At 69.3% G+C, this 230686-nt stretch carries 206 protein-coding genes and 4 pseudogenes (1 of these 210 cut by a window edge); 114 read left to right on the top strand and 96 right to left on the bottom strand.

What is annotated here, in order from left to right; all coding sequences use genetic code 11:
• Positions 1–9120, top strand: partial view of a non-ribosomal peptide synthase/polyketide synthase gene (locus ABEU20_RS05240; protein WP_420163343.1) — the final stretch only. It extends 15324 nt beyond the left edge of the window; the window shows 9120 of its 24444 coding nt (coding positions 15325–24444); its start codon lies off the left edge, out of view; it ends in the stop codon at positions 9118–9120.
• Here the strand turns inward: ABEU20_RS05240 and ABEU20_RS05235 are convergent.
• Positions 9089–9748, bottom strand: coding sequence for a TetR/AcrR family transcriptional regulator (locus ABEU20_RS05235; RefSeq protein WP_420163342.1), 660 nt, complete (start codon positions 9746–9748; stop codon positions 9089–9091). The two genes, ABEU20_RS05240 and ABEU20_RS05235, sit on opposite strands and share 32 nt — an antisense overlap.
• 101 nt (positions 9749–9849) lie before the next feature.
• Between ABEU20_RS05235 and ABEU20_RS05230 the strand changes: the two genes are divergently transcribed.
• Genes ABEU20_RS05230 through ABEU20_RS05210 form a run of 5 tightly spaced genes read left to right on the top strand, consistent with a single transcriptional unit; the run spans position 9850 to position 15494 of the window.
• Positions 9850–11040, top strand: a complete 1191-nt coding sequence (locus tag ABEU20_RS05230; RefSeq protein WP_420163341.1) for a lipid-transfer protein — start codon at positions 9850–9852, stop codon at positions 11038–11040.
• A 33-nt stretch (positions 11041–11073) separates the two neighbouring features.
• Positions 11074–11505, top strand: coding sequence for a type II toxin-antitoxin system Rv0910 family toxin (locus ABEU20_RS05225; RefSeq protein ID WP_420163340.1), 432 nt, complete (start codon positions 11074–11076; stop codon positions 11503–11505).
• Positions 11506–11509: 4 nt separating this feature from the next.
• A complete protein-coding gene (locus ABEU20_RS05220) occupies positions 11510–12373 on the top strand; it encodes a MaoC/PaaZ C-terminal domain-containing protein (protein WP_420163339.1) in 864 nt (287 codons plus the stop codon).
• Positions 12374–12409: 36 nt separating this feature from the next.
• Entirely contained in the window at positions 12410–13279 is an 870-nt protein-coding gene (locus ABEU20_RS05215) for an SDR family oxidoreductase (protein WP_420163338.1), read from the top strand.
• 13 nt (positions 13280–13292) lie between these two features.
• Positions 13293–15494 carry an acyl-CoA dehydrogenase gene (locus ABEU20_RS05210; RefSeq protein WP_420163337.1) on the top strand — a complete coding sequence of 734 codons (2202 nt, stop codon included), beginning with the start codon at positions 13293–13295 and terminating at the stop codon, positions 15492–15494.
• Between the two features lie 44 nt (positions 15495–15538).
• Here the strand turns inward: ABEU20_RS05210 and ABEU20_RS05205 are convergent, their stop codons facing one another.
• Entirely contained in the window at positions 15539–17143 is a 1605-nt protein-coding gene (locus tag ABEU20_RS05205; protein WP_420163336.1) for an AMP-binding protein, read from the bottom strand.
• A gap of 148 nt (positions 17144–17291) precedes the next feature.
• Here ABEU20_RS05205 and ABEU20_RS05200 point away from each other — a divergent pair, with 148 nt between their 5' ends.
• Positions 17292–18143: a helix-turn-helix transcriptional regulator gene (locus ABEU20_RS05200; RefSeq protein WP_420163335.1), complete on the top strand. Its 852-nt coding sequence runs from the start codon at positions 17292–17294 to the stop codon at positions 18141–18143.
• A 3-nt stretch (positions 18144–18146) separates the two neighbouring features.
• Here the strand turns inward: ABEU20_RS05200 and ABEU20_RS05195 are convergent, their stop codons facing one another.
• Positions 18147–19421 (bottom strand): MFS transporter, encoded by a 1275-nt coding sequence (locus tag ABEU20_RS05195; RefSeq protein ID WP_420163334.1) that lies wholly within the window; start codon positions 19419–19421, stop codon positions 18147–18149.
• 72 nt (positions 19422–19493) lie between these two features.
• Here ABEU20_RS05195 and ABEU20_RS05190 point away from each other — a divergent pair, with 72 nt between their 5' ends.
• The 4 genes from ABEU20_RS05190 (at position 19494) to ABEU20_RS05175 (ending at position 22901) form a co-directional block, all read left to right on the top strand.
• A complete protein-coding gene (locus tag ABEU20_RS05190) occupies positions 19494–20201 on the top strand; it encodes a FadR/GntR family transcriptional regulator (protein ID WP_420163333.1) in 708 nt (235 codons plus the stop codon).
• A gap of 43 nt (positions 20202–20244) precedes the next feature.
• Complete coding sequence (locus tag ABEU20_RS05185; RefSeq protein WP_420163332.1) at positions 20245–20772, top strand: gamma carbonic anhydrase family protein; 528 nt, start codon at positions 20245–20247, stop codon at positions 20770–20772.
• A 244-nt stretch (positions 20773–21016) separates the two neighbouring features.
• Positions 21017–22177, top strand: a complete 1161-nt coding sequence (locus ABEU20_RS05180; protein WP_420163331.1) for a magnesium and cobalt transport protein CorA — start codon at positions 21017–21019, stop codon at positions 22175–22177.
• A 196-nt stretch (positions 22178–22373) separates the two neighbouring features.
• Complete coding sequence (locus tag ABEU20_RS05175; RefSeq protein ID WP_420163330.1) at positions 22374–22901, top strand: OsmC family protein; 528 nt, start codon at positions 22374–22376, stop codon at positions 22899–22901.
• Between the two features lie 63 nt (positions 22902–22964).
• On the opposite strand, the pseudogene pdxR reads toward ABEU20_RS05175, so the two are convergent.
• A pseudogene (gene pdxR, locus ABEU20_RS05170) lies at positions 22965–24382 on the bottom strand (MocR-like pyridoxine biosynthesis transcription factor PdxR).
• Between the two features lie 47 nt (positions 24383–24429).
• Between pdxR and ABEU20_RS05165 the strand changes: the two are divergent.
• The 9 genes from ABEU20_RS05165 (at position 24430) to ABEU20_RS05125 (ending at position 33156) form a co-directional block, all read left to right on the top strand.
• Complete coding sequence (locus ABEU20_RS05165; protein ID WP_420163329.1) at positions 24430–24903, top strand: carboxymuconolactone decarboxylase family protein; 474 nt, start codon at positions 24430–24432, stop codon at positions 24901–24903.
• A gap of 47 nt (positions 24904–24950) precedes the next feature.
• Positions 24951–26024 (top strand): ATP-dependent DNA ligase, encoded by a 1074-nt coding sequence (locus ABEU20_RS05160; protein WP_420163328.1) that lies wholly within the window; start codon positions 24951–24953, stop codon positions 26022–26024.
• Positions 26025–26027: 3 nt separating this feature from the next.
• The gene (gene ligD, locus ABEU20_RS05155; RefSeq protein WP_420163327.1) at positions 26028–27074 is read left to right on the top strand and encodes a non-homologous end-joining DNA ligase; all 1047 of its coding nucleotides are present in this window, start codon (positions 26028–26030) and stop codon (positions 27072–27074) included.
• A 241-nt stretch (positions 27075–27315) separates the two neighbouring features.
• The gene (locus tag ABEU20_RS05150) at positions 27316–28464 is read left to right on the top strand and encodes a serine hydrolase domain-containing protein (RefSeq protein WP_420163902.1); all 1149 of its coding nucleotides are present in this window, start codon (positions 27316–27318) and stop codon (positions 28462–28464) included.
• Between the two features lie 13 nt (positions 28465–28477).
• Positions 28478–28684 carry a dodecin gene (locus ABEU20_RS05145; protein ID WP_420163326.1) on the top strand — a complete coding sequence of 69 codons (207 nt, stop codon included), beginning with the start codon at positions 28478–28480 and terminating at the stop codon, positions 28682–28684.
• A 115-nt stretch (positions 28685–28799) separates the two neighbouring features.
• The gene (locus ABEU20_RS05140) at positions 28800–30485 is read left to right on the top strand and encodes an FAD-dependent oxidoreductase (protein ID WP_420163325.1); all 1686 of its coding nucleotides are present in this window, start codon (positions 28800–28802) and stop codon (positions 30483–30485) included.
• Positions 30486–30606: 121 nt separating this feature from the next.
• Positions 30607–31602: a L,D-transpeptidase gene (locus tag ABEU20_RS05135; protein ID WP_420163324.1), complete on the top strand. Its 996-nt coding sequence runs from the start codon at positions 30607–30609 to the stop codon at positions 31600–31602.
• Positions 31603–31673: 71 nt separating this feature from the next.
• Positions 31674–32000 carry a YnfA family protein gene (locus ABEU20_RS05130; protein ID WP_005517340.1) on the top strand — a complete coding sequence of 109 codons (327 nt, stop codon included), beginning with the start codon at positions 31674–31676 and terminating at the stop codon, positions 31998–32000.
• Between the two features lie 97 nt (positions 32001–32097).
• Positions 32098–33156, top strand: coding sequence for a type IV toxin-antitoxin system AbiEi family antitoxin domain-containing protein (locus ABEU20_RS05125; RefSeq protein ID WP_420163323.1), 1059 nt, complete (start codon positions 32098–32100; stop codon positions 33154–33156).
• A gap of 36 nt (positions 33157–33192) precedes the next feature.
• Here ABEU20_RS05125 and ABEU20_RS05120 read toward each other — a convergent pair whose 3' ends face one another.
• The 10 genes from ABEU20_RS05120 to ABEU20_RS05075 all read right to left on the bottom strand — a co-directional run bounded on the left by ABEU20_RS05120 (position 33193) and on the right by ABEU20_RS05075 (position 46217).
• Positions 33193–35151 carry a M13 family metallopeptidase gene (locus ABEU20_RS05120; RefSeq protein ID WP_420163322.1) on the bottom strand — a complete coding sequence of 653 codons (1959 nt, stop codon included), beginning with the start codon at positions 35149–35151 and terminating at the stop codon, positions 33193–33195.
• A gap of 72 nt (positions 35152–35223) precedes the next feature.
• The gene (locus tag ABEU20_RS05115; protein ID WP_420163321.1) at positions 35224–36072 is read right to left on the bottom strand and encodes a DUF559 domain-containing protein; all 849 of its coding nucleotides are present in this window, start codon (positions 36070–36072) and stop codon (positions 35224–35226) included.
• Positions 36073–36195: 123 nt separating this feature from the next.
• Complete coding sequence (locus ABEU20_RS05110) at positions 36196–37203, bottom strand: peptidase associated/transthyretin-like domain-containing protein (protein WP_420163320.1); 1008 nt, start codon at positions 37201–37203, stop codon at positions 36196–36198.
• 124 nt (positions 37204–37327) lie between these two features.
• A complete protein-coding gene (locus tag ABEU20_RS05105; RefSeq protein WP_420163319.1) occupies positions 37328–38185 on the bottom strand; it encodes a dioxygenase family protein in 858 nt (285 codons plus the stop codon).
• A gap of 10 nt (positions 38186–38195) precedes the next feature.
• The gene (locus ABEU20_RS05100) at positions 38196–39119 is read right to left on the bottom strand and encodes a PaaI family thioesterase (RefSeq protein WP_420163318.1); all 924 of its coding nucleotides are present in this window, start codon (positions 39117–39119) and stop codon (positions 38196–38198) included.
• Positions 39120–39158: 39 nt separating this feature from the next.
• The gene (locus ABEU20_RS05095) at positions 39159–40070 is read right to left on the bottom strand and encodes a PaaI family thioesterase (protein WP_420163317.1); all 912 of its coding nucleotides are present in this window, start codon (positions 40068–40070) and stop codon (positions 39159–39161) included.
• A 44-nt stretch (positions 40071–40114) separates the two neighbouring features.
• A complete protein-coding gene (locus ABEU20_RS05090; protein WP_420163316.1) occupies positions 40115–40879 on the bottom strand; it encodes a pirin family protein in 765 nt (254 codons plus the stop codon).
• A 203-nt stretch (positions 40880–41082) separates the two neighbouring features.
• The gene (locus ABEU20_RS05085) at positions 41083–42048 is read right to left on the bottom strand and encodes a pirin family protein (protein ID WP_420163315.1); all 966 of its coding nucleotides are present in this window, start codon (positions 42046–42048) and stop codon (positions 41083–41085) included.
• A 95-nt stretch (positions 42049–42143) separates the two neighbouring features.
• Positions 42144–44705, bottom strand: a complete 2562-nt coding sequence (locus ABEU20_RS05080) for a LuxR C-terminal-related transcriptional regulator (protein WP_420163314.1) — start codon at positions 44703–44705, stop codon at positions 42144–42146.
• Between the two features lie 159 nt (positions 44706–44864).
• Positions 44865–46217 (bottom strand): MFS transporter, encoded by a 1353-nt coding sequence (locus tag ABEU20_RS05075; RefSeq protein WP_420163313.1) that lies wholly within the window; start codon positions 46215–46217, stop codon positions 44865–44867.
• Positions 46218–46493: 276 nt separating this feature from the next.
• On the opposite strand from ABEU20_RS05075, the gene ABEU20_RS05070 reads away from it, so the two are divergent.
• From ABEU20_RS05070 to ABEU20_RS05045, 6 genes are all read left to right on the top strand, one after another.
• Positions 46494–47054 (top strand): HD domain-containing protein, encoded by a 561-nt coding sequence (locus ABEU20_RS05070; protein WP_420163312.1) that lies wholly within the window; start codon positions 46494–46496, stop codon positions 47052–47054.
• Positions 47054–47788, top strand: coding sequence for a TetR/AcrR family transcriptional regulator (locus tag ABEU20_RS05065; protein WP_420163311.1), 735 nt, complete (start codon positions 47054–47056; stop codon positions 47786–47788). The genes ABEU20_RS05070 and ABEU20_RS05065 overlap by 1 nt, the downstream gene beginning before the upstream one ends.
• A gap of 45 nt (positions 47789–47833) precedes the next feature.
• Complete coding sequence (locus ABEU20_RS05060; RefSeq protein ID WP_420163310.1) at positions 47834–48832, top strand: LLM class flavin-dependent oxidoreductase; 999 nt, start codon at positions 47834–47836, stop codon at positions 48830–48832.
• A gap of 62 nt (positions 48833–48894) precedes the next feature.
• Positions 48895–49482, top strand: coding sequence for an HD domain-containing protein (locus ABEU20_RS05055; protein ID WP_420163309.1), 588 nt, complete (start codon positions 48895–48897; stop codon positions 49480–49482).
• Between the two features lie 236 nt (positions 49483–49718).
• Entirely contained in the window at positions 49719–50462 is a 744-nt protein-coding gene (locus tag ABEU20_RS05050) for a class II aldolase/adducin family protein (protein ID WP_420163901.1), read from the top strand.
• An 86-nt stretch (positions 50463–50548) separates the two neighbouring features.
• Complete coding sequence (locus ABEU20_RS05045; protein ID WP_420163308.1) at positions 50549–51799, top strand: amidohydrolase family protein; 1251 nt, start codon at positions 50549–50551, stop codon at positions 51797–51799.
• Positions 51800–51809: 10 nt separating this feature from the next.
• On the opposite strand, the gene ABEU20_RS05040 is transcribed toward ABEU20_RS05045, so the two are convergent.
• Positions 51810–52628 (bottom strand): FadR/GntR family transcriptional regulator, encoded by an 819-nt coding sequence (locus ABEU20_RS05040; protein ID WP_420163307.1) that lies wholly within the window; start codon positions 52626–52628, stop codon positions 51810–51812.
• A gap of 114 nt (positions 52629–52742) precedes the next feature.
• On the opposite strand from ABEU20_RS05040, the gene ABEU20_RS05035 reads away from it, so the two are divergent.
• Together ABEU20_RS05035 and ABEU20_RS05030 are read left to right on the top strand one after the other, a co-directional pair.
• Complete coding sequence (locus tag ABEU20_RS05035; RefSeq protein WP_420163306.1) at positions 52743–54398, top strand: class I adenylate-forming enzyme family protein; 1656 nt, start codon at positions 52743–52745, stop codon at positions 54396–54398.
• Positions 54395–54895 carry a hypothetical protein gene (locus ABEU20_RS05030; RefSeq protein WP_420163305.1) on the top strand — a complete coding sequence of 167 codons (501 nt, stop codon included), beginning with the start codon at positions 54395–54397 and terminating at the stop codon, positions 54893–54895. The genes ABEU20_RS05035 and ABEU20_RS05030 overlap by 4 nt, the downstream gene beginning before the upstream one ends.
• Here ABEU20_RS05030 and ABEU20_RS05025 read toward each other — a convergent pair.
• Positions 54850–55734: an alpha/beta fold hydrolase gene (locus ABEU20_RS05025; protein WP_420163304.1), complete on the bottom strand. Its 885-nt coding sequence runs from the start codon at positions 55732–55734 to the stop codon at positions 54850–54852. The two genes, ABEU20_RS05030 and ABEU20_RS05025, sit on opposite strands and share 46 nt — an antisense overlap.
• A gap of 234 nt (positions 55735–55968) precedes the next feature.
• Entirely contained in the window at positions 55969–56214 is a 246-nt protein-coding gene (locus tag ABEU20_RS05020; RefSeq protein WP_420163303.1) for a hypothetical protein, read from the bottom strand.
• A gap of 143 nt (positions 56215–56357) precedes the next feature.
• Here ABEU20_RS05020 and ABEU20_RS05015 point away from each other — a divergent pair, with 143 nt between their 5' ends.
• On the top strand, positions 56358–56762 hold the full coding sequence (locus ABEU20_RS05015; RefSeq protein ID WP_420163302.1) for a VOC family protein: 405 nt from the start codon (positions 56358–56360) through the stop codon (positions 56760–56762).
• Between the two features lie 21 nt (positions 56763–56783).
• Here the strand turns inward: ABEU20_RS05015 and ABEU20_RS05010 are convergent, their stop codons facing one another.
• Positions 56784–57773, bottom strand: coding sequence for a sigma-70 family RNA polymerase sigma factor (locus ABEU20_RS05010; protein ID WP_420163301.1), 990 nt, complete (start codon positions 57771–57773; stop codon positions 56784–56786).
• A 143-nt stretch (positions 57774–57916) separates the two neighbouring features.
• Here ABEU20_RS05010 and shbA point away from each other — a divergent pair, with 143 nt between their 5' ends.
• The gene (gene shbA, locus ABEU20_RS05005; protein ID WP_420163300.1) at positions 57917–58534 is read left to right on the top strand and encodes an RNA polymerase sigma factor ShbA; all 618 of its coding nucleotides are present in this window, start codon (positions 57917–57919) and stop codon (positions 58532–58534) included.
• A gap of 4 nt (positions 58535–58538) precedes the next feature.
• On the opposite strand, the gene ABEU20_RS05000 is transcribed toward shbA, so the two are convergent.
• A complete protein-coding gene (locus tag ABEU20_RS05000; RefSeq protein ID WP_420163299.1) occupies positions 58539–59159 on the bottom strand; it encodes an FHA domain-containing protein in 621 nt (206 codons plus the stop codon).
• Positions 59160–59273: 114 nt separating this feature from the next.
• Between ABEU20_RS05000 and ABEU20_RS04995 the strand changes: the two genes are divergently transcribed.
• The 4 genes from ABEU20_RS04995 to ABEU20_RS04980 all read left to right on the top strand — a co-directional run bounded on the left by ABEU20_RS04995 (position 59274) and on the right by ABEU20_RS04980 (position 62845).
• The gene (locus ABEU20_RS04995) at positions 59274–60110 is read left to right on the top strand and encodes an alpha/beta hydrolase (protein ID WP_420163298.1); all 837 of its coding nucleotides are present in this window, start codon (positions 59274–59276) and stop codon (positions 60108–60110) included.
• 14 nt (positions 60111–60124) lie between these two features.
• A complete protein-coding gene (locus tag ABEU20_RS04990; protein WP_420163297.1) occupies positions 60125–61102 on the top strand; it encodes an alpha/beta fold hydrolase in 978 nt (325 codons plus the stop codon).
• A gap of 120 nt (positions 61103–61222) precedes the next feature.
• Positions 61223–61567 (top strand): YciI family protein, encoded by a 345-nt coding sequence (locus tag ABEU20_RS04985; protein WP_420163296.1) that lies wholly within the window; start codon positions 61223–61225, stop codon positions 61565–61567.
• Positions 61568–61573: 6 nt separating this feature from the next.
• Positions 61574–62845 carry an RNA polymerase sigma factor gene (locus tag ABEU20_RS04980; protein WP_420163295.1) on the top strand — a complete coding sequence of 424 codons (1272 nt, stop codon included), beginning with the start codon at positions 61574–61576 and terminating at the stop codon, positions 62843–62845.
• Here ABEU20_RS04980 and ABEU20_RS04975 read toward each other — a convergent pair.
• Positions 62836–63744 (bottom strand): LysR family transcriptional regulator, encoded by a 909-nt coding sequence (locus ABEU20_RS04975; protein WP_420163294.1) that lies wholly within the window; start codon positions 63742–63744, stop codon positions 62836–62838. The genes ABEU20_RS04980 and ABEU20_RS04975 overlap by 10 nt on opposite strands.
• 70 nt (positions 63745–63814) lie before the next feature.
• On the opposite strand from ABEU20_RS04975, the gene dapA reads away from it, so the two are divergent.
• Positions 63815–64711 carry a 4-hydroxy-tetrahydrodipicolinate synthase gene (gene dapA, locus ABEU20_RS04970; protein ID WP_420163293.1) on the top strand — a complete coding sequence of 299 codons (897 nt, stop codon included), beginning with the start codon at positions 63815–63817 and terminating at the stop codon, positions 64709–64711.
• 11 nt (positions 64712–64722) lie between these two features.
• Here the strand turns inward: dapA and ABEU20_RS04965 are convergent, their stop codons facing one another.
• Positions 64723–66024, bottom strand: a complete 1302-nt coding sequence (locus ABEU20_RS04965; protein WP_420163292.1) for an HNH endonuclease signature motif containing protein — start codon at positions 66022–66024, stop codon at positions 64723–64725.
• Between the two features lie 116 nt (positions 66025–66140).
• Between ABEU20_RS04965 and ABEU20_RS04960 the strand changes: the two genes are divergently transcribed.
• Positions 66141–66578: a 6,7-dimethyl-8-ribityllumazine synthase gene (locus ABEU20_RS04960; RefSeq protein WP_420163291.1), complete on the top strand. Its 438-nt coding sequence runs from the start codon at positions 66141–66143 to the stop codon at positions 66576–66578.
• A 74-nt stretch (positions 66579–66652) separates the two neighbouring features.
• On the opposite strand, the gene ABEU20_RS04955 is transcribed toward ABEU20_RS04960, so the two are convergent.
• A complete protein-coding gene (locus tag ABEU20_RS04955; protein WP_420163290.1) occupies positions 66653–67090 on the bottom strand; it encodes a hypothetical protein in 438 nt (145 codons plus the stop codon).
• Between the two features lie 48 nt (positions 67091–67138).
• On the opposite strand from ABEU20_RS04955, the gene ABEU20_RS04950 reads away from it, so the two are divergent.
• From ABEU20_RS04950 to ABEU20_RS04940, 3 genes are all read left to right on the top strand, one after another.
• Positions 67139–67408 carry a hypothetical protein gene (locus ABEU20_RS04950; RefSeq protein WP_420163289.1) on the top strand — a complete coding sequence of 90 codons (270 nt, stop codon included), beginning with the start codon at positions 67139–67141 and terminating at the stop codon, positions 67406–67408.
• Between the two features lie 231 nt (positions 67409–67639).
• Positions 67640–68851, top strand: coding sequence for a PucR family transcriptional regulator (locus tag ABEU20_RS04945; protein ID WP_420163288.1), 1212 nt, complete (start codon positions 67640–67642; stop codon positions 68849–68851).
• Between the two features lie 107 nt (positions 68852–68958).
• A complete protein-coding gene (locus ABEU20_RS04940) occupies positions 68959–69954 on the top strand; it encodes an MBL fold metallo-hydrolase (RefSeq protein ID WP_420163287.1) in 996 nt (331 codons plus the stop codon).
• A gap of 61 nt (positions 69955–70015) precedes the next feature.
• Here ABEU20_RS04940 and ABEU20_RS04935 read toward each other — a convergent pair whose 3' ends face one another.
• Both ABEU20_RS04935 and ABEU20_RS04930 read right to left on the bottom strand, forming a co-directional pair.
• The gene (locus ABEU20_RS04935) at positions 70016–70408 is read right to left on the bottom strand and encodes a DUF5313 family protein (protein WP_420163286.1); all 393 of its coding nucleotides are present in this window, start codon (positions 70406–70408) and stop codon (positions 70016–70018) included.
• Between the two features lie 38 nt (positions 70409–70446).
• On the bottom strand, positions 70447–70932 hold the full coding sequence (locus ABEU20_RS04930) for a MarR family winged helix-turn-helix transcriptional regulator (protein ID WP_420163285.1): 486 nt from the start codon (positions 70930–70932) through the stop codon (positions 70447–70449).
• Between the two features lie 154 nt (positions 70933–71086).
• Here ABEU20_RS04930 and ABEU20_RS04925 point away from each other — a divergent pair, with 154 nt between their 5' ends.
• Positions 71087–72331 (top strand): acyl-CoA dehydrogenase family protein, encoded by a 1245-nt coding sequence (locus tag ABEU20_RS04925; RefSeq protein ID WP_420163284.1) that lies wholly within the window; start codon positions 71087–71089, stop codon positions 72329–72331.
• 46 nt (positions 72332–72377) lie between these two features.
• On the opposite strand, the gene ABEU20_RS04920 is transcribed toward ABEU20_RS04925, so the two are convergent.
• On the bottom strand, positions 72378–73583 hold the full coding sequence (locus ABEU20_RS04920; RefSeq protein WP_420163283.1) for a M20 metallopeptidase family protein: 1206 nt from the start codon (positions 73581–73583) through the stop codon (positions 72378–72380).
• Positions 73584–73679: 96 nt separating this feature from the next.
• On the opposite strand from ABEU20_RS04920, the gene ABEU20_RS04915 reads away from it, so the two are divergent.
• Entirely contained in the window at positions 73680–74726 is a 1047-nt protein-coding gene (locus ABEU20_RS04915; RefSeq protein ID WP_420163282.1) for an Lrp/AsnC family transcriptional regulator, read from the top strand.
• On the opposite strand, the gene ABEU20_RS04910 is transcribed toward ABEU20_RS04915, so the two are convergent.
• Positions 74727–75488 (bottom strand): IclR family transcriptional regulator, encoded by a 762-nt coding sequence (locus tag ABEU20_RS04910; protein WP_420163281.1) that lies wholly within the window; start codon positions 75486–75488, stop codon positions 74727–74729.
• A gap of 69 nt (positions 75489–75557) precedes the next feature.
• Between ABEU20_RS04910 and ABEU20_RS04905 the strand changes: the two genes are divergently transcribed.
• The 3 genes from ABEU20_RS04905 to dmpG are packed head-to-tail and all read left to right on the top strand — an operon-like array spanning position 75558 to position 78351.
• Positions 75558–76382, top strand: coding sequence for a 2-keto-4-pentenoate hydratase (locus ABEU20_RS04905; protein WP_420163280.1), 825 nt, complete (start codon positions 75558–75560; stop codon positions 76380–76382).
• The gene (locus ABEU20_RS04900) at positions 76379–77323 is read left to right on the top strand and encodes an acetaldehyde dehydrogenase (acetylating) (RefSeq protein WP_420163279.1); all 945 of its coding nucleotides are present in this window, start codon (positions 76379–76381) and stop codon (positions 77321–77323) included. Before ABEU20_RS04905 ends, ABEU20_RS04900 begins: the two co-directional genes overlap by 4 nt.
• Entirely contained in the window at positions 77320–78351 is a 1032-nt protein-coding gene (dmpG, locus tag ABEU20_RS04895) for a 4-hydroxy-2-oxovalerate aldolase (RefSeq protein ID WP_420163278.1), read from the top strand. Before ABEU20_RS04900 ends, dmpG begins: the two co-directional genes overlap by 4 nt.
• Positions 78352–78426: 75 nt before the next feature.
• Here dmpG and ABEU20_RS04890 read toward each other — a convergent pair whose 3' ends face one another.
• Positions 78427–79095, bottom strand: coding sequence for a TetR/AcrR family transcriptional regulator (locus ABEU20_RS04890; protein WP_420163277.1), 669 nt, complete (start codon positions 79093–79095; stop codon positions 78427–78429).
• 202 nt (positions 79096–79297) lie between these two features.
• Between ABEU20_RS04890 and ABEU20_RS04885 the strand changes: the two genes are divergently transcribed.
• The 3 genes from ABEU20_RS04885 to ABEU20_RS04875 are packed head-to-tail and all read left to right on the top strand — an operon-like array spanning position 79298 to position 82646.
• Positions 79298–80866, top strand: a complete 1569-nt coding sequence (locus ABEU20_RS04885; RefSeq protein ID WP_420163276.1) for a bifunctional 3-(3-hydroxy-phenyl)propionate/3-hydroxycinnamic acid hydroxylase — start codon at positions 79298–79300, stop codon at positions 80864–80866.
• Positions 80866–81765, top strand: coding sequence for a VOC family protein (locus ABEU20_RS04880; RefSeq protein WP_420163275.1), 900 nt, complete (start codon positions 80866–80868; stop codon positions 81763–81765). Before ABEU20_RS04885 ends, ABEU20_RS04880 begins: the two co-directional genes overlap by 1 nt.
• 41 nt (positions 81766–81806) lie before the next feature.
• Positions 81807–82646 (top strand): alpha/beta fold hydrolase, encoded by an 840-nt coding sequence (locus ABEU20_RS04875; RefSeq protein ID WP_420163274.1) that lies wholly within the window; start codon positions 81807–81809, stop codon positions 82644–82646.
• Positions 82647–82734: 88 nt separating this feature from the next.
• Here ABEU20_RS04875 and ABEU20_RS04870 read toward each other — a convergent pair whose 3' ends face one another.
• A complete protein-coding gene (locus ABEU20_RS04870; RefSeq protein WP_420163273.1) occupies positions 82735–84135 on the bottom strand; it encodes an FAD-binding oxidoreductase in 1401 nt (466 codons plus the stop codon).
• 173 nt (positions 84136–84308) lie between these two features.
• Between ABEU20_RS04870 and ABEU20_RS04865 the strand changes: the two genes are divergently transcribed.
• Entirely contained in the window at positions 84309–85727 is a 1419-nt protein-coding gene (locus tag ABEU20_RS04865; protein ID WP_420163272.1) for an FAD-dependent oxidoreductase, read from the top strand.
• Here the strand turns inward: ABEU20_RS04865 and ABEU20_RS04860 are convergent.
• Complete coding sequence (locus ABEU20_RS04860; RefSeq protein WP_420163271.1) at positions 85688–86899, bottom strand: FAD-dependent monooxygenase; 1212 nt, start codon at positions 86897–86899, stop codon at positions 85688–85690. The genes ABEU20_RS04865 and ABEU20_RS04860 overlap by 40 nt on opposite strands.
• A gap of 89 nt (positions 86900–86988) precedes the next feature.
• On the opposite strand from ABEU20_RS04860, the gene ABEU20_RS04855 reads away from it, so the two are divergent.
• Together ABEU20_RS04855 and ABEU20_RS04850 are read left to right on the top strand one after the other, a co-directional pair.
• The gene (locus ABEU20_RS04855) at positions 86989–87822 is read left to right on the top strand and encodes an IclR family transcriptional regulator (protein ID WP_420163270.1); all 834 of its coding nucleotides are present in this window, start codon (positions 86989–86991) and stop codon (positions 87820–87822) included.
• 136 nt (positions 87823–87958) lie between these two features.
• Complete coding sequence (locus ABEU20_RS04850) at positions 87959–88960, top strand: AraC family transcriptional regulator (protein ID WP_420163269.1); 1002 nt, start codon at positions 87959–87961, stop codon at positions 88958–88960.
• A gap of 98 nt (positions 88961–89058) precedes the next feature.
• Here ABEU20_RS04850 and ABEU20_RS04845 read toward each other — a convergent pair whose 3' ends face one another.
• From ABEU20_RS04845 to ABEU20_RS04835, 3 genes are read right to left on the bottom strand one after another with little or no spacing between them, the layout of a single operon-like run.
• A complete protein-coding gene (locus tag ABEU20_RS04845; RefSeq protein ID WP_420163268.1) occupies positions 89059–90519 on the bottom strand; it encodes an aldehyde dehydrogenase family protein in 1461 nt (486 codons plus the stop codon).
• Entirely contained in the window at positions 90516–91112 is a 597-nt protein-coding gene (locus ABEU20_RS04840) for an NADPH-dependent FMN reductase (protein WP_420163267.1), read from the bottom strand. Before ABEU20_RS04840 ends, ABEU20_RS04845 begins: the two co-directional genes overlap by 4 nt.
• Positions 91113–91130: 18 nt before the next feature.
• Complete coding sequence (locus ABEU20_RS04835) at positions 91131–92264, bottom strand: LLM class flavin-dependent oxidoreductase (RefSeq protein WP_420163266.1); 1134 nt, start codon at positions 92262–92264, stop codon at positions 91131–91133.
• A gap of 239 nt (positions 92265–92503) precedes the next feature.
• On the opposite strand from ABEU20_RS04835, the gene ABEU20_RS04830 reads away from it, so the two are divergent.
• The 3 genes from ABEU20_RS04830 to ABEU20_RS04820 are packed head-to-tail and all read left to right on the top strand — an operon-like array spanning position 92504 to position 95126.
• Positions 92504–93574, top strand: a complete 1071-nt coding sequence (locus tag ABEU20_RS04830; protein WP_420163265.1) for a cupin domain-containing protein — start codon at positions 92504–92506, stop codon at positions 93572–93574.
• Between the two features lie 4 nt (positions 93575–93578).
• A complete protein-coding gene (locus ABEU20_RS04825; RefSeq protein WP_420163264.1) occupies positions 93579–94400 on the top strand; it encodes a fumarylacetoacetate hydrolase family protein in 822 nt (273 codons plus the stop codon).
• Positions 94401–94409: 9 nt separating this feature from the next.
• The gene (locus tag ABEU20_RS04820; RefSeq protein WP_420163263.1) at positions 94410–95126 is read left to right on the top strand and encodes a maleylpyruvate isomerase family mycothiol-dependent enzyme; all 717 of its coding nucleotides are present in this window, start codon (positions 94410–94412) and stop codon (positions 95124–95126) included.
• A 72-nt stretch (positions 95127–95198) separates the two neighbouring features.
• On the opposite strand, the gene ABEU20_RS04815 is transcribed toward ABEU20_RS04820, so the two are convergent.
• A complete protein-coding gene (locus tag ABEU20_RS04815; RefSeq protein WP_420163262.1) occupies positions 95199–96119 on the bottom strand; it encodes a patatin-like phospholipase family protein in 921 nt (306 codons plus the stop codon).
• Positions 96120–96360: 241 nt separating this feature from the next.
• Here ABEU20_RS04815 and ABEU20_RS04810 point away from each other — a divergent pair.
• Positions 96361–97693, top strand: a pseudogene (locus ABEU20_RS04810) (DUF222 domain-containing protein).
• Positions 97694–97813: 120 nt separating this feature from the next.
• On the opposite strand, the gene hutG reads toward ABEU20_RS04810, so the two are convergent.
• The 11 genes from hutG to hutU all read right to left on the bottom strand — a co-directional run bounded on the left by hutG (position 97814) and on the right by hutU (position 111810).
• A complete protein-coding gene (gene hutG / locus ABEU20_RS04805) occupies positions 97814–98785 on the bottom strand; it encodes a formimidoylglutamase (RefSeq protein ID WP_420163261.1) in 972 nt (323 codons plus the stop codon).
• A 21-nt stretch (positions 98786–98806) separates the two neighbouring features.
• Positions 98807–100000 carry an imidazolonepropionase gene (gene hutI, locus ABEU20_RS04800; RefSeq protein WP_420163260.1) on the bottom strand — a complete coding sequence of 398 codons (1194 nt, stop codon included), beginning with the start codon at positions 99998–100000 and terminating at the stop codon, positions 98807–98809.
• A 54-nt stretch (positions 100001–100054) separates the two neighbouring features.
• The gene (locus ABEU20_RS04795; protein ID WP_420163259.1) at positions 100055–101497 is read right to left on the bottom strand and encodes a purine-cytosine permease family protein; all 1443 of its coding nucleotides are present in this window, start codon (positions 101495–101497) and stop codon (positions 100055–100057) included.
• Between the two features lie 180 nt (positions 101498–101677).
• Positions 101678–103042 carry an FAD-binding oxidoreductase gene (locus ABEU20_RS04790; protein WP_420163258.1) on the bottom strand — a complete coding sequence of 455 codons (1365 nt, stop codon included), beginning with the start codon at positions 103040–103042 and terminating at the stop codon, positions 101678–101680.
• A gap of 15 nt (positions 103043–103057) precedes the next feature.
• Positions 103058–104143: a histidinol-phosphate transaminase gene (locus ABEU20_RS04785; protein ID WP_420163257.1), complete on the bottom strand. Its 1086-nt coding sequence runs from the start codon at positions 104141–104143 to the stop codon at positions 103058–103060.
• Positions 104140–105699 carry a histidine ammonia-lyase gene (hutH, locus tag ABEU20_RS04780; protein ID WP_420163256.1) on the bottom strand — a complete coding sequence of 520 codons (1560 nt, stop codon included), beginning with the start codon at positions 105697–105699 and terminating at the stop codon, positions 104140–104142. Before hutH ends, ABEU20_RS04785 begins: the two co-directional genes overlap by 4 nt.
• Positions 105700–105877: 178 nt before the next feature.
• Entirely contained in the window at positions 105878–106666 is a 789-nt protein-coding gene (locus ABEU20_RS04775; RefSeq protein ID WP_420163255.1) for an IclR family transcriptional regulator, read from the bottom strand.
• Positions 106667–106824: 158 nt separating this feature from the next.
• On the bottom strand, positions 106825–107490 hold the full coding sequence (locus ABEU20_RS04770; RefSeq protein WP_420163254.1) for an IclR family transcriptional regulator: 666 nt from the start codon (positions 107488–107490) through the stop codon (positions 106825–106827).
• Between the two features lie 52 nt (positions 107491–107542).
• Entirely contained in the window at positions 107543–108697 is a 1155-nt protein-coding gene (locus tag ABEU20_RS04765; protein ID WP_420163253.1) for a CaiB/BaiF CoA transferase family protein, read from the bottom strand.
• A gap of 14 nt (positions 108698–108711) precedes the next feature.
• A complete protein-coding gene (locus ABEU20_RS04760) occupies positions 108712–109842 on the bottom strand; it encodes an acyl-CoA dehydrogenase family protein (RefSeq protein WP_420163900.1) in 1131 nt (376 codons plus the stop codon).
• 354 nt (positions 109843–110196) lie between these two features.
• Positions 110197–111810 carry a urocanate hydratase gene (hutU, locus tag ABEU20_RS04755; RefSeq protein ID WP_420163899.1) on the bottom strand — a complete coding sequence of 538 codons (1614 nt, stop codon included), beginning with the start codon at positions 111808–111810 and terminating at the stop codon, positions 110197–110199.
• A 323-nt stretch (positions 111811–112133) separates the two neighbouring features.
• Here hutU and ABEU20_RS04750 point away from each other — a divergent pair, with 323 nt between their 5' ends.
• The 3 genes from ABEU20_RS04750 to hutC all read left to right on the top strand — a co-directional run bounded on the left by ABEU20_RS04750 (position 112134) and on the right by hutC (position 117318).
• Positions 112134–115541, top strand: coding sequence for an NAD-glutamate dehydrogenase domain-containing protein (locus ABEU20_RS04750; protein WP_420163252.1), 3408 nt, complete (start codon positions 112134–112136; stop codon positions 115539–115541).
• 52 nt (positions 115542–115593) lie between these two features.
• On the top strand, positions 115594–116466 hold the full coding sequence (locus tag ABEU20_RS04745) for an HpcH/HpaI aldolase/citrate lyase family protein (RefSeq protein ID WP_420163251.1): 873 nt from the start codon (positions 115594–115596) through the stop codon (positions 116464–116466).
• Positions 116467–116562: 96 nt separating this feature from the next.
• Positions 116563–117318 carry a histidine utilization repressor gene (gene hutC / locus ABEU20_RS04740; RefSeq protein ID WP_420163250.1) on the top strand — a complete coding sequence of 252 codons (756 nt, stop codon included), beginning with the start codon at positions 116563–116565 and terminating at the stop codon, positions 117316–117318.
• On the opposite strand, the gene ABEU20_RS04735 is transcribed toward hutC, so the two are convergent.
• Positions 117308–118108, bottom strand: a complete 801-nt coding sequence (locus ABEU20_RS04735) for an alpha/beta fold hydrolase (protein WP_420163249.1) — start codon at positions 118106–118108, stop codon at positions 117308–117310. The genes hutC and ABEU20_RS04735 overlap by 11 nt on opposite strands.
• Before the next feature lie 58 nt (positions 118109–118166).
• Here ABEU20_RS04735 and ABEU20_RS04730 point away from each other — a divergent pair, with 58 nt between their 5' ends.
• From ABEU20_RS04730 to ABEU20_RS04640, 19 genes are all read left to right on the top strand, one after another.
• Complete coding sequence (locus tag ABEU20_RS04730) at positions 118167–118520, top strand: ArsR/SmtB family transcription factor (RefSeq protein WP_420163248.1); 354 nt, start codon at positions 118167–118169, stop codon at positions 118518–118520.
• A 104-nt stretch (positions 118521–118624) separates the two neighbouring features.
• Positions 118625–118954 carry a hydrogenase maturation nickel metallochaperone HypA/HybF gene (locus ABEU20_RS04725; RefSeq protein ID WP_420163247.1) on the top strand — a complete coding sequence of 110 codons (330 nt, stop codon included), beginning with the start codon at positions 118625–118627 and terminating at the stop codon, positions 118952–118954.
• A gap of 3 nt (positions 118955–118957) precedes the next feature.
• The gene (gene hypB / locus ABEU20_RS04720) at positions 118958–119791 is read left to right on the top strand and encodes a hydrogenase nickel incorporation protein HypB (RefSeq protein ID WP_420163246.1); all 834 of its coding nucleotides are present in this window, start codon (positions 118958–118960) and stop codon (positions 119789–119791) included.
• A 117-nt stretch (positions 119792–119908) separates the two neighbouring features.
• Complete coding sequence (locus tag ABEU20_RS04715) at positions 119909–120994, top strand: NADH-quinone oxidoreductase subunit B family protein (protein WP_420163245.1); 1086 nt, start codon at positions 119909–119911, stop codon at positions 120992–120994.
• A 40-nt stretch (positions 120995–121034) separates the two neighbouring features.
• Positions 121035–122828: a nickel-dependent hydrogenase large subunit gene (locus tag ABEU20_RS04710; RefSeq protein WP_420163244.1), complete on the top strand. Its 1794-nt coding sequence runs from the start codon at positions 121035–121037 to the stop codon at positions 122826–122828.
• A gap of 7 nt (positions 122829–122835) precedes the next feature.
• Positions 122836–123765 (top strand): NifU family protein, encoded by a 930-nt coding sequence (locus ABEU20_RS04705; RefSeq protein WP_420163243.1) that lies wholly within the window; start codon positions 122836–122838, stop codon positions 123763–123765.
• Positions 123762–124433 carry a DUF5947 family protein gene (locus tag ABEU20_RS04700; RefSeq protein ID WP_420163242.1) on the top strand — a complete coding sequence of 224 codons (672 nt, stop codon included), beginning with the start codon at positions 123762–123764 and terminating at the stop codon, positions 124431–124433. The genes ABEU20_RS04705 and ABEU20_RS04700 overlap by 4 nt, the downstream gene beginning before the upstream one ends.
• Positions 124430–125071, top strand: coding sequence for a DUF6084 family protein (locus ABEU20_RS04695; protein ID WP_420163241.1), 642 nt, complete (start codon positions 124430–124432; stop codon positions 125069–125071). Before ABEU20_RS04700 ends, ABEU20_RS04695 begins: the two co-directional genes overlap by 4 nt.
• Positions 125068–126492: a hypothetical protein gene (locus tag ABEU20_RS04690; protein WP_420163240.1), complete on the top strand. Its 1425-nt coding sequence runs from the start codon at positions 125068–125070 to the stop codon at positions 126490–126492. Before ABEU20_RS04695 ends, ABEU20_RS04690 begins: the two co-directional genes overlap by 4 nt.
• The gene (locus tag ABEU20_RS04685) at positions 126489–126608 is read left to right on the top strand and encodes a DUF6893 family small protein (protein WP_420163239.1); all 120 of its coding nucleotides are present in this window, start codon (positions 126489–126491) and stop codon (positions 126606–126608) included. The genes ABEU20_RS04690 and ABEU20_RS04685 overlap by 4 nt, the downstream gene beginning before the upstream one ends.
• Before the next feature lie 4 nt (positions 126609–126612).
• Positions 126613–127110 (top strand): hydrogenase maturation protease, encoded by a 498-nt coding sequence (locus tag ABEU20_RS04680; RefSeq protein WP_420163238.1) that lies wholly within the window; start codon positions 126613–126615, stop codon positions 127108–127110.
• A gap of 3 nt (positions 127111–127113) precedes the next feature.
• Positions 127114–127380, top strand: coding sequence for a HypC/HybG/HupF family hydrogenase formation chaperone (locus ABEU20_RS04675; RefSeq protein ID WP_420163237.1), 267 nt, complete (start codon positions 127114–127116; stop codon positions 127378–127380).
• Positions 127377–129755, top strand: a complete 2379-nt coding sequence (gene hypF, locus ABEU20_RS04670; protein ID WP_420163236.1) for a carbamoyltransferase HypF — start codon at positions 127377–127379, stop codon at positions 129753–129755. The genes ABEU20_RS04675 and hypF overlap by 4 nt, the downstream gene beginning before the upstream one ends.
• Positions 129752–130495, top strand: coding sequence for a hydrogenase assembly protein HupF (locus ABEU20_RS04665; RefSeq protein ID WP_420163235.1), 744 nt, complete (start codon positions 129752–129754; stop codon positions 130493–130495). The genes hypF and ABEU20_RS04665 overlap by 4 nt, the downstream gene beginning before the upstream one ends.
• The gene (locus ABEU20_RS04660) at positions 130492–131193 is read left to right on the top strand and encodes a D-sedoheptulose-7-phosphate isomerase (protein ID WP_420163234.1); all 702 of its coding nucleotides are present in this window, start codon (positions 130492–130494) and stop codon (positions 131191–131193) included. Before ABEU20_RS04665 ends, ABEU20_RS04660 begins: the two co-directional genes overlap by 4 nt.
• 3 nt (positions 131194–131196) lie before the next feature.
• Positions 131197–132294, top strand: coding sequence for a hydrogenase expression/formation protein HypE (hypE, locus tag ABEU20_RS04655; protein WP_420163233.1), 1098 nt, complete (start codon positions 131197–131199; stop codon positions 132292–132294).
• Positions 132295–132312: 18 nt separating this feature from the next.
• On the top strand, positions 132313–132585 hold the full coding sequence (locus ABEU20_RS04650) for a HypC/HybG/HupF family hydrogenase formation chaperone (RefSeq protein ID WP_420163232.1): 273 nt from the start codon (positions 132313–132315) through the stop codon (positions 132583–132585).
• Positions 132586–132613: 28 nt separating this feature from the next.
• Positions 132614–133744 (top strand): hydrogenase formation protein HypD, encoded by a 1131-nt coding sequence (hypD, locus tag ABEU20_RS04645; RefSeq protein WP_420163231.1) that lies wholly within the window; start codon positions 132614–132616, stop codon positions 133742–133744.
• The gene (locus ABEU20_RS04640; RefSeq protein ID WP_420163230.1) at positions 133741–134523 is read left to right on the top strand and encodes a DUF6390 family protein; all 783 of its coding nucleotides are present in this window, start codon (positions 133741–133743) and stop codon (positions 134521–134523) included. The genes hypD and ABEU20_RS04640 overlap by 4 nt, the downstream gene beginning before the upstream one ends.
• 43 nt (positions 134524–134566) lie before the next feature.
• Here ABEU20_RS04640 and ABEU20_RS04635 read toward each other — a convergent pair whose 3' ends face one another.
• The 6 genes from ABEU20_RS04635 to ABEU20_RS04610 form a co-directional block, all read right to left on the bottom strand.
• Positions 134567–135319 (bottom strand): energy-coupling factor ABC transporter ATP-binding protein, encoded by a 753-nt coding sequence (locus tag ABEU20_RS04635; protein WP_420163229.1) that lies wholly within the window; start codon positions 135317–135319, stop codon positions 134567–134569.
• Between the two features lies 1 nt (position 135320).
• A complete protein-coding gene (gene cbiQ / locus ABEU20_RS04630) occupies positions 135321–136079 on the bottom strand; it encodes a cobalt ECF transporter T component CbiQ (RefSeq protein WP_420163228.1) in 759 nt (252 codons plus the stop codon).
• Between the two features lies 1 nt (position 136080).
• A complete protein-coding gene (locus tag ABEU20_RS04625; protein ID WP_420163227.1) occupies positions 136081–136431 on the bottom strand; it encodes a PDGLE domain-containing protein in 351 nt (116 codons plus the stop codon).
• Positions 136428–137114 (bottom strand): energy-coupling factor ABC transporter permease, encoded by a 687-nt coding sequence (locus ABEU20_RS04620; RefSeq protein ID WP_420163898.1) that lies wholly within the window; start codon positions 137112–137114, stop codon positions 136428–136430. Before ABEU20_RS04620 ends, ABEU20_RS04625 begins: the two co-directional genes overlap by 4 nt.
• A 135-nt stretch (positions 137115–137249) precedes the next feature.
• Complete coding sequence (locus ABEU20_RS04615) at positions 137250–137522, bottom strand: ABC transporter permease (protein ID WP_420163226.1); 273 nt, start codon at positions 137520–137522, stop codon at positions 137250–137252.
• Positions 137523–137746: 224 nt separating this feature from the next.
• Positions 137747–139339 (bottom strand): ABC-F family ATP-binding cassette domain-containing protein, encoded by a 1593-nt coding sequence (locus ABEU20_RS04610; protein WP_420163225.1) that lies wholly within the window; start codon positions 139337–139339, stop codon positions 137747–137749.
• Positions 139340–139611: 272 nt separating this feature from the next.
• On the opposite strand from ABEU20_RS04610, the gene ABEU20_RS04605 reads away from it, so the two are divergent.
• Positions 139612–140103 (top strand): beta-class carbonic anhydrase, encoded by a 492-nt coding sequence (locus ABEU20_RS04605; protein WP_420163224.1) that lies wholly within the window; start codon positions 139612–139614, stop codon positions 140101–140103.
• 7 nt (positions 140104–140110) lie between these two features.
• Here ABEU20_RS04605 and ABEU20_RS04600 read toward each other — a convergent pair whose 3' ends face one another.
• Positions 140111–140686, bottom strand: coding sequence for a hypothetical protein (locus tag ABEU20_RS04600; RefSeq protein WP_420163223.1), 576 nt, complete (start codon positions 140684–140686; stop codon positions 140111–140113).
• Positions 140687–140801: 115 nt separating this feature from the next.
• Between ABEU20_RS04600 and ABEU20_RS04595 the strand changes: the two genes are divergently transcribed.
• The 3 genes from ABEU20_RS04595 to ABEU20_RS04585 all read left to right on the top strand — a co-directional run bounded on the left by ABEU20_RS04595 (position 140802) and on the right by ABEU20_RS04585 (position 145010).
• Complete coding sequence (locus ABEU20_RS04595; protein WP_420163222.1) at positions 140802–142538, top strand: penicillin-binding transpeptidase domain-containing protein; 1737 nt, start codon at positions 140802–140804, stop codon at positions 142536–142538.
• Between the two features lie 133 nt (positions 142539–142671).
• Positions 142672–144354 carry an NTF2-like N-terminal transpeptidase domain-containing protein gene (locus ABEU20_RS04590; RefSeq protein WP_420163221.1) on the top strand — a complete coding sequence of 561 codons (1683 nt, stop codon included), beginning with the start codon at positions 142672–142674 and terminating at the stop codon, positions 144352–144354.
• A 44-nt stretch (positions 144355–144398) separates the two neighbouring features.
• The gene (locus ABEU20_RS04585; RefSeq protein WP_420163220.1) at positions 144399–145010 is read left to right on the top strand and encodes a TetR/AcrR family transcriptional regulator; all 612 of its coding nucleotides are present in this window, start codon (positions 144399–144401) and stop codon (positions 145008–145010) included.
• 17 nt (positions 145011–145027) lie between these two features.
• Here the strand turns inward: ABEU20_RS04585 and ABEU20_RS04580 are convergent, their stop codons facing one another.
• A complete protein-coding gene (locus ABEU20_RS04580) occupies positions 145028–146086 on the bottom strand; it encodes a M48 family metallopeptidase (protein ID WP_420163219.1) in 1059 nt (352 codons plus the stop codon).
• Between the two features lie 151 nt (positions 146087–146237).
• Here ABEU20_RS04580 and ABEU20_RS04575 point away from each other — a divergent pair, with 151 nt between their 5' ends.
• From ABEU20_RS04575 to ABEU20_RS04560, 4 genes are read left to right on the top strand one after another with little or no spacing between them, the layout of a single operon-like run.
• Positions 146238–147452, top strand: a complete 1215-nt coding sequence (locus ABEU20_RS04575) for an acyl-CoA dehydrogenase family protein (protein WP_420163218.1) — start codon at positions 146238–146240, stop codon at positions 147450–147452.
• Complete coding sequence (locus ABEU20_RS04570) at positions 147449–148477, top strand: phosphotransferase family protein (RefSeq protein ID WP_420163217.1); 1029 nt, start codon at positions 147449–147451, stop codon at positions 148475–148477. The genes ABEU20_RS04575 and ABEU20_RS04570 overlap by 4 nt, the downstream gene beginning before the upstream one ends.
• Positions 148474–149214: an SDR family NAD(P)-dependent oxidoreductase gene (locus ABEU20_RS04565; protein ID WP_420163216.1), complete on the top strand. Its 741-nt coding sequence runs from the start codon at positions 148474–148476 to the stop codon at positions 149212–149214. The genes ABEU20_RS04570 and ABEU20_RS04565 overlap by 4 nt, the downstream gene beginning before the upstream one ends.
• 2 nt (positions 149215–149216) lie before the next feature.
• Positions 149217–149816 (top strand): histidine phosphatase family protein, encoded by a 600-nt coding sequence (locus tag ABEU20_RS04560; RefSeq protein WP_420163215.1) that lies wholly within the window; start codon positions 149217–149219, stop codon positions 149814–149816.
• A gap of 85 nt (positions 149817–149901) precedes the next feature.
• On the opposite strand, the gene ABEU20_RS04555 is transcribed toward ABEU20_RS04560, so the two are convergent.
• Genes ABEU20_RS04555 through ABEU20_RS04545 form a run of 3 tightly spaced genes read right to left on the bottom strand, consistent with a single transcriptional unit; the run spans position 149902 to position 152288 of the window.
• On the bottom strand, positions 149902–151374 hold the full coding sequence (locus ABEU20_RS04555) for a peptide MFS transporter (protein WP_420163214.1): 1473 nt from the start codon (positions 151372–151374) through the stop codon (positions 149902–149904).
• Between the two features lie 42 nt (positions 151375–151416).
• Complete coding sequence (locus ABEU20_RS04550; RefSeq protein WP_420163213.1) at positions 151417–151800, bottom strand: DUF3054 domain-containing protein; 384 nt, start codon at positions 151798–151800, stop codon at positions 151417–151419.
• Between the two features lie 56 nt (positions 151801–151856).
• A complete protein-coding gene (locus ABEU20_RS04545) occupies positions 151857–152288 on the bottom strand; it encodes a DoxX family protein (protein WP_420163212.1) in 432 nt (143 codons plus the stop codon).
• Between the two features lie 305 nt (positions 152289–152593).
• Here ABEU20_RS04545 and ABEU20_RS04540 point away from each other — a divergent pair, with 305 nt between their 5' ends.
• The 4 genes from ABEU20_RS04540 to rox all read left to right on the top strand — a co-directional run bounded on the left by ABEU20_RS04540 (position 152594) and on the right by rox (position 157919).
• Positions 152594–153067 (top strand): hypothetical protein, encoded by a 474-nt coding sequence (locus ABEU20_RS04540; protein WP_420163211.1) that lies wholly within the window; start codon positions 152594–152596, stop codon positions 153065–153067.
• 52 nt (positions 153068–153119) lie between these two features.
• Entirely contained in the window at positions 153120–154094 is a 975-nt protein-coding gene (ligD, locus tag ABEU20_RS04535) for a non-homologous end-joining DNA ligase (protein ID WP_420163210.1), read from the top strand.
• Positions 154095–154187: 93 nt separating this feature from the next.
• A complete protein-coding gene (locus ABEU20_RS04530; protein WP_420163209.1) occupies positions 154188–156353 on the top strand; it encodes a phosphocholine-specific phospholipase C in 2166 nt (721 codons plus the stop codon).
• Between the two features lie 138 nt (positions 156354–156491).
• Positions 156492–157919 carry a rifampin monooxygenase gene (rox, locus tag ABEU20_RS04525; RefSeq protein ID WP_420163208.1) on the top strand — a complete coding sequence of 476 codons (1428 nt, stop codon included), beginning with the start codon at positions 156492–156494 and terminating at the stop codon, positions 157917–157919.
• A gap of 95 nt (positions 157920–158014) precedes the next feature.
• Here the strand turns inward: rox and ABEU20_RS04520 are convergent, their stop codons facing one another.
• Complete coding sequence (locus tag ABEU20_RS04520; RefSeq protein ID WP_013417260.1) at positions 158015–158566, bottom strand: YceI family protein; 552 nt, start codon at positions 158564–158566, stop codon at positions 158015–158017.
• A gap of 290 nt (positions 158567–158856) precedes the next feature.
• Here ABEU20_RS04520 and ABEU20_RS04515 point away from each other — a divergent pair, with 290 nt between their 5' ends.
• Positions 158857–159474: a hypothetical protein gene (locus ABEU20_RS04515; RefSeq protein ID WP_420163207.1), complete on the top strand. Its 618-nt coding sequence runs from the start codon at positions 158857–158859 to the stop codon at positions 159472–159474.
• A 58-nt stretch (positions 159475–159532) separates the two neighbouring features.
• Here ABEU20_RS04515 and ABEU20_RS04510 read toward each other — a convergent pair whose 3' ends face one another.
• Positions 159533–161233 carry a 2-isopropylmalate synthase gene (locus ABEU20_RS04510; protein ID WP_420163206.1) on the bottom strand — a complete coding sequence of 567 codons (1701 nt, stop codon included), beginning with the start codon at positions 161231–161233 and terminating at the stop codon, positions 159533–159535.
• A 166-nt stretch (positions 161234–161399) separates the two neighbouring features.
• On the opposite strand from ABEU20_RS04510, the gene ABEU20_RS04505 reads away from it, so the two are divergent.
• Positions 161400–162086 carry a FadR/GntR family transcriptional regulator gene (locus ABEU20_RS04505; protein WP_420163205.1) on the top strand — a complete coding sequence of 229 codons (687 nt, stop codon included), beginning with the start codon at positions 161400–161402 and terminating at the stop codon, positions 162084–162086.
• A 10-nt stretch (positions 162087–162096) separates the two neighbouring features.
• On the opposite strand, the gene ABEU20_RS04500 is transcribed toward ABEU20_RS04505, so the two are convergent.
• Together ABEU20_RS04500 and ABEU20_RS04495 are read right to left on the bottom strand one after the other, a co-directional pair.
• Complete coding sequence (locus tag ABEU20_RS04500; RefSeq protein ID WP_420163204.1) at positions 162097–163245, bottom strand: lysylphosphatidylglycerol synthase transmembrane domain-containing protein; 1149 nt, start codon at positions 163243–163245, stop codon at positions 162097–162099.
• Positions 163246–163273: 28 nt separating this feature from the next.
• Positions 163274–164731: an adenylate/guanylate cyclase domain-containing protein gene (locus tag ABEU20_RS04495; protein ID WP_420163203.1), complete on the bottom strand. Its 1458-nt coding sequence runs from the start codon at positions 164729–164731 to the stop codon at positions 163274–163276.
• Positions 164732–164897: 166 nt separating this feature from the next.
• Here ABEU20_RS04495 and ABEU20_RS04490 point away from each other — a divergent pair, with 166 nt between their 5' ends.
• A complete protein-coding gene (locus ABEU20_RS04490) occupies positions 164898–166103 on the top strand; it encodes an AI-2E family transporter (RefSeq protein ID WP_420163202.1) in 1206 nt (401 codons plus the stop codon).
• Positions 166104–166118: 15 nt separating this feature from the next.
• The gene (locus ABEU20_RS04485) at positions 166119–166796 is read left to right on the top strand and encodes a DUF1707 SHOCT-like domain-containing protein (protein WP_420163201.1); all 678 of its coding nucleotides are present in this window, start codon (positions 166119–166121) and stop codon (positions 166794–166796) included.
• On the opposite strand, the gene ABEU20_RS04480 is transcribed toward ABEU20_RS04485, so the two are convergent.
• Genes ABEU20_RS04480 through trmB form a run of 3 tightly spaced genes read right to left on the bottom strand, consistent with a single transcriptional unit; the run spans position 166797 to position 170970 of the window.
• The gene (locus tag ABEU20_RS04480; protein WP_420163200.1) at positions 166797–169478 is read right to left on the bottom strand and encodes an MMPL family transporter; all 2682 of its coding nucleotides are present in this window, start codon (positions 169476–169478) and stop codon (positions 166797–166799) included.
• An 11-nt stretch (positions 169479–169489) separates the two neighbouring features.
• Positions 169490–170182 (bottom strand): NYN domain-containing protein, encoded by a 693-nt coding sequence (locus ABEU20_RS04475; RefSeq protein WP_420163199.1) that lies wholly within the window; start codon positions 170180–170182, stop codon positions 169490–169492.
• Positions 170179–170970 (bottom strand): tRNA (guanosine(46)-N7)-methyltransferase TrmB, encoded by a 792-nt coding sequence (trmB, locus tag ABEU20_RS04470; protein ID WP_420163897.1) that lies wholly within the window; start codon positions 170968–170970, stop codon positions 170179–170181. Before trmB ends, ABEU20_RS04475 begins: the two co-directional genes overlap by 4 nt.
• 206 nt (positions 170971–171176) lie before the next feature.
• Between trmB and ABEU20_RS04465 the strand changes: the two genes are divergently transcribed.
• From ABEU20_RS04465 to ABEU20_RS04430, 8 genes are all read left to right on the top strand, one after another.
• A complete protein-coding gene (locus ABEU20_RS04465; RefSeq protein WP_420163198.1) occupies positions 171177–171935 on the top strand; it encodes a hypothetical protein in 759 nt (252 codons plus the stop codon).
• Positions 171932–173341, top strand: coding sequence for a hypothetical protein (locus ABEU20_RS04460; RefSeq protein ID WP_420163197.1), 1410 nt, complete (start codon positions 171932–171934; stop codon positions 173339–173341). The genes ABEU20_RS04465 and ABEU20_RS04460 overlap by 4 nt, the downstream gene beginning before the upstream one ends.
• Positions 173342–173376: 35 nt before the next feature.
• Positions 173377–173682: a DUF6802 family protein gene (locus ABEU20_RS04455; protein WP_420163196.1), complete on the top strand. Its 306-nt coding sequence runs from the start codon at positions 173377–173379 to the stop codon at positions 173680–173682.
• Between the two features lie 291 nt (positions 173683–173973).
• On the top strand, positions 173974–175803 hold the full coding sequence (locus ABEU20_RS04450; RefSeq protein ID WP_420163195.1) for a phosphoenolpyruvate carboxykinase (GTP): 1830 nt from the start codon (positions 173974–173976) through the stop codon (positions 175801–175803).
• A gap of 237 nt (positions 175804–176040) precedes the next feature.
• Positions 176041–176973 carry a cysteine synthase A gene (gene cysK, locus ABEU20_RS04445; protein WP_420163194.1) on the top strand — a complete coding sequence of 311 codons (933 nt, stop codon included), beginning with the start codon at positions 176041–176043 and terminating at the stop codon, positions 176971–176973.
• A gap of 5 nt (positions 176974–176978) precedes the next feature.
• A complete protein-coding gene (gene epsC, locus ABEU20_RS04440; RefSeq protein WP_420163193.1) occupies positions 176979–177557 on the top strand; it encodes a serine O-acetyltransferase EpsC in 579 nt (192 codons plus the stop codon).
• A gap of 155 nt (positions 177558–177712) precedes the next feature.
• A complete protein-coding gene (locus ABEU20_RS04435) occupies positions 177713–178567 on the top strand; it encodes an SDR family oxidoreductase (RefSeq protein ID WP_420163192.1) in 855 nt (284 codons plus the stop codon).
• Positions 178568–178754: 187 nt separating this feature from the next.
• Positions 178755–179366 carry a hypothetical protein gene (locus ABEU20_RS04430; protein WP_420163191.1) on the top strand — a complete coding sequence of 204 codons (612 nt, stop codon included), beginning with the start codon at positions 178755–178757 and terminating at the stop codon, positions 179364–179366.
• A 60-nt stretch (positions 179367–179426) separates the two neighbouring features.
• On the opposite strand, the gene ABEU20_RS04425 is transcribed toward ABEU20_RS04430, so the two are convergent.
• From ABEU20_RS04425 to ABEU20_RS04405, 5 genes are all read right to left on the bottom strand, one after another.
• Positions 179427–181358, bottom strand: a complete 1932-nt coding sequence (locus ABEU20_RS04425) for an APC family permease (protein WP_420163896.1) — start codon at positions 181356–181358, stop codon at positions 179427–179429.
• A 130-nt stretch (positions 181359–181488) separates the two neighbouring features.
• On the bottom strand, positions 181489–182439 hold the full coding sequence (locus ABEU20_RS04420) for a cation diffusion facilitator family transporter (protein WP_420163190.1): 951 nt from the start codon (positions 182437–182439) through the stop codon (positions 181489–181491).
• A gap of 100 nt (positions 182440–182539) precedes the next feature.
• Positions 182540–183988: an aldehyde dehydrogenase gene (locus ABEU20_RS04415; protein ID WP_420163189.1), complete on the bottom strand. Its 1449-nt coding sequence runs from the start codon at positions 183986–183988 to the stop codon at positions 182540–182542.
• 86 nt (positions 183989–184074) lie between these two features.
• On the bottom strand, positions 184075–184962 hold the full coding sequence (locus tag ABEU20_RS04410) for an ROK family protein (RefSeq protein ID WP_420163188.1): 888 nt from the start codon (positions 184960–184962) through the stop codon (positions 184075–184077).
• A gap of 109 nt (positions 184963–185071) precedes the next feature.
• The gene (locus ABEU20_RS04405; RefSeq protein ID WP_420163895.1) at positions 185072–185827 is read right to left on the bottom strand and encodes a class I SAM-dependent methyltransferase; all 756 of its coding nucleotides are present in this window, start codon (positions 185825–185827) and stop codon (positions 185072–185074) included.
• 156 nt (positions 185828–185983) lie between these two features.
• Between ABEU20_RS04405 and ABEU20_RS04400 the strand changes: the two genes are divergently transcribed.
• On the top strand, positions 185984–187213 hold the full coding sequence (locus tag ABEU20_RS04400; protein ID WP_420163187.1) for a glycosyltransferase family 4 protein: 1230 nt from the start codon (positions 185984–185986) through the stop codon (positions 187211–187213).
• Here ABEU20_RS04400 and ABEU20_RS04395 read toward each other — a convergent pair.
• Positions 187130–188870 (bottom strand): annotated as a pseudogene (locus ABEU20_RS04395) (hypothetical protein). The gene ABEU20_RS04400 and the pseudogene ABEU20_RS04395 overlap by 84 nt on opposite strands.
• 32 nt (positions 188871–188902) lie before the next feature.
• Between ABEU20_RS04395 and ABEU20_RS04390 the strand changes: the two are divergent.
• A complete protein-coding gene (locus ABEU20_RS04390) occupies positions 188903–190111 on the top strand; it encodes a polysaccharide biosynthesis protein (protein WP_420163186.1) in 1209 nt (402 codons plus the stop codon).
• A gap of 245 nt (positions 190112–190356) precedes the next feature.
• Here ABEU20_RS04390 and ABEU20_RS04385 read toward each other — a convergent pair whose 3' ends face one another.
• A complete protein-coding gene (locus tag ABEU20_RS04385) occupies positions 190357–191493 on the bottom strand; it encodes a DUF3068 domain-containing protein (protein ID WP_420163185.1) in 1137 nt (378 codons plus the stop codon).
• Between the two features lie 205 nt (positions 191494–191698).
• Between ABEU20_RS04385 and ABEU20_RS04380 the strand changes: the two are divergent.
• Positions 191699–192700: pseudogene (locus tag ABEU20_RS04380) on the top strand (acyltransferase family protein); the annotation flags it as partial.
• A gap of 68 nt (positions 192701–192768) precedes the next feature.
• Here the strand turns inward: ABEU20_RS04380 and ABEU20_RS04375 are convergent.
• The 4 genes from ABEU20_RS04375 to ABEU20_RS04360 are packed head-to-tail and all read right to left on the bottom strand — an operon-like array spanning position 192769 to position 198999.
• On the bottom strand, positions 192769–197115 hold the full coding sequence (locus ABEU20_RS04375; RefSeq protein ID WP_420163894.1) for an alpha-(1->3)-arabinofuranosyltransferase domain-containing protein: 4347 nt from the start codon (positions 197113–197115) through the stop codon (positions 192769–192771).
• Positions 197116–197125: 10 nt separating this feature from the next.
• Positions 197126–197299, bottom strand: coding sequence for a DUF2613 domain-containing protein (locus ABEU20_RS04370; RefSeq protein WP_313410292.1), 174 nt, complete (start codon positions 197297–197299; stop codon positions 197126–197128).
• Positions 197300–197336: 37 nt separating this feature from the next.
• Positions 197337–198476 (bottom strand): isochorismate synthase, encoded by a 1140-nt coding sequence (locus ABEU20_RS04365; RefSeq protein WP_420163184.1) that lies wholly within the window; start codon positions 198474–198476, stop codon positions 197337–197339.
• 55 nt (positions 198477–198531) lie between these two features.
• On the bottom strand, positions 198532–198999 hold the full coding sequence (locus ABEU20_RS04360) for a universal stress protein (RefSeq protein WP_420163183.1): 468 nt from the start codon (positions 198997–198999) through the stop codon (positions 198532–198534).
• A gap of 130 nt (positions 199000–199129) precedes the next feature.
• Here ABEU20_RS04360 and ABEU20_RS04355 point away from each other — a divergent pair, with 130 nt between their 5' ends.
• Together ABEU20_RS04355 and ABEU20_RS04350 are read left to right on the top strand one after the other, a co-directional pair.
• A complete protein-coding gene (locus tag ABEU20_RS04355; RefSeq protein ID WP_420163182.1) occupies positions 199130–200314 on the top strand; it encodes a glycoside hydrolase family 3 N-terminal domain-containing protein in 1185 nt (394 codons plus the stop codon).
• A gap of 84 nt (positions 200315–200398) precedes the next feature.
• Positions 200399–201001, top strand: a complete 603-nt coding sequence (locus ABEU20_RS04350) for a TetR/AcrR family transcriptional regulator (protein ID WP_420163181.1) — start codon at positions 200399–200401, stop codon at positions 200999–201001.
• A 61-nt stretch (positions 201002–201062) separates the two neighbouring features.
• Here ABEU20_RS04350 and ABEU20_RS04345 read toward each other — a convergent pair whose 3' ends face one another.
• The 3 genes from ABEU20_RS04345 to ABEU20_RS04335 all read right to left on the bottom strand — a co-directional run bounded on the left by ABEU20_RS04345 (position 201063) and on the right by ABEU20_RS04335 (position 201770).
• Positions 201063–201218, bottom strand: a complete 156-nt coding sequence (locus ABEU20_RS04345) for a DUF6131 family protein (protein WP_420163180.1) — start codon at positions 201216–201218, stop codon at positions 201063–201065.
• Positions 201219–201279: 61 nt separating this feature from the next.
• Positions 201280–201579 carry a WhiB family transcriptional regulator gene (locus ABEU20_RS04340; protein WP_420163179.1) on the bottom strand — a complete coding sequence of 100 codons (300 nt, stop codon included), beginning with the start codon at positions 201577–201579 and terminating at the stop codon, positions 201280–201282.
• Positions 201580–201629: 50 nt separating this feature from the next.
• Positions 201630–201770 carry a hypothetical protein gene (locus ABEU20_RS04335; protein ID WP_420163178.1) on the bottom strand — a complete coding sequence of 47 codons (141 nt, stop codon included), beginning with the start codon at positions 201768–201770 and terminating at the stop codon, positions 201630–201632.
• Positions 201771–202199: 429 nt separating this feature from the next.
• Here ABEU20_RS04335 and ABEU20_RS04330 point away from each other — a divergent pair, with 429 nt between their 5' ends.
• A complete protein-coding gene (locus ABEU20_RS04330) occupies positions 202200–202574 on the top strand; it encodes a hypothetical protein (RefSeq protein WP_420163177.1) in 375 nt (124 codons plus the stop codon).
• A 207-nt stretch (positions 202575–202781) separates the two neighbouring features.
• Positions 202782–203087 carry a MerR family transcriptional regulator gene (locus ABEU20_RS04325; protein WP_420163176.1) on the top strand — a complete coding sequence of 102 codons (306 nt, stop codon included), beginning with the start codon at positions 202782–202784 and terminating at the stop codon, positions 203085–203087.
• A 56-nt stretch (positions 203088–203143) separates the two neighbouring features.
• Here the strand turns inward: ABEU20_RS04325 and ABEU20_RS04320 are convergent, their stop codons facing one another.
• Complete coding sequence (locus ABEU20_RS04320; RefSeq protein WP_420163175.1) at positions 203144–204016, bottom strand: MaoC/PaaZ C-terminal domain-containing protein; 873 nt, start codon at positions 204014–204016, stop codon at positions 203144–203146.
• Positions 204016–205362: a 3-oxoacyl-ACP reductase gene (locus ABEU20_RS04315; protein WP_420163174.1), complete on the bottom strand. Its 1347-nt coding sequence runs from the start codon at positions 205360–205362 to the stop codon at positions 204016–204018. The genes ABEU20_RS04320 and ABEU20_RS04315 overlap by 1 nt, the downstream gene beginning before the upstream one ends.
• A gap of 160 nt (positions 205363–205522) precedes the next feature.
• On the opposite strand from ABEU20_RS04315, the gene ABEU20_RS04310 reads away from it, so the two are divergent.
• A complete protein-coding gene (locus ABEU20_RS04310; RefSeq protein ID WP_420163173.1) occupies positions 205523–206860 on the top strand; it encodes an acetyl-CoA C-acetyltransferase in 1338 nt (445 codons plus the stop codon).
• A gap of 285 nt (positions 206861–207145) precedes the next feature.
• Positions 207146–209182 (top strand): VanW family protein, encoded by a 2037-nt coding sequence (locus ABEU20_RS04305; protein WP_420163172.1) that lies wholly within the window; start codon positions 207146–207148, stop codon positions 209180–209182.
• Between the two features lie 97 nt (positions 209183–209279).
• Here ABEU20_RS04305 and ABEU20_RS04300 read toward each other — a convergent pair whose 3' ends face one another.
• The 7 genes from ABEU20_RS04300 to ABEU20_RS04270 form a co-directional block, all read right to left on the bottom strand.
• Entirely contained in the window at positions 209280–211172 is a 1893-nt protein-coding gene (locus tag ABEU20_RS04300) for a YhgE/Pip family protein (protein WP_420163171.1), read from the bottom strand.
• A 2-nt stretch (positions 211173–211174) separates the two neighbouring features.
• Entirely contained in the window at positions 211175–211879 is a 705-nt protein-coding gene (locus ABEU20_RS04295; RefSeq protein WP_420163893.1) for a hypothetical protein, read from the bottom strand.
• 127 nt (positions 211880–212006) lie between these two features.
• Positions 212007–213215: an oxygenase MpaB family protein gene (locus ABEU20_RS04290; RefSeq protein ID WP_420163170.1), complete on the bottom strand. Its 1209-nt coding sequence runs from the start codon at positions 213213–213215 to the stop codon at positions 212007–212009.
• A 107-nt stretch (positions 213216–213322) separates the two neighbouring features.
• A complete protein-coding gene (locus ABEU20_RS04285) occupies positions 213323–215158 on the bottom strand; it encodes an acyl-CoA dehydrogenase (RefSeq protein ID WP_420163169.1) in 1836 nt (611 codons plus the stop codon).
• A 100-nt stretch (positions 215159–215258) separates the two neighbouring features.
• Positions 215259–215870 (bottom strand): class I SAM-dependent methyltransferase, encoded by a 612-nt coding sequence (locus ABEU20_RS04280; RefSeq protein WP_420163168.1) that lies wholly within the window; start codon positions 215868–215870, stop codon positions 215259–215261.
• A gap of 155 nt (positions 215871–216025) precedes the next feature.
• Positions 216026–216460 (bottom strand): nuclear transport factor 2 family protein, encoded by a 435-nt coding sequence (locus ABEU20_RS04275; RefSeq protein ID WP_420163167.1) that lies wholly within the window; start codon positions 216458–216460, stop codon positions 216026–216028.
• 76 nt (positions 216461–216536) lie between these two features.
• Positions 216537–217619, bottom strand: a complete 1083-nt coding sequence (locus tag ABEU20_RS04270) for a DUF4185 domain-containing protein (protein WP_420163892.1) — start codon at positions 217617–217619, stop codon at positions 216537–216539.
• A gap of 429 nt (positions 217620–218048) precedes the next feature.
• On the opposite strand from ABEU20_RS04270, the gene ABEU20_RS04265 reads away from it, so the two are divergent.
• Positions 218049–219065, top strand: coding sequence for a beta-ketoacyl-ACP synthase III (locus ABEU20_RS04265; RefSeq protein WP_420163166.1), 1017 nt, complete (start codon positions 218049–218051; stop codon positions 219063–219065).
• 64 nt (positions 219066–219129) lie between these two features.
• On the opposite strand, the gene ABEU20_RS04260 is transcribed toward ABEU20_RS04265, so the two are convergent.
• A complete protein-coding gene (locus ABEU20_RS04260) occupies positions 219130–220074 on the bottom strand; it encodes an aldo/keto reductase (RefSeq protein WP_420163165.1) in 945 nt (314 codons plus the stop codon).
• A 163-nt stretch (positions 220075–220237) separates the two neighbouring features.
• On the opposite strand from ABEU20_RS04260, the gene ABEU20_RS04255 reads away from it, so the two are divergent.
• Positions 220238–221221: a GmrSD restriction endonuclease domain-containing protein gene (locus ABEU20_RS04255; RefSeq protein ID WP_420163164.1), complete on the top strand. Its 984-nt coding sequence runs from the start codon at positions 220238–220240 to the stop codon at positions 221219–221221.
• An 8-nt stretch (positions 221222–221229) separates the two neighbouring features.
• Here the strand turns inward: ABEU20_RS04255 and ABEU20_RS04250 are convergent, their stop codons facing one another.
• The 9 genes from ABEU20_RS04250 to ABEU20_RS04210 all read right to left on the bottom strand — a co-directional run bounded on the left by ABEU20_RS04250 (position 221230) and on the right by ABEU20_RS04210 (position 228145).
• Positions 221230–222636 carry a WS/DGAT/MGAT family O-acyltransferase gene (locus ABEU20_RS04250; RefSeq protein WP_420163163.1) on the bottom strand — a complete coding sequence of 469 codons (1407 nt, stop codon included), beginning with the start codon at positions 222634–222636 and terminating at the stop codon, positions 221230–221232.
• Between the two features lie 227 nt (positions 222637–222863).
• Positions 222864–223037, bottom strand: a complete 174-nt coding sequence (locus tag ABEU20_RS04245) for a hypothetical protein (protein WP_420163162.1) — start codon at positions 223035–223037, stop codon at positions 222864–222866.
• Positions 223038–223094: 57 nt separating this feature from the next.
• The gene (locus ABEU20_RS04240) at positions 223095–223397 is read right to left on the bottom strand and encodes a hypothetical protein (protein WP_420163161.1); all 303 of its coding nucleotides are present in this window, start codon (positions 223395–223397) and stop codon (positions 223095–223097) included.
• Between the two features lie 193 nt (positions 223398–223590).
• The gene (locus tag ABEU20_RS04235; RefSeq protein WP_420163160.1) at positions 223591–224406 is read right to left on the bottom strand and encodes an ABC transporter permease; all 816 of its coding nucleotides are present in this window, start codon (positions 224404–224406) and stop codon (positions 223591–223593) included.
• Positions 224403–225575, bottom strand: coding sequence for an ABC transporter substrate-binding protein (locus tag ABEU20_RS04230; RefSeq protein WP_420163159.1), 1173 nt, complete (start codon positions 225573–225575; stop codon positions 224403–224405). Before ABEU20_RS04230 ends, ABEU20_RS04235 begins: the two co-directional genes overlap by 4 nt.
• Positions 225572–226318, bottom strand: coding sequence for an ABC transporter ATP-binding protein (locus ABEU20_RS04225; RefSeq protein WP_420163158.1), 747 nt, complete (start codon positions 226316–226318; stop codon positions 225572–225574). The genes ABEU20_RS04230 and ABEU20_RS04225 overlap by 4 nt, the downstream gene beginning before the upstream one ends.
• Positions 226294–227343 carry an acyl-CoA dehydrogenase gene (locus tag ABEU20_RS04220; protein ID WP_420163157.1) on the bottom strand — a complete coding sequence of 350 codons (1050 nt, stop codon included), beginning with the start codon at positions 227341–227343 and terminating at the stop codon, positions 226294–226296. Before ABEU20_RS04220 ends, ABEU20_RS04225 begins: the two co-directional genes overlap by 25 nt.
• Positions 227344–227349: 6 nt before the next feature.
• Positions 227350–227889: a DUF4242 domain-containing protein gene (locus ABEU20_RS04215; protein ID WP_420163156.1), complete on the bottom strand. Its 540-nt coding sequence runs from the start codon at positions 227887–227889 to the stop codon at positions 227350–227352.
• A gap of 151 nt (positions 227890–228040) precedes the next feature.
• Positions 228041–228145 (bottom strand): putative leader peptide, encoded by a 105-nt coding sequence (locus ABEU20_RS04210; RefSeq protein WP_336385630.1) that lies wholly within the window; start codon positions 228143–228145, stop codon positions 228041–228043.
• Between the two features lie 60 nt (positions 228146–228205).
• Between ABEU20_RS04210 and ABEU20_RS04205 the strand changes: the two genes are divergently transcribed.
• The 3 genes from ABEU20_RS04205 to ABEU20_RS04195 all read left to right on the top strand — a co-directional run.
• Positions 228206–228805: a TetR/AcrR family transcriptional regulator gene (locus tag ABEU20_RS04205; protein WP_420163155.1), complete on the top strand. Its 600-nt coding sequence runs from the start codon at positions 228206–228208 to the stop codon at positions 228803–228805.
• Positions 228806–228927: 122 nt separating this feature from the next.
• Positions 228928–230229 (top strand): S1 family peptidase, encoded by a 1302-nt coding sequence (locus tag ABEU20_RS04200; protein ID WP_420163154.1) that lies wholly within the window; start codon positions 228928–228930, stop codon positions 230227–230229.
• 161 nt (positions 230230–230390) lie between these two features.
• Positions 230391–230686, top strand: a 296-nt coding sequence (locus ABEU20_RS04195) for a putative immunity protein (RefSeq protein ID WP_420163153.1), incomplete at its 3' end; no start/stop codon positions are given.

Raw genomic sequence — 230686 nt, 5'->3', positions numbered from 1 at the left:
CGGGTGGAGCCGGGAGAGGTGGAGGCCGCACTGGTCGCGGTGCCCGGTGTCGCGTCGGCGGTGGTTCTGGCCCGCGCCGAGTCGGCGGGCGCCGACCGGTTGCTCGGATACGTCGTGCCGGAGCCGGGGGAGTCGGTCACCGCCGAGACGGTGACCGAAACGGCGGCACAGCGGTTGCCGGCGTACATGGTGCCCTCCGCGGTGACGGTGCTGGGCGAGTTCCCGCTGACCCCGAACGGCAAGATCGACCGTGCGGCGCTACCGGATCCGCGCCCGGTCGGCGGCGAGGGCCGTCCGCCCGCCACCGACGTCGAGCGCGTCCTCACCGACCTGTTCGCGGACGTCCTCGGTGCCGAGTCGGTGGGAGTCGACGACTCCTTCTTCGGGCTCGGCGGCGACTCGATCATGTCCATCCAGTTGGTGTCCCGCGCCAAGACCGCCGGAGTGGCGATCACCCCGCGCGACGTGTTCGAGTGCCGCACCGTCGCCCGACTCGCCGACGTCGCCGCGCAGGTCGACCGGCCCCGCGTCGAACCACTGCCCGAACTACCCGGGGGCGGTGTCGGAGACGTCGCCACCACACCCGTCGTGCACTGGCTGGCGGAGCGCTCCGGCGACTTCCAGCGGTACGCACAGACGTTGCTGCTGGACGTGCCGATCGATCTCGACTCCGACGCGCTGGCAGCGGGGGTGGACGCGGTACTCGACCGCCACGACATGTTGCGTGCACAGTTGCGGCGCGACGCCCGATCGCGCACGGGCCGGCGCGTGACGGTGCGTCCTCCGGGGGCGGTCGACGGACGCTCGGTGGTCCGGGGGGTTCCCGTCCCGACGGTGCGGGGACCCGCGTTCAGCCGGGCGGCGCGGGCTGCGCTGGACGAGGCCGCCGACCGGCTGGACCCGTTCTCCGGAAACATGATCCAGATCGTGCGGCTGACCGCCCCCGACGGCGGCCGGTTGCTGGTCGTCGCACACCACCTCGCGATCGACGGGGTGTCGTGGCGGATCCTGATCCCGGATCTGGCGGCCGCGTACACCCGGGCCCGTGCGGGTGAGGACCCGGCGCTCGCTCCGATCGGCACGTCGATGCGGACGTGGGCGGACGGACTCGTGTCGGCCGCGCAGCACCGCGGTGGCGAACTCGCGCTGTGGCGGTCGATGACCGAACCCGTGGGGCCGAGTCTCGCGGCCCGGGAACTGGATCCGAGTGTCGACGTCGGCGCCACCATCGAACGAATCGAGACCGAACTGTCGGCGCAGGTCACCGCCGGGCTCACGACGACCGTGCCACGGGTCTTCCACGGCTCCGTCGACGACGGTCTGCTGAGCGCGCTGGCCCTCGCGGTGGCGCAGTGGCGACGTGAACGCGGCGTCGACGCCGACGCGGTCGCGGTCACCCTCGAGGGACACGGCCGGGAGGGCCACGTGGTGCCCGGCGCCGACCTGTCCCGCACGGTCGGATGGTTCACAACGCTCCATCCCGTGCGGTTCGACCTGTCGGGCATCGACATCGAGGCGGCGACGACGGGCGGCCCGGCCGCCGACACGGTCGTCAAGGCCGTCAAGGAGCGGATGCGATCGATTCCCGACCACGGCATCGGATTCGGCCTGCTCCGGTATCTGAACGACGCCACGCGGCCGGAACTGTCCGCCCGTCCGGTACCCGAGATCAGCTTCAACTACCTCGGCAGGTTCGACACCGGCGCGGGCGGTGCCTGGCTGCCGGTCGACGACCCCGAGCTGCGCGGGGTGTCTGCTCCGACGCTGTCGGCGGCCGCGGTCGTCGACGTCAACGCCGCCGCGGTCGCGGGACCGGACGGTCCCCGGATCACCGCGACGTGGGACTTCCCGCGCGGCATTCTCGGCCGCAGCGAGGTGGAGCGACTGGCACAGTGGTGGGAGCGCGCGGCCGAGGCGATCGCGCTGCGCGCATCCGAGCCGGGTGCGGGCGGCTTCACACCGGCCGATCTGGATCTGGTCGCGTTGGACCAGGAGACGATCGAGGTCCTGGAGGGCCGGTATCCCGGACTGTCCGATGTGTGGCCGCTGTCCCCGATGCAGCGGGGCATGATGTTCCATTCGGAACTCTCGGCCGAGGCCGCCGACGCCTACCTCGTGCAGTTGGTCCTGAAACTCGACGGCGCCGTGGAGGTTCCGCGGCTACAGCGGGCCGCGGGTGCGCTGCTCGGACGGCACGCGAATCTGCGAACGGCCTTCGTCCGGGGTCCGGGCGGTGACGCGGTACAGGTGGTGCAGGATTCGGTGGACGTGCCGTGGCGGGAGGTCGACCTCCGCGGGTACACCGAGCCGGACGCCGGCGCGCGAATGGGCGAGCTGCTCATCGCCGACCGCGCGACGACCTTCGACCTCTCCCGCGCGCCACTCTTGCGAATTACTCTGGTGCACATGCCCGGCGGCGCCGAGCGCATCGTCGTCACCAATCATCACATCCTGTTCGACGGCTGGTCCACACCACTGCTGCTCGAGGATCTGTTCACGCTCTACGCGACGGACGGCGACCCGTCCGGGCTGTCCCCCGCGGGTTCGTACCGCCGCTACCTCTACTGGCTCGCGACTCGGGACGAGTCGGCGACGCTGCGGGCGTGGACCGACGCGGTCGCCGGCGCCGCCGAGCCCACGCTGCTCGCCGACAGATCGGCGGCCACCGACCGGTACATCGAATCCCACGACCTTCCGTTCCGGCTCGATGCCGAGACGACCGATCGGCTGCGCGTTCGTGCCCAGGAGCGGGGGATCACACTGAGCACCGTCGTGCAGACCGCGTGGGGGATCGTGCTCGGTCTGCTGACCGGTCGAGACGACGTCGTCTTCGGTGCGACCGTGTCCGGCCGGCCGCCCGATCTCGCCGGCGTCGAGTCGGCCGTCGGCCTGTTCATCAACACCGTTCCCGTGCGCATCCTGTTGGACCCGTACGAGAGTCTGGGAGACCTGCTCGAGCGGGTTCAGACGGAGCAGACGTCCATGCTCGACCACCACTACGCCGGACTCGAGAGCATCCAGCGTGCCGCCGGGCCGGGCGCGGTCTTCGACACACTGACGGTCTTCGAGTCGTATCCGCTGCCCGACGACGGGGGCGTGGGCGCGGAGCTCGGGGGTCTCCGGATCGTCGGCATCGAGGCCCACGACTCGGCGCACTACCCGCTCAGTGTCGTCGCGGCCGTGCGGGACGGGCTCAACGTGACGATGAAGTTCCGCCCCGACGTACTCCCGGAGGCCACGGTCACCTCCATCGCCCAGCGTCTGCTGCGGGTACTACGTTCGCTCGCCGACGAGCCGGACCGCCGCCTGGCCGCACTCGACTTCCTGTCGGCTTCGGAGCATCGCGAACTCGTCCCGATGCGCACGGGCCGCGGATCCGCGCCGCGCACCCTCGCCTCGATACTCGACGCCGCCGCGGCCCGGGACGCGGAGGCGCTCGCGCTCGTCGGCGACGGTCGGGAGGTGACGTACGGGGAACTCGACCGGCGGTCCAACCGGCTGGCCCGCCACCTGGTCGATCTCGGGATCGGGCCGGAATCGATGGTGGTGCTCGGTATTCCGCGGTCGTTCGAGTCGGTGCTCGCGGTATGGGCGGTGACGCGGTCCGGTGCGGCGTTCGTGCCGATCGATCCGGACTACCCCCCGGAGCGGGTCGCGACCATGCTCGCCGATTCCGGTGCGACGATCGGTGTCACGACTCGGGAACACCGTCCCCGGATGCCGGACACGCTGCAGTGGCTGGTGCTCGACGATCCGGGTTTCGTGCGCGCGTACGAGACGTGGCCGTCCGGCGCCGTCACCGACGCCGACCGCGCCGCACCCCTGCGGCTCGACGGCGTCGCCTACCTGATCTACACGTCCGGCTCGACGGGGCGACCGAAGGCCGTCAGCGTCACCCACCGGGGCCTCGGCAACTACGCCGACGTCCAGCGGGATCGCTGCGGCCTGACCCCGGACGCGCGGACCCTGCACTTCTCGTCGCCCAGTTTCGATGTGTCGGTGGTCGAATACCTGCTGTGCTTCGCGGTGGGCGCGACGATGGTGATCGTTCCCCGAACCGTCTACGGGGGCTCGGAACTGACGGCGGTGCTGCGGAAGCGGCGGGTGACGCACGCGTTCATCACGCCGGCGGCGCTCGCGTCGGTCGACCCGTCCGGGCTCGACGACCTCGAGTGCGTTCTGGTCGGCGGCGAGGCCTGGTCCCCGGAACTGGTGGAGGACTGGCTGCCGCAGTGCCGAATCCTGAACGCGTACGGGCCCACCGAGACCACCATGGTCGTCAACCTCGAGGAGTCCGCAGCGGATCGGCCGTCCGAGCATTCGCTCGGCCCACCCATTCCCGGGGTCGCCGAGACCGTGCTCGATTCCGGTCTGCGCCCGGTGCCCGTCGGGATCGCCGGCGACGTCTACATCGCCGGGCCCGGGCTGGCCCGCGGCTACCACCGCCGGCCCGGGCTGACCGCGGCCCGGTTCGTCGCCGACCCGTTCGGGGCCCCGGGCGACCGGATGTACCGGACCGGGGACGTCGGCGCGTGGACCGCGGACGGCAAGCTGGAGTATCGCGGGCGCAGCGACTTCCAGGTCAAGGTCCGCGGCTTCCGGATCGAGCTGGGTGAGATCGACGCCGTCCTCACCGGACACCCGGACGTGCGGTTCGCGGCCACCCTGGGCCGACCCGGGCCGGCCGGCGACACCATGCTGGTGAGTTACGTCGTCCCGCGCGACGACTGCCACCTGCACGTCGACGATCTGAGGCGCCGCCTCGCTCGGCGTGTGCCGGAGTACATGGTGCCGACCGCGATCGTCGTGCTCGACGACATCCCTCTCACCCCGGTGGGCAAACTCGACCGGCGGGCCCTGCCGGAACCGGAGTTCGGACTCGCCGCAACGATGTTCCGAGCGCCCACCGATCCGGTGGAGGAAGCGATCACGGCCACCTTCGCGGAGGTGCTCGGCCTGGAACGGGTGGGGACCGGCGACAACTTCTTCGACCTCGGCGGCAACTCGCTGTCCGCGACCCGCGCCGTGGCGCGACTGGACGCCGCACTGGGCATCGACCTGGGTGTGCGGTCGCTGTTCGAGGCACCCACGGCGGCCGCGCTCGCCGAGCGGATCGAACACGCCGATACCGGGCCGTCGGGCCGCCCCGTGCTCGAGGCGGTACCGCGCCCCCCGGAGATCCCGTTGTCGGCGGCGCAGCAGCGAATGTGGTTCATCAACCAGTTCGACCCGTCGTCGCCCGCCTACAACGTGCCGATGGCGGTGCGCCTGACCGGTGCGCTCGACGCGGCGGCGCTGAGGGCGGCGATCGGCGACGTCCTGTCCAGGCACGAGTCGTTGCGCACGCGCTTTCCGGTGGGCGCCGCCGGCCCGGTCCAGGACGTCCGGCCGGCCACCGAGGTCACGATCGACCTCGACCCGGTGCCGGTGTCGGGCGACGACGAGTTGTCAGTTCGCACCCGCGCGATCATCGCGACGGGATTCGATGTGACGGAAAGGGTTCCGGTCGACGGGGGTCTGTTCGAGCTCGGCCCGGAGCTGCACGTCCTGGTCCTCGTGGCGCACCACATCGTGATCGACGGACTGTCGTTGGGGCCGTTGTCGCGGGATCTGATGCGCGCCTACGTCGCGCGCACCGTCGGTCGCCGTCCGGACTGGGATCCGCTGCCCGTGCAGTACGCCGACTACACGCTGTGGCAGCGGGCGCTCCTGGGCGACGAGGACGATCCGGGGTCCGTGCAGTCCCGGCAGCTCGGCTACTGGGCCGAGACGCTGTCGGGCGCGCCCGACCTGCTGCGGCTGCCGGCCGATCGTCCCCGCCCGATCCAGCAGTCCTTCCGTGGTGACCGGGTGGAGTTCACCCTCGAACCGGCATTGCACCGGCGCCTCCTGACGTTCGCCCGCGACCACGCCACCAGTCTGTTCATGACGATCCATGCGGCCCTGGCGGTGCTGCTCGCCCGGTTGGGGGACACCGACGACATCGTGGTGGGCACGCCCGTCGCCGGGCGCGGCGAGCGAGCCCTCGACGATCTCGTCGGAATGTTCGTCGGAACCCTCGCGTTGCGCACGAGGATCGATGTACGGCAATCGTTCTCGGATCTGCTCGGGTCGGTGCGGGAGATCGATCTCGGCGCGTTCGCGCACGCCGACGTGCCGTTCGAACGTGTCGTGGAGGAACTCGACCCGGCCCGATCCACCGCGTATTCGCCGTTGTTCCAGGTCGCATTGGAATTCCAGAACGACGAGAGCGCCCAGCTCGAGCTGTCCGGACTGCGACTCGAGGGTGTGTCGATCGGCGCCGGAATGGTCAAGGAGGATCTCGAGTTCGTGCTCGGTGAGCGGTTCGACGGTGGCGGGGCACCCGCGGGAGTCGCCGGTGCGATCGCGTTCGCGACCGACCTGTTCGACCGGGGCACCGTGCAGGGCTTCGCCGACCGCTTCGTCCGCATCCTCGAGGCCGCCTCGGGCGATCCGGAGCGGCCCGTCGGCGATCTCGGAATCCTGCATCCGCACGAACTCGACGGATTGGCGCCCGCGCGAGGCGCACCGGATGCGCCGACGCTTCTCCTCACCGATCTGCTGGCGTCCGCGGCGCGGGCCCCCGGTGCCGCCGCAGTGGTGTGTGAGGGCAGCGAACTGACGTATCGGCAACTCGACGACGGTGCGAATCGACTGGCCCGTCGCCTGATCGCGATGGGTGCCGGACCGGAGACATATGTCGCGCTCGGTCTGTCCCGCTCGATGTCGTCGGTGCTCGCGGTGTGGGCGGTGGCGAGGACCGGTGCGGCCTTCGTGCCGGTGGATCCGGACTACCCCGCCGAGCGCATCGCGCGGATGCTCACCGATTGCGGTGCCGCGGTGGGTGTCACGGTGCGATCGTGTCGGGATCGCGTGCCGAGTTCGTTCGATTGGTTGGTGCTCGACGATCCGGAGGTCGCGGAGGCTGTCGCAGCCGAGTCCGCCACACCGATCTCCGACTCCGACCGGATTCGCCCGCTGCGGGCCGATCACCCCGCCTACCTGATCTATACGTCGGGTTCGACGGGCACGCCGAAGGGTGTCGTGCTGACCCATCAGGGGCTGGCGAATCTCGCGGCCGAGGAGCGGGACCGGCTCGGCGTGACGCCGACCGCGCGGACCCTGCACTTCGCGTCACCGAGCTTCGACGCGTCGGTGTTCGAGACGGTGATGGCCCTGAGTGCGGGGGCGACGATGGTCGTCGTCCCACCGGATGTGTACGGCGGTGGCGAGTTCGCCGATCTGCTCGCGACCGCCAGGGTCACCCACGGGTTCGTCACGCCGACCACGCTGGCCTCGCTGGATCCGGTCGGGCTCGAGAACCTGCGAACACTCGTGGTGGCGGGGGAGCCGTGTCCGCCGGAGCTGGTGACCCGCTGGGCGCCGGGCCGCACCATGCTCAACGCGTACGGGCCCACCGAGACGACGATCATGGCGAACATCAGCGCTCCGATGAGCCCACACCGGCCGGTGACGCTGGGCGGCCCCATCCGGGGCGTTCGCGAGGTCGTCCTCGACTCCCGCCTGCACCCGGTGCCCCGCGGGGTGATCGGGGAGTTGTACGTCGCCGGGCCGGCGCTCGCCCGCGGATACCACCGGCGGCCCGGACCGACGGCGACGCGCTTCGTCGCCGACCCGTTCGGTGCCGTCGGGGACCGGCTCTACCGCACGGGCGATCTGGTGCGCTGGCGGACCGACGACACGCTCGAGTACGTGGGCCGCAGCGACTTCCAGGTCAAGGTCCGCGGCTTCCGGATCGAACCCGGCGAGATCGACACCGTCCTCGCGGCGCAGCCCGGCGTGGGCTTCGCGGTCACGCTGGCCCAGCGGGGACCGGCCGGCAACACGCTGCTGTGCTCGTACGTGTGTCCCACCGTCGATGCGCACGTCGACCCGGACGCGCTGCGCCGCGCCGCGGCACGACACCTGCCGGCGCACATGGTGCCCTCGGCCGTCACGCTGCTCGACCACATCCCGCTCACGCCGACAGGGAAACTCGACCGCGACGCCCTGCCGCCACCGGCGTTCCTGTCTACGGCGACGGTGTACCGGGACCCGGACGGCCCGGTCGAGACCGCCGTCGTCGACGCCTTCGCCGCGGTCCTGGGAGTCGAACGGATCGGCATGGACGACAGCTTCTTCGATCTCGGTGGTACGTCGCTGCTCGCGACGAAGCTCGTCGGAGATCTGGGAGAGCGGCTGGGCGAACGGGTCTCGCTGCAGGCGCTGTTCCTCAATCCCACCCCCGCGAGCCTCGCCCGGCGACTCGGGAACTCGGCGCCGGACGACGTCGGTGCCGCACTGGCGCCGGTGATCGCACTCCGGGCGGCCGGGGACGGCCGACCGCTGTTCTGCGTGCATCCGGGGATCGGATTGTCCTGGGGCTATGCGGGTCTGGTCGGATTTCTGCCGTCGGAGCGGCCGGTCTTCGGTCTGCAGCTCCCGGTCATCGCGGGTGGTCCTCAGTACGCGTCCGTGGAGGCGCTGGCAGCGAGCTACGTCGACGAGATCGAGACGATCGCCCCCGACGGACCGTGTGACCTGCTCGGCTGGTCGCTCGGTGGTGTGCTGGCGCACGCGATGGCCGTCGAGTTGCAGCGGCGCGGACGACCCGCGGGCGCGCTGGTGGTGATGGACAGCTACCCCGACGACGGCTCCGACCCACTGCTGGGGCGCCTCGACCTCGCGGACCTGCTCCGTGGGCTCGGTCTCGAGGTGGACGTGTCGGATCCGCTCACCTACGACGAGGCTGCCCGCATGATCGACGCGCACTTCGGCACCTCCGGCGGCATCACCGCGGCCCACCTCGAGCGGATCGACGACGGCTATGCGAACTCGCGGCTACTCGTCCACCGCCACGTCCCGCAGGTGTACGACGGCGACCTTCTGGTGTTCCCGGCGGCCGACGACGGGGATCGGCGTTCTGCGCAGGAATGGCGGCCACTGATCACCGGGGACATCGACGAGCATCCGGTGGACTGCGGGCACAACGACATGGTCGAGGGCGAGTCGCTCGCGGTGATCGGGCCGGCGCTGGCCCGCTATCTCGACGATCGGCGGGGTCGACCTAGAGTTCGGCGACGGTCGTCGACGGCATGATCTCGACGCCCAGTGCGCGAAGGTTGGCGTCGAGCACGCTCCATATGGACGTCTCGAGGAAGCGCGCAAGTTCGTCGCTCGAGACCGCGCCGTCCTGCTGGCTCAGCCACCGGTTGACGGTGGCGTCCACCAGGCCGACGAGAGCGAATGCCAGCGGCTCCGCGAGATTCGACGTCACCTCGCGCCGGTCGAGGATGCCGGCGAGGAGTTCGCCCAACTGCACGCCGATCGCGGTCTTGGTTCCGGTGACGGCCCGCGAGCCGACGGACTTGCGGCTCGGTGCGCCCTTGCCGAGGAACGCGTGCAGGCGCGGGTGCGCGACGATCCAACGCAGGTACGTGTCGACCGCGAGTTCGATCGCTTCGCGCACCGTCCCGTGCGGCGTCAGGACCGGTCCCAGCTCGGTCATCATCACGTCGATGATCCGCAGGCGGATCTGCTCGTCGAGGTCACCGCGGTCGGCGAAGATCCGGTAGACGACCGACCGTGGAACCTGGGCGCGTTCGGCGATCTGCTGGACGCCGATGTCGGTACCGCCGTCCTCGACCGCTTCCAGCGCGGCCTCGAGGATCCGGTCACGCCGCTGCATCTTGTGGTCGTCCCACCGTGTCGCGCGCCCGTCCGTCATTCGGCGAAGAGTACCCGGACAGGCATTGACTGGACAGTGTGTCTCACATACTTTTGGTCGGACAGCGTGTCACACACAACTGATCCGGATCGGGAGTCGGCATGAGCAACAGGGTGTTCGTCGTCGGGGTGGGGATGACGAAGTTCGAGAAGCCGGGGGCGCGCGAGTGGGATTACCCCGACATGGCGCGAGAGGCCGGGACGAAGGCGCTCGAGGACGCGGGCATCGACTACCGCGAGGTGCAGCAGGCGTACGTCGGGTATGTGTACGGCGAGTCGACGTCCGGTCAGCGTGCGGTGTACGAACTCGGACTCACCGGCATTCCGATCGTCAACGTCAACAACAACTGCTCCACCGGATCCACCGCGCTCTACCTTGCGACACAGGCGGTCCGGAGCGGTCAGGCCGACTGCGCGCTCGCGCTCGGTTTCGAGAAGATGCAGACCGGTTCGCTGGGCACGACGTACGACGATCGTGAACAGCCGATGATGCGGCACCTGCTCGCGCTCGCCGAACTTCAGGAGTTCGCGATGCCGCCCGCGCCCTACATGTTCGGGGCCGCCGGTAAGGAGCACATGGAGCGCTACGGCACCACGGCCGAGCAGTTCGCGAAGATCGGCGTCAAGAACCACCGGCACTCGACGAAGAACCCGTACGCGCAGTTCCAGGACGAGTACACGCTCGAGGACATCCTCGCCTCCAAGCCGATCTACGGCCCGCTCACCAAGCTGCAGTGTTCGCCGACGTCGGACGGATCCGGCGCGGTGGTGGTGGCCGGCGAGGCGTTCGTCGACAAGCACGGCCTGGCCGGGCGGGCCGTCGAGATCGTGGGTCAGGCGATGGTCACCGACCTGCCGAGCACGTTCGAGGACCGGAGTGCGATCAGCCTGGTCGGCGCCGACATGACCCGGGCGGCCGCCCGGCTCGTCTACGAGCAGGCCGGTATCGGCCCCGCGGACATCGACGTCATCGAACTGCACGACTGCTTCTCCACGAACGAATTGCTCACGTACGAGGCGCTCGGGCTGTGCGCCGAGGGGGAGGGCGGCAAGCTCGTCGACGCCGACGACACCACGTACGGCGGTCGCTGGGTGGTCAATCCGTCCGGTGGCCTCATCTCCAAGGGTCATCCACTCGGTGCCACCGGGCTCGCGCAGTGCAGCGAACTCACGTGGCAGCTGCGTGGCACGGCGGACGAGCGGCAGGTCGCCGACGCCACGGTGGCACTCCAGCACAACATCGGGCTCGGTGGAGCGGTCGTCGTCACCGCATACCGCCCCGCCGAACGCTGAATCCTTCCGTCCCACAACATTCCAGGAGTAGTCATGGCTTCCGTTTCCGTCTCTGCAGCTCTGCCCGCCGCCCCCGACAAGGCGTGGGACGCCCTGTCGGACCTGTCCCGCTGGGAGGAGTGGCTCACCATCCATCAGGGCTGGAAGAGTGAACTGCCCACCGACGTCCGACTCGGTGCCACCTTCACCGAGGTCGTCTCCGTGATGGGTATGGCCAACAAGATCGAGTGGACCGTCACCGAGGTCGAGGTGCCGAAGTTGGTGAAGATTGCCGGCACCGGAATGGCCGGTGTCACCGTCGAGTTCACCATGCAGGTCGAGCCCGACGGTTCCGGTTCCAAGGTGACCGTCGACGCGAGCTTCAAGGGCACCATGATCGTCGGACCGATCGGCAAGGCCGTCGCCAAGAACGCCGCCGCCGATCTCGAGGCGTCGCTCGCCAAGTTCGCCGAGCTGGTCGGATAGCGGCATGACCACGCCCACCGTCGAATTCGACACCTCGGGGATCGGGGTGTGGACCGATCCAGAGCGCTTCGAGGTCACCGCAGACCGCATCGCCGAGTACGCGGCCGCCACCAACGACCCGATCGAGCGGCACCTGCGCGGCGAGATCGCGCCGCCGGTGTTCGCCGTCGTCCCGGCGTTCACGTCGATGGCGCCCGCGGCGCTGTCCGTGGCCCCGGTCGAGCTGCTCATGAAATTGGTGCACGGCGAGCAGGACTTCCACTTCCACCGGGCGATCCGGCCGGGCGACAGCCTGGTGGTCCGTGCGAAGCCGGTCGGTTTCACCGGACGCGAGAACGGCTCCACGGTCGTCGTCTACGTCGAAACTCGCACGGAATCGGGCGAACTCGTCAACGAACAGTGGATGACCGCCTTCTTCCGGAAGGTCGATGCCGGCCCCGGACTCGGCGACGAGGCACCCGGCCACCGTCTGGACGAGACGCTGCGCGGACAGACGCTGGCGGCCCGAGCCCGCCAGCACATCGACGACGACCAGACCTTCCGGTACTCGCCGGCGTCGGGCGACCCCATGCCGATCCACCTGGACGACGAGATCGCGCGCATGTCCGGACTGCCCGGCATCATCAATCACGGCCTGTGCACGATGGCGTTCACGTCGTGGGCCGCGCTCACGGAGTTCGCCGACGGCGACGTGGAGCGGCTGAAGCGTCTCGCCGTGCGCTTCGCGAAACCAGTCCTGCCCGGGCAGGACATCGAGACCCGATTCTGGAGAGCGGGTTCGGAATCCGGCGCCACCGCGTACGCGTACGAGACCGGTGTCGGCGACGAACTGGTGATCAAGGACGGCCTGGCCGTCGTCTCCGACTGACCTGCCTACCGACTTCGCGACAAAGGGGAACGCATCATGGGAACACTGGACGGACGCGTCGCCATCATCACGGGCGCGGGGCGGGGAATCGGGCGTGAACACGCCCTGCTGTTCGCGCGGGAGGGTGCCGCGGTCGTCGTCAACGATCTCGGGGGCGCCAACGACGGAACGGGATCCGACGCGGGTCCGGCGCAGCAGGTGGTCGACGAGATCGTCGCCGCGGGCGGTAAGGCGGTCGCGAACACCGACAACGTCGCCGACTGGGCCGGCGCCGAGGCGCTCGTCACGCAGGCGGTGCGCGAGTTCGGCCGCCTCGACATCCTCGTGAACAACGCGGGCATCCTGCGCGACAGCTTCATCGCAGGCATGGAGGAGAGTCAGTGGGACGCCGTCATCGCGGTGCATCTCAAGGGACACGCGGCGACGCTGCACCACGCCGCTGCGTACTGGAAGGCGCAGTCCAAGGCCGGTGAGCCGGTGCAGGCCTCGGTGATCAACACCGCATCCGCGTCGGGCACGTTCATGCCCAACGCGGGCCAGGGCAACTACGGTGCCGCCAAGGCCGGCATCGCCGCGCTGACGCTGGTGGCGGCGGACGAACTCGAACGGTACGGCGTGCGCGTCAACGCCATCGCACCGATCGCCCGCACCCGTCTCACGCTCGCGACCCCGGGCATGGGCGCACTGTTCGCGGCGGAGGTCCCGGAGGGCGAGTTCGACGCCTTCGCGCCGGCCAACATCTCACCGCTGGTCGCCCGTCTGGCCGCGGCGGACAGCAAGCTCACCGGCAAGGTGTACGCCGTGCAGGGTGGGGCGATCTCCGAACTGATCAACTGGCACGGCGGGGAGACCATCGAGAGCGACGGCCCGTGGACCGTCGACGACCTCGCCGAACGACTGGGCTGAGAGGCGCGAGCGCATGGCACGCAACGCATACGACCTCGGGATCGGCCTCGGCGACGAGCATGTGGCACTGGCCGATTCGGTCCGCAGTTTCGCGGAACGGACGATCACCGCCGAGCACGTCCGGGACGCGGTGGAATCGCGGACCGAGGACCGGTTCCCACCGTTCTGGTCGGCACTCGCCGGACAGGATCTGCTGGGCCTCGCGGTGCCGGAGGACCGGGGCGGCCACGGCGCCGGCCTGCTCACGCTCGCGGTGGCACTCGAGGCGCTCGGCCGCTCGGCCGCGCCCGGGCCGTTCGTGCCCACCGCGGCCGCCGCGGCGGTGCTCGGGGCCGCCGATTCCAAGATCGGAATCGAGGTACTTCCGGGTCTGCTGGACGGAACACGGACGGCGACAGTAGCTCTCGGCCGACCCCTCACGGCAACCGCGGAGGATGGGGGCTACGCGTTGTCCGGGGCCCTCGACGCCGTCGTCTCGGCCGAGCACGCGGACGTGCTGTTGGTCCCGGCCGTCGTCGGTGACGTCGTGCGCTGGATCGTCGTGGACGGCGGCGATCTCACGGTCACACCACAGGACAGCATCGACGTGCTCCGCGGATCGGCGCGGGTCGAGGCCTCCGGGGTGGCGGTCGGGTCCGACCGCGTTCTCGACGGGTTGGGTGAGCGGCGGGTGCGGTCGATCGTGTCGGTGGTGTTCGGCGCCGAGGCCGTGGGTGTGCTGTCGTGGTGTGTGTCGACGGCAGCCGAGTACGCCAAGACCCGCGTCCAGTTCGGGCGTCCGATCGGGCAGTTCCAGGGCGTCAAGCACAAGTGCGCCCACATGGGGATTGCGCTGGAGAAGTCGCGCGCCGCGATCTGGGATGCGGCGTCGGCACTCGACGCAGACGATGCGACAGCCGATTTCGCGGCCGAGGTGGCCGCGGCGATCGTGCCCGACGCGGCCGTGCAGGTAGCGCAGGACTGCATCCAGGTGCACGGTGGCATCGGGTTCACGTGGGAGCACGACGCGCACCTGTACTACCGCCGGGCCCTGGCGATCCGCGGTCTCCTCGGCACCCGCGAGGAGAGGGTGGAGCGGGTCGCCGAACAGGCTCTCGCCGGAGTGGTCCGACAGTCGGAGCTGGAACTGCCGCCGGAGGCCGACGACGTGCGCGCACGCGTGCGCGCCGACCTCGCCCCGATCGCGGAGATCGACGACGAGGACGATCAGCTCGTCGCGCTGGGCGACGGCGGCTGGGTGCAGCCGCATCTGCCGAAGCCGTACGGCCGCGGCGCGGGCCCGCTCGAGCAGATCGTGATCGCGCAGGAGGTGAAGGCCGCGGGCATCGCGCTGCCACAGCTGTTGATGGGTGGTTGGGCGGTGCAGGCGGTCGTGGCGCACGGCACGGAGAGACAGAAGCAGGACCTGGCCGTGCCCACCCTGCGCGGGGACCTCGTGTGGTGTCAGCTCTTCTCCGAACCGGGTGCCGGATCCGATCTCGCGTCGCTGACCACGCGGGCCGAGAAGGTGGACGGCGGTTGGAAGATCAACGGCCAGAAGATCTGGACCACCGTCGCGCAGTTCGCGGACTGGGCGATGCTCATCGCCCGCACCGACCCGGCGCGACCCAAGCACGAGGGCATCACCTACTTCGTCCTCGACATGTCGACACCGGGCGTCACGGTGCGGCCGCTGCGGGAGATGACCGGCTCGGCACTGTTCAACGAGGTGTTCCTCGACGACGTGTTCGTCCCGGACGAGAACGTGGTCGGCGACGTGAACGACGGTTGGCACGTCGCCCGCACCACACTCGCGGGCGAGCGGGTGGCGCTGAGCCAGAAGATGGAGGCGTACGCGAGCGACAAGGATCTGCTCGAGTTCGTGCGCGGACGCGAACTCGGCCCGGTCGGGCGGCACCGGTTCGGCGAGCTGATCGCCGAGAGTCAGGCGATCGATCTGATCGGCGCGCGCGTGGTGCTCGAGCAGCTGTCGGGCGCCGACGTGAGTACGACGTCGTCGGTCGGCAAGCTGCTGGGAATGGGACTGGGGCAGTCGATCTCGGAGTTCGTGGTGGCCGAGCTCGGTCCGGCTGGTGTGGTCGCGGTGCCCGGACAGCCCAGTGACAAGGCGATGGAACAGCTCATCGCCGGCCGCGCCACGACGATCTACGGCGGCACCACCGAGGTGCAGCTCAACGTGATCGGCGAACGCATGCTCGGGCTGCCGCGGGACTGAACGTGTGGTGGCCCGCGGATCCGATCTGCAGGCCACCACGCGCGTCAGCTGTGTGCGTTGCGCAGCTCGAACTTGAGCACCTTGCCGGTCGGGGTACGCGGCAGGTCGAGGGGGAACACGATCTCCTCGGGCACCTTGAATCGTGCGATTCTGCCGCGGGTGTGCTCGATGATGTCGCCGGCGGTCGCGGCGGCGCCCTTCTTCAGGATGACGAACGCCTTGGGGCGCTCGCCCCACTTCTCGTGCGGCACACCGACGACCGCGACGTCCAGCACCGCCGGATGCGCCATGATCGCCTGCTCCACCTCGACGGTCGAGATGTTCTCGCCGCCGGAGATGACGATGTCCTTGGCGCGGTCCTTGAGCTGGATGTAGCCGTCGGGGTGCATGACCCCCAGATCGCCGGTGTGGAACCACCCGCCCGCGAAGGCCTCCGCGGTGGCGTCGGGATCACGGTAGTAGCCGAGCATCACGTTGTTGCCGCGCAGGACGATCTCGCCCATCGTCGCGCCGTCGGCCGGTACGTCGACCATGTTCTCGTCGACGACGCGCGCGTTCTCGGCCTGCACCATGCCGACTCCCTGCCTCGAGATGAGTGCGGCCCGCTCCTCCGGTGTGCGGTCGTTCCACGTCTCCTGGTACTCGCAGATGGTGTACGGCCCGTACACCTCGGTGAGCCCGTACACGTGCACGACCGTGATACCCAGTGCCTCGAGCTGTGCGATGACGGTCGGCGACGGCGGAGCGCCCGCGGTGGTGATGCGCAGCGACGGCACCGGGTGGGCACGGTCGGTACCGGCGATCGTGGTGCACACCGCCGGTGCACCGCACAGGTTCGTGATGCCGAGTTCGTCGATGGCATCCCAGACTGCGTCGGCACGGACCGCCCGCAGACAGACGTGAGTGCCGGCCGCAGCGGTGACCGCCCACGGCGTGCACCAGCCGTTGCAGTGGAACATCGGCAGTGTCCACAGGTATTGCGTCTTGCCGTCGAAGCCGTTGTGGAACGTCTCACCCAGGGAGTTGAGGTAGGCGCCGTGGTGGGAGTACATGACGCCCTTGGGCTTTCCTGTGGTGCCGGACGTGTAGTTGATCGCGATCACCTGCTGCTCGTCGTCGACGCCCCAGTGCAGCGGCGCGTCGGTCAGGCCGTCGCGGCTGGTCAGGAACTCGTCGTACCGCGCCGTCGCCACCCCGGCGGGGACGTCGGGGTATGGGACCGTCGAGTCCGGTATCTCGACGATCTCCACGACGCTGCCGACGTTCTCCCTCACGGTGCGTACCGAGCCCACCAGCTCGGAGTCCACGAAGAGGATCTTCACGCCCGCGTGGTCGAGGATGTACTCGAGCTCCGGGCCCGCCAACCGTGAGTTGAGCGCCACCAGGACCCCGCCGGCCAGCGGCACCGCGAAGTGCGCCATCAGCATCTCCGGTGTGTTGGGGCACAGGTACGCGATCCGGTCGCCGGGTTCGATCCGGGAACGCAGCACCCGGGCGAGCCGCGCCACCTCGTGCGCGAACTCGCGGTATGTGTAGCGACGGTCCCCGTGAACGATCGCCGTCTTGTCGGGGAACACCGATGCCGAGCGGTCCAGGAAGCGCAGCGGACTGAGGGGGGTGTGGTTCGCCGAAGCGGACAGGTCGGGCACGAGTACCTCCGTGGTGATTGCACGTGACGGGCGTTACAAACCGCCGGGGCGACGCTATGAGCGACAGTCAGCCGGCCGCTACCCTCCGAAGTGGGTATCCGGGCGAGGGTCCCCCCGCCGACCGACCGAGAGCGTGCCGAACGAACAGATGACCGACACCCTGCGACCGAGCGACGAGGACGCGATCCGAGCCGAACTCCGGTATCTGCGCACCAGCACCACGCTGCCGGTGCTGTTCGGGGGGACGGTCGACGGGCGCAGCCTGCGGCTGTCGGGATTCGTCGGGACCCGCGGGGCGATGCTCCGGGACCTGACGATCGACACCGAATGCGGACTGGGCGGCCGGGTCATGGCCGAGCAGCGCCCCGGCGCCGTCCAGGACTACGCGCACTCGCGGCACATCACCCACGACTACGACCACGAGGTGGCGAGCGAGGGCATCGAATCGCTGCTCGCCGCCCCCGTCGTGGTGCGCGGGCGGACCCGGGCCGCGGTGTACGGCGGGCTGCGCGCGAACCTGCCGATCGGAGATGTCGTCGCCGAGGCCGTCATGCGGTCCGCGCACAAGCTCGCGCACGAGATCGAGGTCAGGGACGAGGTCGACCGCCGGATCGTGATGATCGAGAACTCGCGCAGCGAACCCGAGGGACACCGGGATCCACGGGTGTCGGAGGGCATCACCGAGAGCTACCTGGCATTGCGTTCCATCGCCGATCGCCTCGACGACGCCGCCCTGACCGCCGAGGTGGAGGCCGTCGAGCGGAAGCTGCGCGGGCTCACCACCGGGTCGTCCGAGCCGGCGAGGGTCACGTTGTCGGCCCGCGAGTTCGAGGTGCTCGTGCACGTCGCGCTCGGCTGCCGCAACGCGGAGATCGCCGAACGGCTGGGTCTGCGTCCCGACACGATCAAGAGCTACATGCGCAACATCATGACCAAACTCGACGTCCGCAGCCGGCACGAGGCGGTCGTCGAGGCGCGGCGCCAGGGGCTCATTCCCTGAGGCTCACCCCTCGCGCGCTCCGCCGTCGGGCTTCTCCGCGCCGTCGCGGCGGCGGATCATGTTCAGTGCCAGTGCGATCAGGCACACGAGCGCCGTCGCCACCGCGAACTCCATGATCGCTGCCGACGTCCCCTGGTAGGTCATGAGCAGCCCGGCGGCGACAGCAGGGACGCCGGTTCCGAGATAGGTGAGCGTGAAGAAGGCGGCGAGCACGGACCCGCCCGCATGGGGGGCGTGGGTGGCGATCGCCGTGCCGACTCGCTGCATTCCGCCCGCGAAGGCGAGGCCGTGCCCCACGCCGACGGCGATCGCGACGACGAACAGCAGCGGCAGATTGCGGACGCGGTCGACCACGACCACGCCGGCCATGCCGGCGACCATCAGGGCGAGTCCGATGCGCTGCGCGACAATCGGATCCAGACCGCGCATGCTCAGCTGGGCAACGACCGAGCACGACATCACGATGGCGGCCGCGCCGGCGCCCACCAGGAGGTTCGAGACGCCGAGCATCTCCGACATCCACGACGGCACCACCGACTGGAACAGGCCCACGGCCGCCCACGCGACGGCCGAGGGGAACGTCGCGAGCAGGAACACGGTCCGGACGGCGCGGGGAACGCGGGGCAGTTCGATCAGCCGACCGCCGACGCTGCTGCCGCCCGCGCGCGGCGGGAGCAGGGCGAGCGCGACGACTCCCGGGAGCAGCGCCACCGTGAAGAGCACGTACGGCAGCACCGTCGGGTACGGGAGGTACTCGGCGACCGTCCCCGCGAACATGGGCCCGAGTGCTGCGCCCAGGGCGGTGCTCGCGGTGGCCGCCCGCGACGCGCGGACCGGGTTGCGGCCGGGGACGTGCTCGAGCAGCGCGGCCGTTCCCGCGGCGGAGCAGGCCCCCACCGCGATGCCCTGCAGGATACGGCCGGCGAACAACCAGGCGGTCGAGCCGGCCGACGCGAGGACGATCGCGCCGACGGCTCCGGCCAGGAGCGCGACCACCAGGACCGGGCGCCTTCCGATCCGGTCCGACAGCGGGCCGAACAGGAACAGCGTCGGCACCAGGGCGGCCGCGTACACCGCGAAGATCGCGGTCTGCGTCACGGGGCTGAACCCGAATTCCGCCCGGTAGACGCCGTAGAGCGCGGTCGGCATGTTCGTGCCCACCAGCAGGATGGCGAGCACGTACCCGATCCCGTGGAAATGGCGCGCCGGCCAGCGCGGGCGGGGCACAAGAGCGGTGGGGCTCTGCGGGGCGGTCTGCAATCGTACGGAGGTCGACACGAATACATCCTACGTAGGACGTCCCATGTATTCTGGGTGAGGGCGGTGGGCGACTCGTGTGAGGATGAACCGGTGACGGTTGTGCAGAGGGAATCGGCTTACCAGCAGGCGCTGGACTGGATGCGCGTCCGGATCGCGGAGGGTGACTGGCCGATCGGCGAACGGATCCCGACCGAGCCCGAGCTGACCGAGCTCCTCGGCGTCGGGCGCAACACCGTCCGCGAGGCGATCAAGTGCCTCACTTCCACCGGGATCCTGGAGATTCGTCGCGGGGACGGCACGTACGTGTGTGCGCGCACCGACATCGGCGGACTCCTCACCCGACAGGTCGCGGTCTCGGAGATGCTCCACGTCTACGAGGTCCGGCGCGCACTCGAACTCGAGGCGGTGCGGCTGGCCTGTATCCGACGTACCGACGACGACGTCCGACGTCTGCGCGAGGCTCTCGACCTGCGGAACGAGACCGGCCGCAGCGGGGACGGCGCCGCGTTCGCGGACGCCGATCTGGCCTTCCACGTCGCGGTCGTCGCGGCAGCCCACAACCCGGTCCTCGACGAACTGTTCGCCGGGATCTCGGAGCCGCTGCGCGCCACCTACGACTTCACCGAGGGTGTCCACGAACCCGAGCTCGGGGCCGGACATCACCGGAACGTCGTGGACGGAATCGTGCAGGGCGACGAGTCGCTGGCGATGAACGGCACGTGTGGTCACCTCGACCTGTTCGTCGCCGGCGTGCACGAGCGCCGGGCCGATGCCGAGGGTGCCGGGCGCACCGGGTAGAAACGTCGAGACGTGCATTTCGTGTTCGAAAGGTGTTCTCCGCGTGGCTGTCTATCGTCTCGGTGACCTGGTTCCCGACATCCACCCCACCGCATTCGTGCACCCCGAGGCCGTCGTCGTGGGCGCGGTGACGATCGGTGCGGAGGCCTCGATCTGGCCGTCCGCGGTGCTGCGCGCCGACTACGGGACGATCAGCGTGGGCGCGCGCACCTCCGTCCAGGACGGCACAGTCCTGCACACCTCGGCGGCGTGGCCGACCGTGATCGGTGCCGGGTGCGTCGTCGGGCACAACGCCCATCTCGAGGGGGCGGTCGTCGAGGACGGGTGCCTGATCGGGTCGATGTCGACGAGCCTGCAGCGAGTGGTGGTGGGCACAGGCAGCCTCGTCGGTGCGGCGGCCCTGCTCACCGAGGGGACCGTCGTCCCGCCCCGTTCGCGGGTGCTGGGAGCGCCGGCAACCGTTGCGCCGCATCCGAATCCGGACGCATTCGCGGAGGGGATTCGGCGTGGCGTGGCGACGTACGTCGCGAATGCGGCGCGCTACCTGTCCGAGATGGAACGCATCGGCTGAGCGCTGCGGTTGTCGCCGTCGTGAGCGGCGGAGTAGGGTGTCGTCGTTCGTGCCGAACCCTGCCCGCGTGCGGTCGCGGGATTTCGAGGAAAGAGGAGGTGGGGCTAGCGATGAGTAGCCAACCTCCGAGTACCAGCTGAAATTCAGACAATCCACGCCATCCGATCGGGGTGGCGTTCGACTGGTGTCCGCTGCTGCCGTGACCGACGGTGCCGCCGCGGACCTTCCCGAAAGCCGTGTTCGCATGCGTGAAAAGCGTCCGATCCGTTCCATCCTTCCTCGTCGTGCCGCGGGCACGGCCGACGATGTGGTCTCGCCGGAACACTCGATGGCTCCCCGTCATCCCGGGCAGTCCGCGCCCACCCCGCCGCAGGCCGGTGTGGTCGAGTCCAGCGTCGTCAACAGTGCGGTGTACCGCGACGGTCGACGCATCGCGTCGCCGGCGACCCTGGCCGAGGCGCTCGCGAGCCTGCCGGATGCGTCGTCGATGGCCTGGATCGGCCTCTACCGCCCGTCCGAGACTCAATTGCACGCTGCAGCAAAGCAATTCGACCTGCACGAGCTCGCGGTCGAGGATGCGATCGTCGCGCACCAGCGTCCCAAGCTCGAGCGATACGGCGAGACGCTCTTCGTCGTGCTCCGCGCGGCCCGCTACCTGGACGAGTCGGAGACGGTCGACTTCGGTGAGCTGCACATCTTCTGCGGCCCCACCTTCGTGCTGACGGTCCGGCACAGCGAATCACCGGACCTGTCGAATGTGCGGGATCGCATGGAGAGCGACCCCGAACTGCTCAAGCTGGGTCCGGAGGCAGTGCTCTACGCGATCCTCGACGCAGTGGTCGACGGTTACGCGCCCGTCGTCGCCGGATTGCAGAACGACATCGACGAGATCGAGACGGAGGTGTTCAGCGGCGATCCGATGGTGTCGCGGCGCATCTACGAACTCTCGCGCGAGGTGGTCGAGTTCCAGCGCGCGACGAAGCCTCTGCTGGCGATGCTCCGGGCACTGTCGGCCGGCTTCGACAAGTACAACACCGACGAGGAACTGCAGCGCTATCTGCGCGATGTCACCGACCACGCGACGATGGTGGTCGAACGGGTGGACGGCTTCCGGGAACTGCTCGGCAGCATCCTCACGCTCAACGCGACGCTGGTCTCACAGAAGCAGAACGAGGAGATGCGCAACCTGACGCAGGCCAGCTACGCGCAGAACGAGGAGATCAAGAAGGTCTCGTCCTGGGCGGCGATCCTGTTCGCCCCCACCCTCATCGGCACCGTCTACGGCATGAACTTCGAGAACATGCCCGAACTGAACTGGGCGGGCGGCTACCCGTTCGCGCTGATGCTCATGTTCCTGACCTGCGCCAGCCTGTACACCATCTTCAAGAGGCGGGGCTGGCTGTAGCGCGTTCGGCGCGTTACAGTCGCGGCTGTGACCGGACCACGTGCGATCGACCTCGGGATGCTGCTGACGCGGCGTCGCCACGTCGATTTCGCGCTCGTGTGCACGTGCGGTTGTCGTCGGTTCTGATCCGCCCCGACGACTACCTCGCCGGGCGGCCTCGGCTGCCCGAAACCCGCACTCTCACGACAGGTTTCCCATGACCACAGCTTCCGTTTCGCATCTGTCCGCCATCGTCTCCGCGACCGGCGACGCCGTCGCGGACGACGCCGCCAAGGCGCACGTCGTCTTCCGGGCGAAGGCCCAGGCGCACGACGCCGTCGCCAGCACCGTCTCGCTGGGCAAGTACACGGTGGAGGTCGACGAGCCGCCGGCCCTCGGCGGCGACAACGCAGCGCCCAACCCGGTCGAGTACTACCTGGCCTCGCTGCTGTCGTGCCACGTCGTCACCTACCGGTTCTGGGCCGAGCGCCTCGGGATCCGGGTCGACGACATCAAGGCCCGCGCCGAGGGCGACCTCGACGTCCGCGGCTTCTTCGGGTTCGACGACGCCGTCCGCCCGGGATTCGGTGAGGTCCGCGTCGTCGTGACCGTCACCGGGCCGGAATCGCGCGAGCGCTACCTGGAACTGCACGCGGCAGCCGAGGCGCACTGCCCGGTGCTGGATCTGACGCGCAACCCGACGCCGGTCGTCTCGGTGCTCGAGACTCCCGAGTCGAAGAGCTGACCGATCGTCGGCGCTGTTCGTCGAAACGGTGAACAGCGCCGACGTCCGGCGTCCGGCGTCCGGTCACGGGCGCGGCGGCAGGATCTCGCACAGCGCGGCGAGTGCGGGGGTGAGCGCGTGGTCCGACGGCGCCGCGTAGCCGACGACCAGCCCGTCGAAGGCGGGTGCGGCGTCCGGGTGGCGGTAGCTCGCCAGTCCGTCGAGCGCAATCCCTTGCGCTGCAGCGGCGTCCACGGTCGATTCCTCGGTGCCGGGTGGTAGTCGCAGCACGGCGTGCAGTCCCGCGGCGATGCCCGTGGGTTCGATGTGCGGCGCATGCTCGGCGAGCGCGGCGGTCAGGCGGTTGCGGCGAGCCCGATAGCGCTGACGCATCTGCCGGACGTGCCGGTCGTAGGCCCCGGAGGTGATCAGATCGGCGAAGGTGAGTTGGTCGACCACGCCGGTCCACCGTTCGCGCCGGCCCTTGATTTCCAGGACGGCGTCGACCATCGGCTCCGGCAGCACCATCCAGCCCAGGCGTAGGGCGGGCGAGAGGCTCTTGCTGGCCGACCCGACGTAGACGACGTGTTCGGGGTCGAGTGCCTGGACCGCGCCGACCGGTTCCCGGTCGTACCGGAACTCACCGTCGTAGTCGTCCTCGATCAGCGTGCCGCCGCGTCGACGGGCCCATTCCACCGCGGCATGGCGGCGCCCCGGATCCAGGGGACCGCCGACCGGAAACTGGTGCGCCGGCGTCAGAGTGCCGAGCGGACCTCGTCGTGGTCGTCCAGTTCCGATGTCCGGGAGCCGTGGCCGTCCAGCCCCAGGGGCACGGTTCGGACACCCGTGGACGCCAGCAGAGCGCGGTGGAACGCCAGACCGTACGCCTCGACCGCCAGTGGACCGCGCAGCACACCACCACCGAACAGCAGGCGCAACGCATCGGAGAATCCGGCGCAGATCACGATGCGCTCGGGTTCGGCACGCACGCCCCGGACGCGGGCGAGGTAGCTCGCGAGCGCGATCCGCAACTCGAGCCGGCCCTGGGGATCGCCGGGCCCGAAGGCGCTGTCGGGCGCGACCGTGAGTGCGCGGCGAGTCGAGGTCGTCCACGCCTTCCTCGGGAACGCGGAGGCGTCGGGCTGTCCCTGCAGGAGATTGTGCGTCGGCACTGCGGTCGCGGTGATCCGTGGCCTCGACGGGCGCCGCCGCACGAGGGGTGCAGAGCGTTCGGCCACGCGGGTGCCCGAACCTTGCCGCGCGGTGAGCCAGCCCTCCGCGACCAGTTCGGAGTAGGTGGCAGCGACGGTGTTCCGTGCGATGCCGAGGTCCACCGCGAGCGACCGATAGGGCGGAAGGCCGGTCCCGGGGGCGAGTCGCCCGTCCTGGATCGCTGCGCGCAGTGCCTCCGCGAGGGCTGCTCGGCGGGAACCGGAACCGGCCAACTCCAGGTGCAGATCGGAGCCGAGACGTTCGGCGAAATTGGCCCATGATTCTGACATCGGAATGCACCTCTCGGGTGGTCTATTCGACCCCTACCGTAGTGATCATGACTACGACCGCCACCGCACGACTCACCTTCGCCGCCGCCGCACCCAAGGCCTTCCGGGCCCTCCTCGGTCTCGACGCCGCGGCCCGCGAGGGTGTCGACCCGGGCCTGATCGAGCTGATCCAGATCCGCTCCTCGCAGCTCAACGGCTGCGCCTACTGCCTGCACATGCACATGCACGTGAGCGATGCGCGCGCGGCGGGCGAGGACGAGATGCGGCTGCACATGGTTGCGGTGTGGCGCGAGGCGCGACACTTCTTCTCCGCGCGCGAACAGGCCGCGCTCGCGCTGACCGAGGCCGTGACGCTGATCGCGGGCGGCGTGCCGGATGCGGTGTATGCCGAGGCCGCGGCCCACTTCGACGAGACGGAGATGGCGCACGTCCTCGCGGTCGTCTTCACGATCAACACCTGGAATCGGCTCGCGATCAGCACCGGCAAGGTCGCCGGCACCGACGAGCGCAGCCGACACTGACGGCCAAGCGCACCGCGAAGACGGCGAACGGGTGCCACTATGTACCCGTGGATCTCCCGATCGCGCCACCCCTGCAACCGATGCTGGCCAAGGCCGCATCCGGAGTGCCCGAGCAACCCGCCGGTGAACCCGTCTGGTCGTACGAACCGAAGTGGGACGGATTCCGTGCCATCGTGTTCCGCGACGGTGACGACGTCGTGTTCGGCTCGCGCGGCGGCAAGGACCTCGCACGCTACTTCCCAGAGATGGTCGACGCGGCGCGTGCGGAGTTGCCGCCGCGATGCGTCGTCGACGGTGAACTGGTGGTGCCCCGCGAGATCGGCGGGCGCACGCGGCTGGACTGGGGTTCGCTGTCCGAACGCATCCACCCCGCCGACAGCCGGGTGAAGCTGCTCGCCGCCGAGACCCCGGCCCAGTTCATCGGGTTCGATCTGCTGGCGCTCGGCGACGACGACTACACGAAACGTGCCTTCGCGGAGCGGCGGACGGCGCTGCTCGGAGCGATCGGTGGCGGGCCGAGCTGTCACGTCACCGCCGCGACGCTGGACGCTGCCACCGCCGAGCGCTGGTTCGAGACGTTCGAGGGCGCCGGACTGGACGGCGTCGTCGCCAAACGCCTCGACGGCCACTACCTGCCGAACAAACGGGAGATGGTGAAGGTCAAGCACTCCCGAACGGCGGACGTCGTGGCGATCGGCTACCGGCCGCACAAGAGTCAGCCCGGCATCGGATCGATCCTGCTGGGCCTGTACGACGGCGGCGAACTGCACATGGTCGGCGGCGCGTCGGCGTTCACCGCGAAGCGGCGCGTCGAACTGCTCGCCGAACTCGAGCCGCTGCGGGTGGGCGACGACGTCGTCGCCGAGGGGGAGGCGACGCGCTGGCGGTCGAGCGCCGACCGCAGTTGGGTGCCGCTGCGCCCCGAACGGGTCCTCGAGGTCGCGTACGACCAGATGGAGGGCGGTCTGGGGGAGCGGGGCAGCCAGGCCGGGGTGCGGTTCCGGCACGCGGCCAGGTTCCTGCGGTGGCGTCCGGATCGGGACCCGCAGTCGTGCACGTTCGAGCAACTCGAGGTCCCGCTGCGCTACGACCTCGCCGACGTACTCACAGGGGAGAGCTGAATCATGGCGGCCACCAAGCGTTCTCCGGCGGAGGAACTCGACGTCGACGGCGTGGCCGTCCGGCTGTCGAACCCCGACAAGATCTACTACCCCCGGCTCGGTCCCGAGGGCGGCACCAAACGCCACCTCGTCGAGTACTACCTGCGGGTCGCGACCGGCGGTGAGCTGCTGCGGGCACTGCACGACCGCCCCACCCACCTGCAGCGGTACCCGGACGGTGTCGAGGGCGAGGAGATCTACCAGAAGCGGGTGCCGGCCAAGCGGCCCGAGCACGTCGCGTCGTGCGAGGTCACGTTCCCGTCCAAGCGCACCGCGGACGTGCTGCGGGTGCGCAGCGCCGCCGACATCGTGTGGGCCGCCAACCTCGGCACCGTCACGTTCCACCCGTGGGCGGTGCGCTGCCCCGACGTGGAGCACCCCGACGAGTTGCGGATCGACTTCGACCCACAGCCCGGCACCGACTTCGACGACGCCCGCCGCGTCGCGCTGGACGTCATGCAACCGCTGCTCGACGAACTCGGCCTGATCGGGTTCCCGAAGACCTCGGGCGGCCGCGGCCTGCACGTCTACATCCGGATCGAGCCGCGCTGGGACTTCGTCGAGGTGCGCCGAGCCGGAATCGCCCTGTGCCGGGAGATCGAGCGACGCAGCGGCGACCGGGCGACCACCAACTGGTGGAAGGAGGAGCGTGGCAAGCGCATCTTCCTCGACTTCAACCAGAACGCGCGCGACAAGACGATCGCGTCGGCGTACTCCGCGCGCAACACGCCGATCGCGACCGTCTCGACGCCGGTGACCTGGGAGGAACTCGCGTCCGTCGAGCCCGACGACTTCACCATCGCCACCGTTCCCGCGTTGCTGGCCGGCCGTGGCGACCCGATGGCGACGCTCGACGACGTCGCGCACTCACTGGCCGGGCTGCTCGAGATGGCCGAGCGCGATGCGGCCGCGGGACTGGGGGATCTGCCGTATCCGCCGAATCATCCGAAAATGCCCGGAGAGCCCAAGCGAGTGCAGCCGAGCCGCGATCGGGACCGCAAGGAGGATTGAAGTCGGTCGCTTGACCAGGTAGTTCCGCGTCCCGGTCATCGCGTATGTCTGTTTCGCTCCGCCGGAAACCCTTCCACGCTTAGGCTGCGCCAATCACAATGGTGTGAGGAGTGGATCGGAGGTCGCGATGGCGATCCATGTGGAGCACGGAAACCCGCCGCGTGCTGCGGCAACTGCCCCCACGCGGGCCCCGCTCGGGTTGCCGGCCGGGGTCCCTGCCGCGGCACAGGGGCGGACCGAGATGCTGGTGCATCCGCGGTTCCTGCCGCTCGCGGACCGGTTCTTCTCGATGTACCGCCAGCCGCACAACGGCGGCGGAGCGCTGGTCGCCTACGTCCACGGCGAGAAGGTCCTCGACGTCTGGGCCGGGTACGCGGACCGCGACCGCCGGTGGGGCAGCGACACGGTGTCGCTGTCGTTCTCCACGGGCAAGGGCGTGGCGAGCACTGTGACGCACCGACTGGCCGAGCGCGGCATCGTCGACTACGACACCCCCGTCGCCACCTACTGGCCCGAGTTCGGTGCCGCCGGCAAGCAGGCGATCACGATCCGGGACGTCCTGACCCATCGCGCCGGCCTGCACAAGGTTCGCGGCCTGGTGCCCGGCCGGACCGGCCTACTCGACTACGAGACCGTCATCGAGGCCCTCGCCGCCGCGACCCCCGACCCTCGTCGGCTCCGCGGTCCCGGCTATCACGCGGTCACCTACGGGTGGCTGGTCGCCGAGACACTCGCGCGGGCCACCGGTAAGCCCTTCACCGAACTCGTCCGTGAGGAGATCGCGGAGCCCCTCGGAATGCCCGAGTTCTGGTACCAGGTGCCGCAGGCGCAGCGTGGGCGCATCGCCAAGCTGTTCCCGCACATCAATCCCGGCGGGCTCGACTGGCGGATGACGTCGGCGATCCTGTCGTTCGCGGGCCCGCTGCGTGGACTCGCGGAGGCCGCGATGCCCGACGGCTTCGACGAACTCGTCCGCAACCCGGCGGTGCACGATGCCGTGATGCCCGGGTGGAACGGCGTGTTCAGCGCCCGCTCCCTGGGCCGGATGTACGCCGCGATCGCGAACGGCGGCGTCATCGACGGCGCCCGGTTCCTGCAGCCCGAGACCCTCGACCGGATGGGTACCGTGCAGACCCGCGATCGTGACTACGTGCTGGGCGTCAAACTCGGGTGGCGCCTCGGCTACCACCCGCCGCTGCTGGCCAGTCGCGTTCAGCCCACCCGCGGCCTCGGGCACTACGGGGTGGGCGGCTCGGGTGCCTACGCCGATCCGGAGACGGGTCTGGCGTTGGCGTTCGTCACCAACCGGCTCGGCAACGCGGTCACCGCGCTCGGTGACCTGCGGTTGGCCAAGCTCGGCGCCGAAGCGCAGGCGATCGTGCGTTCGTGAGGGAGGTTCTCGGATGAGTGATCATGTCTATCGGGTGATCGAGATCGTCGGCTCGTCGAGCGAGGGAGTCGACGCCGCGATCGCCAACGCCGTCAGCCGGGCGAATGCGACCATGCGGAACCTGGAGTGGTTCGAGGTGATCGAGACCCGAGGCCACATCGAGGACGGGTCCGTCGCCCACACCCAGGTGACGTTGAAGGTGGGCTTCCGACTCGAATGACCGCGGGACGTACCGAACACGTTCCGACGCAACGGAACCTCGACCGAAACTGAAACACGTTATAGTCTGAGCGAGAATGTCGGTCTCGGTGGGTACGCACAGGTAGGGAAGAACTGTGGCTTATGTGATTACGCAGGCATGCTGCAACGATGCATCATGCGTGGACGTCTGTCCCGTCAATTGTATCCATCCGACGCCGGACGAGCCCGAGTTCGCCACTACGGAGATGCTCTACATCGATCCGCAGACGTGCATCGACTGCGGCGCGTGCGTCGACGAATGCCCCGTCGACGCCATCTTCGGGGAGAACGAACTCAGCGAGGCTCACTCGGTGTACCCGGAGATCAACGCGGCGTACTTCGAGAAGCACCCGATCGGCCCGGACTGGCCCGAGCTGGCCTCGCCGCGGAAACTGAGCCCCGATCTGGGCACGCTGCGCGTCGCGATCGTCGGATCCGGCCCGTCGGCCTGCTACTCCGCGATCGAGCTCACCTCGCGCCCGCGCGTCGAGGTGGACATGTTCGACCGGCTGCCCACGCCGTACGGACTCGTGCGTGCCGGCGTCGCCCCCGACCACCCGGGCACCAAGGGCGTCGCGGACGTCTTCCGCTCGGCTCTCGGCAAGCGCTCCGTGCAGTGCCACTTCAACGTCGAGGTGGGGCAGCACGTGAGTCACGAGGAGCTGCTCGAGCATCACCACGCGGTCATTTACGCGGTGGGTGCGGCGAGCGACCGTCGACTCGGCGTCCCCGGCGAGGACCTGCCCGGATCGCACGCCGCCACCGAGTTCGTCGCCTGGTACAACGGCCACCCCGACTACGCGAAGCACGAGTTCGACCTCTCGGGTGAGCGCGCCGTCATCGTCGGCAACGGCAACGTCGCGCTCGACGTCGCCCGCGTCCTCGTCGCCGACCCCGACGAACTGGCCAAGACCGACATGGCCGAGCACGCCGTCGAGGCGCTGCGGCACAGCAACATCCGCGAGGTCGTCATCGTCGGCCGGCGCGGACCCGCGCAGGCCGCGTACACCAACCCGGAGCTGATCGCGCTCGGGCAGATGGCGGACGTCGACATCGTCGTCGACCCCGACGAGGTGATCCTGGATGCGGCCAGCCGCGCCTGGGTGGACGGACCCGATTCCGAGCCGTCCGAGAGGCTCAAGGTGCGTCAGGCCGAGGAGTTCGCGAAGCGGACCACCACCGACGGGCGCAAGCGGATCGTGCTGCGCTTCCTCGCCTCACCCGAGGAACTCACCGGCGACGGCCGCGTCGAATCGATCCGCCTGGTCCGCAACGAACTCGTCGCCGACGATGCGGGCAAGCTCGCCGCTCGCCCCACGGACCGTGTCGAGACGCTCGAGACCGGCTTGGTGCTGCGGTCGATCGGCTACAAGGGCCTGCCGATCACCGACCTGCCGTTCGACGAGCGGCGTGGCGTCGTCCCCAACGAGAACGGCCGCGTCATCGACCCGGAGACCGGCAAGCCCGTCCCCGGCGTGTACGTCGCGGGCTGGATCAAGCGCGGGCCGACCGGCGTCATCGGCACCAACAAGCACTGCTCGGCGGCCACCGTCGACCTGCTGCTGTCCGACTTCTCCGACGGACTGCTGCCCCAGCCGAGCAGCGAGCGCGAGCACCTCGGCCGGCTCATCGGGGAGCGGCAGCCCGACGTCGTCGACTTCCAGGGTTGGCAGCGCATCGACAAGCAGGAACGCGCACTCGGCGCCGAGAGCGGCCGGTCCCGCACCAAGATCGTCGACATTGCCGCGATGCTCGAGATCGCTCGCGGCGAGGCCGGCTGAGGCCCGCACCGCGGCGGGTCGGTTGTGGCACGCGCGTCCGGTATGGCTGAATAGGGCGTACCGGACGCCCGTCCTGGCGGCGCGCCCGTGGCACGGTGTCGTCGAGCGAGGGGGTACGCACATGACCGGGCGAATCGTAGGACGTAATTCGAGGCGGCAGCGGTGGTGCGCCCGTGCGGCGGCCGCGCTCGTCGGTGCCACCGCAGCCGGTGCCGCGCTCGTCGCTCCCGCACAGGCCGCGCCCCTGTTCCCCGGTAGCGCGGAGATTCCCGGCGTCGAGCTTCCCGCATTCGAGCTGCCGCAGATCCCCACACCGCCGCTGGTGCTGCCGCCGGGGTTCGAGCTGCCCCGCGAGGTCCAGGCGCTGCTGCCGGCCGGTCTGGTCGTGACGGCACCGCCGCCTATCGGGCCCGCGAACTTCTCGGCACCGTCGCTCAACCCGGCACCCGGCGAGGTGGTGGGCATCGCGCAGCCGATCGTCATTCGCTTCAACGAGGCGATCGGTGACCGCGCGGTGGCCGAGCGGGCCATCCGCGTCACCACCGACCCGCCCGTCGAGGGCCACTTCTACTGGATCGACGACAAGCAGGTCCGGTGGAAGCCGAACCAGTTCTGGCCGGCCAACATCCAGGTCACCGTCGTCGCCGGCGACTCACGCTCCACGTTCTCGATCGGGGACGCACTGGTCACCGTCGCCGACGACAACACCAAGCAGATCACCGTCACCCGCAACGGTGCGGTCGTCAAGACGATGCCCACCTCGCTCGGTAAGCCCGGCTACGAGACCCCGAACGGCACCTACATCGTCGGCGAGAAGTTCCGCGACATGTACATGGACTCGTCCACGTACGGTGTGCCGATCGACGCCCCCGAGGGGTACCGCACGTACGTGGAGTACGCGACGCGAATTTCCTACAGCGGCATCTTCGTTCACGCCGCGCCGTGGTCGGTGCAGCAACAGGGGTACAGCAACGTCAGCCACGGCTGCCTCAACGTCAGCACCGAGGACGGCCGGTGGTTCTTCGAGAACGCCAAGAAGGGCGACCCGGTGATCGTGCAGAACACCGCCGGCGGCGTCCTCAGCGGCGCCGACGGGCTGGGGGACTGGAACCGCTAGGCGCTTCGCGCCTGTGCGCCTTTTTGGTAGCTGGCGCTACCGGAAAGGCGCACGGCTGAGATATTGATGCCATGACGGTGACGCGCTCGATCCTGCTTTTCGTCCTGGCTGCGCTGTTCGAGATCGGCGGTGCCTGGCTGGTGTGGCAGGGCGTGCGCGAGCAGCGGGGCTGGCTGTGGGTCGGCGCCGGGATGATCGCGCTCGGCATCTACGGTCTGGTTGCGACCCTTCAACCCGACGCCAACTTCGGACGCATCCTGGCCGCGTACGGAGGTGTCTTCGTAGCGGGTTCACTGCTGTGGGCCGTGGTGATGGACGGCTTCCGCCCGGACCGCTACGACATCATCGGCGCACTGATCTGCCTGTGCGGCGTCGGCGTGATCATGTACGCGCGGTAGGCGGCTTCGCCGCCCGTGCGCCTTTTCGGTAGCCCGGACTGCCAGAAAGGCGCACAGGGGGCTGTGGATAACTACGTGATCCCGACCAGGTTTTGTCATGGTCGGCACGAACGATTCCGGAATGACCGAAAGCGAGCAATCCGACCTTCGACGACTTGTTGACGACCAGTGCGGAATGGTCACTCAGGGCCAGATCGCGCCTCTCGGCTATGGGCGTGGACGCGTCCGGCACCTCCTGGACACCGGGCGGTGGCGGCGTGTTCTACACGGCGTCTACGCCGTGACCAACGGGCCGTTGACTCGTGAGATGACTCTGGCTGCTGCATTGCTGTACGGCGGCGATCACGCGATGCTCAGCCATCGGACGGCTGCCGAGGAGTGGGGAATGTTCCGGGTCGACGAGAGCGCACCGGTGCACGTAACGGTGCCGTACGGAAAGTCTTCCCGACCGCAGACGGCAACTGCGATGCTGCCGGCGCGAGCGTCCATGCACCCCGTCCCGCGGCCCGGATCGCTTCTACACCCCGGCGTTGTGGTGCACCGTTCTCGCGCGCATCGGTACATCGCCGTGGAGGCGGCGAGCCCGAGGACGTCGAAGGCCGACACCGCCCTGGACGTCGCGGTCGCCGAGCCGACCGCGCGCCTCGCCTACGTCTCGCTGATCACGACAGTCACGAATGCGCGGATTCGACTGACCGACATCCGACGACGGATGGTCGAGCGGCGACCGCGTCGATACCGCCGTGCGCTCGAGGACGCTGTAGGTCTTCTCGGCGACGGCGTGCAGTCCGTGTTGGAGTACCACTACGCGGTCGACGTCGAACAGGCTCACAATTTGCCTGCCGCTCGCCGGCAGAGTCCCGTGATCGTGGACGGCCGGACGCTCTTCGAGGACGTCGACTATTCCGAGCACGGGGTGCCGTTGATCGTGCGCCTCGACGGCCGCTGGGCGCACTCGATGCGGGAGATCCAGTTCCGGGACCGCAGACGCGACAATGCCGCCGAACTCGCCGACCGCCCGCGACTGGTGTACGGGATGGAAGAGGTCGGCGGCACGCCCTGCGTCGTAGCCGGTGAGGTGGAGGCGGTACTCGTTCGGGAGGGTTGGAGGCGCGACAGCGCTTCGCGCTGTCGCGCCTGTGCGCCTTTTCGGTAGGAGCAGCTACCAGAAAGGCGCACGGGTGCGGAGCGCCTACCAGATCTTGACGCGCTTTTCGGGCTCCAGGTACAGCGCATCGCCCGGCTCCACCCCGAACGCATCGTGGAAGCTGTCGAGGTTGCGGATGACGCCGTTGCAGCGGAACTCCGGCGGCGAGTGCGGGTCGACGGCCAGTCGCCGCAGCGCCTCCTCGTTGCGGGCCTTCGTACGCCACACCTGGGCCCAGCCGAAGAACACGCGCTGCAGGCCGCTCAGTTCGTCGAGCACGGGAGCCTCGGTGCCCTCGGTCGCGATGCGGTACGCCTCGAGCGCGATCGACAGGCCGCCGAGGTCGCCGATGTTCTCGCCGATCGTGAACTCGCCGTTGACGTGGTGGCCCGGCAGGTCCTTCGGCTCGAAGTCGTTGTACTGCTCGATGAGCGCCTTGGTCCGCTTGCCGAACTCGGTGCGGTCGTCGTCGGTCCACCAGTCGATCATGTTGCCGTCGCCGTCGTACTTGGCGCCCTGATCGTCGAAGCCGTGGCCGATCTCGTGACCGATCACCGCGCCGATGCCGCCGTAGTTGGCGGCGTCGTCGGCCTCGGGGTCGAAGAACGGAGGCTGCAGAATCGCCGCGGGGAAGACGATTTCGTTCATGCCCGGGTTGTAGTAGGCATTGACGGTCTGCGGCGTCATGAACCACTCGTCGCGGTCCACCGGCCCACCCAGCTTGGCGATGTCGCGGTCGTGCTCGGCGGCGTAGCCGCTGCGGTAGTTGCCCACCAGGTCGGCCGGGTCGATCTCGACGGCCGAGTAGTCCCGCCACTTGTCCGGGTAGCCGATCTTCGGGGTGAACTTCTCGAGCTTCGCGAGCGCGGCCCGACGAGTCTCCGGGGACATCCACTCGAGATCGGAGATGTTGCGGCGGTACGCCTCCTGCAGGTTCTCGACCAGTACCTGCATGCGGGCCTTGGACTCCGGCGGGAAGTGCCGCTCGACGTACAGCTTGCCGACGGCCTCGCCGAGCAGGTCCTGCACCAGCGAGACGCCGCGCTTCCAGCGCTCGCGGTTCTCCTGGGTGCCGCTGAGGGTGGTGCCGAAGAACGCGAAGTCCTCCGCGACGATCGCCTCCGTGAGGAACGCGGCCCGCGAGTGCAGGACGCGCCACGTGGCCCACGCCTTCCAGTCCTCGATCGGGCGCGATGTCCACAACTCGGTGAACGATGCGACGAACCCGGGCTGACGCACCACGATCTCGGCCAGCTGCTCCGGCGTCGCCTGCAGACCGGAAATCCAGGCATCCCAGTCGAATCCGCCGTACTGCGCATGCAGCTCGTCGAGCGTCACCAGGTTGTAGCCGAGCTCCGCGTCGCGGCGCTTGACGACGTCCCAGTGGCCGGCCGCGATCTCCGTCTCGAGGTCGAACACGCGCTGCGCGTCGTACTCGATGCCGGCCAGCTCGAACATCTTCCGGATGTGCGCGACGTACGCCTCACGGATCGGGGCGTAGTTGTCCTCGCGGTAGTAGGACTCGTCGGGCAGGCCGATGCCGGACTGCGTGAAATGCACCAGATAGCGCGCCGAATTCTTGGCGTCGGTGTCGACGTACTGCCCGATCGCCCCGCCCACACCGGTCCGCTGCAGGCGTCCGACGATCCCGGCGAGTTCGCTCAGGTTCGCGGCGTTCGCGACCGCCGCGAGTTCGTCCGCGATCGGGGACAGCCCAGCGGCCTCGACGGCGTCGGCGTCCATGAAGCTCGAGTAGAGGTCGCCGATCTTCTGGGCGTCGGTACCGTGCGCCGCGCCGGACTCGGACGCCTCCTGGATGAGCGTTTTCACGTCCTCCTCGGCCCGGTCGTAGAGGGTGCGGAACGCGCCGTCCACCGCACGATCGGCCGGGATCTCGTACTCGTCCAGCCACTTGCCGTTGACGTGCACGAACAGGTCGTCCTGCGGGCGCGTGCCCGCGTCGATGTGGGTCAGGTCGATGCCGGAATGCTGCGCGGTCGTCATCGCTCCATCTTTACACCGCGTCGATGGTGTCGGCCGATCCTGAAGGATTCCTCGCCAGGCGACGGAAATCCTTCAGGATCGGCGCGGGAGTGCCCGGCAGATCTGTGAGAGCACGGCCTCGGGATCGTTGCGTAGGTGGTGCCACGTGAATCGCAGGACGTGCCAGCCGGCGTTGACCAGGATGTTCTGCCGTTCGGTGTCGCGGTTGAACCGTTCGACGTCGCGGTGCCACGCCCAGCCGTCCACCTCGATCGCCACGCGTTCGGGTACGAACGCCACGTCGATCTCGAAGCCGCAACTCATGACGTGCGGGCGCCATCCCGTGAGCCCGTGACGTCGCAACAGGCGGTGCAACATTCGCTCCGCCTCCGACGCCCCGCCCTCACCGGCGGCGCGGAGCAGCATGCCTGCGGCGGCGCTGCCGCGGCGCCCGAGGTGTCGCTGGTGGACGGCCTCGAGTGCCGGGAGCGACGTGTGGCGTTGCAGCGCACGGTCCATCAGCACCGAGCCGTCGCGCAGTTCCACGGCGGCCTCGAGCACTGACAGGGGCACTCCTGTCACCCGCAGTTGCCGACTGGCGGAGGTATCGACCCAGTCCAGGTCGCGGCGCCGGATCCGGACTCCGTCGCGCTCGCGTACCGACCGCGAGGTGGGGATGGTGATCCACTGCTGTTGCGGCGGGCGGTCGAGCAGGCCGTGCCACCACGCGGCGCTCGGACCGCACGCCACCGCGCCCGGGCCGGCGGCGTACACCGCGGCGCGCAGCGACACCGCGGCGGTCACGGCGCGATCGGCTCGCAAGTACACGCCGGTGGTGAGCCGCCGCCACTCGCCGCACTTGACTCGTCGGCTCACTGCCGCGGCGGTCATGCCGGACTCGACCGCCTGCTCGAGAGTGATGACGCCGTCCTGCCGAGCCATGGCGGCATGAATGCTGTGCAGCGTCATACCTGGTTGGACGGAAGCTGCGGCGCACCGGTTCCAGCCGGCGATCCTGAAGGATTCCTCTCGCCAGGCGACGGAAATCCTTCAGGATCAGCCCGGTCAGGCGTCGATGCCGAGGTTGATCGCCGCGAGCATGCGATCCGACTGCCGGGACGTCGCCATGAGGCCGGCCGCGTCGTAGATGCCGTCGGTGTCGTTGCGGGTGTCGCGGCCGGTGTGGTCGGTGTACGGCGAGACGGTGGAGAACACCTCGTCGTTCAGCGTGTCGTCGAAGTACAGCTGAGTGGTGAGCACGGTCTTCTTGTCGATGTGGACCTTGAGATGGATGTGCACGGTGCGGCCGGTGTACCAGCCGGGGAAGATCGTCGTGAACCGCGCGATGCCGTTCGCATCGGTGGTCTGCGCGCCACGTAGGTAGGTGCCGTCGTCGGAGGTGGTGGCCTCCTGGTCACCGACGCTGTACGAGCCGTCCGACGTCTCGCCCGAGCCGCCCATGCCACCCGGCGCGCCGGGGCCACCCATCCCGCCCTGCGGCGGACCGCCCTGGCCACCCGGACCACCTTCCGGCATTCCTTCCGGAGGCGCGCCGCCGGGCGGCGGTCCGCCCATGCCGCCGCCGGGCCCGCCCATGCCGCCACCCTGGTTCGCGGCGACGGAGCCCGACTCGAAGCCGGAGTACACGCCACCGGCATCGCAGTGCCAGATCTCGACGACCGCGTTCGCGACGGCACCCGCGCTGCCGTCGGCGCTGCAGTTCACGAGGTCCTGCACCCGCATCGCGAGGTTCAGTTCGAGTCCGGGGCGGTCCTCGCGGATGTCGCTGCGGATGGAGTCGACGTCGAACCAGTACGGGCCCTGCGTCTCCTCGACGGCCATGACGCACCGCGGCGCCTGATCGAGCAGTGCGAGCAACTGCTCGTCGACGGTCCCGTTCGCGGCCGCCGACGTCGCAGTGGCCGAGGCCGCCGACGTCGTGGTCGCGGTCGAGGCGCCACCGCCGCCGCCACTACACGCCGCGAGCAGTCCGCTGAGGCTGACGGTTCCGCCCAGCGCCAGCGCCCGCCGTCGGCTGATCCGCAGCCGGCTCAGTTCCACGTCCTTGTTCACGCGACATCCTTCCTCGCAGCGAGTGATTCGATGGGTCCATCGTCGGCGCGGGGGCTGGCGTGAGGCTGGACGTCCGCTGTGAGTTGTCTGTGAACGCGATGCGTCGGACGTCGAACCCGATGCGTCAGACGTCGAGACCGAGATTGATCGCGGCCAGGATTCGGTCGGGTTCGCGGACGGTCGCCATGAGCCCGGTGTCGTGGAAGATGACGTCCGTGCCGTTGCGGGTGTCGCGTCCGGGGTGCGCGTCATACGGCGCGACACCGGCGAAGACGCCGTCGCTCAGTGCGTCGTCGACGTACAACTGCGTGGTCAGCACCGTCCGGCGGTCGATGTGCACCTTCAGATGGATGTGCACGGTGCGGCCGGTGTACCAGCCGGGGAAGATCGTGGTGAACTGCGCGATGCCGTTGGCGTCGGTGACCTGCGCGCCCCGGAGGTAGGTGCCGTCGTCGGTGGTCGGGATCTGACCGTCGTCGAGGCTGTACGAGCCGTCGGACATCGTGATGATCGACGACGGGCTGCCGATGGACGGGGTTCCGCTGTTCGCGGCGACCGAGTCGGCCTCGTAGCCGGAGTACACGCCGCCCGCGTCGCAGTGCCAGACCTCGACGACCGCGTTCGCGACTCCGGGTGCGCCGGCGCCGGGGGCGCAGTTGCGTGCGTCCTGCACGCGCAACGCGAGATCCATCTGCAGGCCGGGGCGGTCCTCGCGGAGGTCGCGTCGGATGGAGTCGACGTCGAACCAGTAGGGGCCCTGCGTCTCCTCGACGGCCATCGTGCAGCGCGGGGCGTCGTCGAGCAGCGCGAGGAGGCGCGGCTCGATGTCGCTGGCGACCGCGGTCGTGGGCGCCGCCGGGGCGACGTCGGTGTTCGCACCGCCGCACGCCGCCAGGACGCCGCTCAGCGTGAGAGTGCCGCCCAGTGCCAGCGCGCGGCGTCGGCTGATCCGCAGCCGGCTCGATTCCACGTCCCGGTGCATGCGGCGCCCGTCAGAGCAGCTGCGCGCTCGCGGCGGCCCGGATCAGGACCTGCCCGGAGCTGTCGAGCAGACGGGACTCGATGAGCGCGAGCCGGCGTCCGGCCCGCACGACCTCGGCCTCCGCGCGGATGTCGGGGCCGTCGGTGGCGGGGGAACGGACGAAGTCGATCCGCAGGTCGAGGATCCGGTACCGCTGATCGGTGGCGGTGAGGGTCTGCGCGACGAGGCCGTTCACGAGGTCGGCCGCCGTGATCAGGATGCCGCCCTGGATCGAGCCCAGGTAGTTGCTCATCCAGTCCTGCGGCGCGAACGTCGCTGCCAGCGAACCGCGTTCGACGTCCGTCAGGCGCAGGTCGAGCAGCCCGGCGAGGGGGCCCCGCGCGATCCGCTCCGACGCGATGCCGTCGACGATGTCGAGTCCGCCGCGGCCGGCCAGCTCGTCGGGCGCCGCGCACGGCTCGGCAGCGGGCACGGGGAGTCGCTGTCCGCTGAGTACCGCCGCGGCGTTCACTCGGGGCCGCGTGACGAAGACGCCGCGCGACTGCAGGACCGCGACCGTGGTGCCGTCGCCGTCGTGCATTGCGCCGGCTGCGAGTCCGATGCCGCTCTCGAGGTCGAGGTCGACGACGTCGCCGGTCGAGACGACCGTGCCGTGCGTCGGCAGCGGCGCGGCCAGCGTCGCGGAGATCTGCGACAGCACCATGCCGGCGTCCGCAGGGACCGAGTTGCCCAGCGCACCGCCCGGGCACGCGTCGGCGAGCACGCCGACCGAGCCGAGGATCGTCTGTCCGCGATGGTCGTGGAAGCGGGCTCCGACCTGCTGCGCGAGCACGAGGTGTCCGGGCCGGACCTCCCGCGCCTCGACACCCATGAACAGGTTGAGGCGGTCGACCCGTTCGGGTGCGGTGCTCGGATCGGCGGCAGTCTGGGTCATTGCACTTGTGTACCACCCGCGTCCGCAGCCGCCGAACCGCTATCCCAGTTGCACGCTCGCCCGGGTGGACACGAGCAGTCCGCCGTCCGCGCCCCTCAGGCGCGTTTCGATCAGCGCGAGCCGACGACCGGCCCGGACGACGTCGGCCTGCACCCGGATCGGCGGACCGTCGACGGCGGGGGAGCGGACGAGGTCGAGGCGCGCGTCGAGGGTCCGGAACGAGCGGCCGGGTTCGGTGAGGGTCTGCGCCGCGAGTCCGGCGGCGAGGTCGGCGACCGTCAGCAGGACCCCGCCCTGGACCGTGCCGATCTCGTTGCTCATCCACGAGCCGGGGGACATGCGTGCGGTGACGGTGCCGCGCGCCACCGACTCCACCGTCAGGTCGACGAGCCCGGCGAGCGGTCCACGGCGGACGCTCCCGTCGGCGATGCCCTCGACGATCGCCAGCCCCGGCAGCCCTGCGAGGTCGCGCGGCGACGTCGCGGTTTCGGGTTCGGGCACCACGAGGTCGGCGGCCGGGCCGTAGTGCACGTCCACCTGCGACGGCCGGGAGACGATGAAGCTCCGGGCCCGCAGAACCGCCGCGACCCGGCCGCCCGGATCGCGGATCTCACCGCTGGTGACGCCGGTGCCGGCATCGAGATCGAGGTGCGTCGCCGATGCGGTCGCGGTCACCTCACCGGTGCGCGGCAGCGGCGCCGCGGCCGTCACGACGAGTTGCGAGACGACGGTGCGGCTGCCGGTCGGCACGGCCGCATAGAACGCCCCGGCCACCGCGTCGTCGGCGACGACGCCCACCGATCCGAGCGTCGTCAGCCCGCGGTGATCGTGGAACCGCGGGCCGACGGACTGCTCGAAGCACGCGCCTGCGGCGTTCATCGCGAGGGTGCGCACACCCATCACGATGTTGAGCGGGTCGATGCCGCGTGGTGCGACCGATACCGAAGTCATGCCTCCTGGCTAGCAGGCGCGGCCGACCCGGTGCGGGGCGATTCTCATCCGCCGAGACGCGCGTGCATCTCCCAGACGAGGATCTCGGCACCGGTCTCACTGGTGATCTGCTGACCGCCCGACGCGCTGAGCCGGACCGCGTCGCCCTCGTACAGCGTCCCGACGCCCTCCATCTCCGCGGTGCCCTGCGCGACGAACACGTGCACGAAGGGCGCCTCCGGGATGCGGACCGCCTTGCCCGGCTGCAGCCGGGCGGCGTGCAGCGACGCGTACTTGTTCTTGATCCGGATGGCCGCGTTGTCGCGGTGCTGCGGCATGCCGGACGCGACCGGCACCAGCCCACCGGCGAGGAGTTCGGCGTCGATCTCGAGCTGTTCGTAGCCGGGGGTGATGCCCGGCTCGTCCGGCACGACCCACATCTGGACGAAGTGCACGGGTTCCTCGTGCTCGTCACCCTGCACCCGCCACGAGTCGTTCTTCTCGGAGTGCAGGATGCCGGTGCCCGCACTCATCCGCTGCGCGAGACCCGGATAGATGACCCCGGAGTGTCCGATCGAGTCCTGGTGCACCAGCGACCCCCGCAGCACCCACGTGACGATCTCCATGTCCTTGTGGGGGTGGGTGTCGAAGCCCTGGCCCGGCTGGACGATGTCGTCGTTGTTCACGAGCAGCAGCCCGTGGTGGGTGTTGTCGGGGTCGTAGTGGTGACCGAACGAGAAGGAGTGCTTGGAGTCCAGCCACGGGATCCGAGTCTTGAGGCGGTCACCCGCGCGGTGGACGTCGACGTGGGGGGTGGTGAGAGCTGGCATGCGGTCCTCCTCGCTGACAGACGCGGTCAGGTGCTCCACGGCGTTCGCGCTGTCGAGTCACCAGGGTACGAAGTGGGACAGGTCGGCGCCGAATCAGTGGTGTCGGTTCGGTCTCGGACTGTTCACGGACGAGTGTCGGGCCGGACGTCGACCACATTCGATCGGTCGTTCGACCGACGTGATCGACTGTCCGGCAACGGCATTCAGTTCAGGGTTTCGTGGGCTGCCGGGATGGATCCCAGGCGGCCCGCCTGGTAATCCTCGAACGCCTGGATGACCTCGGCCTTGGTGTTCATGACGAACGGGCCTGCCATCGCGACGGGTTCGCGGATCGGCTGCCCGCCGAGCACGAACACCTCGAGCGACTCGGTGCGCGAGTCCTGCACGTCGGCGGCCGCGATCGTGATCGTGTCACCCCGGCCGAGCACGGCGGTCTGACCCGACGAGATCGGTCGCCGGTCGGCACCGACGAAGCCGTCGCCGGCGAGCACGTACACGAGCGCGTTGAAGTCGCGGTTCCACGGCAGGGTCACGCTCGCACCCGGTGCGACGGTCGTGTGCGACAGCGCGATCGGGGTGTAGGTGGACCCGGGGCCCTGGTGCCCGGCGACCTCGCCGGCGATGACGCGGATCAGCGCGCCGCCGTCGGCGCTCGACGCGAGGGCGACCTTGCTGCCGGTGATGTCCTGGTAGCGGGGCGCGGCCATCTTGTTGTTCTTGGGCAGGTTGACCCACAGCTGGACGCCGTGGAACAGGCCGCCGCTCATCACCAGGTGCTCGGGCGGGGCCTCGATGTGGAGGATGCCGCCACCGGCCGTCATCCACTGGGTGTCGCCGCCGCCGATGGTGCCGCCGCCGCCGTTGGAGTCCTGGTGCTCCATGATCCCGTCGATCATGTAGGTGACGGTCTCGAAGCCGCGGTGCGGGTGCCACGGCGTGCCCTTGGGCTCACCGGGCGCGTAGTTCACCTCGCCCATCTGGTCCATGTGGATGAAGGGGTCGAGCTGTGCGAGGTCGATGCCCGCGAAGGCGCGGCGGACGGGGAAGCCCTCGCCCTCGTAGCCGACGGGCGCGGTGACGATGCCCCGGACGGGGCGGTCCACAGCGGTCGGATCCACGGCTTCGATGCGCGGCAGCGCGAGGATGTTGTCGACGGTCACGGCGGGCATTCGGTTCTCCTCCGAGCAGTTAGTTGATTGTTCAACTAGTTCACCGTAGCTCAACGCCCTCGGACTCGATCTATTCCCGCCGGTGTTCGGGCGCGTCAGCCGTCGGTGTCGTGCCGGCTCGCCAGCAGTCCCAGCCGGGTCGCGGTGAGCAGCGCGTCGGCCCGCGAATGGACGCCCAGCTTTCGGTAGAGGCTGCGGAGCTGCGTCTTGACGGTGTTCTGCGAGACGTACAGCTGCGCGGCGATCTCCGCGACCGACGGCGTCGACGCCAGCGCCTCGAGGACGGCCGACTCGCGATCGCTGATCCCGACCATCCGGATCCGCTCGGGAAACACCTCACCACCCGGAGGGGGTGTCGACGCCGACCACGCCTCGGGCAGTGCCACACCCAGGCCGACGAGACGTTCGACGGCGTTCGCGGACAGCGACGCGAAGGGGCGGACCATCCCGGTCTGCTCGAACAGCGCGACCGCGCGCTTGAGCAGCGTCACGGCCGGCTCCGCGTTGCCCATGTCCAGGTGCGCGACGGACTGGAGCAGCGCCGACTCCATCCGGATCCGCGGATACGAACAGTTCGCGATCACCGGCCGCGCGCACCCCGCGAGCGTGGACGCGGGATAACCGCTGGACAGGTCCATCCGGGCTCGGGAGATCGCCGTCCAGGGGCCGCGTCCACGAGCCTGCTCGAGCGCGGTCCACGTGTCGTTGCCGCGGCCGAGTGCCGAGAACAGGTCCGCCTCCGTCGCGGCGAGCAGCGGTGCTGCGAGCGAACCCGACGTGAACCACCTGTCGTACACCGCGGTCGCGCGATGCAACCGGTCCAGGCCCTGTTCGGCGTTCCCCGTCACGAGGGCCGACTGGCAGTGGGCGTACAGCGCGAACGCCCAGAGTTCCTCGTCGTCGGGCAGATCGCCGAGCTCGACGAGGGCCTTGGCGGCGAGCGCCACGTCCATCCGATCCAGGGCGACCAGCGCCGTCGCCACCAGACCGCCGACCCGGACCATCGACGACATCCCCGACCCGGTGTCGTCGTAGCGCCGCTCGCGGTCCAGCCAGGAGTCGGCGTGCGTCAGTTCGCCCGTGAGGGCGTAGCCGAGGGCGAGGTTGCCGGCCGCGTTCCGGGCGATGAAGTCGGTTCCGGCCGGGCGGTCGCCGTGGTACGCGCGGCGCAGCTCGGTCGACGCCCGCGTGAGGTCACTCCGTAGCTGCTGGGTGAGGCCCCACTGCAGACGCAGCAGCGGCAGGAACTCGGTGACCTGGCCGTGCTGCACCTCGATCGCGCGGTCCGCCAGCGCGGACAGCTGCGCGGTCATCTCGGCGGCCCGTTCGAAGTCGCCCGCGACCCGGAGGATCAGTGACTGCACGGTGCCGACCGCGAGTGTCTCGGTGACGACAGACGTGTCCGTCTCCGAGACGTCGATGTCGTACGACGGGACCGTGGGTGCCGCGAAGCCCGCCGAATCGGCGCCGAACCTCAGGAACAGTTCGCGTCCGGCCTTGATCGTCAGATCGTCGGCGGCCGCCTCGGCGGGCAGCGCGAGCAGCGACTCGCGCACCAGCCGGAAGTGGCGTGAGACGAGTTCGACCCAGTTGGATTTGAGTATCGACACCGTCAGCGCCCAGTCCTGGCCCTCGACGGCGTGTGCGAGCGCCGGATCGAGTTCGCCGTGCTCGAGAAACCAGCGCGCCAGGGTGCCCGATGCGCGCAGCGGCCCCTGCGGTGCCTCGAGCCTCAGATCGCGCATGAGGGAATCCCGGATCGGCTGCGGGAATCGCCATTCGCCGTCTCGGGGCCAGGTGGAGCGGACCAGCAGGCCGGCAGCCTCGAGCGCCCGAACCCGCTGCGGCGCCTCGTCGCCGCCGGCGAGCACGGTGGCCACCTCGTCGGTGACGGTGCGCGCCGCGGAGATCGTCAACATGAACTGGCGCAGGTCGGCCAGGTCGGGGTCGCCGAGGAGTGTGCGTTCGACGTACCGGTCGATGGACCGCTCGAGCGCGCGGCGGGCCAGATCGCGGCTCTCCTCGTAGTCGGTGCCGAACGGGCGTGCCACCGAGACGGCGGCCTGTACGAGAGGCGGGAAGCCGCCCGTCACCGTCTGCACCGCCTCCAGAAGGTGCGGCGCCAGGTCGATTCCGCGGGCCTGCAACACGGCCTGCGATTCCGCCGGGGTGAACAGCAGATCGGTGGGAGTGATCGTCAACCCGTCGACGTCGAGCATCACGGCGTCGTCGAACACGACCGTGGACCGGGTCGTGACCACGACGCGCAGGCGTTCGTCGCCCTCGAGTAGTGCGAGGACGCGGGATTCGGTGTCCGGGTCGCGGAGGCGGTCGACGTCGTCGAGCAGGACCACGATCGGGTCGTCGGAATCGTTCGCCGACGCCTCCGCAACTTTGCGGGACACGGTGTCCCAGTAATCATTCGGCGTGACGTCCGACGAGGGCGAGGCCTGCTCGATCACCGTTCCGGTGGCCTGGGGGCGCGCCCGGATCCACGTTCGCAGCAGCGTGGTCTTTCCCGCGGCGCGCGGCCCGCGGACGACCGTCAGGTCCATCGGTCCGGACAACAACTCGAACAGGCGCGGGCGGTTCAGTAGGAATCGTTCCGCCCGCGGAATTCGTCCGCCGGCCACGATCGCCGATCGATCAGCTGCCACAGCAACACACTCCCCATGTCCACCGACCCCCGTCGGTGCGATTGGTTCGCCCCCGCTGCGAAACCTTGCCCGTGCACCTGGTCACGAATCGGACCAGGTGCACGGACAGCACATGTTGTCACAGGCGCGCGGGGTCCGGGAGGGGAATGCGTTCCGGGGTCAGACGGCGGTCGATTCCGGGGTCGTGGAAGCGCTCGGAACACGGGTGGCTGTGAGGGGCATCCCCTTGGTCTCCCGGGTGAAGAACGCGGCGACCGCGACGCACAGTGCCAGCGCCACGACGTACCACGTGAAGAGATCCGCCGAGCCCCGCGAGGTCAGCCAGGTGTTCAGGTAGGGCGCGGTGCCGCCGAAGACCGCCGCCGCAAGCGAGACCGCGATGCCGGTGCCCGTCGCACGCGACTTGGTGGCGAACAGTTCGGCGAACCACGCGACCTGGGTGCTCGCCGCGAACGACTGCAGGACCAGAGCCAGCGACATCGCGACCACGAGGCTGATCGCGGAGTCGTCGAGCAGTCCGGACAGGGGGAAGGCCAGCAGCGCGACGCCGATGCCCCATACCATGTTGTTCACCCGGCGTCCCACGCGATCGGCGAGCATCGCGGCGAGCGGCAGCGCAGCGATGAACACGAGGTTCGCGACCACACCGGACCACATCGCGAGGCGGTCGTCCACGCCGTGGAAGCTGATCGCGTACGCCGGCGCGTTCACCGACCAGGTGTAGGAGAACACCGAGGTGCCGCCGACCAGGATGACGACCCGCAGGATCGACCCGCGCTGCGCCCAGACGTCGCGCAGCGCCGCCTTGACCGGGGATTCCGGTGCGGGAGACGCCTCCGCCGCGTCCTCGAACGCCTCGGACTCGGCGAGCCCGCGCCGCAGGTAGAGGGCGAAGAAGCCGAGGAGACCGCCGATCAGGAACGGGATGCGCCAGCCCCAGTCGGACATCGTGGACGAGTCGACGGCAGTGCGCATGACGGCCCCGAGGAGGGTGGCGAGCACCGTGCCGCCGACCGTCGACATGATCACGGTGCTGCCCCACAGTGCGCGGTTGTCCGGGCGCGCGACCTCGGCGATGTAGGTGTACGAGCCGCCCTGTTCGCCACCGTGGGCGAGGCCCTGGATGCAGCGCACCACCAGCAGCCACAGTGACGCGAAGGCGCCGACCTGTCCGTAGGTGGGGGCGACGGCGATGAGCACGCTGGATGCGGCGACGAGCGACATCGTCAGCACCATCACGAACTTTCGGCCGCGGCGGTCGGCGACGAGCCCGAAGAACAGGCCGCCGAGCGGTCGCATCACGAAGCCGACGGCGAAGACCGCCATCGTGGACAGGAGGTTCGACACCTCGTTGTCGGAGTGGAAGAACTGGTTCGAGAAGTACACCGCGAAGATCGCGAAGACGGTCCAGTCGAACCATTCGAGCGCGTTGCCCATGTTGACCGCGAGGATCATCCGGGCCTTGCCCCGGACGGTCGCGTTCGCCCGGGGTGTGGGGGTGGAGGGGGTCATGAGGTTCTCCTTCGGAGACTGCCCGTGAGGGTGGGGAGTTTGCTCTCGAAACGGTGGAGATGGCGGGCGCTGTTCGGCCACAGCAGATTCCGTGTGAGATCGATCCGGAATAGCGAAGTCATGGTGAGGCAGGACGCGGCGAATGTCAATCAACCGATTGGGACTCCATCAACTGATTGATCGGGTATCGTCCCGCTACGTAGTGTTACCCAGGCCACACCCCCTCACGACGGGAGACGAGACGTGCACGAGCCGCGAACTGTCGGATTCACGAGGATGGACGACGCCACCGTCGCCGAGATGGAGTTGATCCGCGACGAAGCTGCCGTGCACCGACGTGACCACTGGCTCGGAACCGTTGTGCGGCTGCTGGAGTCGATGAAGGGCTACACGTTCGGCTACCGTGTCGACCGATACGAGCACTCGCTCCAGTCGGCCACGCGTGCACACCGGGAGGGTGCCAGGGTGGATCTCGTCGTCGCGGCGCTGCTCCACGACATCGGCGACGACCTGTGCCCCGACAACCACAGCGAGGTGGCCGCCGCGATCCTGCGGCCGGTGCTCGACGACGAGGCGGTGTGGGTCGTCAAGCACCACGGCGTCTTCCAGACGTACCACTACGGCGAGAAGCTCGGTCTGCCGTCGGACAGTCGGGACAGGTACCGGGATTCGCCGTACTTCGAGACCTGCGCGCACTTCTGCGCCGCATGGGACCAGGAGTCGTTCGACCCGGACTACGACTCGGAGTCGCTCGAGTTCTTCATGCCGATGCTCGAGGAGGTCTTCTCCCGGCCGCCCAAGGTGTGGGGCGATCCCGACCTGGCCGGGGAGGCGTGATGAGCCGGCCGCGGGCGACGCCCAGCCGGCGCCCGGAGATCGTCGCGTGCGCCGCCCGGATGTTCTCCTCGCGCGGCGTCGCCGCGACGACGGTGCGCGACATCGCCGACGAGGTGGGGCTGCACTCGGGCAGCCTGTACCACTACTTCAGCTCCAAGGACGAGCTGGTCGCGGAGATCCTCATCGCCTTCCTCGACGACCTGACGTGCAGCTATGCGAGCGAGATCCGCTGGTCCGTGGCAGCGCCCGAGCAGTTGCGCGATCTGATCCACGTCTCGCTGCGGGTCGCGGTGCGCCATCCGCACGCGTCGGAGATCTACGACAAGGAGTTCGCGTCCCTGCCGTCCCTGCCCGGGTACCGGGACATCGATGCCCGCGTCTGCGAGGCGCAGGACACGTGGTCCCGCATTCTCGCGAACGGCATCGCCGAGAGCAGCTTTCGACGGGACTTCGAGTCCGCCCAGCTGCAGCGGCTGCTGCGGGAGATCGTGTGGACCGCGACACGCTGGCACCGGGACTCGCTCGACGCCGACCACGTCATGCTGTCGACGACGTTGGTGGACCTGTTCGTCGACGGCATCACGGCCCGGGCGCCCGGGTCGTCGACGCCGGCGACGGTCGTACACGCCGCTCCGGTGCGGGAGCGCGCCGCGGGGGACGAGCTGGGGCAGTTGCGGCGTGAAGTGCAGGCCCTGCGGGGTGTGGTGGACGAACTGCGCCTGTCGTCGGCGTGAGGTCGGCGCAGGCCACGTCACTCGATCGAAAGGTTTTCGGCCCCTGTGAAGCTCGGAATGTTCCTGGACATGCGCAACCCTGCGCGGTGGCGACGGCCGTGGGCCGACTTCTATGGGCAGACGCTGGATCGCGTGGCGTGGGCCGAGCAATCGGGTGCGGACTCGGTGTGGATGACCGAGCACCACTTCTTCGACGACGGCTACCTCCCGCAGCCGCTGACGCTCGCGGCCGCGATCGCCGCACGGACCGAACGGATCCGGATCGGCACCGCGATTCTGCTCGCCCCGCACCGCCATCCCGTCCACATCGCGGAGGAGGCAGCGGTGGTGGACCTGGTCTCGAACGGGCGCCTGGAGTTGGGCCTGGGCGCGGGCTGGGCGAAGGACGAGTTCGCGGCGTTCGGATCCGACTACGACAAGCGCTACGCCGTGACCGACTCGGTGTTCGAGACCGTGCGAAACCTGTTGCGCGACGGCGGTGTGACACCTGGGCCCGTCCAGAGTCCGCTTCCGATGTGGCTCGGTTACCAGGGCCCGCGCGGTGCGGCGCGCGCCGGACGCCTCGGCGCGGGCCTGCTCACGCTCGACCCCGCGTTGCTGGCGCCGTACCGCGACGGCCTGGTCGAGGGTGGTCACGGCACGGATGCGGCCCGCACGGGCGGGGTCCTGGACATCATCGTCGCGGACGATCCGGCTGCGACGACGCGGCGCCTGATCCCGCATCTCGCGCATCAGCAGGCGACCTATCGGCAGCAACGCGGTAGCGGCCGCAGCGCCGCCGATCTGGAGGCCGAGTTGGCGGTGGAGTTCGACAGGAGCGGAACCGTGCCGGGCCTCAGCGTCGCGACACCCGCCGACGCTGCCACGGAGATCCGGCGCCGTACCGACGGGATGCCCGTCGAGCACGTGTATCTGTGGGCGAGTCTCGGTGCGATGCCCGACGACATCGTCGATCGACACCTGGAGCTGACGTTCAGCCAGGTGAAGAGCGATCTTGCCCAGTGGGACGCGAACTTGCCCGAACGATCGAATCTTTCTATATAAAGATAGTAGGACTAGCGGCGACATGTGCACGGCGGCCGCGACGAGTGGAAGGGACTCATGTCATGACGATCGATGCGTCGGGTGACCGGCAGGTGAGCTTCACGCGAATGGACGAATCGACTCCCGAGGACATAGCCCTCATCGTGGCGGAGTCGAAGGTCTTCCTGAACGATCGCCTGCCCGACACGATGATCGAGATGCTCGAGGCGTTGCGCGGCCCCACTCTGGGCTATCAGGTGGACCGCTACGAGCACTCGCTGCAGACTGCGACGCGTGCGCTGCGTGAAGGTGCGCGAACGGATCTCGTGGTCGCGGCCCTGATGCACGACGTCGGTGATGCCATCGCGCCCGCGAATCATTCGGAGTTGGCTGCCGCGATCGTCGCGCCCTACCTGGACGCCGAGGCGACGTGGGTCGTCAAGCACCACGGGGTGTTCCAGGGCTACCACTACTGGGATCGGCTCGGGCTGGATCCGGATACGCGGGAGCGGTACCGGGACAGTCCGTACTTCGATACGTGCGCGCATTTCTGTGCCGAGTGGGATCAGGTGTCGTTCGACCCCGACTACGACACCCTGCCTCTCGACACCTTCGTTCCACTGCTGCGTGAGGTGTTCACGCGGCCCGCGAGCGGATTCGGCTCCGACTAGACGCCGGTCGAAAATCGCTCTGCCCCAAGCGCTCACCCCCATTTCCGGGGTGAGCGCTTCGTCGTTCCGGACAGGATTCGGTCGATTCGCGAACTCGAGTGAGACAGGGCTTACATTGCTAACTTTTGTAAGTTAGAGTTTCGACAGTTCCTGATGTGGCTCACTTCCAGACGTAAGGAGGCGCCGTGACCGCACTCGACGAGTCGGCGAAAACTACGGGGCAGGAGAAGGACTCGATGGACGGCTGGCAGCCGCGCGCGACGCCCCCGATCGGGGTCGATCTCACGAACGAGCAGAAGCTCGCATGCGCCTTCCGGACGCTGGCACACGACGGCTTCAGCGAGAACATGGCCGGCCACATCACGTGGGCCGACCGGGACGACGACAGCCTCCTCATCAACCCGTGGGGTCTGTGGTGGGACGAGGTCTCGGCGTCGGACATCTGCCGAGTCGATGCGAACGGTGTCGTGATCGAGGGCAAATGGGATGTCACCCCCGCCTACCACATCCACACCGAGTTGCACCGCCGCCGGCCCGACGCCCGGGTCGTCATCCACAACCATCCCTACTACGTGACCCTGCTGGCCGCTGTCGGTGTCCTGCCGATGATCGCGCACCAGACCGGCAGCCTGTACGACGACGACCTGTCCCTGGTCAGCGAGTACAGCGGTGAGGTCGACGATGCGGACCTGGGCAGGGATCTCGCCGACCTGATCGGTGACCGCAACAACGTGATCCTTGCCGGCCACGGCATCATCACCACGGCCGACACCATCGAACTCGCGGTCTACCGCGCGGCCTCGATCGATCGTTTCTGCCGCCTCGCGTACGACATCCTGCTGCTCGGCAAGGATCCCCTGCCGATCGAGAAGAGCATCCGCGTCGCGATGCAGAAGGCGCTCGTCGAGCGTGCTGCCGGCGTCTACTGGGCCGGCGCGGTCCGCAAACTGATCCGAACCGATCCCGACGTGCTCGACTGACGACGGTCGAGCCCGCTGAAACCTCCCGGCTGCAGCTGCCGCGCAGCCGGATTCATCGAACCCGAAGATTTCGAGGAGTGTGCACGATGGCCAGTCTCGACGACCTGATCCACAACACCGACTTCACGACCAACGTCAAGGGCAAGGTCACGTTCCTGCCCGAGCCGGAGAAGGCGCACCGGCCCTTCCCGTTCATCTCGGTCGACGACCACATCGTCGAACCGAAGGACACCTTCGAGGGCCGCCTGCCCGCCAAGTTCGCCGACCGAGCGCCCCGGGTCATCCACCGCGACGGCGCCGACATCTGGGTCTACGACGGCAAGGAGATCCCGAACGTCGGCTTCAACGCCGTCGTCGGACGTCCGGTCGACGAATGGGGATTCGATCCGCAGCGCTTCGAGGACATGCGCCGCGGGTCGTGGGACATCCATCACCGCGTCAAGGACATGAATCTCTCGGGTGTATATGCGTCCCTGAACTTTCCGTCCTTCCTCCCGGGATTCGCGGGCCAGCGCCTGCAGCTGAGCACGAGCGACCGGGAACTCGCGCTGGCGGCGACGCGCGCGTACAACGACTGGCACCTCGAGGAGTGGGCGGGCCCGTACCCGGACCGCATCATCCCCTGCCAGATTCCGTACTTCCTCGACCCGGAGATCGGCGCACAGGAGATCTACCGCAACGCCGAGCGCGGCTTCAAGGCGGTCACCTTCTCCGAGGGGCCGCACGCGTTGGGGCTGCCGTCGGTGCACTCGGGCCACTGGGATCCGATCATGCGGGCGTGTGAGGAGACCGAGACGGTCATCAACCTGCACATCGGATCGTCCAGCACGTCGCCGAGCACGTCCGAGGACGCGCCGCCGGACGTCGCCGGCACGCTGTTCTTCGGCTACGCGATGTTCGCGACCGTCGACTGGCTGTTCTCGAAGATCCCGGTCCGCTTCCCGAGCATCAAGATCGTGATGTCCGAAGGTGGAATCGGTTGGGTTCCGGCACTTCTGGACCGACTCGACCACATGACGACGTACTCGTCGATGTACGGCACGTGGGACGGCATCGACATCTCGCCGGCCGACGTGCTCAAGCGGAACTTCTGGTTCTGTGCGGTCGAGGACCCCTCCACGATGGTGCTGCGCGACCGCATCGGTATCGACCACATCCTGCTCGAGGAGGACTACCCGCACAGCGACAGCCTGTGGCCCCGCACGATGGAGGTCGTGAACGAGTCCATGAAGGGGCTGTCGGCCGACGAGCTGCGCAAGATCACGTGGGAGAACGCGTCGAAGCTGTACCGGCACCCGGTGCCGCAGAGCGTGATCGACGATCCCAACAGCTTCTGACCCAGCGGCGTCAGCCGAAGAAGAGGCGGTCCCGTGCCACGGCCGGGTCCAGCGGGACGTGGGGTCGGTCCGGGTCGTGCGGATAGGTCTGGACGTCCCGCAGGTGCCGGGCGGCGATCACCCGCGCCGACGCGGCGTCACCGTCCTCGATGCACTGCAGGATCTGGCCGTGGACGGCGAGCGCCTGCGCGCGTTCCGTCGGCGGGATCGTGGCCGGATCGGCGCGTTCGTTCGCCCAGCCCGTCACGTGGCTCGACCACAGGGATTCGAGAGCGCCGGCGAGCACGATCAGCGACCGGTTGCCGCACAACTGGACGACGGCCTCGTGGAAGCGCCGCGACAGCGTCGTCGCGGCCACGAGATCGTCGACGTTGGCGAGCGACTCCTCGTGCAGGGCGCGCAGGACCGGCACCACCTCGGTGGCGCGGTCCTCGCGTTCGGCGCACAGTGCGGCGCACATGGGCTCGACCTCGTGGAGGGCGCGGCCCACGTCGTCGATGTCCGTGCCCGACATCGCCAGGACCATGGAGAGGCTGTAGGCGACGTTGCCGGGGGTGGGGCGGTGGACCACCGCTCCACCCCGGTTGCCGCGGCGGACCTTCACCAGTCCCTCGGCCTCGAGGATCCGCAGAGCCTCGCGCAGGGACTGGACGTTGACCGGGTACTGCTCGCGCAGCTCGGCCTCCTTCGGCAGCACGTCGCCCTCGGCGAGATCGCCGCGGAGGATGCGCTCGCGGATCTGGTCGGCGACCATCTCGGCCAGCCTGCGCCAGCGGAGACTGCTCGGATCGACAGCGCGGGGCTTGCTGTCCGGTCCCTGCTGGGGCACCGCGTCACTTCCTTCCGGTCGCCGACGGATCCTGCACGGAGCCGTCACCTGAGTTCTGAATGTTAGCGAAGTCAGTACCCGCGGGGCCTCGTCGTCCCGGACAAGGAGATCGAGATGAGCCTCATCGACCCCGACACCGTCGGACGCTACGTGAAGTCCGGCTGGTGGGGAACCGTGCCGTTGCACCGGCTGGTGCGAGAGCAGGCGGCCCGTACGCCGGAGAGGGACGCCTACATCACACCGGCCGGTCGAACAAGCTGGGCAACTTACGATTCCGTTGCCGACGAGCTGGCCGGCACGATGGTCGCGCTCGGCCTCGGAGTCGGTGATCGGGTCGCGGTTCAACTGCCCGACACGTTCCTCGTGCACGCCGCACTGGTCGCCACGTCGCGCGCCGGTGTGGTGGCGGTCGGCATCGGTGCCCGCGCCGGTGACCGCGAGATCGCACACCTGGTCCGCAAGACCGGTGCCAGGGCGTTGATCACCCTCGACGCGCTCGGGGGCCGATCGTCGTCGGTGCTGGTGCGCGAGCTCCGCGACCTCGGCCTGCCCCTGGATTTCCATGTCGTGATGTCCGAGCGGGGGACGGAGAGCATCTTCGACGTCTCGGGCCGGACCGCCGTTCCGCTCGCGCCGGGCCGAGCGGACCCCGCCGACGTCGACGGTCGCAGCTTCGGTCCCGACGACCTGAGCATGCTGAACTCGACATCGGGGACCACCGGGCTCCCGAAGTGCGTGACACAGTTCGACAACAGGTGGATGGCGTTCAGCAGGCTGGCGATCGATGCCGGTGGTCTGGGGGACGACGAGGTCTTCTTCGGTGCCGTCCCCGCCCCGTTCGGGTTCGGCCTGTGGACGTCGCACTACGCCCCCGCACTGCTCGGCGCGCCCACCGTCGTCCTCCCGAAGTTCGATGTGCAGAACATGATTCGGATGATCGAGCGCGAACGGGTGACGGTGTTGTGCTGCGTCAGCACGCAGTTCCGGATGCTGCTCAACTCGCCGCTCGCCGAGCAGGCCGATCTGTCGTCGCTGCGGGTGATGTTCACCGGCGGTGAGGCGGTACCGGCGGATCGGGCGGCGGAGTTCGAGGACCGCACCGGAGCGAAGGTCCTGCAGTTCTTCGGATCGAACGAGAGCGGGGCGTTCAGCGTCACCCGCATCGAGGACCCGGTCGAGAAACGCATCGAGACCTCCGGACGGCTCATCCCGGAGATGGAGGTGCGCCTGTTCGACGAGGACGGTCGGGACGTGACGGCGACGGGTGGGCCGGGCCGGCCGGCCGGCCGCGGCCCTCTGACGTGCGCCGGGTACTACGACGACGACGCGGCCAACGCGCAGCTCTACACGGAGGACGGCTGGATGCTGATGGGCGATCTGGTGACGATCGAGGACGGATACCTCACCCCGGTGGGGCGCACGTCGGACATCATCATCCGGGGCGGTAAGAACATCTCCGCCCCGCAGGTGGAGCAGGAGGTCGAGACGCACCCTGCGGTGGACCTCGCGGGCGTCGTCGCGGTCCCCGATCCGGTGTTCGGCGAGCGTGTGTGTGCGGTCGTGAGCCTGCGGCCGGGAAGGGAACTCACGCTGGCGGACCTCGTCGAGCACCTGAGCGCGCGTCGCGTGTCGAAGGAACTGTTCCCCGAGCACCTCGTCGTCGCCGACGAACTTCCGCGGTCGTCCGGCGGCAAGCTCGCCAAGGGTGACATCCGCGCGCTGGCCCTCGCATCGGTCGTCGAGGCCACCGTCCGGGCGAGTGCGCCGTGAACCCCGTCAAGACGGTCGACGTGTACACGTGCCGGGAAGTGCTGCGGATCCGCGCGGGCGTCGAACAGGCGCCGGTCCCCGACGAGTCCGGCGAGTACTACTGGTCCGAGTTGCTCAGGGACTGTGCCGAATCCGACGTCCTGGAAGCCACGTGGGCGCACTACCGGACCACGTCGAGGACGCTGCTTCCGCGGGACATCCTCGAGCGGGTCGGCGCCGTCGAGAGGGAGCGGATACGGATCTCCCGCGGCGTGTGCGCGCGCCTGCTGATGGACCGTGCGCTCCTGGGCTGGGATCCGGACCGGCTGGCCCGGTGGCATACGACGTTCACCGTCGAGATCGGTCGGGGCGCCGACCAGGAGACGGCGCGCGACGTCGCGGACGCGGCGGTGTCCGATCACGCCCCGGTGTCCGATCACGCCGCGGTGTCTGATCACACAGCGGTGTCCGATCACGCCGCGGTCGTCGCCGACACGAGCGAGTGCGCTGCGCGCTGACCTCCCGTGTGGTGCGCAGCGGCGCGGTCGACCAGACGCACCAGTGCGTGTGCCACCTCGCACGCCTGGTCGAGGATCACCGAGTGTCCCGCTCCGCCGAGCCGAACCAGTTCGGCGGACGGGAGATTCGAGGCGATCGCGACGGAGTGTTCGAACGGCGTGACCCGGTCGGCGGTGCCTCCGAGGACCAGTGACGGAATCGCGGCCAGGCGGGCGAGGGAGTGCGACTCGTCGAATCCGACGAACGACCGCAGGAATCCGTACATCGTCACCACCGACGTGGGGTTGTCGAGGACGAGGCTGATCAGGCGCTGACTCAGACGAGGCAGGCGCTCGACCCCGAACTGGAACGCGGAGACGAGCGGGTGCCGCACGAATCGGCCCAGACCCCAGCGGGTGATGTCGCCGGCCGCGGTCGAGAGCAGACCCACTCCGACGACCCGGTCCCCGACGGTGTCCGGGTTCTGGCGGGTGTACGCGAGAGCGGCCATGCCGCCCATGGAATGGCCGACCAGGACGATGGGCCCGGACGGGACGGTCGATCGGATCACCGCGCCGAGGTCGCGGCCCAACTGGTCGATCGTGTACGTGTGCGCGGGTGCGGTACCGGATTCGCCGTGGCCGCGATGGTCGTAGAACACCATCCGGACCGCGGAGCCCCACTCCCGCGTCAGATGCGAGCGCAGTCGCGCCCACGAGTGCGTGTGCAGGCAGTGGCCGTGCACGAACACCGCCGTGACCGGCGCGTCTGTCGGACCGTATTCGCGTACGACGAGCGACACCCCGTCCTCGGACTCCACGACGTGACGGCGGCTGCGATCCTGCGCGCTGGTCCTCATGGCGTCCTCCCGGGTTCGTGTCGTTCCTGCTCACTCCAATCTCGTCGTCCGGGGAAGGACTCGACAGGCTCCCCGAGGGGGTCGTCGGATCCCCGAGGGGTGGTGTTCACACCACCTGGGGTGGCGGATCCGCGGTGGTCGGGGCGAAGGACTCGGACCGGCTACGACAACGTGCCGCCCCGGCGGTACACGACCACCGGGCCACGCGTCGGTCGGCGTCGCTCGGGGCGCTGGTCACGCCGACTGTTTCTCGTCCCAGTCCTTCGCGATCTCCGGGTAGCCGGCGGCGATTTCGTCGACGCGGTCGGGTGTCGCGGATTCCAGCTCGGCCCGATGCCGCTGGGCCTCGGCGAGGGATCCGGTGAAGCCGTTCGCGGTGGGTACCGGTGACGGCTCGGTCTCGCTCGGCGCCTGCAGTTCCAGCGCGTGGATGAGCCCGTCGAGTCGACTCGCCACGAAGTGCCGCTTGTCCTCACTCATGAATCCATGACACCACCGCGGCGGGCGTGTGCCTAGCCCCCGAGAGGGCCGCGATGAGTTTTCGGCGCGGCGGTGGTCTGTCTTCTGTGCGGGCCCCGAACGGGCTCGGCCTCGACCCACCCTGCGAGCACAAGGAGAGCCCCATGTCCCGCCTGATCTTCGTCAACCTGCCGGTCGAGGACGTTGCCGCCACCCGCGCGTTCTTCGGGGGACTCGGTTTCGAGTTCAACGAGCAGTTCTGCGACGAGAACACCGCCTGCATGGCGATCAACGACTCGGCATGGATCATGCTGCTGCAGAAGGACCGCTTCCGCGACTTCATCGCCGACGACATCTGCGACACGTCGAACAGCCGTGAGGTGCTGACGTGCATCTCGGCGGACAGCCGCGACGGCGTCGACGCGCTCGTGGACGCCGCGATCGCGGCGGGCGGGAGCAAGTGGATGGACCCGCAGGACCACGGCTTCATGTACGGCCGCTCCTTCCGCGACCTCGACAACCACGTGTGGGAGGTCATGTGGATGGACCCGGCCGCCGCCGGCCGGTGACGCCGGTGTTCGCGGGGTTCGTCAGAGTTGCGGCGGCAGCCCGAACCTCGCGAACAGGTCGACGTCGAAGAAGCACGTGACGTGGGCGACCCCGCTCTCGGTGATGTCGAGGACATGCAGTTGGAACGGGCGGTGCACGCCGTCCGGACCACGCATGTACAGGCCGAGTGCGGGCTGGCCGTTGCCCGACGCCGGCAGCAGGCGCATGTCGCCGGGCCCCTCCGCCGGGCACTTCTCCTTGATGAGCCGCGCGATGTCCAGACCGCCGACGTACCAGCCGACGAACGGCGGCATCTCCCACACCGCGTCCCGCGTGAAGAGCTCCACCAGTCCGTCGATGTCGTAGCGCTCGAATCCGTCGACGTACCGGCGCAGCAGTTCGCGGGCGTCGTCGGAGTCCGGTTCGACCAGCGCGTCCGGATCGGGCGTGGCCTCGGAGAGCTGGGCCCGGGCCCGCTGCAGCAGGCTGTTGACGGCCGCGGTGGAGGTGCCCAGAGCGCCGGCCACCTCGGCGGCCTTCCACTGCAGCACGTCGCGGAGCACGAGTACCGCCCGTTGCCGGGCCGACAGGTGCTGCAGCGCTGCGACGAACGCCAGGCGCACCGACTCGCGGGCGGCGACCACCGTCGCGGGATCGTCTGCACCCCAACCGGAATCGCCCCACACCATCGAGTCCGGGATCGGCTCGAGCCACGGCACCTCGCGGCGCTCGATCAGTTCATCCGACGGGTCGGAACTGGGCGCGCCCAGACCGGTGGGCAGCGGCCGGCGGTCGCGTCCCTCGAGCGCCGTCAGGCACGTGTTGGTCGCGATCCGGTGCAACCAGGTGCGGATCGACGAGCGGCCGTCGAACTTGCCGAAGCCGCGCCACGCGCGCACCATCGTCTCCTGCAGCAGGTCCTCCGCGTCGTGGATCGAGCCCATCATGCGGTAGCAGTGGGCGAGTAGTTCGCGCCGGTAAGGATCTGCGGCCGTGAGAAATTGGTCGTCGAGGCTCTGCTCTACGGTCATGCCGAAAACCCTAGTGCCGGACTCCGACAAGCGGAACAGGGTGCGTGACCGGCACCCGAGGGTGCCTGTCGGGGGCCGTCGACTCCGCAGAGGATCGAAGACGTGGGACGGCCGACCGTGTCGCCCGCGTTGGGAGATACGAGATGCGTGCATACGCGCCGACCGTGACGGCGAAGAACGAGATGTCCGCCGACCGCGCCCGCGAGGTGCTCCGGGAATGGGTACCCGACGCCGTCGCCGGCGACCCGCAGGCGCGTGAGCGGGTTCTCGCGATCGTCTACCCCCTGGTGCGCCGGTACTGCTTCGCCCGGTTGGGGCGTGGCGCCCTGCAGTCCGTGGCCGAGGACGTCTCGCACGAGGCATGCGTCGCCCTGATGACCGCGCTGCCCCGATACTGCGATCGGGGCGCGTCCTTCCTGACCTACGTCTACGCGATCGCGAGCCACAAGGTGATCGACGCCCGCCGTGCCGCCGGAAAGGCGTGCGCGCCGCTCGAGGACGCCGGTGAACCGGTGTGCCCCGAGGCCGGCCCGGAGGAACGTGCGATCGCCCGTGAGCGAGGGACGTGGGCCCGCGGCCTCGTCGAGACCCTGCCGCCCCGGCACCGCGACATCCTCGTCATGCGACTCGTGCGCGGGATGTCGGCCGACGAGACCGCCCACGCCCTCGGTACGACACCCGGAGCGGTGCGGATCGCGCAGCATCGTGCACTCACCCGGTTGCGTGCGCAGGTGACGCCCGCCGTGCGCGCCGCGGCCTGACGAGTCACAGATCGTGCTCGGTGATCACCCCGCTGTGCAGCGCCTTCTCGACCAGGCGCAACCGCTTCTGGTTCTGTGGCAGGTTCTCGACACCGAACTTCGCGAACAGCGCGCGCAGGTGTGTCTTGACGGCGTCGACGCTGAGGAACACCTCGTCGGCGACCTGCTGATTGGACGCCGGGTTCGCGAACGCCGCATTGTGCTTGTACGGCCGGCACAGCGAGATCAGGATTTCCCGCTGGGTCTTGGTGAGTGACCGCACCGTCGGGGTGTCCGCGGCCACCCGGGTGGGTTCGCCGCCCTGCCCCACCAGATCGCGGAAGACGAACGCGGAGTTTCCGATCCGGATACTGTCGCCGTTCCGGAGGCGGCGACGGCCCGAGATGCGCTCACCGTTGACGAACGTGCCGTTACGGGACAGGCCGTCGTCGACGATGGTCCAGTCCGTACCGATCCACTCGAGCGTCGCGTGCAGGCGCGAGACCTCCGGGTCGGCGGCCAGCGAGACGTCCGCGTCCGACGATCGGCCCACCGTCACCCGCGGGGTGTCCGCGGACAGCGTCACCTCCCGGGCCTGCCCGGTCTTGTCGGTGTACCTGAGGAACGGGGCATCGGTCGCGCTCATGGGCACTCCAGTCACTCCTGTCGGCCACCTTCATCGTGCCGCCGCGCGATCGGGCTGACAAGCACTGCGTGACAAGCGCCCCATAACGCCGCCCGCCGACCTAGACTCGCATTCGTGCAGCACACAGAGTCGGAATTCGCCGGGGTGCACGGCACCCGCATCGTGTACGACGTGTGGCGTCCGGACGGTCCGCCGACGGGCATCCTCCTGCTCGCGCACGGTCTGGGCGAGCACGCACGCCGCTACGACCACGTCATCGAACGGTTGGTCGGACTCGGCCTGGTCGTCTACGCGCCCGACCATCGCGGGCACGGCCGCTCGGGCGGCAAGCGGATCGAATTGCGCGACTGGTCGGAGTTCATCGACGATCTGCACCAGCTGTCGGCCGTCGCGACCGCCGAGAACCCCGGACTCGATCGGTTCCTGTTGGGTCACAGCATGGGTGGTGCGATCGCGCTGTCCTACGCGCTCGACCACCAGGACGAGCTGTCGGGGCTGATCCTTTCGGCGCCGGCCGTCGACGTCGTCGGCGGCAAGCCCCGAGTGGTGGTCGAGGTCGGCAAGCTCCTCGGCCGGTTCGCGCCCGGCGTCCCCGTCGAGACGCTCGATGCCAAGGCGGTCTCCCGCGATCCCGCGGTGGTCGCGGCGTACGAGTCCGATCCGCTCGTTCATCACGGAAAGGTCAAGGCGGGCATCGCCCGCGGAATGATCATCGCCGCCGAGAGCTTCCCGGCCCGGCTGCCGTCGCTGACCCTGCCGGTCCTGCTGCTGCACGGCACCGAGGACCACCTCGCCGACATCTCCGGCAGCCGGATGATCGCGGCACACGCCGGGTCGAAGGATCTGACGCTGAAGACGTACGACGGGCTGTTCCACGAGGTTTTCAACGAACCCGAGCAGGACAAGGTGCTCGACGATCTGGTGGATTGGCTCCGCCCGCGCCTGCAGTGACTTAATATTCCGGAATGACCGATCCTGCAACGACACTCACGCACCGGACGGTACGCGTCGGGGACATCGACATGCACATCGCCGAGCAGGGCGAGGGCGACCCGATCGTGCTGTGCCACGGCTTCCCGGGGCTCTGGTACAGCTGGCGGCACCAGCTGTCGGCCCTGTCTGCGGCCGGCTACCGGGTGATCGCCCCCGACATGCGCGGCTACGGCCGCACCGACGTGCCGTCGGATCCCAGCGAGTACGACCGCCGACACACCGTCGACGACATGGTCGGCCTGCTGGACGCACTCGATATCGATCAGGCGGTGTTCTCGGGGCACGATTTCGGCGCGCAACTGGTGTGGGATCTGCCCAACTGGGCGCCGGGCCGGGTCCGAGCCCTGATGCAGTTGAGTGTGCCGCGGATGCCGCGCTCGCCGGTCCGTCCCACCGACGGCTTCCGGTACATGTCGTCCCAGCACTTCGTGCACCTGCACTACTTCCAGGAGTACGGCCCGGCCGACCGAGAGCTCGGTGACCACCCGCGAGAGTTCCTGTCCAAGATCTTCCACGCGCTGAGTGGAGCGAACCGCTACCTCGACTGCTGGGATTTCCCGTCCGAGGGCAACGGCTACCTCGACGTCCTGCCCGAGCCGCCCGCACTGCCGTGGCCGTGGCTGAGCGAGGACGAGTTCGGCTACTACGTGGACGAGTTCACGCGCACCGGGTTCACCGGCGGGCTCAACTGGTATCGCGCCGACGACTACGTGTGGGAACAGAACGAGGAACTGCACGGCCGCCCGATCGCCGTTCCCACGACGTTCATCGCGGGCGCCAAGGACCCGGTCCTCGAGATGATGGGCGAGAAGCCGTTCGAGACGATGGCCTCGATGGTGCCGGGCCTGCGCTCCACCCACGTGATCCCCGACGCCGGGCACTTCGTGCAGATGGAGGCGGCCGAGGAGGTCAACACCGCGATGCTCGAGTTCCTGCGCGGGCTCGACTGACCGCGCGAGGGAAAGTTCGTCGACGCGAGGGAAAGTTCGTCGACGCTGTCCTTTCGGGGCCACCTCGTTCGTCGTCATGGTGTACCGCAACAACGAGCACCTCCCGAGGAGGAACCGATCATGAAGTATCTGCTGCTGATCAACGCCGAGTCCGCCGACGCGTCGAGTGACTGCACCCCCGAAGACTGGATGGTCTACGACAAGGAGGTCAAGGACGCCGGGATCTGCGTCTCGGGGGAGTCGCTCGCCGACCTCGTCACCGCGACCAGCATCCAGGTGGGGGAGGACGGCGCCCGCACCGTCACCACCGACGGACCGTTCGCCGAGACCCGTGAGGTACTGGGCGGCTTCTACGTCATCGACGTGCCCGACCTGGACGTCGCGCTCGACTGGGCGGCCCGTTGCCCCGGATCACGCGGCGGTGGACGGATCGTCGTGCGGCCCATCGCCGACTTCGACATCTGACGACCGATGGGCCGGGAGGGCAGCGGCCGCGTGCCCGACGCGCAGACGTCCGTCGAGGACGTCTTCCGCGAGGAGCGTGGCCGCCTGCTCGCCGCTCTCGTGAGCAGATTCGGCGACCTCGACCTTGCCGAGGAGGCGACGTCGGAGGCGATCGAGGCCGCGCTGCGGCACTGGCCGGTGGACGGGGTGCCGTCCAAACCGGGAGCGTGGCTGTTGACCACCGCGCGGCGCCGGGCCGTCGACCGACTGCGTCGTGACCAGGTGCTCGCAGCCCGGATCGCGGTGCTGCAGGTGGAGGCGGATCGCGCGGACCCCGCTCCGCCGGCGGACGTGGGCGGAGAGTTGCCTGACGAGCGGCTGCAACTGTTCTTCACGTGTGCGCACCCGGCTCTGCCGCCCGAGGATCGGACGGCGCTGACGCTGCGCTGCCTCGCCGGTCTCACGACGCCCGAGGTGGCCCGGGCCTTCCTCGTTCCCGGTGCCACGATGGCGAAGCGGATCACCCGAGCCAAGAAGCGGATCCGGGACCTGCGGATCCCCTTCAGGGTGCCGGGCGCCGACGAACTCCCGCAGCGGCTGCCCGGCGTCCTGCAGGTGCTGTACTCGATCTTCACCGAGGGATATGCGGCCAGCACCGGGCCGCAGCTGCAGCGTCTCGATGTCGCCGAGGAAGCGATCCGGCTCACGCGTGTTCTCCATCGGCTGATGCCCGACGAGCGTGAGGTGAGCGGACTGCTGGCGCTGATGTTGCTCGTGCATGCCCGTCGCGGGGCGCGGACGGGTCCGGGCGGCGAACTGGTGCTGCTGGAGGATCAGGACCGGGCGGCCTGGGATGCCCCGATGATCGAGGAGGGCAGTGCACTGGTGCTGGTGGCCCTCACCGGTGGCCCACCCGGTGCCTACGGGGTGCAGGCCGCAATCGCTGCGCTCCACGACGAGGCGTCCGACGTCGCGAGCACCGACTGGCCGCAGATCGTGGCCCTGTACGACGTGCTGCTCCGGCTGGCGCCGACACCGGTGGTGGCGATGAACCGCGCGGTGGCGGTCGCGATGCGCGACGGCCCGGCGGCCGGTCTCGCTCTCCTCGACGAACTGTCCGACCAGCCGCAGCTCCGGTCGCACCATCCGTATGCCGCGGCGCGGGCCGAACTGCTGGCGCGCCTCGGTCGGGGTGAAGAGGCTGCCGCGGAGTATCGGCGAGCGCTCGACCTGGCGGGGACGGACCCGGAGCGCGAGTATCTGCGCAACAGGCTCGATGGTTCGAGGGATCAGGCGTAGCGCGATCCGTCGTGGAAGCGGTGTGCCGCACGACGAAGCTCGGCGCTCACTGCTGCGTACGCCGGGTGGGAGCGGCTGCCACGGCGGTACGCGATGCGAGTCCGTCTGCCGATCGGGAGCGCGGTGAGCACCACCCCGGCCGGGACATCGGTGGCGCCCAGCTGAGGAACCAGAGCGACTCCGGCTCCCGCCGCGACGAGCCGCAGAACCACGGCGAAGTCGTCGACCCGATGCGCGACACGGGGCTCGAAGCCCTGGGACTGGCACGTACGGATCGCCATCGTGTGACAGAGCGTGCCGGGATTGCCTACGATCCAGCGACTTTCGACGTGGCCGCGGATCACTCCGATCCCGTCGCCGCCGGGCGTGCTCGTGGATGCGAGGAACACGACCTCGTCGAGCAGCGGTTCCAGCTCTGTGCCCGAGCCCATGGCGGACGGGACGTTGTCGTACTCGTGCACCAGGGCCATGTCGAGATCACCGCTGCGCAAAAGGTCCGGTACATCGGCAGGGTCGACCTCGGTCACGGACAGGTCCAGGTCGCTCTCGGTGCGAGCGATCTCGAGCATGGCCGGCAGCACCACCGTCTCCAGCGCGGTGGTGAAGGTCCCCAGGCGCACCGACCCGGACAGACCCTCGCCGTCGACCGCCAGCGCGGCTTCGGCCCGTTCGAGGTCGGCCAGAATCACTTCGGCGTGCTCGACGAGCACGGCACCGGCAGGCGTGAGGCTCACGCGGCGACCGGTGCGGGTCAGCAACGGCCGGCCGGACTCGCGTTCGAGGGCAGCAAGCTGTTGCGATACCGCGGAGGGTGTGTACGCCAGTGCCTGCGCGACGGCGGCGATGGTGCCGCGATGGGCGAGTTCCCGCAGAAGTCTCAGCTTGCGAACATCGAGCATCAGCTCAGCTTACGTTTCGCATCACAAATGTGAACTGGTTCTTCCGTCTGGGGTCGCCGAGACTGATCGCATGAACCTTCGCCTGTCAGGAATCTTCGTTCCCCTCGTCACGCCGTTCACCGCCGGTGGCGATGTGGCGGCCACCGATCTGGAGCGCCTCGCGCACGACGTGATCGACGAGGGGGCGTCGGGAATCGTCGCGCTGGGGACGACCGGCGAACCGTCGGTGCTCGCTCCGGAGGAGCGCCGGCAGGTGCTGCAGATCTGCGGCCGGGTGTGCCATGAGTGTGGTGTACCTCTGATGGTGGGAGCCGGAACCAACGACACGGCGGGAACGGTGCGTGCTGTTCAGGAGGTCGGCGGACTGGTCGATGCGGCGGCCGCGCTGGTGTCGGTGCCGTACTACACGCGCCCGTCCGAGGCTGGAGTGGTGGCGCACTTCGAACACGTCGCCGACCACAGTCCGCTCCCGCTGGTCCTGTACAACGTGCCGTATCGGACGGGACAGTATCTCGGCTGGGAGTCGATCGTCCGGTTGTCGCGTCACCCGCAGATCGTCGGTATCAAGCAGTCGGTCGGCGTGGTGGATACCGACACGGCTCGACTGTTCGCGGAATGTGCGGGCTCGTTCTCGATCCTGGCGGGCGAGGACACGCTGGCTTCGCCATTGTTCGCGATGGGGGCGGCCGGGGCGGTGCTTTCGTCGGCGAACGTCTGTGCGCGCGAGTTCGTCGAACTCTTCGAGTTGTGGTGCAGCAGGGATCTGCAGAAAGCGCGGGCGGTCGGCAATGCGCTGGTGCGGCCGGCGAGTGCGCTCATGTCGGCGCCCAACCCGACCGCCATCAAGGCCGTTCTGCACGCGCAGGGGCGGATCTCGACGGCGAACGTTCGTCTGCCGTTGGTACCCGTGCGCGATCCATCGACGATCGCCGATGTACTCGAGCAACTTCCACTGCGAACGGTGTGACCCGCTTCCCCTCACGCCGCGCGGGGTCCTGCTCGGTTGTGGGCGGGGATGGGCTTCTTGTAGGGGTCGACCGAGCTGGGTGGGGTGAACCACGGCTTTCTGTCGGCACCGATTTTCACTTGCCAGTGGCTGTGGTGGAGGAGTCGGTGGTGGTAGCGGCAGAGTAGGACGAGGTTGTCGAGGTCGGTGGGTCCGCCGTCGGCCCAGTGTTTTATGTGGTGGCCTTCGCAGTGGGCGGGTGGTGCTCCGCAGCCGGGGAAGGCGCAGCCGTGGTCGCGGGCGATCAGTGCGCGGCGTTGTTTCTTGGAGACGGTTCGGCTGGTGCGGCCGAGGTCGATGGGGACACCCTCCTGCATCACGATCGGGGTGAGGTGGCAGTCGCACGCGAGTCTGCGGGCGGTGGCGATGGTGAGTGGCCCCAAGTGCGGCATGCGTGCAACATCTTTGTCTCCGAACAGGTCCGGCTCACCATCTGGATGAGCCGACTCGTGATCCGCTTCGCTGCGGGCGAGGTCGGCGGCGTTCACGTGCAGCGAGAGGTGCGGCTTCTCTCCGCCTTCGATGGGTGCGTCGCCGCTGTCGAGGTAGCGGCGCAGGATCTCGGCGAACGCGTCCGCACGTTTGTGTGCCGGGGTGCGCGCCCCGGCGGGGTCGTCGACCGGATTCCTCGGCTTGGTCAACGCAGACAAAGCGGTCAACAGCATCTCACCGGTCACGGCGTCGAGATCGCCCTTCACGGCGACGCGTCCGTTCAGGGTTTTGGAGGCGTGGAATTCGTTGCGTTCGGTGTCTTCGCTGGGTGGGAGTTCGTCGGATTCGAAGATCCGCTCGAGCCTGGCGATGCAGGTGCGCACGGTAATGGTGGTCGCGGCAGGCCCAGTGGCGGCGTCCAGCAACACTTTCCGGCACGAATCCAACGCTTCTACAGGCATGCCGCGGGGTGGGGTTTCGCAGAATTTGCCGATCAACGCGGCATGCTCGGCCGAAATATCACCGGTGTTGAAGGCGTCGGCGATTTCGGGTTGCCGGCTCAGCATCCTGCCCAACGTGAGGATCCGTGCCGCGGCCGGTACTTCCAACAATGTGTTCGCAGCCAGCCACTGCTTGACGCTGCGGAACCCGAGGGTGTCGAACGAGACTGCGCGCGCGTCGATTTCAGCGACGGCAACCACCCGCAGGGTGTCGAGTTGTTCCATTGCGTGGAAGATGTCGAGCGCGGTCTGCAGCAGTGTGATTTCGGGCAGCGCGCCTATGTCCTCGGGCCGCGGTGCGGTTACTGCGATGCTCGAATTGTTGAGTCCCCCCGGATTCATGAAGCTAGTTTAGTTCGAACTGGTGTTCGAGTCAACGGGTTAGGGTTGGGGGAGGGAATTCTTTTCGCTGTGAGCCTCCGATGACTCGGCGGGCGTCGAGGTCCTAGGATCTCGGTATGAACATCGCCTTTGTCCAGTCCACTTGGCATCGGTCCATCGTCGACCGCGCACGTGACGCCTTCGTGGCGCAGTGGAGTGAGCTGGGGCACGACCCGGCCGGGATCGAGTTCTTCGAGACGCCCGGAGCGTTCGAGATCCCGCTGCACGCCCAGCGTCTGGCCCGCACCGGCCGCTTCGCCGCAGTTGTCGCGGCCGGACTGGTGGTCGACGGTGGCATCTACCGGCACGAGTTCGTCGCCTCCGCCGTGATCGACGGCCTCATGCGCGTGCAGCTCGACACCGACGTGCCGGTGTTCTCCGCGGTCCTCACCCCGCACCACTTCCACGAGCATCTCGATCACGAGGCGTTCTTCACTGCGCACTTCGACAAGAAGGGCCTGGAGGTCGCGAACGCATGTTCGGCAACCCTCGCAGGGCTCGCCGCTATCAACTAGGCAAAAGTTTCTCCTGGAGAAGGCTTTCCGAGTCCCGGCCGCGTCGTCCCGCGAGGTGACGCGGCCGGAACTCGTCAGTCCCCGGCGATGCAGTCCCAGAGCAGGTCAGGAGACAGCTCGCCGATCGGGCAGGTGATCCGGCGCCAGCCGGGGCCACCCCCGAACCGGTCCTGTGACGAGTCCACCAACACCTCGACGTCAGTGGTGTAAGCGATCGCTCTCAGGTAGTAATCGATCGGATCACCCTCCGTCGTGTACAGGGTAAGCGCGAACTCGCCGCCTTCGCGCTCTCGACCGCCCGACAAGCAGTCGATTACCGACGGGCTGAGTGGCTCCCCGGACTCGATTCCCGGGCGAGACTTGGCATCACCGCAACTCGGCAGTGCGGAGCGCCAGATGATGTCGGCAGGCCGAGGCGCAGCCGGAGGCTCTTGGCTGACATAGACGAGCAGAGTGACAGTGGCGAGCAGGATCGCGAAGGACAGGCACCGCGCCGCTACCCGCATCGCCACCGTCCCATGGGATCAGGCTAACCGCCGGCAGTGTGGCAGCCTGTCGGGATGAGCGAGCAGCGTCGAGCGGAGTTTTCTGTCGGATCCGGGGCCGACACGCGTCATCGCTGCGTCGAGTGGCAGCCGCACGACACCGCCTGGGTTGCGTGGATGGCACTACTGCCTGTTCTTCTGCTTGCCGTCTCGGTGCCGGCAGCGAGCCTCGACAGCAATCGCTCGCCCGTGATCGGCAGCGTGCTGATCACCTGGGTTGTCGTAGGGGCGATGTTCGTACCGACGGCGGTGGTGTCTTATCCATTGTGCTCCCTCCGTATTTAGCGATCGCCGTCGCCAATGCGTACGTGATCGTCCGGCTCTGGAAGCGGTCCCGGTAACACGATCTGCACCCGTATCGGAAGCGCGACGTCCGTCTCTGGAAGTCGAGCCCTGCTCGTGGCGCATGCGCGCCACGGCCGACTCTGCGAGATATGGCCGGAATGGCGTTTCCTCAGGTGGACAGCCCGCCCGATTGAGTCTCGGACCGCATGATCGTCGGCGTATGGTTCGGGCATGCCGTCGGACGACGAGCTCAGGCGTGGCGCTCCGAGCGCCGCCGTCCTCGCCATCCTGGATCGGTTGGACGCCAGATTCGATGCGCTCGGTCGCGATCAGCCGGCGGCGTCAGGGTCGATTCGCCCGAATCCGGAGTTGTTGCAGCGCAGCACGCTTCGCTTCTTCCGTCTGGCGGCGCGGGTGATCCGGGAGAACCGGACGTTCACCGCCGACGAGCTGAGGCCGGTCCGGGAAGGTGCGGTGCAGGCGGCGGTGGACGGTGCATCGCTGTCGGCAGTGCTGCACAGCTGGTACCGCTTCGGTCGGGTCCTCCTGGACGAGTGCCGAGCAGCCGCGGCGGGCGAGCGCGCTGCCGGACTGGTCGAGATCGCGGACGGCGTTCTGCGACTCCAGGAGGTGGTCACTCGCACGGTGGTCGATTCCTACGAGTGTGAGCGGGTGGCGCTCGAGGGGGACGAGCAGCCGTCGAGGGAATTGCTGGCCCGGCTGCTGCTGGCCGGTCAGGACGCGGATCCGACGGCGCGCTGGTGCGGGATCGATCTGGCCGACGAGTACTCGGTTCTGGCGCTGGCGGGCGGTGATGCCGAGCCCGACGCGAGGGCGCGGCGGACCAGGGAGGCCCGCACCGTCCGGGTGCTCGAGACGGTCGGCACGCCGCCCACGCTCGCGATAGTCGAACCCGACTCGACGACTGTGCTGGTGCCGAGCCGGCCCGGCCCGGACGGCGACTGGTTCCGGGTGGCCGTGGAACTGACAGGAGCCGTCGGGGAGGTCGTCGGAGTCGCGGTGACCGCCGCGGTCTCCGGGCCCGTCAAACGCCGGGAACTCGCCGGGGCCGGAGTCCTGGCCCGTGAACTCCTCGAACTCGCGCGCCGGATGGGCAAGGAGCCGGCCGTGTATCAGCTCAAGGATCTCGCCCTGCCGTTCCAGTTGTCGCGCGCGACTGCCGGTCAGCAGTACCTGGGCGACTGCCTGCTGCCGTTGGACCCGTATCCGGAACTTGTCGACACGCTCGACGTCTACCTGCACCACGACCTCGATCACGGCCGAACGGCGCGTGTGCTCGGTATCCACCCGAATACGGTCAGCAATCGGCTGGGCCGGATCCGCGACCTCGCCGGCCTGGACCCGAACGGCTACGCCGGGATCATGGCGCTGGGATCGGCGCTCGACGCGCGGCGTGCCGGAGGCTGGACGCCTTCGCGCTGAGGTCCGTCTCGCTCAGCGGTCGACGACGGTCTGTGGGGGCCCGCCCGTGGCATGTTCGGGTTGTGGATGTGCGAACCAGTGCCCCGGCAGCGGGCGAACCCCATTCGGTGACGCACTGGACTGCGCCGGGTGCGCACGAGGTGTCGCCGGGCGTGTTCCGCATCCCGCTGCCGCTACCGGAGGGTCCACCGGCGATCAACGTGTATGCGATCGTCGACGGGGACGACGTCGTGCTGATCGACTCGGGGTGGGCCACCGAGAACGGGGCGCGTCACCTCGCGCAGGGACTCGAACGAATCGGGTTCGAGCCGAGTGGGATCAGTCGCTTCCTCATCACCCATTGGCACACCGATCATTACTCGCAGGCGCTCGAGCTGCGGCGCCGACACGGCACTCCCATCAGCCTCGGCATCGGCGAGCGGGCCACGGTCGAGTGGCACGCGGCGGCAGCGGCCGACGGGCGGGCGGCGTCCGGCGCCGAAGCCGCATTGGCGCGCGCGGGGGCTTACGACATGATCGGGATGCTGCAGGGAGTTCCGGACGTCGGGGTGGAGCTGCCGGACCAGTGGATCGAGGGCAGTCCTCGAATCGACTTGCAGCATCGAACCCTCGTCGCGATCCCCACACCGGGACATACGAACGGCCACTACTCGTTCTGGGATCCGGAGGCCCGGTTGTTCTTCACCGGTGACCACGTCCTTCCCCGGATCACCACGTGGATCGGACTCGAGACCGCGCCGAATCGGTTGCCGCTGGGCGACTATCTCGCCTCGCTGCTTCTGGTCCAGACGATGCCCGAGGCGCAGCTGCTACCCGCGCACGGCCCGACGGCACCGAGCGCATCCCAGCGCGCCCGTGAGCTGATCGACCACCATCACACCCGTCTGGGCCTGACGCTCGATGCGCTGCCGACTCGCCCCGTGACCGCGTTCGAAGTGGCGCACCGGTTGCGCTGGACGCGCCACGACCACCGGCTCGACGAACTCCCCCACCCGCTGCAGCCGTACGCCGTTGTCGAAACCGTTGCGCACCTGGATGTTCTGGTCGCACGCGGCGCGGTGCAATGCGCCGAGTCCGACGGAGTCGCCCTCTACAGCAACTGAGTCGTCCCGGCGTATGTGACGTGCGCGCGGGCTCGTTCCGGAGGGACGGGAGGTCGCGCGGTCAGAATGCGTGCGGGTGTGCCTTCTCGTACGCGGCCTTCTCGGCGTTCTGACGGGCGACCTTCTTCGGGTTCTCGAGGTCGGGGTTCAGACCGTGCTTCTCGAGCCGGCGCCGGCGGTTCTGCTCCATGTAGGCCGCGGAGAAGAACAGCGCGAGGAAGACGCCGAGCAGCACCATCGAGCCCCGCAGCCACACCGGGCCGGGGAAGAGGAAGAACGCCGCAAAGATCGGCAGGAACGGCACCATGCTGCGGATCATGTGACGTGGCACGGCCCAGTCGCCGATGAGGTCGTTGCGCACCCACTCCTGCATCGAGTCGGGAAGCTTGCGGCCGCACGCGTAGGCGATCCACTGGAACGGATTGGGGCGCTTGGCTTTCGAATGTGGAGACATGTCCTGGGTACCTGTACCTGTCTGGGAGGGGCGGCGGTTCACTCGTGCAGGGCGCCGGCGCGCAGTGCCGCCGCATTGACGCGGGTGAGGACGGAGTGCAGTTCTTCGAGTTCGGCGAGGCTCACGCCGAGTCGCTGGACGACGGCGCCGGGGATGCGTTCGGCCTGGGTGCGCAGGGCCTTCCCGGCGTCGGTGAGTTCGACGACCAGTTGCCGCTCGTCGGCGGCGCTGCGGGTGCGGGTGATGAGTCCGCCGGACTCGAGCCGCTTGAGCAGCGGGGACAGCGTGGGGGAGTCGAGCTGGAGGGCCTGCCCGATCTCCTTGACCGACATGGGTGCGCGCCCCCAGAGTGCGAGCATCACGAGGTACTGCGGGTGCGTCAATCCCATGGGCTCGAGGAGGGGGCGGTAGACCGACAGAACCGCGCGGTTCGCCACCGCGAGGGCGAAGCACACCTGCCGGTCCAGGGCGAGCGGATCGACGTCGCCCCACTCGACGTCCTGCTCGGGGATGGTCGTGGTCATGAAATGAAGCATACACGATTAAGTCGTGCACTAACTAAATGCGCGCCGGGTGGACAAATGAGAACGCGTTCTATATGTGTGGATGTGGCGGCCGCCACGGGGTGGCCCGGCCTGTTGCACGGGCCACACCTAGCGCACCGAGTGGAGTTCCTACATGTACGAGTGGTCAGACACCGACCTGATGTTCCGCGACGCCCTGCGCGGCTTCATCGACAAGGAGATCAAGCCGCACGTCGACAAGCTCGAGAGTGGTGAACTCCCGCCGTTCGAGATCATCCGCAAGATGTACTCGACGTTCGGGATGGACGAGATGGCCACCGAGGCGCTCGAGAAGTCTTTCGCGAAGGAAGAGGCGAAGGAGCGCGGCGAGACGCTGCCCGAGTCGGGTGAGAAGTCGAGCGGCTTCAGCGGCGCCGGCAGCATGGGCGTCATCCTCAACAGCGAGATCGCGGGCGTGAGCCTCGGTCTGGTCGCGTCGATGGGCGTGAGCATCGGGCTCGCCGCCGGCACGCTGCGCAGCCGCGGCACCCTCGCACAGAAGAAGCGCTGGCTGCCCGGGCTCGTCACGATGGAGAAGGTTGGCGCGTGGGCCATCACCGAGCCCGATTCCGGCTCCGACGCCTTCGGCGGTATGAAGTCCTACGTTCGCCGTGACGGTGAGGACTACATCCTCAACGGGCAGAAGACGTTCATCACCAACGGCCCGTACGCCGACGTCACGATCGTCTACGCCAAGCTCGACGAGGGCGACGCCTCCGTCGACCGCCGCGACCGGAAGGTCCTCGGCTTCGTGCTCGACAAGGGCATGGAGGGCTTCACGCAGAGCGCGCCGTTCAAGAAGATGGGCATGAACTCCTCGCCCACCGGAGAACTGTTCTTCGACAACGTCCGGATTACCAAGGACCGTCTGCTCGGTGAGACCGAGAACCCGGCCAAGGGCGACGGCAAGGAGAGCGCCAAGGAGTCGTTCGCGGCCGAGCGCATCGGGATCGCGTCGCTGGCGCTGGGGATCATCAACGAGTGCCAGCGGCTGTCGATCGAGTACGCCAAGAGCCGCAAGCTGTGGGGCAAGGAGATCGCGCAGTTCCAGCTCATCCAGCTCAAGCTGGCCGAGATGGAGGTCGCGCGCCTCAATGTGCAGAACATGGTGTTCAACGCGATCGAGCGCACCGCGGCCGGCAGCCCGGTGACGCTCGCGGAGGCGTCGGCGATGAAGCTGTACTCGTCCCGCGCCGCGACCGAGGTCGCGATGGAGGCCGTGCAGCTGTTCGGCGGCAACGGCTACATGGCCGAGTACAAGGTGGAGCAGCTCGCGCGCGACGCGAAGTCGCTCATGATCTACGCAGGCTCCAACGAGATCCAGGTGACGCACATCGCGAAGGGCCTGCTGGCCAAGTGATCCCGGTCCCGGTCCGCGCGAGGGGAACGTGCGGACCGGGGGCCGTTCACGCCGCGCTGTCGGCGGCGGCCAGCCGTCGGATCGCGAGTTCGCCGTAGAGCGCGGCGCCGTCGCCGAGAACCGCGTCGTCGAACTCCGCGAGCGGCGAATGGTTGAACGCGGCCGCCGCCGGATCCCGGTCCGCGGGGCACGCGCCGAGGAACACGAACGCGCCCGGGATCTCGTTCAGCACTCGCGAGAAGTCCTCCGACGCGGCCGCCGGCTGCGGCTGCCACGCGAACCGCTCCGGACCGTGGACCTCGGCGACGACATCGGCCACGAACTCCGTCTCGGTGTCGTCGTTGACGGTCACCGGATACTGCTCGTCGTAGTCGACGTCCACCTCGAGCCCGTGCGCGGCAGCGATTCCCCGGCACACCCGGGTGATGCCCGCCCGTACCTTCGCCTGGCTCTGGGCGGAGAACGTGCGCACCGTGATGTCGAACCGGGCGTCGTCGGGAATGACGTTGGCCGCGGTGCCCGAATGGAACGCGCCCACCGTGAGCACCACCGGGTCGAACGGCGCGAACGAGCGGGTCGCGAACGTCTGCAGGGCCGTCACCATCTCGCACGCCGCGGGAATCGGATCGAGGGCCGCGTGGGGTGACGACCCGTGGCCGCCGCGGCCCAGAACGCGCACCGTCGCAACGTCACTCGCGGCCATCAGCGGACCCTTGCGGGTGACGAACACGCCACCGGGGGCTCCCGACGCACTCACGTGCAGACCGTATGCGGCGACCGGACGAGATCCCGAGGCGTCGAGGACTCCCTCGGCCAGCATGTGTCCGGCACCGTCGTAACCCTCCTCGCCGGGCTGGAACATGAACACGACATCGCCCGCGAGGTGCTCGCGCCGCGCCGACAGCAGGTGTGCGGCGCCGACGAGCATCGACGTGTGCAGGTCGTGCCCGCACGCGTGCATGTTGCCCGGGATCGTCGAGGCGTAGTCGACGTACGCCCGTTCGCCGACCGGCAGTGCGTCCATGTCGCCGCGCAGCAGTACCGTCGGGCCGGGGCGGCCGCCGCGCAGTACCGCGGTGACCGACGTCAGTCCGGTGCCGGTGCCGATCTCGAGCGGCAAGCCGTCCAGCGCGGTGAGCACGCGTTCCTGCGTGCGGGGGAGGTGCAGCCCGATCTCGGGCTCGGCGTGCAGTGAGCGTCGCAGCTGGACGAGGTCTCCGTGCAGTTGTTTCGCGTCCTCGGTCAACGACACGGTCGTCCCCTCTCCTCGGCAGTGCGCCGCGTCGATGCGGCTGAGGCATGATGCACATGACGTGCATCACACCCGCCCAATCTGCAGGATTTTTTCGTGAGTAATGACTCTGTTCAGGAATCTGACGCACTCGACGAACTCGACCTCAGCCTGATCAACATTCTCCAGCTGGGCCCGCGGGCGTCGTGGGCGCAGGTCGGCGCCGCGTTGGGCGTCGACCCGGTGACGGTTGCGCGGCGCTGGTCCCGCCTGGTCGAGAGCGGGTCGGCATGGGTGACCGCGCATCCGGCCGGACCGCAGACGGCCGCACTGGTCGAGGTCGAGTGCATGGCCGGCGAGGTGCTCTCGACCGCCGAGATCCTGGTGCGGTGGCCGCACGTCCTCACCGTCGAGCACACGAGCGGTGCCCGCGACCTGCTGCTCACGGTGAGTGTGCGGGACCTCGCCGCACTGTCGGACCTGTTGCTGAACGCAATCGAGAAGCTGCCCGGAATCCGCTCGACCCGAACACATCTCGTGATCCGCCCGTACGCGATGGGAGGGGACTGGCAGCTGCGGGCGCTCGACGCCGACCAGCGTGCGCACCTCGACGGCCGCGGCCCGCGCACGACGGGCACGCTGCGTCCGCTCGACCCGACGGATCGGGCCCTGCTCGGGTGCCTGTCCCGGGACGGCCGGGCGTCGCTCACCGACATCGCCGCGGAACTGGGCTGCAGCGTCAGCACCGCGCGCCGCAGGCTCGGCGCCCTGCTGGACCGGCATTCTCTGCTGCTGCGTTGCGACGTCGCGCAACCGCTGTCGGGCTGGCCCGTGTCGGTGTGGATGTGGGCGCACGTGCCGGTCGACGAGTGCGACGCCGTAGCCCGACGCCTCGTCGAACTGCCGGAGACCCGCGCGTGCCTGGTCCTGACGGGGGCGCCCGCCAACTTCTTCTACTCGGTGTGGGTTCGATCGCTCGAGGACGTCCACCGTCTCGAGCAGCTCCTGCGGCGGATCGTGCCGTCACTCGAGATCCTCGACCGCACCGTCACGCTGCGCTTCTTCAAGCGGATGGGACGCATCCTCGACGAGTCCGGCCGCAGCGTCGAGGGCGTCCCGATGGACATCTGGTCGGACCCGATCGCGACCGCCGACGGAACGTGATCACCGGAGCTGGGCGCGGCGCGACATCGTGCTGCGGAGTCCCTCGGCGGCCGCGCGGACGGCTGCGACCTGGCTCTCGGGCCGGTAGCGGTTGGTCGGCCCGGTGACGCTGATGGCTGCGACGACGCGGTCGTCGGATCCGAAGACCGGTGCGGCCACGCACGCGATACCCAGCGCGGACTCCTCGCGCTCGAACGCGACTCCGGTCTCGACCACCTTGTCGAGCTGGGCCTGCAGGATGCCGGGCGCCACGATGGTGTGCGCGGTGCGCCGCATCAGCGGCGCCGACAGCACCTCGCGGCGCAGGTCCGGATCGGAGTGTGCGAGCAGGGCCTTGCCGATCGCCGAACAGTGCAGGGGGATGCGGCCGCCCGTCCGGGACGGGGAGATCGCCTGGCGGTGGCCGCCGATCTTCGCGACGTAGACGACGTCGTGGCCGTCGCGGACCCCCAGGTGCACGGTCTCGTGGCTGCGCTCGTACAGGTCCTGCAGGAACGGCATCGCCATCTCGAGCAGGCTGCGTTCGAGCGAGGCGAGCATGCCCAGTTCGAACAGCCCGCCGCTGAGCCGGTAGCCGCCGTCGACGCGGTCGAGGAGCCGGTTCGCCACGAGTTCGCCGGCGAGCCGGTGCACGGTCGCCTTGTGCAGTCCGGTGCGCCGTACCAGCTCGGCGAGGGAGACGACGTTGTCCTCGGGTCGGTAGCTGCGCAGGATCGCGACCGACTTGCCGAGGACCGTGTCGAGATTCGCAGCACCGGTCACACGTCGAGCGTATCGCTGAGCGAGACGGAAGGTTGGCCTCGGGCGCTTCCGCCCAGCACAGTTAGCGTCATGACCCAGTCCACGAACCCCACCGCGGTGAGCGAGTCCGCTATCGCCGCTGCCGCGGAGCGCATCGCGTCGGCCGCCGCGGCCGGTGTGCCCTGCGCACCGATCCGTGACCTGATCGGCGCCGACGACCTCGTCGCCGCGTACGCCGTACAGGAGCGCGTCAACGAGCTTCGCACGAAGGCGGGCGCCGTCGTCGTCGGCCGCAAGATCGGTCTGACGTCGGTCGCCGTCCAGCAGCAGCTCGGCGTGAACCAGCCCGACCTCGGTGTGCTCTTCGACGACATGCAGTACGCCGACGGCGACGACGTGCCGATGAGCGTGCTGATCCAGCCGAAGATCGAGGGCGAGGTCGGCTTCGTGCTCGGCGCCGACCTGATCGACGGCCCGCTCGACGCCGCGCAGGTGCGCGACGCGATCGAGTACGCGGTCGCCGCGCTCGAGATCTGCGACAGCCGCATCGAGAACTGGGACATCCGCTTCGGCGACACCGTCGCCGACAACGCGTCGTCCGGCGTCTACGTCCTCGGGACGCAGCGCCGCACGCTCGACGAGTTCGAGCCCAAGGACGTCGTCATGTCGATGGCCGTCGACGGCCGGGAAGTGTCCACGGGCAACGGCGAGGCCTGCCTGGGTGACCCGATCGAGGCAGTCGTCTGGCTCGCCCGCACGGCCCGTGAGCTGGGCCAGCCGCTGCGGGCCGGCCAGGTCATCCTGTCCGGTGCGCTCGGACCCATGGCGCCGGTCCAGGCCGGCAACGTCGTCACCGTCTCCGTGTCCGGACTCGGTGTCGTGACCACACGTTTCAAGGAAGGAACCGAGGCATGAGCAAGGTCAAGGTCGCGATCATCGGATCCGGCAACATCGGCACCGATCTGATGATCAAGGTGCTCAACCACTCCGATCACCTCGAGATGGGCGCGATGGTCGGTATCGACCCCGCGTCGGACGGTCTCGCGCGCGCCGCGTCCATGGGCGTGCCGATCACCGCCGAGGGTGTCGAGGGCCTCGTGGGTCTGCCCAACTTCGACGAGATCGAGATCGTCTTCGACGCGACGTCGGCGAAGGCTCACGTCGTCAACGATGCGCGTCTGCGCCCGCTGGGCAAGCGCATGATCGACCTCACCCCCGCCGCGATCGGCCCGTTCGTCGTGCCGGCCGTCAACGGTGACGAGCACCTCGACGCGACGAACGTGAACATGGTGACCTGCGGTGGCCAGGCCACGATCCCGATGGTCGCGGCCGTCTCCCGGGTCGTCCCGGTCGCCTACGCCGAGATCGTCGCGTCCATCGCGTCGAAGTCCGCCGGCCCGGGCACCCGCGCCAACATCGACGAGTTCACCGAGACCACGTCCGGTGCGATCGTGACCGTCGGTGGCGCCAAGCGCGGCAAGGCGATCATCATCCTGAACCCGGCCGAGCCGCCGCTGATGATGCGCGACACGGTCTTCTGCCTCGTCGACGCGTCGGACCCGGCCACGCACGACCAGATCCGTGAGTCGGTCGCGAAGATGGTCGGCGACGTCGCCGCCTACGTGCCCGGCTACCGCCTCAAGCAGCAGGTCCAGATCTCGGAGATCCCCGCCGATCAGCCGGTCGAGACCCTGATCGACGGAGGCAACCGCCCGACCCACCAGGTGTCGATTTTCCTCGAGGTCGAGGGCGCAGGGCACTACCTGCCCGCCTACGCAGGCAACCTCGACATCATGACCTCTGCCGGACTGCAGATCGCTGAGCGGATCGCCCAGAAGAAGGAAGCCACCCGATGAGCACCAACCCCACCATCTTCGTCCAGGACGTCACGCTGCGCGACGGCATGCACGCTGTGCGCCACCGCATCTCGCCGGAGGACGTCAAGCGCATCGTCAAGGCTCTCGACGACGCCGGTGTCGACGCGATCGAGGTCGCGCACGGTGACGGTCTCGCCGGTGGTTCGGTGAACTACGGTCCTGGCTCCAACACGGACTGGGAGTGGATCGAGGCTGCGGCCGACGTCCTCGAGAAGGCCCGCCTGACCACCCTGCTGCTGCCGGGTGTCGGCACCATCGAGGAGCTCAAGCACGCCTACAAGCTGGGTGTGCGCTCGGTGCGCATCGCGACGCACTGCACCGAGGCCGACGTCTCCGCGCAGCACATCGAAACGGCCCGCGAGATCGGCATGGACGTCTCCGGCTTCCTGATGATGAGCCACATGGCCCCCGCCGAGGAGCTGGCCAAGCAGGCCAAGCTGATGGAGTCCTACGGCGCACACTGCGTGTACGTCACCGACTCGGGCGGACGCCTGACGATGAACGGCGTCCGGGACCGCGTCCGCGCGTACAAGGACGTGCTGAACGAGGGCACCGAGATCGGCATCCACGCCCACGAGAACCTCTCGCTGTCGGTGGCGAACAGCGTCGTCGCCGTCGAGGAGGGCGTCTACCGCGTCGACGCGTCGCTCGCCGGCCACGGCGCCGGTGCGGGCAACTGCCCCATCGAGCCCTTCATCGCCGTCGCCGACCTGCACGAGTGGAAGCACGGCTGCGACGTCTTCAAGCTGCAGGACGCGGCCGACGACATCGTGCGCCCGCTGCAGGACCGCCCGGTCCGCGTCGACCGCGAGACCCTCACCCTCGGCTACGCGGGTGTGTACTCGAGCTTCCTGCGGCACGCGGAGGCTGCGTCGGCTCGCTACGGCATCGACGTCCGCACCCTGCTCCTCGAGGCCGGCAAGCGCAAGCTGGTCGGTGGCCAGGAGGACATGATCGTCGACATCGCCCTGAACCTCGTCGCCGAGCGCGAGGGCCAGAGCGCCTGATCTGACGGCAGAACCCACTCGGGCGCCGTGACCGAATAGGTCACGGCGCCCGAGTTGTCTTGTACGACAGGCGGATTACCGGGCGACTTCCGCATCGCGCACCTGCATGGAGCGGGCGCGCGCCTCGCCGATGGAGGCGATCGCCTCGGTGAGCTGACTCATGAACTCGCCCATGGGCTTTCCGTCGTTGGTCTGCGACGACACGAAGGCGCCGTCGAAGCCGGCCATGCCGAAGTGCGAGAGCTCGTTCGCAATCGGGGTCGCGACATCGTCGCCTTCGGCCGCGAATGCCGAATGGATCATGTCCCGCATCAGTTCTCGGCCCTCGGTGCGCACGTCGACGACGGTCTGCATCGCTTCGGCCGCCTCCGCAGCCTCGTTGCTCATCACCAGCACGAGCATCAATCGCATGAAGTCCTCGTGGTCGACGAAGACTTCGCCCGTCTTCTGCAGGTACCAGCCCAGCCGCTCCCGGGGTGTGCCGCCGACCGGTGGATTCCGATGTGCCGCGCGCATCGCGTCGAAGAACGCCCGCGCGCCGCGCGCCATCACCTCGGACAGTAGGCCGGCCTTCGACTCGAAGTGGTGGTAGAAGGCGCTCCGGGGCAGGCCCGTCTCCTTGACCAGTACCGACATCGATGTCCCGGCGTAGCCGCGCGCCGACATCACCCGGGCCGCGACGTCCAGGATCTCTTGGCGTGAGCGCCGACCTCGTCGGTTTCCACTCGGTGCGGCGTTCTCCATCCCGCCAGTCTAAGTCGCGGGGTGCGGCGATCCGATTTGCTCCTTGACAGCTCCGGCAGCGCTGTTAGGCTCCTCACTATTGGACGGAACGATCGTTCCAAAACATGACTTGCGGGAGGGCGGTGCAGACCGCTCGCTCCCGGGACCTCGTAGCCGAATCCGCACCGCACCCGCTGCGGTCGAACACACGAAAGCCGTGCTCATGACCGAAAAGTACGATGCCGACGTCGCTATCGTCGGCTACGGCCCGAGTGGCGTCGTCGCGGCGCTCACGCTTGCGAAGCGTGGCGTCTCCACCGTTGCCTTCGAGCGCGATCGCGACATCTACCAACGCGCTCGCGCCGTCACCGTGAACGACTGGACCATGCGCATCTTCCAGAACCTCGGGGTCGACGAGGCGGTGAAGAAGGACATGGATCCGCAGCGCGCCCTGCGCTGGCAGACCTACGACGGGGTCGAACTGCTCCGCATCGACCATCCGCCGTCGACGCTGGGCGTCAAGCCCCGCTTCTTCAACATCTATCAGCCCACGATGGAGGCGCAGCTGCGCGAGTGTGCCGCCGAGCACGACCGCCTCCTCGACGTCCGCTACGGGTCGGAGGTGGTTGCCCTCGACCAGGACGACACCGGTGTCACGGTCACGTCGAAGGACACCGTGACCGGTGAAACCTCCACCACGCGTGTGCGTTACGTGCTCGGGTGCGACGGCGGAAGCAGCCCCACCCGTGGGCAGCTCGGTGTGGAACTGCTCGGCGACACGCTCGACGTGATGTGGATCGTCATCGACTGCCGCGTCAAGCGGTGGTGGCCCGACCGCAACCTGCTCACGTTCTGGTCGGACAAGGAGCGACCCGTCGTCGACATCTCCCTCTCCCAGGGCAATCATCGATGGGAACTGCCGCTCGAACCGGGCGAGAGCGAGGCCGACTTCGCCACGAACGAACAGGTGTGGCCGCTGCTCAACGCGCTCGGCGTCACCGAGGACGACGTCGAGATCCACCAGCACGCCTTCTACCGGCATCACACCCGGATGGCCGAGACCTGGCGCGTCGGCCGCACCTTCCTGGTGGGCGACGCGGCGCATCTCATGCCGCCGTGGGCCGGCGCGGGAATGCAGACCGGTATGCGCGACGCGTTCGACATCGGCTGGAAGCTGGCGGGCGTCGTCAAGGGTGACCTCGACGAGAGCTTCCTCGACAGCTACGAGGCGGAGCGGCGGCCCAACGCGGCGATGTACACGAACCTGGCCGTCGAACTGGGACGAATCATCAAGCAGGAGCTGTCGGAGGAGGAGCAGGCCGCCCTCGCGGCACCGCCGGAGGATCCCGAGAACCCGCCGGAGCCCCCGCTGATCGCGCCCCCGTTCCTGGTCGCGGGATGGTTGCGGGGCCCGATCGGGGAATCGAGCATCGTCGGCCGGATGGTCCCGCAGCCGGAGGTCTGCAACACCCGCGGTGTGATCGCGCGCCTGGACGACCTCCTCGGCGACGGCTTCGCGCTCCTCGGCGACGACGTCGACCCCGCGACGTTGCTGACCGCGGAGGAGAAGGCCGAGTGGGATGCGCTCGGTGCGCGCTACATCGCGGTCCGCCCGCAGGACAGGCACACGCAGGGCACCGACGAGCTGGTCGACCTCGACGACGTGCTCGGCCCCTGGTTGCGCCGGTTCGACGCCCGCGCCGTCGCCGTCCGTCCCGACAAGTTCGTCGCCGCCGCCGATGTCAGTGGTCTCGCCGTCCCCGCCCCCGTCCGATCGAAGGAGAACCACTGATGACCAGCGTGACCGAACTCGCGTACATCGGCATCGAGGCGAGCGATCTCGACGCCTGGGAGCGCTTCGGCGTGGACCTCATGGGCATGCAGAAGTCGGAACGGAGCGACGGCGTCCTGGCGCTGCGCATGGACGACAAGGCCCACCGATGGATCATCGTCGGAGGCGACGCCGACGACCTCGCCTTCACCGGCTTCGCCTGCGCGAACGATGCGGACCTCGACGACATCGTCGCGGGTCTGCGGGCCGCCGGCACCGAGGTGAGCGAGGGCGCAGCGGATCTCGCAGCTGCCCGCAGGGTCGATCGGCTCTTCGTCACGACCGACCCGGTCGGCAACCGGGTGGAACTGATCGTGGGACTGGCAGACGCCGACACCCCGTTCCGCTCGGAGACCCTTCTCTCGCACTTCGTCACCGGTGACGGTGGCGCGGGACACGAGTTCCTCATGGAACGCGCCGACCGGCAGGAGATCCTCGACTGGTATGGCATCCTCGGTTTCAAGATCACCGACTTCATCAAGGAGCAGGTGGCGCCGGGCGTGTACGCGGACGCGGTGTTCACGCACTGCAACGGGCGGCACCACTCGGTGGCGTGGGCCGACATGCCGTTTCCCAAGCGGCTGCACCACTTCATGATCGAGGTCGGTGACATCAACGACGTAGGGCTGGCCTACGACCGCTGCATGGACGCCAAGCAGCCGTTCGAGATGACGTTGGGTATGCATCCCAACGACGAGATGTTCAGCTTCTACGTGCGCACGCCGTCGGGCTTCAACATCGAATACGGCTGGGGTGGACTGATCATCGACGAGGCCACCTGGGAGATCAAGCACCTCGACAAGCTCGACTCGTGGGGCCACCGCGCGCCGCAGGTCGTCGCCGATCTCCTGCAGCCCTGACGTCCTCTCGAGACGCACTCGTACGCAAAGGAACACACAAGATGTCACTCACCCAGTCCGACACCAGCCGCTCCGTCCGCACCCGGGATTGGACGCTGCACTACGAGGAGGCGGGCAGCGGCCACCCGGTGATCCTGCTGCACGGCAGCGGTCCCGGCGCGACCGGTTGGAGCAACTTCTCCGGCAACATCGAAGCGCTGTCGCGGCACTTCCACGTCTACGCCGTGGACATGCCCGGATGGGGCGGGTCCGACGCCGTCACTGTCGATCGCCTCGACCACGTCGACGCGGCCCTGCAGTTCATGGACGCGCTCGGGATCGAGAAGGCCGCCTTCGTGGGCAACTCGATGGGCGGCGCGACGTCGATGCGGTTCGCTACCGAACACCCGGAGCGGATCTCGCACCTCGTCACGATGGGTCCGCCCACGCCGGGCCCCAAGCTGTTCGCGCCCGGAGACGGCCCGAGCGAGGGCCTCAAGGTTCTCATCGAGGCGTACCGGAACCCGACGCCGGAGACCATGGGCAAGCTGATCGAAATCATGGTCTACGACAAGCAGTTCGCGACCCCGGAACTGCTCGCTGCCCGCTCCGACGCTGCGCTGGCGCGTCCCGAGCACCTCGAGAACTACCTGGCGGGCCTGCCGAAGGGCGCGCCGATCCCGAAGTGGGTGCGGCTCGAGGACCTACCGAAGGTGAACGTCCCGACGCTGCTGATCCACGGTCGCGACGACCGAGTCGTCTCCTACGAGCACTCGCTGATGTTGCTCGCGCTCATCCCCGACTCCCGGCTCGTGATCCTCAATCACTGCGGGCACTGGGCGATGATCGAGCATCCCGACGAGTTCAACCGTCTGGTCACGGACTTCGTCGCGAACAACTGACAGCGACGGCATCCGCACGCACCCTGCCGACACTGCCGCCGGCGCCGCGCAGATCCGATCCGGTCGGCTGCGCGGCGCCGCGGCGGGTTCAGCCGGCACGCCCGTCGGTCTCGCCGAGCGCGGAGACCAGAACTTTCGGGTTGAGGATGCCGGTGGGATCGACCGCATGCTTGATGCGACGATTCAGAGCGAGGAGCTCGGGTGACAGCGCCGCGGCCAACGCCGCACGCTTGTGCCGTCCGATGCCGTACTCGGTAGGAACGGTGCCGCCGAGCGCGACGGCGAGTTCATGGATCTCGACGCGCGCCGCAGCGGCTGCGACAGCGGCCGCGTCGTCGCCGTGCGGATAGCCCAGGACCGGGTGGGTCAGCTCGTCCGCGGCGTGCGTGCAGCTGACGATGGTCGTTCCGTGGCGCTCCGCGATCGCGGCCAGCCCGTCGGTCAGTTCCGCGAGACGCCGAAGCGGCACCGCCACGTCGTCGCTGATCAACGCGTCGACCTTCTCCAGCGCCTCGTAGATCGCGTGGCGCGGGCGATCGAACACTTCCCCCTCGAACTCGTCGTCGGTCGAGAAAACATCTGTGGCACCGTGTGTTTCGCACGTCTTCTGCATGGTGTCGATCTCGCCCCGGGCCCCGAGCCCGGCGTCGGAGCGCGCGATCAGCAGAGCGCCGGCCGTCCGATCGAGGTCCATCCGGATGAAGTCCTCGGCGAGACCGATCGCGGCACTGTCCATGATCTCGAGCTGGGACGGGCTGAGGGCGGCCGCGATGTCCTGTGCGGCGGCGGCAGCGTCGGACATGTGCGGAAAGTACGCCACCAGCGTGTGGGGGGACGCAGGTCGGGGAACGAGACGAAGGGTGACGCTCGTGATCACGCCGAGTGTTCCTTCGCTCCCCACGAAGAGCTTCGTCAACGCCAGACCGGGTGAGTCCTTCACACGGGTCCCGCCGAGCTCCACCGCCGAACCGTCGGCGAGAACCACCGTCATGCCCAGCACGTAGTCACTCGTGACGCCGTACTTCGCGCAGCACGGGCCGCCCGCGTTGGTTGCGACGTTGCCTCCGATGGAACAGATCTCGAACGACGACGGGTCCGGTGGGTAGAACAGGCCGGCGTCCGCGGCAGCCGCCTTGACGTCGGCGGTAGCTGCTCCCGGCTCGACGACGGCCGTCCGTGACCCACGGTCGACGGAGATTGCGGTCATCCGTTCCAGACTGAGAGTGATGGCCCCGTCGACGGCGGTGGATCCTCCGACCACGCTGGTGCCCGCGCCCCGAGGGACGACCGGAACACCGTGATCGACGGCGAACCTGAGGACTTCCTGGACGTCGGCCGTGTCGGCGGCACGTACCACCACGGCGGGTGTTCCGGACTCGGGATCGAAGCTCCAGTCCTGCCGATAGGACTGGAGTAGATCGGGATCGGTGAGAACAGCGCCGGGTGAGAGTCGTTCTGCGAGTGCATTCAAGGATTCGCTGTCAAGCATGCGAGTCACGATATCCCAAGGGGCAGTGTGGTTTTCGAGCGGTTGTGTTCTATGTCACTCGGCTTGATCTCAACCCCTGTTGAGGTTTTACCCTCGGGCCCATGACGTATGTGATCACGCTGCCGCGAACATCGAACTGTTCGGGCCGACGGTGACGGGCTGAGGGGCGAGCCGTGCATGCGCACGCGAACGGTGTGAACCGGCCGTTGCAGGTCGCGGTCGTGGGAGCCGGACCGGCCGGAATTCACGCTTCCGCCAACCTTTCTCGGCTCGCGCCGGGTGCGCGGATCGACCTGTTCGAACGTCTTCCCGTCCCTTTCGGGCTGGTCCGGTACGGGGTCTCCCCGGATCATCCGAGGATCGAGAAGATCAGCGACGCGCTGCATGCCGTACTCGCCGACAGCGGTGTTCGGCTCCTGTGCAACGTCGAGATCGGTGTCGACATCACGGTGGGTGAACTCCGCGACTCCTACGATGCCGTCATCGTCGCCACCGGCGCGCTGCGGGACGCGCCGCTGGAGCTTCCCGGCATCGACCTGCCGGGATCGTTCGGTGCCGCGGACTTCGTCTCCTGGTACGACGGTCACCCCGACGTGTCGACTGCATGGCCACTGGATGCCGAGTCGGTGGCAGTGATCGGCGCGGGCAACGTCGCCCTGGATGTGACCCGCATGCTCGTCAAGCACGCGCACACGCTGGCGGAGACCGACGTCTCCGACAACGTGTACGAGGGCTTCGCGGCGAACCCGATCCGCGACGTGCATCTGTTTGCGCGACGCGGGCCCGCGGACGTCCGCTTCTCGCCCATCGAACTACGAGAACTCGGCAACCAGTACGACGTCGACCTCGTCGTGAATCCCGCTGATCTCGAGCCCGATCCGCACCTCGATCGGATGACGCGCCAGTTCACCCCGGTCCGTCACGTCGTCGAGACCATGCGGGAGTGGGCCCGCATCCCCGCGAGCCGGCGGACAGCGTCGCGGCGCGTGCACCTGCATTTTCACCAGGCGCCCGCAGCGCTCCTCGGTGGTGATGCCGTGGGCAGTCTGCGTACCGAGATCATGACGCCCGACGGCTACGGCCACGTCGTGGGATCGGGTGTCCACGTCGAGCACGAGGTGCAGGCGGTCTACCGGGCGATCGGGTACGCGTGCACACCCGTGCCAGGCGTCCCGTTCGATCACTCCACCCGCACCGTCCCGCACATCGAGGGAGCCGTCGTCGACGGCGCCGGCACTCCTGTTCCCGGCCTCTACACCACGGGGTGGATCAAGCGCGGTCCCGTGGGGCTGATCGAATCGACGAAATCGGACGCGCGTCGGACCGTCGAGACCCTGCTCGAGACGGCCGTCCCCGGCTCCCGCGCCCGCGCCGGCGGGCAGGTGATCGACCGACTGCTGCGGGACCGGGGCGTTCGGCCGATCGGGTGGGACGGCTGGCTCCGAGTCGACTCCGCCGAACGGGAACGCGGAGACGCGCGCGGCCGCGAACGAGTCAGGATCGTCGGTCGCGACGAACTGATCGCCGCCGCCACCCGGGCGCCGGCCCGGCGCTACACCGCAGCGGCGGGCCGGGCGCGGCCGGAGTCGTAGCCCCACAGCCAATCGGTGTACTTGTAGCTCGACGTGTCACGGATACGGAACAGTTCGTTGCGGGCCTCGCGTCCGGCTCCGTCGAGGTGCCACAGGTCGCCCCACATGCGTCCCACGGTGAGGATGCGGTTGCAGCGCGGTGCCCGTTCGGCATTGACGTCGCGCAGGATCGCCGGCCAGTTGGCGTTGTCGCCCCGCAGGTCCCGGGCCGCATAGTCGGACAGGCACTTGGCATCCTCGAGCGCCATGACGGCGCCGGACGCCAGGTACTGCAGTGGCGGGTGCGCGGCGTCGCCGAGGAGGATCATCCGCCCGTCCACCCAGTTCTCGACGGGTTCCCGGTCGAACATCGGCCACCACTTGTCGGTCCAGAGGTAGCCGAGCGCCTTCCGGACGGACTCGTGGCAGTGGTCGTACGCGTGCGCGAGTTCCTCCGGGCTGCCCCACATCTCCTCACCGCGCAGGAACGCGGGGGATTGGAAGACGGCGACCTGGTTCAGCATGGTGCCGCCCCGCAGCGGGTACTGGATGAAGTGGCAGCGCGGTCCGATGTAGCCGACGACGTCCTCGATCTCGTCCGCGAACGGAACCTCGTCCATCGGCACGGTGCCGCGGAAGGCGACGTATCCGGATCCGACCGGCTTGTCGTCGTGGATCTTTCGGCGCAGCGTCGAATGCAGGCCGTCCATCGCGAGCAGCGTGTCGGCGGCGTGCACGCTGCCGTCGGCGAGCGTCACGTGTACGCGGTCACCCTCGGTGACGGCGTCGACGACGTCGGCGTCGGTGACGAGATCCGCACCGGCGCGCCGGGCGGCGGCGACGAGTGCCGCGTGCAGATCCGAGCGGTGGACCACGAAGTACACGCCGCCGTAGTGTTCCTGGTACTCGCGGCCCAGATCGATCCTGGTGAGTACTTCGGCGGTCACGGCATCCCGGAACACGATGTTCTTCGGGAGCACGCCCTTGGCGACCACCTCGTCGAAGATGCCCCATTCCTTCAGGATCCGCGAACCGTGCGGTCCGATCTGGAGCCCCGCACCGACCTCTCCGAATTCGGAGGCCCGTTCGAACAGCGTGACCTGTGCGCCGCGGCGGGCGAGAGCGAGGGCGTTCGCGGCGCCTCCGATGCCGCCACCGGCGACGATGACGTGCGTGTCCTTCAACGCGGACATGTCACTCCTTATGTTCGGGTCGGATCTGCGAACGCAGCCGCCCCTAGACCCTCGTGCGCGCGGAACCGTGGAGACAATAGAGTTCTGTCATGCGGAAGAACCCGCCCGCGAAGAAGGCGGCGAAGACGATCACTCGGCCGTCGTACGCGCTCGATTCGGTCGACAACGCGCTGCGGCTGCTGCAGATGTTGCGCGACGTCGGTGCGCTCCGCCTCAAGGACGCCGCCGAGGAACTCGGCACCGCTCCGTCCACCGCGCACCGACTGCTGGCGATGCTGGTCTACCGGGGGTTCGCCGTGCAGGACGAGAAGCGTCGCTACCACCCCGGGCCCGCGATGGGGGTGGGTCCCGCCCAGCAGGGATGGACTCGTGAACTGACCGACGTCTGCCGGCCCCACATGGACGCCCTGTCGACGTCGATCGGCGAGACGATCAACCTGGTGATTCGCGTCGGATCGCAGGTGCGGTTCCTGTGCTCGGCCGAGTCGGAATCGATGTTGCGGGTCGGTGACCGGCAGGGCCAGGTGCTGCCGGCGGAACGGACGGCGGGTGGACGGATCCTGCTGGCCGAACTCCCTCGGCAGACCCTCGAGCAGCTCTATCTGCTTCCCGCCGCGGAGCCCGGTCCCGACCCTTCGTCCGAACTCGAGATCGATCGCCGACTCACACCCGACGAGTTCGAGTCCTTCCGTGGTGAACTCGAGGCGGCCCGGGCGGTCGGCTTCGCCGTCAACGTCGAGCAGACGGAGGCCGGTGTGGCCGCTCTCGGTGTCGCCCTGCGCAACGGCAGCGGGCAGGCCGTCGCCGCGCTCACGGTGGCGGTGCCCACCACGCGCTACGGGCAGCACGTCGCCGGTCGCCTCGTCGCACAGTTGCGATCCACGGTCCGCGACGTCCAGGTGGAGATCGCCCACATCGGTTGAACCTTCGGCTCGCGAATCGATTTCACGAAGATCTCCCAGAGGGTCGATTCGGATCGTTCCGCTGGCTATCATCGACGATATTGCTCGGGGTTTGTCGGGAATCCCCCCGTTAGGAACGACTTTCGTGGAGGTCGGAATGACCCTGCCGTCCTCGGCACCCGAGCCGCTCCACCAGCACGGGCGATTACGTACCGACGATGTCGACCTGGCTCAGTCGGTGGTGTCCGCGGTATACGAACCGCACGTGCTCGAGCCTCACGGCGGCGGCCGGCTGGACGCGCGGTTGAATGCGGTCCAGAACGGATCGCTCACGCTAGGTTATCTGACTTATGGTGTGGGAGCGGGTATTACACTGCCACCGAGTGAGCGGTGGTACCACGTGAACATCACCCTGTCCGGCGGAAGTCGAGTGGCGCGCGGTGACTCGGTGCGGGGCGAGACCGCGGCGATGGCGGGGGCGGCGATGCTGGTGCCGCACCATCTCCAGACCATCGAATGGGATTCGGACACCGCACAGTTCGCGCTGCGCGTGCCCCGCGTGGATCTGGAGAGCCATCTCGAGAATCTCACCCGGACGCGAATTTCCGACCCCGTCGATTTCGATCTCGTGGTCGATCTGAATTCGACCGCGGGCCGTGGATTGCTGCGTTGTATCGAATTCATCCGGTCCGAATGGGAGGACGGGGGAATTCTCACGCGATACGACAATTCGCGTCGGCATCTGGAATCGCTGACACTGACGAATCTCGTCATGGCGGCGGGCGGACCCCACCGCGAGCTGTTGGATCGCCCGACCGGGCAGGAGGTGCCCGATGCGCTGCAGCGCGCGGTCGACCACGTGCACGATCACGCGCAGTCCCTGCCGACGCTCGCGGACCTGACCGCGGTGGCGGGAACGAGCGCCCGCACGCTGCAGAACCAGTTCCTGCGGCACTTCGACCGGACCCCGATCCAATACATCCGGGACGTGCGGTTGCGGGGTGTCCGCGAGGACCTACTGCATCCGTCCTCGCCGGAGGTGACCGTCACCGACGTCGCGGCGTCGTGGGGGTTCTACAACCTGGGCAGGTTCTCGTCGATGTATCGGGAGGTGTACGGGGAGGCCCCCTCGGAGACACTGCGGCGGTGCCGCTCGTGACACTGCGGCGGCGCCGCTCGTGAGGCTGCGGCGGTGCCGCTCGTGAGGCTGCGGGGTGGGGCGTCGTCCGGTGTGCCGACGCCCCACCGGTGCGCGGCTCAGATCACCTGGACCACGTGCTTGTATTCCTGGAACTCCTCGAGCGCCCGGTGGCCGTTGAGGCGCCCGAGTCCGCTCTGCTTGTAGCCGCCCTCTTCGAATTGGTCGACGACGACGGCCCATCCGTTGGTCCACACGGTGCCTGCGTCGAGTGCGTCGGCCATGCGTAGTCCGCGCGCTCCGTCGCGTGTCCACACGGATGCTGCGAGCCCGTACTCGGTGGCGTTGGCCATCCGGACGGCGTCGTCCTCGGTGTCGAAGACCTCGAACGTGGCGACCGGACCGAACAGTTCGCGCTGCACGAGGGGGGAGTCCACGTCGTCGACGGCGAGCAGAGCGGGCCGGAAGTAGGCGCCGCTGTGGAGCGCGGGGTCGTCGGGACGTCCGCCGCGAACGAGGATCTCGGCGTCGTCGGCGTGTTCGGCGAGCAGCGCTTCGAGCCGGTCGCGGGAGGCGAGGTCGATCATCGGTCCCATGTGCGAGGTGTCGGCGTCGCCCGGCCCCACCTGCACCCTCTCGAGGGCAGGGACGAGAGCGTCCCGGACCCGGTCCGCGATCGAGCGCTGCACGAGGATCCGGCTGCCCGTCATGCAGAACTGTCCCGTGAACGTGGTGATCCCGGCGACGATCGTCCCGACCGCCGCGTCGAGGTCGGCGTCGTCGAACACGATCATCGGTGTCTTGCCGCCGAGCTCGAGCGACAGGCGCTTGAGGGTGGCGCCGCCTGCGGCCATGATCTGCCGGCCCACCGCGGTGCTGCCGGTGTAGCTGACGGCGCGCACATCGGGCGACGACACCAGTAGTTTCGCGCCGTCGCTGCCGGACTCGGTGAAGATGTTGAGTACGCCGGCGGGCAGGGAGGGGCAGTCGGCCAGCAGTTCGGCCAGCCGCGCGTTCACGAGTGCCGTCTGCGCGGCCATCTTCATCACGACGGTGCATCCGGCCGCGAGCGCCGGCGCGAAGGACCGCACCGAGAGCACCACCGGCGAGTTCCAGGGCACGATCACCCCGGCCACTCCGATGGGTTCGGACAGCAGCATCGAGTAGACGCCGTCGCGGACCCGCCCGCCGCGGCCCGAGTCTGTGAGGGCCTGCGCCGCGTAGTACCGCAGCTTCGACGGCGTCAGGCCTAGCTCGAAGTCTGCCTCGGGCAGAATCTTTCCGTTCTCTCGGGCGAGCAGCGTCGCGAGTTCCCCGGACGCCGCCTCGATCCGGTCCGCCATCTCGGCGAGCACCCTGGCCCGGAGCTGTCGGTCGCGTCGCCAGGCGTGGGCGGCGAACGTGTCCCGGGCGATCCGGATCGCGTCGTGCACCTGGTCGATGTCGGCGTCGTAGAAGGTGCCGAGGGGCTCTCCGGTCGCGGGTGAGTGCGACGTGCCGGTGGTGCTCGACGGCACCCAGCGCCCACCGATGTAGTGGCGGGCGGTATCGGTGCGCAGTGCCGGCTCGATCGTCGTCATGTGGTCTTCCTTGTCGCCGGGGCCGAGGCGTCGGACGCCTTCGGCCGGGTGAATCGGACGTGGAGGGGGTCGGGACCGAAGTGGTGCCCGGGCAGGCGCTCGGCCAGCACCGTCACCTGTTCGACGAACTCGCGCAGGTCGGCTCGGGCCTCGGGTGCGACGTCGTCGGATGCGAACGTGCGGTCGACGAAGAATGCCCCGTTGGGTGCGGTGAGGGCGCCGAACCAGGCGAGGACGTCACGCAGGTGCCGCTCCGCGGAGAGGAAGTGGTGCGGGGCCGCCGCGACGGTGAGGATTCCGACAGGTTTGTTGCGGAGGGCCTCGTTGGGCAGCGCGTCGACGAGCAGTTTCAATGTGCCGGTGAACGACCCGCGGAACACGGGCGAAGCGAGGATCACCGCGTCTGCGGCGCGCACGCGTTCGACGGCGTTGTCACCCCACAGGGCGACGACGGGATCGGCGGTGGGTTCGGGGACCAGTCGGTCGACGATCCAGCCGGGATGTCGAGCCCGGACGTCGTCCTCGGCGAGGCCGAGGGCGCGAGCGAGCTTGCCCGGTGGCGTCGGGCTCCCGTAGACGGTGAGAAGGTTCATGTCACAGTCGCTTCCGGGTCACTGCCGCAGGCCGGCTTCGCGCATGAGCGGCAGCACCCGCTCACCGAAGTAGTCGAGTTCCTGGACGTAGTCGAGGAATCCGACCATCATTCCGCCGACGCCGGCCTGTTCCAGTTCGAGGAGCTGGTCGACGATCTGCTCCGGTGTGCCGATGAGCGGGTAGCCGCCGTAGCCGAGGATGAAGCGCTCCTGCATCGCCTTGATCTTGTCGAACGACCCGCTCTCGGATCCCAGTCCGCCGGACACCTGGCGTGCGACGTCCCAGTCGCCCTGGTCGAGGATGTGGTCGAGGAGCTGCTTGGTCTCCTTCTCGGTGTCCCGGCAGATGATGTTGCCGTAGCTGAGGATGCCGAGATCGCTGCCTGCGTCCCGGGCGATGCCGCGCACCCGGGATGCGGTGTCCTTCGCCTCCGCGGGGTCGGAGAACGCGATGAAGTTGAAATCGCATTCGCGGGCGCAGAATTCGAGTCCGGCCGGAGAGTTTCCGGCGTTGACCAGTACCGGGTACGGCTGCTGGATCGGCTTGGGGGAGGAGAACGCGTCCTTGATCTCGAAGAACTCGCCGGAGAAATTCACGCCCTCGCCCTCGGTCCACATGCGCTTGACGACCTCGATCCACTCGGAGCCGTAGCGGTACCGGATGTCGTGCTCGCGCTGGGTGCCGCCAAACATCTCCATCTCGGCCTTGTACCAGCCCATCGTCATGTTGAGTCCGTGCCGACCACCGGAGATGTGGTCGACCGTGACCGACTCCTTCGCGGCGACGATCGGGTGCTTGGTCGGTACGTGAATCGTGGTGAACACCATGATGTTCTCGGTGGCCTCGGCGATACCGGCCGCCCAGGCGTGAGTCTCGTAGTTGGATCCGTTGAAGTTCGTCTCGCCGCCCATCCCGCGGTAGCGGGCCACCGGCAACATGGCCTCGAAGCCGAGGCGGTCGGCCAGCTGTGCGATCTTCTTGCCGTGTTCCCACGTCAGTTCGTACGTCGTCTCGGCGTGGGTGGCCATGAGCCCGTGGCTGACGTTGGAGCCGAAGATTCCGAGCTTCATCCGGTTGTCGTTGAACATCGCGACGCCGCTGGCGCGGCGGGCCTCGACCAGGTCTTCGTAGCTCATCGTCGGGGTCGACATGTCGTTCTCCTCTGCAGGGGCGGTACGCCGACCGTGTGGCCGGCCGGCGGGTCGTTCAGGGGTGTGCAGGCACGGTAGGCAGGGCGAATGCGGCGGAACTATGCGCGAAGCGCAACCCGGCAGGCCGCTTTGCGCAGGAAACGGCCGAAGTTCCGCACAGCAGAATTGGGTGGGTTTCCGCGTTGCCCCCTACATACGTTGAGGCGGACGTCGCACGCGAGTGCTCACGAGGAGAGTCGATGACTGCCGCAGAAACCCACGATCCCGCGCTGGATCAGCTCTACGCCGATTTCGCGACCGAGAATCTCAATCCGCTGTGGACGCAGCTCGGTGACCTGATGCCCGTGGTTCCCACATCGAAAGCTGTTCCGTTCGTGTGGAAGTGGTCCACCCTGTATCCGCTCGCCAAGAGGGCGGGTGACCTGGTGCCGGTCGGCCGCGGAGGCGAGCGCCGGGCGATCGCGTTGGCGAACCCGGGCCTGGGCGGTGTCCCGTACGTCACCCCGACCCTGTGGGCGGCGATCCAGTACCTGGGTCCACGTGAAACCGCGCCCGAACACCGTCACTCGCAGAACGCATTCCGATTCGTCGTCGAGGGAGAGGGCGTGTGGACGGTGGTCGACGGCGACCCGGTGGCGATGCGCCGCGGCGACTTCCTGCTGACACCGGGCTGGGCCTTCCACGGCCACCACAACGAGACCGATCATCCGATGGCATGGATCGACGGTCTCGACATCCCGTTCGTGAACTACACCGACACCGGGTTCTTCGAGTTCGGAGCCGACGGCGTGACCGACATGTCGACGCCGGACGTCTCCCGCTCGGAGCGACTCTGGGCGCATCCGGGCCTGCGTCCGCTGGTCGGGGTCGACGCGAGGACGAGCTCGCCCATCGCCTGCTACCGCTGGGAGCACACCGATGCGGCACTGCGCGAGCAACTCGCGCTCGAGGACGAGGGGTACCCGGCCACGACCGAACCCGGCCACGCCGCCGTGCGGTACACCAACCCGACCACGGGCGGCGACGTGATGCCGACGATCCGGGCCGAGTTCCATCGGCTGCGCCCGGGCGCTGCGACCCGCACCCGCCGGGACGTCGGCGGCACGGTCTTCCAGGTCTTCGACGGCGAGGGACGATTCCGACTCGGTGAGCAGGCCCACGACGTCGCGAAGGGCGACATGATCGTCGTTCCGTCGTGGGTGCCGTGGGACCTCGAAACCGACGGCGGCATCGATCTGTTCGCCTTCTCGGACGCTCCGATCGTGGAGCGTCTGCACTTCCATCGCACCCATATCTCCGAAGGAGCCTGACCCTATGCGTCTCGCCACTCTGCGCCTCGACGGCGGTACCGCGGCCGTCCGCGTCGATTCCGATACCTCCGCGACCGTCGTCGACGGATACGCGGATCTGTCGGCGTTGCTGAACGACCCCGACTGGAAGACGGTCGCCGAGCAGGCGGCGGGGGCTGTCGTCGACCTCGCCGGCGCCGACTACGCGCCGGTGGTTCCGAACCCCGGGAAGATCGTGTGCGTGGGCCTCAACTACGGCACGCACATCCAGGAGATGGGGCGGGAGCTGCCGGAGTACCCGACGCTGTTCTCGAAGTTCAAGGAGGCGCTCACCGGCGCGTACGACGACGTCATCGTGCCCGCGTACGCGGCGTCGCAGCTGGACTGGGAGGCCGAACTGGCCGTCGTCGTCGGCAAGCGGGCGTACCAGGTGCCGGAGGCCGACGCCGACGCCTACATCGCCGGGTATTCCGTGATCAACGACTACACGATGCGCGACTACCAGTACCGCACGCTGCAGTGGGACCAGGGCAAGACGTTCGAGAAGACCAGCGGCTTCGGTCCGATCCTCGACACCGACTACCGGTTGGGCACCACGATCGAGACCCGGCTCGAGGGTGAGGTCATGCAGTCGGCCACCACCGACGACCTGGTGTTCACCCCCGCGAAGCTCGTCGACTACATCTCGCACATCGTCACGCTGCAGCCCGGCGACGTCATCATCACCGGCACCACCGGTGGTGTCGGTCATGCACGCAAGCCCGCGCGCTACATCGGTGACGGGGATACGGTCGAGGTGAGCATCGAGGGACTCGGATCGGTGCGCAACAAGACCATCGTCAAGTAGGAGCGTCTCGTGGGTTTCGACGATCTGGATCTGGCCGAGCGCCTGAACATCGCGCGCGAGGGCACCGCGTACTTCGCGCAGAAGCTGGCGTCGTTGACGGACGAGGAGATGTCCGATCCGTGCCTGCTCGACGGGTGGACGCGCAAGCATCTCGTCGGACACGTCGGCTACAACGCGGCCGCCCTGTGCCGGATCCTGGACTGGGCGGCGACGGGCGTCGAGACGCCCATGTACGCGTCGACCGAGCAACGCGGACGCGAGATCGAGGAGGGTGCGTCCCTCAGTGCCGGATCGTTGCGAAACCTGTTCGTCGAGAACGCGGCCCGGCTCGACGAGAAGTGGAGGCACCTCCCGGACGCGGCGTGGGACGCCGAGGTGCGGACCGCGCAGGGGCGGATGGTGCCCGCGTCGGAGACGGCGTGGATGCGCAACCGCGAGGTGTGGATCCACGCCGTCGACCTCGGTAACGGTGGACGGTTCGAGGACTTCCCGGACGTGGTGCTCGGCTCGCTTCTCGACGACATCGTCGGCATGTGGCGACGCAAGGGCGAGGGTTCGGGGCTGGTGCTCGAGGTGGACGATCGGCGGTTCGTCGTGGTCGAGGACGGTCCGCCGGTCACCGACACGGTCGCGGGTCCGCTTGCCGCCGTGGTCCGCTGGGCATCGGGTCGCGGCGCGGTCGGGCTGACCGCCGGCAGCGACCTGCACCCGCCACGCTGGCTCTAGGACGCACCACGCGAGGCCCGTCGATCGCGTGGCGAATATCGCCGCGCGATCGACGGCAGTCCACGGGCTCGGTCAGCCCCAGAACTCGGTGAGCTGCCCGCAGAGGCCTCTGCCCTGGTCGAAACCGGCTCGGGCAGCAGCCGGGCGCAGCGACAGGTCCATCGCATTGGCCCCGAACATGTGCTCGGCGGCGTGATCCGGGAAGACCGTTGCGACCTTGCTGCCGTGCGCGCGTAGATCGTCGACCTGCGATGCCAGGTCCAGACCCCACTCCGCCGGCGTCCGTGTTCTTCCGCCGAACGGTGAGAGCACCAGTACCCGGCCGTATCCGATTGCCAGATCGGCATTCTCGGCGTTGGTCCGGTAGCCGCCGTCGATGTACCGACCGTCCCCGATCCGGTAGGCGAAACCGCTGGAACAGCTGGCGGCGACGGCGTCCACGAGATCGACCCCACTGTCGCGGTCGAACAGCACCGGTTCCCCGGAACGGGCATCGACCGCCGTGATGAGCAACGGCCGCTGCGGCCAGTGCCGGACGGGCAGCCGCGCGGCAACCGTTGTACGCCAACCGGTCTGCCTGGCTTCGTCCGATGTGGCATCCATGTCGAGTGCCGCCGCGCCCATTCTGCGGCGCATGTCGGCGGGATCCGCAGCGGAGGCGATGATCCTGCTCGTTCTCGCCATGTGGTCCGATACCGGCCGGGCCGGAACGCGGGCTCGATCGGGTTCCCGCGGGCCGGTGGACTGCGTGGGGGCGGTGGCCAGGATGGCGGCGAGTAGTTCGGTCGGCGTTGCGCCGGCCAGCTGGGCCGCGGCTGTCGAGCCGGCCGACGTCCCGACGGTCAGATCGGCGGTGCTGACGTCCAGCCCGCCCTCGTACAGACCGGCGACGACGCCGATCAGCCAGGCGTTGCCGGTGGAACCGCCGCCGCCGAGCACCAGTGCTCGCTCGCCCGCGGCACGCTGAGGGGTCGAGGAAGGAGTTGTGTTCATGGGAGTCGCCTTTCGCGAATTGCCTTGTGCGGCGCTCCCGGTGGCGACTAGATCAGTCGCGCGATCGTGGGCTGCAGGGGAGCACCCGGTGCGGATACTGCGTTCACGGGTCTCACCTCCTGTCTACGGGCCACGATTCCAGGCACGGACGTTAGCATGCGGGGGTGCGGGTGTGCACGTGAGTTTCGAGCCGGTCGCGCGCGCCCTTGACTCGAACATAAGTTCGAACTAGACTTCGATTATGAATCCGGGGGGACTCAACAATTCGGGCACCGCAGCCACTGTGCTGCGGCCCGCCGAGGTACGTCGACTGGCCGAACTCGACCTGTTGCGGTCGGCGATCGACTTCAGCCGCGAGATCGAACGCTTGGAGATTCTTCGAGCCGTCGCAGCCGACGAAATCGACGCGCGCGCAGTCTCGTTCGAGACCCTCGGGTTCCGCAGCGTCAAGCAGTGGCTGGCTGCGAACACATTGTTGGAAGTGCCGGCCGCGGCACGGATCCTCGCGTTGGGCAGGATGCTGAGCCGGCAACCCGAAATCGCCGACGCCTTCAACGAAGGCGCCGTCTCGGCGGAGCATGCCGCGTTGATCGGCAAATTCTGCGAATCCCCACCGCGCGGCATGCCCAACGAAGCGTTGGGTTCGTGCCGGAAAGTGTTGCTGGACGCCGCCACTGGGCCTGCCGCGACCACCATGACCGTGCGCACCTGCATCGCGAGGCTCGAGCGGATCTTCGAATCCGACGAACTACCACCCAGTGAAGACGCCGAACGCAACGAATTCCACGCCTCGAAAACCCTGAACGGACGCGTCGCCGTGAAAGGCAATCTCGACGCCGTGACCGGCGAGATGCTGCTGACGGCGCTTTCTGCGTTGACCAAGCCGAGGAATCCGGTCGACGACCCCGCCGGCTCGCGCACCCCGGCGCAGAAGCGGGCCGACGCGTTCGCCGAGATCCTGCGCCGCTACCTCGACAGCGGCGAGGCGCCGGTCGAGGGCGGCGAACGGCCCCACCTGTCCCTGCATGTGAATGCCGCCGACCTTGCGTGCAGCGAGTCGGATCACGAGTCGGCTCGTCCGGATGGTGAGCCGGACCTGTTCGGCGAGAGGGATGTTGCACGCATGCCGCACTTGGGACCGCTTTCGATCGCGACCGCCCGCAGGCTCGCGTGCGACTGCCACCTCACGCCGATCGTCATGGACGATGGGGTGCCCCTGAACCTGGGCCGCACCAGCAGAACCGTCTCCAAGAAGCAGCGGCGGGCGTTGATCGCCCGTGACCACGGCTGCGCCTTCCCCGGCTGCGGTGCACCACCCGCCCACTGCGAAGGCCACCACGTCAAGCACTGGGCCGACGGCGGACCCACCGACCTCGACAACCTCGTCCTACTCTGCCGCTATCACCACACGTTGCTCCACCACTCCCATTGGGAAGTCGAAATCGGCGCCGACAGAAAGCCGCCCCCAAGCACTTCGTGCAGGGGGTACCCCCAGGTTCACCCCACCCAGCTCGGTCGACCCGTACAAGAAACCCATTCCCGCCCACAATCGGGCGGGACCACACGCGGCCTGACCGCGTCAGCGGTACGACCGGACAGCCGCATGCCTCCCGAAACCACTGAAGCCGACACCCTGGAAGAGGGTGCCGGCCACAGGGGAGGGGGAATAGCGGCTCGAGAGGTGACAGCCTGGTTCAGGCTGTCGGCGGAACGTGCCCGGTGACGATGCGGTGGATCAGCCGCGCGGCGGTCCTGGCCGTGCGGTTGTCGACGTCCAGAGACGGGTTGAGCTCAGCGACGTCGACCACCGCGAGCTTGCCGCTCGCGCTGACCCGGTCGCACACCCGCTGGATGATCTCGAGTGGGACGCCGTAGGCGGCGGGCGCGCTGACACCCGGAGCGACACCGGCGGGCAGGACGTCGAGATCGATTGTCAGATAGACGATGTCGACGTCGCCCAGGAAGTCGGTGAGGAACTCGTCGACGCGATCCCGATCGGCCACGCCGCAGTGCTCGTCCAGCAGGTAGCGGACGCCGAGGCGGCGTGCGGTATCGAACAGCACGTTGGTGTTGCTGGGCTGGCTGATGCCGATGACGTCGTACCGGTGGCTGGTGCCCGCAGCCTCCTCGGCCTCGGCCTCGGCGATCTGGCGGAACGGCGTCCCGGAGCTCGGGATCGGGTCGCTGCGCAGATCGAAGTGGGCGTCGAGGTTGAGGATGCCCAGCCGCGGATGCTGCTGTCGCAGTTGAGATCCGGCGACGCCCAGGTAGGTGCCGTACGCGACCTCGTGACCGCCGCCGAGGACGACGGCGAGCCGTCCGGAATCGAGTGCGGTCGTGACGGCGCGGCCGAGCGCGTCCTGGCCCTCCTCGAGCCGGTCGCCCGTCACGGCGACGGTGCCCGCGTCGGACAGCGTCGTCTCGTTCTCGAGGGCCATCGAGGACAGGGCCTTGCGGAGGGCGTCGGGGCCGGCGGAGGCACCCTGACGTCCCTTGTTGCGGCGAACGCCCTCGTCACTGGCGAAGCCGATCAGGACCGTGCCGGAGCCCGCACCCGGACGGTAGGGGGTGACGGCCTGGTGCCAGCGACGGTGTTCCGGTCCGAGGCCGTCGGTGCGTCCCGACCACGGCCGGGGAGCGATGTCGACGTCGATGTTGTTCGTCATGTCAGGTACCTGCTCCATCGATCAGTTCGTGGCCGTCGCGAGGACGCCGTCCTTGAACACCTCGCGAACAAGCGGCACGCCGGGCCGGTAGGCGAGGTGCAGGTACGACGGGGCGTCGAGGGCGATGGCGTCGGCGCGGGCGCCGATCCGCAGGCTGCCGACGTCGTCGCGGCGCAGCGCCTTCGCGCCGCCCGCGGTGGCCGCCCACACCGCCTCGGCCGGGGTCATGTGCATGTCCCGGACGGCGATCGCGATGCAGAACGGCAGGCTGGTGGTGTAGCAGGTACCGGGGTTGCAGTCCGCACCCAGCGCGACCGTGACACCGGCGTCGATCAACGCGCGGGCACCGGGGTACTGGTTGCGGGTGGAGAAGTCGGCGCCCGGCAGCAGGGTGGCCACCGTCGAGCTGTTCGCCAGTGCGTCGATGTCGGCGTCGGTGACGTAGGTGACGTGGTCCACCGACGCCGCACCCATCTCCACGGCCAACTGCACGCCCGGTCCCTCGCCCAGCTGGTTGCCGTGCACGCGGGGGATCAGGCCGTGCGCGACACCGGCGGCGAGGACCGCGCGGGACTGCTCGAGGGTGAACGCGCCGCGCTCACAGAACACGTCGATCCACTTCGCGTACGGGGCGCACGCCGGGATCATCTCGTCGACGGCCATCGTGACGTACTCGTCGCCGCGGCCGGCGTACTCGGGCGGCGGGACGTGCGCGGCCAGCAGCGTGACCTCGTCGGTGAACCGGCCCGCGACCTGCACGCTGCGCAGCTCGTCCCGGGTGCTTTGGCCGTAGCCGCTCTTGATCTCGACGGTGGTGCTGCCCGAGCGCAGCGACTCGTCGAGCAGGCGCCGCACGTTCGCGGCGAGCTGGTCGTCGCTCGCGGCCCGTGTCGCCTCGATGGTGGTGCGGATGCCGCCCGCGGCGTACTTCTCACCGGACATGCGGGCGGCGAACTCCTCGGCCCGCTCACCGGCGAACACGAGGTGCGAGTGGCTCTCGACGAAACCGGGCAGCACGGCCCGGCCGCCGAGATCGTGCCCCGCATCGGCGGCGGGAGCATCCGCGGAGTTACCGACCCACGCGACCACGCCGTCCTCGAAGACGACCGCAGCGTCGTGCCGGACACCCAGCGCCCCGTCGCCCAGCGAGGGGTCGTTGGTGACGAGGGTGCCGATGTTCGTCAGTGCGGTGGTCCGGGGACCGGTCGTGGTCACGTGAGGCTCCTAGGTGACTGTTCGTGGAGGGGGAATCGTTGGTCGGTGACCGGGTCAGACCCGGCTGTCGACCATCGAGGTGTGGGCGGGGTAGATCATCGTGGGCGGCGGGTTGTTGGTCCGCTTGGCGACCGGGTAGTAGATCGCGCCGGTGAGCACGATTCCGACGATCCAGGAGATGTCCGCGCCGCCGAGCATGTCGGTGATCGGGCCCGTGTACATCTTCTGCGCGAGGAACGGGATCTGGGCGAGCACGCCGACGACGTAGACGACCAGGGCCGGCACGTTCCAGGCTCCGTAACGCCCCTTGGGGTCGTACAGCGCCGGGATGTCGATGCGTTCCTTCGAGATCAGGTAGTAGTCGATCAGGTTGATCGCGCTCCACGGCGTGAACACCATCAGCAGCACCAGGACGAAGTTCTTGAAGTTGTCCAGGAAGTCGGCGCTCGCGGCGATCGCGATGAACATCGAGATGACGGTGAAGCCGAGGATGTAGAACGAGCGGGCCTTCGTCGAGATCTGCGACCGGCCGTCGAACGCGGTCACGGTGGTGAGGATCGACATGAAGCCGCCGTACGCGTTGAGCACGTTGACCGTCAGCTTGCCGGTCACGATCACCAGGTAGATCAGGAACGCGATGATCGCGGGTCCGGCGAGGTCGCCCATGAAGCCGACCTGGTTGCCGAGGAAGGCGTCGCCCGCCACGGCCGCGACGAGAGCACCGAAGGTCATCGACCACTGCGATCCGATGACGCTGCCGAGGAAGGTCGACCAGAACGTGGTGCGCTCGCTGGTCTCGCGGGGCAGGTAGCGGGAGTAGTCGGCGACGTACGGGCCGAACGTCAGCTGCCAGCCGGCGCCGAGGGAGATCGCGAGCAGGAACGTCACGAAGTCGAAGTCGACGATGCCGACGTAGTCGAGCACGTCGTACTCGAGGAAGAGCCGGATCGCCAGGTACGTGAAGCCGACGATGCCGACGACGGTCGCGATCTTGCCGACGATGTGGATCAGCTTGTAGCCCGTGACGGCGACGAACGCCGTGAGCAATCCGAAGATGACGATGCCGATCCAGGCACTGTCGAGGCCGAGAACCTTGTTGACGGCCTGGCCCGCGAGGACCGTGCCGGTGGCGGCGAAGCCGAGGTACATCAGGATCACGAGCACGAGCGGGATGACGGCGCCCTTGACGCCGAACTGGGCGCGACTCGAGATCATCTGCGGCAGGCCCATGCGGGGGCCCTGCGCCGAGTGGAGGGCCATCACGGCGCCGCCGAAGACGTTGCCGATCAGCAGGCCGATGATGGCCCACAGTGCGTCGGCGCCGAAGACGACGGCGAGGGCGCCGTCGACGATCGCGGTGATCTGCATGTTCGCGCCGAACCACAGCGTGAACTGGCTGCGGGGAGTGCCGTGGCGTTCGTCGTCGGGAACGACGTCGATGGTGCGCCGCTCCGGGGTGAGGAGCACCTCGGAAGTGCTGCCGTCGTCGTGTGTCATTGGGCCTGCTCTTTCTGCGGTGACCGCACCGTGCGGCGGGGTCGACTTCCGGGGGTGATGCCCACCTTCTTCGATGCTTGTGCGCTGGATCACGCCATGCCGATGGGAAATGTATAGGCCTGTATATATAGGTCTGTCAACATTCGGGTTTGTGCCCGGATTGTTTGTCCTGGTCGCCGGTCAGAAGCCCTTTCCGGGATTCATCAGACCGAGCGGATCGAACGCGGCCTTGACCGCGCGGTGAATGTCCAAACCTGTCTCTCCCACTTCGAGCGCCATCCAGCGTCGCTTCAACACTCCGACGCCGTGCTCACCTGTAAGGGTGCCACCCAGTTCGAGCGCGCGTCGGAACACCTCGTCGGCGGCGGTCCAGACGGCGTCCGGGACCGAGCCGTCGGCCAGGCGGTCGAACACGAACGTCGGGTGCACGTTGCCGTCGCCGGCGTGCGCGACCGTCATCACCGTGACGTCGTGGCGGCGCGAGATCTCCTCGATCGACTCGACCATCTCCGGCAGCCGCGAGCGCGGCACCCCGACGTCCTCGACCAGGCACTGGCCGAGACGTTCGGCCGCCGGGTAGGCGAGCCGACGGATCTCGAGCAGCTGGGCCGACTCGGCGGGGTCCTGCGAGACCGCGACGAAGTCCGCGCCCGCGTCGGTGAAGTGCCGTTCGATCGCGGCGGCGGCCTCGTCGGCGTCCGGGCCGTCGGCCTGTGCGATGAGCATCGCCTCCGTCCCCGGCTCGAGCCCGATGCGCTTCCACTCGTCGATCGCCACCAGCGTGGCCCGGTCGATCAGCTCGAGCAGGCTCGGTCCGATGCCCGCCCGCACCACCGCGGCGACGGCGTCCGCGGCTGCCCGCAGCGACGCGAAGCTGCCGACGATCGTCGCGGGTTCCCGGGGTGGCCGCGGACGCAGCCGCACGGTCGCGCCGGTGACGATGCCGAGCGTTCCCTCGGAACCGACCAGCAGCCCGGTGAGGTCGTAGCCCGCGACGCCCTTGACGGTGCGGTGCCCGGTATGGAGGATTCGGCCGTCCGCGAGCACCACCTCGAGGCCCAGGACCGAGTCCCGCGTGACGCCGTACTTGACGCAGCGCAGCCCGCCCGCGTTGGTGGCGATGTTGCCGCCGATCGTGGAGATCTGGAAGCTGCTCGGATCGGGGGCGTACATCAGGCCGTGCTCGGCGGCCGCCCGGTCGAGGTCGGCGTTCACCACACCGGCCTGCACCACAGCCAGCTGATCCGCGGGATTCAGCTCGACGATGTCGCGCATGGCCGCTGTGGACACGACGAGGCAGCCGTCGATCGCGGTGGCGCCGCCGGCCAGTCCGCTGCCCGCACCACGGGGAACCACCGGAACGCGATGGGCAGTGGCCCATTTCAGGGCGGCCACGACGTCGTCGGTGGAATCCGCGATCAGTACCGCCAGCGGTCGGCCCGGGATCGCGAGGTGTGCCTCGTCCCGGGTGTAGGCGTCCATGACGTCGGGATCGGTGACGAGCCGGCTCGACCCCAGTGCGTCGGCCAGTGCATTGAGAGACATCGGGTTTCCTCGTGATCAGTCGGGTCGGTGTGCGGTGAAGGCGTCGACGGCGGCGAGCACCGCGTTCTCGGCGTCGCGGTCGCCGACGGTCACCCGCACGCCCTCGCCCGCGAAGGTGCGCACGGACACCCCGTGCGCGACGCAGGTCGCCTCGAGTGCCGTCGCGCGGTCCGCCACCGGAATCCACACGAAGTTTCCTCCACTGGCCGGGGTTTCGATGCCCCGGTCGGCGAGCCCGGTGCGCAGGTACCGGCGCCCGCCCCGGACCGAATCCACGATCCGGTCGGTGTGCCCGGGGTCGGTGAGCGCGGCGCAGGCCGCGGCCTCGGCAACCGAACTGAGGCCGAACGGCGGGGCGGCCGCATGCAGGGGAGCGGCGACCGCAGAGTCCGCGATCGCGTAGCCCACACGCAGACCCGCCAGGCCGTACGCCTTCGAGAACGTCCGCAGCACCACGACGTTCGGGTACTCGCGCAGCAGGTCCACGCCGTCGACCTGCTCCTCGGCGAACTCGCGGTACGCCTCGTCGAGGATCACCAGGACGTGCGACGGCACGCCGTCCAGCAGTCGTCGTACCTCGGTCTCGGTGAGCTCGGTGCCCGTCGGATTGTTCGGATTGCAGACCAGGACCGCGCGGGTGCGGGGCGTCACCGCGGCGACCATCGCGTCGACGTCGTGCCGGTGCCGGACATCGAGCGGTACCGGAACGGCTGTGGCACCGGCGATCCCGATGAGAATCGGGTACGCCTCGTAGCTGCGCCACGCGTGCACCACCTCGGTGCCCGGGCCGGTGTAGGCCGTGAGGACCTGCTGCAGCAGCGCCAGCGAACCGGCGCCGGTCAGCACCGCATCGGCCGGGACCGACAGCCGCTCGGCGAGCGCCGCGACGAGGTCGTCCGCGAACAGCGTCGGGTACAGGTGTCCGTGCTCACCCGCGCGGGCGATCGCCTCGACGACGGCCGGGGACGGTGCGATGGTGGACTCGTTGCTCGACGCCCGCCAGCGGACCGTGGCCGCACCGGAGGCCCTCGAATACGCGGGTAGCGCCTCGATCTCGGGCCGGGCGCGGGGCAGGTCGATCGTGTGGGCCGCGCGGGTCACTGCAGGCTGCCGATCTCGTGCTCGGCGGCGGCGACCAGGGCACCGGACGCCGCGAGCGTCACAGCCTGCTCGATCTCGGGTGCGAGGAACCGGTCGGTGCCCGGGCCGGCCACGTATTCACGCACGGCGCGGACCACCGCACCGGTGCCCGGTGCCGGCTGCAGCGGAGCGCGCAGATCGATTCCCCGTGCAGCGGTGAGGATTTCGATCGCGAGGACGCGGGTGAGGCCGTCCACCGCGCGGCGGAGCTTGCGGGCGCCCGACCAGCCCATCGAGACGTGGTCCTCCTGCATCGCAGACGACGGGATGGAGTCGACGCTCGCGGGTGCCGCCAGGCGCTTGAGCTCGGAGACGATCGCGGCCTGCGTGTACTGCGCGATCATCAGGCCGCTGTCCACGCCGGGATCGTCCGCGAGGAACGGCGGCAGACCGTGGTTGCGGGCAACGTCGAGGAACCGGTCCGTCCGGCGCTCGCTGATGCTCGCGACGTCGGCCGCGACGATCGCGAGGAAATCGAGGACGTAGGCCACGGGGGCGCCGTGGAAGTTGCCGTTGGACTCCACCCGGCCGTCGAGCGTGACGACGGGATTGTCGACGGCAGAGGCGAGTTCGCGGTTCGCGACCGTGCGGGCGTGTTCGACGGTGTCACGCGCGCCGCCGGCCACCTGCGGGGCGCAGCGCAGCGAGTAGGCGTCCTGCACGCGGGTGTCCTCGGGGCCCGCATGGCTCGCGACGATCGGCGAGTCGGCGAGCAGTCGGGCCATGTTGGCGGCGGCCGCGGCCTGGCCGGGGTGCGGACGCAGCGCCTGCAGGTCCGCGGCGAACACCCGATCGGTGCCCAGCAGACCCTCGACGCTCATCGCGGCCGCGATGTCGGCCAGTTTGAGCAGGTGGTCGAGGTCCGTGACGGCGAGCGCGAGCTGGCCCAGCATGCCGTCGGTGCCGTTGATGAGGGCCAGGCCCTCCTTCTCGGCGAGGACGACCGGGGACAGGCCGTGCTCCGCGAGGGCGTCGGCGGCATCCAGCAGCCGTCCGTCGGCCGTGCGGACCGGGCCCTCTCCGGTGACGGCGAGCGCGACGTGCGCGAGCGGCGCGAGATCGCCGGAGCAGCCGAGGCTGCCGAACTCGTGGACCACCGGCGTGATGCCGGCGGTGAGCAGGTCGGCGTAGGCCTGCGCGACCTCGGGGCGCACGCCCGTGCGTCCGGTGGCGAGCGTCGACAGCCGCAGCAGCATCAGCGCGCGCACCACCTCGCGCTCCACCTCGGGGCCCGACCCGGCGGCGTGCGAGCGGACCAGGCTGCGCTGCAACTGGGTTCGCATCTCCTGCGGAATGTGCCGGGTGGCGAGCGCGCCGAAGCCGGTCGAGACGCCGTACACCGGGCGGGGATCGGCGGCGAGGTCCTCGATGCGCGCGCGCGAGCGGGTGATCTCGGCGAGCGCGTCGTCGGTGAGGCGCACCCCGTGGCCGCGGCGGGCGACGTCGACGACGTCCTGGATGGTGACGGGTCCGAGCCCGACCTCGACGAGGTCGGTGGACTGGGCGGTGAGGGTCATGGGGACTCCGAAGGCAGGGACGGCCCGACGGTCGCGTCGGATCCGGGGCCGTGACGATTGTGTCTCGTATACGAGACCATAGTCTCGTATGTAAGACAATAGGGGAGCGGGTATGGGTCGAACCGGCGGGGAGTCGGCTCGGGGGTCGGACGGTGGACGGTCGGGATGCTCAGGACGCTCAGGACTCCAGGGACTCCTCGACCATGCGGTCGCCGAGGCTGTCCGAGAAATGTGCGGCCGCGTCCGTGACGAGCCCGGCCAGTTCCGCGGTCTCGGCGTCGGTGCGAGCCCCCGTCAGGTACGCGAGACCCAACGCGGCGACGGGGCGCCCGTCCCGCGTCACGACGGGACCGGCGATGCACGTGACGCCGTTGGTGGTCGAGTCCCGCTCCACCGCGTACCCGAGTTCGCGATCGGCCTGCAGAAGCTCCCGCAGGTCGTCGAGCGACTCCGGCCCCTCCCCGGTGCGGGTGGGCCACGTGTATCCGGCGTAGAGCGCGCTGAGCTGCTCGGGGTCGAGACGCGCGAGAATCGTGCGTCCGACGGCCGTCAGGTGCGCCGGCAGCCGGGTGCCGACCTCCGTCACCAGCCGCACACCGGGCTTGAGCGGCTCGCGCTTGTCCAGGTAGATCACGTCGGTGCCCTGCAGGACCGCCAGGTGTGAGGTCTCGTCCGCGGCCTTGGTCAACGCGACCATGTGGCGCTGGCCCTCGCGGTGCAACGGGCCGGACCGCATGTACGACGCTCCCACCTCGAACGCGGACACACCGAGCGTCCACGCGCGCTGGTCGGGCCAGTAGGAGACGAAGCGTCGGTCCCGCATCACGTTGAGCAGGTGGTGCGTCGTGCTCTTGGGCAGGTCCAGCGCACCCGCGATCTCGGTCGCGGCCATCGGGACGCCCCGCCGGGCGAGCAGGTCGAGTACGTCGAGTACCCGCTCCGCGGACTTGACCCGGCTCGTCGACATCGAACGTCCCCTTCCGATCCCGGCCCGATCGGCCGGTGTGCCGCGTCATTGTCTCGAATACGAGACCGCGGCACCAAACTTCTCAGACCAGACCTGTGTGGGTGGCCGAATGTGACATTCGTTCGGTCCGACAGAACCGATGTGACATCCGGCCAGGCCTACGACGGGACGGTGCGGCCCAGTTCGGCCGACAGTCGCGCGCAGCGCTCGACGAGGACCCGCCCGTGCCGGGCGCAGACGTCGTCGTCGAGTCGGAAGGTGGGCCCGACGACGCTCAGCGCCCCGACGATCCGGCCGATCGCGTCGTAGATCGGGGCGGCCACGCCGGTGGAGTGGTCCTCGATGGTGTCGTGTGCGATGGCGTAGCCGTCCGCGCCCACCTCACCGAGCAGGGCCGCGCCCACCGCGGTCCCGACGAGGGGAACGGTCTGGCCGACCCACCCCATGTGCCGGATGGCGTGGGTGCCCTCGATCTGCCCCATGTACAACGCTGTACCCCGGGGCCCGGGAGCCGACAGATACGTCGACTCCCGGGTGATCTCGGCGATCTCGGTCATGGCCGGCTGCGCCCGCAGGAGCAACTGGTTGTCGGCGATCGCTTTCGCGCCGATCTGCAGCAACCGTGGACCCACCCGGTAGACGTTGTCCTCGCCGCGGAGGACGAACTCGGTCTGCTCGAGGCTGCGGATGAGCCGCAACGCCGTGCTGGTCGCGAGGTCGGTCGTCTTCGCGGCGTCGGCGAGGGTCAGTCCACCGTGCTCGATGATCGCGCCGAGCAGTTCGAAGGTGCGACTGGCGCTGCGCGTCACGTCACCGGGGGCCATGCGTGTCTCCCATGCCGAGGACGGCGACCGTTCGGCCGACCGTTCGACGAATCTATCGTGCGGGTGTTCCGCCGAGGACCTCGTCGTGGTGCTCGTCGAGGAGCGGGCTGCGGCGCACCGCCGGACGCACGCTGTCGCCGAAGACGACGGGCTGCCGGACGTAGGACACGGCGCCGGCCTTGGGATGCTCGAACGTCTCGACGACGCCTCGGTACCGGGCCTGCTCCGAACCGAGTGCCTGCTGGACGTTCCAGACCTCGGAGCCGGCCAGTCCGGCCGCGTCGAGCAGGTCGAGGACCTCGGCGACCGTACGGCCGGCGGCCCACGACTCGATCTCCTTGCGCAGCGCGGGTTCGTTCTCGGTGCGCAGTGCGTCCTCGGTGAACCGGGGATCGATGATCAGTTCCTCGCGACCCATGGTGCGGGCCAGCGTCTGGAAGCCCTTCTCGCTGGCGATCGCGAGCACGAAGAGGCCGTCGTCGGCGCGGTAGGTGTCGAACGGGGTCGACACGGGGTGCCGGTTGCCGACGCGCTTGGGGGTCTGCCCGGACGCCTGCAGCTGGCTGTGGGCGGTGGGCAGCATCGCGAGCATGCTGTCGAACATCGCGACGTCCAGGTGCTGGCCCTGACCGGTGCTGCGGGCCGCCAGCAGCGCGGTGCTGATGCCCCACGCGGCGAAGACGCCGGTGATGGTGTCGCCGAACGACTCGCCCAGCCGGGTGGGACCCGACTCCTCGGTGCCGGTGATGCTCATGACGCCGGACAGCGCCTGGACCACCAGGTCGTAGGCCGCGGCGCCGGCCATCGGGCCCTGCTGGCCGAAGCCGGAGATCGACGCGTAGACGATCTTCGGGTTGCGCGCCTTGGCCGCCTCGTAGTCGATGCCGAGCCGGGTGGTGACGCCGGGCCGGAAGTTCTCGACGACGACGTCGGCGTCGGCAATCAACTGCAGCAACGACTCTCGGTCCTCGGGGTCCTTGAGGTCGAGCGCGATCGAGCGCTTGCCACGGTTGAGGACGTTGAAGTAGATGCTCTCGCCGTCGCGGAACGGTCCGAGGTGGCGCGAGTCCTCGCCGGCCTTCGACTCGATCTTCACGACGTCGGCGCCGGCATCGGCGAGCAGCGCGGTGCAGAACGGGCCCGCGAGCACGCGGGACAGGTCGACGACGCGGACGCCGTCGAGCGGGGGGAGTGCGGGGGTGGTCATGACGGCCTCGCCTCTCAGTACTCGGTGGAGCGGATCGACGGGGCGTTGCCCGCGATGGTCAGCAGCTGGATCTGCGAGGTGCCCTCGAAGATCCGCAGGATCCGGCAGTCGCGGTACAGGCGCTCGATCTCGGACTCGCGCATGAAGCCGGCGCCTCCGTGGATCTGGACGACCTGGTCGACGATCGAGAAGCAGGCCTCGGTCGCCACGAACTTCGAGATCGACGCCGCGCGGCGCAGGTCCTGGCCGGCGTCCTTGACGTCGGACGCCCAGTCGGCCGTGACGCGCGACGCCACGAGCTTGGCGTCGCACTCGCCCAGCAGCAGCTGGATGGCCTGGAACTCGAAGATGGGGTGCCCGAACTGCTTGCGCTCGGACGCGTACTCGCGGCCGAGTTCCCAAGCGCGCAGGGCGATTCCGTTGGCCATCGCGGCGACGTCGATGCGGGCGCGGTTGAGGGCGGTGAGGGCGATGTTGCCGCCGCGGCCCTCGGTGCCGATCACGGCGTCGTGCGGGAGGACCACGTCGTCGAGGTAGACGGTGTACGTGGGCGCCGAGCGGATGCCCAACTTGTCCTGCGGCTCCGAGTAGCTGATGCCGGGCGTGCCCTTCGGGACCGCGAACGCGGTGATGCCGCGGAAGCCGGCCGAGGGGTCGGTCTTGGCGAACAGCACGACGAGGTCGGCCTCGCGGGCGTTGGAGATGAAGGTCTTGGAGCCGGACAGGTGCCAGCCGTCGTCCTCGCGGCGCGCCACGGTGCGCATCGAGGCGATGTCGGAGCCGGCGTCGGGCTCGGTGAGGGCGAAGCCGGCGAGGACCTCGCCGGAGGCCAGGCCGGGCAGCCAGCGCTTCTTCTGCTCCTCGGTGCCGCCCACGAGGATCGGCTCGAGGCCTAGGTAGTGGGCGGTGTAGATGGACGCCAGCGCGGCGTCCGCGCGGGCGACCTCCTCGACGGCGACGAGCTGGGCGCGGGTGGACAGGCCGAGGCCGCCGAACTCCTCGGGGACGGAGATGCCCATCAGGTCCTGCTCGGCGAGGCGCCGCATCAGGTGCGCGGGGAATTCCTTGGACTCGTCGCGCTCGGCGGCGCCGGGCAGGATCTCGGCGTTCGCGAAAGCGCGGACGGTGCTGCGGAATTCGGACATGTCGACGGCGTCGTCGTGCGTCTGAGCGGTCACGGGTAACTCCTGGAGTAACGAGAGGGGGAATCGCTAGATTTCATCTAGTGGAAGTCGATTGCCGTCTAGTGGCATGCGATGACTATCGCATCCGGTCGCGCAGTTTGTCCAGGGGCAGTTCGGGCGTCGTTCCGGACCCGGAAACGACGACGAGCGGCAACGCGCAGGGGGGATCGTCCTGCGCGTTGCCGCTCGTCGTGGGGTCGACGTCGTTCGCTCGTCACCGAGCCGACGTCAGTACCACCGGCACGGGCCCACGCTGGTCGTCGTGGGCTCGTGATCCGGCGGGTGGATCAGTGGTCCGAGATCATTCGTTCTCGGTCAGTTCTCCGTCATCGGGATCCGGACGCCGCGCTCGCGCGCGGTGTCGATGGCGTGCTCGTAGCCGGCATCGGCGTGGCGGATGACGCCCATGCCGGGGTCGTTGGTGAGCACGGCCTCGATCTTCTTCGCGGCCAGCTCGGTGCCGTCGGCGATGCACACCTGACCGGCGTGGATCGAGCGGCCCATGCCGACGCCGCCGCCGTGGTGGATCGAGACCCACGATGCGCCGGACGCGGTGTTGACCAGGGCGTTGAGCAGCGGCCAGTCGGCGATCGCGTCGGAGCCGTCCTTCATGGACTCGGTCTCGCGGTACGGGGAGGCGACCGAACCGGAGTCGAGGTGGTCGCGGCCGATGGCGATCGGCGCGGACAGCTCGCCGCTGGCGACCATCTCGTTGAACTTCAGGCCCGCCTTGTGGCGCTCGCCGTAACCGAGCCAGCAGATGCGGGCGGGCAGGCCCTCGAAGGCGACCTTCTCGCCGGCCATCTCGATCCAGCGCTTGAGGTGCTCGTTCTCCGGGAACAGCTCGAGGATCGCCTTGTCGGTGGCGGCGATGTCCTTGGGGTCACCCGACAGTGCGGCCCAGCGGAACGGGCCGAGGCCCTCCTCGAAGAGCGGGCGGATGTAGGCCGGGACGAAGCCGGGGAACTCGAACGCGCGGTCGTAGCCGGCCTTGCGGGCCTCGTCGCGGATGGAGTTGCCGTAGTCGAAGACCTCGGCGCCCTTGTCCATGAAGCCGACCATGGCCTCGACGTGCGCGGCCATCGCCTTGCGGGAATCCTCGGTGAACTTCTCCGGATCCTTCGCGGCCAGTTCCTTCATGTCGGCGATGTCGACGCCGATCGGCAGGTAGGACAGCGGATCGTGCGCCGACGTCTGGTCGGTGACGATGTCGATCGGGGCGTCCATCGCCAGCAGGGCCGGGAAGATCTCGGCGGCGTTGCCGACCAGGCCGATCGACAGCGGCTTGCGGGCATCGCGGGCCTCGGTGGCCAGCTGCAGCGCGTGCTCGATGCTGTCGGCCTTGGTGTCGAGGTACTTGTGGGCGATGCGGCGGTCGATGCGGGTGACGTCGCAGTCGACGCAGATCGCGACACCGTCGTTCATGGTGACGGCCAGCGGCTGCGCGCCGCCCATGCCGCCCATGCCGGCGGTGAGGGTGATGGTGCCGGCGAGGGTGCCGTCGAAGCGCTTGCGCGCGATCGCGCCGAAGGTCTCGTAGGTGCCCTGCAGGATGCCCTGCGTGCCGATGTAGATCCAGGAACCGGCGGTCATCTGGCCGTACATCATGAGGCCCTCGGCCTCGAGCTTGCGGAACTGCTCCCAGTTGGCCCAGTCGCCGACGAGGTTGGAGTTGGCCAGCAGCACGCGCGGCGCCCACTCGTTGGTGCGGAAGACGCCGACCGGCTTGCCGGACTGCACCAGCATGGTCTCGTCGTTCTTCAGCGTCTCGAGGGTGGCGACCATGGCGTCGAACGCGGCCCAGCTGCGGGCGGCGCGGCCGGTGCCGCCGTAGACGACCAGGTTGTCGGGGTGCTCGGCAACCTCGGGGTCGAGGTTGTTCATGAGCATGCGCAGCGCGCCCTCCTGCTGCCACCCGAGGGTGTTCAGCTCGGAGCCGCGGGGGCGCTGACCGGGCGGGCCTCGTGGCCGGGTGAGGTGATGTCCATCGGGTAACTCCTAGCGAATCGGGCGGTGAGGGCGCGGTGGTGTCGGGTGGTTCCGGTGCGACGCCGTTGTCGTCCGAATCCGTGTGCGTGTAGCTGTTGTGCGCTGGCTCACGTTCTGCAACTATGACTTGTATATTCCTGTCTATACAAGCTGATGTCAAGGGGCACTCGGAAGCGCCGCCCCTGACATCGCGAGATGTTCGACCAGTTGAACGGACACGACGACCAGTCGGGTGCAGCGTGGCACCCGACGGAAGGTTCCAGATGAACACCGTCTCCACCCCGACCGATCCGATGCCGAACCCCAGCGAGATCGACGACGCTCTCGCGCGAATCTTCCGCAGTTGGGACGAGCGCCTGCTCGCCGACGCGGATCCCGGAGCGCGGGAGGATCTCGCGCGCTCCGTCGCGGAACTGCCCACCGGCTACAAGCAGGACTTCGCCCCCGACCGGGCGCGGACCGACCTGTCCATCATCGGCGGTCTCGCCGACGGGGCGGTGGAGGTGCGGATCGTCGCCGACGCGACCGGCCGCGGGACCCACCGCCTGACCCTGTACGTGGGCGGCCGTCCGGCATCGCTCGGCGACCTCATGCCGCTGCTGCAGAGCCTCGGTGTCGAGGTCCTCGACGAGCGCCCCTACGCGCTCACGTCTCCGGCGGGAATGGCGTGCTGGCTCTACGAATTCACGGTCCGCTACGCCACCGCGCCGGTCGACGGATTCGAGGGGTTCGCCCTCCGGTTCGGCGCCGCCGTCGAGGCACTCTGGCGGGGCGACAGCGAGGCGGACCGCCTGAACGAACTGGTGGCGCGCGCAGGTCTGCACTGGCGTGAGGTGACGGTGCTGCGGGCGTACGCCGAGTACCTGCGTCAGGGCGGATTGCCCTACAGCAGTGCGTATGTCGCGGACGCGCTGTGCCGCTACCCGGCCATCGCCGCCGGAATCGTCCGGTGCTTCACGGCGCGATTCGATCCGCAGGCCTCGCCCCGCGACGGGGGCGAGGCGGCGGCCGCCGAGGTAGCGGCGTCGATCGAGCAGGTGCCGGGACTGGACGAGGACCGGATCTTCCGCGCCCTCCTCGACGCCGTCCGCAACACCGTGCGCACCAACCACTTCGTTGCTCCGGCGCGCGAGACCCTGGCGCTGAAGCTGGACGCGCGCAACATCGCCGAGCTACCGCAGCCGCGGCCCCGGCACGAGATCTTCGTGTACTCGCCGTCCGTGGCGGGCGTGCACATGCGGTTCGGGTCGGTCGCGCGCGGCGGCCTGCGGTGGTCGGATCGCCGTGAGGATTTCCGCACCGAGGTGCTGGGGCTGGTCAAGGCGCAGGCGGTGAAGAACGCCGTGATCGTGCCGGTCGGTGCCAAGGGCGGCTTCGTGCTGCGTCGGCCGCCGGCGCCGACCGGGGATGCCGAGGCCGACCGGGTGGCCCAGCGTGAGGCGGGCGTGGCGGGCTACCGCATGTTCATTCGCGGCCTGCTCGACCTCACCGACAACATCGACCGGGCCACCGGCGCCGTCGTGCCGGCGCGCGGCGTCGTTCGCCACGACGCCGACGACACCTATCTCGTGGTGGCCGCCGACAAGGGCACGGCGTCGTTCTCGGACGTCGCGAACGCGGTCGCGGCCGAGTACGACTTCTGGCTCGGCGACGCGTTCGCGTCCGGCGGTTCGGTGGGATACGACCACAAGGCGATGGGCATCACCGCGCGGGGCGCGTGGGAGAGCGTCAAGCGCCGCTTCCGGGAACTGGGTGTGGACACCCAGCGGGAGGACTTCACCGCGGTCGGCATCGGCGACATGAGCGGTGATGTCTTCGGCAACGGCATGCTGTGCAGCAGGCACATTCGCCTCGTCGCGGCGTTCGACCACCGGCACGTCTTCCTCGATCCGGATCCCGATCCGGAGACGTCGTACGCGGAGCGGGAACGGCTGTTCGCGCTGCCCCGGTCGTCGTGGGCCGACTACGACCGCTCGCTGATCGGTCCGGGCGGTGGCGTGTGGGAGCGCGGCGCGAAGTCGGTCCCGATCGGTGACGCCGTCCGCGGGGTGCTCGGACTGGGTCCGGACGTCACGGAAATGACACCGCCCGAACTGATCCGGGCCATCCTGCGTGCGCCGGTCGACCTGCTGTGGAACGGCGGCATCGGCACGTACGTGAAGGCGTCGACCGAGTCGCACGCCGACGCCGGGGACAAGGCGAACGACGTGGTGCGCGTCGACGGGCGCGATCTGCGGGCCCGAGTCGTCGGCGAGGGCGGCAACCTCGGCCTGACGCAGGCGGGACGGATCGAGTTCGCGCGCACCGGTGGGCGGGTGGGCACCGACGCCCTCGACAACTCCGCGGGTGTGGACTGCTCCGACCACGAGGTCAACATCAAGATCCTGCTCGACGGCCTGGTCGGGGACGGGGTGCTCGACGCCGAGGTGCGGCCCCGCCTGCTGGCCGAGATGACCGACGAGGTCGCGGCACTGGTGTTGGCGGACAACGTCTCCCAGAACGAGGCGATGGGTGTCGCCCTGTCGGACGCCCCCGAGATGCTGGGCGTGCAGGGACGCCAGATCAAGGCGCTCGAGGCTGCCGGGGCGCTCGACCGCACGCTCGAGGTTTTGCCCGACGCGAAGGCGCTCGCCGCGCTGCAGCGGGCCGGCGAGGGTCTGTCGGCTCCGGAACTGGCGACGCTCATGGCGCACGTGAAGCTCGGTCTGAAGGGTGCGTTGCTGGCCGGCGATCTCGTCGACCACGACGTGTTCCTGCCGTCGCTGCGTGACTACTTCCCGAGTCCGCTGCGCCGCGACCACGCCGACGCGATCGACCGGCACCCGCTGCGTCGCGAGATCGTCGCGACCGCGCTCACCAACCGCGTCGTCGACCGCGGCGGCATCACCTACGTCTTCCGCCTCGCCGAGGAGGTCGGTGCGACGGCGGACGACGCCGTGCGGGCGTTCGGTGTCGTCAGCGAGGTGTTCGGGCTGCCCGACCTGTGGTCGCGGATCGCCGCCGCGGACGTTCCCAGCGAGGTGGCCGATGAACTCGTCCTCGTCACCCGGCGACTGCTCGACCGGGCCTCCCGCTGGATGCTGCACCGGCGGCCGCAGCCCCTCGCGGTGGGCGCGGAGATCGCGCGGTTCCGGGAGCGGATCGAGGACGCGTCGGCTCATCTCGAGGAGTGGCTGGTGGGCGCCGACCGCACCAACCTCCGGGACCGCACGCGTGCGATCGCCGAGCGGGGCGCGCCCGAGGACCTGGTGTGCGACGTCGAGTTGGCCCTGGACCGCTTCGGTCTGCTCGACGTCGTCGAGATCGCGGACCTCGCCGAGTGCGACCTGGCCGTCGCCGGTGAGCTGTACTTCCGGCTGTGTGAGCGGGTCGGGATCGTCCCGCTCCTCAACGGCGTGTCCGCGCTCGGCAAGGAGAGCCGGTGGGACGCACTCGCCCGGTTGTCCCTGCGCGACGAGTTGTACGACAGCGTGCGCGCCCTGACACTCGACGTCCTCGCGCGCGCCGTGCCCGGCGACGACACCGAGCGGATGATCGCGGACTGGGAGGAGCGCAACGAGTCCCGGCTGCGTCGGGCCCGCAGCACCCTCGCGGAGATCGCCGCGTCCGGGCAGCGCGACCTGGCTGCGCTGTCCGTCGCGTCGCGTCAGCTGCGGCGGATGGCCGGCTGATCCGCGGAACCGATCTGTTCCCCCATCCACGAGAGGAAAAGTCATCACTATCGTGAACTCCCGCAAGGTCTCCGAGTCCGTCGCGGCGGTCCCTCCACGGGACGCGCGCTCGTGGCTGCTGGTGCCCGGAACCCGCACGCACGACCTCGACGAACGCATCCGGGTCCACGGCCCCGATGCCGTCGTCCTCGATCTCGAGGACGGGGTCGCTCCCGGTGACCGGGCCCGCGCGCGCGACGAGGTCCACGACTGGGCTGCGCGTGGAGGGCGGGCGTGGATCCGGGTCAACGCCGCCACCACCGCGGACTGGGGCGTCGACCTCGACTTCGCGAGTCGGTGCCCGGGGATCGTCGGGGTGGTCCTCGCGAAGGCGGAGTCGGCGGACCAGATCGACGCGACCGCGGCCGCGCTGGGGGATTTCGACGGCGGCCTGATCGCCCTGATCGAGTCGGCGACCGGGGTGCTCGAGGCGGTGTCGATCGCCCGCACGAACTCGTTGACCCGCTTGGCGTTCGGCAGCGGCGACTTCCGCCACGACACGGCGGCGACGGACGATTCGGCGACCGTGATGGGGGCGCGGGCCCACCTGGTCCTGGCGAGTCGGTCGGCCGGGCTGCCCGCGCCGATCGACGGGCCGTCCCTCGCCGCCGATGCGGACGGGCTGCGCGCCTACTGCCGTCGCTCGATCACGACCGGGATGGGCGGCATGCTCTGCGTGAAGCCGGAGCACGTGCGGGCGATCAACACCGGGTTCGCGCCCAGCCCGGAGGAGGTGCGCGACGCCCGGGACCTCCTCGACCGCCGCACCGACAGCATCGACGGCAGCTATCTGCCCCGCCTGCGCGCGGCCGAGGCGATCCTCGACCGGGCCCGGCGGTACCGGATCGCCGCCGTCGACGACACTCGGATGTCGATGAGTCGATGACCAGGCATACCGTTTCGGCGGCGCACCGGTCGGTAGACTTCGTGGGCCGAGTCGACGATCGGAGCGGCGGGACTTCTCTAGATACAGGGGCAGCGGATGGCAGTGGTTGACGTCGACGCGGAACTGGCCGCGCTGTTCGACGAGGCCGGTGGCGAGTCCGTCCCTGCCTACGAGCGGGTCAAGAAGCTGGTGGCGGAGCAGATCCGTTCGGGCCGTTGGTCGGAGGGTGACCAGTTGCCGTCCGAGAACCAGTTCGTGGGCGCGCTCGGCCTGTCCCGCATGACGATCAACCGTGCGCTGCGCGAGTTGACGGGCGAAGGCCTCATCGTTCGGATGATGGGCATCGGCACCTTCGTCGCGAGCACCAAGACCCCGTCACCGCTGTTCGAGGTGAAGAACATCGCCGACGAGATCCAGGAGCGGGGCCACCGGCACCGCACCGAGGTGATCTTCGTGCGCGAGGAGGAGACCGACCACTCACAGGCCTTCCTCCGGGATGCCGTGGGCGCCAAGGTGTTCCATTCGGTGCTCGTGCACTACGAGGACGACAAGCCGATCCAGGTGGAGGACCGTCTGGTGAACCCGGCCGAGGCGCCGGACTACCTCGACCAGGACTTCACCGCGATCACGCCCAACGACTACCTCACCCGTGTCGCGCCGCTGGTGCGCGGCGAGCACGTCGTCGAGGCCGTGCTCGCCAGCCCGGAGGAATGCCGCCTGCTGCAGATCGAGCGCGGCGAGCCGTGCCTGCTGATCCGGCGTCGGACCTGGTCCGAGCACGGATTGGTGAGCGCGGCCCGGCTGATCCATCCGGGTTCGCGGAACCGGCTCGAGGGCGCGTTCAGCCGCTGAGGCCGTTCTCCTCGAGGAACGGCTTCACCACCGCCAGCACCTCGGGGGACGCGGCGACGGTGGTGGCGTGGTCGAAGCCGGAGATCACGGCCAGCCGCGACCCGGGGATCAGCTCCGCGAGCCGCCTGGTGTCCGACCGCCGGGGACGGTCCTCGGACCCGACGAACAACAGCGTCGGGACGTCCAGCGCCTGCAGCGATGCGTCGGGCACCCCGGGCTCCGCCTCGGACCGGCGCAGGTAGGCGACGAGCGCGCGGGTGTCGTTCGCGTCGAACGCGGCCCGGGTCGCGGGATCGAGCGGCCAGGTGCGGTGCGCGTTCCACCGGTCGAGGAACGCGGTCATGCCCTCGTAGTCGAGGACGTCGATGCAGCCCGGAAAGAACAGTTTGTCGAACGAACCGGCCTGCGGGCGGCTGCTGCCACCACCGACGGTGAGGGTGCGCAGGCGCTCGGGGGCGGCCACCGCGAGCGAGAGGCCGACGCGGCCGCCGAACGAGTAGCCCAGGTAGTGCGCGCGCTCGTGGCCGAGGTCCTCGAGCACCGCGACGATGTCCCCGACGACGAGATCCATCGCATACGACGACGCCTCGTGCGGTTTGTCGCTGCGGCCGTGGCCGCGCATGTCGGGCAGGATCAGCTGGAACTCGTCGCGCAGCGCCTTCACGTACCCGAACGCCCGCCAGATCGCGCTCGACAGCGCCGTCCCGTGCGCGAGGACCAGCGGCGGGCCGTCGCCGATCACCCGGTAGGCGATGCCGATGCCGTCGACGGGATTGACTGCCTGTTGCATGACCACGCCTCAACGTTAGTTGGGCCGCGATTCGGACTCGCCGACCTACACTGAGGCCGTGACCGAGACTCCCGCCATCGACCCGGATCACGTCCGACGCGCCGCGCAGGCACTCGTGACGCCGGACATCGCGGGCTGGGCGGGACGCTTCGAGTTGCTGTCCGATCCGAACCGGCTGCGGTTGCTGCTGTGCCTGCACCACGCCCCCGACATCTGCGTCACCGATCTCGCGGCCGCGCTCGGCATGACGGGCACCGCGGTGTCGCATGCGCTGCGCCTGCTGCGGCAGCAGGGCTGGGTGGCGGCGGAGCGGTCGGGCCGCACCGTGCGGTACCGGCTGGTCGACGACACCGTCCACGAACTGCTCCACACGATCGGCGCGACCCACTTCCACGAGCACGACGCGAGCTGACGACAGTTCCGGCAAAGCCCTGTTCCGCATCTGCGGCCCGTCCTATCGTGTGATCCGACAGGCTTGGTCCGAACGGGCCGATTCCCTGTCCGAACGGACCCGTGATGCACGAGATGGCGATCACTCAGAGCGTCGTCGACGCGGTGTGCGAGCGCGCCGACGGTCGCACCGTGCACAGCATCCGACTGCAGGTGGGCCGGCTGTGTGCGGTGGTGCCGGATGCGATGCAGTTCTGCTTCGAACTGGTCACCGAGGGCACGGTCGCGCAGGGCGCCCGGCTCGACATCGAGGAGCCGCCGGGTCTGGCGCACTGCCGGCGCTGCGAGTCGGACTTCCCGTTGCAGGACTTGATCTTGTTGTGTCCGTGTGGAAGCGCCGACGTCGAGGTCCTCTCGGGTCGTGAACTGCGAATCCTGTCGATGGAAGTGGGTTGAAACATGTGTGCGACGTGCGGATGCGGCAAGCTCGACGAACCGGCCGGGACGCGAATCAGCGCACCCGCGGGAGCGGTGACCCACGAGCACGCGCACCCGCACGAACACGGCCACGATCACGATCACGGCCACGAACACGAACACGGGCACGGCCACGGGCATGCGCACGGTCACGATCACGCCCCGACCGAGACCGTGACGCTCGAGCAGAAGATCCTGGCCAAGAACGATCGGCTGGCGCAGGGCAACCGGGAGTGGCTCACGACCCGGGGAATTGCGGCGCTCAATCTGATGAGTTCGCCCGGATCGGGCAAGACGACGCTGCTCGAGCGCACCGTCCGGGAACTGCAGACGACCTGTCCGGTGGCCGTGATCGAGGGCGACCAGGAGACGCTGCTCGACGCCGATCGGATCGAGGCGACGGGATGCGCTGTGGTTCAGATCAATACGGGATCGGGTTGTCATCTCGACGCCGAGATGATGCGGGGCGCTCTCGATGTGCTCGGCCCCGCGGACGAGTCGCTCGTGTTCGTGGAGAACGTCGGAAACCTCGTGTGCCCCGCGCTGTTCGACCTCGGCGAGCAAGGCAAGGTTGTCCTTATATCTGTGACGGAAGGCGACGACAAGCCGCTCAAGTACCCGCACATCTTCGCGGTGGCGGATCTCGTGATCGTCAACAAGATCGACCTTCTCCCGTATGTCGACTTCGATCCCGACGTGTGTGAAAGGAATGCGCGATCGGTGAATCCCGATGTGCGCGTGATCAATCTGTCCGCGACCAGCGGCGAGGGACTGGAGCGGTGGTACGGGTGGGTTTCGGACCGGCGGAAGGGATGATCGTCCGGCGTTGACAGACCGACCGCTGTCGCGCCTTAATTGTGGTGGGCGTCACGCAAGTGGGCCGAGGGTCGACTCCGGTGACGCAGGGGCGGTGAGCCCCGGGGAGTGGCCGTTATGTCGACACCCACGAAAGCACCGCAGGAAGCTGGCGAGTCGCAGCCCGACAAAACCGACGAGGGCCCCATTCACGTCCTGTGGATCAACGCGGGGCTCAGTTGCGACGGGGATTCGGTGGCGCTGACGGCGGCCAGCCAACCGAGCGTCGAGGAGATCGTCTTCGGGGCATTGCCCGGACTGCCCAAGATCGCGGTCCACTGGCCGCTCATCGACTTCGAGTGCGGACCCGCCGGTGGCGCCGACGACTTCCTCGAATGGTTCTGGAAAGCCGATCGCGGAGAACTCGAACCGTTCGTGCTGGTTGTCGAGGGCTCGATACCGAACGAGAAGCTGCACGACGAGGGCTACTGGTGCGGGTTCGGCAACAACCCGGAGACCGGGCAGCCCGTGACGACGAGCGAGTGGCTCGACCGGCTGGCGCCCAAGGCCACCGCGATCGTCGCGGCCGGCACATGCGCGTGCTACGGCGGTATCCATGCGATGGCGGGCAATCCGACCGGTGCGATGGGGGTGCCCGACTATCTCGGGTGGGATTGGAAGTCGAAGGCCGGCCTGCCGATCGTGTGCGTGCCGGGATGTCCGATCCAGCCGGACAATCTGTCGGAGACACTGACATACCTGCTGTACCAGGTGACCGAACAGGCGCCGATGATCCCGCTCGACGAGCAGCTCCGCCCGCAGTGGCTGTTCGGCCAGACGGTGCATCAAGGCTGCGATCGCGCCGGCTACTACGAGCAGGGCGACTTCGCGACCGAGTACGGCTCACCCAAGTGCATCGTCAAACTCGGGTGCTGGGGTCCGGTCGTGAAATGCAATGTGCCCAAACGTGGTTGGATGGCCGGAATCGGGGGTTGTCCGAACGTCGGCGGCATCTGCATCGGCTGCACCATGCCGGGCTTCCCGGACAAGTTCATGCCGTTCATGGACGAACCCCCGGGCGGCATCCTGTCGAGCTCGGTGTCCGAGGTGTACGGGTCGGTGATCCGGACGTTGCGCAGCGTCACCGGACGCACGCTGGAGAAGGAACCACATTGGCGCGCACCGGGGCGCCTGTTGAGGACGGGGGCCGTCCGTACCTGGTAGCGCGAACGCGTGTGATCGCCGAGCGAAAGAAGGCTTCTCGATGACTTCCACAGTGCCCGAGCCGAAACAGGGGGCCACCGACGACAAGGGTCTGGTCGAGATGGCCTGGGATCCGATCACCAGGATCGTCGGCAGTCTCGGTATCTACACGAAGGTCGACTTCAAGAACAAGACCGTGGCCGAGTGCCACAGCACGTCGTCGATCTTCCGCGGCTACTCGCTGTTCATGAAGGGCAAGGATCCGCGCGACGCGCACTTCATCACCAGCCGCATCTGCGGGATCTGCGGCGACAACCACGCGACGTGCTCGTGCTACGCCCAGAACATGGCGTACGGAGTGCGCCCGCCGCACCTCGGTGAGTGGATCGCCAATCTCGGCGAGGCGGCCGAGTACATGTTCGACCACAACATCTTCCAGGAGAACCTGGTCGCGGTCGACTACTGCGAGAAGATGGTCTCCGAAACCAATCCGGGGGTGCTCGCTCAGGCCGAGAAGACGCCGGCCGCGCACTCGGACGCCCACGGCTATCGGACCATCGCCGACATCATGCGGGCCCTCAACCCGTTCACGGGCGAGTTCTATCGCGAGGCGTTGCTCATCAGCCGGCTCACGCGAGAGATGTTCTGCCTCATGGAGGGCCGGCACGTGCACCCGTCGACGCTGTACCCGGGCGGGGTGGGCACGGTCGCGACCGTGCAGTTGATCACCGACTACACGACGCGGCTGATGCGCTACATCGAATTCATGAAGAAGGTCGTACCGATGCACGACGACCTCTTCGACTTCTTCTACGAGGCGTTGCCGGGGTACGAGCACGTGGGAGAGCGGCGCACGCTCCTCGGCTGCTGGGGCGCCTTCCAGGACCCCGAGGTCTGCAACTTCGAATACAAGGACATGACCGACTGGGGCCGGAAGATGTTCGTCACCCCGGGCGTCGTCGTCGACGGGAAGCTGGTCACCACCGACCTCGTCGACATCAATCTCGGAATCCGCATCATGCTCGGCTCCTCGTACTACGACGACTGGTCCGATCAGGAGATGTTCGTGACCACCGACCCGCTGGGCAACCCGGTGGACCGGCGGCACCCGTGGAACCAGCACACGAACCCGAAGCCGCAGAAGCGCGATCTCGAGGACAAGTACAGCTGGGTGATGTCGCCGCGGTGGTTCGACGGCAAGGACAACCTGGCCCTCGACACCGGTGGTGGCGCGTTGGCGCGGATGTGGTCGACCGCGCTCGCCGGCCTCGTCGAGACCGACGAGGTCCTGTCCACCGGGCACAGCGTCAAGATCGAGTTCCCGAAGACGGCGCTCAAGGGCCCGGCGAGCTTCGAGTGGCGGATCCCGCAGTGGAGCAACACCATCGAACGCAACCGCGCGCGCACGTACTTCCAGGCATACGCGGCGGCGATGGCGCTGCACTTCGCCCGCAAGGCGCTCGTCGAGATCAACGCCGGTCGCACCAAGACGTGGGAGACGTTCGAGGTGCCCGACGAGGGCATCGGCTGCGGATTCACCGAGGCGGTCCGCGGCGTGCTCTCGCACCACATGGTGATCCGGGACGGCAAGATCGCGAACTATCACCCGTACCCGCCGACCCCGTGGAACGCGAGCCCGCGTGACGCCGAGGGGATTCCGGGGCCGTACGAGGACGCGGTGACGAACCTGAACATCTACGAGGAGAACAACCGCGACAACTTCAAGGGCATCGACATCATGCGGACCGTGCGCAGTTTCGATCCGTGCCTGCCCTGCGGTGTCCACATGTACCTCGGCGACGGGAAGACGCTCGAGAAGCTCCACTCGCCGACACAGTCGATGACCGGGGAGTAGGTGACGGATGTCGTCGGTACACGACGAAGCCCTGGACGAGACGCACGAATCCGATCGCTGGCGACAGGCCGGCGATCGGATCGAGGCGCTGCTGGACGCGGCGTCGGCGGGCGGCCCGGTGGCTCGCGAACGGGCCGAGCAACTCGTCCGTGAGGTGGTGGACCTGTACGGCGAGGCACTCGGTCGCGTGCTGACGATCGCCGCGCGTACCCCGGGTCTGGTCGACGAACTCGCACGCGACGAACTGGTGTCGAGTGTGCTGCTGGTGAGCGGGCTGCACCCGCACGACGTCGAGACCCGCGTCCGAACCGCGCTCGACAGCGTCCGTCCGTACCTCGGATCGCACGGCGGGGACGTCGAACTGGTGGATGTGTCCGAGGACGGCGTCGTGCGGTTGCGACTGCTGGGCAGCTGCCACGGGTGCCCGTCGTCCGCGGTGACACTGCAGCTCGCCGTCGAGGGCGCGGTGCAGGCCGCGGCCCCCGAGACCGCGGCGATCGAGGTGGAGACCGACGACCGGGAGGCCACGCCCACCCCCGGCGTGTTCACGGTCGATTCGCTGATGTCGCACGTGCGCGAGGATGCCGCCGGCAACGGGACGTGGCTGCCGGCCGAGGAATTCGCCGACCTCGCGGCCGGGGAGGTGGGGGGGTTCACGGTCGGTGGCCTGTCGATGCTGGTGTGCAGGCTCGGGGACGAGCTGTTCGCCTACCGGGACCGGTGTCCCGCGTGCGGGAACTCGATGGCCGGCACCACGATGCAGCGACGTGCGGGGGGCGGACTGAACGATGCCGTGCTGCGCTGCCCGAGCTGCCGTGCCCACTACGACGTTCGTCGTGCGGGCGCGGGCATCGAGGAGGGCCACCTCGACCCGCTGCCGGTGCTCACGAGGGACGGCGTCCTGTCGGTCGCCGTTCCCGCGGCGGTGACGGGATGACCGGGTCGTCCGGTCGCCGCACCCCCAGCGGATCGGCGTTGGGGGTGCTTCGTCGGATCGCCGCCGAGCGCCCCGCGCAGGTGGCGGGGGAGCGGTGCGAGATGTGCGCGGTGCCGATCGCCGACGAGCACTCACATGTCGTGAACATGGCGGGCCGGCAGCTGATGTGTGTGTGCCGGCCCTGCTATCTGCTGTTCGCCGAGCCGGGCGCGGAACTGAAGTATCGGGCGGTGCCCGAGCGGTACCTGTCGTTCCCGGACTTCTCGCTGGGGCCGGGGCGGTGGGACGCCCTCGAGATACCGGTGGGGCTGGCCTTCTTCTTCCGCAACTCCGACCAGGACCGCACCGTCGCGTTCTATCCGGGACCGGCCGGGGCCACCGAATCGGAACTGCCCATCGACGCGTGGGCCGCGGTGCTCGACGACAACGCGGCGCTCGCGACGGCCGTCCCGGATGTGGAGGCACTGCTGATCCGGATCCCGCAGAGCGGCCCGGCGGGGGCCGAGTGCCACCTGCTGCCGATCGATGCGTGTTACGAGCTGGTGGGCAGGCTGCGAAGACGTTGGCGCGGCTTCGACGGCGGCCAGGACGCGCGCGCCGAACTCGACGACTTCTTCACCCGGATCGAGCGGCGCAGCGTCGCGATACCCGAGGGCGGTGCATCGTGACCGTCCTCGACTTCTCGGTGCTCTCGATCGGCGCCGAACCGTTCTCGGTGACCCCCAACCTGATCGCGCGGCTGCGGATCGCCGAGACCACCGGCACCGCGGTCCACGCGCTGGCGCTGCGGTGCCAGATCAGGATCGAACCGAGGCGCCGCCGCTACACCGCCGCCGAGGAGTCCGGTCTGCTGGATCTGTTCGGGCCGCGTGAACGCTGGGGGACGACGCTGTCGACGTTCCCGTGGCTGCACACGACGGCGATGGTGCCCGGGTTCACCGGCGAGTGCGTCACCGAACTGGTGATGCCCTGCACGTACGACTTCGAGGTCGCGGCGTCGAAGTACCTGCACGCGCTCGACGAGGGCACCGTTCCGCTCGGCTTCCTGTTCAGCGGAACGATCTTCACGAAGGGGACCAACGGATTCGGCGTCGAGCAGATCCCGTGGGACCGGGAGGCACAGTTCGACATGCCGGTGGAGGTGTGGCGGGACGTGCTGCGCCGGAACTTTCCGTCCAGCGGCTGGGTGCGCCTCGACCACGACACCATCGCGGCGCTGGCCCGATTCAAGGCGGCCCGGGGCCTGCTGGGGCTCGACGAGGCCGTCACCGAACTGCTCGACGGCGCGGGCGAGGTGACGACATGACCGGGGTCGACGACCTGACGAGGGTGCGCTCCGTCGCGGACGCGGTGCTGTACGAGGGCTACCTGCTGTACCCGTATCGCTCCACTTCGGGAAAGAACCAGTCGCGCTGGCAGTTCGGCGTCCTGGGCCCGGTCGGCGCCGTCGATCGCGGTGTGGGCGAGGACGCGGCGATGCGCGTCGAGTGCGTGCTCGACCGCGGTGTGGACGACGCGGTCGTCGAGCCGGTGCTGCGATTCCTCCAGTTGCAGGTGCGGACCGCCGAGTCGCTCGGGCCCGCCGGCTACGAGTCCGTTCCGGAACTCACGCTCGACGGCCGTAGATGGGTCAGTTGGGACGAGGCCGTCGAAATCGAGATCCCGCTCGGTGCCGCCACCGTCGCGGAACTGCTGTCGGGTACCACCGTCGACGTTTCCGCCCCGGGCGGTAGCGATGTCGAACAGCTGGGGCCGACGGCACGGCTGGTGCGACAACGCTTTCCGGTGCGCGCGGAGGTGAGTCTGGGGGCCGCGACGGACCGGGGCGCGCTCCGGGTGGGGATCGAGGTCCGCAACGCCGCGACGCTCGACGCCGTGGACCGGCCCGACGTCGCGACGAAGGACACCGCGATCCGGCACTCCCTCATCGGTGCACACCTGATCGTGTCGGCGACCGGTACGCGCTTCGTGTCTCTCGTCGATCCGCCCGCCGAGTTCGCGCCCGCGGTCGACGGGTGCCGCCAGTACCGGTGCCATCCGGTACTCGCGGGCGAACCGGATCCGGGCGCTCCCGGGACGAGCGACGTGATCCTGGCGTCCCCGATCATCCTGTACGACCACCCCGAGGTGGCGAAGGAGAGCGGGGGAAACCTGTTCGACGCCACCGAGATCGACGAGATCCTCACATTGCGGATCATGACGCTCACCGATGACGAGAAGGCGCAGGCCCGGGCCACCGATCCGCGGGCCGCCGAGATCATCGACCGCTGCGACGACATGTCTCCCGCCGAGATGGCGCGCCTGCACGGCGCGCTGCGCGATCCGCGGGCGTTCGAGCCCCCGACGTTCGTCACGCCCGGTGGCCTCGTCCCCGAGGTCCCCGACGACGTCCCGTGGTGGGATCCCACCGCCGACACCAGCGTTCGTCCGGCCGCCGACGGCGTGCTGGTCGACGGCATCCGGGTCGCGAAGGGGAGCCTGGTCCGACTGAAGCCGTCGCGGCGGGCGGATGCGCAGGACCTGTTCTTCGCCGGCCAGGTCGCACGCGTCGCCACCGTGCACGCCGACGTGGACGGCGGCACGCACATCGGTGTCGTGCTGGTCGACGATCCGGCGGCCGAACTGCACGAGTGGTACGGCCGCTACCTGTACTTCGCCCCCGACGAGGTGGAACCGCTCGACGCCGTCGGCGGCGAGGCTCCCGACCGAGAGGAGAGTCAGTCATGAGGACAGTGGGCATGGTCTCGACCGTGTTGTTCGCCGCGGTGGCCGCGGCGGGCGCGTGGATCGCGATCCGTTCCATCCCGGACATGCAGCGATACCTGAGGATGCGAAGGATGTGACCGGATGACGGCCGGAGCGCCGCCCCGCGTGTTGGTCGCGGGTATCGGCAACATCTTCCTCGGCGACGACGGCTTCGGCCCGGAGACGCTGCGGGCGGTGTCGGCCGAGCCGCTGCCGGACGGGGTGCGCGCGGTCGACTACGGCATCCGCGGCATGCACCTGGCGTACGACCTGCTGGACGGCTGGGACGGGTTGGTGCTCGTCGACGCGGTCCCCGATCGGGGTGCCCCCGGCGCGGTGCGCGCGTTCGAGGTGGACCGCGAGAACCCTCAGGCCGCACCGCGGCTCGATGCGCACGCGATGGATCCGTCGTCGGTGTTCGCGAGCCTTGCCGCACTGGGTGGCACGCTGCCGCGCACCGTCGTCGTCGGCTGCCAGGTGCGCGACGTAGGCGAGGGAATGGGGCTGTCGGAACCGGTGTCCCGCGCGGTTCCCGAGGCTGTGGGCACCGTCCGGGCGGTCCTCGCCGGGTTCGGCGCCGGAGTCGGGGCGGAGGGCTGAGCGATGTGTCTGGGAATTCCGGGACGGGTCGTCCGGATGCTCGAGGGCTACGGTGGCCAGCTGGCGTTGGTCGACGTGGAGGGCAGGGAACGCAAGGTCAACGTCGGCATGCTCGAGGACACCGTGCTCGCGTCCGGCGACTGGGTGGTGATCCACATGGGCTTCGCGGTGGAGCGGGTCGACGCGGACGGCGCCGCGCGAGCGATGGCGGGCCTGGAGATGATGGGCCGGCCGCGTGAGCCCCGGGCCGACGGGGGCGCGTCGCCGTGACGGCCGTCCAGGAGACGCAGGTCGGCCGGGTCGCAGTGGAGCGGCACCGGCTGACCGTGCGCGGGGTGGTGCAGGGGGTGGGATTCCGGCCGTTCGTGGCACGCCTGGCGGGCGAACTCGGCCTGGTCGGGCACTGCGGCAACGACGAGGTGAGCGTCTTCGTCGAGGCGCAGGGACCGCCCCGGGTGCTGGCGGAGTTCGCGGAGCGGGTGCGGCGCGACGCGCCCCCGCTCGCCGTGGTGCTGGACGTGGCCGTCGAGCACCTGGACGGTCCGGTCGCGGACCCGTCGGGCTTCCGGATCGTGCCGAGCCTGCACACCCCCGGTGCCCGCACTCTCGTACCGCCCGACGTCGGGATCTGCGCGGACTGCGCTCGCGAGATGGCCGACCCCGCCGACCGCCGCTACCGGCATCCGTTCGTCAACTGCACCAACTGCGGTCCCCGCTACACGGTGATCACCGATCTTCCGTACGACCGGCCGTACACCACCATGGCGGCGTTCTCGATGTGCGCGCGATGTGCGCGCGAGTACGCGGACCCTGCCGACCGCCGCTACCACGCCCAACCAACCTGCTGCCCCGAGTGCGGGCCCCGGATCTTCGCCGAGCGATACGGCGTCCGGATCGACGGTGACGACGACGTCCTCGGAGTCGTCCAGCAGGCGATCGCCGAGGGCGGCATCGTCGCGATCAAGGGCATCGGCGGCTTCCATCTGGTGTGCGACGCCACGAATGCGGCTGCGGTCGAGCTGCTTCGGGAGCGCAAGGACCGCCCCGCCAAGCCCTTCGCGGTAATGGCGGCGGATCTGCCTACGGCACACACGATCTGCACGATCGACGACACCGAGGCCGCCGTACTGCGCAGCCCGGCCCGCCCGATCGTGCTGCTCCGCACCAGGATCGGCGTCGAGGTCGCGGACGCCGTGGCCCCGGGGCTGGACGAACTCGGCATTCTGCTGCCGTACGCGCCGCTGCACCACCTGCTGTTCGCGCCGACACCCGGGGGCGGTGTTCCACCGCCGCGGCTGCTGGTGATGACGTCGGGAAATCGGGGCGGCGAACCGCTCTGCTTCACCAACGACGACGCGCGGCAGCGGCTGTCCGGCATCGCCGACGTGTTCCTGATGCACGACCGGGACATCGCGGTGCCGTGCGAGGACTCGGTGCTCACCGTCGTGGACGGCGCCGTCCAGCCGATCCGGCGGTCCCGCGGGTACGCGCCGCTGCCGGTCCTGCTCGACGGACCGGGCCCGACCGTGCTCGCGGTGGGCGCCGAGGTGAAGAACACCTTCTGCCTCACCCGGCAGGAATTCGCCTTCTGCTCCGGGCATCTCGGCGACATGGGGACACTCGAGAGCCGACGCGCGTTCGAGACCGCCGTCGCGCAGTTGTCGGCGCTGCACGCGGTGCGCCCCGACCTGGTGGTGGCCGACGACCATCCCGGGTACTCGACCCGGAACTGGGCGGAGGACTACAGCGCACGCACCGGGATCGCGCTGGCGACCGTGCAGCACCACCACGCACACGTCGCCGCCCTCGCCGCGGAGCATCGCGTGATCGGCACCCCACTGCTGGGCATCGCGTTCGACGGCACCGGCTACGGCTGCGATCGCACCGTCTGGGGTGGCGAGCTGTTGCTGGTGGGCGCCGATCTCCACGACGCCACCCGGGCCGGTCACGTGCAGTCGTTCCCTCTGCCGGGTGGGGATGCTGCGGTGCGCAACCCGGCCCGGGTGGCGCTGGCGCTGCTCGGTGAGGTGGGTCTGCTGGACGAGGCGGACGACCTACCGTGCGTTCGCGCCCTCGCGGCGGACGAACGCAGCCTGGTGACGGCGCAGTTGAGCTCGGGTCTCGGCTGCGTGCGCACCACGAGTGTCGGGCGCCTGTTCGACGGTGTCGCGTCGATCCTCGGGGTGCGGCACCGTGTCACCTACGAGGCGCAGGCGGCCGTCGAACTGGAGGCGATCGCCCGCACCGCCGCGCGTCCCGAGCCGATCGAGATGCGGGTCGTGGATGGGCAGTTGCGGTTGCCCGAGCTGCTCACCGGGCTGGTGTCGGGGGTGCGTGCGGGCGCCACGTTGCCGGAGTTGGCGTTCGGGTTCCATCGGGCGCTGGCGTCCGCGACGGCGGCACTCGCCGTCGAGGTGGCGGAGACGTCGGGGGTGGAGACGGTGGGACTGACGGGTGGGGTGTTCCAGAACCGGCTGCTGACCACGATGGTTCGGACCGCCCTGCAGGCGGAGGGACTGCGGGTGCTCACCCACCGCGTGGTCCCGCCCAACGACGGGGGACTCTCGCTGGGACAGGCGGCGCTGGGCGCGGCGCTGCTGCGCTCCCGGCGTCGGACGGAAGCGATCGACGAGGTGCAATCATGACGACGAGCGATACCACCGTGGAACTGATCGACCGGGGGTTGTCCGCGGACCTGTCCTCCGCGGCACTGAGTTTGGCGCGGCGCTTCCAGCGCGGCGCGACACTGTGGGTGGTGTCGCCGCAGTGGGAACCGCACGCGCACCATGTGGCGGTCGAGTTCGTGCACCCGGTGATCATGGGGAAACGGGCCCTGCCGTCGGTGTCGCTCGTCGAACCGGACCCGGTGGCCCAGTGCCGGGTCGCGACGCGGCCGGGCGACGTGATCCTCGCGGTGGCGTCGGCCGCTCAGCCGCAGGTGCGCGACATCATGCGGCGCGCCCCGGCGTGGGGCGCCGACACGATCTGGATCGGCTCGGGGCCGCGTCCGGAGGCGGGGGCCGCCACCCACATCCTGTGGGTCGACTCCGACGACCCCATGGTCCCGGCCACCGGGCGGTTCGTGCTGATGTACCACCTGCTGTGGGAACTCACCCACGTCTGCTTCGAGCACCCGGGCCTGCTCGACGTGGCCACCGCGGGGGGTGCGGACGACGTGTGCGTCACCTGCAGCGACGAGGGACGCCTCGCGGAAGTGGTACTGGTGCAGCACGACCCGCTCGACGGGGTGCTGGTGCGCACGGCGACGGGGGAGGAGCGCGTCGACACCACGCTCGTCGCCGACGTCGCCGAGGGCGACCTGTTGCTGGTGCACGGCGGGGCCGCCATCACCCGGATGGATCCGAACGAGGGGGGACGGTCGTGACCACACCCGGACCGCAGTCGGAGCAGACGGACTTCCTGTACCCGTTCATCGACGCCCACGAGGAGGGCGCCGAGGCGCTGCTGGACGACCTCGCGTCGTCGGCCCGCTCGAAGGCGGCGGAAAGTGCCCGGCTGCAGCGGGACTCGATCGAGGAATGGGGCAGCGGGATCCGGGAGGCCGGCGCACGGATGGCGGAGCGCTTCACGCAGGGTGGACGGCTCTACACGTTCGGCAACGGTGGCAGTTCCACGGACGCGGCCACTCTCGCGTCGCTGTTCAGCCGTCCGGCGCGCGGACGGCCCGTGGCTGCCTGGTCGCTCGCCGCGGACCAGGCGGTGGTGACCGCGCTCGGCAACGACGTCGGCTTCGATCTCATCTTCTCCCGGCAGATCATCGCGCACGCGCACTCGCACGACATGGCGATCGCGCTGTCGACGTCCGGCAACTCGGACGACCTGATGATCGCGCTCGCCGAGGCCCGCCGGCGCGGACTGCTCACGATCGGCTTCGCGGGGCACGACGGCGGCCGGATGGCCGTGAGCGACGACCTCGACTACTGCTTCACGATCCGCTCCCAGAGCATCCACCGTATCCAGGAAAGTCACGCACTGGTCGGCTACCGGCTCTGGGAGGCCGCCCAGGAACACCTGTCGCGGGGTTCCGCGGCACCGGAGACGACCACAGGACAGGAGGGCTAGCCCATGACGACGGATCCGACGACGGCCGCCGACCGCGAGGACCGAGTCCTCGAACGCATCGCGTCCTTCCGGAAGCGCCGGCCGCGACTGCTCGACGAGGTGGTCACGCTCGCGCACGGTGCGGGCGGAAAGTCGTCCGCCGCACTGGTCGACGCCGTGTTCGTGGAGGCCCTGCGCAACCCCCAACTCGAGCAACTCGGCGACGCCGCGGCGCTGAGCCTGCCGGCGGGCGAGCGGATCGCGTTCTCCACGGACTCGTTCGTGGTGCAGCCGTTGCAGTTTCCCGGCGGGTCGATCGGCAACCTCGCGGTGCACGGCACCGTCAACGACCTCTCGGTCACCGGTGCCCGGCCCCTGTGGTTGTCGGCGGCGTTCGTCATCGAGGAGGGTTTCGAGATCGCGCTGCTGCGGGAGATCGTCGCCGACATCGCCGACTCGGCGGCGCAGGCGGGCGTCCACGTGGTCACCGGCGACACGAAGGTGGTCGGCAAGGGCGCGGCGGACGGGGTCTACATCTGCACCGCGGGCATCGGCGCGCTGCCGGTGACGATGCGACTGGGCCCCGAGTACGTGCAGGCGGGAGACCGGGTGCTGTTGTCGGGCACGATGGGCGAGCACGGCATGGCGGTGATGCTGGCGCGGGGCGAACTCGCGATCGAGGCCGACATCCGTTCCGACACAGCGCCGCTCAACGGACTGGTGCACGCGCTGCTGGACGGAGCGCCGTCAACGCGGTGGATGCGTGACGCCACCCGGGGCGGGGTCGGGACCGTGTGCAACGAGCTGGCGCAGTCCACCGGGCTCGCGGTGGTCCTCGACGAGGCGTCGCTGCCCGTGCTGCCGCAGGTGGCGGGGGCGTGCGACCTGCTCGGCATCGACCCGCTGTATGTCGCGAACGAGGGCAAGTTCGTCGCGATCGTGCCCGAACACGAGGCCGAGGCGGGTCTGGCCGCTTTGCGGGCTTCTCCGGGCGGCGAGAACGCCGCGATCGTCGGCGAGGTGCTCGCCGAACCCGAGGGCATCGTGGCCCTGCGAACCGCGTTCGGCGGCAGCCGGATCGTCGACATGCTCGTCGGCGACCCGCTGCCGCGGATCTGTTGAGCGAGGAAGGAGCCGGCCATGTGTCTGGGCATTCCGGGTCGGGTAGTGCAGATGGTGGACACCGAGCAATACCTGGCGAAGGTCGACGTGAACGGTGTCCAACGCACCATCAGCGTGCGTCTGCTCGCCGACGACGGGCTGAGCATCGGGGACTGGGTCCTCGTCCACGTGGGATTCGCGATGGCGAAGATCGACGAGGCAGAGGCCGCGCTGACACTCGATCAGGTGCAGAAGATGGGCGCCGACTACGTCAACGAGATAGACGCGTTCAACTCGTCGAGCATCAACTGAGCGAGCAGGTCACCGAGGAGGTTGCACCATGAAGTTCGTGGACGAATTCCGCGATCCGGCGGCCGCGCGGGCCCTGGTCCGCTCCATCACCGAACTCGCCGGCGACGACGAGTTCAAGTTCATGGAGGTGTGCGGCGGCCACACCCACACCATCTACCGGCACGGCATCGAGCACCTGCTGCCGCAGTCGGTGGAATTGGTGCACGGGCCCGGGTGCCCGGTGTGTGTCATCCCGATGGGCCGTGTCGACGACGCGATGTATCTCGCGGAGCAGCCCGACGTCGTCTTCACGACGTTCGGGGACATGATGCGTGTGCCCGGATCCCACGGAAATCTCATCGAGGCCAAGGCCCGTGGGGCGGACGTGCGGTTCGTGTACTCGCCGCTCGACGCGCTCAAGATCGCCGTCGACAACCCGGACAAGCAGGTGGTGTTCTTCGCGGTCGGCTTCGAGACCACCGCACCGTCCACCGCGGTGACGCTGGTGCGGGCGCGGCAACTGGGGGTCACCAACTTCAGCATCTTCTGCAACCACGTGACGATCGTGCCGCCCATCAAGGCGATCCTGGAATCGCCCGACCTGCGGCTGTCGGGCTTCCTCGGCCCCGGCCACGTGTCGACGGTGGTGGGGCTGCGGCCGTACCGCTTCGTACCGGAGGTGTACGGAAAACCGATGGTGGTGGCGGGTTTCGAACCACTCGACATCCTCGCATCGGTACACATGCTGCTGCAGCAGATCCGCGACGGCCGGTGCGAGGTGGAGAACCAGTACATCCGCGTGGTCCGGCCCGAGGGCAACACGCAGGCGCTGAAGCTGATGAGCGAGACGTTCGCGCTGCGACCCCATTTCGAATGGCGCGGGCTGGGGTTCATCTCGCAGAGTGCGCTGCGAATTCACCCCGACTATGCCGAGTTCGACGCCGAGGAGCGCTTCTCGATGCCGGGCGTGCGGGTCGCGGATCCCAAGGCCTGCCAGTGCGGCGAGGTGCTCAAGGGCGTGATCAAGCCGTGGGAGTGCAAGGTGTTCGGCACCGCCTGCACGCCGGAGACCCCGATCGGCACGTGCATGGTGTCGCCGGAGGGGGCGTGCGCGGCGTACTACAACTTCGGACGTCTGCACCGGGAGACGGCGCTGCTGGTGGGACGGAGACCGGAGTGACCACCGGGATCGACGCGGGACGGATGCTGTTCGCCCGGTACGCGTATGCGCCCAACTCACTCGGGTACTGCGGGCCGGCCGGGGCGGCGAGTCTCGAGTCGGCGGCGTGCGGAACAGACGGAGCCGCGTCCGACGTGGACGCGGCCGCGCGGCAGTTCAGCGGGGCGTGGCCGTACCAGGAACTGGTGGCCGAACTCGCGGGCATCGACGACCCACTCGACGAGCGGGTGGTCCGCAGCTACTGGACCGGCAACGAGCTGACCGCCGCCGTGGACCGGGAGCACTTCGGCCGGGAGTTGCTGTCCCGATTGGGGGCTCGTGCCGGCCACTACTGGAAATACCTCACCGACGATCTGCTGCCGGAGGCTGCGCCGACACACGCGTTCCACGTGTTCGGGGTGTACCCGTGGACGCGACTACTCGGTACGGGGATGCCGCAGCCGATGCAGGTGCTGGACTCGTGCCGAATCCGCAACGGGGTCGTCGTGAGTCTGACCCCGCACACCGCCACCGTGCGTTCGCGGGGACTGCAGTTCGACGGCCGGCGACTCGCCCTGGGCCCGCTCGAGGACCGGCCCGCCCGGCGCAGCGTCGGCGCGGGGTCCTTCGTCCCGGACCTGCGGATCGGGGACCGCGTGGCGGTGCACTGGGACCTGGTGTGCGACCGCCTCGACGCCGACCAGGCCGGAAGTCTCGAGTACTGGACCGACTGGCAACTGCAGCAGACCAATCCGCGGCTGGCGCGATCGCCGGCGTCGGCGGCCGGGATCGGGGAGTAGGAGGTCGAGCGCGCCCAGTGACGACGAGTCCGCAGAAGGTCCGTCAGAGCTCGGGAGCCGACGCCGGAAGCGAGAAGCCCCACGGCAGTTCCAACCGGTGTGCCGCCAGCAGGTCGCTGTCGCCGAGGATGCGCTCGATCCCGCCGTCCGCGACCACACGCCCGTCGTCGAGGATTACCGCCCGCCGGCACAGTTGCGCGGCGTACGGCAGGTCGTGGGTGACCAGCAGCAGTGTCGTATCGAGTCCCATGAGCACGTCGGCGAGTTCGCGCCGGGCGACAGGGTCGAGGTTGCTCGACGGCTCGTCGAGCACCAGCACGTCGGGTCGGCACGCGAGCACCGTTGCGAGAGCGACGCGGCGCCGCTGACCGCCCGAGAGATGGCCGGCGCTGCGCTGCGCGTGCTCGGCCATGTCGACCTGCGCGAGCGCCTCCGTCACGCGTTCTTCGAGCTGGTCGCCGCGCACCCCGAAGTTGGCGGGACCGAACGCGACGTCCTCGGCGACCGTCGGCATGAACAGCTGGTCGTCCGGGTCCTGGAACACCACCCCGACGCGGCGCCGGATCTCGCGCAGGTTCGCGCGGTCCACGGGGAGGCCACCGATCCGCACGGCCCCCGACGTCGCGGCCAGGACGCCGTTGAGTTGCAGTATCAGCGTGGTCTTGCCGGCGCCGTTGGGCCCCAGGATCGCGACCCGTTCACCGGTCGCGATCTCGAGGTCGACGCCGTCGAGCGCCCGGCGGCCGTCCGGGTACTCGAAGACGAGACCGTCGATTCGGATTGCGGGGGCGGCCATCTCACACCACCCAGGCAGTGACGGTGATCGCGACCGCACACAGGGCCGGGGCGAGGGCGAGGCCCCACTCCTGGCGGCGGGCCGGGGGAGCGTGCAGCGGCACCGTGCCGGTGAAGCCGCGCGAGAGCATCGCGAGGTGGACGCGTTCACCGCGTTCGTACGAGCGGAGGAAGACGCCTCCGACACCGCGCGCGGCAGCGCCCACTTGATGCAGGGTGCGGGGATCGTCGCCGCGGGAGACCCGTGCGATCCGCATCCGTTCGATCTCCCCGGCCAGCAGATTCACGTAGCGGAGCATGAGCGTCACGACGGTCACGACGATGCCCGGCAGGCGCAACCGCGACAGCCCGGCGGGAAGCGCGCGTACGGGGGTGGTCGCCGCGAGGGTCAGCGACACCAGCACACCCAGGGTGCCCTTGACAAGGATGTTCCACGCGGCCCACAGTCCCGGCTCGGACAGCGACAGCCCGAGGACCGTGACCCGGTCGCCGGCCTCCGCGAAGGGCAGAAGCACCGCGAGCACGACGAACGGGACCTCGATGAGCATGCGGGGAGCCAACCAGCGCGCCGTGATTCCCGCGCGCCGCCACACCACCACCAGGATCACGAGGTACGACCCGAACGCCCAGACCGCCTCTCGGGGTGTCGCCACCACCGCGAAGACACCGACGAAGGCGGCGAGGATCTTCACCTCGGCCGGCAGTCGGTGTACCGGCGAAGACCCCTCGAGGTAGAGCGGGTGGAGGTGTGAACCCGACACGTCACGGTTCCCGACGGCGACGGGCGAGCACGCGGAAGAGCAGTCCGGCCACCACGAAGACCGCGACGACGCCCAGCACGCCCGCCACCCCGGAGAGGGCCGAGTCGCCGCGAACCGAGTAGTCGGCCAGCGGTGACGACGACAGGTGATGATCCGTCGCGCCCCGCGCGATGCAGTCGCCGACCAGCTGTTCGGTGCCGTCGACCTCGACGACGTCGCAGCCGCGCTGCGTGGTCGAATCCAGGCCGTCCGGGCTGGAACTGGCGAAGTACGACAGGACACCGGCGATCAGCAGGGCCGCGATCGCGAAGCCGATCAGGAACCGGGACCGGGTGCGGGAGGTGGTCGTCACGGGGACATCGCCCCCGTCGTTCTCGTGCGGTCGGGCTCTGATCGCAGCAGGTACACCAGGTCGGGGCGGGTCCGCCCGACCGCGACCACCGTGAAGGCGGTGATGATGCCCTCGCCGACACCGATGAGCGCGTGGGTGCCGAACATGTAGGCGGCCACGGTGTGCAGCGAGGTGACCGCGTCGCCGCCGATCGCGTACTCCACGACGAACATCGACGCCGCGAGAACTGTTGCACACCAGGCGGAGAAGAAGGACAGAACACCGATACCGGCGTCGCCGCGCCTCACGAGCAGGCGACGCAGCGCGACGGCGACCGCGTAGCCGACCGCGGTGCCCACCAGCGCCATGTTGGTGATGTTGGCGCCGAGGGCGGTGAGGCCACCGTCGGCGAACAGCAGCGACTGGACGGTGAGGACGATCGCGATGCACAGCGCACCCGTGTACGGCCCCACCAGGATCGCTGCGAGTCCGCCGCCCAGCAGGTGTCCGCTCACACCCGGCAGGATCGGAAAGTTGATCATCTGGACCGCGAAGATGAACGCCGCCACCAGCCCGGCCATCGGGGCGGTGCGCTCGGTGAGTTCCGTTCGCGCCCGCCAGATCGCGACACCGATGCCGACGATCGCGACCGCCCAGAACAGCGCCGACGTCGGGGCATCGATGATGCCGTCGCTCATGTGCATCGCGACGATCTGGCTCTGCCCACCCGGGTCTTCGACAGCCACACTGCCCTCCTGCGGAGAGGGGTTCGGTGGTGTCGAGTTTATCGAGTCATGTGAACACCTGAACAGGCTTTCCGGAATAGTCCGGTTCGGGCGTCAGCGCGGTCGCAGCAGGACGCACGCGAGGGCGACCGGGACGACGGTCAGGAGCAGAATGCGGACGGCCTCACCCGCACGGACACCGATCGCCGCGGCCAGGATCGACGGACCGAGCGCGGCCAGCACGGAGCACAGGACCACCAGGACCCGCCGACGCCGAAGCTGCTCGGCGCGCGCCTGCGCGGCGATCGAACGGGCCTGCCACTGCGCGCGGATGTGATCCGTCGTATCGATGCTCGTGCGGTCGGTCGGGGTCTCGGTGGCGTTCACGGCATCTCCCTCTCGGCTCGGTCGCCCCCAGGTTACGGCCGATTTCGGCGCGCCCGGAGACCGTCGGTCGGGGGGCCGGAGGCGCAAGCAGCACAACCGGTTCGTTTGATGCCGGTGGTGCCGGTGTGGCGACGATCCGGGACGTTCGTCGCTAGCGCCGTCGATGCCCGCCGTGTTAGCCGCCGCGCGCGCCGTACGACATTCGTGGCGAATGTCATACGGCGTCAGGCGGCGACGAGCCCGTCCTCCGTCAGTTCGAGCCGCCGGGTGATGCCGATGTCCCGCAGGAACTGCCGATCGTGGCTCACGACGACCAGCGCGCCGCGGAACTCGTTCAGCGCCTGCACGAGATGGTCCAGCGACGGCAGATCGAGGTTGTTGGTCGGCTCGTCGAGCAGCAACAGCCGCGGCGGGGGTTCGGCTGTCAGCAGCAGCGCGAGCGCGGCGCGCAGTCGTTCGCCGCCGGACAACGTCGAGACGGGCGCGTCGGCCTCGGCTCCGCGGAACAGGAACCGGGCCAGGCTGCCCCGGATCCGTTCGGCGGACGCGTGCGGCGCCGCGGCCGCGACGTTCGCCGCCACCGACAGCTCCTCGTCGAAGACGTCCAGACGCTGCGGCAGGAAGCCGAACGGCACCCGGGTCCCGGCGCGCACGATCTCCTGCAGCGCCGTGGTCTTGCCGACGCCGTTGCCGCCCGCCAGCGCGATCCGCTCGGGTCCGGTCACCGTCAAGTCGAGACTCTGCCCGCTGCGCAGTCGAGCTCCTTCGAGCTCGATCACCTGCTGGCCCGGATGCACGGTCGTGTCCGGGAGGTCGATACGGATCTCCCGATCGTCACGCACCCGATCCTGCGCCTCGGAGAGGGTCCGCTTGGCATCGTCCAGCTTCTCGATGTGGTTGCCGCGCAACTTGCCCGCCGACTCCTGCGCGGCCCGTTTCCGCATGCCCATCACGATCTTGGGCTCGCGCTTGTTCTCGAACATCTTCTTCCCGTACCGGGCGCGACGATCCAGCTTGATCTGGGTGTCGACCAGTTCGCGGCCCTGCTTGCGGACATCGCTGCGCGCGTCGCGCACCGCGGCGCGCGCAGCCTGCTGCTCCGTCTCGATCACGTGCAGATAGTCGCCGAAGTTGCCGCCGAACAGTCGAATTCGACCGTCGCGGAGTTCGGCGATCGTGTCGACCGAATCGAGCAGATCACGGTCGTGGCTGACGAGCAGGACGGTGCCGGGAAACTGCCGGACCGCGGCGTCGAGCAGGGCACGGCTGGCGCCGTCGAGGTTGTTGGTCGGTTCGTCGAGCAGCAGAACGTCCGGCTCGCGCAGCAGTTGCGCGGTGAGACCGAGCAGCGTCGTCTCGCCTCCGGACAACTCGCCCACCGTGCGCTCCAGGTCGCGTACGTCGACGACGATGCGGTGCAGGCCCAGCCGGTGCAGGATCGACACCGCGCGCTCCTCGATGTCCCACGCGGAACCGACGATGTCGAAGTCGGCACCGGTGCCGGCGCCGGATTCGATGCGCGCCAACGCCTGCCGGACGTCCGCGATCCCGAGGATCGCGTCGACCCGCACGCCCGGATCGAGCGTCACGTCCTGCTGCAGGTAGCCGACGGTGCCGTGGACGGTGATCGATCCGCGGGCCGGCTGCAGGCGGCCGGCGATCAGCTCGAGCAGCGTGGACTTTCCGCAGCCGTTGAGGCCTACGAGCCCGGTGCGTCCCGCACCGAAGACGGCGTCCAGTCCGTCGAGGACAGGGGAGCCGTCGGGCCACGCGAAGGTGAGATCGGACAGGGTGACGGACGTGGAAGAATGTGCCATGAGAACTCCGAGAGGGGTGCGTACGAAGCGCAGGCGGGTGCCGGGGCACACGACGCGCAGGGCGCGAGATCACCTCTACAGGAGCAAGGGCCTGTCCTATCGATCGGAAACACGAACGTCGACCACGGTATGACCGGTTCAACCGTCGTGCAACCGCTTTATTTCCGCTCGGGGCGAGCGGAAGGGTTTCGTGGGCGCGCGGGCGCGACGATCATGGAGGGCGCGCGTGGGCATCCGAGGCCCCGCTCGACTCAGGAACCCGGGAGACGCCGATGACGGTCACCGACGAATACCTCGAGAACAACAAGCGCTACGCGGAGACGTTCACCGGCCCTCTACCGCTGCCGCCGAGCAAGCACGTCGCGGTGCTCGCGTGCATGGACGCCCGCCTGGACGTGTACCGGATCCTCGGACTCGGCGCCGGCGAGGCGCACGTCATCCGGAACGCCGGTGGGGTCGTCACCGACGACGAGATCCGCTCGCTCGCGATCAGCCAGCGACTCCTCGGCACGCGGGAGATCATCCTCATCCACCACACCGACTGCGGCATGCTCACGTTCACCGACGACGCCTTCAAGCGCGACATCCAGGACGAGGTCGGCATCAAGCCGAACTGGTCGGCGGAATCGTTCGCCGACCTCGACGAGGACGTCCGCCAGTCGCTGCGCCGGATCGAGACCAGCCCCTTCGTGACGCTCACGGAGTCGTTGCGCGGCTTCGTGTTCGACGTCGCCACGGGGCGCCTCGCCGAGGTCGCCCGCTGACGGTTCGTCAGAGCTGCGGGCCCTCCGATCTGAGGTCGTCGACCTTGCGCATCGCCTCGCGCAGTTCCGTGAGCCACTCCTCCGCGTGCTGGCCGGCGAGCTTGACCGTCCACGCGAGCGCGTCGGCCCGCGACCGCGCGACGCCGGCGTCGACGAGGGTGTCGAGCACCTTCCGCTCGGGTTGACGCAGTCGCGTCATCACCGGAACGGCCAGGTGCGTGAACAGGATTCGCCGATCGCCGATCGTGACGCCCCACGCGACCTTGCGCCCGTACCGGGCCTCGGCCTCGTCCGCGATCTGCATGCGCGCCGGCCGGGTGGACTCGCGGAACCGGGCGACGCGGCCCTCCTCCGCGGCCGCGGAGTTCTCCGTGTCCTCGCCGGGGAGTTCGCCGAACACGACGATCTCCTCACGGTCCACCTCCACCGTCGCGGGGCCGGTGAACCAGTCGTCGGGGAGCCGTCCGGCGAACCAGTCCGACGCGTCCGACGCGTCCGGGGCGTCGGCCTGCTGCCACCCGCCCGGCCTTCCGAATCTGCGGCCACCGGTTCCGAAACCGCCATGGCTGTGTGCCCTTCCCATGATCGTCCTCCTTCGAGCCGATCGGGTAGTGCGTACTGCACTGATTACATGATTACTCCGTTCCAGCGGCGCCGCCACCGTCCTCGAGGTCTGTTTCTCGGGCATCATCGGGACCATGTCTGTCACGCGACCCGGCCCCCGCACCACCGCGACCGTCCTGGCCGTGGCCTCCGCGCTCGTCCTGTCCGGATGTGGCGGCGGCGACCCGTCACCCGAACAGCGTTTCGCCGACGCGCTCGCGAGCGGAGACGTCCAGGCTGCCGCCGACCTGACGAGCGATCCCGCGGCAGCGTCGACGGCCATCACCGCGATGCTCGACGGGTTGAACGCGCAGGGGCGGTCCTTCACCGTCTCCGAGAACGGCGACGCGTTCACCCTCGCGGCCGACTGGAGTTTCGGCGACGGCAAGCAGTGGCAGTACAGCACGGAGGGCCGCGTCGACGGCGACGTGATCGCGTGGGATCCCGCGGTGCTCGTGCCCGGGCTCGACGCCGACTCCACCGTCCGGTTCACCCCGACGTCCGGAACACCCGCGAAGGTCGTCGCGGGCGACGGACAACCGATCATGACGCAGCAGGTGGTGACGCTCGTCAACGTGCAACCACCCGCGGACACTGCCGCGCTGGCCCGATTGCTCGCTCCGGTCGTTCCCACCGTCACCACCGAGTCCCTCGACGCGGAACTCGCGAAATCCGACGGCAAGCCGATCACCGCGATCACTCTGCGCGAACCGGACGTCGAGCCCATCCGGGACCGGCTCGCGGCGGTGCCCGGTGTGGACCTGGTGCAGCAGACCCGGCTGCTCACGGTGGACCGGGCGCTCTCGTCACCGGTGCTCGCCGACCTCGCGACCGTGTGGCAGGAGCAGCAGGACGCCTCCGCCGGGTGGGCCGTGCAGATGGTGACCGCGGACGGCACCACCAGTCGCCTCGCCGGTCAGGACGCGGCCCGGGTCCCGGACATCGACACCACCCTGGACCTGCGGCTGCAGACCAAGGCCGAAGAGGCGCTCGCGAGCGTGCCGCAGCCCGCCGCGATCGTCGCGTTGCGGCCGTCGACGGGCGCGGTACTGGCCGTCGCGCAGAACGCTCCCGCGGACGCGCAGGGTGCGGTCGCGCTCACCGGCCTCTACCCGCCGGGGTCGACGTTCAAGACCGTCACGACGTCGGCGGCCCTGCAGGCCGGGAAGGCCACCCCGGACACCGTGCTCCCGTGTCCCGGCACCGAGAACATCGAGGGCCGGCAGATCCCGAACGACGACAACTTCGATCTGGGTTCGGTGCCGTTGCACTCGGCATTCGCGCATTCGTGCAACACCACGATGGGGCGCCTCGCGGTGTCGCTGCCCCCGGACGCGTTGCAGCAGGCCGCGCTGCAGTTCGGTCTGGGCGTCGACTACATGACCCCGGGCCTGACGACCGTCACGGGGTCGGTACCGACCGCGGAGACCCCTGCCGAACGAGTCGAGTCCGCGATCGGCCAGGGCGCGGTGACCGCGTCGCCGTTCGGAATGGCACTCGTGGCGGCGTCCATCGCGAACGGTTCCACCCCGGCCCCGATGATGATCGCCGGGAAACCGGGCGTCGCCGACCGCACCGTGCCGCCGACATCCGCCGAGGTCGACGCCGCACTGCGATCGATGATGCGCGAGACGGTAACGGACGGGACGGCGAGGACACTCGCCGATCTGCCGAACCTCGAGGGCAAGACCGGGACCGCGGAGTACGGTGATGGCACACGCCCACACGGTTGGTTCGTGGGCATGGATGGAGACCTCGCTTTCGCGGTTTTCGTTGCGGGAGCGGATAGTTCGGGTCCCGCGCTGGAAGCTGCCGGTCGGTTCCTCCGGTAGTCCCGCGGTGCTCCCCGAACCGGGGCACGGAATAACGAGAAGATATCGGCAGCCAGCGCCAGTGGCGCAATCGTGACCGCTTCGTACGCGATCCGTGCTTGTTGCTGATGTGACAATCGGGAGGATTGTGACCATGGGTTTCCGTGCCTCGCCCCGCGTCCGGCGTAGCTGTGCGCTTGCCCTGCCGCTCGGCCTCGTCGCCGTCCTGGCCGTCGCACTCGTGTCCTGTGTGGGAGACAAGTCCGATGCGAGCGCGCAGTCGGTCGTCACAGGATTCGTCCGCGCCCTCAACGACCGTGACGCGGAGGCCGCCGCCGAGCTCACGTCGTATCCCAACGCTGCCGAAGAGTCCATCCAGCAGATGTTCGACGGGCTCGACGCGAAGGAATCGACGTGGACCCTCGCGCAGTTCATGGAGCTCAACGGCGATTCGGGCTTCTTCACCGTGGATGCGGCCTGGAACTTCGGCGAGGGCAAGGACTGGAGCTACTTCGTCGACGGGGGCGTCAAGAAGCTGGCCGTGGGCTGGCGCATCTCGTGGGACCCCACGCTGCTCGCGCCGGCGCTCGGCCACGGACGCTCCGTCTACTACGACCGCACCGACGCCGCCCCACCCCGAGTGCTCGACGGCGCCGGTAACCCCTTGATGGCGGAACAGACGATCAACGCGATCACCCTGGACCCGGCGTCGATGCCCGACCCCGTCGCCACCACCGATCGGCTCGCGAAGGCGCTCGAGCCCGTTGCTCCACTCGTTACCGGGGACTCGATGCGACAGGACATGGCTGCCAAGCCCGGACAGCGAATCGTTGCAGTGCTGTTGCGCGATCAGGACTTCCAGTACCTGGAGAAGGATCTCACCGGAATCCCCGGTGTGATCGTGGACAAGCAGCCCAAACTCATAACGACGGATCGCCGCATCGTCACACCCCTGCTCGACCCGCTCCGCAAGGTGTGGCAGCTGAATCGGGACGCCACCGCCGGCTGGGCGGTCAACGTCGTCGATCCCGACGGCGCCGTGCAGCAGCAGGTGGGGTACCAGGGCCCGCCCGGGCCCGACATCAAGGCCACCCTCGACTCGCAGCTGCAACTGGCCGCCGAGAACGCCGTCGTGAGCGTCGGCACGCCGTCGGTGATCGTCGCGGTTCGGCCGTCCACCGGTGCCGTTGTCGCTGCGGCGCAGAACAATCAGGCGATCGAACAGGGTCCCATCGCCTTCACCGGGTTGTACCCGGCGGGGGACTCCCTGGACCTCGTCCGCACCGCAGCCGCGGCCCAGGCCGGCGTCGATCCGAAGGACGTGAGCGACGACGACCTCGAGCGGGCCGGCAGACAACTCGGCGTCGGACTCGACTACGAGATGCCCGGACTGGATCCCGAGACGGCCGTGCTGACCGCCTCGCAATCCAACGTCGACCAGGTGATGAAGTCGAGGAACGGATCCGAGCAGAAGGTGAGCCCGTTCGGGCTCGCGATGATCGCCGCATCCGTCGCCCGCGGCAGCGCCCCGCTGCCGATGATCGTCGAGGGACAGCAGGCCACCGCTAAGAACACCGAGAACGCGCTGCCGTCCGCGGTCACCGACGGGCTGCGCAACACGATGCGCGACAACGTCCAGAAGGGATCGGCGTCCTTCCTGAAGGGGTACCCGGACCTCATGGGCGTCGCGTCCGGCAACGACTCCGACCGGTGGTTCTTCGGATCGCGCGGCGACCTGGCCTTCGCGGTCTTCGTCGCGGACGCCGACGGCGGCGACCGGGCGGTCAAGATGACCGACCTGCTGCTGCGGGAGATGGCCAAGCCGCCGGCGAAGTGACCGGTGTGGCGGGGCCGTGATGCCGGCTGGCTTACGGTGGGGGCATGACAACCGACCAGGTACCCGGCTCGTGGCGGCACTACGACGACGCGGCGCTGTCCACACCGTTGGCCGCGGCGCTCGACCTGTTCGCCGAACGCGGCTACGAGGGCGCATCGATTCGCGAGATCGCCGCGCGCGCAGGGCTGTCGGTACCCGGGCTCTACCACCACTACCCGTCGAAGCAGGCCCTGCTGATCGGGCTGACCCGGGTGGTCATGGCCGACCTGCTCGCGCGGAGCCGCCGGGCGCTCGACGAGGCCGGACCGACTCCGCGTGAACAGTTCGACGCCGTCGTCGAGTCGCTGCTCCGATTCCACATGGTCCGCCGGGAGCAGGCGTTCGTCGCATCCACCGAGATGCGCAGCATGGAGCCCGACGCCCGCGACGAGTATGTGGCGCTGCGCGACGAACAGCAGCGGATGCTCGACGACGTCGTGCGGGAAGGGGTGCGGGCGGGTGATTTCCGCACGCCCTACCCGGAGGACGCCAGCCGGGCCGTCACCACGATGTGTGTCGCCGTCGCGAGTTGGTACCGGCCCGACGGGCCCTTGAGTCCCGATGAGCTGGTCGAGCGGTACCTCGCGATTGCCCGGGGGGCGGTCGGCGCGGTGTGACGCGATCCGCGACTGTCTCAGTCGCCGGAGTTCCTCCGCCAGTGTGAGAAGCGCTCCTTGATGTCCGCAGCGACCTCGCCGACGCCGTGCCCGACGGCGCCGACGGCGTCGCCCAGTCCGCTACCGACGTCACGCAGCACGCGGATCAGCGGGTCGTCCGACTGGTCGAAGTTCTGCTTGTAGGTCTTGGCGGCGTTACGGAACTCGTCGCGGATTCGGGCGTCCTCGTCCGCGGACCGGTGCGGATACTCGCCCCGGAGAACCCGCGCGTAATCGCCACTGTCCACCCAGCGCTTCAGTTCGGCGGCACGGAGCACCGAGAACGGGTGGGAGAGCAGTTCGATGTTGAGGAGTTTGAGAACTCCGTCCCGAAGATCGCCGCTCGCGTCGTACTCGGCGGCCTGCGCCAGGAAGGCGTCCGGGTCGATCTCGCTGACCCGCGAGCCGCCGGCCAGCTTCATCTGGACCCGCAGCGCGGTATGCACGTCCTGGCTGCAGAGCAGTCCTGCCCGGTCGCCCGAGAGTTCCGATTTGCGTTGCCATTCCATGAGACCCGCGATGATCGCGCGCAGTGCCCAGCCGCCGACCGGCACCCACCCGATCGTGCCGGCGAGACGCATGAGGTGCAGCAGGATCGTGCGGTACACCGCGTGCCCGGAGAGAGCGTGGCCCAGTTCGTGGCCGATGACGAAGCGCTGCTCCTCGTAGTTCATCACGTCGAGCAGCCCGGTGGTGACCACGATGAACGGCTTGTCCATGCCGATCGTGAACGAGTTCACGGCGGGCGACTGGAAGACGAACAGCTCCGGCGTCTCGTCCGCGCCGAGGATCTCGACGCAGTCGCGTAGCAGGTCGTCGAGATCCGGGAACTGGCGCTCGTCGACGCGGATCGATGTGGCGAGGTACATGAGGCGGTGCTGACGCTCCCGCAGCAGGCCCGACAGGGTTCGCAGAATCGTGTCGAACCCCTTCAGTGTGCGGAGCGTGACGAGCGCCGCGCGGTCTGCGGGGTGTTCCCAGGCCCGTGAGCTGATGCCGGGGAATTCGATTCTGGTGCGATCCGGACTTGTGGTCATCGTCCCTCCCTAGTCGATGGCTGCTCCCAGGTTAGCGACTGGTTGGTTTGTCCCTTCGATCTGGTCGAAGGCTTGACTGCGAAGCCCGCGGCGTGACACGGTGACCAGACCGAGCGATCGATCGGTCGGTGGGATGTGAGGAGGCCCAGTCATGGCGGTGGACCTGTCGTATTCGCCCGAGGTGAAGAGCCTCGTCGAACGAACGCGGGATTTCGTGCGGGAGGTGGTCCTGCCGATCGAGGATGCGCACGGCGGTGATATCGCCGCGGCCGGCGGCGACGCGATCCGCGTCGAGATGCAGGCGGAGGCGAAGGGGCGCGGTCTGCTGGCGCCGCACGCACCGGTGGAGTTCGGTGGCCTGGGCCTGGACATGGGTGATCGGTCCTCGGTGTTCGAAGCGGCCGGGTATTCGCTGTTCGGGCCGACGGCGTTGAACATCGCGGCGCCGGACGAGGGCAATGTGCACCTGCTCGCGCACGTCGCGAGCGCGGCGCAGAAAGAGGAGTTCCTCGGCCCGCTCGCTCGCGGCGAGGTGCGGTCGGCGTTCGCGATGACGGAGCCGGCGCCGGGCGCCGGCTCGGATCCGTCGGCGCTCACCACGCGGGCGGAGAAGGCGCCCGGCGGTTGGAAGATCAACGGCCACAAGTGGTTCATCACCGGCGCGGACGGTGCCGGGTTCTTCATCATCATGGCGCGCACGTCCGGGGCGCCGGGTGACCGCGGCGGAGCGACGATGTTCCTGGCACCCGCGTCGGCGCCCGGAATTCGGGTGGGCCGACACATCGAGACCCTCGACCGGGCGATGATCGGCGGCCACTGCGAGGTGTTCTTCGACGACCTGTTCGTGCCGGACGATGCGGTCCTCGGTGCGGTCGACGAAGGTTTCGCGTATGCGCAGGTGCGCCTCGGCCCCGCCCGCATGACGCACGTGATGCGCTGGCTCGGTGCGGCCTGCCGCGGTCATGACGTCGCGGTCGACTACGTCGCGCGACGCGACGGGTTCGGGTCCCGACTCGGCGATCTCGGGATGGTGCAGCAGATGATCGCGGACAACGAGATCGACATCGCCGCGACACGGGCGCTGCTCACGCACGCGTGCTTCGAACTCGATCAGGGCGAGAGCGGCTCGGATTCGACGTCGATCGCGAAGACGTTCGGGGCGGAGGCGGTGTTCCGGATCGTGGACCGGTCGATCCAGATGTGTGGCGGCATGGGGGTCTCGGGGGATCTGCCGCTGGCCCGGTTGTCGCGGGAGGTGCGTGCGTTCCGGGTGTACGACGGCCCGTCGGAGGTGCACCGGTGGGCGCTTGCCAAGCGGGTCGTGGGCAAGGCGAAGCGGGCGGCGCGTGAGGAGGGGCGGCCGTGACCGATACGCAGTTGGAGGGTCTTGATCTGGTTGCGCTGCAGCGGTTTCTCGGCGACAGCGGTATCGCTGTCGGGGGCGATCTGCAGGCACGGCTGATCTCAGGCGGTAAGTCGAACCTCACCTTCGAGGTGTCCGACGGCGTCTCTCGCTGGGTGCTGCGGCGGCCGCCGACGGCGGGCCTCACGCCGTCGGCGCACGATGTGGCCCGCGAGTTCCGGGTGTGTGCGGCGTTGCAGGACTCGGCCGTGCCGGTCGCGCCGACGGTGGTGTTGTGCGAGGACGAGTCGGTGCTGGGTGCGCCGTTCGCGATGACCGGATTCGTCGACGGACAGGTGATCCGCACCGTCGACGACCTCGAGGCACTGTCGGGTGTACAGGTCGACGCGTGTGTGCGGGAGTTGGTGCGGGTGCTGGCCGCGCTGCACGCCGTGGACCACCGTGCGGTGGGGCTCGAGGGGTTCGGGCGGCCGGACGGGTTCCTGTCGCGGCAGGTGGCGTTGTGGGCGCGGCAGTGGGAGCGGGTGAAGACCCGCGAGTTGCCGGACCTCGACCGTTTGCACGGGCTGTTGCGGGATGCGGTGCCGGCCGGGTCGCGGACGGCGATCGTGCACGGCGACTACCGGATCGACAACACTCTCGTCGCCGCCGACGACCCGGGTCGTGTGGTGGCGGTGGTGGACTGGGAGCTGTCGACGCTCGGTGACCCGCTCGCCGATCTGGCGCAGATGTGTGTGTACCGGCACCCGGCGTTGGATGTGATCCTGGGTGAGCCGGCGGCGTGGACGAGTCCGCGGTTGCCGTCGGCGGATGCGATCGCGCAGATGTACTCGGCGGCAACGGGAACGGCCCTGGATCGGTGGGGTTTCTACCTGGGGTTGGCGAACTTCAAGCTCGCGGTGATCGCCGAGGGCATCACGCACCGGCATCTGGCCGGGGCCACCACGGGGGAGGGATTCGCGCACGCCTGTGAGGCGGTGCCCCCACTCGTCGCGGCCGGGCTCGCCGCACTGGAGGAACACCGATGACGGGTAGCAGTGCACTGGTCACCGGAGCGTCGCGCGGTATCGGACTGGGCATCGCGAAACGACTTGCGGCGCAAGGCTACGGGCTCACCGTCACCGCGCGCGACGCGTCCCGGCTCGCTGCGGTCGCCGACGACCTGCGGGCCGCCGGCGCGTCCGACGTCGTCACGATCGCGGCCGACATGGCCGATCCCGATGCGGCCCAGGCGCTCGCCGGTGCGCACGAGGACCGGTTCGGGTCGATGCGTGCGCTCGTCCTCAACGCCGGGGTGGGCACCGCCGGACCGATCGCCGAGTACCCCATGAAGCGGTTCGAGAAGACCGTCGCGGTGAACCTCACGGCACCGTTCACACTGCTCCAGCGTGCGCTGCCGCTGCTCCGCAAGGGCGCCGCGGAGAACCCGGATCGGGGTGCGAAAGTGGTTGCGGTGTCCTCGATCACCGGTGTCTACGCCGAGGCGAACCTCGCGGTGTACGGGGCGACCAAGGCGGCGCTGCTCTCGCTCGTCGAGACGCTCAACGCCGAGGAGTCCGGCAACGGTGTCGCCGGGACCGCGATCGCGCCGGCCTACGTCGACACCGACATGTCCGAGTGGACCAAGGACCTCATTCCCGCCGACACGATGTTGACCGTGAACGACGTCGTCGAACTCGTCGACGCGGTGCTGCGGCTGTCGAACCGGGCGGTGCTGTCGAAGATGGTGCTCACCCGGGCCGGTGCGTCCGGCTACGGGGCCTGACCGTGCAGTTGGTGCTCGTCCGGCACGCGCTGCCGGAGCGCGTCGCGGTCGCCGAGGGCCGCGCCGACCCGGGTCTGACCGAGCTGGGACACCGCCAGGCCCGGCGGCTGCCGTCCGCGTTGACCGACGTCACGGTCGCGCGGGTGGTGGCCAGCTCGCAGCGGCGGGCGATCGAGACGGCGGGCCCACTCGTCGAGTCACTGGGGGCGCGGCCGGTGATCGACGAGCGGCTCGCCGAGTACGACGCCGACCAGGGCTACTACATCCCCATCCACGAGGCGCGCGAACGGATGCCCGAGGCATTCGAACGCATCCGGGCCGGGCTGCTGCCGGACTTCGTCGACGAGGGCGCCTTCCGCCGCCGGGTCCTGGAGGCGATCGACGCGGTCGTCGGGCAGTCGAGTCACGCGGACACCGTCGTGATCGTCGCGCACGGCGGGGTGATCAACGTCGTGCTGCAGGACCTCCTCGAACTGCCGCGGCCCCTGACCTTCCCGATCGACTACGTGTCGATCAGCCGGGTACTGGTCTCGCGCAACGGCACCCGACGGGTGGCATCGGTGAACGAGACCGCCCACGTCCGGGACCTGCTCGTGCGCTGACCCACCCCCCGCGTTTTGCGCACTTATCGCGGTTTCGGGGCGCGATCCGGCGCGATAAGTGCGCAAAACGCGAGGGGGGAGGGGGTCAGTGGACGCCGCGCATGAGCCGGCGGATCCACGGCGACAGCACGGCGAGCACGACACCGATGCCGAGCGACGCGAGCCCGACGGTCGCGAAGTACGGCACCTCGTGGTCCTCGTCGTAGAAGCGCGACAGCGTGCCGGCCAGACTGGAACCGAGTGCCACCGACAGGAAGAACAGCGCGACCATCTGGGTGTGGAACGCGGCCGGGGCGAGTTTCGTGGACAGCGACAGCCCGACCGGGGAGAGCAGCAGCTCGGCGAACGTGAACAGCAGCAGAATCGCGGCGAGGCCGAGTAGCGGAGCGCTGTCGGGGCCGCCGCCGGACATCGGGATGAAGCACAGGAACGCGATGCCCATGATGCCGGTGCCGAGCGCGAACTTGATCGGCGACGACGGCTGGCGCGCGCCGAGCTTGGTCCACAGCGCCGCGAAGACACCCGCGAAGATGATGATGAACACCGGATTGATCGACTGGACCCAGGTCGGTGGGAACTCCCAGCCGAACAGGTTGCGGTCCAGGCGGGTGTCGGCGTAGATCGCGACGGTGGTGAACTGCTGCTGGAACAGCGACCAGAACGCCGCGCTCGCGATGAACATCGGGATGAACGCGAACACGCGGCTGCGCTCGGTGGGGGTGATGCGCCGGCTCGACAGGATCACCGCGAAATACGCCACCGCGGCGACGATCGTCAGTGCCACCACGATCTCGGAGAGATTGGCGGCGGTGATCACCCCGGCGAGCGCGAACGCGAACACGACCGCGACAGCGACGATCGCGATCACCGCGACCCGCGGCCGCGCGGCCTCCGGCAGCGGATTGGGGGCGGTCGAGCCGACACCGTGCAGGTGCTTGCGCCCGAGCGTGTACTGGATGAGGCCGAGCGCCATCCCGACGGCGGCGAGCGCGAAGCCGACGTGGAAGCCCCAGTTCTTCTGCGCCCATCCGGTGAGTAGCGGACCGACCAGGCCACCGACGTTGATGCCCATGTAGAAGATCGAGAAGCCCGCGTCGCGACGCTGGTCGTCGGGCGCGTACAGATCACCGACGAGCGATGTCGCGTTCGCCTTCAGTCCGCCGCTGCCGAACGCGATCAGCACCAGACCCGCCCCGACCCCCGCCAGGCCCGGCAGGATCGCCAGGCTGATGTGCCCCAGCATGATCAGGCACGCGCTGTAGAAGAGGGTGCGCTCGGAGCCGAGGAGCCGGTCGGCGATCCATGCACCGACGATCGTCGAGAGGTACACCGTGCCGCCGTAGGCGCCGACGATACTGGCGGCCGAGGCCCTGTCGAGTCCGAGTCCGCCGTCGGCCACCGAGTAGTACAGGTAGTACAGCAGGATGCCCTGCATGCCGTAGAACGAGAACCGTTCCCACATCTCGACGCCGAACAGGTTCGCGAGCGCGAACGGCTGTCCGAAGAAGCTGTGATCGGAACGGGACCGTTCGGGCTGCTCTTCCACTGTCGAGCTCATCGCGGCCTCCGGGAAATCCTGCGTGTAGACATCGGCCGTCGCCTACGACAGGCCCGCGACTCGGCGCCTCTGCACTGCCTGATAGATCGCCCGCCATCCGATCAGGAACAGGGCGAGGAACGACGCCGCAACGACGATGAACGAGAACGCGGTGCCTTGACCACTGGCCGCGCGAAGCAGCATGCCGAACACCAGCGCCGACAGCCACGCGATCACGCCGGTCGGAACGACGAGCCGCGCATCGAACTTGTCGCGGTAGAGCGCGAACGTGATCATCCAGCCAGCGGCCAGACCGGCGAGGAACGGCCACGCCGTCGTGAACAGACCGCTGACGTCGACTCCTTCCTCGTGGCTTCTCCGGCCGAGCAGGGCGAAGATGACCACGAACAGGATGTCGACGACGGCGGCGGGCACGAACTTTTTCACGACGACCAGCCTAGGCCGTGACCGCTCCCGGCAACTGTGGAGTCGCCCACTGCCCGTCAGACGCGGACGAGCGGCATGATCGCCCGGACGCGGGCGTCCCGCAGGTACAGCCCGCCCCACACGAAGATCCCGACGTACACCGGCGAGAGGATCGTCGAGAGCAGCGGTTGCTCGGTGAGGATGTTGCAGGCGACCGCCCCACCCAGATACCCGGTGAGCAGCACCGCCCCGAGGATCGACGTGACCGGCGTCAGATACAGCGCCAGGCACACCAGCATCACCACGCCCATGATGTAGGGCGCGTACTCCGGGAAGCCGTACCCGACCATCGAATCGCGGACCGGCTCGATGTTCGCGAGGTGGATGACGGCATCGAACAACAGGAAGGCCACCACCAGGCCGGTCACGACCAACCCGGCGAGCCGGGCCCTCGGTGAGACGGTGCCGGCGCCGGTACCGGTGCGGGTGCGGGGGAATGCGGCGGTCATGACGAGCTCCCGTTCTGTGGTCGCTCCCCGCCGGGTGCGCGGAGCCTCAGCGATACAGACCGGGCGCACTCGCGAAATTCATCGCGCGTCCCACCCGTGGGTCGGCCGCGTCGCCCGTTACTGTCGGATCCGACGTGGCCGTCGACCCGCATGCTGATCGAAATGGCACATTCGAGCGGGTGACCGGGTAGCGCTCCGTCGAAAGTCGTGCCGGGGCAACAGGGCTGGATCACGTCCGGTCGGAGACCGCGGCGCAGGAGCGCGACGGCGACACCGTCGCATCGACGGAGGAGGTGCGGTTGGACATGCGCGACGACCAGGTCACTGCAGCGCTGATCCGAGACCAGGCCCGCGAATGCGTAGCGCGCATCGCCTACCTGCGGAGTCTGCGCCGACTGCATGAGAACGGCTACACCGAAACCGCGCTCGCGGCGATAACCGGCAAGAGTATGGCCGCCGTCCGCGATCTACTCGTGCGCGCCAGGATCGACGCTCCCGAGCTGCGGCCCGACTTCCACGGTGGCACCCCGTACGAGATCGCCGCACACTACGCGGCCGGCAACCTGGAACGACACGTCGCCCTGCAGGAGCTGATCGCGTGGCGATACGACCGCCCGGCAGACCCGAACCCCTTTCCCTGGGTGAACGATGGAGCGCCAATCGTGCACGGCACCTTCAACATCCAGATCGGGCAGGCGGTCAGGGACCGATTCCTGACCGAGGGGGACTACGACGCACTCCTCGAGGCGCTCGCCGACGACTCTCGGGAGACCAGCTAGCTGCACCCCCGATTTCCGGGACGAGCGCTGCCGATCGGAGCAGACTCGACTCATGCCGCCGTCGATCTCGTCGCCGCCGTCACCGATGCTGGCCACGCTCGGCCGACCACCGGCCGGTGAGGGGTGGGCGTTCGAAATGAAGTGGGACGGCCAACGCGCCGTCACCGACGTTCGCCGCGACGGCATCCGGCTGTTCAGCCGCAACGGCAACGACATCACCTCAGCGTTCCCCGAACTGACCGGGCCGATCGCCGCGGCCGTCGACGACCACGACGTCGTCCTCGACGGCGAGATCGTCGCTCTCGACGCGAAGGGCCGGCCGTCGTTCGCCCGGCTGCAGCGGCGGATGCACGTGCTGCGCCCGACGGCGCAGTTGCGCAACGAGTTTCCGGTGACCTACTACGTGTTCGACGTCCTCGATCTCGATGGCGAATCCACTGTCGCGAAGACCTACCTCGAGCGGCGCCGGCTGCTCGACGGTCTCGGACTCTCGGGGCGGCGGGTGCAGGTACCGCCGTTCTGGACCGACGTCGACGGGGACCGGATGCTCGACCTGGCCCGCGAGCACCACCTCGAGGGTGTGGTCGCGAAACGCGTCGACTCCACCTACCGCCCGGGTCGACGCGCGCCGGAATGGATCAAGACTCCGCTGCGCAAGAACACCGAGGTCATCGTCGTGGGCTGGGTCGACGGCAACGGCGCAGCACGCAACGGCGTCGGCTCCCTGCTGCTGGGCGCACACGACGACGACGGCGACTTGATCTATGTCGGCCACGTCGGCACCGGATTCAGCGCCGCGCTCCGCCGATCGCTCCGCGAACAACTGGCCGCGCTGGAGCGGCCGACGAGCCCGCTGGCCGCGCCGCCGCCGAGCCGCGACGCGAAGGGCGCGCACTGGGTCGAACCCCGACTGGTCGGCGACGTCGAGTACCGCGAGTACAGCGGGGGCAGCCTGCGACATCCCAGCTGGAAAGGCCTGCGCGACGACAAGACACCGGACGAGATCGACCTGCCCGGTCGTCATTGACGATCAGGGCCTCGAATCCGCCTCCGGGACGCCCGCAGCTCCGATAGCCTCCGGCCAACCGTGTCGCATTTCGGCTCTTCAGGAGGTCCAGACGTGACGTTCGAGATGTCCCGGCGGCGTTTCCTGGCCCTGGGTGGCGGTGCCGTCGGCGGCGCCGTCGCCGGATCGCTGCTCCCGCCGTCATTGCAGGCCGCGCTCGCGTCGCCGGTACAGCCGGGCGGTCTGGACTCGATCGAGCACGTCGTGCTGCTGATGCAGGAGAACCGCGCCTTCGACCACTACTTCGGCACGCTCCGCGGCGTGCGTGGGTTCGGTGACCCCAATGCGTTGCGCCTGCGCACCGGCCGGACCGTGTACGAGCAGCCGGACCGGGAGTCCGTGGTGGTGCCGTACCCGATCCGCGACGCGGCCGGCGTGCAGCGGATGGACACCCAGAACGTCGACGCCCTCGACCACGAGTGGGCCGGTGGGCAGGCCGCCGTCGCGGGTGGCTGGCACGACGGCTGGATACCCGCGAAGACCGCGGCGACGATGGCCCACTACGACCGTCAGGACATTCCGTTCCAGTTCGAACTCGCCGAGTCGTTCACGGTGTGCGACGCCTACTTCTGTTCGGTGCCGACGTCGACCGCGCCCAACCGCAACTACTGGATCAGCGGCTACACCGGGTTCGAGGCGAACGGCTCGCGGGCGGTCACCAACGACTCGTACATGCCGTGGCACGACGGCTACACCTGGACCACCGTCCCCGAACGGCTCGAGACGGCCGGAATCAGTTGGCGGACCTACCAGGAGTGGGACAACTTCACCGACAACAACCTCGAGTACTTCGTGCGGTTCAAACGGGTGGTGCACGCCCTGCTCGGGCACCCCGGGCTGGTGCCGTACCAGTTCCCCACGCTCGCAGCGTTGTACGCGGCGCTGCCACTGCTGCCGGTCGACGGGCAGAACCTGCTACTGCGCTGCCTCGACGACGCTGTGGCGCGACTCGACGGACCCGACCGGCGTCTGTACGACCGCGCGCTGCGCCGTGAGCGGCCCGGCACCCTCGCGGACGTCTTTCGCGCGGACGTCGAGGCCGGCACGCTGCCGCAGGTGTCGTACCTGGTGCCGTCGGCCGTGGACTGCGAGCATCCGATGACGTCGTCGCCGGCGTCGAGTGCCACCCTGGTCTACAAGGTGCTCGACGCCATCGCGTCCCATCCCGAAACCTGGTCGAGGACCGCGGTGTTCCTCGACTTCGACGAGAACGACGGCTACTACGACCACGTGCCGCCGCCGCTGCCACCGCGGGACGTGGCCGACGAATGGGTGGGCGACCAACCGCTCGGGCTCGGCCCCCGGGTGCCGATGACGGTGATCTCGCCGTGGACCGTCGGTGGGTACGTGTGCTCCCAGGTGTTCGATCACACCTCGGTCACCCAGTTCCTGGAGAAGCGGTTCGGGTTCGCGCAGCCCGAGATCAGCGCGTGGCGTCGGACCGTCGCGGGTGATCTCACGTCGGTGTTCGACTTCGCTTCTCCCCGCGCCCGGCCGTCGGTCACACCGCCGCCGCCCGCACCGCCGCTGAGCCCGCGCTGGAAGCCCGCCCCGCCCGAGCAGCAGCGGATGCCGTTGCAGGAGAGCGGTACCCGGCCCGCGCGGGCGCTGCCCTACCAACCCGACGCCGAGGCCGTGTTCGACACCGGAACGCGGCAGGTGTCCGTGCGGATGCGGAACACCGGGACGGAGAGCGTTCATCTCGCGCTGTACCCGTACGCGGGGGAGTTCGACCTGCCCCGCCACTACGACGTGCTCGGTGATCACGCCGACACGGTCGCGCTCTCTGGTGATCGCTACGACCTGACGCTGATCGGCCCCAACGGTTTCCGGCGAGAGTTCACCGGCTCGGCGAGCGGTCCCGCCGCGGCGGTGCGGGTTCGGACGACGATCGATCGGGCCGGCCGAACACTGCGGGTGACCGTGGCCAACGAGGGTACGAGCAGTGTGACCGTCACGGCGGCCGGGAGGGCCGCCCCGGTGGCGGCGGGCACCGAACACTTCTGGATCGTCGCCTCGAACCAGGGCTGGTACGACGCCACGCTGACGATCGCCGAGGACCCGTCCTACCGGCGCCGGTGGATGGGGCACGTCGAGAACGGTGCGGAGAGTGTGAGCCAGCCCTCCGCCGACGTGGCCGCCACCGGTGACCTGACCCTGCTGCCGCAACCGCCCGCAGCCGGTTCGGCGGCGTTGCCGGTGCCGAGTATCGGGTCGTAGTTCACGGGGGAACGGAATGCGGGGATCGAGATGGGATCCCCTTCCACTTTCAACATATAGCGCAGTGGGGGCCTTGCGGCAAGCCCCCGGTGGTGACACAGAATCGTCCGCCGGAAACGAAAACGGCGGAGGGGAAACATGTTCGACGTCATCATTGCCGGGGCCGGGCCGACCGGTCTGATGCTCGCCGCGGAATTGCGACTGCACGGCGTGCACACACTCGTGGTGGAGAAACAGGAAGAACCACCCGAGTTCGTCCGCGCACTCGGTCTGCACGTGCGCAGCATCGAGATCATGGACCAGCGGGGGCTGCTCGAACGGTTCCTCGCGCAGGGAAAGCAGTTCACGGTCGGGGGGTTCTTCGCGGGGCTGAGCAGCACGTGGCCCGACGACCTGGACACCGCCCACTCCTACGTCCTCGGGATTCCGCAGCCCGTCACCGATCGCATCCTGGCGGACCGGGCACTCGAGCTCGGGACGGAGATCCGGCGCGGCTGCGAACTGGTCGGGATCGCGCAGGACGACGACGGCGTGACCGTCGAACTGGCCGACGGGACGCGACTGCGCTCGCGGTACCTCGTCGGGTGCGACGGCGGGCGCAGCACGGTGCGCGGGCTGCTCGGCGTGGGTTTCCCCGGAGAGCCCAGCAGGGTCGAGACGTTGCTGGGGGAGATGGCGGTCTCTGCCTCACCGGAGACGCTGGCCGCCGTCACGGCCGAGGTCCGCAGGACCCACAAGCGATTCGGTTTCATGCCGCTCGGGGAGGGTGTGTACCGCGTCATCGTTCCCGCAGCTGGGGTCGCGGAGGATCGTGAGGCGGCGCCGACCCTCGCGGACTTCGAAACACAGCTGCGTGCTGTCGCGGGACGCGACTTCGGCGTGCATTCACCGCGCTGGCTGTCCCGCTTCGGCGACGCCACCCGGTTGGCCGAACGCTACCGGAGCGGCCGGGTACTGCTTGCCGGCGACGCGGCCCACATCCACCCGCCGACCGGCGGGCAGGGACTGAACCTCGGTATCCAGGATGCGTTCAACCTGGGCTGGAAGCTGGCGGCGCACACGGCCGGCTGGGCACCGGAGGGACTGTTGGACAGCTACCACGACGAGCGGCATCCGGTGGCTGCCGCGGTGTTGGAGAACACCAGGGCGCAGATGGAGCTGATGTCCGTCGAGCCGGGTGCGCGGGCCGTTCGACGGCTGCTCGAGGAACTGATCGAGTTCGACGACGTGAACCGGTACCTGATCGAGAAGATCACCGCGATCGGTGTCCGTTACGACCTCGGGGACGGACACGACCTGGTGGGACGGAGGATGCGGGACGTGCCGTGGGGGCGGGGCCGCCTCTACGAACTGATGCACGGCGGCCGCGGTCTGCTGCTCGACCGCACGGGACGACTCTCGGCGGCAGGGTGGGCCGATCGCGTCGACCACGTCGTCGACACGCGTGCCGAACTGGACGCACCCGCCGTACTGTTGCGGCCGGACGGGCACGTGGCGTGGGTCGGCGACGACCAAGGCGATCTCACCGGACACCTGGCGCGGTGGTTCGGGGCGCCCGGCGTCTAGGCCTCTCCGACGCCGGGTCGGTCCCGACATGGAGAAACGCACCCGCTGCGATCGGGGGAGGTGGCCGCAGCGGGTGCGTCGTCTATGGGGGTGGATCAGGCCTGGAGGCCGGCCTCGATCTCGAGGTTGATCGCGATCTTGTCGCCGACGACGGCGCCGCCGCCCTCGAGCGGCATCTCGATGCTGATGCCGAAGTCCTTGCGGTTGATGGTGGTCGACGCCTCGAAACCGGCGACCGGGCCGTTGCCCATGCCCGGGTTGACGCCGAGGAACTCGAGCGCCAGCTCGACGGGCTTGGTGACGCCGTGGAGCGTGAACTCGCCCTCGACGACGAAGTTCGAGCCGGCCGGGCGCACGCCGGTGGAGACGAAGGTGGCGGTCGGGAACTGCTCGACGTCGAAGAAGTCGGCCGACTTGATGTGGCCGTCACGCTGCTCGTTGTTGGTGTCGATGGACGCGACCTGGATCTCGGCCTGCACGGACGGGGTGCCGTCCTCGGCGATCGTGATCGAGCCGGAGAAGTCGTTGAACGTGCCGCGGACCTTGCTCACCACGAGGTGCCGGACCATGAATCCGACGGTCGAGTGCGTGGGGTCGATGGCCCAGGTGCCGGCGGACAGGTTGGGCAGGGCGGTGGCGGTGGTCATGTGAACTCCCAGGGGAAAGTAGTTGAAACTTCAAAGACTGTGGTTACAACGGTCCCACCGGTGCGGTCATTCCGCAACCGGTAGTGACGTCCGTCACTCGGCGCGGGCAGTCTCGGCGACCGGAATTCTTACTACCGTTCAGTAAGTTTCCGTGCTACGTTCGCCCTGCTTGTCTGCTTTGCCCCCTCCGGAGACGGCGGGGTGTTTCGAATCCGGTTCTGCCAGACGCGATCTCGGGTCCGGCAGGACTGTCGTGAACAGTGCGCCACCTTTGAAGCAAGGAGAAGCAGTTGTCCAAGAAGTCGACCATCGCCCGCTGTGCGGGTGCCGCCGTTGCCGTCGCCGGAACGCTCGCCCTGGCCGTGCCGGGTATCGCCTCCGCAGGTCCTGCCGCCGCCGTACCGGCCCCGAAGGTCTCCGCCAGTGTCGACGGCGACGTCATCGACATGACCGTCACTCAGACGAGCACGGGCCAGAATGCCTTCTGCCTGCCGATCGTCTTGAACGCCACCGACGCGCTGCCCCTCGCCGCGCTGCCGACCGATCAGTGGCCCGGACTCGCTGAACTCGTCAGCAAGGTCTACTACATCGGCAACCCGACGTCGGACGCGGCGCCTACGGCCGACAGCACCACCGCGCTCGACGAGAACGACTTCAACCCCGGACTGCTCAAGCCGATCACTCCGGGCGCCTACGCCGTCGTCGGCGCGTGCTTCGACAAGGATGCCCAGGATACTGTTCTGTCCTACAGCTACCAGGTCGTGTTCTCCCCGGGCGGCTTCGGCAGCCTCGGTCAGGCGCTGAACCTCGGCAGCGCCACCATCAGCATGGACGGTGGCAGCGCCGTCATCGCCGATCTGCTGAAGAGTGGCGCCGGCAGCAGCATGCTGTCCGCGAACCTGAGCTGACGCCGAGGCGCCGGCCGGAACACGCTCGGTGGGGGGTGTTCCGGCCGCCGCCCGTCCGTCACTCCGTCGTGGGCATCCCGGCCACTCCGGCCAGGACCGCCTGCAGTGCCGACGCCGTCACCGACTGGTCGAACCCGATTCCCCAGCGCTGGACGCCGCCGCTGCGGCACAGCGCGAACGTCGCGGCCCGCCCGGAACTGCCGGTGCCCACCGACTGCTGCACGAACGAGAGCACCTCGACCGACCGGCCGTGATCGGCCAGGATCTTGGTGAGCGCCTCGACCGGTCCGCCGGCGAAGGCCTCGCCGTCGATCGCGGCGCCGTCGAACTCCGCTCGCATCCGCAGACGGTCACCGCCGTCCTGGTGCTCGATCGACCACTGGCCCAGCTTGCCGTCGAAGCTGTACTCCGCGAACAGCAACTCCCACAACTGTTCTGCGGTGATCTCGGCGCCGCTGTCGTCCGTCGCCCGCTGCACGCGTCCCGCGAAGTCGATCTGCAGCGGTCGGGGCAGGTCGATGCCGTACCCGGTCTGCAGCAGGTAGGCGATGCCGCCCTTGCCGGACTGGCTGTTCACCCGGATGACCGCCTCGTAGTCGCGGCCGACGTCCCGGGGATCGATCGGCAGGTAGGGCACGTCCCACGGAGCGTGTGCGGGATCGAGGCCTGCGGACTCCGCCTGCGCGTAGTGGTGCGCGAAGCCCTTCTTGATCGCGTCCTGGTGGGTGCCGGAGAACGCCGTGTACACCAGGTCGCCGCCGTACGGGTGTCGGGCGTGTACGTCGATCCTGTTGCAGTGCTCGACTGTTCGACGCACCTCGTCGATGTCGGAGAAGTCGATCATCGGGTCGACGCCCTGTGCGTGCAGATTCAGCGCGAGCGTCACCAGGTCGACGTTGCCGGTCCGCTCACCGTTGCCGAACAGGCACCCCTCGACGCGCTGTGCGCCGGCCAGGACCGCGAGTTCGGCGCACGCGACGCCCGTGCCGCGGTCGTTGTGCGGATGCACCGAAAGGATCACCGATTCGCGGCGGGCCAGGTGCCGGTGCATGTACTCGATCTGGTCGGCGTAGACGTTGGGTGTCGAGATCTCCACCGTCGCAGGCAGGTTGTGGATCACCGGACGATCCGGCGACGCGTCCCACAGTTCGGTGAGGCTGTCGCACACCTGCAGTACGTAGTCGGGTTCGGTCAGGTTGAACACCTCGGGGGAGAACTCGAAGCGAACCCCGGGCTGCCGGTCGCCGCAGCGCGCGACGTCCTGCGCAGCGTCGAAGATCAAGCGGTGCAGCGCCTCCCGATCGTGACCGAGCACGACGTTGCGCCACGTCGGGGCCGTTGCGGTGTACATGTGCACCACGACATTCGGCAGTCCGCGCACCGATTCGAAGGTGCGCTCGATCAGATCGGTGCGGGCGGCGGTGAACACGACGATCGTGACGTCGTCGGGCACCAGATGCTGCTCGGCCAGGTCGCGGACGAAGTCGAAGTCGGTTCGGCTGGCCGACGGGTAGCCGACCTCGATCTCCTTGTACCCCATGCGGATCATGAGCTCGAAGAACGTGCGCTTGCGGGCCGGGTCCATCGGTTCGGCGAGGGCCTGGTTGCCGTCGCGCAGATCGACCGGCACCCACAGCGGCGCGGCGGCGGTGTGGGCGGTGGGCCACGCCCGGTCGGTCAGCGGCACCGGCACACGCTCCGAGTACGGGCGGTAGCGGTGGCTGGGCATGGACGACGGGCGTTGACGATTCCAGATCATGACGAGTGCTCCTGTACGGATCGAAGAGGTCGACCGGCACGGCGGAACCCCGCGGCGGGGTGCCGGTCCGGTCAGACCCCGCCGCGGCCGCCGAGAAGCAGACCGCGAAACGTCATGTTCGCTAAGCTAGAGCACAACCACTTGTCTGACAACCTGAGGAGTTTGCGTGCCCGCCGCGCTCAACCGGAATCTGCTGGCCGATCAGGCCGCCGACCAGCTGCGACGCCGCCTGCAGACGGGGGAGTGGGGGGTCGGCACGAAGCTGCCGGGCGAGACCACGCTCGCCGCGGAACTGGGGGTGGGCCGCTCGACGATCCGTGAGGCGCTGCGGATGCTCGCCGGTCAGGGCATGCTGCGCCCGCGACAGGGTGCCGGGGTGTTCGTCGAACGCACCGAGCCCGCGGCCGACGGCTGGGAGGCGGTGCTGCAGCGCGGGGCGATCGTGGCCGTCGTCGAGGCCCGCGCCGCGATCGAGATCGAGGCCGCGCGGCTGGCCGCGGTCCGTGCCACCGACGACGACGTCGCGGCCATGCGCCGTGCCCTCGATCAGCGTGCGGCTGCGGCCGACGCGCCGGACCGCGAGTTCGTCGAGGCCGACACCGCGGTGCACCGGGCAATCGTCACCGCCGCCCACAACCCCGTGCTGTCCGAATTGTTCGAGACGTTCGTGCCACGCGTCGCCGACGCGATGGTCGACATGATCGGCCTGCTCGGTCTGCGGGATCGGGACTGCGCACCGAACGCCGACGAACACAGCACGCTCGTGGACGCGATTGCGGCGGGGGACGTCGAGGAGGCGGCTCGTATCGCCCGCGCGCATCTCGAGGCGATGGCCGCCGACCTGGGCAGGTGACGTCGCGCGCTCAGTCGCCGCGGTGGATCCGGTCCTCGACGTCGGACCGCGCCGTCGTCGGGTCCGCCACCGCTCGACGCTCCTCCAACTCCGAGGTCCCGGCCGCTGCCAGTTCGACGTCGGCCGCCTGGCCGTGCCCGCGGAACAGGAAGGCGAAGACGATCCAGCCGACGATCGCGACGAGGATGAAGCTGACCCCGCGGTAGACGAACGCCGCCGCCACCGCCTGGGATGCGCTGATGCTGGCGGCCGTCGTGAGCGCCGCGATGAGCGTGGCATCGACGTACACCAGCCCGCCCGGCGCGCCCGGGATCGTCGCGACGGCCTTGCCGGCCGCGAACGCGATCAGCAGGCCGGCGAGTACCGGTTCGGCACCGATCGCGAAACACGCGGCGCCCAGGCACACGATGTCGGCGAGACGGTGCACCGCCGACCAGCCCAGCGTCATTGCGGCGTCACGCTTGCCGAGCTGCACCGAATCGAGCTGCGAGATCGTGGTCCGGACCGCCTCCATGCCGGTGTCCGCCGGCTTGCCCAGCACACCGTTCGCGCGCGCGAGCACCCACCGGGCGGCCTTCTCGATGGACTCCGGATGCGACGAGACGTACCGGCCCGCGTACAGCAGCGCGATCAGACCCGCGACCGAGAACAACAGCGTGAAGGGGCTCACCGAGCCGCCGACGAGCAGCGCGCCCGTCACCCCGATCAACGCGAGGCCGGCAGCCGCGATCACGCCGGAGATCGCCAGCTGCCACGATGCGACGACCGGGCTCGCGCCCCAGCGTCGGGTCTCCTTGTAGGTGAACGCCGTCGAGAACACCTGGCCCGCGGGCAGCGTCAGCGCCATCGCCGTCGACCCGTAGATCACCGCCACCGACTTGCGCTGGCTCACCGGCACGCCGCCGGCGTGCAGCAGCTGCTTCTGCACCCGGCCGTAGCCGCTCAGGGAGACGGCTTGCGCGAGCACGCACAGTGCCACCCAGCCCCAGTGGATCTCGGCCAGCGCCTGCCACGACTCGTGCAGCCGCGGCCACAGATAGATCCCCTCGCCGACGAGCAGTGCCACGAGGAGGGCGCCGGCGACCCACTTGAGCCACCAGAATCGACCACGCGGCCGATCTGTGTGACCGCCTCCGAGGGCGGGCTCCGGCTGTGCCACGACCTCAGGGTAACGAAGAATGCTCACGTCACTCCGGATACAACACCGGCCATGCCAGGTGAGTGTTGCGGCGACGGCCCCGCAGCTGCACCTGGTCACCGAGCTCCCAGTGCGCCTGCTCCTCGTCGTCCGCGAAGTACAACGCGCTGGTCGACGCGAGAACCCGGCTGGGGCGGAGCTTCGCGAGCTCGGTCAGGCGCGACGCCTCGTTCACCGGATCGCCGATCACGGTGTACTCGAAACGCTCGGCCGCACCGATGTTGCCCGCGACCGCCAGCCCCGCGGACACGCCGATGCCGATGTCGAGGCCGGTGATCTCGTTGAGCGCGAACCGCAGTTCGCGGGCGGCTGCGAGCGCGGCGGTCGGTGCGTCGGGGCGGTCCAGTGGGGCGCCGAAGATCGCGAGCGCGGCGTCGCCCATGAACTTGTTGACGAAGCCGTGGTGCCGGTCGACGACGTCGACGACGACCCGGAAGAACTCGTTGAGCAACTCCACGACCTCGCTCGGCGGCCGTTCGGCGGCGGCACCGGTCGAGCCGACCATGTCGACGAACAGGACCGCGACGAATCGCGTCTCGCCGCCGAGTTCGGTGCCGAACTGCAGCGCGCGGCGGGCGACGTCCTCGCCGACGTGCTGACCGAACAGCTCGCGCAGCAGCCGCCGCTCGTCGGCCTCGCGCATCATGCGGTTGAAGCCCACCTGGAGGCGACCGATCTCGGAGCCGTCGAACACCTCGACGCGGACGTCCGTCTCGCCCCGCTGCGCCCGCTCGATCGCGCGCCGCAGCTGCCGGATCGGATCCGAGATCTGGCTCGCCGTCAGCATCGACAGCGCGAAGGCCTGACCGATCGCCATGATCGACAGCAGCAGGATCGCCCACGCGAGCGCGCTCGGGGCGAACTCGAGATCGGTGGTCAGCTGCGTGACGCACAGCAGGATGATGCCGATCACCGGCATCAACGTGCCCAGGCCCCACGTCATCGCCATGCGGGTGCCCACGCCGGGCGCCATCGTCCGGTCGAACTGGCCCTCGCTGAGCGCCTGCGCCGCGACCGGGCGCAGGATCCGCTCGCCGAGCATGTAGGTGAAGCCGAACGTGGTGGTGGCGGCCATGCCGACCGTGACGACGACGGCGATCGCGAGCTCGGGCATCTCCTCGACGGTGAGGAACACGAAGATCACGCCACCGAGGAACCACAGCACCAGATGCACGATGGCCTGTCGCAGCGGCGCGTGCAGCGCCGCCATCTGCTCGGACCGGGTCGGCGGACCGCCGCGCAACTGCCAGCGGATCACCGTGCGGAGCATGATCGCCGCCGCCGCCAGACTCACGAAGCCGGCGAAGACGAGGTACGCGCCGAAGATCGCGACGTTGCGGACCCGGTCGTTGATGATGTCCGCCGATTCCGGGATGGGGATGCCGTAGCGGACGAAAGCGAAGACCAGCACCGCGCCGATGAGGTTCGCCCCGGCCATCGAGAGCATGTAGAGAGGCCAACGACTCCTGATCGTCAGCGTCACTGCTCGGTACGATGCCCACACGATCCGATAATTTACGGGACATACCTCGCAGCCCGGCAGCGCACACGGTTGCCGCGGTCGGCCGTCGTTTCTCCGCCGTGAACGGCGCAGGTCCGGATAGGCTCGCGCGGTGAGCGAGAGCCAGTCGGGGGAGGCCGCAGCGCAACGGGACTCGGCGGAGTCCGTACATCCGCTCGTCCGGGTCGGTGCGGCCTGGACGTGGCGGCTGCTGGTCCTGTTCGCCGGGCTGCTCGCGCTCGGCTACGTCGTCTCCCGACTCGAGGCCGTCGTCATCCCGGTCGCGCTCGCGCTCCTGCTGGCCGCATTCCTCATGCCCGCCGTCGACCGCATGCACCGGCGTGGGGTTCCTCGATCCGCGGCGGTGCTCGTCGCCGTCGTCGGCACGATCGGCATCGTCGGCGCCATCCTGTCGTTCGTCGTGCAACAGTTCGTCGAAGGACTGCCCGACCTCAGTGATCAGTTCACGACGAGTGTCACCAAGGCCCAGGAGTGGTTGACCGACGGCCCGCTGCACTTCAGCGATGACCAGATCCGGCACGCCGGCGACAACGTCGTCAAGGCGATCCAGTCCAACCAGGAGGCCCTCACCAGCGGTGCGCTGACCACGGCGACCGTGATCGGCGAGATCTTCGCCGGCGCCTTCCTCGCCCTGTTCACCCTCGTGTTCTTCCTCTACGGCGGGGACCAGGTGTGGGAGTTCGTCACCCGCATCGTCCCGAAGAACACTCGCAGCCGCGTCCGGTCTGCAGGTCGCCAGGGTTTCAATTCGCTCGTCGGCTACACCCGCGCGACGGTTGCGGTCGCCGCCGTCGACGCGATCGGCATCGGCGCCGGCCTCGCGATCCTCGGTGTCCCGCTGGCCCTGCCGCTCGCCTCGCTCGTCTTCGTCGGCGCGTTCATCCCGATCGTCGGCGCGTTCGTGACCGGTTTTCTCGCAGTGCTCGTCGCCCTGGTCACCAAGGGTCTGCTGACCGCGTTGATCGTGCTCGGCATCATCGTCGGCATCATGCAGCTGGAAGGACACGTGCTGCAGCCGCTGCTGCTCGGGCGTGCCGTCCGGCTGCACCCGCTCGCGGTGGTGCTCGCGATCACCACGGGCATCGTCCTCGCCGGCATCGTCGGCGGCCTGATCGCCGTGCCGATCGTCGCGTTCCTCAACACCGCGATCCGGTCGCTGTGTGCCGAGAGCGCGGACGCCGCGGAGGAGGCCTACGAATCCCTCACCCGCGCCGACCCGTCGACCCCGATGTTCCCCGCCACGCCCGACGAGCCCGACGGACCGCCGAGCGCTGGAGATGCGCGGTCGCCCGACTGATTTATCGTTGTCCGCATGGAGGCGAGAGATTTGCGAGTGTCCGATGCCGAGCGCGAACACGTCGGCGAGCTGCTCCAGCGTGCGGTGGGGCAGGGCATGCTCTCGTTGGGCGAATTCACCGAACGCATGGACACCGCCCTCGCTGCCAAGACCCGGGGTGAACTCAATGCCGTCCTCGCGGATCTTCCGGGCATGCAGATCAACCCGGGTTACGTGAACGGGGGATACCCCACGTCGGCGCCCCCGAGCCACGCGCACCCCGCTCCGCCGGTGCCCGCGCCGTCCCCGGAATCCGTTCCCGCCCCGCCGCCCGGCTACCCGGCCCAGCAGCCTCTCGTCATCCGCGGACGCATGTCGACCATCACCCGCAAGGGACGTTGGCAGGTGCCGCCGGCGCTCGTCCTCGACTCACGAATGGGCAGCACGACGCTCGACTTCACCGAAGCCGTCATGCAGACCCAGGTGGTCCACCTCACCGTCGACGACTTCTGCGGATCCGTCACACTCGTCCTGCCGGAGCAGGCGACCGCCGACCTCAACGACATCGACACCGTCGGCGGCTCGGTGTCGAACAAGGTCCGCACCGGTCCCCCGTACGGTCCGCTGCACCTCGTCGTGCGCGGACGGGTGCGTTTCGGTTCGGTCACCGCGCGCTACCCCTTCGGCACCACGCTGCGGAGGATGCTGGGCTGATCAGTCGTCGTCGCGGTGGCGGGCCAGGAGCTCGCTGACACTCACGGCCTTGTCGCCGCTGCGGTGCCGACCGGGGTTCTCCGCCTCGGCCTCGTCCGGGCCGGGCTCGGCCGGGGAGTCGGCCGGTTCGGGCGTCACCTGCACGGCAGGCATCATTCCGGTGTTGGGGGCCTTGAGCGCAGCAAGCCACGCGACCTCCTCGCCGTCGGCCGAGGACGCGGAAGCCGCCGGCCGCGGCCGGACGTCGGGCTCGGGCGTCGAAACCGGTTCCGGGCGTGCGGCGGAGGGACGTTCGGTGACAGGGCGCTCCGCGGCGGGACGCGGTGCCGCCGAGCGAGCGCGCGGCGCCGCCATGATGCGGGGGAGGGGCATCGTCAGCGGCTCCGGCTCCGGGCCCCGATCGAGGACGGCGGTGGCCCCGGCTGCTCCAGCCCTGGACGCCGTCGCCTGGGCGGGAACCCCCGGCGTCTCGGCGGGGGGCTGGACCGGCGCGTCGGTGGCCGTCAGGTCGGGCACGTCGTCTCCGGACAGTTCGCTGTCGAGAATCGGCTCGCCGAGTCCGATCTTCTGCTGGATGCGCTTCATCCAGGCAGGTGCCCACCAGCAGTCGTCGCCGAGAAGTTTCATGACGGCGGGCACGAGGAACATGCGGATCAGGGTGGCGTCGATGATCAACGCGGCGATCATGCCGTAGGCGATGTACTTCATCATCACCAGTTCGGAGAATCCGAACGCGCCGGTGACGACGATGAGGATCAGGGCGGCCGCGGTGATGATGCGGCCGGTGTGGGCGGTGCCGATGCGGATGGCCTCGGTGGTGGACGCGCCCTGGGATCGGGCCTCGACCATCCGGGAGATCAGGAACACCTCGTAGTCGATCGACAGGCCGTAGATGATCGCGACGATCAGCACCAGCACCGGTGACGTGATGGGTCCCGGGGTGAAGTTGAGTAGGCCCGACCCGTGGCCGTCGACGAAGATCCACGTCAGAATGCCGAGCGTCGCACCGAGGCCCAGCGCGCTCATCAGCACGGCCTTGATCGGTAGCACGATCGACCCGAACGCGAGGAACATCAGCAGCGTCGTCAGGATCAGGACCGAGACGACCATGAGCGGCAGGTTGTCGAGCAGAGCGCTGATGCTGTCCTGCTCGATCGCGGGAGTGCCGCCGACGAGCACCTGCACATCGTCCGGGACGGGCATTGCCCGCAGGTAGTCGATGGTCTCCGCGGAGTTGTTGCGGTCGACCAGGCCCGCCTTGAGGACCTGGACGCCGTCCTTCGCGGGGCCGGTGATCGTGAACTTCTCGACCAGACCGGGTGCCCCGCTCGCGGTCTTGAGGATCTGGCCGACCTCGGAGCCCTCCGCGCCCTGGATCACCAGTTTCACCGGTTCGGTGCGGTTACCGGGGAACAACTCGTCGAACTGTTCCTGGGCGACACGCGCCGTATTGTCCGTAGGCAGGTAGTCCTCGTTGATGCCGCCGAACTTGATGCCGGTCATCGGGACGATGAGCAGCAACAGGCCGACGACGATCGGGATCGTCACCTTGAGCGGATTGCGCATCACCCAGCGGGTGAGACGCCCCCACATGCTGTTCTCGATCTCCTCGGTCGACTTGATCTGACCGAATCGCTTGAGGCCGAACTTGTCGATGCGTCTGCCGATGATGCTGAGCAGAGCGGGCAGCACCGTCACCGAGGTGAACGCCGCCAGCAGAACCGTCGCGATCGCGCCGTACGCGACCGATTTGAGGAAGCCCTGCGGGAACAGGATCAGACCACCGAGGCTGACCGCGATCATGGTCGCCGAGAACAACACGGTCCGGCCCGCGGTCATGACACTGCGCCGCACCGCGGTCCGGGTGTCGTAGCCGTCGCCGAGTTCCTCGCGGAATCGGCTGACGATGAACAGGCCGTAGTCGATTGCCAGGCCCAGACCGATCAGCGACACGACTGAGGCAACGAACGCGTTGACCTCGGTGAAGTGTGTGATCACCCGGACGATGCCGTTGGCGCCGAGAATCGTCAGGCCGCCGATGATCAGCGGCAGTGCCGCGGCGATGACGCCGCCGAACACGAAGAACAACAGGACCGCGACCGCCGGGATCGCGAGGATCTCCATACGGTGGATGTCGTTGGCCATCGTGTCGTTGATGGCGCTCGCGACCGGCTGCATGCCCGCCAGCTGGACCTCGACCCCGTCGATCGGCAACGAGTCCTTGATCGCCCGGAAATTGTTGGTGATCGCGGTGTCGTTGTCGCCCTTCAGCGCGATGCTCGCGATCGCGTGCGACCGGTCGGCCGTGGCCATCGCGGGCAGGCGCGGGGTGTTCGGCAACTGGAAGTAGCTGCCGTTGATCTTCGCGACCTCGTCCGGATGATCCTGCAGCAGTCGCTGCAGGCTGTCCGAGACCTGCGCCGCGAACGCCGGGTCGTCGACCGTCTTGCCGTCGGGCGCGGTGTACATCGCCACGACGTCGCCGTTGGTGTCCCGGCCGAACGTGCCGTCCGCGAGCTTGGCGGCGGCCACCGATTCGGAACCGGGATCGTCCCAGCCGCTCTGACTGAGGTGGGCACCGAGACCGGAGCCGTAGGCGCCGAGCGCCAACAGGCCGGCCACCATCACCGCGATGACGGTGAACCGGGCCCGGTAGACCAGATCTCCCCAGCGAGCGAACACGTATGGACTCCTCAGCGCCCGACGAGCAGGGCAGACAGTGGACGGAACGGCTGCAGCCAGGCGCCCTCGTCGGGCAGGGATTCGAGGCTCACCCGTGGCAGCGGCTCACGGAAGACGCCGGGGATGTCCTCGAGATCGACGAAGTCCAGGATGTCGGACGAGACCGCCCAGCTGGCGTGCTCGCGGAACCCCAGAACCTGCACCGGCACGCCGGCTGCTGCGATGTCCTCCAACGGCTCACGGAACGCCTGACCGTCGGCGGAGGCGACCATGACGCCGGCCAGACCCTCACCACGGCGGAGCGCGATGTGGTGGAGCATGTCGGCATCGACGTCGCTGTCCTCCTCCACCTTCGGCTTGGCGAACACCGCGAAACCCACATTACGCAAGGCCTCGACCCAGGGGCGGACAACATCCGCGCTACCAGGGGCGATGTTGGTGAAGACGGTGGCTTCGGGCTCGAGGATCGCGGTTTCGGTGGCCGACAGCTCGGCCGTGCGGGAGAGCAGCCAACGGCCCAGCGCGTCGAAACGGGGGCGGTAGGCGGCCGTGGGGCGTCCGCCCAGAATCGCGCCGAGTCCCATGTCGAGGTTCGGGGCGTCCCAGACGAGCAGGACGCGCTTGTGCTCCTGGACGTCACGTCCTCCGCCGTCGACGGGGCCGCGTGCCGAATCGGTACCGGATGTGCCTTCGCTGAGACTCATGGCTTGATCTTCCCCCAGATGAGTTCCGTGATCGTGCTTCCGACCTTGTGTGCCTTGTCCTCGAACTTCGTCACCGGACGCTCGTGGGTCATCGGCGACTCCCAGTCGAGTTCGGTGAGCAGCGGCTCGGCGTCACCGGCTTCCCGGATCGCCTCGGCGTACTCGGCGTGGTCGGTCGCCACGTGCAGCACCCCGCCCGGCTTCAACCGGCTCGCGATCAGCGCGAACGTCGGGCCCTGCAGCAGCCGGCGCTTGTGGTGCCGCGCCTTGGGCCACGGGTCCGGGAAGAACACCCGCACGCCCGTGAGCGACTCGGGCGCAACCATGTGTTCGAGCACCTCGACCGCGTCGCCGCGCAGCACGCGCACGTTCGTGAGTTCGTTGCGCTCGACGAGTTGCAACAGCTGCGCCAGACCGGGGCGGTAGACCTCGACCGCGATCAGGTTCACGTGCGGCTCGGCCTTCGCCATCGCCGCGGTCGCGGTGCCGGTACCCGAACCGATCTCGACGATCAGCGGGGCGTCGCGCTCGAACCACGCGGTGGTGTCGATCAGGTCGTCGCCGACGTCACGACCGATCTTCGGCCACGTCCGATCCCAGGCGTCCTGCTGCGGGATGGTGAGCGAGCCGCGGCGGGAGCGGAAACTCGTCACCCGCGGGTACAGACGCGAGCCCTTCGATGCACCGGCAGAGTTGTCTGCGGCAGATGTTCCGAGGGTCTCGAGGTCGTCGTTCGAGGTGTCGGGAGTGTCCTGATCGGCGTCGTTCACCCGACCATTGTCACGTATCGGCGTGATCACGGGCCGACTCGGTCGGAAGATAGTATGGAGTCTTTGATCGACTTCCGTGCCGCACCGCCTCATGTGGCCGCGTTCCTGCTGGTAGTCGCTCCCCGTCCGCCGCTTTCCGTGAGTTCACGCACCCTTGCCGTCGAAATCGCTGCGCTGACACAATCGGCATCCGGTGTCGGGGGACAGCAGGGGAGGAATGCGCGGTGGGGGACGGATCCGGGGCGGCAGAGTTCGCGGCGTTCACGAGAGCAGTGGGCGACGTCGTCGGCGCGCCCGCCGGCGTGCTGCACGCGATGCGCCGACCGGTCGAGATCCAGGTGGTCGGCCGAGCGGGCGTCGGCCGCAGCACCCTGGTCTCGGCACTCGAACGATCCGGATTCGCGAACGTCGTCGAGGCGCCGGCCGTCGACGTGCCGGGCCGGACGGACCCGGAGCTCGGCCCCGACGTCGTGGTCTACGTGTTCACCGGAGCGCTGCGCACCCCCGACGTCCGCGTCCTCGCGAAGGCCCGCCGGGGGTCCACCGTCGCGGTGCTCGCCAAGGCGGACGCTTTCGGATCGAGGGAGGTCGCCGCGCGCGCGTCGAACGCGGCCGCCGCGGAGACGGGGGTGCGGACCGTTCCGCTGAGCGCCGGACGGGACCTCGCCGTCGTCGTGGACGCGGTCGGCGCCGCTGTGCAGGTCGTGCAGGCCCGCCGCGTCCGAGAGATGTTGGACGCGCTCGCGGTGACGGCCGCGCAGGACGTGGGCGGTGCGATCCGCGACGGCATCGAAGCCTTCCTGCGGAGCGACCCGGCCGTGTTCGCGGCCTCCGAGTCGGCCGCGGTGCTCGGTGCCGACGACCGCGGTGCCGACGACCGCGGTGCCGATGAAGAGGACAGCGAGGGGGACCGGCGCCGGCGTGCCGTCGTGGAACGTCGGGCCCGCACCCGCCGGGCCGTCGCGGCGGGGACTTCCCGGTGAGCGCCGGATTCTCCGAGGAGGCGCAGCGGGTGGTCGAGCGCTGGAACCCCGACGGCTTCGGCCGGTGGCGGGAGTGCGGCCGCGTCGACGCCGGGGCGGTCCACGTCGCGACGGTGCGCGGCATCGACGCCAGTCGTGTCCGCGAGGCCCTGGCCGCCCACGTGCCGATCACCGGCGTGCCGGACGACGCGGCGGCGGTGGTGATGGTCCTCGACGAGCTGTCGGTGCTGGGCCGCGACGAACTGGCCGCGCTCGACGCCGCCGCCGCGCACGTCGAGCGCGTGCTGTTCACGACGTCGGGGGACGCATCCGACGTGGTCGAGCGCGACGAGGCACTGCTGCGGGTGCACTCGCCCCGATACGCCGACGCCCGTGTGCTCGGCCGCGCCGAGCTGTCGCACGACGTCCGGGACGCGCTCGCGGCACCCGCGGACGTGATCGTCGATCGGAACCGGCGCCGCAGAACCGTGTCCCTCGTGGAGCAGACGTGCCGGATGATCGCGGCAACAGCCGAGTCGGTCCGGGCCGACGACGCGACCCCGCTGCGCGAGCGACGGACACGACTGGTGGCGGACCGGGGCCGTGGCCGGGCGGAACTGTCGGCTCTGGTGCGCGCCGACGTCCAGCGCGCCCGCATCGATCTGGTGCACGTCGTGGGCGCGCGCACCCGGGAGCTGTCGACGCTCGTCCGCGCCGAGATCGACCGGGCCGGCCGGCACGAGCTGGCGGCGTTCCCGGAGCGCTTCGCGCAGCTCGCCGACGCGCTCACCGTGGAGGTGGACACGGCCGCGCGGCACCGACTGGACGAACTCGTCGGGCGTGCCGGGCTGACGGATCCGCCGGCCGATCCCGGCCCGGCCGAAGCGTCGGTGCCGCCGCCGACGCCGCGGCACCGCGGCGTGGAGGACCGGATGATGGTGATCGTCGGCGCCTCGGCCGGTGTGGGTCTGGGCCGGCTCGCCGTCGCGCCGTTGTCGATGGTGCCGGCGCTCGACATCGCGACCATCCCCGTCACGCTCACCCTGGGCGGTGCGGCCGCGTGGTGGCTCGCGCGGTCCCGTCGTCTGGTCGCGGACCGGGCGCACCTGCGGCAGTGGGCGTCGGATGCCGGCGCCGGCCTGCGCGCGCATCTCGAGCAACGGGTACTCGCCCGGTTGCTCGAGACGGAGGCGGCGGTCGGGACGCGGGTGATCGCCGACGGCCGCGCCGCGACCGCGGCCGTCGACGACGAGATCGCGGCGATCGACGCCGAACTCCGCCGGCTCGCGGCCCAGCGCAGCGGCCGGCTCGCATCGTGCGAACGAGACAGAGCCGTGTTGCTCGAGGCCCTCGAGGCTGTCGGGGGCCGGGCGGAGGTCGGGACAGCGATGGAACCGAACGGGTCGGCGTCGCGTCCAACGCAGTGACGACAGTTGTATCGGCCATGGCAATGGGAGGCATCGTGATCAGCACAACGGACCTGGAGATGTCCGGCCCGGAGATCGACCCGGAGACGTTCGGCGCCGACTCCGGCGCGGTGCACCTGACCGACGCGGCCTTCGACGTCGACGACGACGGCGTGCTCGACACCCGGACGTTCGAGGTGGACGACGCGTTGATCGTCGCGACGGACACCGACGGTGACGGCGATGCCGACCACGTCACGATCGTCGACGGGGACGGCGACTACTCGGCCTGGCAGTTCCATCGCGACGCAGACGGTCGCGAACGGTGGGAACGCACCGATTCGGGCACCCTCGGGGGATAGGAAACCCGCAGGTCCCCGCGGGGTACCGCCCGGCAGTGCCGTCTGAATCGTTCCTGTGACCTAACCGACGACACCCGGTTCCCCCAACCCGGACGCCCGGCGTTAACCTCTATAGCTAGGACACCCGGCACCCGTGTCCTTCGTTCGTTGTCCGCGGTGACGTACGTGGGCGGGACGGAGTGGGCGGGCTGCACCCCGCCGAGAGGGGGAAATCGGTTCAACCTCTCAGCCCCGCATGCTGCGGGGCTGATGTGGTCGCTCCGGTTCCCGGCCCCACCCCAGGAGAGTTTGATGACCTCAGCGACCATTCCCGGTCTGAACGGAACTGACGGCACGCCCCCCACGGAGCACAGCGAGCTGCTGGCTTGGGTTCGCGAGGTTGCCGAGCTGACCCAGCCCGACCGGGTCGTCTTCGCCGACGGCTCCGACGAGGAGTGGGAGCGTCTGACGGATCAGCTCGTCGAGGCCGGGACGTTCACCCGTCTCAACGAGGAGAAGAAGCCGAACTCGTTCCTCGGCAACTCCGATCCGTCCGACGTCGCGCGCGTCGAGTCCCGCACCTACATCTGCTCGGAGAAGCAGATCGATGCCGGCCCCACCAACAACTGGATGGCCCCGGCCGAGATGCGGTCCCTGATGACCGACCTGTACCGCGGCAGCATGCGCGGTCGCACCATGTACGTGGTGCCGTTCTGCATGGGTCCCCTCGGCGCCGACGACCCGAAGCTGGGCGTCGAGATCACCGACTCCGAGTACGTCGTCGTCTCCATGCGCATCATGACCCGCATGGGCAAGGCCGCGCTCGAGAAGCTGGGCACGGACCGCCCGTTCGTGAAGGCCCTGCACTCCGTGGGTGCTCCGCTCGCCGAGGGCCAGGCCGATGTGCCGTGGCCGTGCAACGACACCAAGTACATCACCCACTTCCCCGAGACCCGTGAGATCTGGAGCTACGGCTCCGGCTACGGCGGCAACGCGCTGCTCGGCAAGAAGTGCTACTCGCTGCGCATCGCGTCGGCGATGGCCCACGACGAGGGCTGGCTGGCCGAGCACATGCTCATCCTCAAGCTGATCTCGCCGGAGAACAAGAACTACTACGTCGCGGCCGCGTTCCCGTCCGCGTGTGGCAAGACCAACCTCGCGATGATCCAGCCGACCATCCCGGGCTGGCGTGCCGAGACCCTCGGCGACGACATCGCGTGGATGCGTTTCGGTGAGGACGGCCGCCTGTACGCGGTGAACCCGGAGTTCGGTTTCTTCGGCGTCGCGCCCGGCACCAACCACGCCTCCAACCCCAACGCCATGAAGACGGTCGAGGCGGGCAACACCCTGTACACGAACGTCGGCCTGACCGACGACGGTGACGTGTGGTGGGAGGGTCTCGAGGACACCCCCGAGCACCTCATCGACTGGAAGGGCAACGACTGGACCCCCGAGTCCGGCACCAACGCCGCCCATCCGAACTCGCGCTACTGCACCCCGATGTCGCAGTGCCCGATCCTGGCCCCCGAGTGGGACGACCCGCAGGGTGTGCCGATCTCGGCGATCCTGTTCGGCGGACGTCGCAAGACCACGGTTCCGCTGGTCAGCGAGTCCTTCGACTGGCAGCACGGCACCTTCCTCGGCGCGACGCTGTCGTCCGAGCAGACCGCTGCCGCCGAGGGCAAGGTCGGCGCCGTGCGCCGCGACCCGATGGCGATGCTGCCGTTCCTCGGCTACAACGCCGGCGACTACCTGAACCACTGGATCAACCTCGGCAAGAACGCCGACTCGGAGAAGCTCCCCAAGATCTTCTACGTGAACTGGTTCCGTCGTGGCGACGACGGCCGCTTCCTGTGGCCCGGTTTCGGTGAGAACTCCCGCGTGCTCAAGTGGATCATCGACCGCATCGAGCACAAGGCCGACGCCGTCAGCACCCCGATCGGTCTCGTGCCGACCGCTGCCGACCTCACGCTGGACGGCCTGGACGTCGCGGCTGCGGACGTCGACGAGGCTCTGGCCGTGAACGTCGAGGAGTGGAAGGCCGAGATCCCGCTCATCGAGGAGTGGCTCGAGTTCCTGGGCGAGAAGGTGCCGTCGGGCGTCCGCGACGAGTTCGAGGCGCTGAAGCAGCGCCTGGGCTGATCCCCCCTGGTTTCGACCGAATGTCACATCGGTTCAGTTCGACTGAACCGATGTGACATTCGTCGTTTCGGGGGTGATGGTGGGAGGACGGGTCCCCGGAATACTGTCGACGTGCGTATACGTTCGTACCTGTGTGGACCCGGTGAAGTTCCGTCCACGGCATGATGGTGCAATAAACCAACCTGACAGCAACAGACATCGACCCGGCTGCCGACGTGGCCGCGAGGAGGATCCGGCATGGGGATCTACAACAACGTCACCGAGCTGGTCGGACGCACCCCGCTGGTGCGCCTGAACCGTCTCACCGAGGGCCTCGGCGCCCAGGTCGTGGCGAAGCTCGAGTTCTACAACCCGGCCAACAGCGTCAAGGACCGCATCGGCGTCGCGATCATCGATGCCGCCGAGGCCTCCGGTGACCTGAAGCCGGGTGGCACCATCGTCGAGGGCACGTCGGGCAACACCGGCATCGCGCTCGCCATGGTCGGTGCGGCCCGCGGCTACAAGGTCATCCTGACGATGCCCGAGACGATGTCCACCGAACGTCGCGTCATGCTGCGCGCGTTCGGCGCCGAGATCGTCCTGACCCCGGGCGCCGAGGGCATGGCGGGCGCGGTCAGGAAGGCCGAGGAGCTCGTCGGCGAGACCGAGAACGCGGTCCTCGCGCGTCAGTTCGCGAACGCCGCCAACCCCGAGGTCCACGCACGGACCACGGGCGAGGAGATCTGGGCCGACACCGAGGGCACCGTCGACATCTTCGTCGCCGGCATCGGCACCGGCGGCACCCTGACTGGCGCCGGCCGCACGCTGCGCAAGTACAACCCCGACGTCACGATCGTCGGCGTCGAGCCGGCCGATTCGCCGATCCTCAACGGCGGCCAGCCCGGCCCGCACAAGATCCAGGGCATCGGCGCGAACTTCGTGCCCGAGGTCCTCGATCGCGAGATCTACGACGAGATCATCGACGTCGAGTTCGAGGACGCGATCCGCGTCGCTCGTAGCCTCGGCACCGACGAGGGCATCCTCGGCGGCATCTCGTCCGGCGCCAACGTGTGGGGCGCGCTCGAGCTGGCCAAGCGTCCGGAGAACGCCGGCAAGACCATCGTCGTCGTGGTGCCGGACTTCGGCGAGCGCTACATCTCCACCCCGCTCTTCGAGCACATCCGAGGCTGAGAATTGTGAGTGTCCTGCGCACGATCCGGGAGGATCTCCAGGCAGCAAGAGGCCAGGATCCGGCCGCGCGCAGCAACGCCGAGAACGCCGTCGTCTATTCGGGCCTGCACGCCATCTGGTCGCACCGGGTGGCGCACCGGATGTGGGCCAAGCCCGCACTGCGCGGTCCGGCCCGGGTGCTGGCCCAGTTCACTCGGTTCCTCACAGGCGTCGAGATCCATCCCGGCGCCACGATCGGGCGGCGGTTCTTCATCGACCACGGCATGGGCGTCGTGATCGGGGAGACCACCGAGATCGGTGACGACGTCATGATCTACCACGGCGTCACTCTCGGCGGCCGCTCGCTCGCGAAGGCCAAGCGGCACCCCACGATCGGCAGCCGCGTCACGATCGGCGCCGGGGCGAAGGTCCTCGGCCCGCTCGTGATCGGCGACGACAGTGCAATCGGCGCCAACGCCGTCGTCACCCGCGACGTCCCGTCCGACCACATCGCGACGGGCATCCCGGCGGCGGTGCGGCCGCGTAAGCAGCACGAGCAGTTGGTCGATCCGACGTCGTACATCGACCCGGCGATGTACATCTGAGCCGAGTTCTCCGGCTGAAGGGTCCGTTCATGCGCTGACAGCGCACGAACGGACCCTTCAGCTTTCGGGGCCGGGCGCGTACCGTGTCGATCTTGGTGGCAGCCCCACGAGGACGGTCCTCGGTTCCGGTGTGCCGTCGGGTGGGGAGCGTGTTCATGGGTGTCTATGCGGTCACGGGTTCGGCGTCGGGCATGGGGCGCGCGGTGGTGGACAAGCTGACGGCGGCGGGCCACACGGTCGTCGGCGTCGACATCCAGGACGCCGACGTCGTCGCGGACCTGTCGACCGCCGACGGCCGCCGACACGCGATCCGCGAGGTGCTGTCGAGGGCGGACGGCTCGCTGGACGGCGCAGTGCTGGCCGCCGGAGTGGGGCCGCTGCCCGGTGCCGAGAAGCTGCCGCTGATCGCGTCCGTGAACTATCTGGGCGTCGTCGAACTGCTCGACGGCTGGCGCGCCGCGCTGGCCGCGTCGGGCAGCGCCAAAGTGGTTGTCTTCGGAAGTAACTCGACGACCACGACACCCGCCGTGCCGGGCCGCACGGTGCGAGCCCTGCTGTCCGGCGACGTCCCCAAGGCCGCGCGCACGGTGCGACTGTTCGGCAAGGGCGCGGCGCCGATGATGTACGCCGGATCGAAGATCGCCGTCTCCCGCTGGGTCCGCCGCAATGCGGTGACCCGTGACTGGGCCGGTGCCGGAATTCGGCTCAACGTGCTCGCGCCCGGCGCGATCATGACGCCGCTGCTCGAGAAACAGTTGGCCACGCCTGCCGAGGCCAAGATGATCAAGCGGTTCCCGGTGCCGGTCGGCGGCTTCGGTGACGCCGGTCGACTCGCCGACTGGGTCGTGTTCATGTTGTCCGATGCCGCGGACTTCCTGTGCGGCAGCGTCGTCTTCGTCGACGGTGGCTCGGACGCATACTTCCGCCCCGACGCGTGGCCGCGGACCGTGCCGGTCACCCGGCTCGTCCCCTATGTTCGGAAGTTTCTCGGCTTCCGCGGCAATCGGTGAGCCGCTGAAGGGTGCCCTCGTGCGCTGACAGCGCATGAACCGACCCTTCGGCTGACGCCGGAATCCGGACGAATCGTTCCTTCGCGCACATTCCCCTGTAGCGCAGCGTTTCTCGATGTGAGGATGGGGCCGATCGTCGCATTCGTGTGCGGCGTCGGGGTGTCACATCCGACATGGGAGGGGCGACGTGAACGTGCGCAGGGTGCAGAGGGTTGTCGGGGGACTGGTGGCGTCGGCCACTATGGTCGTGGGTCTCGCCGCCGCGGGAACCGGGACGGCGGTCGCCGCGGACCGGTACACCGGCCCGACACTGGAGACCGAGCAGGGCGATTTCGGTGGCAAGAACCTCGAATTGACGCTCACCAACCCGAGGAAGGCCGAGGGCGCGTTCAGCGAGACCGCGTGCACCTCCGCCCTGCTCGACGGTCAGCAGGGCCTCGACGCGTTCGTCGCCTACAACGCCCAGGACTACGGAAAGCTCGTCTCGATCATCACGGCTCCCGGTCTCCGGATCGGTCCGGCGGCGAGCAACAGCCTGCTCAGCCCCGGGCCGAACAGCAACTCCAGGACCGTCCAGGTCGACGAGGGTGTGTACATCTTCCTGGGCACCTGTGGCGGGTGGAACTCGGTCCTGGATCCGAGCAACGTCGGCGTCTCGATGCAGGTGGTGATCGTTCCGGACGGCATCGGCAGCCTCTCCCCGGCACTGGCTTTCGGTAGCACCGCGCTCGAGGCCGGGGTCGACCTCGCGAGCCTGCTCCCGCTGATCGGGTCCATCGGCGGCGGCGCGGGCAGCTAGCGGCACCGCCGCGAGAACTGAAGGGTCCGTTCACACGCTCGCAGCGCATGAACGGACCCTTCAGCTCGCGGCAGGCGGCGGGGGCGGGGAGCGCAGGACGCCCCGGCGGCTGGAGGTGTCGTAGGGGACGATGATCGCGACGGCGTGCGGGAGGTCGCCGACGATCCGGGCGATGTGGTCGGCGGTGCGGTCGTGCAGAACCCGGCCGAGCGGTGACCGGTAGATGCGGCGGGGCAGCAGGATGCTGATCTCGGTGCGCGCGGCGCGGGCGCGGGCGATCATCTCGAGGGTCGCGTGACCGAGGCGCCGGTCCGGGCATTCGATCAGCTCGAGCGGCACCTGGAGATCGCTGGCCTCCCACTGGCGTGTGAGGTGGGTGGCGTGCGCGCTGTCGAGCACGAAGTGCACCGCGCGGAGTTCGCTGGGGCGCAGACTGCGCCCGTAGCGCAGGGCCTCGATGGTCGCGAGATCGAACGCGTCGACCATGACGATCACGATGTGGTGCGAGTACACGGCCTCCGCGTCGGCCTCGGCGTCCCCGAGTTCGCGCAGTTCGGCGGCCTCGTCGCGGTACTCGCGGTTGAGCCGGATCAGCACGAACACGAGCGTCGGGAACACGAGCACCACCACCCACGCTCCCTCGGTGAACTTCGCGATCGCGAAGATCCCCACCACGATCGCCGACGTGATTCCGGCGGCCAGATTGAGCGCCGTGTTGCGCCGCCAGCCGCGGCCCTTGGTCCGCTGGTAGTGCCGTGCCATGCCCAGCCCGGCCATCGTGAATCCGGTGAAGACACCGATCGCGTAGAACGGCACGAGCGAATTGACCTTGGCGTCGGTGGCGATCAGCAGCACGATCGCGATCGCCGTGAGCGTGATGATGGCGTTCGAGAAGACCAGACGGTGCCCGCGCCGGCGGAGCTGGCGGGGGAGGAAGGCGTCGTCGGCGACGAAACTCGCCAGGAAGGGGAAACCGTTGAAGCTCGTGTTGGCGCCGGTGAACAGGATCAGCGCGGTCGCCGTCTGCACGACGACGAACAGGACACCGCCGAGGGGGCCCGAACCGAAGACGATCCGCGCCTCCTGACTGATCACCGACGGGTAGCCGGCCGCGTACGGAGTGGCGTGCGTGAGGTACGCGAGCAGCGCGACGCCGGACACCAGGAACGCCAGGATCGACGCCATGATCACCAGTGCCCGGCGGGCGTTGCGGCCCTCGGGTTTCTGGAACGCGCTGACGCCGTTGCTGATCGCCTCGAGTCCGGTGAGCGACGTGCCGCCGTTCGCGAAGGCGCGCAGGATCACCAGCACCGTCGCGCCCATCACCAGGCCGTCGCCGTGCGCGATGTCGACGGTGCCGTCGAGCGTGGTCGGGTCGACCCGGTCGAGGTTGCCGGTGAGAGCCTGGACCACGCCGACCACGATCACCACCGCGATCGATACGGCGAAGAAGTACATCGGAAAGGCGAACGCGCGCCCGGCTTCCTTGAGCCCGCGCAGATTTCCGTACGCGAGCAGCAGCACCGCGCCGATGGTGATCTCGAGGCTGTACGGGCCCAGTGCCGGCACCGCGGACACCACCGCGACCGTGCCGGCGGCCGACTGCACCGCGACGGTCACGACATAGTCGATGAGCAGCGCGACCGCGGCGATCTGGGCGGTCTTGGGACCGAAGTTGTCGCGGGCCACCACGTAGGAGCCGCCGGCGTGCGTGTAGAGCATCACCACCTGCCGGTACGACAGTGTCAGCAACAGCAGGATGACGAGGATGACCCCGGTGATCGGCAACAACAGGGTGAACGCGGCGAGCGCGGCGAACGGCAGCAGCTCGATCAGCACCTGCTCCGGTCCGTACGCCGAGGACGAGATGCAGTCGGGGGAGAGCACTCCCAGCGCGGTGGTCTTCGACAGCCGCTCCTGGTGCAGGCGGGCGCTGGTCAGCGGCGGGCCGAGGAGCCGGCACTTGATCCGGTAGCCGAGCCGTTCCGGCAGGACGGGTTCGAGGCGGCCGCTCGTCTCCGCGTCTCGCGAAGTCGCACTGTCGGGAGGATCCACGGCTGCTCCGTCCGTTTCGGCCACGCTCCTTCCAGTTCTACTCGCGGCGGCGGGCCTCGTCAGACGATCAGACGGTGAGGTCCGGTTCCTCCGCCGTCGAGAGCGTGAGCACCGCCCGGCGGACCGCGGAGGTCTCGCCGGTGATCCGGTCCTCGAGCTCCCGCAGGGTGTGTGCGATGCGGGATTCGGCGTAGTCCCCGACGAGATCGACGCTCGCCACGAGGTACACCTGGTGCGGGCCCAGGAACTCCATGCGCAGGTAGGTGACCCGGTCGACCTCGTCGTAGGTGAGCAGTTTCCGGATCGCCTGCGACCGCAGTTCCGGGGTGCCGGGCTCGCCGACGAGGAAGCGGCGGTTGCGGTCGAGCAGCACGAGCGCGATGACGCCGAGCAGCACGCCGACCGCGATGGATCCGATCGCGTCGGGGACCGGCGACCCGGTGAGCTGGTGCGCGAGCACACCCGCGAACGCGATGACCAGACCGATCAGCGCGGCGGCGTCCTCGGCGAACACGGCGCGCACCGTCGGGTCCGACGTCAGCAACGCATGCTCGAGGACGTCGCGGTGCGCGTCGTGCGCCTCGCCGCGCAACTGTCTGAATGCCTGCCGGAAGGAGATGGCCTCGAGCACGAACGCGATGCCGAGCACCGTGTACGCGACGCCGAAGTCGCTCGCCGGCTGCGGGTGCGCGAGTTCCTGGATGCCGTGCGTGATCGACACCCCGGCACCGACCGCGAACAGCCCGAGCGCCGCGAACAGCGACCAGATGTAGGCCTCCCGCCCGAAGCCGAGCGGGTGCCCGCCGTCGGGGGCCTTGCGGGCGCGGCGATCGGCGACGAGCAGGAGGATCTCGTTACCGGTGTCGGCCCACGAGTGCGTGGCCTCCGCGACCATCGACGCCGACCCGGTGATCACCGCGGCCACCGACTTCGCCAGTGCGATCAGGGCATTCGCCACGAACGCCACGACGACGGTGAGTGTGCTCTCGCCGCCGGTGGTTTCGGGGGACGTCGCCATCGCCTCAGGCTAGGCGGGGGAGGCGTCGTCTGCCCGACGAACGCGTCGGGCGCGGCCCCCGAGATGATCGGAGGGCCGCGCCCGACGGAGAAGGTGGTGCCTAGCCGGTGTAGCCGGGGGGCATCAGGACGGACTTGAGCTCGCAGTACGCCTCGAGTCCCTCCGGTCCGCTCTCGCGGCCGATTCCGGAGTTCTTGTAGCCGCCGAACGGCGATCCCGGATCGAATGCGTACCAGTTGATGGCGTAGGTGCCGGTGCGGATCTGCTTCGCGACCTCGAGGCCCTTCTCGATGTCGGTGGTGTGCACCGAACCGGCGAGGCCGTAGTCCGAGTCGTTGGCGATCTTGATGGCCTCGTCGACGGTGTCGTAGGGGATCACCGACAGGACGGGGCCGAAGATCTCCTCGCGGGCGATCGTCATCGAGTTGTCGACGTCGGCGAAGATGGTCGGCTCGACGAACCAGCCCTTCTCCAGACCGGCCGGGACGCCGCCGCCGAGCACGACGCGCGCGCCCTCGGCCTTGCCCTTCTCGATGTAGCCGAGGATCTTGTCGCGCTGCTTCTCGGTGATAATCGGGCCCAGCTGCGCGGCCGGGTCGTCGGGCATGCCGACGGGCATGAATCCGGCGAACTGGATCATGGCCTCGATGATCTCGTCGTAACGCGAGCGCGGCGCCAGGATGCGGGTCTGGCCGACGCACGCCTGCCCGGAGTTCATCAGACCCGACATCACCAGCATCGGCGTGGTGGCGGCGACGTCCATGTCCTCGAGCAGGATCGCGGCCGACTTGCCGCCGAGCTCGAGGGAGCAGCGCTTGAGCCCCTCGGCGGCGATGGCGCCGATCTTGCGGCCGACGGCGGTGCTACCGGTGAACGTGACCTTGTCGACGTCCGGGTGCGAGACGAGGTACTCGCCGGTCTCGGCCCCGCCCGGCACGATCGACAGCACGCCCTCGGGCAGCCCGGCCTCGGTGAAGATGTCGGCGAGCATGTTCGCGTTGAGCGGGGTCTCCGGCGCCGGCTTGAGGACGACGGTGCAGCCCGCGAGCAGAGCCGGGGCCAGCTTGTTGACCGCGAGGAACAGCGGGACGTTCCACGCGATGACGGCGCCGACGACACCGACCGGCTCGCGGTAGACCTTGGTCTGGCCGAACGCGCCGTTGCGGGTCTCCTCCCACGCGAACTCGGTGGCCAGACCGGCGTAGTAGTTGAGGGTCGCCAGCGACATGATCTTCTGCATCGTCTCGACGCCCGACGCGGGCGCACCCATCTCGTCGGAAATGGTGGAGATCAGCTCGGCGCTGCGCTCCTCGATGAGCTTGGCGACCTTGGCGAGGATCTCGCCGCGCTGCGCGGGAGTGGTCTCGGCCCACGCGCCGGACTCGAGCGCAGCACGCGCCGCGCCGACGGCGGCGTCGATGTCCGCGGGGGCCGCGACGGGAACACTGCCGACGCGCTCCTCGGTGGCGGGGGAGAACACCTCCAACCGCTGGTCGGTGGCCGGCGCGACCCATCGTCCGCCGATGAAGAGTTTGTCGTAGTCGGTCATCAGTTCATCCTCGCTCTTGTGGAGTGCCCTGGGTCACACTAGAACACGTTACAGCGAGTGGGAATAGGTGAGGGGTGATCGACAGGTCAGACGGCGTCGATCGCGAGCAGTCCGGCGCCGGTGAGCGTGCCCAGAACCCCGAGCTCGGCGGGGGTCAACCGTAGTTCGCTCAGGAACGACAACCGGGCGTGCGCGGACGCTGTCGCCGTCATCGGCTCCCACAGCGCCGGCCCGGACTGCGCGAAGCCGCCGCCGACCACGACGAGGTCGACGTCGAGCAGGGCCGCCGCCGCCGCGAACGCCTGACCGAGCGCGACGCCGGCCCGTTCGAGTGCCGCGGCCGCGGTGGGCTCGCCCAGTTCGGCGTCGACGGCCAGGTCGGCGCCCGTCGCGCCGGTCCAACCGTTCCCCCGCGCCCAGCGCAGCGCCGCCGACCCGCTCGCGACGGTCTCGAGGCAGCCGACGGCGCCGCAGCCGCAGCGCTCGTCGCCGCCCGCGACCGCCATGTGCCCGATGTGGCCCGCATTGCCGGTGCGTCCGCTGTCGATCCGTCCGCCGCGGATCAGCCCGCCGCCGACGCCCGTGGACACCACGACACCCAGCAGGTCCAGGGTTCCGCGGCCCGCTCCCAGTCGGTGCTCGGCCAGTGCCGCGGCCGCGCCGTCCAGTGCGAGGTGCACGGTCGCCGACCGGAACAGCGCGCCGACAGCGTCGACGATCGGGAAACCCTCGCGCCACTCGGCGATGTTGACCGGTGCGACGGTGCCGGACGCGATGTCGACCGGGCCCGCGGAGGCGATGCCGATGCCGGTCACCGTCGCGTCGCCCGCAACCTTGCGGAGCAGTGCCGCGCACGCGTCCCACACGCCGGACTCGGGTGTCGGGATGGTCCGCACGTCGTACGGTCGGCCGTCCGTGCCCACGAGCGCCGCGGCCATCTTGGTGCCGCCGACGTCGAGGGCGAGTGCGGTCATGGATTCGAGATTAGCGGCGCACCCCGCCCCGGCTTCCCGCGTTTTGCGCACTTGTCGCGCCGCGGCGGCCCGGAATTCGGCGATAAGTGCGCAAAACGCGAGAGGTGGGTCAGCGCTTGCGAACGACGAGGACCAGGTTGCTGACCAACAGTTCGCGCAGCACCGGGATCTTCACCATCCACCACGCCCAGCGCGGGTGGTAGCGCGGGAACGCGGCGAGGACGTCGCCGGCAGTCTGCGTCTTCGCCCAGCGCAGCCCGTCCTTCGCGCCGATGTCGAACAGGGAGACGCCGAACCGGTTCTTCGGTTCCTTGCCCGTCCTGCGCTGGTAGCGGCGGGCGGCATACTCGCCGCCGAGGTAGTGCCACGGCCCGGTCTCGTGCCCGCCGAACGGCCCCCACCACAGCGTGTACGACAGCACCATGAGCCCGCCGGGCTTGGTGACGCGCAGCATCTCCTCGGCCATCACCCACGGCTGCGCGACGTGCTCGGCGACGTTCGACGAGAAGCACACGTCCACGGCGTCGGAGCGGATCGGCAGCGCCAGCCCGGACCCGCGGATCGAGTCGCCGACGCTCAGCCCGGCCGCGTGCATCTCCGACGGATCGGGTTCGACGGGAACGTACCGGGCGCCGGCCCTGCCGAACGCGTCCGCGAAGTAGCCGGGGCCGCCGCCGACGTCGAGCACCGTGGTGCCGGTGAGGTCTCGCTCGGTGTGCCCGCGATACAGGTCGCCGATCAACTCGACGGAGTCGCGGGCGAGCGCGCCGTAGAACAGGTCCGGGTCGGTCTGCTCGTACCGGAAATCGCTCAGGAGTCCGAACGACCGTTTCAGGGTCGCGCGGCGGGCGAAGTAGCGGGTCACACCGGACGGTCGGGCGCTGGTCACGGGAGGAACCTTAGCGATCGGACATATCGCGGCCGCGTTCGCCGGTTTCCGCTACTTGACGGTAGGGCGCGCCGCGTCCAGCCGATAAGGTGTGTCGCAGGCGACCGTCCGAGCCGGTGAGGGGGCACGCACGTGCGAGAGGTTCTCCTGCTGTGCTGGCGCGACACGGGGCATCCCCAGGGCGGCGGCAGCGAGCGGTACCTCGAGGAAGTCGGGGCCGGCCTCGCCCGCCGTGGCGTCGCGGTCACCCTCCGCACCGCCGGCTATCCGGGCGCCCCGCGCGAGGAGACGGTCGACGGCATCCGCATCGTGCGCGGCGGCGGTCGGCTGACCGTGTACCCACGGGCGCTCGGCGCGATCGTCGCCGGACGTCTGGGACTCGGCCCGCTCGCCGGGCTGCGCCCCGACGCCGTCATCGACACCCAGAACGGCATCCCCTTCTTCTCGCGCACGGTCACCGGCGCCCCGGTCACGGTGCTCGTTCACCACTGCCACCGCGAGCAGTGGCCCGTTGCCGGACGCCTCATGGGACGCGTCGGCTGGTGGATCGAATCCTGGCTGTCGCCGCGCGTGCACCGCGACAGCCAGTACCTGACGGTGTCGCTGCCGTCGGCCGACGAACTCACCGACCTCGGTGTCGAAAGGGATCGAATCGCCGTGGTGCGCAACGGCGCCGACGCGATCCCCGCCGGTGTCGAACCCGGCGGCGACGAGACCCGCACGGCGTACCCGAGCGTGTGCGTGCTGTCCCGGCTGGTGCCGCACAAGCAGATCGAAGACGCCCTCGCCGCCGTCGCGCAGCTGCGCCGGACCATCCCGGAGCTGCACCTCGACGTCATCGGCGGCGGCTGGTGGGAGCAGAATCTGCGCGAGCGCGCCCACGAACTGGGCATCGGCGACGCCGTCACCTTCCACGGCCACGTCCCGGAGGACCGTAAGCACGAGTTGCTCGCCCGCTCGTGGGTGCACGTGATGCCGTCCCGCAAGGAGGGCTGGGGGCTCGCGGTGATCGAGGCGGCGCAGCACGGCGTCCCCACCGTCGGCTACCGCAGCTCCAAGGGACTCACCGACTCGATCATCGACGGGGTCACCGGACTGCTGGTCGGCGGCGACTCGGTTGCCGACCAGGCGGGCGCGGTTCCGGCGCTGGCGTCGGCTGTCGAATCGCTGCTGCTCGACGCGGAACTGCGCGCCGACCTCGGCCGCAAGGCGCGGCTGCGGGCGAACGAGTTCTCGTGGGAGCAGACCGCGGCCGGCGTGCATGCGGTGCTGGCGGCGTCAGCCGCGGGACGGCACCTGTCGGGGCTCATCGCCGGCATCGAAACCGCGACGACGCCGACGCCCGGCCTGCAGGACGCCTAGCCCGCCGCCCACCAGCAGCGCCGCCCACAGCAGGTGTGCGGCGAGGGCCTCACCGCGTCCCTCCCGGGGATCCGGCGGTATGCCGCCCGGAACCCGGTACAGCGCCAGTTCGTCGTCCACGAAGACCTGCTCGAGCTGGTCCAGGGTGCGCTGCGAGTCACCGACCGGGCCGGGGCTGGTGCGCTCGACGAGCACCCACCGCACGTGCTCGTCGACGAGTGACTGCGGACCGGCGCCGGCGAGCAGCAACTGTTCGACGCGCGTCGCGCGTGCCCCCTCACCGCCGACGGTCGACGCCTGACCCACCACCAGCTGCCCGGTCTGCAGCACGTCGCGCGGCAGCATCCGCGGCGCGGGATCGAGGACGGGCGCATCGCCGCTGTAGGGGAACTTGCGGAACATGCCGACGGGCAGCACCGCGACGTCGCCCGCTTCCTTCGACAGCTCGAGTTGCTGCGCGACGCGGTTCCACGCCGCCGGGTACTGCACCGGCTTCAGCGCGCCGCCGACACCCCACGCCAGGTCTGGCAGCGCCAGCACGACCGCGACGATCGCGGCGACGGGCACCGCGCCGGGCAGCGAGACCCGCGACGACAGCGCCCGCGCCCCGGCAGCCGCGGCCAACGCGTACAGCGGCGCGGCGAGTGCCACCCACTTCTGGCTGTCGCGCAGCAGGCCCGCCCCGGGCACGTGCACGACGGCCCATTCGCCGACCGCCAGTCCCCAGCCGGTCGCGCCGAGTGCGGGCAGCAGCACCGCCACGAGCGCGAGCACGGCCAGCGCGACGATCACGGGGTGGCGGCGTCGCCGCCACAGCGCGGGCAGCCCGCACAGGACGACGGCGAGCAGCGCCGCCGTGCCGACGAGCGCCCACAGCGACGTCCGCGATCCGGGTACCGCCGTCGAATTCCAGACCCCACCGAGCCCGGCGAGGCTGCCGAGGGTGCCGAGCCCGGGCTCGGCGCGGGCCGCGAACGCCGCGACACCCGCCGGATCCGACGCCCCGCCGCCCCCGGACAGCGCGGTCGCCGTCAGCCACGGCGCCGACGCGGCCAGGAACAGGGCCACGGTTCCGGGCAGCCGGGCGGGCCAGCACGCTCAGAGCGACCACGGCCGCCAGGATCGCGCCGGTCGGGGTCAGCCCGGCCGCCGCCAGGCACAGCGTCAGCGCCCACCACGCGCCCGGCCGTCCGCGCCGGATCGCGACGCCCGCACACACGACCCACGGCAGCGCCGCGTACCCGGTGAGCAGGCTCCAGTGTCCCTGCAGCAGACGCTCGGCCACGTACGGGTTCCACAGCATCACCGACGAGGCCACGAGCTGTGCACCGAGCCCGACGCCGGGCAGCAGGGTCGCGACCATCCGGGCCGCGCCCCACCCGGCCGACCACAGCGCCGCCAGCAGGATCGCCTTCACCACGACGCCGCCGTCGACGACGGAACTCAGCACCGCGATCAACCAGTCCTGCGGCACAGCGCGGGCGGCCGCGTCGGTGAGACCCAGCGCGGAGTCGGTGACGTACGACCGCGGCGTGCTCACCGCGTCGCGGAGCAGGAGATAGCCGGGACCCAGCAGCGGGCCGACGATCAGCACGGCCAGCAGCAGGCTGTACAACGACGGCGCGGCGCGTACGAGACTCGGCTGCCGTGGCGTCATGAGCGGCACCTTACGTGGTGCATCATGAGCGGATGCCACGCCAATCGCTCACCGGCTCCACGGTCGCCGGGATGACGATGGTGACCGTCGGATCGATGACGGCGAACATCGCCGCCTACCTGCTCGCGCTTCCGGCACTGCGCTGGCTCGGCCCGGCGGGTTACGGCGAGTTCGCGGCCCTGCTCGCCGCGCAACTGGTACTCGCCGTCCCGGCGCTGGCCCTGCAGACCGTCGTGGCCCGGGAAGTGGTGCACGGCAAGCCGACCGCAGCACTGCGGACACTCGGCTACCGCTGCGCCGCGATCGTCGGCGTGATCGCGGTGGCGCTCGTCCCGGTCATGTCGTGGGCGCTGGACACGAGTCTCGCCGCGACCGCGTCGGCGCTCGTCGCGGCGCCGCTGCTGGTGCTGCTCGCCACCGAACAGGGACTGTTGCAGGGCGCCGGACGGTTCGCGGAACTGAGCGTCGTGCTGGCCGGCGCGGGGATCGTCAGGGTGGCGCCCGCCGTCGCGGTGCTCGCGGTCGGCGGCGGTCCGGGCCCGACCCTGCTGGCCGGTGCCGCGGGCACCGGCGTGATGGCGTTCGCGGCGCGGCTGATCGCGAGCCGTCGACCGTCCGGCACCGAGGCTCGGACCGACACGTCCACGATCGGCGTCGCGACGGTCCTGCGCGCGTCGCAGGTGCAATTGGCGCTCATCGCGCTCACCTCGGTGGACCTCGTGATCGCCCGCATGGTGCTCGACTCCCACGACGCCGGCCTGTACGCGGCGGGTGCCGTCGCGACCAAGGCCGCGTTCTGGCTGCCGCAGGCCATCGGTGTCGTGCTCTATCCCAAGATGGCGAACCCGGAGCACTCCGCCGCGGCCGTCCGGTCGGCGCTCGGCGTTCTGATCGCGCTCGGCGCCGTCCTCGTCGTCGGAGCCGCCCTGGTGGCCCCGCTCGCCCCGGTCCTGTTCGGCGACGACTACACGCCCGTCCAGGGCATCCTGTGGATGTTCGCGTGGAACGGCGCTGCGCTCGCGGTGCTGCAGGGCGCGCTGCTGTCCGCGATCGCGGGCGAGCGCACGCACCTCGCGATCGTCGCGTGGGTGGGTCTGGCCGCCGAGGTGGTGCTGTTTTTCACCGTCGCCGACACTGTCCGCGAGTTCGTCACCGTCGCGATGTGCGTAGCCACGGCGACCGCCGCGGCGGCGGCGGTACTGGCGGTCCGCAGCGCCCGGTCGGCAGACGTCGCGCGATAAGTGCGCAAAACGCGCCCCTGAGGGCCCCTCCCACCGCGATAAGTGCGCAAAGCGCGAGGGGTGGGGCCGGGACCCCGCGCTAAGTGCGCAAAACGCGACGGACCGGGGCAGGCACCCTGACCGCCACACCCCGCCTCGCCCACGCCCGCCACACCCCGCCTCGCCCACGCCCGCCACAACGACGAACCCCCGCACGGTGATCCGTGCGGGGGTTCGTGGTCTGTCAGAGCGTCGGGCTGCGCCGACTACTGCTGGCGCGGGGGCTCGGTGAAGCCGCCCTTGTCCATGTTGACCGTGGGGAATTCCTCGGTCTTGTCGGTGGTCCAGTCGTTGCCGGCCGATCCGGCGGGCGGGTTCGCCGGGCCACCGGCGGTCGCGCCCCTGTTGCCGCGGCCACCGCGCAGGCCGAGGAAGATGCCGGCGATCAGCGAGATGACGCCGAGGATGGCGGCGACGATCGGCAGCGTGCGGCCGAACAGCGACAGCTTGTCCTGGCCGTCCTTGGCCTGGCCGATCTGGTACTCGATGGTGTTCTCGTCGAACGGCAGCGTGGCCTTGAGGACCGTGACCTCGGGCTTTGCCTTGTCGCGGGCGTAGTACTGGTAGAGCTTCTCCTGGCCCTTGATGACGACGCCGGTGACCGGGTCGACCCAGACGTCGCGCTCGTTGGTGTACCAGCGGATCATCGTGACCGGCTGGTCGTCACCGGGCACACCCCACGTCTTGGCGGGCAGCGTCAGCTTGTTGGTGGGCGCCGACGGGACGACCTTGGACAGATCGACGGGCTCGATCGTCTGGTTGTAGTGGTACACCTTCATTCCGTTGATCTCGGTTTCCTCAACGAAATTGATGTCCTGCGTGGTGCGCGAGTTCAGGTCGAAGTAGGGGTAGCTCTTCTTCTCCGCGTCGAACGGCCACTTGTACTGCAGGCCGGTGTGCGACACCTCTTCGGCAGGCTCGGTCGACGACGTCTGGATGGTGCCGACGGGCGGCTCCACCGGCATCGAGCTGACGCGGTCGGCGGTCAGTCGGTCCACCGTCGCGGTCAGCAGGCCGCTGTCGCCCTGCTTGTCGGTGCGGATCAGCGTCTGGCCGGCCTGCAGCGAGATGACGTCGGCGTCGGACGGCTGTTCGGTGATGACGTACCGCTGCGCGACGATCGGCACGTTGGTGTTGACCTCGGCCTTGCCCGCGAGCAGCGCCTTGGAGTCGAGCACGTCACCGTTGCCGGTGGCGACGGTGGTGACCTCGAGATCCAGTGGCGTCTTCTTGAGCTTGTCGACGGTGTACGCGGGAATGAGGACCGCTACGGCGAGCAGGAAGGTCCCGAGGCCCACCAGAATGCACGCGAGTATCCGGCTCGGGCCTGAGCGCTCGGCCATGCTGTCTCCTAACTCAATGTTCTTGAATTGAGATACCCCCACCGGCAGCGTGCCCGCTGCACGGGTCGCACGGTGCCTGACGTTTCGCGACACCACGTGAGCCCAGACACTAACAGTCTCGTTGTCCCATTTGCGTCAGCACCGGTGTTCCGATCGTTCACGTCGCTCTTTCGGTTCCGCAACGACCCGGGCACACTTGACGGCGATGAAGAGCACACACCTCGCCTCGCCGGCTCCGGTCGGCAATCCGCGGGCGTTCGTTCCGGCGCTCGAGGGGATGCGCGGATTCGCCGCCTTCGGTGTTCTCGTGACGCACGTGGCGTTCCAGACCGGGGCCACCGGCGATCCGGTGATCGGCCGGATCTGGGGGCGGTTCGACCTGGCGGTCGCGGTGTTCTTCGCGCTCTCGGGCTTCCTGCTGTGGCGTCCGCACGCGGCGGCGGCCCGCGGTTTCGGGAGGGCGCCGACCATCGCCCGGTACTGGCTCAACAGGGCGGCGCGCATTCTGCCCGCGTACTGGGTGCTGGTGGTTCTGGTGCTCGCGTTCCTGCCCGCCGCCGGTGGCGGCTGGAGGGTGTGGATGTCGAACCTGGCGCTGCTGCAGGTGTTCGTCCCGCTCACGCTCACCGAGGGCCTGACGCAGATGTGGAGTCTGTCGGTCGAGGTGGCCTTCTATCTGCTGCTGCCGATCATCGCGCTGGTGCTGGTGAAACTGCGCGGAGACAGCGCTCGGTTCCGGGTGCCGGTGCTGCTCGCCCTGGCGGTCATCAGTTTCAGCTGGGCGTTCCTGCCGATCCCGGCGCCGGACGGGATCCACCACGACAACTGGCTGCCCGGCTACATCCCGTGGTTCGCCGCCGGCATGCTGCTCGCCGAACTCGCGATGGTGGGCGGGACGTGGGTGCATCGCCTGGCGGAGCACCGGGTGTGGATGGGTGCGATCGCGGTGGTCGCGTTCGGTCTGTCGACGACGTGGCTGGCCGGGCCGGAGGGCTTGGTCCGCGCCGAGCCGTGGCAGTACGCCACCAAGATCGCCCTCGGTGCGGTGATGAGTTTCGCGCTGCTGGCGCCGCTGGTCCTGGCCGGACACCGGCACCGGATCCTCGCGAGCCCGGTCGCGCTGGCCGTCGGGCGCTGGTCCTACGGACTGTTCATCTGGCATCTCGCGGTGCTGACGATCGTGTTCCCGATGTTCGGCATCGCGCCGTTCAACGGGAACTTCTGGTTCGTCCTCGCCGTCACCACGGTGCTCAGCATCGCCGTGGCGTCGGCCAGTTACGCGTTGGTCGAGGAACCGTCCCGGCGCGCCGTCCACCGCTGGGAGAAGCGCCGCCACATCGGCGACCGCGTCAGCGGCAATGCGGCGACACCGACACAGACGACGCCGATCAGCGCGAACAGCTGAATCAGGAACGAGTGCCCGACATAGCCGTCGGCCGCGCGCCACGGTCCGGTCGACAGCAGCACCGACGCGACCACGAGTGACACCCCTGCGGTTCCGACGAGGAATCGGGCCGCGAAGGCGTTGCCGCGCCACCGGGCCAGGCCGAACGCGGCCCCGGCGACGAGCACCGTGACACCCGCCCCGACGAGTCCCGCCACGAGGGTCGCCACCGCGGTCACACCGACGAATGCCGCGACCACGCTGCGCCACGGGCGCGGTGCGGGGCCGCTGTCGCGTGCACGCCGGCGAGGCACCAGCGCCAGCAGCGCGAGCGGGATCAACAGCAGCAGCCCGAACGCGATGCCCGCGCGGTACCAGCGGTCCGACGGGAAGGTCAGCGTCACGACGCCGTCGGTGCCGGCGGGCACGATCCAGCCCTGCTGCCAGCCGCCGACGACGACGGGTTGCAGTTCGGTGCCGTCCGGCGCGGTCGCCACCCACCCGATGTTGGTGCTCTCGGGAACCACCAGCAGTCGGTCGGTGCCGGACGCCGCGACGTCGAGTTCGCGCAGGTTCTCGGTCCAGCGGCCCACCGTCGGCGCGGACACCGGGGCCGGCGGGGGCGCGGGCGCCGCGTCGAGGCGCAGGTTGTCGACGGTGAACGCGGGGCCGGGCGCGACCACGACGTCCTGACGGCCCGCGGGTAGCGGGGCGGGCCCCGGATCGCAGGCGGTCGCGGTCACCGGCTGCCCCGACGCCAGTTGCCGCGCGGTCGCGGTGACGGACATCCGGACGATGGTGCCGCCGACGGAGATCGTCGGCCCGATGTCGCAACCGACGGTGACGGTGTGGTCGGTGGTCGCGGTCGCGGTGCCCGGCACTGGGCGGCCGCCGTCGCCGAGGACGGCCACCTCGGACAATCCGGCGGGCTGGAGCTGCAGGAAGCCGAGTGCGGTGCGGTCGAGGACGTCGTCCCATCGCACGAGGCTCAGCACGATCGTGTCGGTGACGTGCGGTTCGAGCGAGACCGTCTGCGGGGCAGCGTCTTCGGCGTCGAGGTCGCGGGTCTGCGGGCCGGTGCCGAGGTCGACGGCGACCCGGCGGGGCGCGGCGGGCAGATTCCCGGGGCTCGGGGTCAGCAGCAGCCCGGTCACCAGTGTCGGCTGCGGCAGCCGGATCGTCAGCGTCGGCAGCCCGCCCTTGCGCTGGGCGCTGTCGGTGGGTGCCGTCCACGACGTGGCGACGTCCCCGTCGACGGCCGCGGCGGCGGTGCCACGCAGTTCGACGCCGTCGGCGGCACCGGTCGCGGACACCGCGGCCGGATCGGTGACAAGACTCTCGAGCGCTGCACCCGGGCGGGGCCGGACGGTCAACTGCGTGGTGACGGTGGTGGATTCGGGTACCGACAGGGTTCGCGTGAACGTGCCGGGTTCCTCGGGCGGCAGGACCAGCGAGCCGCTGCAGTGCACGCGGTCCGGGCCGTCCGCGCAGCCCGCGCGTCCGGGCAGTTCCTGCCCCAGGTCCCAGCCGCGCACCTGCGCGCCGGCGGGCGTCGCCGGCAGCACGGTGCGGTGGACGATCGGGACGGGCAGTGCGGTGCCGGTGGAGTAGTCGTCGACGGAGATCTCGCTGATGCCGAACTGATAACCGGGGGAGCCGTCCTCGGTGTGGGTGGCGAGGATCCGCAGCCACGGTGTCGTGCCCGACGGCAACGACACGTCGACCGGTTTTCCGGGCTCGTCGACCCGGACCGACGTCGAGCCGTTGGGGGTCTCCACCCGGATCCACTTCACGGGCGGACCGAACGCGGCGGGGCTCGTCGTCAGGTGCAGCATGCCGCGGGTGATCGGGGTGTCGAAGTCGAGGCGCAGCCACTGTCCGCGGGCGGTCTCGAGGCCGTTGCTCAGCCACGCCGTCGCGGGGTCGCCGTCGACGGTCGCGGCGGGTCCGCTGCCGGGTGCGGTGCCGCCCAGTTGGGTGGCGTCGGACGCGGCGCTCGACACGCTGACCGTCGCGCCGGACCATTCGCCCTGCACCAGTTCGGCGCCCGGGACCGGGTAGTCGGGCACCGCGTTGTACGTGCGGCGCTCGTCGTCGGGACCGCGCAGCGCGGAACTGTGGTTGTCGACCTGCCCGAAGTCGGTCTCGCGGTCGGTGGGGGTGTCGGTGACCGTGACCGAGCCGGTGTCGAGGCCGGCGCGCGCCGCGTCCGACGCGAGCAGCGCCGGCCCGGCGACGGTGCCGTTCTCGGCGAGCCGCAGCAGCGACTCGGAGCCACCCTGCACGACGGGCACCCGGTCCAGGTCGACGGCGTACAGCCCGGCGGCCGGGGTCGCCCCGTCGGGTGAGGTGACGCGGTAGATCTCGATGGCCGGGTAGCCGGGCCGCAGGTCGCTGTCGATCACCACGTCGTCGACGGTGTCCGGGACGATGTCCTCGCCGAACTCGGCCACCTTCTCGAGGCCGGGGGAGCCGTCGACGGTCTGGTGCACCAGCAGCGGCCGCGCCGATCGGGAAGTGTCGGGGTCGAGGTCGTTGCGCACGACGACGTAGCGGATGCCCTGTCCGAGCAGGGTGTCGGCGAGCCCGGCGGAGGGTCGGCCGTCGGAGATGATCCGTTGCACCGAGTCGAGCGCCCGGATCGCGCCGGGCGGCACGAGCGGGACGGCGTCGCGGACCGCCCACGGCGTGGACGCGAGTGCCTGCAGCGGTTCGTCGCGGGTCAGTCCCCACACCTGCGCACCGAATGGGGCGCCGGGCACGACGAGCGCGCGTTCGGCGTCCGCACCCGACCCGGATCCGGCGGCGTTGTCGTCGAGCCACTGCGCCGCCTCGTGCCAGTACGACGGCACCTGGTCGTACGCGCCGCGCGGGGCGAGCCGGCCGGACCACGCGAGCGACGTCGTGAGGGTGAGCGCCACGAGCAGCAAGCTCGTCACCGCGACCAGCGGCTCGCGTTCGGGGTGCGCGAACGCGGTGCGCCAGCGGCGGACCGGCACCGACCCGGGTAGCGGCACCCTTGCGAGCAGGTGCGCCAGCCCGAGGGCCAGCGGCAGCCGGACGAGCGGCTCGAGCTTGTGCACGTTGCGCAGTGGGGCGCCGGTGCCGTCGAGGAACGCGCGGACCTGGTCGGCGATCGGGGATCCCAGTTCGCCGATGTAGCCGGCGCCGAGCCCGGCGATGCCGACCAGCAGGATCAGGGTGAGCCGCCCCTTCGCGGGCATCCGGCGCATGCACAGCCCGGCCAGGCCGGCCGCGGCGATCAGGCCGGTGGCGACGACCGCGACGGGCTGCGTCACCAGCACCGTGCCGGCGACGCGCTCGGGGGAGACGAACGGCGTCCAGCTGTCGGTGCCGCGCAGCACCTCCGTCAGCGACGTCCACTGCGTCGTGACGCCCGACGATTCGATGTAGTCGAGGAACGGCGGACTCACCCGGCCGAGCAGCAGCAGCGGGACGATCCACCACAGCGTGGCCAGCAGCAGGGACGGGACCCACCACGCGGTGAACACCCACCAGCGCCGGTTGGGCCGGTGCGCGATCCACCACAGGCCCGCGACCAGGCAAGCGGCCGCGGTGGCGACGGCGTTGACCGCGCCCATGAGCGCGACCGCGAGCGCGGACTGCGCTGCGAGCACCCGTGCGCCTTTTTGGTAGCTCGGCCCACCGGAAAGGCGCACGGGCGACGTAGTCGCCAGGATCACCGGCAGCAGCACCCACGGCGCCAGCATCATCGGCAGCGATTCCGACGAGATCGAGCCGATCGTGGTGAGCACCCGCGGGGACAGCGCGAACGCGACGGCCGCGACGATCCGGGACGACCGACTGCCGATGCCGAGGGCCTCGGCGACACGGATGATGCCCCAGAATCCGGCGACGATCAGCAGCGCCCACCAGATCCGCTGCGTGATCCACGGCGGTACGTGCAGGAATTCGCCGGCCGCAAAGAACAGCCCGTGCGGGAAGAAGTAGCCGTACGCCTGGTTCTGCACCTGCCCGAGTGGGGCGATGCTGCTCCACTGGTGGGCGGCGCGGGTGAGGAATCCGATCGGGTTCTCGGTGAGGTCGTACTTGGTGTCGGCGACGACCAGGCCCGGGGACTGCAGCAGGCACAGGATCAACGCGACGAACCCGGCGCCGTAGAGCCAGCGCCGGGTCAGTCGTTCAGTCGAGGGTTCGACGGAAAGCCCCCCGTCGGCGAGGTCGCCGGACGAGGGGGTCGTGCGGGAACGCGCGATTCCTCCGGGCTCAGCGGCTGCCGTACTCAACCTGGTTGAGGATCGACGAGTTGGCGTTTCCGGAGCGGTCGATGTCCGGGAGCGTGTTGTCCTGGGCGGCCGCGGTGACGCCGAGAACTGCGCCGACGCCGACGACTGCACCGATCACAGCGCTGGCAACGCCGGGGACAAGGAACTTCGCCATCTCGGATCTCCCATGGTCGAGCCGCCGGTACGCGGTGCTACTCGTGCGTACGTGATATCCGGGTCAAGGTATCACCTGCGGGGTCGGCGGCGTGGGCGTCCACGCCGAGCGCCCCGAGCAGGGTGCCCAGTTTCGTGGTGGTCTCCTCGAGTTCGGTGCCGGGATCCGACGCCGCGACGATTCCGCCGCCCGCCCACGCGAGCGCCGACGTCCCGTCGGCATCGATCTCGGCGCAGCGGATCGCGACCACCCAGTCGCCGTCGCCGGCCGCATCGCACCAGCCGACGGCACCGCCGTAGAAGCGGCGGTCCCCTTCGACGTCGAGGATCGCGGTGAGCGCGCGGTCGGTGGGGGTTCCGCACACCGCGGGCGTCGGGTGCAGCCGGCGGGCGAGGTCGAGCGACGTCACCGACGCGTCGAGCAGTCGCCCGCGGATCGGGCTGGCGAGGTGCCACAGTTCGCCGGTGCGGGTCAGTTCGGGGGTGGCCGGCACGTCCAGGTCGGAGCACAGCGGGGCGAGGACGTCGCGGATCCAGTCGACGACGTACGCGTGTTCGGCGAGATTCTTCGCCGATGCCAGCAGACCCGCGCCCTCCGCGCGGTCGGCGTCCGGCTCCGCGCGGCGCGGTGCGGAACCCGCGAGCGGACGGCACGTCACGACGTCGCCGCGACGGCTGAGCAGGATCTCGGGACTCGCGCCGACGAGGGTGTGACCGCGGTAGGACTCGCCGGCCGCGGTGAGGTCGACGGCGAAGCCGTTGGCGCTCGCGTGCCGGCCGATCATCCGGGCGGCGAGCGCCTCGGGATCGATCGGGGCGTCGGCGGCCAGACGCACGGCCCGCGCCGCCACGACCTTGTCGAACTCGCCGCCGCGGAGGCGGTCGACGAGCCGGCGCACGCGCGCTGTGTGCTCGTCCAGGCCGGGGACCTCGCCGGCGATCGTCACCCGGGGAAGCGGTGCGACGGTGCCCGGACGCCACGGCCCGTCGGTCCACGACACCGTCACCGGCGCGACGAGAGCGGTGGGCGCGGACGGATCGAACGGCAGCGCGCCCACCACCAGATCGGCGCGACCGTCGGCGAGCGCGGCGGCCGCGGCGGCGACGGTGTCGAAGCGGTCCCGCGTCCCGGTGGTGCGGAGAGTCCGTTCGGAACGCGAGAGTAGGAAGCCGTCCATGATGCTGCCGACGATAGTCCGGACACCGACGGCGGCGGCCTCCAGGCTCGCGGCGCTACTTGCCCGGCGGAACGATCAGCACCGGCCGGTGGCTGTGCCGCAGCACGTGGTCGGCAACGCTGCTCTGCAGCAGCGAACGCAGTCCCGTCGTGCCACGGGTACCGGTGACGATGATGTCGGCGTCCAGTTCGTCGGCGCACTCGACGATCGCCGCCCAGATCGCGGTCGACGACTCGCAGCAGCGGCCCTCGGCGTTGAGGCCGGCGGCCAGTGCGAGGTCCAGGCCCTCGTCGTTGGTGGTGCGCGCGTCGATGAGGGCGACGTCCTCGGACTGCTCGTCGGGCACCCACTCGGGTTGCATGACGCCGGAGAGCCCGGACATCCGCGCCGCCTGGCGCACCATCGGTTCCCACGCGGTGACGACCACGGCGCGGTTCGCCGCGAGGAATCGGCCGGCGTGCTGGATCGCCCGCTTGGCGTTGTCGGAGCCGTCGTAAGCGATGAGCATGAGATCTGCAGGCACTGTGACCTCCTGGAATCGGGGTCGACCGCCGGTGGCGGCCTTCGGCTTCCGTTCTTGCAGATTACCTTGCCATTACCCGGGGTGTCCGGCTCGGAAACAGCTCGGATCGATGTCGACTACGGTCGGAACCATGCGAATCCGACACGCGTTCGCCCTCGTCCTGTGCGCCGGCCTCGCGGCCGGGTGCTCGTCCGGGAACGGCACCGACACCACCGCGACGTCAGCGCCGTCGACGTCCGAGTCTGCGGCGTCGTCGACCTCGACCACCTGGCAGGCACCTCCCGCGCCGGGACCGTTCGGTTCGGCGGTGTGCGGGCCCGGGTTCCTGAAGTCGCTCACCGAGCGGCAGAAACTCGCGCAGCTGCTCACGGTGGGGGTCACGGGTACCGCGGATGCCCTCGACGTCGTGAAGTCCGAGGGGATCGGCGGCATTTTCATCGGCAGCTGGACCGACGAGTCGATGCTCGCCGACAGCGAGGTCGCGCAGGTCGCGGACGCCAGCGCGGTGCCGCTGATGGTGACGATCGACGAGGAGGGCGGCCGGGTGTCCCGCGTGGACCAGCTGTTCGGGCCGGACCCGTCGGCCCGCGAGGTCGCCCGCACCATGACCACGGACCAGGCCTACGAGATGGCACTCGAGCGGGGCCGCCAGCTGCGCAGCGTCGGCATCACCGTCAATTTCGCGCCCGACGTCGACGTCAGCAGTCAGCCGGACGACTCGGTGATCGGCGATCGGTCGTTCTCGGACGATCCGGAGGTGGTGACCCGGTATGCCGACGCGTACGCGCGCGGCATGCGTGACGCCGGAATCCTGCCCGTGCTCAAGCACTTCCCGGGCCACGGGTCGGCATCGGGGGATTCGCACACCGGTGCCGTCACAACCCCGCCGCTCGACCAGTTGCAGGACAGCGACCTGGTGCCCTTCCGGAATTTGGTGGACACCGAGGTCGGGGTGATGCTGGGGCACCTCAGTGTTCCCGGCCTGACCAGTGACGGGCTGCCCGCGAGCCTGAGCCCGCAGGCCGTCGAGCTGTTGCGGGACGGGACCGGCTACGACGCGCCGCCCTTCACCGGCGTGATCTTCACCGACGACCTGAGCGGGATGAAGGCGATCACCGATCGGTTCGACATCGCCGACGCGGTGGAGCAGGCCCTGAAGTCCGGCGTGACCTCCGCGCTGTGGCTCACGACGGACGACGTGCCGCGGGTACTGGATCATCTCGAGGATGCGGTCGCGAAGGGGCGTTTGCCGCAGTCCCAGGTGGATGCGTCGGTGCTCACGGTGGCGCGGGCGAAGGGCGCTGTGAGCTGCTGAGGATCGCCTGGGTCACAATGGAGTGACCCCTGATCTTCTTACCGTAGAGTAAGATGGCATCTCTTACCTGTGGTTGGAGGAATGATGGCTGGAGGCACCAAGCGGCTGCCGAGGGCTGTGCGCGAGCAGCAGATGCTCGACGCCGCGATCGAGGTCTTCTCCGACAACGGGTTCCACGACGCGTCGATGGATGCGATCGCCGCCAAGGCGAACATCTCGAAGCCGATGCTGTATCTGTACTACGGGTCCAAGGACGAACTGTTCGCCGCGTGCATCCATCGGGAGGGTGTGCGGTTCGTCGAGGCCATCTCGCCGGCCGGCGATCCCAATCTTCCCCCGCGCGAGCAGTTGCGCGCCGCGCTCACCGGTTTCCTCGGGTTCGTCGACGCCAACCGGCGCTCGTGGATGGTGCTGTACCGGCAGGCGATCGGGCAGCAGGCGTTCGCCTCGCAGGTCGGCAGTAGCCGCGACCGGTTGATCGAGCTGACGGCGAAGTTGCTCGAGTCGAGCACCAAGGATCCCGATCCCGGCACGGACTTCTCGATCATGGCGGTGGCGTTGGTCGGGGCGGGTGAGGCGGTTGCCGACCGGGTGGCAGGCGGCGAGATCGACGTCGATGCGGCCGTCGATCTGCTCGACAGCCTCGCGTGGCGCGGTCTGGCGGGCACGACAAAGAAGAAGCAGTAACTTCCGACAAACGTACGAGTGGCCCCGGGCATCGCTGCCCGGGGCCACTCGCGTCCGGCGATCAGTACCAGTGTTTGCGGCCACCGACGGCGCGACCTGCAGCGCCGAGGATCAGGAGCACCGCGCCGATGACGAGGGCGATGACGCCCAGCGTCCACAGGATCGGGATCTTGATGAGCAGGCCGATGACGAGCAGGATGATGCCGAGAGTGATCATGTTGAGTACCTTGCGCTTTCGGTAGGGGAGCGATCTTTCGGTAGGGGAGAGGTACTGCCGGTCAGGCGGCGGGGCGCTGGCGCACGCGGCGTCCGCGCAGGGCGATCGCCCGCTCGGATTCGCCCATGCCACCCCACACGCCGAACGGTTCGGGGAGGGCGAGGGAATGCTCGAGGCAGGTCTTCACGACGGGGCAGGTCGCGCAGATGGCCTTCGCGCGCCGCTCACGCATCATGCGGGCGTTGCCACGCTCGCCGGTCGGGGGGAAGAAGATCGACTCGTCCATGCCCTGGCAGCGGCCGTGCTGCTGCCATTCCCAGGTGTCGGCCAGGGGTGCGAGGTTCGGGCTGATTCCGGTCATCGAATGCTCCTCGTGATTCTTCGTGGACGGTCGATCGCGTTCGGTTGCCGTCAGGCGGCGCTGAGCTCGGGGGTGTCGTCCGCGTGGGGGACGTCGGCAAACATGCCGTCGAGTCGTCGCTTGAGCTCCTCGGTGCTCAGCGACCAGGTCGCCGAGGCGCGGCCTGCGGTGGCCGAGCGGTGTGCACTCACGTGTGGTCATCCTTTCTTCTGATACGGCCCACCCGGCGTGGGTGCGATACCTGACGGCTCGCGGCCCGGGTTCGGAAGACCGGTGGGGGGAGTGCATCCGTCCGCCGCTGGCGCGGCCTGGTCTGACATCTCCGTCTCACTCTTCTTCGCTTGCATCTGGAAGCTTTGACTTCTGAACCGTACAACAAAATCTGTGTCCGTCAAAACAGATTAATTGAAACCGAGCGTGGATCGGATCTTCCTTGCAGGTGGGAGGGGATTGCGTGCGCGTGTCGGATCGGCGAGATTTGTGGCGGCTCGGGCGCCGCGCCGGGTCGGTGGACGCGTACCGTTCGTTGCGGGGATGTGATCGACCGGGCTTCCCGGTCGCAACTCGCTGCCCCTGCCGCCGCATCCCTTGCGGTGGCCTTTCCGACAGAGGTGACATCAGTGCCACGTACCCGCGAACACGCCGACCATTACGCCGACGCGCTCACGGCGCTCGCTGCGGCGACCCACCGTCCGGCGAACGTCGTCAACACCGGGGCCGGCTACGCGATTCGCGTGGATTTCGAGTACAACCGCTTCCTGCTGGCGACGAATCACGAGGTCGACGGGCTCTCGGACGGCCCGGATCCGGCCGAGCGGTGGACCGTGCGCTTCTTCCAGGCGGTCGCGGACGGCGACGCCGACGAACTCGTCTCGGCCGAGCACGAGTGGTTGGTGGACGCGTTCGACCTGGCCATCGCGGAACTGGACCGCACCGGCAATCGGATCGAGGCGGACATGGAGCTCGGGGAGCTGAGTGCCCCGAACGACGTGTGATTCCCGCCGCCGGTTCCCCCTAACCTGCGGCACAGGGAATCTTCGCCCACCGCCGCACATTCGGTGCGGGGTCGGTGCTACGGTGAGTTGTCAGCACAAGCTCGCGGACGGTGCGTAGACGAGCCCCCGCTTTCCCGGACGGGGCCGGGTGAACTGCCCGCGCACGCATTTCCACGCGACCGAACTCGACGCGATATGAAGGCCACGATGACGCAACAGTCTCCGCCCCGCTCCACCCGCGGAGTCTACGGAATTTCGGTCACCTCGGAGTTGACCGGAATCGGTCCGCAGACTCTGCGGCTGTACGAGCGGCGTGGGCTGATCAATCCGTCACGCACCGGTGGTGGCACCCGGCGTTACAGCGAGGACGACATCTACCGCCTGTCCCGGGTGTCGGATCTGGTCGAGGCCGGCGTCAATCTCACGGGCATCCGGCAGATCCTGGATCTGGAGGCGGCCAACGCGGAACTCGCCGCCGAGAACGAGCGTCTGCGCACGGAAACGGGACAGTAGGAACGACGACGCCCGGGCAGCCTCGCGTGATGCGAGGGTGCCCGGGCGTCGGTGTCTCAGCGCAGGGTCGCGCTCAGGTGCGGATAGCCCTTCTTCGGGTTCTTCAGCGACAGGTCCCAGCCGTCGGCAGTCCGATCGGCGTACAGGTTCACCGTGGCCGGCAGTACGATCGGCTTGCCGAACCGGGCGCTGTAGGTGACCGCGTCGGGGATGCGACCCTCGAGGGACTGCAGTGCCGCGGCGGCGCTCCACATGCCGTGCGCGATCGTGCCGGGGAAGCCGAATGCCTTGGCGCCCAGTGACGATACGTGGATCGGGTTACGGTCACCCGACACCGCCGCATACCGGCTGATGATCTTCTGATCCACCCGCAGGGTGCGGGTGGGCGGCGGGGGTACCTCGGCCTCGTGCTCGGTCCGGGGTTCCTTCGGCGCACCGGTGGGGTGCATCTTGAGGAACGTGCTGACCTGACGCCACACGAGTTCGCGGCCCACCGAGACCTCGCTGACGAGATCCACCTGGGTGCCCTTGGTGTGCGGTCGCAGATTCTCGGCGCGGACCGACAGGTCCAGCGGCTCGCTCACCGAGATCGGGCGCAGCTGCTCGATCACGTTGTCGGTGTGCACGGAACCGATTGCCGGGAATGGGAACTCGCGCGCGGTGAGCAGCCGCATCACGGTCGGGAACACGAGCGTGAACGGGTACGTGATCGGCAGCGTGTCGCCGAACCGCAGTCCGCACACCTTCGCGTACGCGGCCAGGTTGTCCGGGTCGACGCGCAGCCCGGACAGCGCCAGCGTCTCCTTCGGCAGGCTGCGCCGCCCGGACGGCTTGACGAACGGCAGCGCGCCGAGAGCGGCGCGGGCGTAGTTGTCGAGGGTGCCGGGCTGCTCGTGCAGTTGCACGAGGGTGCCCTTGCGGCCTGCCATCACGCGCCCAGCAGGGACTGGCCGCACACCCGGACGATCTGGCCGGTGACGGCGTTGGAGGCGGGGCTCGCGAAGTACGACACCAGTTCGGCCACGTCCACCGTCTGGCCGCCCTGCAGCAGCGAGCTCATGCGGCGGCCGGCCTCGCGGGTGGCGAACGGAATGGCGGCGGTCATCGCGGTCTCGATGAATCCCGGCGCGACGGCATTGATGGTGATCTTCTTCTCCGCCAGCACCGGCGCGGTGGCCTGGACGAGGCCGATGACACCGGCCTTCGAGGTGCCGTAGTTGGTCTGGCCACGGTTTCCGGCGATACCGGCGATGGACGACACGTCGATCACGCGGCCACCCTCGCGCAGCACGCCCTTGGCGACGAGCGCCTCGGTGATCTTCTGCGGGGCGAGGAGGTTGACGCCGAGGACGCTGTTCCAGCGGGCCTCGTCCATGTTCGCGAGCGTCTTGTCGCGGGTGATGCCGGCGTTGTGGACGATGATGTCGGCGCCGCCGTGGCGCTCGGTGAGGTGCTCGGCCAGCTTGTCGGCCGCGTCGGGCGCGGTGACGTCGAGGGCCAGCGACGTGCCGCCGACCTTGTTCGCGGTCTCCGACAGCGCCTGACCGGCGGCCGGGATGTCGGCGCACACGACGTGCGCACCGTCGCGGGAGAGCACCTCGGCGATGGTGGCGCCGATACCGCGGGCAGCGCCGGTCACGACGGCGACCTTGCCCTCGAGCGGGCGGTCCCAGCTGGCGGGGGCGACGGAATCCTGCGCGCCGACGCGGATGACCTGGCCGTCGACGAACGCCGACTTGGCCGACAGCAGGAAGCGCAGCGTCGACTCGAGGCCGGACAGGCCCGGCGCGGCGTCGGGGGCGACGTAGACCAGTTGTGCGGTGGAGCCGCGCTTGATCTCCTTGCCGACGCTGCGGGTGAAGCCCTCGAGCGCGCGCTGCGCGATCTGCTCGTCGACACCGGACGTGAGCTCGGGCGTGGTGCCGAGGACGACGACGCGAGCACACGACGCGAGGTTGCGGATGACGGGCTGGAAGAACTCGAACAGCTCGACGAGCTCGGTGACCTGACCGATGCCGGTTGCGTCGAACACGAGCGCCCCGTAGCGGTCGTCGTGCGGCTGCGCGGCAGGGTAGTCCGACAGCAGTTCCCGAATCGGCTCGACCAGACGGCCCTTGCCGCCGATGAGGATCGGGCCGGCCAGTGCGGGCTGGCCCGCCTTGTAGCGACGCAGCTTCTCCGGCTGCGGCAACCCGGCCTGCTTGGCGATGAATGCGCCCGGCGCGGACGAGAGGAACTGTGAGTAGAGGTCGGGAGCGCCCTTGCTGGCTGCCACGGTCCACCTTCTTTGTCGCAATCGGGCACCCGTGCATCCGGGTGCGGTGTCGACATTGAACTTACTCTGCAGTAAGTTTGATGTCGAGTGTAGGAACCACCGCCGAGGCGGATCGACCGTGCGGATCTCGAGCAGATCCCCCAGCTACATGGAGACCGACGTGACCAGCAAAGCCCGTACCCGCAGCGCCAAGCCGGCATCCGCACCGCAGTCCGGTGGTCGGCAGCTTCGCCCCGTCGCCATCGTCGGCGGCAACCGCATTCCGTTCGCGCGTTCGGACCGGGCCTACGCCCACGCGTCCAACCAGGACATGTTCACGGCGACGCTCGACGGACTGGTCAGCCGCTTCGGGCTGCAGGGCGAACGGCTCGGCACGGTCGTCGGCGGTGCCGTCCTCAAGCACAGCCGCGACTTCAACCTCATGCGCGAGTGCGTCCTCGGCAGTGCGCTCAGTCCCTACACCCCGGCCTACGACCTGCAGCAGGCGTGCGGCACCGGCCTGCAGTCGATCATCGCGGTCGGCGACGCCATCGCGGCCGGGCGAATCGACGCGGGTGTCGGTGGCGGTGTCGACACCACGTCGGACGCGCCGATCGGCGTGAACAACGAACTGCGCGAGTTCCTGCTGTCGATGAATCGGGCACGGTCCGCGGCCGACCGGGTCAAGCTGCTCGGCCAGGTGCGCCCGTCGATGCTCGGCATCGAGATCCCGCGCAACGGGGAGCCGCGCACCGGTCTGTCGATGGGCGATCACGCCGCGATCACCGCGAAGGAGTTCGGTGTCCGTCGCGAGGATCAGGACGAGCTGGCCGCGGCGAGCCACCGCAACATGGCCGCCGCGTACGACCGGGGCTTCTTCGACGACCTGGTCACCCCGTTCCTGGGGCTGACCCGCGACGACAACCTGCGTCCCGACTCGAACGTCGACAAGCTGGCGACACTGAAGCCGGTGTTCGGCACCAAGCTGGGCGACGCGACCATGACCGCCGGCAACTCCACGCCGCTCACCGACGGCGCGTCCGCGGTACTGCTGTCCACCGACGAGTGGGCGGCCGAGCGCAATCTGCCGGTGCTCGCGCACCTCGTCGACTCGGAGACCGCGGCCGTCGACTACATCCACGGCGGCGACGGTCTGCTGATGGCCCCCACGTATGCAATCCCGCGGCTGCTCGAGCGCAACGGTCTCACTCTGCAGGATTTCGACTTCTACGAGTTCCACGAAGCGTTCGCGTCCGTCGTGCTCGCGACGTTGCAGGCGTTCGAGTCCGACGAATACTGCAAGGAGCGCCTCGGTCTCGACGGCGCGCTCGGGTCCATCGACCGGTCCAAGCTCAACGTCAACGGGTCGTCGCTCGCGGCCGGGCACCCGTTCGCGGCCACGGGCGGCCGGATCGTCGCCTCGCTCGCGAAGATGCTGGCAGAGAAGGGTTCGGGCCGCGGTCTGATCTCCATCTGTGCAGCCGGCGGTCAGGGCGTCACGGCCATCGTCGAGGTCTGACGGCCACGGCCGCATCCGGTAAACCGGACGACCCGGAACCCGGTTGTAACGCCCCTGACAGGGGGCCGATATCCCAGTTGGCTCCGCGTTGTTGCCTGACCCCCGACCTGGCAACGACGCGGAGCCACTCTGCGTTCGGGGCGCGGCAGACCACGTGGAATGATTCTCGCGCCGCCGTCTGGTGGAATTCCGGACCGGTCGTTCGTGTCACCGCGACTATCCTCACGGGAGAACACGTAATGCGACGGCCCAGCACGGTGTCGGTTCGTCAGGAGGGCCCTTTTCATGAGTGACGAGCGCGACCGCGTCAACGACGAGGAAAACGGCCGGGAGCACGGTTCGGGCGGTCCCCAGCCCGACGACAACCCCACCGAGATCCTCCCCGCGGTGCCCCCGGGGCCCTCCGAGGACTCCTCCGACGGGGCCGACGCGACCGACGCGCCCACCGAGGTCTTCCCGGCCACACCGGCCACTCCTGCCGCTGAGCCCGGACCCGAACCACAGCCGGAAGGCGCTCCGGACCCGGAGCCGTCACAGGCCCCGGAGCCGTCACAGGCCCCGGAGGCGGACCCGGCGGTGCAGGCGGATGCTGCCGCGCAACCGTCGGGCGGCCGACGCTGGGTGAAGTACGCCGCCGTCGCAGGCGGTGTCGCGGCCGTGGCGGTCGTCGCGTACGCCGTGGACTTCGCGGTGTCGGCGGATCGGGTGCCGCGCGGTGTCACCGTTGCGGGCGTCGAGATCGGCGGGCAGAACGAGCAGGACGCCGAGGCGACGCTCCGGGCCGCGCTCGGCTCCCGCGTGGATCAGCCGGTGCCGGTACGTGCCGGGACCAGCGACAGCTCGATCGTTCCGGCGCAGGCCGGGGTGGACATCGACTGGGCCGCGACCGTCGAGCGCGCGGGCGAGCAGCCGATCAACCCGTTCACCCGGGTGGCGTCGCTGTTCACCAACCAGGAGATCGGTGTGGTCTCGACCGTCGACGACGCCGCGCTGACGACCGCGATCGTCGGCGTGCAGCAGCAGTCCGACCGCGCTCCCCGCGAGGGCAACGTGCTGTTCGAGGGCACCGAGGTGGTGCCGGTCGCGCCGCTGCCAGGACAGAACCTGCAGGTGGAGGCCGCGAAAGACACGTTCGTCGCGGACTGGGCCGACGGAACCACCGTCGACCTGCCGGTGGACACCGTCGACGTCGCGGTCACACAGGCCGGTGTCGATGCCGCGGTCCGCGACGTCGCGACACCCGCGGTGTCGGCCAACGTCGAGGTGACCGGCAAGAACGGTGCGGTCGCGACGCTTCCGCGCGATCAGGTGGGCAAGGTCCTGAGCTTCGTGCCGGACGGCGACGGCGGGCTGTCGCCGCAGTACAACGTCGAGGCGGCCACCGCGATCCTGTCGCCGCAGCTCGCCGGCACCGAGACCAAGCCCAAGGACGCGCAGATCAGTCTCTCGAGCGGTTCACCCGAGGTGATCCCGTCGGTCACCGGCGAGATGGTGCAGTGGCCCAAGACCCTCGAACCGCTGCCCGCGCTGCTGGCGGCGGCCGGTCCGCGGACCACGCCGGCGATCTACGAGCCGGCCGAGCCGGCGCTGACGACCGACGGCGCCAAGGCTCTCGGAATCCGCGAGGTGATCGGCGAGTTCACCACCGGCGGCTTCGAATACGCGTCCGGCGTCAACATCCGCCTCGCCGCGAGCGCGATCAACGGGGCGATCGTCAAGCCGGGCGAAACGTTCTCGTTCGACGCCGAGACCGGTCCTCGCGGCTCGGCGCAGGGGTACGTCGACTCCGGCATCATCAACAACGGCCGCCCGGACAAGGCGGTCGGCGGTGGCATCAGCCAGCTCGCGACCACTCTCTACAACGCCACGTACTTCGCGGGCATGGAGGACGTCGAGCACACCGAACACAGCTACTACATCTCGCGCTACCCGGCGGCGCGCGAGGCGACGGTGTTCGAGGGTGCGATCGACCTGAAGTTCCGGAACCCGTCCAAGACGGGTGTCATGGTCCAGACGATCGGCACCAACTCCAACATCACGGTGCGGATCTGGGGCACCAAGACCGTCGACGTCGAATCCGTCACCGGTGGTCGGACGAACCAGACGTCGCCGAACACGATCACGCTGCCGGCCGGCCCGCACTGCGTGGCATCCAGCGGCGCACCGGGATTCACCACGAGCGACACTCGGATCATCACCGACGCGAACACAGGCGCGGAGATCTCCCGCAACACCCGGACCGTCCGCTACGACCCGGTGCCGATCGTCAAGTGCGTGTCGAACGAACCGGCGCCGAAGCCTGAGAACACGCCGGGCGGTTAGTCCGGCCCCTCTCCCGTTACGAGCTGAAGGGACCGTTCATACGCTGCCGGCGCATGAACGGTCCCTTCAGCTCTCAGCCGGGCGCCGATCGAGACGCTCACACCTCGATCGGCGGGTGCAACCGCATCAACGTCCAGGCGCGATCGCGCCGAACCGCGAGGGCGCTTGCGCCCAGGGACGCGAGCATCAGCCCGAGGAGCACCGCGATCGACACCCACAGCCGGGAGTCGATGCCGCCGACGGTGAGCTGTCGGAGGCCGTTGACGGCGTAGGTCATGGGGTCGAACGGGTGCAGGATCTGGAACGGTTTCGCGGTGGTCTCCACCGGGTAGATGCCGCCCGCCGACACCAGCTGCAGCATGAGGAAGGCGAGCGTCACGACGCGGCCCACGGCGGGCCCGAAGATGGCGTTGAACGCCTGGATCAGTGCCATGTACGTGAGCCCGACGAGCCCCAGGAAGGCGATGGTGCCGAACACGTACACCGGCACCAACCCGACGCCGAAGTGCACCACGACGTACATCACCAGCACCTGCGCGATCGCGATGAGCGCGGCCGGCCAGTAGGACGCGAGCACCACCCGCATGGCGCCGAGGCCCGTCGAGATCGGGCGGTTCTGGATGGGCCGCAACAGCATCCACGTGATGATGCCGCCGACGAACAGTGCGAGCGGCAGGAAGAACGGTGCGAAGCCGGTACCGAACGTCTTGGCGCGGTTCTCGTGGTCCTGGTCGAGCGCGACCGGCGCCGACAGCGTCTGCGCGACGGCGGTGCGTTGCTGCGGATCCCATTGCGGGACCTGCTCGCTGCCCTCCTTCAGCTGCGATGCCAGTTCTCCCGAACCGTCCTTCAGCTGCGTCGTGCCATCGGCGAGCTGCCCGGCGCCCTGCGCCAGCGTCTCACCGCCGCTGGACAACTGGCCCAGACCGTCGTCGAGGGTGCGGGCACCGGACGCCGCCTGCTGTCCGCCGGACTGCAGCTGCGTCAGGCCGTCGCGCAGTTGGCCGGCGCCGCCGACGGCCTGCGTCATGCCCGCCCGGTACGGGCTCGACGGGTCCCCGAGCTGGAAGGCGAGTTGCTGGGCGCCGTCGCGGAGCTGCGCGAGCTGCGCCCGGGTGGCCGGGTCGAGCACGGCGCCGAGGGCACCGGTGACCTGGTCGACGAGCTGGTTGACCCCGGCGCTGACCTGCCCCGCCCCGTCACCGAGTTGGGTGGTCGCGCCGGACAACTGGTCGAGCCCGCCGGCGAGCGCGGACGCCCCGCCGGTCGCGGTGTCGATGCCCGCGGACAGTTGCGCGGTGCCGTCCGCCAGGGCCGTCGAACCGGCCTTCGCGGTGCCCAGGCCGTCGGCGAGCGTGCGGGAGCCGCCCGCGAGCTGCTGCGCACCGGCGTCGGCGGCCTGCGCCCCGGTCGACAGCTGGCCGGCGCCGTCGGCTGCCTTGCGGAGGCCGTCGCCGGCCGCCCCGAGTCCGACGAGCACCTGGTCGACGGACTGTTCGCCGATCTGGGCGCTCACCGCATTGAGAATCTGCTGCGCGGCGTTCTGTCCGATGATCGTGCCGAGGTAGTTGTTGGCGTCGTTGTAGGTGAAGACGATTCGCGCCTTCTGCGGGTCCGGCCCGGTGGGGGAGGCCACCGACTGGCTGAAATCGCCGGGCAGGGTCACCGAGAAGTAGTAGCGACCGTCCGCTACGCCGGTGGACGCCTCGTAGGCGGTCACCTCGTGGAAGTCGAGTTCGCCGGAGTCCATCAGCCCATGCGCCACCTGTTCGCCGGCGTTCAACGGTTTGCCGTCGACGACGGTGCCGTGATCGCTGTTGACCAGGGCGACCGGGATCTTGTTCGCCGCACTGAACGGATCCCAGAACGCCCACAGGTACAGCGCGCCGTACAGCAGCGGCATCAGCACGATCGTCACGAGCGCGACTCGCGGCATCAGTCCACGCGAGAACCGCTTGAGCTCGGTGCCGAGCGACATCCCTGCCAGCATGGCTACTCCTCGCCTTCCGGTGCGATGTCCGAGAGCGGATGGAATTCGTGGGCGGGCGAATGCGGCGGCAGCGGGTTGACCGCGGACGCGATCACCGTCTGCCGCGCTCCGAGCATCGCCAGGTGCTCGACGAGCTGCGCCCGATCGTGCTCCTCCCGGACCTGTTCGAGGTCGTCGATCAGCAGCAGCGGCGGGACCTTCGTGTTCGCGACGGCGATGCGAAGCAGCATGCTGTCGAGTTCACCGAGATCGCTGACGTAGTCGGTCAGCTTCGGCAGGGGGCGGTTCCCGAAGACCGGCGCACACACCTGCTCGAGCTCGCGCTGCCCGGCACGGCGGATCAGGAGGTACCACGTGGCGTCCCAGCGGATCTGCTCGGTGACGAGGTCGCGCACCGTCACCGACTCGGAGATGTTGTCGATGCCGTCGAAGCCTGCGATCGCCGAGACGGCGCGGATCCCGGCCGGTTTGGTGCGCCCCAGCACCCGCAACGTGCCCGACGACGGCTTCATCCGCCCGCTGAGCGTCAGCAGCAGCGATGTCCGGCCCGAGCCGGCGAAGCCCTGGATCACCGCGAGGCCCCCGAACGGGATGCGCAGATCCACCGGGCCGAACACCGGCCCCAGGGATCCGCTGCGCGTCAGTCCGTCGGCACGCACGGCAAGGGCGGGACCTGCGGGCTCGGAGAATCCGGTGCGCTCGTCCATGCTGGTCACAGCTGATCACCAACCTCGGCTCGGTGGCGGGATCGACTGGACAAGCCAAACACAACCGCGTGGTCTGCGCCGGATATGGAGCGAAACGGGGCGCGGGTGGGCCGGCCCGGGCGGTCCGTCAGTCCGGCAGTGCCACGACGTCGGCGATCTCGCCGTCGAGGATGCGGAGCCGGGCGTCCTCAAGTTGTCGTTCACCGTGGCGCTGCAGCCACCGGTTTCCGGCGGGGAAGCGTCCCATCACATGGTGTTTGACGACGTTGACGGCGAGTCGGCCGACCGGGTACCACGGTGGCCGCACCGGCACTTTCAGTGCCCGCACGCCGGCGGGACCGAGGAGTGTGGTGGCCAGCGACAGGCCACGCTCGTATTCGTAGCGCCGCCGCAGCCGGTCGAATCGGCCGTAGCGGGTGCGCAGGGGGAGTTCGACGAGCGACGCGGCCAGCGTGTAGCTGTTCTCGTCGGCCGCCGGGGAGGAGGAACCGATCTGGTACATCATGCGCAGTCCGGTCCGCTCGGCGAACGGTAGCCATGTCGGGTCGACGCCCATCAGCCAGCCGACGTAACACCACAGGTGCAGCACGGCGTCGGCCTCACGCCGGGTGTAGCGGACGCCGAGTACGCGGGTGTGCAGCAGGAAGGTGATGGAGAACAGGCCCAGCGTTCCGGCCTGGTCGAACTGGTTCACGGGAAGCCCGCGATCGCCGCTGTCCCAGTCGGTCTCGTGCTCGTGGTGGTAGTCGACGAACGCGTGCATCAGACGGACGTGCACGGACAGCGTGAACCCCTCGCCGAAGCGGTCCAGGCCGCCGTCGGCGACGCAACCGTTCCACCACGTCCCGGTCTCGGCGATGCGGCGACGGGTGCGTTCGCCCGTCAACCGGCCCGACGACGTCAGCACCGGCAGCGGCCCGGAGTTGTTGTACCCGCCCAACAGTGAGCCGTAGGCCAGCACGTCCCCCACGTCCGATCCGACGCGGCGCAGCGTGCGCGCGCCGAGCGCGATCTTGTCGCGGTCCACCCAGGCCGGGGTGTCCTCGAGCAGCGCGAAGTACTCCCGGAGCGGTTCCGGAGCAGCGGGGACGGAGTCGATGCCCTCGGCGAGCGCCTGCCGGAACTGCGCGAGTGTCACCGTACGGTCCTCGCGGATGGCCCGCACCAGGGCGGCGCTGGGCTCGTCACGCTCGAGCAGTGCGCGGCGCAGCCTGTCGGCCTCCTGCTCCGTCGCGTCGGGGGACGGCCACGCGAACGGCCGCAGCGGTGCGGTGATCCGCGCGGCGTGTGCCCGGTCGCGCATGTACCGGGTCGGGTAGTCGGTGGTGTGGGTCACAACCCCAGCCTGGATCTGACAATGGCCGTTGTCAACACTGTTGCGCGAAACGCCGATGCCGCACGACGAGATCGTCGTGCGGCATCGGCGTCGGGGAACGCGGCGGTCTAGAAGGCGGCCTCGTCCAGCTCCATGATGTCGTTGTCCAGGTGCGACAGGATGGTGCGCGTCGCGGTCAGCTCGGGCAGCACGTTCTTGACGAAGAACGACGCCGTCGCGACCTTGCCCTCGTAGAACGGCTTGTCCTTGTCCGACGCGCCCTCGTCGAGCGCCTTCAGCGCGATCTCGGACTGGCGCAGCAGCTGCCAGCCGATGAGCAGGTCGCCCACCGACATCAGGAAGCGGACCGAGCCCAGACCCACCTTGTACAGCTCGGTGGGCTGCTCCTGCGCACCCATGAGGTGGCCGGTGAGCGTGGCGGCCATCGCCTGGACGTCCTCGAGTGCGGTCGACAGCAGCGCGCGCTCGGTCTTGAGGCGGCCGTTGCCGGCCTCGCTGTCGATGAACTTCTTCACCTCGCCGGCCACGTGGGCCAGCGCGACACCGCGATCGCGAGCGATCTTGCGGAAGAAGAAGTCCTGCGCCTGGATGGCGGTGGTGCCCTCGTACAGCGAGTCGATCTTGGAGTCGCGGATGTACTGCTCGATCGGGTAGTCCTGCAGGAAGCCGGAGCCGCCCAGGGTCTGCAGGCTCTCGGTCAGGTACTGGTAGGCCCGCTCGGAGCCGACACCCTTGACGATCGGCAGCAGCAGGTCGTTGACGCGGTGCGCGAGCTGCTCGTCGGCGCCCGACACCAGCTGCGCCATCTCGGGCTCCTGGTGCGCGGCGGTGTAGAGGTACACCGCGCGCATGCCCTCGGCGTACGCCTTCTGCATCGCCAGGCTGCGGCGGACGTCCGGGTGGTGGGTGATGGTGACGCGCGGCGCGGTCTTGTCCGTCATCTGCGTCAGGTCCGAGCCCTGCACGCGCTCCTTGGCGTAGTCCCGCGCGTTGAGGTAGCCGGTGGACAGCGTCGAGATGGCCTTGGTGCCGACCATCATGCGGGCGTGCTCGATGACGTCGAACATCTGCGCGATGCCGTTGTGGACCTCGCCGACCAGCCAGCCGACGGCCGGGGTGCCGTGGCCGCCGAAGGTGAGCTCACACGTCGCGGACGCCTTGAGGCCCATCTTGTGCTCGACGTTGGTGACGAAGGCGCCGTTGCGCTCGCCCAGCTCGTTCTTCTCGAAGTCGAAGTGGAACTTGGGGACGAAGAACAGCGACAGGCCCTTGGTGCCCGGGCCGGCGCCCTCGGGGCGGGCCAGGACCAGGTGGAAGATGTTCTCGAACAGGTCGTCCGAGGTGGCGGACGTGATGAAGCGCTTGACGCCCTCGATGTGCCAGGTGCCGTCGTCCTGCTTGATGGCCTTGGTGCGGCCGGCGCCCACGTCGGAGCCGGCGTCCGGCTCGGTCAGCACCATGGTGGCGCCCCAGCCGCGCTCGACCAGCGCGGCGGCCCACTGCTTCTGCTCGTCGGTGCCGTTCTTGAAGAGCACGTCCGCGAACGACGGACCGGCGGCGTACATGAACGCGGCCGGCTGCGCGCCGAGGAGCATCTCGGCGATGGCCCACACCACGGCGCGGGGGACGGGTACGCCGCCGACCTCCTCGCTGAGGCCCATGCGGTACCACTCGGCGTCCCACATCGCCTTGAACGACTTCTTGAAGGACTCCGGCAGGGTCGCCTCGTGCGTCTCGGGGTCGAACACCGGCGGGTTGCGGTCGGCGTCGGCGAAGGCCTCACCGAGCGGACCCTCGGCCAGGCGCGCGACCTCGGACAGCATGTCCTTGACGGTGTCGGCGTCGAGATCCCCCCACACGCCCTCACTCAACGGCTTGTCCAGACCGAGGACCTCGAAGAGGTTGAACTCGAGGTCGCGGACGTTGCTCTTGTAGTGGCCCATGTTCTCTCCCTGAAGTGGCACTGCGTTGGTGCGGTCTGTCTTTCCGTCGAGTACCGCCCAAGTAGCTACTCGTCGGTAACTTAGCCGATGTTACTCGCGATTAAGTTAGCTGCCAAGGATCGGGCTTGCGGGCGACGAGGAGCGCGTCGATCGCGGTGCCCGACTCGGTGTCACGATAACGCCGTTCGGCGGTCAGGACGTCGAGTCGTCCGTCGAGATCGGACTTCAAATCCTCTGGGGTGTAAAGAATCTCGTGATCGGGCGGCCCGCCGACCCCCTCGGTCGCGTTGAGCGTGTCGTGGCCGAGAATGATGAGGATTCCCTCGGGTTTCAGGCCGTCGATGATTCGGCTCACAACTGCCCGTCGCTGCGCCGGATCGAGGTGGACGAAGATCATCAGGACCAGGTCGTAGCCCGAGACGTCGGTGGTCGTGATGTCGTCGACGGCGTACGCGAGCCGGTCGCGCACCCGCCGCGGGGCCTGCGTCGCGATCTCCCGGGCCTTCTCGATCGCCACCGCGGAGAAGTCGACGCCCGTCGTTTCCCATCCGCGCGTCGCGAGCCACAGCGCGTGCCGGCCCTCGCCGCACGCCAGATCGAGCGCCCGACCCGCCGGGAGCGACGTCGCGAACTCCACCACGACCGGATTCGGCGGCGTCCCCCACACGGTCTCCGCCTGCGAATACCGCGCGTCCCAGTCCTCTGCCTTCATGGCTACGACCGTATCCCCGCCCCTCTCCCCGCGCCCCCGACTCGCGTTGTGCGCACTTGTCGCGCTCCGGGGGGCCGGATTTTCGCGACAAGTGCGCACAACGCGGGGGCGACGGGCCCGGTTGTCGGCTCAGCCGACGGGGCCCGATTGTCGGCTCAGCCGACGGTGATGCGGCGGTGGGCCAGCTTCCAATGCCCGTCCTCGTAGAGGTGGGTGTCGTCGTAGCGCCCGACGCCGGCCAGGCGCGGCTCGGTGGCGGTGTCGCGGAAGAACAGCCAGTACGCCGTCGACGACGCCTCGACGTCCGAGTCCAGCGACACCGCGACGGTCGTGATGACGTGCCGGCTCGACGTGCCCGGTCCCTGCACGCCGCCCGCGCGCCGCTCCCGGACGCCCTCCTCGATGGCCTCGACGCCCGTGCGGAGCTGGGCGGCCATGCCGGTCACCGGGTTGGCCTGCGACTCCCAGACGGCGTCGGCGGTGAAGTGTTCGAGGTACTCCTCCACGGTGCCGTCGTCGGCGAGCTGCGCGATGCGGGACAGGAGGTCCTGAATCTCGCCGCGGGGATCGGTGCCGTTCTGCTGTGCCACGTCGTCTCCTTGTTGAGGCAAACCAAATGTTTGCTCGGGACGGTAGCAGCGGTTCGGGCGGCGCGCGCCGACGTTCTCAGCGCTGCAGTGTCGTGTGCATCAGCAGCACGTTGTAGTTGGAGTGCACGGTGGTCAGGAAGTACAGGTCGGGGCCCGACGACCACGGGTGGATGTACGCGCCGTACATCGACGGCAGTTCGGGGCCGTCGACGAGGACCTCCGGGGCGCTCCACGGCCCGGTCGGGGACGGAGCCCGCCGCATCACCACGGAGTTGCGGTCGTCGGTGGTGAGCATCAGGTACTGGCCGAGGAACGCGTTGTACTGGACCGAGATCTCGCCGACGCCGCCGAACACGATCGGCGCCGCGACGTCCGGGTTCTTCGGCACCCACTTGCCGCCGTCCCAGTACTCGTACGCGTCGAGGTTCCGCATCTGCTTCTCCGGCACGCGGGTGAGGTACACGAGTCCGCCGCGGCCGGGGGGAGTGCCGTACTGATAGACGAACTCCCCGTCCTTGACGAACGCGCCCATCTGGAAGTTCCGGTTGCCGCCGACCGGGGGACGCCGGGTCTCGGTGGCCTCCACCCAGTTCTCGCCGTTGTCGGTCGAGAACGCCAGGCTCGAGTAGTTGGTCTCCCATTTGCCGGGGTCGCCCCAGTTCTTCACGGACATGATGCTCATGTACTGCATTCCGTCCGCGGCGATCCCGGCGGTGGGGATACGACTGATTTCGACGAACGGGATCTTGGGGCTGGGGATCAATTCCTTCGACTGGCCGACGATGTCTCGGGGGGTGCTGTCGAACGTCATGCCGTCGGCGAGATTGTCGTCGGAACTGCGGAAGAGGACGTTGCTGCGCCACGACCACAGGCTGCCGACGAGCAGGTTCGGGATGCCGAGTCCGGCGGTGTCGCCGAATGCCGTGAGTACCTGCCCGTTTCCGTTGTCCCACATGACACCCAGGTCGGTGCCGAGGACGTTGACGTCCTGGGTGCGGTTGGCGCTCAGCAGACCCGTCGCCTGCGCCACGGCCCGACTGCGCCCGTGGAGTGCCGGTACCCCGCTGGTGCCGTTCAGCACCGGAATGGGATTCACCGTATTGGGATCGGCGGCGGCCGGTACGACGAGCGTGAGAATTGCAGCGCCGGCGCACATCATGGAACCGACGACGGTGTGAACTCGATTCCTTTTCACGGACGTCCCCATCTGCGGTGGAATTCGGAATGTCGCCGGTGCAATTGCCGTGCTGACGGCGGCTTTTCGGGCGGATAACACGCTAGCAGGATTGTCGATTCGAATTGCGGCGATTCCGGGGTTAACGCATTTGTCACATTTGTCCTCGATTATCGCCTGAATCGACCTTGCGTGCGCGAAATGGATCGATTCGTTTCTCCGGGGTGTTTCGATCCGGGCGTGTTCGGTCGGACGTGGTGGCGCCCGCATGCGCCGCGTGCGCGGCGGCAGTCGGGACCCGAGTAACAACCCGGTCCTACCGTGCGAAGTACCGTGTCGTGGGAAGACGGGGCCAGGTGGGCCCCGCCACGTGGCGGCTCGGGCCGCGAATCAGTGCAGTAGAGGAGACCAAACATGGGTGCGCAGATCTCGAACTCTGCCGAGGTCCGGCAGTCCGCCATCCTCGGTTTGGGGGTTTACCGCCCGCAGCGGGTCGTGAGCAACGACGAGATCTGCGAGACGATCGACTCCACCGACGAGTGGATCCAGTCGCGCTCGGGCATCAAGAACCGCCGCTTCGCGAACGCCGAGGAGTCGGTCCTCGCGATGGCGATCTCCTCGGGACGCAAGGCCCTCGAGGCCAGTGGCATCCTGCCCGAGCAGATCGGTGCCGTCGTCGTCGCGACCTCCACCTACCCCTCGCAGACGCCGCAGTGTGCCGCTGTGGTCGCCGACGCCCTCGGCACGGGCGGACCTGCCGCATTCGACGTCACCGCCGGCTGCGCGGGCTTCTGCTACGCGCTGTCGATCGCGTCCGACATGGTTCGACTCGGCACCGAGGACTACGTCCTCGTCATCGGCGTCGAGCGCATGAGCGACAGCACCGAGCCGACGGATCGCTCGGTGCGCTTCATCTTCGGTGACGGTGCGGGCGCCGTCGTCGTCGGCCCGAGCGACGTCACCGGCATCGGCCCCGTCGTGTGGGGATCGGACGGCTCCCAGTCGCAGGCCATCCGCCAGGAGCCGGACTGGCTCGCGTTCGCCGAGGATCCGACGCAGCGTCCCTGGATCAAGATGGAGGGCACCTCGGTCTTCCGCTGGGCCGCCTTCGAGATGGGCAAGGTCGCGACGCAGGCCCTCGAGCGTGCCGGTGTCGCGATGGAGGATCTCGGCGCGTTCATTCCGCACCAGGCGAACGGTCGCATCAACGAGGTCATCGCCCGCAGCATCAAGCTCCCCGAGTCGGTGCCAGTGTCGGACGACATCGCCGAGACCGGCAACACCTCGGCCGCGTCGATCCCGCTGGCGATGGAGGAAGTGATCCGCACGGGCAAGGCGAAGCCGGGCGAGCTGGCGCTGCTGGTCGGCTTCGGTGCGGGCCTGTCCTACGCCGGCCAGGTCGTCATCCTGCCGCCGCTCGCGCAGGACTGACCTCCCCCCGACGAACGACACCGACGGCGGGTCCGCTTCTGTGCGGGCCCGCCGTCGGCGTTCGTCACCGTCCGGCGAAGAAGTCGTCGATCATCGCCAGTTCGTCCTCGTCGAGGGGGCGACGCAGGTGCGAGACGTTGCGTGCCACCTGTGCGGGCGTGGACGAGCCGATGAGGACCGACGCGACCTGGGGCTTGGCATCGAGCCACGCGACGGCCAGCTCCGAGAGCTGCCGGTCGAGTTTGCTCGCGAGCGCGAGCAGGTCCTCGACGCGGGCGAGTGCCTCCTCGGTGGCGGTGGACGCGAAGTACTCGGACTTGTCGAATCGGGATCCCTTGGGGAACTCGGTGTTCCGGCGGTACTTGCCGGTGAGCAGGCCCGCAGCCAGCGGGTAGTAGGGGATCACCGCGAGCTCGCCGCGTTCGCACGCCGGCACGATCTCGTCCTCGACCGCGCGCTCGAGCAGGTTCCACTCGATCTGGGCTGCCACGAACCGGGGCAGGCTGCGCTCGGTCGAGGTCTCGACGGCGTGGTCGATCTGCGCGGCGGAACTGTTGGAGCACGCAACGTGGCGCACCTTGCCCGACCGGACCAGCTCGTCGAGCGCGCCGAGGGTGTCCTCGATCGGCACGGACGGGTCCGGTGCGTGCTGGTAGTACAGGTCGATGTGGTCGACGCCGAGCCGGCGCAGGCTGGCGTCGCACGCCTGCCGGACGTAGTCGGGCGCGGAACCGCGCTCCGTCTCACTCATCGGCGCCCCGAACTTCGTTGCGATCACCGCCTCGTCGCGTCGGCCCGCCAGTGCCGCGCCGAGGATCTTCTCCGACTCGCCGGTCGTGTAGACGTCGGCGGTGTCGAAGAACGTGATGCCGTGCGCGAGTGCGGCGTCGACGACCGCGTGCGACTCGTCAGCGTCGATCCTGGAGCCGAAGTTGTTGCAGCCCAGGGAGACCGTCGAGACGACGAGATCGGTTCCCGGCAAGGTCGTGTACTGCATGTTTGTGGACATCGAACTCCTGACGCTGGCACTCGGATGGGCCGGTGAGCTGCCCGGTTTCGGACATTACGCCGAATGTGGCGTTGCCCGCGAGAGCGAATTCCGGTGTGTGGTATCGCCCGGCTAGGATGCGCTCTGCGAACATATGTACGAGAGATGAGGAATCGCGTCGCCCGTGAGTGCTGTGAAGATCGACAAGTCCTGGGTGGCCGGATTCGCCACCGTCGCCGTGCTGTTCGCCGGAGGCTGCACCGCGACCGCGCAACCGTCGTCGGGTTCGGCGTCGGATCCGGAGCAGGTGCCGAGCACCACCGTGCAGGTCCCGGGCGAACAAACGGTTGGTGAAGCTGTCGTCGACCCGACTACCGCGGACGGGGCGCTGGCGGGGTTGGCCGCCCTGCCGATCCGCGAGCGTGCTGCCAAGAACGGATACGACCGGTCGCAGTTCGGCCAGGCATGGACCGACAACGTCACGATCGCGGGCGGACACAACGGCTGCGACACCCGCAACGACATTCTCAAGCGAGACCTGGTCTACATCACCACCGATCCGATGAGCCGCGACTGCACGGTGCTCTCCGGCACGCTCGACGACGTGTACACCGGCAAGACGATCCGGTTCGTCCGCGGTGTCGAGACGTCGAGTGCGGTGCAGATCGACCATGTCGTCGCGCTGTCCGACGCGTGGCAGAAGGGTGCGCAGGAACTGGACGAGGCGACCCGGCGCAACCTGGCGAACGATCCGCGCAACCTGCAGGCCGTCGACGGGCCCACCAACCAGGGCAAGAGCGATGCGGACGCGTCGGCGTGGCTGCCGCCGAACCTGGCGTACCGGTGCACGTACGTGACCCGTCAGATCGAGGTGAAGGCGGCGTACCGGCTGTGGGTGACGCAGTCCGAGCACGACGCGATGGCCCGCGAGCTCGCCTCCTGTGGCGCAACGGGATCCGCTTCTCCGGCGCCCGAGCCCGTGCCCGTGCCCGCGCCGGCTCCCGCGCCGGCCGACGTCTCGCCCGCGGGTGCTGGTGTGCCGTCCGGTGACGTGTTCTACGCGAACTGCAAGGCCGCCCGGGCCGCGGGTGCCGCACCGCTGCACCGTGGACAGCCCGGCTACCGTGCCGCGATGGACGGCGACGGCGACGGAGTGGCCTGCGAGTAGTCGGCCGGTCAGATGCCGACCGCGGCCTCGAGCGCGGCCAGCTCGTCGTCGAGGTGATCGAGGATCGGCTCGAGTCGCGGGACGGCACGGCGACAGCCGGTGAGCCCGAAGGCGATCGCGTTGTCGGTACTGGTGCAGGTGATGTTGAGGGCCTGCCCGTCGAGCGTGACCGACAACGGGTAGAGGGCGTCGAGCCGGCAACCGTTCCAGTAGAGCGGGGCGTTCGGTCCCGGGACGTTGGAGATGACGATGTTGAACGGCGGCCGCACCGGGCCGTGATGACCGAAGAGCATGTCCAGTGCCAGTGGCGCCGACCCGAGGGCGCTGAGGGCGATCACCTGCGTGGGGGTCATCCCGCGCAGCGCGGCCTTCCCCTCCGCCATCGACCGGCGCACCGTCTCGAGACGCTCGCCGGGGTCTGCGTGATGGGTGCCGAGATTGCACATGAGCATGCCGATCTCGTTGCCGCCCGCCTCGTTCGGGGCCCCGATCGGCTCTGGCCGGGTCTTGTCGTTCCGCAGGGACACCGGGACCATCGCGACCAGCGGGCGCTCGGGGAGCGCGCCCCGCTCGGCGAGATAGCGGCGCAGCGCGCCGGACGACATCGCCAGCACGACGTCGTTGATGGTGCCGTCGGCGTACTTCGCCACCAGCCGAAGTCGGTCGAGTGCCCAACTGCGAGCGACGAATTGGCGTGCCCCGGTGATCGGCACGTTGAGAGCGGAGTGGGGTGCCGAGAAGGACATGGGACCGCCCTGGTTGCGCAGCGCGCGCAGCACGCTCCCGGCCAGCGCGGGGACCAGCCCGGTCACTTCCCCAGCCACATCGATCGCGGTGCGGACTGCGGAAACGGGGCGATCGAGCATTCCGGTCATGTTGCGGCGTTGAGTAATCCGCGTACGTGGCTCCCATGGCGCGGGCATGTTCCGCTTGTCCGAGTCCACCGTCAGCGATCGACGCAGCAACCGCATGGCGCCGACTCCGTCGGCAACGCTGTGGTGGATCTTGGTGTAGACGGCGAATCGGCCGTCGGCGAGGCCCTCGATCAGGTGCATCTCCCACAGCGGTCGATTGCGGTCGAGCAGGCTGCCGTGCAGACGCGAGACGAGGGCCGACAGTTCCTCCATCCCGCCGGGGTGCGCGAGGGCGTCGTGCCGGATGTGGTGACCGATGTCGAACTGGTCGTCGTCCTCCCAAAACCACTGTCCGAGTGACGAGGCCGAGCGCCGGGGCCGCTTGCGCAGCAGGGGGGCCACCTCACCGCGGGTCATCGCGACGTCGAGCATGCTGCGCACGTCGCGGGCGTCGGCTCCCTCCGGTGGCTGCAGCAGCACGAGTCCGCCGACGTGCAGTGGATGCTCCCGGGATTCACCGAGCAGGAAGACGGAATCGGCCGGTGACATGGGGAGCGGCATACGGGGGTCGCCCTTCGGGAGTGGCGGACCGGCCGATGCCGTCCGCAGTGTCGTGGATCACAGTGTGCAGTCAGTTGTACGTGATCCCCGCCGGGCGCGCCACCTGTTCGAATGTCCAGGTAGATCGGTGTTTATGGGTGTTTGTCGGAAGTGTCGGAGTGTTCGCCCGTTTGGTCCGTACTCGGTCGGCGGCGGCCGCTGCCCCGCAGCGGCGGGACCCGGGTGTCCTACGGACGCGTATCGCGGGGGTGGGCTTCCTCGGCCGTGACGGTTGCGAAGTCCCAGTCCATGGTCGAGCCGAGCTCCTCGCGGTCGGCACGCCGGATTCCGCGTCCGATCAACACGGACGCGCCGAGGGCAACCACGATCCACACGCTCAGTGCGATCCACAGCCATGACATGTTTATTTTTCTAGCACCGGGACCTGTGAAAAGTTGAAGTATTGCCTGAGAGCTAGCTCACGCAGGGGAAAGCGCCTGCGCGCCGATCCGGAAGCGGTTGCGGGCGTCGTTCACGGTCAGCACCGCAATGCCGAGGGAACGGACCTGCGCGAGCAGCAACGCGTCGGCGGGACTGCAGATGCCGTCGAGTGCGTCGTCGTCGACCACCGCGTAGTCGACGCTGCCGTCGGCGGTCTCCGCGCGACCGTAGCCGAGTGCGAGGGCCAGGTCGCGGGCCTCGTACAGCGCCGCCGAACTGCCGACGAAAACGACGTCGCCCTTGATCGAGGCGGTGACCTGATCGTCGAGTGCGTGGTTCATGGGACTCCTTGTGGCGACTTGTGGCGACGCGGTACCGGCGTCGAACATCGGATGCGTGCTCGACCGGAGACTGCCCCGCGGATCGTGAGGCCCTCGAATGGTAGGTCGCGGGGAGCGGGTTCGCTCGCCTGCGGCCGCACTGCACCGGTCAAGTCTGCCGGGGCGCAGACCGTGGAGTCGACGGTCGCGTGGGTCAGCCGACGGGGACCGCGGCAGGTGCGTGCACCGTTTCGGGGCGCCGCCGGCGCCGGGTGGTGAGCAGGCGCTGGGCCGCGGAGTCGAGCAGGAACCCGAGCAGACCGATCACCAGGATCACGGCCATGACCTGGTCGTAGGCGAGTTGGTCGCGCGCGTTGAGGATCTGGTAGCCCAGCCCGGACTGCACCCCGAGCATCTCGGCCGGCACCAGCACCACCCAGGCGATGCCGAGCGCGACGCGAAGGCCGGTCTGCAGATGGCCGCGGATCGCGGGCAGGACCACGGTGGTGAGCCGTTCGGTGCGCGTCGCGCCCATCGATCGGGCCACCAGCAGGTGACCGGGGTCGATCGCGTGCACACCCGCGGCGGTGTTGATGACGATGGGCCACACGGCCGCGGCGGCGATGAGGAAGAACACCGGGCGGTGGCCGATCCCGAACAGCGCTACCGCGATCGGCGCCCACGACAGCGGGGAGATCATCCGGAGGAACTGGGTCACGGGCCGCACGGCCCGGTCCACCGTCGGATTGAGTCCGATGAGCAGGCCGAGCGGGATGCCGATCACCGCGGCGATCGACAGCCCGACGAGCAGACGCCACATGCTGGCGGCGGTGTCCGGCAGCAGCACGCCGCGTTCGATCAGCCCGCCGAGCGCGGGCAGCACCTCCTGCGGGGCGAAGTCGCGGATCAGTGAGTCGCCGGACGCCAGGATCGTCGTGGCGAACCACCACGACAGCACCGCGACGGCGATCGCGGTGAGGGGCGGCCACCACGCGGACCACCGTGAACGGGAGGGCTGCCGACTGCTCACGTGGGATCCACTTCCTCGGTACGGGTCAGATGTGCGGGGAGCCCGAACACGGCCGGGCCACCGGCGGTCGTCAGGGACTGCCGCACGAAACGGTCGTCCACCAGATCGGCGTGGACGGAGGCCGGATCGAGCCGGGCCAGGAACCGGCGGTCACCGTCCACCTCGGTCTCGTGCATCGCTTCGACCAGGGCCTGGGTGAAGCTGGGGAACGGGAAGGGTTGGTATCCGATCCGCTGCGGCTGCCAGGTCTGGTGGGTGACGGGGTATGCGTCCGCCGGATAGGTGAGTGCCTTCGTGATCGCCGGGAGCGGCTGCGGCAGATAGCGCCCGGCCTTCAGCATCTCGGCGGCGTGCCGGCGGTCGGCGTCGATACGTAGTTGAGCCGACGTCACGGCATCGGTGAGTCGTTGGACCCCTGCGGGATCGCGGTCGATCACGTCCTCGTGGACGAGCAGGGCGCAGCATGCGTGATCGCGCCACACGTCGCCGAGGAACCGGTGGATCCGACCGACGCCCTTGATCTCCGCGGCTGCGTTGAACGGATCGGCCACCGTGTAGCCGCCGATCGCGCCGTTCGCGAGCGCGGGCAACATGTCGGACGGGCTCATCACGACCAGGCCGACGGTGCCGTCAGACTTCGACGCCGCGGTGCGTACCACCGGGCGGAGCCCGTTCGCGCGCAGCAGCTTCTGCAGCACGATGTTGTGGATCGACCACCAGAAGGGGATCGCGACCTGGCGTCCCGCGAGCTGCCCGAGGTCGGTGATGTCGGGTGCCACGGTGAGGGCCGACCCGTTGGTGTGGTTCCAGCCCAGGACCCGCGCGGCGCCGCCGAGCGAGTACCGCAACTGCACCGCCATCGGCATCAGCAGGTGCACGACGTCGACGTGCCGGCTCATGAACGCCTCGGCCAGGCTCGACCAGCTGCGGAACATCACCGGTTGTGTGGGGCTCACCGGGTTGCCGTCGAACATCCCCGTGTTGTGGGCGACCAGCAGCGGCGCCGCGTCGGTGATCGGCAGGTAGCCGACCCGCAGTCGGCCCGTGGTGTTCGCGCGGCTGGTACCGGCGGTGCGGGCGAGGTCGACGACCCCGGCGAGGCCACCGGCCGCGGCCAGACCGACCGCACCCTGCAGCAGCGTGCGCCGGCTCAGTGCTCCTCCGCTCACGTTGAGGTCGCCCCGACGAGTGCGGACGTGCGGTAGGCCGCCAGGATGTCGCTGCGCAACGTGTCGTCGTCGACGGCGGCTGTCGCGCAGTCCCATTCGCGACGGACGGTGCCGCCCTCGCCGATCAGGACGATGCGGTGGCCGAGGACGATCGCCTCGTCGATGTCGTGGGTGACGAGGATGGTGGTGCAGCCGATGTCCTCTGCGACGCCCGCGAGCCAGCGCTGTAGGTCGCCGCGGATCGCGGGATCGAGCGCGCTGAACGGCTCGTCGAGGAGCAGTAGCGTGGGCCGGACCGACACGGCGCGGATCACCGCGACCCGCTGCGCCTGTCCGCCCGAGAGTTCGTCCGGGTACGAGTCGGACACCTCGGCGAGCCCGAAGCGGTCCAGGAGGTCGTCGGCGTACGACGGATCGAAGTCGGAGGCGTTGGCGGCGAATCGGCCGCCCAGGCTGACGTTCTCGCGCACGGTGAGCCACGGCATCAGCAGGGGCTTCTGGAACACCACGCCGGTGCGCGGACGGGCGTCGCCGCTGGGCTCGCCCCAGCCGATCGTGCCGGAGTCGAGCTCGTCGAGCCCGGCGATGATGCGGAGCAGGGTGGACTTACCGCTGCCGCTGCTGCCGACGATTGCGAGGACCTCGCCCTGTGCGACAGCGAGGTTCACGCCGTCGAGCACCGGGCGTCGGCGACCGTGGAAGCTTCTGCGCCCGCCCGCTATCGAGACTGCGAGAGTTCCCACCGCAGTTGTCCTTCCGAGGGTGACTGAATGGGCAGGAACGCGGCCTCGCGGAAGCGGCGGTTGGTCGGGTGCTTGGCGGCGTAGCCGGCACCGCCGCGCAGCGTCGCCTCCAGTCGCGTCGCCGCCACCGCGACGTGCGAACCGTCCAGCCGGAGTTGGATCAGGTCCCGAACCGGGACGTCGTCGATTCGGGCGGCGAAGTCGTACAACCTGTTTCGAAGAGAGCGGTAGTCGTCCGCGAGTGTCGCGTGCTCGTCGGCGAACTCCGCACCGAGCCCCGTCAGCAGGGCCGCGCCCTCGGTGAGCGACGCCCCGGCGATGCCGCTGCAGAACGACGTCTGCAGGGCCAGGAAGGTGGGCCGGATGGATCGGCAGAACGACGTGAGCCCGGTGCTGACGAGCTGCGATTCGGGCACGAACACCCGATCCAGGGCGAGGGACGTCGACGCGGTCGCGCCGAGGGCGAGGAGGTCCGGTGCGGGATTGATGCCGACCCCCGACGTGTCGGCATCGATCACCGCGACGTACGTCGAACCGTCGTCGCCGCGTGCCGGGAACACGATCACGGCGTCGTCGAAGACGTTGGACGCCCAGCGGATCGGACCGCTGATCTCGATACCGCCGTCCACCGCCGTGGCGATCAGGGGGACCTCTCCCAGTCCCGCCGCCTGGCGCAGCCCGGCCGCCATCGCGGTCACCCCGATCGTGGTGCCCGCCGCCAACCGGTCGCGGTACCGGTCCCGCACGCTCGCCGGGCCCCGGTCGACGTACTCGAGGCACATGCGGTGGGCCCATACGCCGAATCCGGCGCTCAGGCTCTCGGCGGAGACGTCCTCGATGACCGCGACCATCTCCGCGAGCGGGCTCTCGCCGAAGCCGAGGTCGAGCAGCCCCAGGGAGCCGAGCAGTGCCACGTCCCGGCGGGTGTCGGTCTCGCCCCGGTCGAGCAGGACGGCTCGGTCGCGCACAGAGGCGCGAACCAGCTCCCGTTCAGGGGCTTTCGTGGAATCGGTGGTCGCGGTCATCTGGTTCTACCGTTCGGTGTCGAGCTCGTGCAGGCGGCTGACGGGGGTGCTGACCACGTCGCGGGCGCGGCGCACGGCCTCCTCGTCGGGGGCGTTGTAGAAGCACAGGCACTTGGCGGTGTCCTCGCGGACGTACGTGCGCAGGAAGCTGACCTCGGGGATGTTCGCGTAGAGCGGCGACTTCTCCTTCTTGCGGGTCAGGTAGGTCTCCATGTCGATCTCGGCCGGGATGTCCCATTCGACGAGGTACCCGGCGTCGGGGCGCGCGGCCTTGATCTCCTCGATGTCCGCGCCGACGATCCGAACCAGGTGCGGGCCATCGAGTTCCGCGGCCTGCAGGACGTCGGCGTCGAGCAGCGGCGCGGCGCAACCGTCGAACTCGGTGATCGCGAAGATGCGCTCGCCGCCCTTCGTCACCTGGGTCTCGATCAGCTCGCCGCCGGAGGTCGCGGTGGAGGCGTCGAACTCCTTGATGATCTGCTCGATCTGGTCCCGGCGCTCGGCGCTGGGGGCGATTTCGTACAGGTACAGGGCCTTCGAGGACATGACGGAACCTTCCGGGAGTGGTGGTGGACACCGCCGAGTGGCCGCGCCCGACGGGAGTCGTGCGACGGCGGAGCGAGAAGCCGGGAGACGGCGGGCGCAGACGGGTGTGTTTCGACACCCGTGGCGGGGGCGGGTCCGGGGGTCGCTGAAATCAGCGCATCATGGGGCGACGACAAGCAGCGCCGGCCACCCGCACCAGATCAAGGTGCAGGCGGCGGGTCAGGAAACTGCGGGTCACGGCCAGCAGTCTAGGCATAGACAGACCTGTCTGTCTACTCGTGCGGAAGGGTGCGCGCGGGGTCGCTACGCTGTCCTGGTGTCTCCATCCCTGCAACTGCGGAAATCGACCCGAACCGACAACCTGTCGCCGGCCGAGCGCCTGCTCGCGACCGCGACGGAACTGTTCGCCGTCAACGGGATCCGCGCCGTCGGGATCGACCGTATCCTCGCCGAGTCCGGGGTCGCGAAGGCCAGTCTGTACTCGTCGTACGGGTCCAAGGACGGGCTAGTGCACGCGTACCTGGAAGCGCTCGACTTTCGCGACCGCACCCGCTGGGAGGGGGCCGTGGCGGAGGTGACGGCGCCGCTCGACCGGGTCCTCGCCTTCTTCGACCTCGCTGCCGCGTCCGCACCGGTGCGGAACTTTCGGGGATGCCAGTACCTCAACGCCGTCACCGAGTTTCCGGGAGACGCGGTGCCGATGCTCGCGCCGGTACAGGCGCACCGGCAGTGGGTGTTCGCGCGGATCGCCGAGAACCTCGCCGCGGCCGAGATCGCAGACCCGGAGTCCGCGGCGGCACGGATCCAACTGATATACGACGGTGCGCTCGCCGGATCCAAGTTCACGCATTCCGAAGAGCCGATCCTTCTGGGCCGACGGATGGTCGAGGGCTTCTTGCGTCCGCTGGGGAACTGACCACGCCGAACCGCCGTACACACCCGGCGTGATGTCGTATCTTTGCTCTGCCGCTCGGCGCCGAGGTCGTCGACTTGCGGTGGGTGCGGTCACCTACTGACGGCACCCACCGAAGGGGCGATATGCGTTCGAGGCTCGCGAGTTGCGCCGCTGTTGTCGGCGCCACGGTCATGGCGGTGGCGTTGTCGGCCATGGGCGGCGCACAGGCGGCACCGGACTCGGCTCGGCAGTCCGCGGCTGCTCTGCCGGCCGATCTCGTGGTGGCGCTCCAGCGGGACCTGCACATGACGCCGCAGGAGTATGTGGACCGGGCCGTCGCCGCACAGCGGGTTGCCGACTATGCGAGCGAGCTTCGCCGATCGGATTCCGCCGGCGTCGGTGGCGCGTGGCTCGCGCCCGACGGGACGCCGACCGTCGCGGTCACGACGCAGGCGGCCGCGAACCGCGTGACCGCCGCCGGATACCGCGCCCAGATGGTTCCGCTCTCGACCAGCGGTCTGGAGATGCGGCCGACGGTGCCGAATCGGCGGTCGACACCGCCGCCGAGCTTCCGTGTCGCGACCGGCACGACACCGTCCACGATCGGGGGCGACGCCTACCTCACCTCCGCCCAGCCGATCGTTTCCGCGTCGTCGTATCTCGTCTGCTCGTTCGGGTTCGCCGCGGCCGACACCGCGGGTAATCCGCTGGCGCTCAGTGCCGGTCACTGCGACCCGAACCGTCCCGCGGCCGGGACCGCGAATGCGGCCGGGGTGTACGAGCCGAAGATCGGTGATCTCCGAAACAGCAGGCTGGTGGGCGGTTTCGCGCAGTCGGGCATCGGGGACGAGGGCGGGAACCTGGACTACTCGGTGATCGGGTTGGCCCCCGGCGTCGTCTCGACGACCGGGCTCGGTCAGCCGACGGTCCGAGGCGGGAGCGGCAGTGCTCTCACGATCACCGGCATCGCCGTGCCCGTGGCGGGAGCTCCGGCATGCAAGTCGGGTCAGACCTCCGGCTACACGTGCGGGACGATCGACTTCGCCGACTACGACACCGTTCTGGGCGGCGACGGCGGTGAGAGCTGGAACGTGCGCGGCTTCTCGACCACCGCGTGCACACTCGGTGGCGACAGTGGCGGCGCCATCATCACCGGCACACTCGCACTCGGCATCACCAGTGGGTCGAGCGTCTCCCACTACCGGGACTGTGCGACAGCGGAAGCCGAGAATCCGGAGGGCGTCATGAGCCTCGGCATCCCGATCCATGCCGTCCTGGCCAGGGTGAATCAATCGTCGGACGGGTGTGTCACGCTGCGCACCGCCCAGAACCCGGCGGGCGTCCCCAGCTCCCCGAACTGCGAGATCGAGACGATTCCCGCGCCGACACCGACCCCCACGCCCGCTCCATCGAGCGGCTCCGGTTCACTGTCGTTCGGTAGCTGAAGCGGCACACGCTATGTGGATGGGCTGGAGCTTGGGAGCCGGAGTTTGCGCACACTCATGGGTCGGGCTCCGACGCTGAAAAGCTTTGAGCCTCGCCGAGTCGCGGACGGTATGTTCCTCGGGAGTGCCTGGCCGGCCGTTTGCGGAAGGAGTGCGAATCGATGATTCTCCCGAAGGTCCGGGACCCGCGTCTGGTGACGATCCGCCGCGGCGGGACTCTGACGGATTCGGATCATCACCTCCTCGCTCTGTGGGCGGCGTCGTGCGCGGAGCACGTTCTCGACTTGTTCGAAGCGGTCCGCCCCGACGACCCGCGGCCCCGTCAGGCGATCGAGGCGGCCCGGGCATGGGTGCGCGGCGAGATCGCGATGATGCAGGCCCGCGCGGCCGGCGGACACGCGATGGGGGCGGCGCGGGACCTGCGCGGGGCGGCGCGGCACGCCGCCACGACGTCGGG

Source organism: Rhodococcus parequi (assembly GCF_046042785.1).
GTDB classification, from domain to species: Bacteria; Actinomycetota; Actinomycetes; order Mycobacteriales; family Mycobacteriaceae; genus Prescottella; species Prescottella parequi.
The sequence above is the reverse complement of the archived record's forward strand: the minus strand, read 5'-3'. Positions and strand labels throughout refer to the sequence as shown.

Bases quoted from the DNA above. Each gene is read 5' to 3' on its own strand.
- ABEU20_RS05235 (WP_420163342.1), bottom strand. From the start codon at position 9,748: ATGACGGACGGGCGCGCGACACGGTGGGACGACCACAAGATGCAGCGG.
- ABEU20_RS05230 (WP_420163341.1), top strand. From the start codon at position 9,850: ATGAGCAACAGGGTGTTCGTCGTCGGGGTGGGGATGACGAAGTTCGAG.
- ABEU20_RS05225 (WP_420163340.1), top strand. From the start codon at position 11,074: ATGGCTTCCGTTTCCGTCTCTGCAGCTCTGCCCGCCGCCCCCGACAAG.
- ABEU20_RS05220 (WP_420163339.1), top strand. From the start codon at position 11,510: ATGACCACGCCCACCGTCGAATTCGACACCTCGGGGATCGGGGTGTGG.
- ABEU20_RS05215 (WP_420163338.1), top strand. From the start codon at position 12,410: ATGGGAACACTGGACGGACGCGTCGCCATCATCACGGGCGCGGGGCGG.
- ABEU20_RS05210 (WP_420163337.1), top strand. From the start codon at position 13,293: ATGGCACGCAACGCATACGACCTCGGGATCGGCCTCGGCGACGAGCAT.
- ABEU20_RS05200 (WP_420163335.1), top strand. From the start codon at position 17,292: ATGACCGACACCCTGCGACCGAGCGACGAGGACGCGATCCGAGCCGAA.
- ABEU20_RS05180 (WP_420163331.1), top strand. From the start codon at position 21,017: ATGCGTGAAAAGCGTCCGATCCGTTCCATCCTTCCTCGTCGTGCCGCG.
- ABEU20_RS05175 (WP_420163330.1), top strand. From the start codon at position 22,374: ATGACCACAGCTTCCGTTTCGCATCTGTCCGCCATCGTCTCCGCGACC.
- ABEU20_RS05165 (WP_420163329.1), top strand. From the start codon at position 24,430: ATGACTACGACCGCCACCGCACGACTCACCTTCGCCGCCGCCGCACCC.
- ligD (WP_420163327.1), top strand. From the start codon at position 26,028: ATGGCGGCCACCAAGCGTTCTCCGGCGGAGGAACTCGACGTCGACGGC.
- ABEU20_RS05150 (WP_420163902.1), top strand. From the start codon at position 27,316: ATGCTGGTGCATCCGCGGTTCCTGCCGCTCGCGGACCGGTTCTTCTCG.
- ABEU20_RS05145 (WP_420163326.1), top strand. From the start codon at position 28,478: ATGAGTGATCATGTCTATCGGGTGATCGAGATCGTCGGCTCGTCGAGC.
- ABEU20_RS05135 (WP_420163324.1), top strand. From the start codon at position 30,607: ATGACCGGGCGAATCGTAGGACGTAATTCGAGGCGGCAGCGGTGGTGC.
- ABEU20_RS05130 (WP_005517340.1), top strand. From the start codon at position 31,674: ATGACGGTGACGCGCTCGATCCTGCTTTTCGTCCTGGCTGCGCTGTTC.
- ABEU20_RS05125 (WP_420163323.1), top strand. From the start codon at position 32,098: ATGGTCGGCACGAACGATTCCGGAATGACCGAAAGCGAGCAATCCGAC.
- ABEU20_RS05120 (WP_420163322.1), bottom strand. From the start codon at position 35,151: ATGACGACCGCGCAGCATTCCGGCATCGACCTGACCCACATCGACGCG.
- ABEU20_RS05115 (WP_420163321.1), bottom strand. From the start codon at position 36,072: ATGGCTCGGCAGGACGGCGTCATCACTCTCGAGCAGGCGGTCGAGTCC.
- ABEU20_RS05105 (WP_420163319.1), bottom strand. From the start codon at position 38,185: ATGCACCGGGACGTGGAATCGAGCCGGCTGCGGATCAGCCGACGCCGC.
- ABEU20_RS05100 (WP_420163318.1), bottom strand. From the start codon at position 39,119: ATGACCCAGACTGCCGCCGATCCGAGCACCGCACCCGAACGGGTCGAC.
- ABEU20_RS05095 (WP_420163317.1), bottom strand. From the start codon at position 40,070: ATGACTTCGGTATCGGTCGCACCACGCGGCATCGACCCGCTCAACATC.
- ABEU20_RS05090 (WP_420163316.1), bottom strand. From the start codon at position 40,879: ATGCCAGCTCTCACCACCCCCCACGTCGACGTCCACCGCGCGGGTGAC.
- ABEU20_RS05085 (WP_420163315.1), bottom strand. From the start codon at position 42,048: ATGCCCGCCGTGACCGTCGACAACATCCTCGCGCTGCCGCGCATCGAA.
- ABEU20_RS05075 (WP_420163313.1), bottom strand. From the start codon at position 46,217: ATGACCCCCTCCACCCCCACACCCCGGGCGAACGCGACCGTCCGGGGC.
- ABEU20_RS05070 (WP_420163312.1), top strand. From the start codon at position 46,494: ATGGACGACGCCACCGTCGCCGAGATGGAGTTGATCCGCGACGAAGCT.
- ABEU20_RS05065 (WP_420163311.1), top strand. From the start codon at position 47,054: ATGAGCCGGCCGCGGGCGACGCCCAGCCGGCGCCCGGAGATCGTCGCG.
- ABEU20_RS05055 (WP_420163309.1), top strand. From the start codon at position 48,895: ATGACGATCGATGCGTCGGGTGACCGGCAGGTGAGCTTCACGCGAATG.
- ABEU20_RS05050 (WP_420163901.1), top strand. From the start codon at position 49,719: ATGGACGGCTGGCAGCCGCGCGCGACGCCCCCGATCGGGGTCGATCTC.
- ABEU20_RS05045 (WP_420163308.1), top strand. From the start codon at position 50,549: ATGGCCAGTCTCGACGACCTGATCCACAACACCGACTTCACGACCAAC.
- ABEU20_RS05035 (WP_420163306.1), top strand. From the start codon at position 52,743: ATGAGCCTCATCGACCCCGACACCGTCGGACGCTACGTGAAGTCCGGC.
- ABEU20_RS05025 (WP_420163304.1), bottom strand. From the start codon at position 55,734: ATGAGGACCAGCGCGCAGGATCGCAGCCGCCGTCACGTCGTGGAGTCC.
- ABEU20_RS05020 (WP_420163303.1), bottom strand. From the start codon at position 56,214: ATGAGTGAGGACAAGCGGCACTTCGTGGCGAGTCGACTCGACGGGCTC.
- ABEU20_RS05015 (WP_420163302.1), top strand. From the start codon at position 56,358: ATGTCCCGCCTGATCTTCGTCAACCTGCCGGTCGAGGACGTTGCCGCC.
- ABEU20_RS05010 (WP_420163301.1), bottom strand. From the start codon at position 57,773: ATGACCGTAGAGCAGAGCCTCGACGACCAATTTCTCACGGCCGCAGAT.
- shbA (WP_420163300.1), top strand. From the start codon at position 57,917: ATGCGTGCATACGCGCCGACCGTGACGGCGAAGAACGAGATGTCCGCC.
- ABEU20_RS05000 (WP_420163299.1), bottom strand. From the start codon at position 59,159: ATGAGCGCGACCGATGCCCCGTTCCTCAGGTACACCGACAAGACCGGG.
- ABEU20_RS04990 (WP_420163297.1), top strand. From the start codon at position 60,125: ATGACCGATCCTGCAACGACACTCACGCACCGGACGGTACGCGTCGGG.
- ABEU20_RS04985 (WP_420163296.1), top strand. From the start codon at position 61,223: ATGAAGTATCTGCTGCTGATCAACGCCGAGTCCGCCGACGCGTCGAGT.
- ABEU20_RS04980 (WP_420163295.1), top strand. From the start codon at position 61,574: ATGGGCCGGGAGGGCAGCGGCCGCGTGCCCGACGCGCAGACGTCCGTC.
- ABEU20_RS04975 (WP_420163294.1), bottom strand. From the start codon at position 63,744: ATGCTCGATGTTCGCAAGCTGAGACTTCTGCGGGAACTCGCCCATCGC.
- dapA (WP_420163293.1), top strand. From the start codon at position 63,815: ATGAACCTTCGCCTGTCAGGAATCTTCGTTCCCCTCGTCACGCCGTTC.
- ABEU20_RS04965 (WP_420163292.1), bottom strand. From the start codon at position 66,024: ATGAATCCGGGGGGACTCAACAATTCGAGCATCGCAGTAACCGCACCG.
- ABEU20_RS04960 (WP_420163291.1), top strand. From the start codon at position 66,141: ATGAACATCGCCTTTGTCCAGTCCACTTGGCATCGGTCCATCGTCGAC.
- ABEU20_RS04950 (WP_420163289.1), top strand. From the start codon at position 67,139: ATGAGCGAGCAGCGTCGAGCGGAGTTTTCTGTCGGATCCGGGGCCGAC.
- ABEU20_RS04945 (WP_420163288.1), top strand. From the start codon at position 67,640: ATGCCGTCGGACGACGAGCTCAGGCGTGGCGCTCCGAGCGCCGCCGTC.
- ABEU20_RS04935 (WP_420163286.1), bottom strand. From the start codon at position 70,408: ATGTCTCCACATTCGAAAGCCAAGCGCCCCAATCCGTTCCAGTGGATC.
- ABEU20_RS04930 (WP_420163285.1), bottom strand. From the start codon at position 70,932: ATGACCACGACCATCCCCGAGCAGGACGTCGAGTGGGGCGACGTCGAT.
- ABEU20_RS04925 (WP_420163284.1), top strand. From the start codon at position 71,087: ATGTACGAGTGGTCAGACACCGACCTGATGTTCCGCGACGCCCTGCGC.
- ABEU20_RS04905 (WP_420163280.1), top strand. From the start codon at position 75,558: ATGACCCAGTCCACGAACCCCACCGCGGTGAGCGAGTCCGCTATCGCC.
- ABEU20_RS04900 (WP_420163279.1), top strand. From the start codon at position 76,379: ATGAGCAAGGTCAAGGTCGCGATCATCGGATCCGGCAACATCGGCACC.
- dmpG (WP_420163278.1), top strand. From the start codon at position 77,320: ATGAGCACCAACCCCACCATCTTCGTCCAGGACGTCACGCTGCGCGAC.
- ABEU20_RS04890 (WP_420163277.1), bottom strand. From the start codon at position 79,095: ATGGAGAACGCCGCACCGAGTGGAAACCGACGAGGTCGGCGCTCACGC.
- ABEU20_RS04885 (WP_420163276.1), top strand. From the start codon at position 79,298: ATGACCGAAAAGTACGATGCCGACGTCGCTATCGTCGGCTACGGCCCG.
- ABEU20_RS04880 (WP_420163275.1), top strand. From the start codon at position 80,866: ATGACCAGCGTGACCGAACTCGCGTACATCGGCATCGAGGCGAGCGAT.
- ABEU20_RS04875 (WP_420163274.1), top strand. From the start codon at position 81,807: ATGTCACTCACCCAGTCCGACACCAGCCGCTCCGTCCGCACCCGGGAT.
- ABEU20_RS04870 (WP_420163273.1), bottom strand. From the start codon at position 84,135: ATGCTTGACAGCGAATCCTTGAATGCACTCGCAGAACGACTCTCACCC.
- ABEU20_RS04860 (WP_420163271.1), bottom strand. From the start codon at position 86,899: ATGTCCGCGTTGAAGGACACGCACGTCATCGTCGCCGGTGGCGGCATC.
- ABEU20_RS04855 (WP_420163270.1), top strand. From the start codon at position 86,989: ATGCGGAAGAACCCGCCCGCGAAGAAGGCGGCGAAGACGATCACTCGG.
- ABEU20_RS04850 (WP_420163269.1), top strand. From the start codon at position 87,959: ATGACCCTGCCGTCCTCGGCACCCGAGCCGCTCCACCAGCACGGGCGA.
- ABEU20_RS04845 (WP_420163268.1), bottom strand. From the start codon at position 90,519: ATGACGACGATCGAGCCGGCACTGCGCACCGATACCGCCCGCCACTAC.
- ABEU20_RS04840 (WP_420163267.1), bottom strand. From the start codon at position 91,112: ATGAACCTTCTCACCGTCTACGGGAGCCCGACGCCACCGGGCAAGCTC.
- ABEU20_RS04835 (WP_420163266.1), bottom strand. From the start codon at position 92,264: ATGTCGACCCCGACGATGAGCTACGAAGACCTGGTCGAGGCCCGCCGC.
- ABEU20_RS04830 (WP_420163265.1), top strand. From the start codon at position 92,504: ATGACTGCCGCAGAAACCCACGATCCCGCGCTGGATCAGCTCTACGCC.
- ABEU20_RS04825 (WP_420163264.1), top strand. From the start codon at position 93,579: ATGCGTCTCGCCACTCTGCGCCTCGACGGCGGTACCGCGGCCGTCCGC.
- ABEU20_RS04815 (WP_420163262.1), bottom strand. From the start codon at position 96,119: ATGAACACAACTCCTTCCTCGACCCCTCAGCGTGCCGCGGGCGAGCGA.
- hutG (WP_420163261.1), bottom strand. From the start codon at position 98,785: ATGACGAACAACATCGACGTCGACATCGCTCCCCGGCCGTGGTCGGGA.
- ABEU20_RS04795 (WP_420163259.1), bottom strand. From the start codon at position 101,497: ATGACACACGACGACGGCAGCACTTCCGAGGTGCTCCTCACCCCGGAG.
- ABEU20_RS04790 (WP_420163258.1), bottom strand. From the start codon at position 103,042: ATGTCTCTCAATGCACTGGCCGACGCACTGGGGTCGAGCCGGCTCGTC.
- hutH (WP_420163256.1), bottom strand. From the start codon at position 105,699: ATGACCCTCACCGCCCAGTCCACCGACCTCGTCGAGGTCGGGCTCGGA.
- ABEU20_RS04775 (WP_420163255.1), bottom strand. From the start codon at position 106,666: ATGTCGACGAGCCGGGTCAAGTCCGCGGAGCGGGTACTCGACGTACTC.
- ABEU20_RS04770 (WP_420163254.1), bottom strand. From the start codon at position 107,490: ATGGCCCCCGGTGACGTGACGCGCAGCGCCAGTCGCACCTTCGAACTG.
- ABEU20_RS04765 (WP_420163253.1), bottom strand. From the start codon at position 108,697: ATGACCACCCCCGCACTCCCCCCGCTCGACGGCGTCCGCGTCGTCGAC.
- ABEU20_RS04760 (WP_420163900.1), bottom strand. From the start codon at position 109,842: ATGTCCGAATTCCGCAGCACCGTCCGCGCTTTCGCGAACGCCGAGATC.
- ABEU20_RS04750 (WP_420163252.1), top strand. From the start codon at position 112,134: ATGAACACCGTCTCCACCCCGACCGATCCGATGCCGAACCCCAGCGAG.
- hutC (WP_420163250.1), top strand. From the start codon at position 116,563: ATGGCAGTGGTTGACGTCGACGCGGAACTGGCCGCGCTGTTCGACGAG.
- ABEU20_RS04735 (WP_420163249.1), bottom strand. From the start codon at position 118,108: ATGCAACAGGCAGTCAATCCCGTCGACGGCATCGGCATCGCCTACCGG.
- ABEU20_RS04725 (WP_420163247.1), top strand. From the start codon at position 118,625: ATGCACGAGATGGCGATCACTCAGAGCGTCGTCGACGCGGTGTGCGAG.
- hypB (WP_420163246.1), top strand. From the start codon at position 118,958: ATGTGTGCGACGTGCGGATGCGGCAAGCTCGACGAACCGGCCGGGACG.
- ABEU20_RS04715 (WP_420163245.1), top strand. From the start codon at position 119,909: ATGTCGACACCCACGAAAGCACCGCAGGAAGCTGGCGAGTCGCAGCCC.
- ABEU20_RS04710 (WP_420163244.1), top strand. From the start codon at position 121,035: ATGACTTCCACAGTGCCCGAGCCGAAACAGGGGGCCACCGACGACAAG.
- ABEU20_RS04705 (WP_420163243.1), top strand. From the start codon at position 122,836: ATGTCGTCGGTACACGACGAAGCCCTGGACGAGACGCACGAATCCGAT.
- ABEU20_RS04700 (WP_420163242.1), top strand. From the start codon at position 123,762: ATGACCGGGTCGTCCGGTCGCCGCACCCCCAGCGGATCGGCGTTGGGG.
- ABEU20_RS04690 (WP_420163240.1), top strand. From the start codon at position 125,068: ATGACCGGGGTCGACGACCTGACGAGGGTGCGCTCCGTCGCGGACGCG.
- ABEU20_RS04685 (WP_420163239.1), top strand. From the start codon at position 126,489: ATGAGGACAGTGGGCATGGTCTCGACCGTGTTGTTCGCCGCGGTGGCC.
- ABEU20_RS04680 (WP_420163238.1), top strand. From the start codon at position 126,613: ATGACGGCCGGAGCGCCGCCCCGCGTGTTGGTCGCGGGTATCGGCAAC.
- ABEU20_RS04675 (WP_420163237.1), top strand. From the start codon at position 127,114: ATGTGTCTGGGAATTCCGGGACGGGTCGTCCGGATGCTCGAGGGCTAC.
- ABEU20_RS04665 (WP_420163235.1), top strand. From the start codon at position 129,752: ATGACGACGAGCGATACCACCGTGGAACTGATCGACCGGGGGTTGTCC.
- hypE (WP_420163233.1), top strand. From the start codon at position 131,197: ATGACGACGGATCCGACGACGGCCGCCGACCGCGAGGACCGAGTCCTC.
- ABEU20_RS04650 (WP_420163232.1), top strand. From the start codon at position 132,313: ATGTGTCTGGGCATTCCGGGTCGGGTAGTGCAGATGGTGGACACCGAG.
- hypD (WP_420163231.1), top strand. From the start codon at position 132,614: ATGAAGTTCGTGGACGAATTCCGCGATCCGGCGGCCGCGCGGGCCCTG.
- ABEU20_RS04635 (WP_420163229.1), bottom strand. From the start codon at position 135,319: ATGGCCGCCCCCGCAATCCGAATCGACGGTCTCGTCTTCGAGTACCCG.
- ABEU20_RS04620 (WP_420163898.1), bottom strand. From the start codon at position 137,114: ATGCACATGAGCGACGGCATCATCGATGCCCCGACGTCGGCGCTGTTC.
- ABEU20_RS04610 (WP_420163225.1), bottom strand. From the start codon at position 139,339: ATGGCACATTCTTCCACGTCCGTCACCCTGTCCGATCTCACCTTCGCG.
- ABEU20_RS04605 (WP_420163224.1), top strand. From the start codon at position 139,612: ATGACGGTCACCGACGAATACCTCGAGAACAACAAGCGCTACGCGGAG.
- ABEU20_RS04600 (WP_420163223.1), bottom strand. From the start codon at position 140,686: ATGGGAAGGGCACACAGCCATGGCGGTTTCGGAACCGGTGGCCGCAGA.
- ABEU20_RS04595 (WP_420163222.1), top strand. From the start codon at position 140,802: ATGTCTGTCACGCGACCCGGCCCCCGCACCACCGCGACCGTCCTGGCC.
- ABEU20_RS04590 (WP_420163221.1), top strand. From the start codon at position 142,672: ATGGGTTTCCGTGCCTCGCCCCGCGTCCGGCGTAGCTGTGCGCTTGCC.
- ABEU20_RS04585 (WP_420163220.1), top strand. From the start codon at position 144,399: ATGACAACCGACCAGGTACCCGGCTCGTGGCGGCACTACGACGACGCG.
- ABEU20_RS04580 (WP_420163219.1), bottom strand. From the start codon at position 146,086: ATGACCACAAGTCCGGATCGCACCAGAATCGAATTCCCCGGCATCAGC.
- ABEU20_RS04575 (WP_420163218.1), top strand. From the start codon at position 146,238: ATGGCGGTGGACCTGTCGTATTCGCCCGAGGTGAAGAGCCTCGTCGAA.
- ABEU20_RS04565 (WP_420163216.1), top strand. From the start codon at position 148,474: ATGACGGGTAGCAGTGCACTGGTCACCGGAGCGTCGCGCGGTATCGGA.
- ABEU20_RS04555 (WP_420163214.1), bottom strand. From the start codon at position 151,374: ATGAGCTCGACAGTGGAAGAGCAGCCCGAACGGTCCCGTTCCGATCAC.
- ABEU20_RS04545 (WP_420163212.1), bottom strand. From the start codon at position 152,288: ATGACCGCCGCATTCCCCCGCACCCGCACCGGTACCGGCGCCGGCACC.
- ABEU20_RS04540 (WP_420163211.1), top strand. From the start codon at position 152,594: ATGCGCGACGACCAGGTCACTGCAGCGCTGATCCGAGACCAGGCCCGC.
- ligD (WP_420163210.1), top strand. From the start codon at position 153,120: ATGCCGCCGTCGATCTCGTCGCCGCCGTCACCGATGCTGGCCACGCTC.
- rox (WP_420163208.1), top strand. From the start codon at position 156,492: ATGTTCGACGTCATCATTGCCGGGGCCGGGCCGACCGGTCTGATGCTC.
- ABEU20_RS04520 (WP_013417260.1), bottom strand. From the start codon at position 158,566: ATGACCACCGCCACCGCCCTGCCCAACCTGTCCGCCGGCACCTGGGCC.
- ABEU20_RS04510 (WP_420163206.1), bottom strand. From the start codon at position 161,233: ATGATCTGGAATCGTCAACGCCCGTCGTCCATGCCCAGCCACCGCTAC.
- ABEU20_RS04495 (WP_420163203.1), bottom strand. From the start codon at position 164,731: ATGCTCTCGATGGCCGGGGCGAACCTCATCGGCGCGGTGCTGGTCTTC.
- ABEU20_RS04485 (WP_420163201.1), top strand. From the start codon at position 166,119: ATGGAGGCGAGAGATTTGCGAGTGTCCGATGCCGAGCGCGAACACGTC.
- ABEU20_RS04475 (WP_420163199.1), bottom strand. From the start codon at position 170,182: ATGAGTCTCAGCGAAGGCACATCCGGTACCGATTCGGCACGCGGCCCC.
- ABEU20_RS04450 (WP_420163195.1), top strand. From the start codon at position 173,974: ATGACCTCAGCGACCATTCCCGGTCTGAACGGAACTGACGGCACGCCC.
- cysK (WP_420163194.1), top strand. From the start codon at position 176,041: ATGGGGATCTACAACAACGTCACCGAGCTGGTCGGACGCACCCCGCTG.
- ABEU20_RS04435 (WP_420163192.1), top strand. From the start codon at position 177,713: ATGGGTGTCTATGCGGTCACGGGTTCGGCGTCGGGCATGGGGCGCGCG.
- ABEU20_RS04420 (WP_420163190.1), bottom strand. From the start codon at position 182,439: ATGGCGACGTCCCCCGAAACCACCGGCGGCGAGAGCACACTCACCGTC.
- ABEU20_RS04415 (WP_420163189.1), bottom strand. From the start codon at position 183,988: ATGACCGACTACGACAAACTCTTCATCGGCGGACGATGGGTCGCGCCG.
- ABEU20_RS04410 (WP_420163188.1), bottom strand. From the start codon at position 184,962: ATGACCGCACTCGCCCTCGACGTCGGCGGCACCAAGATGGCCGCGGCG.
- ABEU20_RS04390 (WP_420163186.1), top strand. From the start codon at position 188,903: ATGCCACGCCAATCGCTCACCGGCTCCACGGTCGCCGGGATGACGATG.
- ABEU20_RS04385 (WP_420163185.1), bottom strand. From the start codon at position 191,493: ATGGCCGAGCGCTCAGGCCCGAGCCGGATACTCGCGTGCATTCTGGTG.
- ABEU20_RS04370 (WP_313410292.1), bottom strand. From the start codon at position 197,299: ATGGCGAAGTTCCTTGTCCCCGGCGTTGCCAGCGCTGTGATCGGTGCA.
- ABEU20_RS04365 (WP_420163184.1), bottom strand. From the start codon at position 198,476: ATGGACGGCTTCCTACTCTCGCGTTCCGAACGGACTCTCCGCACCACC.
- ABEU20_RS04355 (WP_420163182.1), top strand. From the start codon at position 199,130: ATGCGAATCCGACACGCGTTCGCCCTCGTCCTGTGCGCCGGCCTCGCG.
- ABEU20_RS04350 (WP_420163181.1), top strand. From the start codon at position 200,399: ATGGCTGGAGGCACCAAGCGGCTGCCGAGGGCTGTGCGCGAGCAGCAG.
- ABEU20_RS04345 (WP_420163180.1), bottom strand. From the start codon at position 201,218: ATGATCACTCTCGGCATCATCCTGCTCGTCATCGGCCTGCTCATCAAG.
- ABEU20_RS04340 (WP_420163179.1), bottom strand. From the start codon at position 201,579: ATGACCGGAATCAGCCCGAACCTCGCACCCCTGGCCGACACCTGGGAA.
- ABEU20_RS04325 (WP_420163176.1), top strand. From the start codon at position 202,782: ATGACGCAACAGTCTCCGCCCCGCTCCACCCGCGGAGTCTACGGAATT.
- ABEU20_RS04320 (WP_420163175.1), bottom strand. From the start codon at position 204,016: ATGGCAGGCCGCAAGGGCACCCTCGTGCAACTGCACGAGCAGCCCGGC.
- ABEU20_RS04305 (WP_420163172.1), top strand. From the start codon at position 207,146: ATGAGTGACGAGCGCGACCGCGTCAACGACGAGGAAAACGGCCGGGAG.
- ABEU20_RS04300 (WP_420163171.1), bottom strand. From the start codon at position 211,172: ATGCTGGCAGGGATGTCGCTCGGCACCGAGCTCAAGCGGTTCTCGCGT.
- ABEU20_RS04295 (WP_420163893.1), bottom strand. From the start codon at position 211,879: ATGGACGAGCGCACCGGATTCTCCGAGCCCGCAGGTCCCGCCCTTGCC.
- ABEU20_RS04285 (WP_420163169.1), bottom strand. From the start codon at position 215,158: ATGGGCCACTACAAGAGCAACGTCCGCGACCTCGAGTTCAACCTCTTC.
- ABEU20_RS04280 (WP_420163168.1), bottom strand. From the start codon at position 215,870: ATGAAGGCAGAGGACTGGGACGCGCGGTATTCGCAGGCGGAGACCGTG.
- ABEU20_RS04270 (WP_420163892.1), bottom strand. From the start codon at position 217,619: ATGATGTGCGCCGGCGCTGCAATTCTCACGCTCGTCGTACCGGCCGCC.
- ABEU20_RS04265 (WP_420163166.1), top strand. From the start codon at position 218,049: ATGGGTGCGCAGATCTCGAACTCTGCCGAGGTCCGGCAGTCCGCCATC.
- ABEU20_RS04260 (WP_420163165.1), bottom strand. From the start codon at position 220,074: ATGTCCACAAACATGCAGTACACGACCTTGCCGGGAACCGATCTCGTC.
- ABEU20_RS04250 (WP_420163163.1), bottom strand. From the start codon at position 222,636: ATGCCGCTCCCCATGTCACCGGCCGATTCCGTCTTCCTGCTCGGTGAA.
- ABEU20_RS04245 (WP_420163162.1), bottom strand. From the start codon at position 223,037: ATGTCATGGCTGTGGATCGCACTGAGCGTGTGGATCGTGGTTGCCCTC.
- ABEU20_RS04240 (WP_420163161.1), bottom strand. From the start codon at position 223,397: ATGAACCACGCACTCGACGATCAGGTCACCGCCTCGATCAAGGGCGAC.
- ABEU20_RS04220 (WP_420163157.1), bottom strand. From the start codon at position 227,343: ATGACCGCGACCACCGATTCCACGAAAGCCCCTGAACGGGAGCTGGTT.
- ABEU20_RS04215 (WP_420163156.1), bottom strand. From the start codon at position 227,889: ATGTCCTCGAAGGCCCTGTACCTGTACGAAATCGCCCCCAGCGCCGAG.
- ABEU20_RS04210 (WP_336385630.1), bottom strand. From the start codon at position 228,145: ATGCCTAGACTGCTGGCCGTGACCCGCAGTTTCCTGACCCGCCGCCTG.
- ABEU20_RS04200 (WP_420163154.1), top strand. From the start codon at position 228,928: ATGCGTTCGAGGCTCGCGAGTTGCGCCGCTGTTGTCGGCGCCACGGTC.